Annotated in this window: 228 protein-coding genes, 2 tRNA genes and 1 riboswitch (2 of these 231 only partly in view); of the genes, 124 read left to right on the top strand and 106 right to left on the bottom strand. The window is 62.9% G+C overall.

Annotated elements, in window-relative coordinates; translation table 11 throughout:
* Together AB4136_RS22395 and AB4136_RS22390 are read left to right on the top strand one after the other, a co-directional pair.
* A protein-coding gene (locus AB4136_RS22395) for a D-alanyl-D-alanine carboxypeptidase family protein (RefSeq protein ID WP_024922856.1) crosses the window boundary here: on the top strand, positions 1–905 show its 3' portion. It extends 268 nt beyond the left edge of the window; the window shows 905 of its 1,173 coding nt (coding positions 269–1,173); its start codon lies beyond the left edge, outside the window; the stop codon is at positions 903–905.
* A 19-nt stretch (positions 906–924) separates the two neighbouring features.
* The gene (locus tag AB4136_RS22390; protein ID WP_024922855.1) at positions 925–2,049 is read left to right on the top strand and encodes a CobW family GTP-binding protein; all 1,125 of its coding nucleotides are present in this window, start codon (positions 925–927) and stop codon (positions 2,047–2,049) included.
* A 74-nt stretch (positions 2,050–2,123) separates the two neighbouring features.
* On the opposite strand, the gene AB4136_RS22385 is transcribed toward AB4136_RS22390, so the two are convergent.
* From AB4136_RS22385 to AB4136_RS22365, 5 genes are all read right to left on the bottom strand, one after another.
* A complete protein-coding gene (locus AB4136_RS22385; RefSeq protein ID WP_024922854.1) occupies positions 2,124–2,357 on the bottom strand; it encodes a sulfurtransferase TusA family protein in 234 nt (77 codons plus the stop codon).
* A gap of 41 nt (positions 2,358–2,398) precedes the next feature.
* Positions 2,399–3,706 (bottom strand): L,D-transpeptidase family protein, encoded by a 1,308-nt coding sequence (locus tag AB4136_RS22380; protein ID WP_024922853.1) that lies wholly within the window; start codon positions 3,704–3,706, stop codon positions 2,399–2,401.
* Positions 3,707–3,945: 239 nt separating this feature from the next.
* Positions 3,946–4,896: an acetyl-CoA carboxylase carboxyltransferase subunit alpha gene (locus AB4136_RS22375; protein WP_024922852.1), complete on the bottom strand. Its 951-nt coding sequence runs from the start codon at positions 4,894–4,896 to the stop codon at positions 3,946–3,948.
* Positions 4,897–4,993: 97 nt separating this feature from the next.
* Positions 4,994–5,908 (bottom strand): site-specific tyrosine recombinase XerD, encoded by a 915-nt coding sequence (locus AB4136_RS22370; RefSeq protein WP_024922851.1) that lies wholly within the window; start codon positions 5,906–5,908, stop codon positions 4,994–4,996.
* A 19-nt stretch (positions 5,909–5,927) separates the two neighbouring features.
* Positions 5,928–6,080 carry a hypothetical protein gene (locus AB4136_RS22365; protein ID WP_024922850.1) on the bottom strand — a complete coding sequence of 51 codons (153 nt, stop codon included), beginning with the start codon at positions 6,078–6,080 and terminating at the stop codon, positions 5,928–5,930.
* 146 nt (positions 6,081–6,226) lie between these two features.
* Here AB4136_RS22365 and AB4136_RS22360 point away from each other — a divergent pair, with 146 nt between their 5' ends.
* From AB4136_RS22360 to AB4136_RS22350, 3 genes are read left to right on the top strand one after another with little or no spacing between them, the layout of a single operon-like run.
* Positions 6,227–6,838, top strand: a complete 612-nt coding sequence (locus AB4136_RS22360) for a shikimate kinase (RefSeq protein WP_024922849.1) — start codon at positions 6,227–6,229, stop codon at positions 6,836–6,838.
* Positions 6,835–7,956 carry a 3-dehydroquinate synthase gene (gene aroB, locus AB4136_RS22355; RefSeq protein ID WP_024922848.1) on the top strand — a complete coding sequence of 374 codons (1,122 nt, stop codon included), beginning with the start codon at positions 6,835–6,837 and terminating at the stop codon, positions 7,954–7,956. Before AB4136_RS22360 ends, aroB begins: the two co-directional genes overlap by 4 nt.
* On the top strand, positions 7,953–8,870 hold the full coding sequence (locus AB4136_RS22350; RefSeq protein ID WP_024922847.1) for a transporter associated domain-containing protein: 918 nt from the start codon (positions 7,953–7,955) through the stop codon (positions 8,868–8,870). The genes aroB and AB4136_RS22350 overlap by 4 nt, the downstream gene beginning before the upstream one ends.
* On the opposite strand, the gene AB4136_RS22345 is transcribed toward AB4136_RS22350, so the two are convergent.
* Both AB4136_RS22345 and AB4136_RS22340 read right to left on the bottom strand, forming a co-directional pair.
* A complete protein-coding gene (locus tag AB4136_RS22345; RefSeq protein WP_024922846.1) occupies positions 8,821–9,531 on the bottom strand; it encodes an aquaporin in 711 nt (236 codons plus the stop codon). The genes AB4136_RS22350 and AB4136_RS22345 overlap by 50 nt on opposite strands.
* A 130-nt stretch (positions 9,532–9,661) precedes the next feature.
* Positions 9,662–9,964, bottom strand: a complete 303-nt coding sequence (locus AB4136_RS22340) for a BolA family protein (protein WP_024922845.1) — start codon at positions 9,962–9,964, stop codon at positions 9,662–9,664.
* A 157-nt stretch (positions 9,965–10,121) separates the two neighbouring features.
* Between AB4136_RS22340 and AB4136_RS22335 the strand changes: the two genes are divergently transcribed.
* From AB4136_RS22335 to AB4136_RS22320, 4 genes are all read left to right on the top strand, one after another.
* The gene (locus tag AB4136_RS22335; protein WP_024922844.1) at positions 10,122–10,739 is read left to right on the top strand and encodes a J domain-containing protein; all 618 of its coding nucleotides are present in this window, start codon (positions 10,122–10,124) and stop codon (positions 10,737–10,739) included.
* A 127-nt stretch (positions 10,740–10,866) separates the two neighbouring features.
* The gene (gene cobS / locus AB4136_RS22330; protein ID WP_024922843.1) at positions 10,867–11,853 is read left to right on the top strand and encodes a cobaltochelatase subunit CobS; all 987 of its coding nucleotides are present in this window, start codon (positions 10,867–10,869) and stop codon (positions 11,851–11,853) included.
* Positions 11,854–11,865: 12 nt separating this feature from the next.
* Entirely contained in the window at positions 11,866–13,761 is a 1,896-nt protein-coding gene (cobT, locus tag AB4136_RS22325; protein ID WP_024922842.1) for a cobaltochelatase subunit CobT, read from the top strand.
* 62 nt (positions 13,762–13,823) lie between these two features.
* The gene (locus tag AB4136_RS22320; RefSeq protein ID WP_441931576.1) at positions 13,824–14,783 is read left to right on the top strand and encodes an esterase-like activity of phytase family protein; all 960 of its coding nucleotides are present in this window, start codon (positions 13,824–13,826) and stop codon (positions 14,781–14,783) included.
* 100 nt (positions 14,784–14,883) lie between these two features.
* Here AB4136_RS22320 and AB4136_RS22315 read toward each other — a convergent pair whose 3' ends face one another.
* From AB4136_RS22315 to AB4136_RS22270, 10 genes are all read right to left on the bottom strand, one after another.
* Positions 14,884–15,351, bottom strand: coding sequence for a GNAT family N-acetyltransferase (locus tag AB4136_RS22315; RefSeq protein WP_024927264.1), 468 nt, complete (start codon positions 15,349–15,351; stop codon positions 14,884–14,886).
* A gap of 63 nt (positions 15,352–15,414) precedes the next feature.
* Complete coding sequence (locus AB4136_RS22310) at positions 15,415–15,720, bottom strand: NIPSNAP family protein (RefSeq protein ID WP_024922839.1); 306 nt, start codon at positions 15,718–15,720, stop codon at positions 15,415–15,417.
* 95 nt (positions 15,721–15,815) lie between these two features.
* Positions 15,816–16,490 (bottom strand): spermidine synthase, encoded by a 675-nt coding sequence (locus AB4136_RS22305; RefSeq protein WP_024922838.1) that lies wholly within the window; start codon positions 16,488–16,490, stop codon positions 15,816–15,818.
* Positions 16,487–17,170: a queuosine precursor transporter gene (locus AB4136_RS22300; RefSeq protein ID WP_024922837.1), complete on the bottom strand. Its 684-nt coding sequence runs from the start codon at positions 17,168–17,170 to the stop codon at positions 16,487–16,489. Before AB4136_RS22300 ends, AB4136_RS22305 begins: the two co-directional genes overlap by 4 nt.
* A 137-nt stretch (positions 17,171–17,307) precedes the next feature.
* Positions 17,308–17,604: a 50S ribosomal protein L28 gene (gene rpmB, locus AB4136_RS22295; RefSeq protein WP_024922836.1), complete on the bottom strand. Its 297-nt coding sequence runs from the start codon at positions 17,602–17,604 to the stop codon at positions 17,308–17,310.
* 190 nt (positions 17,605–17,794) lie between these two features.
* Entirely contained in the window at positions 17,795–18,781 is a 987-nt protein-coding gene (locus AB4136_RS22290) for a hypothetical protein (protein ID WP_024922835.1), read from the bottom strand.
* A 165-nt stretch (positions 18,782–18,946) separates the two neighbouring features.
* Complete coding sequence (locus AB4136_RS22285) at positions 18,947–19,378, bottom strand: DUF1284 domain-containing protein (RefSeq protein WP_024922834.1); 432 nt, start codon at positions 19,376–19,378, stop codon at positions 18,947–18,949.
* A 25-nt stretch (positions 19,379–19,403) separates the two neighbouring features.
* Entirely contained in the window at positions 19,404–19,985 is a 582-nt protein-coding gene (locus AB4136_RS22280; RefSeq protein WP_024922833.1) for a biotin transporter BioY, read from the bottom strand.
* A gap of 139 nt (positions 19,986–20,124) precedes the next feature.
* Positions 20,125–21,018, bottom strand: coding sequence for an EamA family transporter (locus AB4136_RS22275; RefSeq protein WP_024922832.1), 894 nt, complete (start codon positions 21,016–21,018; stop codon positions 20,125–20,127).
* 91 nt (positions 21,019–21,109) lie between these two features.
* Positions 21,110–21,979 carry a LysR family transcriptional regulator gene (locus AB4136_RS22270; protein ID WP_024922831.1) on the bottom strand — a complete coding sequence of 290 codons (870 nt, stop codon included), beginning with the start codon at positions 21,977–21,979 and terminating at the stop codon, positions 21,110–21,112.
* A gap of 230 nt (positions 21,980–22,209) precedes the next feature.
* Between AB4136_RS22270 and AB4136_RS22265 the strand changes: the two genes are divergently transcribed.
* Genes AB4136_RS22265 through AB4136_RS22255 form a run of 3 tightly spaced genes read left to right on the top strand, consistent with a single transcriptional unit; the run spans position 22,210 to position 24,579 of the window.
* Positions 22,210–22,983: a DUF3108 domain-containing protein gene (locus AB4136_RS22265; protein ID WP_024922830.1), complete on the top strand. Its 774-nt coding sequence runs from the start codon at positions 22,210–22,212 to the stop codon at positions 22,981–22,983.
* A gap of 31 nt (positions 22,984–23,014) precedes the next feature.
* Entirely contained in the window at positions 23,015–23,908 is an 894-nt protein-coding gene (yddG, locus tag AB4136_RS22260; RefSeq protein WP_024922829.1) for an aromatic amino acid exporter YddG, read from the top strand.
* Entirely contained in the window at positions 23,905–24,579 is a 675-nt protein-coding gene (locus tag AB4136_RS22255; RefSeq protein ID WP_024922828.1) for a lysoplasmalogenase, read from the top strand. The genes yddG and AB4136_RS22255 overlap by 4 nt, the downstream gene beginning before the upstream one ends.
* Here the strand turns inward: AB4136_RS22255 and AB4136_RS22250 are convergent.
* Together AB4136_RS22250 and gloB are read right to left on the bottom strand one after the other, a co-directional pair.
* Complete coding sequence (locus AB4136_RS22250; protein WP_024922827.1) at positions 24,576–25,004, bottom strand: cupin domain-containing protein; 429 nt, start codon at positions 25,002–25,004, stop codon at positions 24,576–24,578. The two genes, AB4136_RS22255 and AB4136_RS22250, sit on opposite strands and share 4 nt — an antisense overlap.
* Positions 25,005–25,772, bottom strand: a complete 768-nt coding sequence (gene gloB / locus AB4136_RS22245) for a hydroxyacylglutathione hydrolase (protein WP_024922826.1) — start codon at positions 25,770–25,772, stop codon at positions 25,005–25,007.
* 148 nt (positions 25,773–25,920) lie between these two features.
* Between gloB and AB4136_RS22240 the strand changes: the two genes are divergently transcribed.
* Positions 25,921–26,709: a class I SAM-dependent methyltransferase gene (locus tag AB4136_RS22240; RefSeq protein ID WP_024922825.1), complete on the top strand. Its 789-nt coding sequence runs from the start codon at positions 25,921–25,923 to the stop codon at positions 26,707–26,709.
* The gene (locus tag AB4136_RS22235; RefSeq protein WP_024922824.1) at positions 26,706–28,544 is read left to right on the top strand and encodes an ABC transporter ATP-binding protein/permease; all 1,839 of its coding nucleotides are present in this window, start codon (positions 26,706–26,708) and stop codon (positions 28,542–28,544) included. Before AB4136_RS22240 ends, AB4136_RS22235 begins: the two co-directional genes overlap by 4 nt.
* Positions 28,545–28,605: 61 nt before the next feature.
* Here the strand turns inward: AB4136_RS22235 and AB4136_RS22230 are convergent, their stop codons facing one another.
* Positions 28,606–30,159: an MFS transporter gene (locus tag AB4136_RS22230; protein WP_024922823.1), complete on the bottom strand. Its 1,554-nt coding sequence runs from the start codon at positions 30,157–30,159 to the stop codon at positions 28,606–28,608.
* Between the two features lie 140 nt (positions 30,160–30,299).
* Here AB4136_RS22230 and AB4136_RS22225 point away from each other — a divergent pair, with 140 nt between their 5' ends.
* Positions 30,300–31,157, top strand: coding sequence for a LysR family transcriptional regulator (locus AB4136_RS22225; protein WP_024922822.1), 858 nt, complete (start codon positions 30,300–30,302; stop codon positions 31,155–31,157).
* Between the two features lie 29 nt (positions 31,158–31,186).
* Here the strand turns inward: AB4136_RS22225 and metA are convergent, their stop codons facing one another.
* Entirely contained in the window at positions 31,187–32,110 is a 924-nt protein-coding gene (metA, locus tag AB4136_RS22220; RefSeq protein ID WP_024922821.1) for a homoserine O-acetyltransferase MetA, read from the bottom strand.
* A 49-nt stretch (positions 32,111–32,159) separates the two neighbouring features.
* A riboswitch (SAM riboswitch) is annotated at positions 32,160–32,237 on the bottom strand.
* Between the two features lie 151 nt (positions 32,238–32,388).
* Between metA and hisC the strand changes: the two genes are divergently transcribed.
* Positions 32,389–33,495 carry a histidinol-phosphate transaminase gene (gene hisC / locus AB4136_RS22215; RefSeq protein ID WP_024922820.1) on the top strand — a complete coding sequence of 369 codons (1,107 nt, stop codon included), beginning with the start codon at positions 32,389–32,391 and terminating at the stop codon, positions 33,493–33,495.
* A gap of 4 nt (positions 33,496–33,499) precedes the next feature.
* Positions 33,500–34,435: a prephenate/arogenate dehydrogenase family protein gene (locus AB4136_RS22210; protein ID WP_024922819.1), complete on the top strand. Its 936-nt coding sequence runs from the start codon at positions 33,500–33,502 to the stop codon at positions 34,433–34,435.
* Positions 34,436–34,548: 113 nt separating this feature from the next.
* On the opposite strand, the gene AB4136_RS22205 is transcribed toward AB4136_RS22210, so the two are convergent.
* The gene (locus tag AB4136_RS22205; RefSeq protein ID WP_024922818.1) at positions 34,549–35,547 is read right to left on the bottom strand and encodes a DUF2125 domain-containing protein; all 999 of its coding nucleotides are present in this window, start codon (positions 35,545–35,547) and stop codon (positions 34,549–34,551) included.
* Positions 35,548–35,644: 97 nt separating this feature from the next.
* Between AB4136_RS22205 and AB4136_RS22200 the strand changes: the two genes are divergently transcribed.
* Positions 35,645–36,193 carry a gamma-glutamylcyclotransferase gene (locus AB4136_RS22200; RefSeq protein ID WP_024922817.1) on the top strand — a complete coding sequence of 183 codons (549 nt, stop codon included), beginning with the start codon at positions 35,645–35,647 and terminating at the stop codon, positions 36,191–36,193.
* Positions 36,194–36,252: 59 nt separating this feature from the next.
* Positions 36,253–37,200: an aldo/keto reductase gene (locus tag AB4136_RS22195; RefSeq protein ID WP_024922816.1), complete on the top strand. Its 948-nt coding sequence runs from the start codon at positions 36,253–36,255 to the stop codon at positions 37,198–37,200.
* A 42-nt stretch (positions 37,201–37,242) separates the two neighbouring features.
* On the opposite strand, the gene AB4136_RS22190 is transcribed toward AB4136_RS22195, so the two are convergent.
* From AB4136_RS22190 to AB4136_RS22180, 3 genes are all read right to left on the bottom strand, one after another.
* On the bottom strand, positions 37,243–37,608 hold the full coding sequence (locus AB4136_RS22190; protein ID WP_024922815.1) for a response regulator: 366 nt from the start codon (positions 37,606–37,608) through the stop codon (positions 37,243–37,245).
* An 86-nt stretch (positions 37,609–37,694) separates the two neighbouring features.
* Complete coding sequence (hpt, locus tag AB4136_RS22185) at positions 37,695–38,237, bottom strand: hypoxanthine phosphoribosyltransferase (RefSeq protein WP_024922814.1); 543 nt, start codon at positions 38,235–38,237, stop codon at positions 37,695–37,697.
* A 50-nt stretch (positions 38,238–38,287) separates the two neighbouring features.
* Complete coding sequence (locus tag AB4136_RS22180; RefSeq protein ID WP_244431192.1) at positions 38,288–38,890, bottom strand: hypothetical protein; 603 nt, start codon at positions 38,888–38,890, stop codon at positions 38,288–38,290.
* Between the two features lie 233 nt (positions 38,891–39,123).
* Here AB4136_RS22180 and ftsE point away from each other — a divergent pair, with 233 nt between their 5' ends.
* The 3 genes from ftsE (at position 39,124) to AB4136_RS22165 (ending at position 41,575) form a co-directional block, all read left to right on the top strand.
* Positions 39,124–39,783, top strand: a complete 660-nt coding sequence (ftsE, locus tag AB4136_RS22175; RefSeq protein WP_024922812.1) for a cell division ATP-binding protein FtsE — start codon at positions 39,124–39,126, stop codon at positions 39,781–39,783.
* A gap of 1 nt (position 39,784) precedes the next feature.
* A complete protein-coding gene (locus tag AB4136_RS22170) occupies positions 39,785–40,768 on the top strand; it encodes a cell division protein FtsX (RefSeq protein ID WP_373426405.1) in 984 nt (327 codons plus the stop codon).
* 114 nt (positions 40,769–40,882) lie between these two features.
* A complete protein-coding gene (locus AB4136_RS22165; protein WP_024922810.1) occupies positions 40,883–41,575 on the top strand; it encodes a YdcF family protein in 693 nt (230 codons plus the stop codon).
* A gap of 25 nt (positions 41,576–41,600) precedes the next feature.
* On the opposite strand, the gene AB4136_RS22160 is transcribed toward AB4136_RS22165, so the two are convergent.
* Positions 41,601–42,224, bottom strand: a complete 624-nt coding sequence (locus AB4136_RS22160) for a pyridoxamine 5'-phosphate oxidase family protein (RefSeq protein ID WP_024922809.1) — start codon at positions 42,222–42,224, stop codon at positions 41,601–41,603.
* Positions 42,225–42,386: 162 nt separating this feature from the next.
* Here AB4136_RS22160 and AB4136_RS22155 point away from each other — a divergent pair, with 162 nt between their 5' ends.
* Together AB4136_RS22155 and AB4136_RS22150 are read left to right on the top strand one after the other, a co-directional pair.
* Positions 42,387–43,292, top strand: a complete 906-nt coding sequence (locus AB4136_RS22155) for a LysR family transcriptional regulator (RefSeq protein WP_024922808.1) — start codon at positions 42,387–42,389, stop codon at positions 43,290–43,292.
* A 132-nt stretch (positions 43,293–43,424) separates the two neighbouring features.
* Positions 43,425–44,219 carry a lysophospholipid acyltransferase family protein gene (locus AB4136_RS22150; protein WP_024922807.1) on the top strand — a complete coding sequence of 265 codons (795 nt, stop codon included), beginning with the start codon at positions 43,425–43,427 and terminating at the stop codon, positions 44,217–44,219.
* Positions 44,220–44,250: 31 nt separating this feature from the next.
* Here the strand turns inward: AB4136_RS22150 and AB4136_RS22145 are convergent, their stop codons facing one another.
* Both AB4136_RS22145 and AB4136_RS22140 read right to left on the bottom strand, forming a co-directional pair.
* A complete protein-coding gene (locus tag AB4136_RS22145) occupies positions 44,251–46,836 on the bottom strand; it encodes a TIGR02302 family protein (protein ID WP_024922806.1) in 2,586 nt (861 codons plus the stop codon).
* A gap of 143 nt (positions 46,837–46,979) precedes the next feature.
* Complete coding sequence (locus AB4136_RS22140; RefSeq protein ID WP_024922805.1) at positions 46,980–47,921, bottom strand: threonine/serine dehydratase; 942 nt, start codon at positions 47,919–47,921, stop codon at positions 46,980–46,982.
* A gap of 56 nt (positions 47,922–47,977) precedes the next feature.
* Between AB4136_RS22140 and AB4136_RS22135 the strand changes: the two genes are divergently transcribed.
* The gene (locus tag AB4136_RS22135) at positions 47,978–48,280 is read left to right on the top strand and encodes an ArsR/SmtB family transcription factor (protein ID WP_024922804.1); all 303 of its coding nucleotides are present in this window, start codon (positions 47,978–47,980) and stop codon (positions 48,278–48,280) included.
* An 11-nt stretch (positions 48,281–48,291) separates the two neighbouring features.
* On the opposite strand, the gene lysA is transcribed toward AB4136_RS22135, so the two are convergent.
* From lysA to argH, 3 genes are all read right to left on the bottom strand, one after another.
* Positions 48,292–49,560 carry a diaminopimelate decarboxylase gene (gene lysA, locus AB4136_RS22130; protein ID WP_024922803.1) on the bottom strand — a complete coding sequence of 423 codons (1,269 nt, stop codon included), beginning with the start codon at positions 49,558–49,560 and terminating at the stop codon, positions 48,292–48,294.
* Between the two features lie 19 nt (positions 49,561–49,579).
* Positions 49,580–49,789, bottom strand: a complete 210-nt coding sequence (locus tag AB4136_RS22125) for a hypothetical protein (protein ID WP_024922802.1) — start codon at positions 49,787–49,789, stop codon at positions 49,580–49,582.
* A 66-nt stretch (positions 49,790–49,855) separates the two neighbouring features.
* Positions 49,856–51,256, bottom strand: coding sequence for an argininosuccinate lyase (gene argH / locus AB4136_RS22120; RefSeq protein WP_137901174.1), 1,401 nt, complete (start codon positions 51,254–51,256; stop codon positions 49,856–49,858).
* Positions 51,257–51,288: 32 nt separating this feature from the next.
* On the opposite strand from argH, the gene tlpA reads away from it, so the two are divergent.
* The 5 genes from tlpA to AB4136_RS22095 all read left to right on the top strand — a co-directional run bounded on the left by tlpA (position 51,289) and on the right by AB4136_RS22095 (position 56,386).
* Complete coding sequence (tlpA, locus tag AB4136_RS22115; RefSeq protein ID WP_137901173.1) at positions 51,289–51,972, top strand: thiol:disulfide interchange protein TlpA; 684 nt, start codon at positions 51,289–51,291, stop codon at positions 51,970–51,972.
* A gap of 143 nt (positions 51,973–52,115) precedes the next feature.
* Positions 52,116–53,426 carry a sn-glycerol-3-phosphate ABC transporter substrate-binding protein UgpB gene (gene ugpB / locus AB4136_RS22110; RefSeq protein WP_024922799.1) on the top strand — a complete coding sequence of 437 codons (1,311 nt, stop codon included), beginning with the start codon at positions 52,116–52,118 and terminating at the stop codon, positions 53,424–53,426.
* A gap of 112 nt (positions 53,427–53,538) precedes the next feature.
* Complete coding sequence (gene ugpA / locus AB4136_RS22105; RefSeq protein WP_024922798.1) at positions 53,539–54,423, top strand: sn-glycerol-3-phosphate ABC transporter permease UgpA; 885 nt, start codon at positions 53,539–53,541, stop codon at positions 54,421–54,423.
* A gap of 40 nt (positions 54,424–54,463) precedes the next feature.
* Positions 54,464–55,312, top strand: a complete 849-nt coding sequence (ugpE, locus tag AB4136_RS22100; protein ID WP_024922797.1) for a sn-glycerol-3-phosphate ABC transporter permease UgpE — start codon at positions 54,464–54,466, stop codon at positions 55,310–55,312.
* Positions 55,313–56,386, top strand: coding sequence for a sn-glycerol-3-phosphate import ATP-binding protein UgpC (locus tag AB4136_RS22095; protein WP_024922796.1), 1,074 nt, complete (start codon positions 55,313–55,315; stop codon positions 56,384–56,386). It begins immediately after the preceding gene.
* Between the two features lie 38 nt (positions 56,387–56,424).
* Here the strand turns inward: AB4136_RS22095 and AB4136_RS22090 are convergent, their stop codons facing one another.
* From AB4136_RS22090 to AB4136_RS22080, 3 genes are all read right to left on the bottom strand, one after another.
* Entirely contained in the window at positions 56,425–57,513 is a 1,089-nt protein-coding gene (locus AB4136_RS22090; protein WP_024922795.1) for an ABC transporter ATP-binding protein, read from the bottom strand.
* A complete protein-coding gene (locus tag AB4136_RS22085) occupies positions 57,510–59,093 on the bottom strand; it encodes an ABC transporter permease (RefSeq protein ID WP_024922794.1) in 1,584 nt (527 codons plus the stop codon). Before AB4136_RS22085 ends, AB4136_RS22090 begins: the two co-directional genes overlap by 4 nt.
* 156 nt (positions 59,094–59,249) lie before the next feature.
* On the bottom strand, positions 59,250–60,260 hold the full coding sequence (locus AB4136_RS22080; RefSeq protein ID WP_024922793.1) for an iron ABC transporter substrate-binding protein: 1,011 nt from the start codon (positions 60,258–60,260) through the stop codon (positions 59,250–59,252).
* 93 nt (positions 60,261–60,353) lie between these two features.
* On the opposite strand from AB4136_RS22080, the gene AB4136_RS22075 reads away from it, so the two are divergent.
* From AB4136_RS22075 to AB4136_RS22065, 3 genes are all read left to right on the top strand, one after another.
* Positions 60,354–60,575: a hypothetical protein gene (locus AB4136_RS22075; RefSeq protein ID WP_036257104.1), complete on the top strand. Its 222-nt coding sequence runs from the start codon at positions 60,354–60,356 to the stop codon at positions 60,573–60,575.
* Positions 60,576–61,022: 447 nt separating this feature from the next.
* A complete protein-coding gene (locus AB4136_RS22070) occupies positions 61,023–62,180 on the top strand; it encodes an efflux RND transporter periplasmic adaptor subunit (RefSeq protein ID WP_024922792.1) in 1,158 nt (385 codons plus the stop codon).
* 51 nt (positions 62,181–62,231) lie between these two features.
* Positions 62,232–65,393 (top strand): efflux RND transporter permease subunit, encoded by a 3,162-nt coding sequence (locus AB4136_RS22065; protein ID WP_024922791.1) that lies wholly within the window; start codon positions 62,232–62,234, stop codon positions 65,391–65,393.
* An 82-nt stretch (positions 65,394–65,475) separates the two neighbouring features.
* Here the strand turns inward: AB4136_RS22065 and AB4136_RS22060 are convergent, their stop codons facing one another.
* Positions 65,476–66,441: an NAD-dependent epimerase/dehydratase family protein gene (locus AB4136_RS22060; protein ID WP_024922790.1), complete on the bottom strand. Its 966-nt coding sequence runs from the start codon at positions 66,439–66,441 to the stop codon at positions 65,476–65,478.
* Positions 66,442–66,539: 98 nt separating this feature from the next.
* On the opposite strand from AB4136_RS22060, the gene AB4136_RS22055 reads away from it, so the two are divergent.
* Positions 66,540–67,427 (top strand): LysR family transcriptional regulator, encoded by an 888-nt coding sequence (locus AB4136_RS22055; RefSeq protein ID WP_024922789.1) that lies wholly within the window; start codon positions 66,540–66,542, stop codon positions 67,425–67,427.
* Here AB4136_RS22055 and AB4136_RS22050 read toward each other — a convergent pair.
* From AB4136_RS22050 to AB4136_RS22040, 3 genes are all read right to left on the bottom strand, one after another.
* Positions 67,412–68,587, bottom strand: coding sequence for an MFS transporter (locus AB4136_RS22050; protein WP_024922788.1), 1,176 nt, complete (start codon positions 68,585–68,587; stop codon positions 67,412–67,414). The two genes, AB4136_RS22055 and AB4136_RS22050, sit on opposite strands and share 16 nt — an antisense overlap.
* Before the next feature lie 154 nt (positions 68,588–68,741).
* Positions 68,742–69,050 carry a DUF1244 domain-containing protein gene (locus AB4136_RS22045; RefSeq protein WP_024922787.1) on the bottom strand — a complete coding sequence of 103 codons (309 nt, stop codon included), beginning with the start codon at positions 69,048–69,050 and terminating at the stop codon, positions 68,742–68,744.
* A gap of 23 nt (positions 69,051–69,073) precedes the next feature.
* Positions 69,074–69,871 (bottom strand): N-formylglutamate amidohydrolase, encoded by a 798-nt coding sequence (locus tag AB4136_RS22040; protein ID WP_024922786.1) that lies wholly within the window; start codon positions 69,869–69,871, stop codon positions 69,074–69,076.
* A 245-nt stretch (positions 69,872–70,116) separates the two neighbouring features.
* Between AB4136_RS22040 and AB4136_RS22035 the strand changes: the two genes are divergently transcribed.
* Positions 70,117–70,614 carry a DUF1036 domain-containing protein gene (locus tag AB4136_RS22035; RefSeq protein WP_024922785.1) on the top strand — a complete coding sequence of 166 codons (498 nt, stop codon included), beginning with the start codon at positions 70,117–70,119 and terminating at the stop codon, positions 70,612–70,614.
* Positions 70,611–72,041, top strand: coding sequence for a pyruvate kinase (gene pyk / locus AB4136_RS22030; RefSeq protein ID WP_024922784.1), 1,431 nt, complete (start codon positions 70,611–70,613; stop codon positions 72,039–72,041). Before AB4136_RS22035 ends, pyk begins: the two co-directional genes overlap by 4 nt.
* A gap of 88 nt (positions 72,042–72,129) precedes the next feature.
* Here pyk and AB4136_RS22025 read toward each other — a convergent pair whose 3' ends face one another.
* The 6 genes from AB4136_RS22025 to AB4136_RS22000 form a co-directional block, all read right to left on the bottom strand.
* Positions 72,130–72,714, bottom strand: a complete 585-nt coding sequence (locus AB4136_RS22025) for a tetratricopeptide repeat protein (RefSeq protein ID WP_024922783.1) — start codon at positions 72,712–72,714, stop codon at positions 72,130–72,132.
* A gap of 91 nt (positions 72,715–72,805) precedes the next feature.
* Positions 72,806–72,931 (bottom strand): type B 50S ribosomal protein L36, encoded by a 126-nt coding sequence (ykgO, locus tag AB4136_RS22020; RefSeq protein WP_006203764.1) that lies wholly within the window; start codon positions 72,929–72,931, stop codon positions 72,806–72,808.
* Between the two features lie 132 nt (positions 72,932–73,063).
* Positions 73,064–74,143, bottom strand: coding sequence for a 5-(carboxyamino)imidazole ribonucleotide synthase (locus AB4136_RS22015; protein WP_024922782.1), 1,080 nt, complete (start codon positions 74,141–74,143; stop codon positions 73,064–73,066).
* A complete protein-coding gene (gene purE, locus AB4136_RS22010; RefSeq protein ID WP_024922781.1) occupies positions 74,140–74,637 on the bottom strand; it encodes a 5-(carboxyamino)imidazole ribonucleotide mutase in 498 nt (165 codons plus the stop codon). The genes AB4136_RS22015 and purE overlap by 4 nt, the downstream gene beginning before the upstream one ends.
* A 105-nt stretch (positions 74,638–74,742) precedes the next feature.
* The gene (locus tag AB4136_RS22005; RefSeq protein WP_024922780.1) at positions 74,743–75,507 is read right to left on the bottom strand and encodes a carbon-nitrogen hydrolase family protein; all 765 of its coding nucleotides are present in this window, start codon (positions 75,505–75,507) and stop codon (positions 74,743–74,745) included.
* 80 nt (positions 75,508–75,587) lie between these two features.
* Entirely contained in the window at positions 75,588–75,791 is a 204-nt protein-coding gene (locus AB4136_RS22000) for a YdcH family protein (protein WP_024922779.1), read from the bottom strand.
* A 233-nt stretch (positions 75,792–76,024) separates the two neighbouring features.
* On the opposite strand from AB4136_RS22000, the gene AB4136_RS21995 reads away from it, so the two are divergent.
* From AB4136_RS21995 to AB4136_RS21975, 5 genes are all read left to right on the top strand, one after another.
* Positions 76,025–76,204, top strand: coding sequence for a YdcH family protein (locus tag AB4136_RS21995; RefSeq protein WP_024922778.1), 180 nt, complete (start codon positions 76,025–76,027; stop codon positions 76,202–76,204).
* 313 nt (positions 76,205–76,517) lie between these two features.
* A complete protein-coding gene (gene ispG, locus AB4136_RS21990; protein ID WP_024922777.1) occupies positions 76,518–77,771 on the top strand; it encodes a flavodoxin-dependent (E)-4-hydroxy-3-methylbut-2-enyl-diphosphate synthase in 1,254 nt (417 codons plus the stop codon).
* Between the two features lie 5 nt (positions 77,772–77,776).
* The gene (locus AB4136_RS21985) at positions 77,777–78,637 is read left to right on the top strand and encodes a lytic transglycosylase domain-containing protein (RefSeq protein WP_024922776.1); all 861 of its coding nucleotides are present in this window, start codon (positions 77,777–77,779) and stop codon (positions 78,635–78,637) included.
* A gap of 48 nt (positions 78,638–78,685) precedes the next feature.
* A complete protein-coding gene (locus tag AB4136_RS21980) occupies positions 78,686–79,237 on the top strand; it encodes a chloramphenicol phosphotransferase CPT family protein (protein WP_024922775.1) in 552 nt (183 codons plus the stop codon).
* 7 nt (positions 79,238–79,244) lie between these two features.
* Positions 79,245–79,982 (top strand): class I SAM-dependent methyltransferase, encoded by a 738-nt coding sequence (locus tag AB4136_RS21975; RefSeq protein ID WP_024922774.1) that lies wholly within the window; start codon positions 79,245–79,247, stop codon positions 79,980–79,982.
* Positions 79,983–80,015: 33 nt separating this feature from the next.
* On the opposite strand, the gene AB4136_RS21970 is transcribed toward AB4136_RS21975, so the two are convergent.
* Positions 80,016–82,349 (bottom strand): response regulator, encoded by a 2,334-nt coding sequence (locus tag AB4136_RS21970; RefSeq protein ID WP_024922773.1) that lies wholly within the window; start codon positions 82,347–82,349, stop codon positions 80,016–80,018.
* Positions 82,350–82,433: 84 nt separating this feature from the next.
* Positions 82,434–83,357 carry a polyprenyl synthetase family protein gene (locus AB4136_RS21965; RefSeq protein ID WP_024922772.1) on the bottom strand — a complete coding sequence of 308 codons (924 nt, stop codon included), beginning with the start codon at positions 83,355–83,357 and terminating at the stop codon, positions 82,434–82,436.
* A 75-nt stretch (positions 83,358–83,432) separates the two neighbouring features.
* Here AB4136_RS21965 and mtgA point away from each other — a divergent pair, with 75 nt between their 5' ends.
* Both mtgA and rpmF read left to right on the top strand, forming a co-directional pair.
* On the top strand, positions 83,433–84,191 hold the full coding sequence (gene mtgA / locus AB4136_RS21960; RefSeq protein ID WP_024922771.1) for a monofunctional biosynthetic peptidoglycan transglycosylase: 759 nt from the start codon (positions 83,433–83,435) through the stop codon (positions 84,189–84,191).
* Positions 84,192–84,334: 143 nt separating this feature from the next.
* Positions 84,335–84,517, top strand: a complete 183-nt coding sequence (rpmF, locus tag AB4136_RS21955; RefSeq protein ID WP_024922770.1) for a 50S ribosomal protein L32 — start codon at positions 84,335–84,337, stop codon at positions 84,515–84,517.
* Positions 84,518–84,593: 76 nt separating this feature from the next.
* Here rpmF and AB4136_RS21950 read toward each other — a convergent pair whose 3' ends face one another.
* Positions 84,594–85,025, bottom strand: coding sequence for a GlcG/HbpS family heme-binding protein (locus AB4136_RS21950; RefSeq protein ID WP_024922769.1), 432 nt, complete (start codon positions 85,023–85,025; stop codon positions 84,594–84,596).
* A gap of 145 nt (positions 85,026–85,170) precedes the next feature.
* A complete protein-coding gene (locus AB4136_RS21945) occupies positions 85,171–85,683 on the bottom strand; it encodes a winged helix-turn-helix transcriptional regulator (RefSeq protein WP_024922768.1) in 513 nt (170 codons plus the stop codon).
* A gap of 208 nt (positions 85,684–85,891) precedes the next feature.
* Here AB4136_RS21945 and AB4136_RS21940 point away from each other — a divergent pair, with 208 nt between their 5' ends.
* Both AB4136_RS21940 and AB4136_RS21935 read left to right on the top strand, forming a co-directional pair.
* Positions 85,892–86,368 (top strand): SRPBCC domain-containing protein, encoded by a 477-nt coding sequence (locus AB4136_RS21940; RefSeq protein ID WP_024922767.1) that lies wholly within the window; start codon positions 85,892–85,894, stop codon positions 86,366–86,368.
* Positions 86,365–86,826: an SRPBCC family protein gene (locus AB4136_RS21935; protein ID WP_024922766.1), complete on the top strand. Its 462-nt coding sequence runs from the start codon at positions 86,365–86,367 to the stop codon at positions 86,824–86,826. Before AB4136_RS21940 ends, AB4136_RS21935 begins: the two co-directional genes overlap by 4 nt.
* A 75-nt stretch (positions 86,827–86,901) precedes the next feature.
* Here the strand turns inward: AB4136_RS21935 and AB4136_RS21930 are convergent, their stop codons facing one another.
* From AB4136_RS21930 to AB4136_RS21920, 3 genes are all read right to left on the bottom strand, one after another.
* On the bottom strand, positions 86,902–87,165 hold the full coding sequence (locus AB4136_RS21930; RefSeq protein ID WP_024922765.1) for an ArsR/SmtB family transcription factor: 264 nt from the start codon (positions 87,163–87,165) through the stop codon (positions 86,902–86,904).
* Between the two features lie 45 nt (positions 87,166–87,210).
* Positions 87,211–88,455, bottom strand: coding sequence for an MFS transporter (locus AB4136_RS21925; protein ID WP_024922764.1), 1,245 nt, complete (start codon positions 88,453–88,455; stop codon positions 87,211–87,213).
* A 93-nt stretch (positions 88,456–88,548) separates the two neighbouring features.
* Positions 88,549–88,740 (bottom strand): DUF1192 domain-containing protein, encoded by a 192-nt coding sequence (locus AB4136_RS21920; RefSeq protein ID WP_024922763.1) that lies wholly within the window; start codon positions 88,738–88,740, stop codon positions 88,549–88,551.
* Between the two features lie 118 nt (positions 88,741–88,858).
* Here AB4136_RS21920 and AB4136_RS21915 point away from each other — a divergent pair, with 118 nt between their 5' ends.
* Positions 88,859–89,869: an NAD(P)H-quinone oxidoreductase gene (locus AB4136_RS21915; protein ID WP_024922762.1), complete on the top strand. Its 1,011-nt coding sequence runs from the start codon at positions 88,859–88,861 to the stop codon at positions 89,867–89,869.
* A 77-nt stretch (positions 89,870–89,946) separates the two neighbouring features.
* Here the strand turns inward: AB4136_RS21915 and AB4136_RS21910 are convergent, their stop codons facing one another.
* Positions 89,947–90,618: a helix-turn-helix transcriptional regulator gene (locus tag AB4136_RS21910; RefSeq protein WP_024922761.1), complete on the bottom strand. Its 672-nt coding sequence runs from the start codon at positions 90,616–90,618 to the stop codon at positions 89,947–89,949.
* A 94-nt stretch (positions 90,619–90,712) separates the two neighbouring features.
* Here AB4136_RS21910 and AB4136_RS21905 point away from each other — a divergent pair, with 94 nt between their 5' ends.
* On the top strand, positions 90,713–92,164 hold the full coding sequence (locus AB4136_RS21905; RefSeq protein WP_024922760.1) for an MFS transporter: 1,452 nt from the start codon (positions 90,713–90,715) through the stop codon (positions 92,162–92,164).
* Between the two features lie 176 nt (positions 92,165–92,340).
* Entirely contained in the window at positions 92,341–92,481 is a 141-nt protein-coding gene (locus AB4136_RS21900) for a DUF1127 domain-containing protein (RefSeq protein WP_065998133.1), read from the top strand.
* 189 nt (positions 92,482–92,670) lie between these two features.
* Here the strand turns inward: AB4136_RS21900 and AB4136_RS21895 are convergent, their stop codons facing one another.
* On the bottom strand, positions 92,671–94,872 hold the full coding sequence (locus tag AB4136_RS21895) for an esterase-like activity of phytase family protein (RefSeq protein ID WP_024922759.1): 2,202 nt from the start codon (positions 94,870–94,872) through the stop codon (positions 92,671–92,673).
* A 253-nt stretch (positions 94,873–95,125) separates the two neighbouring features.
* Between AB4136_RS21895 and AB4136_RS21890 the strand changes: the two genes are divergently transcribed.
* Positions 95,126–95,815 carry a DUF1013 domain-containing protein gene (locus tag AB4136_RS21890; protein ID WP_024922758.1) on the top strand — a complete coding sequence of 230 codons (690 nt, stop codon included), beginning with the start codon at positions 95,126–95,128 and terminating at the stop codon, positions 95,813–95,815.
* Between the two features lie 42 nt (positions 95,816–95,857).
* Here the strand turns inward: AB4136_RS21890 and AB4136_RS21885 are convergent, their stop codons facing one another.
* The 6 genes from AB4136_RS21885 to AB4136_RS21860 form a co-directional block, all read right to left on the bottom strand.
* On the bottom strand, positions 95,858–96,574 hold the full coding sequence (locus AB4136_RS21885; RefSeq protein ID WP_024922757.1) for a helix-turn-helix transcriptional regulator: 717 nt from the start codon (positions 96,572–96,574) through the stop codon (positions 95,858–95,860).
* Positions 96,575–96,592: 18 nt separating this feature from the next.
* Positions 96,593–97,003 carry a hypothetical protein gene (locus tag AB4136_RS21880; protein ID WP_024922756.1) on the bottom strand — a complete coding sequence of 137 codons (411 nt, stop codon included), beginning with the start codon at positions 97,001–97,003 and terminating at the stop codon, positions 96,593–96,595.
* Between the two features lie 12 nt (positions 97,004–97,015).
* Positions 97,016–97,384, bottom strand: coding sequence for a VOC family protein (locus AB4136_RS21875; RefSeq protein ID WP_024922755.1), 369 nt, complete (start codon positions 97,382–97,384; stop codon positions 97,016–97,018).
* 62 nt (positions 97,385–97,446) lie between these two features.
* Positions 97,447–98,037 carry a DJ-1/PfpI family protein gene (locus tag AB4136_RS21870; RefSeq protein WP_024922754.1) on the bottom strand — a complete coding sequence of 197 codons (591 nt, stop codon included), beginning with the start codon at positions 98,035–98,037 and terminating at the stop codon, positions 97,447–97,449.
* 169 nt (positions 98,038–98,206) lie between these two features.
* Entirely contained in the window at positions 98,207–98,374 is a 168-nt protein-coding gene (locus tag AB4136_RS21865; protein WP_162835312.1) for a hypothetical protein, read from the bottom strand.
* A 78-nt stretch (positions 98,375–98,452) separates the two neighbouring features.
* Positions 98,453–100,360 carry a propionyl-CoA synthetase gene (locus tag AB4136_RS21860; RefSeq protein ID WP_024922753.1) on the bottom strand — a complete coding sequence of 636 codons (1,908 nt, stop codon included), beginning with the start codon at positions 100,358–100,360 and terminating at the stop codon, positions 98,453–98,455.
* A gap of 135 nt (positions 100,361–100,495) precedes the next feature.
* On the opposite strand from AB4136_RS21860, the gene AB4136_RS21855 reads away from it, so the two are divergent.
* Positions 100,496–100,654, top strand: coding sequence for a hypothetical protein (locus AB4136_RS21855; protein ID WP_162835311.1), 159 nt, complete (start codon positions 100,496–100,498; stop codon positions 100,652–100,654).
* 42 nt (positions 100,655–100,696) lie between these two features.
* Here AB4136_RS21855 and AB4136_RS21850 read toward each other — a convergent pair whose 3' ends face one another.
* From AB4136_RS21850 to tkt, 7 genes are all read right to left on the bottom strand, one after another.
* Positions 100,697–101,431 (bottom strand): SGNH/GDSL hydrolase family protein, encoded by a 735-nt coding sequence (locus AB4136_RS21850; protein WP_024922752.1) that lies wholly within the window; start codon positions 101,429–101,431, stop codon positions 100,697–100,699.
* A gap of 109 nt (positions 101,432–101,540) precedes the next feature.
* Complete coding sequence (locus AB4136_RS21845) at positions 101,541–102,281, bottom strand: DUF899 domain-containing protein (protein WP_024922751.1); 741 nt, start codon at positions 102,279–102,281, stop codon at positions 101,541–101,543.
* Positions 102,282–102,435: 154 nt separating this feature from the next.
* Positions 102,436–103,335: a fructose bisphosphate aldolase gene (locus AB4136_RS21840; protein WP_024922750.1), complete on the bottom strand. Its 900-nt coding sequence runs from the start codon at positions 103,333–103,335 to the stop codon at positions 102,436–102,438.
* A 140-nt stretch (positions 103,336–103,475) separates the two neighbouring features.
* Positions 103,476–104,672: a phosphoglycerate kinase gene (locus AB4136_RS21835; RefSeq protein ID WP_024922749.1), complete on the bottom strand. Its 1,197-nt coding sequence runs from the start codon at positions 104,670–104,672 to the stop codon at positions 103,476–103,478.
* Between the two features lie 100 nt (positions 104,673–104,772).
* Complete coding sequence (locus tag AB4136_RS21830) at positions 104,773–106,671, bottom strand: potassium/proton antiporter (protein ID WP_024922748.1); 1,899 nt, start codon at positions 106,669–106,671, stop codon at positions 104,773–104,775.
* Positions 106,672–106,855: 184 nt separating this feature from the next.
* Positions 106,856–107,866, bottom strand: coding sequence for a type I glyceraldehyde-3-phosphate dehydrogenase (gene gap, locus AB4136_RS21825; RefSeq protein ID WP_024922747.1), 1,011 nt, complete (start codon positions 107,864–107,866; stop codon positions 106,856–106,858).
* 156 nt (positions 107,867–108,022) lie between these two features.
* Positions 108,023–110,017 carry a transketolase gene (gene tkt, locus AB4136_RS21820; protein ID WP_024922746.1) on the bottom strand — a complete coding sequence of 665 codons (1,995 nt, stop codon included), beginning with the start codon at positions 110,015–110,017 and terminating at the stop codon, positions 108,023–108,025.
* 257 nt (positions 110,018–110,274) lie between these two features.
* Between tkt and AB4136_RS21815 the strand changes: the two genes are divergently transcribed.
* Together AB4136_RS21815 and AB4136_RS21810 are read left to right on the top strand one after the other, a co-directional pair.
* A complete protein-coding gene (locus tag AB4136_RS21815) occupies positions 110,275–110,547 on the top strand; it encodes a DUF4164 domain-containing protein (protein ID WP_024922745.1) in 273 nt (90 codons plus the stop codon).
* A 15-nt stretch (positions 110,548–110,562) separates the two neighbouring features.
* Complete coding sequence (locus tag AB4136_RS21810) at positions 110,563–110,940, top strand: cell division protein ZapA (protein ID WP_024922744.1); 378 nt, start codon at positions 110,563–110,565, stop codon at positions 110,938–110,940.
* An 88-nt stretch (positions 110,941–111,028) separates the two neighbouring features.
* Here the strand turns inward: AB4136_RS21810 and rpoH are convergent, their stop codons facing one another.
* Positions 111,029–111,940, bottom strand: coding sequence for an RNA polymerase sigma factor RpoH (gene rpoH, locus AB4136_RS21805; protein WP_024922743.1), 912 nt, complete (start codon positions 111,938–111,940; stop codon positions 111,029–111,031).
* 189 nt (positions 111,941–112,129) lie between these two features.
* On the bottom strand, positions 112,130–113,173 hold the full coding sequence (locus AB4136_RS21800) for an RluA family pseudouridine synthase (protein WP_024922742.1): 1,044 nt from the start codon (positions 113,171–113,173) through the stop codon (positions 112,130–112,132).
* A 26-nt stretch (positions 113,174–113,199) separates the two neighbouring features.
* On the opposite strand from AB4136_RS21800, the gene AB4136_RS21795 reads away from it, so the two are divergent.
* The 3 genes from AB4136_RS21795 (at position 113,200) to AB4136_RS21785 (ending at position 114,232) form a co-directional block, all read left to right on the top strand.
* Complete coding sequence (locus AB4136_RS21795; RefSeq protein ID WP_024922741.1) at positions 113,200–113,580, top strand: hypothetical protein; 381 nt, start codon at positions 113,200–113,202, stop codon at positions 113,578–113,580.
* Positions 113,581–113,592: 12 nt separating this feature from the next.
* The gene (locus AB4136_RS21790) at positions 113,593–114,000 is read left to right on the top strand and encodes a VOC family protein (RefSeq protein ID WP_024922740.1); all 408 of its coding nucleotides are present in this window, start codon (positions 113,593–113,595) and stop codon (positions 113,998–114,000) included.
* Between the two features lie 157 nt (positions 114,001–114,157).
* Positions 114,158–114,232, top strand: a tRNA-Glu gene (locus tag AB4136_RS21785).
* Between the two features lie 26 nt (positions 114,233–114,258).
* Here AB4136_RS21785 and AB4136_RS21780 read toward each other — a convergent pair.
* The gene (locus AB4136_RS21780; RefSeq protein ID WP_024922739.1) at positions 114,259–115,182 is read right to left on the bottom strand and encodes a sugar phosphate isomerase/epimerase family protein; all 924 of its coding nucleotides are present in this window, start codon (positions 115,180–115,182) and stop codon (positions 114,259–114,261) included.
* A gap of 218 nt (positions 115,183–115,400) precedes the next feature.
* Between AB4136_RS21780 and AB4136_RS21775 the strand changes: the two genes are divergently transcribed.
* The 5 genes from AB4136_RS21775 to ugpC all read left to right on the top strand — a co-directional run bounded on the left by AB4136_RS21775 (position 115,401) and on the right by ugpC (position 120,336).
* The gene (locus AB4136_RS21775; protein ID WP_137901172.1) at positions 115,401–115,775 is read left to right on the top strand and encodes a hypothetical protein; all 375 of its coding nucleotides are present in this window, start codon (positions 115,401–115,403) and stop codon (positions 115,773–115,775) included.
* Positions 115,776–115,996: 221 nt separating this feature from the next.
* The gene (locus AB4136_RS21770; protein ID WP_024922737.1) at positions 115,997–117,328 is read left to right on the top strand and encodes an extracellular solute-binding protein; all 1,332 of its coding nucleotides are present in this window, start codon (positions 115,997–115,999) and stop codon (positions 117,326–117,328) included.
* A 77-nt stretch (positions 117,329–117,405) separates the two neighbouring features.
* Positions 117,406–118,290 carry an ABC transporter permease subunit gene (locus tag AB4136_RS21765; RefSeq protein WP_024922736.1) on the top strand — a complete coding sequence of 295 codons (885 nt, stop codon included), beginning with the start codon at positions 117,406–117,408 and terminating at the stop codon, positions 118,288–118,290.
* Positions 118,291–118,304: 14 nt separating this feature from the next.
* On the top strand, positions 118,305–119,201 hold the full coding sequence (locus tag AB4136_RS21760; RefSeq protein ID WP_024922735.1) for an ABC transporter permease subunit: 897 nt from the start codon (positions 118,305–118,307) through the stop codon (positions 119,199–119,201).
* A gap of 13 nt (positions 119,202–119,214) precedes the next feature.
* Positions 119,215–120,336 carry a sn-glycerol-3-phosphate ABC transporter ATP-binding protein UgpC gene (ugpC, locus tag AB4136_RS21755; RefSeq protein ID WP_137901171.1) on the top strand — a complete coding sequence of 374 codons (1,122 nt, stop codon included), beginning with the start codon at positions 119,215–119,217 and terminating at the stop codon, positions 120,334–120,336.
* 42 nt (positions 120,337–120,378) lie between these two features.
* Here ugpC and AB4136_RS21750 read toward each other — a convergent pair whose 3' ends face one another.
* From AB4136_RS21750 to AB4136_RS21740, 3 genes are read right to left on the bottom strand one after another with little or no spacing between them, the layout of a single operon-like run.
* A complete protein-coding gene (locus tag AB4136_RS21750) occupies positions 120,379–121,212 on the bottom strand; it encodes a TIGR01459 family HAD-type hydrolase (RefSeq protein ID WP_024922733.1) in 834 nt (277 codons plus the stop codon).
* On the bottom strand, positions 121,209–122,495 hold the full coding sequence (locus AB4136_RS21745; RefSeq protein WP_024922732.1) for an FGGY-family carbohydrate kinase: 1,287 nt from the start codon (positions 122,493–122,495) through the stop codon (positions 121,209–121,211). Before AB4136_RS21745 ends, AB4136_RS21750 begins: the two co-directional genes overlap by 4 nt.
* Positions 122,492–123,571, bottom strand: coding sequence for a class II aldolase/adducin family protein (locus AB4136_RS21740; protein ID WP_024922731.1), 1,080 nt, complete (start codon positions 123,569–123,571; stop codon positions 122,492–122,494). Before AB4136_RS21740 ends, AB4136_RS21745 begins: the two co-directional genes overlap by 4 nt.
* Positions 123,572–123,757: 186 nt before the next feature.
* On the opposite strand from AB4136_RS21740, the gene AB4136_RS21735 reads away from it, so the two are divergent.
* Positions 123,758–124,537: a DeoR/GlpR family DNA-binding transcription regulator gene (locus AB4136_RS21735; protein ID WP_024922730.1), complete on the top strand. Its 780-nt coding sequence runs from the start codon at positions 123,758–123,760 to the stop codon at positions 124,535–124,537.
* An 81-nt stretch (positions 124,538–124,618) separates the two neighbouring features.
* Here the strand turns inward: AB4136_RS21735 and AB4136_RS21730 are convergent, their stop codons facing one another.
* Positions 124,619–125,407, bottom strand: a complete 789-nt coding sequence (locus tag AB4136_RS21730) for an IclR family transcriptional regulator domain-containing protein (RefSeq protein ID WP_024922729.1) — start codon at positions 125,405–125,407, stop codon at positions 124,619–124,621.
* A gap of 62 nt (positions 125,408–125,469) precedes the next feature.
* Here AB4136_RS21730 and AB4136_RS21725 point away from each other — a divergent pair, with 62 nt between their 5' ends.
* The 8 genes from AB4136_RS21725 to AB4136_RS21690 all read left to right on the top strand — a co-directional run bounded on the left by AB4136_RS21725 (position 125,470) and on the right by AB4136_RS21690 (position 133,593).
* Complete coding sequence (locus tag AB4136_RS21725) at positions 125,470–126,327, top strand: CoA transferase subunit A (RefSeq protein WP_024922728.1); 858 nt, start codon at positions 125,470–125,472, stop codon at positions 126,325–126,327.
* Positions 126,324–127,106 carry a CoA-transferase subunit beta gene (locus AB4136_RS21720; RefSeq protein ID WP_024922727.1) on the top strand — a complete coding sequence of 261 codons (783 nt, stop codon included), beginning with the start codon at positions 126,324–126,326 and terminating at the stop codon, positions 127,104–127,106. Before AB4136_RS21725 ends, AB4136_RS21720 begins: the two co-directional genes overlap by 4 nt.
* Positions 127,107–127,198: 92 nt before the next feature.
* Positions 127,199–127,684, top strand: a complete 486-nt coding sequence (locus AB4136_RS21715) for a hypothetical protein (protein WP_024922726.1) — start codon at positions 127,199–127,201, stop codon at positions 127,682–127,684.
* Between the two features lie 122 nt (positions 127,685–127,806).
* The gene (locus AB4136_RS21710; RefSeq protein ID WP_036254612.1) at positions 127,807–128,070 is read left to right on the top strand and encodes an acyl carrier protein; all 264 of its coding nucleotides are present in this window, start codon (positions 127,807–127,809) and stop codon (positions 128,068–128,070) included.
* Positions 128,067–129,239: an acyl-CoA dehydrogenase family protein gene (locus AB4136_RS21705; protein ID WP_024922724.1), complete on the top strand. Its 1,173-nt coding sequence runs from the start codon at positions 128,067–128,069 to the stop codon at positions 129,237–129,239. Before AB4136_RS21710 ends, AB4136_RS21705 begins: the two co-directional genes overlap by 4 nt.
* Positions 129,240–129,242: 3 nt before the next feature.
* Complete coding sequence (locus AB4136_RS21700; RefSeq protein ID WP_024922723.1) at positions 129,243–130,151, top strand: amino acid--[acyl-carrier-protein] ligase; 909 nt, start codon at positions 129,243–129,245, stop codon at positions 130,149–130,151.
* Complete coding sequence (locus AB4136_RS21695; RefSeq protein WP_081766823.1) at positions 130,115–131,128, top strand: DUF1839 family protein; 1,014 nt, start codon at positions 130,115–130,117, stop codon at positions 131,126–131,128. The genes AB4136_RS21700 and AB4136_RS21695 overlap by 37 nt, the downstream gene beginning before the upstream one ends.
* Positions 131,129–131,136: 8 nt before the next feature.
* Positions 131,137–133,593, top strand: a complete 2,457-nt coding sequence (locus tag AB4136_RS21690) for a glycoside hydrolase family 2 protein (protein ID WP_036254615.1) — start codon at positions 131,137–131,139, stop codon at positions 133,591–133,593.
* A gap of 12 nt (positions 133,594–133,605) precedes the next feature.
* On the opposite strand, the gene AB4136_RS21685 is transcribed toward AB4136_RS21690, so the two are convergent.
* The 4 genes from AB4136_RS21685 to AB4136_RS21670 all read right to left on the bottom strand — a co-directional run bounded on the left by AB4136_RS21685 (position 133,606) and on the right by AB4136_RS21670 (position 138,407).
* A complete protein-coding gene (locus tag AB4136_RS21685; protein ID WP_036254580.1) occupies positions 133,606–135,429 on the bottom strand; it encodes an alpha/beta fold hydrolase in 1,824 nt (607 codons plus the stop codon).
* Entirely contained in the window at positions 135,426–136,940 is a 1,515-nt protein-coding gene (locus AB4136_RS21680; RefSeq protein WP_051504815.1) for an oligosaccharide flippase family protein, read from the bottom strand. The genes AB4136_RS21685 and AB4136_RS21680 overlap by 4 nt, the downstream gene beginning before the upstream one ends.
* A gap of 102 nt (positions 136,941–137,042) precedes the next feature.
* Positions 137,043–137,942 (bottom strand): glycosyltransferase family 2 protein, encoded by a 900-nt coding sequence (locus AB4136_RS21675; RefSeq protein WP_051512159.1) that lies wholly within the window; start codon positions 137,940–137,942, stop codon positions 137,043–137,045.
* A gap of 123 nt (positions 137,943–138,065) precedes the next feature.
* Positions 138,066–138,407: a VanZ family protein gene (locus tag AB4136_RS21670; protein ID WP_137901170.1), complete on the bottom strand. Its 342-nt coding sequence runs from the start codon at positions 138,405–138,407 to the stop codon at positions 138,066–138,068.
* 260 nt (positions 138,408–138,667) lie between these two features.
* Between AB4136_RS21670 and AB4136_RS21665 the strand changes: the two genes are divergently transcribed.
* Complete coding sequence (locus AB4136_RS21665) at positions 138,668–140,713, top strand: GumC family protein (RefSeq protein ID WP_036257102.1); 2,046 nt, start codon at positions 138,668–138,670, stop codon at positions 140,711–140,713.
* Between the two features lie 61 nt (positions 140,714–140,774).
* On the top strand, positions 140,775–142,046 hold the full coding sequence (locus AB4136_RS21660) for a hypothetical protein (RefSeq protein WP_024922717.1): 1,272 nt from the start codon (positions 140,775–140,777) through the stop codon (positions 142,044–142,046).
* A gap of 14 nt (positions 142,047–142,060) precedes the next feature.
* Here AB4136_RS21660 and AB4136_RS21655 read toward each other — a convergent pair whose 3' ends face one another.
* Together AB4136_RS21655 and AB4136_RS21650 are read right to left on the bottom strand one after the other, a co-directional pair.
* Positions 142,061–143,119, bottom strand: coding sequence for a glycoside hydrolase family 5 protein (locus AB4136_RS21655; RefSeq protein WP_024922716.1), 1,059 nt, complete (start codon positions 143,117–143,119; stop codon positions 142,061–142,063).
* A 7-nt stretch (positions 143,120–143,126) separates the two neighbouring features.
* Entirely contained in the window at positions 143,127–144,335 is a 1,209-nt protein-coding gene (locus tag AB4136_RS21650) for a glycosyltransferase family 4 protein (protein ID WP_024922715.1), read from the bottom strand.
* 728 nt (positions 144,336–145,063) lie between these two features.
* Between AB4136_RS21650 and AB4136_RS21645 the strand changes: the two genes are divergently transcribed.
* The 7 genes from AB4136_RS21645 (at position 145,064) to phoB (ending at position 155,271) form a co-directional block, all read left to right on the top strand.
* Entirely contained in the window at positions 145,064–148,819 is a 3,756-nt protein-coding gene (locus AB4136_RS21645) for a response regulator (protein WP_036254586.1), read from the top strand.
* A gap of 264 nt (positions 148,820–149,083) precedes the next feature.
* A complete protein-coding gene (locus AB4136_RS21640; RefSeq protein WP_024922713.1) occupies positions 149,084–150,112 on the top strand; it encodes a substrate-binding domain-containing protein in 1,029 nt (342 codons plus the stop codon).
* A 95-nt stretch (positions 150,113–150,207) separates the two neighbouring features.
* Positions 150,208–151,665, top strand: coding sequence for a phosphate ABC transporter permease subunit PstC (pstC, locus tag AB4136_RS21635; RefSeq protein ID WP_024922712.1), 1,458 nt, complete (start codon positions 150,208–150,210; stop codon positions 151,663–151,665).
* The gene (gene pstA / locus AB4136_RS21630) at positions 151,662–152,978 is read left to right on the top strand and encodes a phosphate ABC transporter permease PstA (protein WP_024922711.1); all 1,317 of its coding nucleotides are present in this window, start codon (positions 151,662–151,664) and stop codon (positions 152,976–152,978) included. The genes pstC and pstA overlap by 4 nt, the downstream gene beginning before the upstream one ends.
* A 14-nt stretch (positions 152,979–152,992) precedes the next feature.
* Positions 152,993–153,817, top strand: coding sequence for a phosphate ABC transporter ATP-binding protein PstB (gene pstB, locus AB4136_RS21625; RefSeq protein ID WP_024922710.1), 825 nt, complete (start codon positions 152,993–152,995; stop codon positions 153,815–153,817).
* A gap of 38 nt (positions 153,818–153,855) precedes the next feature.
* A complete protein-coding gene (gene phoU, locus AB4136_RS21620; protein WP_024922709.1) occupies positions 153,856–154,563 on the top strand; it encodes a phosphate signaling complex protein PhoU in 708 nt (235 codons plus the stop codon).
* 18 nt (positions 154,564–154,581) lie between these two features.
* The gene (phoB, locus tag AB4136_RS21615; RefSeq protein WP_036254589.1) at positions 154,582–155,271 is read left to right on the top strand and encodes a phosphate regulon transcriptional regulator PhoB; all 690 of its coding nucleotides are present in this window, start codon (positions 154,582–154,584) and stop codon (positions 155,269–155,271) included.
* A gap of 2 nt (positions 155,272–155,273) precedes the next feature.
* Here the strand turns inward: phoB and AB4136_RS21610 are convergent, their stop codons facing one another.
* Positions 155,274–156,524, bottom strand: coding sequence for an ROK family protein (locus AB4136_RS21610; protein WP_024922707.1), 1,251 nt, complete (start codon positions 156,522–156,524; stop codon positions 155,274–155,276).
* Between the two features lie 342 nt (positions 156,525–156,866).
* Here AB4136_RS21610 and xylF point away from each other — a divergent pair, with 342 nt between their 5' ends.
* From xylF to AB4136_RS21590, 4 genes are all read left to right on the top strand, one after another.
* Positions 156,867–157,907 carry a D-xylose ABC transporter substrate-binding protein gene (gene xylF, locus AB4136_RS21605; protein WP_024922706.1) on the top strand — a complete coding sequence of 347 codons (1,041 nt, stop codon included), beginning with the start codon at positions 156,867–156,869 and terminating at the stop codon, positions 157,905–157,907.
* A 136-nt stretch (positions 157,908–158,043) separates the two neighbouring features.
* Positions 158,044–159,360: a sugar ABC transporter permease gene (locus AB4136_RS21600; RefSeq protein ID WP_024922705.1), complete on the top strand. Its 1,317-nt coding sequence runs from the start codon at positions 158,044–158,046 to the stop codon at positions 159,358–159,360.
* 15 nt (positions 159,361–159,375) lie between these two features.
* Positions 159,376–160,164 (top strand): ATP-binding cassette domain-containing protein, encoded by a 789-nt coding sequence (locus tag AB4136_RS21595; RefSeq protein WP_024922704.1) that lies wholly within the window; start codon positions 159,376–159,378, stop codon positions 160,162–160,164.
* 120 nt (positions 160,165–160,284) lie between these two features.
* Entirely contained in the window at positions 160,285–161,910 is a 1,626-nt protein-coding gene (locus AB4136_RS21590) for a CHASE domain-containing protein (RefSeq protein WP_137901700.1), read from the top strand.
* 73 nt (positions 161,911–161,983) lie between these two features.
* On the opposite strand, the gene AB4136_RS21585 is transcribed toward AB4136_RS21590, so the two are convergent.
* The 4 genes from AB4136_RS21585 to AB4136_RS21570 all read right to left on the bottom strand — a co-directional run bounded on the left by AB4136_RS21585 (position 161,984) and on the right by AB4136_RS21570 (position 164,893).
* Positions 161,984–162,232 carry a YMGG-like glycine zipper-containing protein gene (locus AB4136_RS21585; RefSeq protein ID WP_024922702.1) on the bottom strand — a complete coding sequence of 83 codons (249 nt, stop codon included), beginning with the start codon at positions 162,230–162,232 and terminating at the stop codon, positions 161,984–161,986.
* A gap of 443 nt (positions 162,233–162,675) precedes the next feature.
* Positions 162,676–163,722, bottom strand: a complete 1,047-nt coding sequence (locus tag AB4136_RS21580) for a sensor histidine kinase (RefSeq protein WP_024922701.1) — start codon at positions 163,720–163,722, stop codon at positions 162,676–162,678.
* A 121-nt stretch (positions 163,723–163,843) separates the two neighbouring features.
* Positions 163,844–164,008, bottom strand: coding sequence for a DUF1328 domain-containing protein (locus AB4136_RS21575; RefSeq protein WP_024922700.1), 165 nt, complete (start codon positions 164,006–164,008; stop codon positions 163,844–163,846).
* A 90-nt stretch (positions 164,009–164,098) separates the two neighbouring features.
* Positions 164,099–164,893 carry a response regulator gene (locus AB4136_RS21570; RefSeq protein ID WP_024922699.1) on the bottom strand — a complete coding sequence of 265 codons (795 nt, stop codon included), beginning with the start codon at positions 164,891–164,893 and terminating at the stop codon, positions 164,099–164,101.
* A 206-nt stretch (positions 164,894–165,099) separates the two neighbouring features.
* On the opposite strand from AB4136_RS21570, the gene AB4136_RS21565 reads away from it, so the two are divergent.
* The 10 genes from AB4136_RS21565 to AB4136_RS21520 all read left to right on the top strand — a co-directional run bounded on the left by AB4136_RS21565 (position 165,100) and on the right by AB4136_RS21520 (position 172,569).
* Entirely contained in the window at positions 165,100–165,291 is a 192-nt protein-coding gene (locus tag AB4136_RS21565) for a NepR family anti-sigma factor (protein ID WP_024922698.1), read from the top strand.
* Positions 165,292–165,294: 3 nt separating this feature from the next.
* Positions 165,295–165,846 (top strand): RNA polymerase sigma factor, encoded by a 552-nt coding sequence (locus AB4136_RS21560; protein ID WP_024922697.1) that lies wholly within the window; start codon positions 165,295–165,297, stop codon positions 165,844–165,846.
* A 115-nt stretch (positions 165,847–165,961) separates the two neighbouring features.
* Entirely contained in the window at positions 165,962–166,288 is a 327-nt protein-coding gene (locus AB4136_RS21555; RefSeq protein ID WP_137901701.1) for a DUF883 family protein, read from the top strand.
* Positions 166,289–166,306: 18 nt separating this feature from the next.
* A complete protein-coding gene (locus AB4136_RS21550) occupies positions 166,307–166,792 on the top strand; it encodes a hypothetical protein (protein ID WP_137901702.1) in 486 nt (161 codons plus the stop codon).
* A 149-nt stretch (positions 166,793–166,941) separates the two neighbouring features.
* Positions 166,942–167,874: a VOC family protein gene (locus AB4136_RS21545; protein ID WP_137901703.1), complete on the top strand. Its 933-nt coding sequence runs from the start codon at positions 166,942–166,944 to the stop codon at positions 167,872–167,874.
* A gap of 70 nt (positions 167,875–167,944) precedes the next feature.
* Positions 167,945–168,568: an alpha/beta hydrolase gene (locus AB4136_RS21540; RefSeq protein ID WP_137901704.1), complete on the top strand. Its 624-nt coding sequence runs from the start codon at positions 167,945–167,947 to the stop codon at positions 168,566–168,568.
* Positions 168,569–168,571: 3 nt separating this feature from the next.
* Positions 168,572–168,871, top strand: coding sequence for a GNAT family N-acetyltransferase (locus tag AB4136_RS21535; RefSeq protein ID WP_024922692.1), 300 nt, complete (start codon positions 168,572–168,574; stop codon positions 168,869–168,871).
* Positions 168,872–168,976: 105 nt separating this feature from the next.
* The gene (locus tag AB4136_RS21530) at positions 168,977–169,513 is read left to right on the top strand and encodes a sigma-70 family RNA polymerase sigma factor (RefSeq protein WP_137901705.1); all 537 of its coding nucleotides are present in this window, start codon (positions 168,977–168,979) and stop codon (positions 169,511–169,513) included.
* 1 nt (position 169,514) lies between these two features.
* Positions 169,515–170,153 carry an NrsF family protein gene (locus AB4136_RS21525; protein WP_137901706.1) on the top strand — a complete coding sequence of 213 codons (639 nt, stop codon included), beginning with the start codon at positions 169,515–169,517 and terminating at the stop codon, positions 170,151–170,153.
* A gap of 157 nt (positions 170,154–170,310) precedes the next feature.
* Positions 170,311–172,569, top strand: a complete 2,259-nt coding sequence (locus AB4136_RS21520) for a diguanylate cyclase domain-containing protein (RefSeq protein WP_441931571.1) — start codon at positions 170,311–170,313, stop codon at positions 172,567–172,569.
* 25 nt (positions 172,570–172,594) lie between these two features.
* Here AB4136_RS21520 and AB4136_RS21515 read toward each other — a convergent pair whose 3' ends face one another.
* The 7 genes from AB4136_RS21515 to AB4136_RS21485 all read right to left on the bottom strand — a co-directional run bounded on the left by AB4136_RS21515 (position 172,595) and on the right by AB4136_RS21485 (position 178,028).
* The gene (locus AB4136_RS21515; protein ID WP_024922688.1) at positions 172,595–173,476 is read right to left on the bottom strand and encodes a 3-hydroxybutyryl-CoA dehydrogenase; all 882 of its coding nucleotides are present in this window, start codon (positions 173,474–173,476) and stop codon (positions 172,595–172,597) included.
* A 111-nt stretch (positions 173,477–173,587) separates the two neighbouring features.
* The gene (locus AB4136_RS21510) at positions 173,588–174,517 is read right to left on the bottom strand and encodes an electron transfer flavoprotein subunit alpha/FixB family protein (RefSeq protein ID WP_024922687.1); all 930 of its coding nucleotides are present in this window, start codon (positions 174,515–174,517) and stop codon (positions 173,588–173,590) included.
* 24 nt (positions 174,518–174,541) lie between these two features.
* Positions 174,542–175,291, bottom strand: coding sequence for an electron transfer flavoprotein subunit beta/FixA family protein (locus AB4136_RS21505; protein WP_024922686.1), 750 nt, complete (start codon positions 175,289–175,291; stop codon positions 174,542–174,544).
* A gap of 222 nt (positions 175,292–175,513) precedes the next feature.
* On the bottom strand, positions 175,514–176,293 hold the full coding sequence (locus AB4136_RS21500; protein WP_024922685.1) for a rhomboid family intramembrane serine protease: 780 nt from the start codon (positions 176,291–176,293) through the stop codon (positions 175,514–175,516).
* A 45-nt stretch (positions 176,294–176,338) separates the two neighbouring features.
* Positions 176,339–176,920 (bottom strand): cob(I)yrinic acid a,c-diamide adenosyltransferase, encoded by a 582-nt coding sequence (locus AB4136_RS21495; RefSeq protein WP_024922684.1) that lies wholly within the window; start codon positions 176,918–176,920, stop codon positions 176,339–176,341.
* Positions 176,921–176,943: 23 nt separating this feature from the next.
* Complete coding sequence (locus tag AB4136_RS21490) at positions 176,944–177,135, bottom strand: twin transmembrane helix small protein (protein ID WP_024922683.1); 192 nt, start codon at positions 177,133–177,135, stop codon at positions 176,944–176,946.
* Between the two features lie 17 nt (positions 177,136–177,152).
* Complete coding sequence (locus AB4136_RS21485) at positions 177,153–178,028, bottom strand: SDR family oxidoreductase (protein ID WP_161773101.1); 876 nt, start codon at positions 178,026–178,028, stop codon at positions 177,153–177,155.
* A gap of 47 nt (positions 178,029–178,075) precedes the next feature.
* Here AB4136_RS21485 and AB4136_RS21480 point away from each other — a divergent pair, with 47 nt between their 5' ends.
* Complete coding sequence (locus AB4136_RS21480; protein WP_024922681.1) at positions 178,076–178,927, top strand: YihY/virulence factor BrkB family protein; 852 nt, start codon at positions 178,076–178,078, stop codon at positions 178,925–178,927.
* Here the strand turns inward: AB4136_RS21480 and AB4136_RS21475 are convergent.
* The gene (locus tag AB4136_RS21475; RefSeq protein ID WP_024922680.1) at positions 178,897–179,784 is read right to left on the bottom strand and encodes a DMT family transporter; all 888 of its coding nucleotides are present in this window, start codon (positions 179,782–179,784) and stop codon (positions 178,897–178,899) included. The two genes, AB4136_RS21480 and AB4136_RS21475, sit on opposite strands and share 31 nt — an antisense overlap.
* 119 nt (positions 179,785–179,903) lie before the next feature.
* Positions 179,904–180,779, bottom strand: coding sequence for a tRNA glutamyl-Q(34) synthetase GluQRS (gene gluQRS, locus AB4136_RS21470; protein WP_024922679.1), 876 nt, complete (start codon positions 180,777–180,779; stop codon positions 179,904–179,906).
* 73 nt (positions 180,780–180,852) lie between these two features.
* Between gluQRS and AB4136_RS21465 the strand changes: the two genes are divergently transcribed.
* Positions 180,853–181,494: a DNA-3-methyladenine glycosylase family protein gene (locus AB4136_RS21465; RefSeq protein ID WP_024922678.1), complete on the top strand. Its 642-nt coding sequence runs from the start codon at positions 180,853–180,855 to the stop codon at positions 181,492–181,494.
* A gap of 128 nt (positions 181,495–181,622) precedes the next feature.
* The gene (locus tag AB4136_RS21460) at positions 181,623–182,180 is read left to right on the top strand and encodes an HNH endonuclease (RefSeq protein ID WP_024922677.1); all 558 of its coding nucleotides are present in this window, start codon (positions 181,623–181,625) and stop codon (positions 182,178–182,180) included.
* A gap of 11 nt (positions 182,181–182,191) precedes the next feature.
* On the opposite strand, the gene AB4136_RS21455 is transcribed toward AB4136_RS21460, so the two are convergent.
* Both AB4136_RS21455 and AB4136_RS21450 read right to left on the bottom strand, forming a co-directional pair.
* Positions 182,192–182,707 (bottom strand): disulfide bond formation protein B, encoded by a 516-nt coding sequence (locus AB4136_RS21455; protein WP_137901707.1) that lies wholly within the window; start codon positions 182,705–182,707, stop codon positions 182,192–182,194.
* Positions 182,708–182,739: 32 nt separating this feature from the next.
* Positions 182,740–183,327, bottom strand: a complete 588-nt coding sequence (locus AB4136_RS21450) for a YqaA family protein (protein ID WP_024922675.1) — start codon at positions 183,325–183,327, stop codon at positions 182,740–182,742.
* Positions 183,328–183,522: 195 nt separating this feature from the next.
* Here AB4136_RS21450 and AB4136_RS21445 point away from each other — a divergent pair.
* Positions 183,523–183,607: transfer RNA gene (locus AB4136_RS21445), tRNA-Leu, on the top strand.
* Positions 183,608–184,024: 417 nt separating this feature from the next.
* Here AB4136_RS21445 and AB4136_RS21440 read toward each other — a convergent pair.
* Positions 184,025–185,308 carry a GNAT family N-acetyltransferase gene (locus AB4136_RS21440; RefSeq protein ID WP_024922674.1) on the bottom strand — a complete coding sequence of 428 codons (1,284 nt, stop codon included), beginning with the start codon at positions 185,306–185,308 and terminating at the stop codon, positions 184,025–184,027.
* Positions 185,308–186,708, bottom strand: a complete 1,401-nt coding sequence (locus AB4136_RS21435; protein WP_024922673.1) for a lipopolysaccharide biosynthesis protein — start codon at positions 186,706–186,708, stop codon at positions 185,308–185,310. The genes AB4136_RS21440 and AB4136_RS21435 overlap by 1 nt, the downstream gene beginning before the upstream one ends.
* A gap of 94 nt (positions 186,709–186,802) precedes the next feature.
* Between AB4136_RS21435 and AB4136_RS21430 the strand changes: the two genes are divergently transcribed.
* Both AB4136_RS21430 and AB4136_RS21425 read left to right on the top strand, forming a co-directional pair.
* Complete coding sequence (locus AB4136_RS21430) at positions 186,803–187,042, top strand: hypothetical protein (RefSeq protein ID WP_024922672.1); 240 nt, start codon at positions 186,803–186,805, stop codon at positions 187,040–187,042.
* A 193-nt stretch (positions 187,043–187,235) separates the two neighbouring features.
* The gene (locus tag AB4136_RS21425) at positions 187,236–187,595 is read left to right on the top strand and encodes a hypothetical protein (protein ID WP_245317516.1); all 360 of its coding nucleotides are present in this window, start codon (positions 187,236–187,238) and stop codon (positions 187,593–187,595) included.
* Positions 187,596–187,633: 38 nt separating this feature from the next.
* On the opposite strand, the gene secA is transcribed toward AB4136_RS21425, so the two are convergent.
* Positions 187,634–190,360 (bottom strand): preprotein translocase subunit SecA, encoded by a 2,727-nt coding sequence (secA, locus tag AB4136_RS21420; RefSeq protein ID WP_024922670.1) that lies wholly within the window; start codon positions 190,358–190,360, stop codon positions 187,634–187,636.
* A 241-nt stretch (positions 190,361–190,601) separates the two neighbouring features.
* Here secA and AB4136_RS21415 point away from each other — a divergent pair, with 241 nt between their 5' ends.
* On the top strand, positions 190,602–191,537 hold the full coding sequence (locus AB4136_RS21415) for a peptidylprolyl isomerase (RefSeq protein WP_024922669.1): 936 nt from the start codon (positions 190,602–190,604) through the stop codon (positions 191,535–191,537).
* A 113-nt stretch (positions 191,538–191,650) separates the two neighbouring features.
* Here the strand turns inward: AB4136_RS21415 and AB4136_RS21410 are convergent, their stop codons facing one another.
* Positions 191,651–192,244, bottom strand: coding sequence for a TetR/AcrR family transcriptional regulator (locus AB4136_RS21410; protein WP_024922668.1), 594 nt, complete (start codon positions 192,242–192,244; stop codon positions 191,651–191,653).
* Between the two features lie 111 nt (positions 192,245–192,355).
* On the opposite strand from AB4136_RS21410, the gene AB4136_RS21405 reads away from it, so the two are divergent.
* From AB4136_RS21405 to AB4136_RS21380, 6 genes are all read left to right on the top strand, one after another.
* Positions 192,356–192,616 (top strand): hypothetical protein, encoded by a 261-nt coding sequence (locus AB4136_RS21405; RefSeq protein WP_036254594.1) that lies wholly within the window; start codon positions 192,356–192,358, stop codon positions 192,614–192,616.
* Positions 192,617–192,703: 87 nt separating this feature from the next.
* Positions 192,704–193,945, top strand: a complete 1,242-nt coding sequence (gene argJ, locus AB4136_RS21400; RefSeq protein ID WP_024922666.1) for a bifunctional glutamate N-acetyltransferase/amino-acid acetyltransferase ArgJ — start codon at positions 192,704–192,706, stop codon at positions 193,943–193,945.
* A complete protein-coding gene (locus tag AB4136_RS21395; protein WP_024922665.1) occupies positions 193,926–194,723 on the top strand; it encodes a GNAT family N-acetyltransferase in 798 nt (265 codons plus the stop codon). The genes argJ and AB4136_RS21395 overlap by 20 nt, the downstream gene beginning before the upstream one ends.
* Positions 194,720–195,142 (top strand): (deoxy)nucleoside triphosphate pyrophosphohydrolase, encoded by a 423-nt coding sequence (locus AB4136_RS21390; RefSeq protein WP_024922664.1) that lies wholly within the window; start codon positions 194,720–194,722, stop codon positions 195,140–195,142. Before AB4136_RS21395 ends, AB4136_RS21390 begins: the two co-directional genes overlap by 4 nt.
* Before the next feature lie 95 nt (positions 195,143–195,237).
* Positions 195,238–195,549, top strand: a complete 312-nt coding sequence (locus tag AB4136_RS21385; protein ID WP_024922663.1) for a hypothetical protein — start codon at positions 195,238–195,240, stop codon at positions 195,547–195,549.
* Positions 195,550–195,643: 94 nt separating this feature from the next.
* Positions 195,644–195,826 (top strand): Flp family type IVb pilin, encoded by a 183-nt coding sequence (locus AB4136_RS21380; protein ID WP_024922662.1) that lies wholly within the window; start codon positions 195,644–195,646, stop codon positions 195,824–195,826.
* A gap of 9 nt (positions 195,827–195,835) precedes the next feature.
* Here the strand turns inward: AB4136_RS21380 and AB4136_RS21375 are convergent, their stop codons facing one another.
* Complete coding sequence (locus tag AB4136_RS21375) at positions 195,836–196,708, bottom strand: methyltransferase domain-containing protein (RefSeq protein WP_024922661.1); 873 nt, start codon at positions 196,706–196,708, stop codon at positions 195,836–195,838.
* 43 nt (positions 196,709–196,751) lie between these two features.
* Between AB4136_RS21375 and AB4136_RS21370 the strand changes: the two genes are divergently transcribed.
* Genes AB4136_RS21370 through AB4136_RS21355 form a run of 4 tightly spaced genes read left to right on the top strand, consistent with a single transcriptional unit; the run spans position 196,752 to position 199,158 of the window.
* The gene (locus tag AB4136_RS21370; RefSeq protein ID WP_024922660.1) at positions 196,752–197,537 is read left to right on the top strand and encodes a ComF family protein; all 786 of its coding nucleotides are present in this window, start codon (positions 196,752–196,754) and stop codon (positions 197,535–197,537) included.
* 29 nt (positions 197,538–197,566) lie between these two features.
* Positions 197,567–197,836: a glutaredoxin 3 gene (grxC, locus tag AB4136_RS21365; RefSeq protein WP_024922659.1), complete on the top strand. Its 270-nt coding sequence runs from the start codon at positions 197,567–197,569 to the stop codon at positions 197,834–197,836.
* Positions 197,837–197,869: 33 nt separating this feature from the next.
* A complete protein-coding gene (locus AB4136_RS21360; RefSeq protein WP_024922658.1) occupies positions 197,870–198,736 on the top strand; it encodes a carbon-nitrogen hydrolase family protein in 867 nt (288 codons plus the stop codon).
* On the top strand, positions 198,733–199,158 hold the full coding sequence (locus AB4136_RS21355) for a DUF1178 family protein (protein WP_024922657.1): 426 nt from the start codon (positions 198,733–198,735) through the stop codon (positions 199,156–199,158). The genes AB4136_RS21360 and AB4136_RS21355 overlap by 4 nt, the downstream gene beginning before the upstream one ends.
* 40 nt (positions 199,159–199,198) lie before the next feature.
* Here the strand turns inward: AB4136_RS21355 and AB4136_RS21350 are convergent, their stop codons facing one another.
* Entirely contained in the window at positions 199,199–199,693 is a 495-nt protein-coding gene (locus tag AB4136_RS21350; RefSeq protein WP_024922656.1) for a MarR family winged helix-turn-helix transcriptional regulator, read from the bottom strand.
* A 99-nt stretch (positions 199,694–199,792) separates the two neighbouring features.
* Between AB4136_RS21350 and AB4136_RS21345 the strand changes: the two genes are divergently transcribed.
* Both AB4136_RS21345 and AB4136_RS21340 read left to right on the top strand, forming a co-directional pair.
* Positions 199,793–200,362 (top strand): NADPH-dependent FMN reductase, encoded by a 570-nt coding sequence (locus AB4136_RS21345; protein ID WP_024922655.1) that lies wholly within the window; start codon positions 199,793–199,795, stop codon positions 200,360–200,362.
* 61 nt (positions 200,363–200,423) lie between these two features.
* A complete protein-coding gene (locus AB4136_RS21340) occupies positions 200,424–201,314 on the top strand; it encodes a DMT family transporter (protein WP_024922654.1) in 891 nt (296 codons plus the stop codon).
* 10 nt (positions 201,315–201,324) lie between these two features.
* Here AB4136_RS21340 and ubiG read toward each other — a convergent pair whose 3' ends face one another.
* The 3 genes from ubiG to AB4136_RS21325 all read right to left on the bottom strand — a co-directional run bounded on the left by ubiG (position 201,325) and on the right by AB4136_RS21325 (position 202,932).
* Positions 201,325–202,071, bottom strand: coding sequence for a bifunctional 2-polyprenyl-6-hydroxyphenol methylase/3-demethylubiquinol 3-O-methyltransferase UbiG (gene ubiG / locus AB4136_RS21335; RefSeq protein ID WP_024922653.1), 747 nt, complete (start codon positions 202,069–202,071; stop codon positions 201,325–201,327).
* A gap of 131 nt (positions 202,072–202,202) precedes the next feature.
* Positions 202,203–202,613 (bottom strand): SRPBCC family protein, encoded by a 411-nt coding sequence (locus AB4136_RS21330; RefSeq protein WP_024922652.1) that lies wholly within the window; start codon positions 202,611–202,613, stop codon positions 202,203–202,205.
* Positions 202,585–202,932, bottom strand: coding sequence for an ArsR/SmtB family transcription factor (locus tag AB4136_RS21325; RefSeq protein WP_024922651.1), 348 nt, complete (start codon positions 202,930–202,932; stop codon positions 202,585–202,587). The genes AB4136_RS21330 and AB4136_RS21325 overlap by 29 nt, the downstream gene beginning before the upstream one ends.
* Positions 202,933–202,956: 24 nt before the next feature.
* On the opposite strand from AB4136_RS21325, the gene AB4136_RS21320 reads away from it, so the two are divergent.
* The 7 genes from AB4136_RS21320 to clpB all read left to right on the top strand — a co-directional run bounded on the left by AB4136_RS21320 (position 202,957) and on the right by clpB (position 213,278).
* On the top strand, positions 202,957–203,433 hold the full coding sequence (locus AB4136_RS21320) for a VOC family protein (protein ID WP_244431344.1): 477 nt from the start codon (positions 202,957–202,959) through the stop codon (positions 203,431–203,433).
* A gap of 200 nt (positions 203,434–203,633) precedes the next feature.
* Positions 203,634–204,908: an aspartate kinase gene (locus AB4136_RS21315; protein WP_024922649.1), complete on the top strand. Its 1,275-nt coding sequence runs from the start codon at positions 203,634–203,636 to the stop codon at positions 204,906–204,908.
* A gap of 77 nt (positions 204,909–204,985) precedes the next feature.
* Positions 204,986–207,256: a phosphoenolpyruvate--protein phosphotransferase gene (gene ptsP, locus AB4136_RS21310; protein ID WP_137901718.1), complete on the top strand. Its 2,271-nt coding sequence runs from the start codon at positions 204,986–204,988 to the stop codon at positions 207,254–207,256.
* Between the two features lie 17 nt (positions 207,257–207,273).
* Positions 207,274–208,350 (top strand): peptide chain release factor 1, encoded by a 1,077-nt coding sequence (gene prfA, locus AB4136_RS21305; protein ID WP_137901709.1) that lies wholly within the window; start codon positions 207,274–207,276, stop codon positions 208,348–208,350.
* A gap of 19 nt (positions 208,351–208,369) precedes the next feature.
* On the top strand, positions 208,370–209,254 hold the full coding sequence (gene prmC / locus AB4136_RS21300) for a peptide chain release factor N(5)-glutamine methyltransferase (RefSeq protein WP_441931570.1): 885 nt from the start codon (positions 208,370–208,372) through the stop codon (positions 209,252–209,254).
* 326 nt (positions 209,255–209,580) lie between these two features.
* Positions 209,581–210,423, top strand: coding sequence for a DUF4167 domain-containing protein (locus AB4136_RS21295; RefSeq protein ID WP_441931569.1), 843 nt, complete (start codon positions 209,581–209,583; stop codon positions 210,421–210,423).
* Between the two features lie 242 nt (positions 210,424–210,665).
* Positions 210,666–213,278, top strand: a complete 2,613-nt coding sequence (gene clpB, locus AB4136_RS21290; protein WP_137901720.1) for an ATP-dependent chaperone ClpB — start codon at positions 210,666–210,668, stop codon at positions 213,276–213,278.
* 87 nt (positions 213,279–213,365) lie between these two features.
* Here clpB and AB4136_RS21285 read toward each other — a convergent pair whose 3' ends face one another.
* Positions 213,366–214,229 (bottom strand): DMT family transporter, encoded by an 864-nt coding sequence (locus AB4136_RS21285; protein WP_137901711.1) that lies wholly within the window; start codon positions 214,227–214,229, stop codon positions 213,366–213,368.
* 110 nt (positions 214,230–214,339) lie between these two features.
* Here AB4136_RS21285 and AB4136_RS21280 point away from each other — a divergent pair, with 110 nt between their 5' ends.
* The 6 genes from AB4136_RS21280 to AB4136_RS21255 all read left to right on the top strand — a co-directional run bounded on the left by AB4136_RS21280 (position 214,340) and on the right by AB4136_RS21255 (position 221,055).
* Positions 214,340–215,743, top strand: a complete 1,404-nt coding sequence (locus tag AB4136_RS21280) for an aminotransferase-like domain-containing protein (protein WP_137901721.1) — start codon at positions 214,340–214,342, stop codon at positions 215,741–215,743.
* 125 nt (positions 215,744–215,868) lie between these two features.
* Positions 215,869–216,267, top strand: a complete 399-nt coding sequence (locus AB4136_RS21275) for a hypothetical protein (protein ID WP_137901712.1) — start codon at positions 215,869–215,871, stop codon at positions 216,265–216,267.
* A 77-nt stretch (positions 216,268–216,344) separates the two neighbouring features.
* Positions 216,345–216,707: an MmcQ/YjbR family DNA-binding protein gene (locus AB4136_RS21270; protein WP_137901713.1), complete on the top strand. Its 363-nt coding sequence runs from the start codon at positions 216,345–216,347 to the stop codon at positions 216,705–216,707.
* A 173-nt stretch (positions 216,708–216,880) separates the two neighbouring features.
* Positions 216,881–218,386, top strand: a complete 1,506-nt coding sequence (locus tag AB4136_RS21265; RefSeq protein WP_137901722.1) for a L,D-transpeptidase family protein — start codon at positions 216,881–216,883, stop codon at positions 218,384–218,386.
* 107 nt (positions 218,387–218,493) lie between these two features.
* Entirely contained in the window at positions 218,494–220,035 is a 1,542-nt protein-coding gene (locus tag AB4136_RS21260) for an MFS transporter (protein ID WP_137901714.1), read from the top strand.
* Positions 220,036–220,218: 183 nt separating this feature from the next.
* Complete coding sequence (locus AB4136_RS21255) at positions 220,219–221,055, top strand: GGDEF domain-containing protein (protein WP_024922638.1); 837 nt, start codon at positions 220,219–220,221, stop codon at positions 221,053–221,055.
* Between the two features lie 18 nt (positions 221,056–221,073).
* Here the strand turns inward: AB4136_RS21255 and AB4136_RS21250 are convergent, their stop codons facing one another.
* Positions 221,074–221,885: the final stretch of a M23 family metallopeptidase gene (locus AB4136_RS21250; protein ID WP_137901715.1), read on the bottom strand. The gene runs 1,150 nt beyond the window's last position; the window shows 812 of its 1,962 coding nt (coding positions 1,151–1,962); its start codon lies beyond the right edge, outside the window; its stop codon occupies positions 221,074–221,076.

Raw genomic sequence — 221,885 nt, 5'->3', positions numbered from 1 at the left:
CGAGCAAGATGGGCCTGAAGCCCGGTTCGGTGCTCAGGCTGGACAGCGCCATCAAGATCATGGTCACCAAGTCGGCCAACGACGTCGCCATGGCGATCGGCGAGAATGTCGGCGGCTCGCAGGAAGCCTTCGCCGAGCGCATGAACGCGGAAGCGGCGCGGCTTGGCATGACCGGGACGCATTTCGTCAACCCCAACGGCCTGTTCGAGCCCGACCAGTACACCACGGCGCGCGACATGAGCCTGCTGGTGACGGCGCTGCGTCGCGATTTTCCGCAATACACGGGCTGGTTTTCCATCGAAGGCCTGGCCTTTGGCAAGAAGAAGATCCCCAACTACAATCTGCTGGTGGGCCGTTATCCCGGCGCCGACGGCATGAAGACGGGCTTCGTCTGCCCGGCCGGCTTCAACATGATCGGCACGGCCACCCGCAATGGCCGCACGCTTGTGGCCGTGGTGCTGGGCGAAAAGTCGGCCATCGCGCGCGCTGATGCTGCTGCCGCGCTACTCAACCAGGGCTTCGACATGCCGGCCGCAAGCGCGACTAGCCTTGCCGGCCTGAAACCCTATGGCGATACGCTGACCCCGACCGACATGCAGGAAGAAGTCTGCAAGAAGCAGCCGAAGGAAGCGCAGTCGGAAGAAGCGGCACCCGCGCCGGTCAGTGCGCCGAAATCGCCCTGGCGCGAGAAAATCGTCAATCCGAAGTTGGTGACGGTCGGCCTGGGCGGCGCCACCGGCCCGGTGCCGAAGGCCATGCAGGGACGCGTCGAGGTTGCCGATACGGCCACCGGCGGCAAGCCGGCCAATGTGCCGGTGCCGGCTTGGCGGCCGGACCGGCCGGAGCCGGTCATGGTGATGCCATTGGCGGTGCAGGGCGACCAGCCGGCGAAATCGGCCAACTGACGACAGGGGTATCTGCACGATGGCTGCCGTCTTCCCCATTCCGGTCACCGTGCTGACCGGCTTCCTCGGCGCCGGCAAGACGACGCTGCTCAACCGGCTCCTGAAAGATCCGGCGCTGACCGACACCGCCGTCATCATCAACGAATATGGCGACGTGGCGATCGACCATCTTCTGGTCGAACAGGCCTCGGATGGCATCATCCAGCTTTCCGACGGTTGCCTGTGCTGCACGGTGCGCGGCGAACTGGTCGACACACTGGCCGATCTCGTCGACCGGTTGCAGACCGGCCGCATCGCCACCCTGGCGCGGGTGGTCATCGAAACCACCGGCCTGGCCGACCCGGCCCCGGTGCTGCAGTCGATCATGGCGCACCCGGCGCTGGTGCAGGCCTTCCGCCTCGACGGCGTGGTCACGCTGGTCGATGCGGTCAATGCGGAAGCGACGCTCGACAGCCATGTCGAGGCGGTGAAGCAGGTTGCGATGGCAGATCGTTTGGTGCTCAGCAAGACCGATCTCGCGGCAGCCGGACAGGTCGCGTCGCTGACCGCGCGGCTGAAGGCGATCAATCCCGGTGCGCGGCTTTTGGATGCCGGCGAGGCGAATGCCACGGCGCTGCTCGACAGCGGACTCTACAACCCGGCCACCAAAAGCGCCGACGTGCGGCGCTGGCTGGGCGAGGCGGCCGACGAGGAACACCACCATCACGATCATGATCACGACCATCACCACGATCATGATCATGATCATGACGGGCATGGTCACGCACACCGCCACGATGCGCGCGTGAAAACCTTTTCGCTGGTACATGACGGGCCGGTCGCCTTCTCGGCGATCGACATGTTCTTCGACCTGTTGCGCTCGACCCATGGCGACAAGCTCTTGCGCATGAAGGGGGTCATCGAGCTGAAGGAAGACCCCACGCGCCCGCTGGTGGTGCATGGGGTGCAGAAGCTGCTGCATCCGCCGGTGCGCCTGCCGGCCTGGCCGGACGCGCAACGCGGCACCCGGCTGGTGCTGATCACGCTCGATATGCCGGAAGATTATGTGCGGCGGCTGTTTTCGGCGCTCACCGATCGTCCGGCCATCGATACGCCCGACCGCGCAGCACTCGAGAACAACCCGCTGGCCATCGCCGGGCGGTAGAGGGCGCCTCTAACTTGCGGTGCTCCCAATCAAACTAGAGCGTCCTTTGCGCGTCCAAAAGGACGCGCGGCGCTCTAGGCGCCGCGTTCCACCAAAAAACGGTGGCCGCCTGTCATGGCGGCGGTCTCGACCAGCCGGTGGCCGCTGTCGGCGCAGAAGGCCGGAATGTCGATGACGGCGAGCGGGTCGGTGGTTTCCAGCCAAAGCTGGCCGCCGGGTTTCATGCCGGCCAGGCGCTTGCGCGCCTTCAGCACCGGCAGCGGGCAGTTCAGCCCCTTCAGATCATAGACGGCGGGTGCCTTGGTCACGGTGCGGGCTCGGCGGGAACGATGGTGGCGGTGTCCGGCGGTCAGCCGCCGAACATGCCGAAGAGCTTCTTCTTGATCTGCGACAGGCGGCTGCCGTCGCCATTGTCGGCGGTCTGCGCGTCGGTGGCCGGAGCGGTGGCGTCCGCCGCCACGGTCGCGGTGGTCTCGACCGGCTGAGCAGCCTTGTTCTTGGCGGCTTCCTTGGCGGCCAGAGCCTCGGCCTTGGCGCGTTCCTTCTCGGCCTTGGCAGCGGCAATCATCGCCAGTTTCTGTTCCTCGGCCCGCTTCTTGGCGGCCTTCTCGGCGTCGAGCGCCGCCATCTTGCGGCCAAGCGGCGAATCGATGCGGCCCATCCGTTCGGTGTTTTCGGTGACCGTTCCGTCATGGTTCATCGACGGCGGCTCGATGGTGACACGTTCGCCGCGGGCGCGGCGCTTCGACCAGTCGGAGACGACGCTGGCTTCCTTGACGCCGGCGATGGAAGCCTTGGGCGCCGGCGTGGACGTGTTGATGGCGCTGGCGAAGGCGGCGTCATAGGTCTTCTGATAGGCGCCGTAGGCCACCTTCAGCGGGTCCGGCGTGGTGCTCATCGGGCAGGCGCCGGTCGGGTTGAAGCTCTGCCCGTCGGGCGCGACCTGATTGAAAACGTAGCGCTTCTCGCAGACGTCGACCTTCGGCGGCACCTTGGTGATCTCGAAATTGTCGTAACCGACCTTCAGCATCTTCCAGAAGTCGTAGTTCGGGTCGTTGCGGTAGCGCGCCATGTTGGCGGCGGTCATGCGGAAGGGGAAGGCCTGGATCTGGAACTCGGTCTGGCCGCCCTTGAAGGCGTCGCGCGCGAAGGCGTAGATTTCCTCGATCTGCGGGTCGTTCATCGAATAGCAGCCCGACGACGAGCAGGCGCCGTGCACCATCAGGTTCGAGCCGGTGCGGCCGTTGGCGCGGTCATAGGCGTTGGGGTAGCCGATGTTGAACGACAGGTGGTATCCCGACTTCGGGTTCATCTGCCCGGGGCGCACCGTGTAGAAACCTTCCGGCGCCTGGCGGTCGCCCTCGGTGTATTTCGGACCGAGCTTTCCGGAATAGCGGCAGATCGGATAGGTGGCGATCACCTCGTAGCGGCCATTGGTCTTCTGCTTCCAGACCTCGACGACGTTCTCTTCCTTGAAGATGCGGCCGACGATCGGGGCATTGCGGTTCATGCCCTTGGCGCGCATCTCGGCCAGGACCTTTTCCGGCAGCTGCTTGTTGGCGCCTTCCGGGACGAAGTCGGTCATCGATTTCTGGTTACAGCCGGCGACGCCGAGAACGGCGATCAGGAAACCGGTGCGTGCGAGTTTCGCGAACATGGATGCGCTGTCGTCTTCCGTTTATGCGCCATAGGCTTCAGTGCCCGAGCGCTACATCGAACATCGGCGGACCTTAAGCCCGTTAACCTTGAAAATTCCTTACCGCAAGCGGTCCGCACCGTCTTCGCGACATTGTCACAGAACCCAGGGCGGCGGCAATTTTGTGGCGAAAATCCGGCGATCCCGTCACATTTGCCGCCTCCGGGGCGGCAACGGCCTGTCGTCGACCCCAGGCGGAGCTAGAGGGTGCGGCCCATCGCGAGATATTTCTCGCGGCGCTGCTCGCGGAAATCGGCGTTGGAGCCGGCAAACTCCTTCATCGTCTTGGCGATGAGGTCGCCGGTCGCGGCAATCACCTTTTCCGGCTCGCGATGGGCGCCGCCGAGCGGTTCGGGGACGATGGCGTCGATGATCTTGAGCTCGAGCAGGTCCTGCGCGGTGATCTTCATGTTGGTCGCCGCGTCGCGAGAGCGCGTGGTGTCGCGCCACAGGATGGAGGCGGCGCCCTCGGGCGAGATCACCGAATAGATGGCGTGTTCCAGCATATAGACGCGGTTGGCGGTGGCGATGGCGATGGCGCCACCGGAGCCGCCTTCGCCGATGACGATCGAGATCGACGGCACCTTGAGCCCCAGACCCGCCGAGATCGAGCGGGCGATGGCCTCGGCCTGGCCGCGTTCCTCGGCATCGACGCCGGGGAAGGCGCCGGCGGTGTCGACGAGCGTGACCAGCGGCACCTTGAAACGGTCGGCAAGTTCCATCAGGCGCACCGCCTTGCGGTAGCCCTCGGGCCGCACGGAACCGAAATTGTGCTTGAGGCGGCTCGCGGTGTCGGAACCCTTTTCCTGGCCGAGGATAGCGACCGATTCCCCGCGGAAACGGGCGAAGCCGCCGATCATGGCCTGATCCTCGCCAAAGGCGCGGTCGCCGGCTAGCGGCGTGAAGTCGGTGAACAGGCCGTCGATGTAGTTCAGGCAGTGCGGACGATCAGGATGACGGGCCACCTGCACCTTCTGCCAGGGGGTCAAGGCCTTGTAGGCGTCGCGCAGCGCATCGCGCGAGCGCTTCTCGAGCCGGGCGATCTCGTCGGCGACGTCGACCGCTTCGCCGTTCTCGGCGAGTTTCTTGAGTTCGAGGATCTTGCCCTCAAGATCCTGAACCGGTTTTTCGAAATCGAGATAATTGTACATTCGTGAGCGGACCGCTGCGCCGGAAAACAGAAGGACGGGAAGCCGTGACGGCAGTTCCGAGCTATGGAAACGTCGCCCTCACATAGCGACACCGGGCCTAGTCGGCAAGCGGATGGTGATCGTTCACCAGTCTGACCAGCCTTTCCTCCAGCACATGGGTGTAAATTTGCGTGGTGGAGATGTCGGCGTGGCCGAGCAATTGCTGCACGGCGCGCAGGTCGGCGCCGTTCTGCAAAAGGTGGCTGGCAAAGGCGTGGCGCAGCACGTGCGGCGATATCTTCGTGGCGGCAATGCCGGCCCGCGCGGCCAGCCCCTTCAGTTCGCGCGCGAAAACCTGGCGCGGCAGGTGGCCGCTGTCGGAGGCTGAAGGGAACAGGAACGGGCTTTCGGCATAGGCTGGCAGCTTGGCCCGCGCGGCAAGCCAGGTTTTCATGGCGATGCGCGCCTTGGCGGACAGGGGCACCATGCGCTCCTTGTTGCCTTTGCCGCGCACCATGAAAAAACGGTCGTCGCGCTGCGCCACCGTCACCGGCAGGCCGACCAGCTCGGAAACGCGCAGGCCGGTGGCGTAAAGCACCTCGACCAGCGCATGCAGCCGCAACGCGGCAAGCTGGTCGCCGCCCGGCGGCGGTTCGACCGCCTCTGTCGCGGCACGGTCGAGCAGGCGACCGGCCTCGGCCTCGCCCATGGTCTTGGGCAAGGGGCGGCCCTTTTTCGGGCTGTCCAGCGTGCCGGTCGGGTCATCCTGGCGCAGGCCCTCGGCATAGAGGAACTTGAAGAACTGCCGGAGCGCCGAAAGCTTGCGCGCCTGCGAGGTTGGCGCGAAGCCCTGCGCGGCGATGCCGTCTAGATAGGTGCGGATGTCGGCGGGCGCCGCGTTGGCGAGGTCGCCCTTGATGGTGGCGGCGGCGTCCTCAAGGTCGCGGCGATAGCTCGCCAGCGTGTTTTCGGCAGCACCCCGCTCCGCGCTCATCATTTCGAGGAAGGCTTCGATGCGGGCGGCGCTGCTCATCGCGCTTGGGCTTCCAGGCCTAGTTCTTCTTCGGATTGAGTTTTTCAGGCGGGATGCGCACGGAAAGCTCGGCCTGTTTCGGCGACACGAACATCACCAGCGCGAACATGGCGCCATAAGCGAGGCCGGCCAGGATCGCCAGGGTCACGACGAAGCGGAACAGGGTCGGCATGGGTCTGGTGGGCGCCTTGATTCGTCGGGGTTGCCGGGACCGTGCCGTTATGGGACGGCGATTCCGCCATTTCAAGGGCGCGCATGCGCGCCGCGGGCGGGCGCTGCGCTTGACGCAAGGGGGCTTTTGATGTCGATACGCCGGCAATGAATGCGCAAACAACCCCTTCGCAGGACGAGAACCACGCGCCGCTGATCGAACAGCTCGGCCACCGCTCCATCGTCTTTGTCGGATTGATGGGGGCGGGCAAGACGGCGATCGGCCGCAAGGCGGCTTCCGCGCTCGGCCTGTCCTTCATCGACAGCGACCAGGAGATCGAGGATGTGTCGCGCATGACCGTTCCCGACCTGTTCGAACGGTATGGTGAGACCGAGTTCCGCGCGCTCGAACAGCGCGTCATCCTGAGACTGCTGGAACATGGCCCGCAGGTGCTGTCGACCGGCGGCGGTGCCTTCATGAACGCGCAGACCCGCGAGGCGATCGCCGCACACGGCGTCTCGGTGTGGCTGAAGGCCGATCTCGATCTCCTGATGGACAGGGTATCCAAGAAACAGAACCGGCCGCTCCTGAAGACGCCGGACCCGCGCGCCACGCTGCAAAAGCTGATGGACGACCGCTATCCCGTCTATGCGGGTGCCGACGTGACCGTGCCGACCCGCGACGAGCGCAAGGAAGTGATCGCGGCCGAGGTGATTGCGGCGCTCTACAATCATTTCGGCATCCAGGCGACCATGCCTGCCGGCGGGGAGCACGCATGAACGACAAGACCGTTACCGTCGAGGTGGGGCTTGGCGACCGCGCCTATGACATCCTGATCGGGCCGGGCCTGATCGCACGGGCCGGCGAGACGCTGTCGGCCAGGTTGCCGGGCACACGCGTTGCCATCGTCACCGACGAGAATGTTGCGGCACATCATCTCGAAACGCTGAGGGACGGGCTGGAGCGCGGCGGTGTGGCGGTGGCGGCTGTCGTTACCCTGCCGGCCGGCGAGAAGACCAAGAGTTTCAGCCATCTTCAGGATGTGGTCGACGCGATCCTCGCCGCCAAGCTGGAGCGCCGCGACGCGGTGGTGGCGCTGGGCGGTGGCGTCATCGGCGATCTGGCCGGTTTCGCCTCGGGCATCGTGCGGCGCGGCATGGATTTCGTGCAGGTGCCGACGTCGCTCCTGGCACAGGTCGATTCCTCGGTCGGCGGCAAGACCGGTATCAACAGCGCGCGCGGCAAGAACCTGATCGGCGTCTTCCATCAGCCGAAGCTGGTGCTGGCCGACAGCGGCGTATTGGACACGCTGCCGATCCGCGAATTCCGCGCCGGCTATGCCGAGCTTGCCAAATACGGGTTGATCGACCGGCCGCATTTCTTCGCCTGGCTGGAAAAGAACTGGCAGGACGTGTTCGCCGGCGGCGATGCCCGCATCGAGGCGATCGCCGAAGCCTGCCGCGCCAAGGCCGACGTGGTGGCGCGCGACGAATTCGAGACCGGCGACAGGGCGCTGCTCAATCTCGGCCACACATTCGGCCATGCGCTGGAGGCGGCGACCGCCTATGACAGCGAAAGGCTGGTGCATGGCGAGGGCGTGGCGATCGGCATGGCGCTGGCGCACCGCTTCTCCGCCCGGCTGAACCTCGCCAGCCCAGACGATGCCGCCCGAGTCGAGACGCATTTGCGGGCCGTCGGCCTGCCGTGGCGCCTCGCCGATATTCCGGGCGACCTGCCGGGCGCCGAAAAGCTGTTCGACTACATCACCCAGGACAAGAAGGTGTCGCGCGGCGCGCTGACCTTCATCCTGACGCGCGGCATCGGCCAGTCCTTCATTGCCAAGGACGTGCCGGCTTCCGAGGTGCTGGCCTTCCTGAAAGAGGCACTCGCGGGATGAACGCCGGCTGGATCGTCGCTAGCCTGTTGTGCGCCGCGATCCTCTTCGCCATCGTGCTGCGCAAGCCGTTGCTGGCGATGTTCGACCTGGAGCTTGCCAACCGCAAGCGCCGGCGTCTGTCGCAGCAGGAGACGCGCGCCATCATCCAGCGGCTGCGCAGCGAAACCCAGGCCATGAAGGACGACCGCAGCCGGGTCGAGGCGTTATTGGCGCTGAGCGAGCTGGAAGTCTCCGACGTCATGGTCCACCGCACCAACATGCGTTCGATCAACGCCGACAATGCGCCCGATATGATCGTGCGCGAGGTGTTGCAAAGCCCGCATACGCGGCTGCCGCTGTGGAAGGGTTCGCTCGACAACATCGTCGGCATCCTGCACGCCAAGGACCTGCTGCGCGCGCTCAACGAGGCCGATCACGACTTTTCCTGCATCGACATCCTGAAGATCGCCGCGAAGCCGTGGTTCGTGCCCGACACGACCAGCCTCGACGATCAGCTCAACGCTTTCCTGCGCCGCAAGGCCCACATCGCCATCGTCGTCGACGAATATGGCGAGGTGGAGGGCCTGGTGACGCTGGAAGACATCATCGAGGAGATCGTCGGCGATATCGCCGACGAGCACGACGTCGAGATGCAGGGCGTGAAGCAGGAGGCCGACGGCTCTGTCGTGGTGGAAGGCACGGTGCCGATCCGCGATCTCAACCGCGCACTCGGCTGGGCCTTGCCGGACGAGGAAGCGACGACCATCGCCGGCCTCGTCATTCACGAGGCGCAGTCGATACCGGAAGAAAAGCAGGCGTTCACGTTCCACGGCAAGCGCTTCGTGGTGATGAAGCGCGACAAGAACCGCATCGCCCGTCTGCGGATCAGGCCGGCGTCTGTCGAGGGTCCACCGCAGCCCGCAGCGAAGCCGTAACCGGCTTCGGCCAGAAGAAACGGCCCGCCGCGATCGCTATCGCCGCGCCGGCGAACTGGGCGATGACATATCCAGGGACATGCTGGGGCATAATGCCGGCCGCCGTTCCGGTGAAGGCGCGGATGATGGTCATCGCCGGGTTGGCGAAGGATGTCGAGGCGGTGAACCAGTAGGCGGCGCCGATGTAGAGGCCGACGGCGGCCGGCACCACCGTTGGTCGCCTGGCCGTGCAGCCGGTGATGACGAGGATCAGCCCGAAAGTGGCGATGCCTTCGGCGAACCAGAGCCCGGGCCCGCTGCGGGCTGTCGCGGACAATTGCAACAGTGGCAGTTCGAACATGGCGTGTGCGGCCCAGGTGCCGGCCAGGAAGCCGGCGAGCTGTGCGGCTACATAGGGGACAAAGTCACGCCATTTGAGCTCACCGTCGGCGGCGAAGGCCAGGCTGACGACGGGATTGAGATGCGCGCCCGAAACCGGACCGAAGGTCCAGATCAAAACGACCAGCATGGCCCCGGTCGACATCGAGGTGACAAGCAGCGCGAGTGCGGCTGACGCCTCCGCCAGCTTCGCCCCCATGATGCTCGACCCCACGACGGTGGCGAGCAGGAAGGCCGATCCGAGCGCTTCGGCGGCCAACCGTCTGGAAAGAGGTGTGTCCATGTCCCCGACCCCATCTGGGAGTTTCCGTCCGCGCGTGAAAGCGGTCACCGGCGGCTTCTTAGGCGTTTCTCTCCGACGCTGTTCAGATCGTCTAGCCGTCTGGCCGGAGGAAGTGTTTCAAAGCGGGTGCCTACCAGCGCGTCTTTTCGCCGGGGGCGGCGGGTTCGATCGCCAAGGCGTGCAGGCCGGCCTTCAATTCGTCGGCGAGAGCCAGGTTGACGGCGCGGTGACGGTCGATGCGGCTCATGCCGGCAAAGGCCGGAGAGACGATGCGGATGCGGAAATGCGTCTCGCCGGTGCCGTCGAAGGTGGCGTGATGGCCGGATTCGACATGATGGTGGCCGGCATGGAGGTGGCTTTCGTTGACGACGGCCAATCGTTCGGGCGCAAAAGCATCGCTCAGCTTCTTTTCCATCGCCGTCTGCATGGACATTGCCATTCTCCTTCACCACATAGGCGTCATCGCCACTATTTTTGTCGCGGCGCTGGCCGTCAACGTCTCGTTTAAGCCGCGATTCAGCGGTTAGGGCGATCATCGCTGAAATGTCAATTCTTGTATCGCCGGGCGAACAGCCCATAAATGGGGTCAGATGAAGCCCTATCCAAAATATTTCGAGAAACTCCGCATTCGTCCGGAAAAGGACGCGGAGCTGAAGTCGCGCGCGCCGCTGTGCCAGTGGGACGGCTGCAAGGAGCCCGGCACGCATCGCGCGCCGGTGGGGCGCATGGCCGAGGGGCAGTATTTCAAGTTCTGCTTCGAGCATGTGCGCGAATACAACAAGGGTTTCAATTACTTCTCTGGTGTCTCCGATTCCGAGATCGCACGTTTCCAGAAGGAGGCGATGACCGGTCATCGGCCCACCTGGACCATCGGCACGAATGGCGGGACGCACACCGCGCCGGATTTCGCAAAGCAGCGCTCGGGCCGCGCCGGCTACCACAACCGCATGCGCGACCCCTTCAACCTGTTCAACGAGCCGCGCGACCGCGGCGCCCCGCGCGAGCGCAAGGCCAAGCCGCTTGAGGCCAAGGCGCTGGAAACGCTTGGTCTTGACGCAAAGGCGACTGGCCAAGACATCAAGGCGCGTTATAAGGAATTGGTGAAGCGCCACCATCCCGACGCGAATGGTGGCGACAGAGGTTCGGAAGACCGGTTCCGCGATGTGCTGCAAGCCTATCGCGTGCTCAAGCAGGCGGGCCTGTGTTGAGCTCAAGCTGAGCTGAGGTCGTGCCTTTTTCCAACTATCATCGGGTTGGAAAAGGTTTTATGACCGCCCCGAACAATTTGGGTTGCCGGCGAAGCGCGTCGCTTCGCCCGTGGAGACGTTGAGACGCATGAACAAGGTCGATCGCGATATCGCCAATCTGCCGGACACGACTGTGTCGGTGAAGGAAAAATTCGGCTTCGAGTCCAAGATGGTCGTGCCGGCCTATTCGGTGGCCACCGAACATGTGCCGGACATCGATCCCGACTATCTGTTCGACCAGCACACCACCATGGCGATCCTGGCGGGCTTTGCCTACAACCGCCGCGTCATGGTGTCGGGCTATCACGGCACCGGCAAGTCGACCCATATCGAGCAGGTCGCGGCCCGGCTCAACTGGCCCTGCGTGCGCGTCAACCTCGACAGCCATGTCAGCCGTATCGACCTCGTCGGCAAGGACGCCATCGTCGTCAAGGAAGGCATGCAGGTCACCGAATTCCGCGACGGCATCCTGCCCTGGGCCTACCAGCACAATGTCGCGCTCTGCTTCGACGAATACGATGCCGGCCGCCCGGACGTGATGTTCGTCATCCAGCGCGTGCTGGAATCGTCGGGTCGCTTGACCCTGCTCGACCAGAGCCGCGTCATCCGCCCGCATCCGGCCTTCCGCCTGTTCGCCACCGCCAACACGGTCGGCCTCGGCGACACCACCGGCCTCTATCACGGCACCCAGCAGATCAACCAGGCGCAGATGGACCGCTGGTCGATCGTGACGACGCTGAACTATCTGCCGCACGACAACGAGGTGGCGATCGTTCTGGCCAAGGCCAAGCACTACAAGAACGAGAAGGGCAAGGACATCGTCAACAAGATGGTGCGCGTCGCCGACATGACGCGCTCCGCCTTCATCAACGGCGATCTGTCGACTGTCATGAGCCCGCGCACGGTGATCACCTGGGCCGAAAACGCCGAAATCTTCGGCAATGTCGGCATGGCGTTCCGGTTGACCTTCCTCAACAAGTGCGACGAGCTGGAACGTTCGGTGGTGGCCGAGTTCTATCAGCGCGCCTTCGGCGAGGATCTGCCGGAAAGCGCTGCCAATGTGGTGCTTGGCTAAACGGGAAATTCCATGGCCGGCCCCGGCGACAACACGCGCAACAAGCCGAAGAACGGCTCGGATACGGATGCCTTCAAGCGCGCCGTGACGGTGTGCATGCGGGCCATCTCTGGCGACAAGGAGATGGAGGTCGGCTTCGCCAAGGAGCGGCCGGCGCTCGCGGGCAGCCGCGCCCGGCTGCCGGATCTGCCGAAGAAGGCGTCGGCGACCGACATCGCCGTGACCCGCGGCCTGGGCGATTCCATGGCGCTGAAACGCGCCTGCCACGATAGCCGTATCCACACCCGACTGGCGCCGGAAGGCAAGCAAGCGCGCTCCATCTTCGACGCGGTCGAGCAGGCTCGCGTCGAGGCGATCGGCTCGCGCATGATGGCCGGCGTCGCCGATAATATCGGCACGATGCTGGAGGACAAATACGCCAAGGCCAATCTGGCCGATGTGCGCGACCGCGCCGACGCTCCGCTCGAGGAGGCGCTGGCGCTGATGGTACGCGAGAAGCTGACCGGCCGCGCCGTGCCGAAGAGCGGCGAGCGCATGGTCGACCTGTGGCGGCCCTGGGTCGAGGACAAGGCCGGCGCCGACCTCGACGGGCTTGCTGGCAAGCTGGAAGACCAGCAGGCCTTCGCCCGCGTCGTGCGCGATATGCTGGCTTCCATGGAAATGGCCGAGGAACTCGGCGACGACCAGGAAACGGAAGACACCGAGGACGACCAGGACGACCAGCCGCAAGGCGAGGAACAGAGCGAGGAAGGCGGCGAGGACGATTCCGGCTCCGACCAGTCGCAGTCCGAGGATGCCGACGCCTCCGACGACGAGGAATCGGCCGAGGCCGAGGCCACCGACGCCACCTCGCAGGATTTGTCCGACGAGGACGATGCCGACGCGGAGACGCCGGGCGAAGCCAAGCGCAACGACAATCCCTTCGCCACCATCTCCAAGGATGTCGACTACAAGGTCTTCTCGACCGCCTTCGACGAGACGGTGGGTGCCGAGGAACTGTGCGACGAAGAAGAGCTCGACCGGCTGCGCGCCTTCCTCGACAAGCAGCTCGCCAATCTGTCGGGCGTGGTCGGCCGGCTGGCCAATCGCCTGCAGCGCCGCCTGATGGCGCAGCAGAACCGTTCCTGGGATTTTGATCTCGAGGAAGGGTATCTCGACCCGGCCCGGCTGGTGCGCGTCGTCATCGATCCGATGCAGCCGCTTTCCTTCAAGCAGGAACGCGACACCAAGTTCCGCGATACGGTGGTGTCTCTGGTGCTCGACAATTCCGGTTCGATGCGCGGCCGCCCGATCACGGTGGCGGCGACCTGCGCCGACATCCTGGCGCGCACGCTGGAGCGCTGCGGCGTTTCGGTCGAGATCCTCGGCTTCACCACCCGCGCCTGGAAGGGCGGGCAGGCGCGCGAGAAGTGGCTGAAGGACGGCAAGCCGCCGAACCCCGGCCGCCTCAACGATCTGCGCCACATCATCTACAAGAGCGCCGACATGCCGTGGCGCCGCGCCCGACGCAATCTCGGCCTGATGATGCGTGAGGGCCTATTGAAGGAAAACATCGACGGTGAAGCGCTGTTGTGGGCGCATCAGCGCCTGATCGCGCGGCCTGAACAGCGCAAGATCCTGATGATGATTTCGGACGGCGCGCCGGTCGACGATTCGACGCTGTCGGTCAATCCGGGCAACTATCTGGAGCGCCATCTGCGCGCCGTCATCGATCTGATCGAGACACGTTCGCCGGTCGAGCTGCTCGCCATCGGCATCGGCCATGACGTGACGCGTTATTATCGCCGCGCCGTCACCATCGTCGACGCCGAAGAACTGGCCGGCGCCATGACCGAGCAACTCGCCTCGCTGTTTGGCGAGGAGACCGCGCGCGACGTGCGCCGTGGCGGTTTCCGGCGCGCTTCGTGAGCCTTTCAAACGGCGTGCGGGCGACGGGGTGGCGTGGCTGGCTTTGCGTTCTAGCGGCCGGTCTGCTCACCTCCACATCGGCTTTCGCCGCCGAACGCCAGCCGGTCGACATCAGCGTGCGGGGGATCACCGAGTTTCATATCGGCCGGGATGAAAGGATGTTCGGACCGCTGGAATTCGTCGGCGGGCTGGAGATGACCGGCTCCTCGCGCGATTTCGGTGCCTTGTCGGCCTTCCGGTTCATCCACGCGGGCAGCGATTTCATCGGCGTCACCGACACCGGCTTCTGGTATTTCGGTTCGATCGCGCGCATGGCGCAGGGGCGACCCTTCGCCATCTTCAACTTCACCATGCAGCAGATGGTCGACGAGGCCGGCAAGCCGATCGACAAGAAATGGGATGTCGATGCCGAGGGCCTCGACGTCAAGGACGGCATCGCCACCGTCGGCTTCGAGCGGAAGCATCGTATCGCGCAGTTCAAGATCGATGCCGCCGGCATGAAGGCGCCGTTCAAGCTGCTCGATTTCCTGGTGCCGGTGCGCGAGCTGCGCCAGAACCGCGGCTTCGAGACGGTGACGCGCGCGCCGGCCGAAGGGCCGCTGAAAGGCGCCCTGGTGGTGGTGTCTGAAAAGAGCCTCGACAAGGACGGCAACATCTATGCCGCCATCATCGAAGGGCCGGGCAAGGGCATCTTCACCGTTCGCCGCAAAGGCGAGTTCGACATCACCGACGGCGCGTTTCTGCCCAATGGCGACCTGTTGCTGCTGGAACGCTCGTTCTCGATGGCCAGCGGCGTCAAGATGCGGCTGCGGCGCATTGCCGGCGCCGAGATCGCCAAGGGCAAGGTCGCCGACGGATCGGTGCTGCTGGAGGCCGACATGGCCTACCAGATCGACAATATGGAAGGCATGGATGTCTGGCGGCGGGACGACGGCAAGCTGATCGTGTCGCTTGTCTCCGACGACAATCACTCCATCCTGCAGCGCAATCTCTATCTGGAATTCATCCTGCACGAGGATTGAGCGCAGCGATGGCACCGGTTCCGAGGCTCCATTGAGAGCGGGAAGCATGTTGGAAGGGGCGTTCTCCTGCCGGGAAACACCCCTTCATCGCTACAATGTTCTAGTCTGCCCTTGCGAGCTCCAGCCGCATGACGACCTCGTCGCCCAATATCTGGCCGGTCTCGCGAAACCCTTCCTGACGGTACAGGTTGGCGGCCGTCTCGTTCTCGGGATAAACGCCGAGATAGACGGCGTCGCAGCCTGGAATGGCCGACATGCGTTCGACCACGGCGCGCAGGGCGGCGCGACCGAAGCCGCGTTTCTGGAAGCGCTTGTCGATCATCAGGCGATAGATCCACCAATTGCCGTCGTCGCCGTCCAGCGCATACATGGCGAAACCGACCAGGTCGTCAATGACGACCGGCTCGTCGCCCGAAAAGACGCCAAGCGGCACACAGGCGGGGTTCTCGTCGGCTTCCTCCAGGGATTCAGCATTGGTGGCGACGAAGTCGTCCTGATCATCGCCTACATCGAGGGCAATAACAGCCTCGCGCTCGGCCTCGCCGAGCGATTTCAAAACAACAGTCATTTTTGCTTGGTTCCGTCAGTTGAAGGCTTCGTCGGTCGAAAGCTTTGTCAGTTGAAAGCTTTGTTAGTCGAAGACCGGGCGGAAGAAAGAACGCTCGTAGCTGAGGAAACACTGGGTTTCCTCGTAGTAGCGCATGGCGGCCTGGCATTCAGGGTCCGATGCGGCCTTTGTCCTGTATTCTTCGTAGGCTGCCAGGCTCGGGAAGGTGAACAAGGCAAGGGCCACATTGCTCGCGCCTTCCGAGGGCATGAAATAGCCGTGGTGGTTGCCGCCGAATTTTTCGACAAGCGGAATCCAGAGCCTGCCGTAGTGTTCGAACTCCTTCAGTCGCGCGGGATTGAGGATGTAGCGCAGGTAACAGGTGACCATGATTGCTCCGGCGGTCTGTTGAGAGCGGAGAAAAACATGATGCATCGTCCGGCGGTAGAGCCAGCCGAAACGAGTTCGTTGCGATGTGATTGTTGTTAGCTCGGTTTGAGCGCCAGCCAGATGGTGTGCTTGGCGCCGCGCTTGCCATGGGCGCGCACGGTGACCGCCTCGGCGGCGAAGCCGCATTGCTGGAGGCGGCGGGTGAAGCCGCGATCCGGTCCCGATGACCACACCGCGAGCACGCCACCGGGACGCAGGGCATTGCGGGCGGCCTTGAGCCCGGCGAAGCCATAGAGGTCGTCATTGCCTTCCTGCGTCAGCCCCTCGGGGCCATTGTCGACATCGAGCAGGATGGCGTCATAGTCGCTGCGGGCGGCATCGATCAGCCGGCCGACGTCGGCCTCGCGCACGATGACGCGCGGGTCGTCGAGGCAGCCGTCGAAAATGGTTGCCATCGGACCACGTGCCCAGGTGACCACCGCTGGCACCAGTTCGGCAACGGTAACGCGGCTGTCAGCGCCAAGCTCGGCAAGTGCGGCGCGCAGCGTGAAACCCATGCCGAGACCACCGATCAGGACGTGAATGCGGTCGCTTTTGTCGATCTTGTCGAGGGAGAGCCTGGCCAGCGCTTCTTCCGAACCGCTGAGGCGGCTGTTCATCAGCTCGTTGGAGCCGAGCATGATGGAGAATTCGGTGCCGCGCCGTTTCAGCCGCAGTTCCTGCTTGCCGTCAGGTGTCCTGGCGGCGTCGAGCTGTTCCCAGGGGATCAAGGCTGGACCGGCGCCGGCTGGCTCCAGCGCGCCGCGATCAGCCTGTAGGGGATCAGCGCGAAGACGGCGATGATCAACTTGACCGACAGGTCGCCAAGCGCCCAGGACAGCCAGCGCATCGTTTCCACCGGCAGAGCGCCGAGCAGCGGCGCATTTTCCAGCGCGAAGGCGTCATTGGGGCCGGCGAAGGCGAAAGCCGCTGAAAAGGCGATCGAGAAAAACACCAGCGTATCGAACACCGAACCGACCAGTGTGCCGAAGATCGGCGCGCGCCACCAGCTTTGCCGGCGCAGCCAGTTGAAGACGGTGACGTCGAGCAATTGCGCGGTGAGGAAGGCCGCACCCGAGGCGCAGGCGATGCGCACCAGACGGGCGGCGGCGGTGTCGAACTCGATCAGCCCGGCGCGGAAAAGCAGCGGCGGGATGACGATGGAGCACACAACAGCCGTCATGAAGCCGACGAAGACGATGCGGCGCGCTACGGCCGGGCCGTAGCGGCGATTGGCGAGATCGGTCACCAGGAAGGAGAAGGGATAGGTGAAGGCGCCCCAGGTCAGGATGTCGGCCAGCGACAGCGTGCCGACCTGTCCCTGCATGGGGAACTGCACGAGAATGTTCGACGCCACCACGACGAGCGCCATGGCGAGCACGAAAGGCAGATATCTGGAAAGAAACTGCATTTTTTTATCCTGGGTAATGGAACCAGCGGAGCGCCTGGCCGGGACGGGCGGCGCATCCTTCATTCGAGCATCGGATAGGTGGGTTCAGGAAACCTGCCGTTCCGATGCCCAGGCGGTCGTCCCCCGCCTGAAAGCGATCAGGCGGCGATCTGGCCGGCCGTCTTCTTGGCGATCTGCTTCTTCAGCAGACGAGCGCGCTGCGACAGTTCCTTCTCGTCGGCCTTGGCCAGGAAGGCGTCGAGGCCACCGCGATGCTCGACCGAACGCAGGGCGTTGGCCGAAATGCGCAGGCGAACGTTCTGGTTCAGCGCTTCCGAGATGAGCGTGACATTGACCAGGTTCGGCAGGAAGCGACGCTTGGTCTTGTTGTTGGCGTGGCTCACATTGTTGCCGGTCATGACGGCTTTGCCGGTGAGTTCGCAAGCGCGGGACATTTTTGCTACCTTCAGTTCGTATCCGGCCAAACCTTCGACCGCGCCATATGGCGCGCGGTGCTGTCGGCGGCCTCAAGGAAAAAGTTGGCGTTCCATAGTTGCATTTAGCCGGGGCGTCAAGCGTTGTTCGGCCCGAGTGCCGGGTAATCGCCTCCCGGACCGGGCTTTCTTCCCTGTCGACGCCCGCCGATCACGACGCTTCAATCGGCCGGCGCGCGGCTGTCGCCGCCAGGAAAACCAGTATGACCGCACCAGCACCGAAGACGACATTGCCGGCCAGCGCGATGAATGGAGAGATACCCAGATATTGAGCGTGCTGGAACCCGGCCCAGACATAGGTCATCAGGGCGCCGCTGGCGAGGGCGACACCATGAGCTCGGTTCCATTGCGGCGAGCGCGACCATCGCCAGACAAGCGCTATGCCAAGCAGCACGACGACACACCACAGGCCGGCGACAACCCATTTGGACAAAAGCTCCGCAAGCACGTCGCGAAGCATCAGCAGGCTGGTGAGGAGAAAGCCGGCCAGGCCAACGTTTCGTGGCGAAGGCGTTGTCGCCTCCGCCACGCTTGGCGGTGAGGGCATCCAGAAGGCGGCAATGACCAGAACGAGGATGGCGAGGCCCGAGGCGACGAACTGGCCGGGCGAGGCAATGAATTTTTCCGATTCGATCTGGCCATAAGTCAGCAAGGCGGACCCGACAACAAAGACAATCGCGGTGACGCCGAGACCGAGCGGTTTGAGCCAGGGCCGCTGCGGTGTCGGGTCGAAGGCCTCGATCAGGGCGATCGGCACGGCGATGCTCCAGATGGTGTGCAGCGTCAGCACATCCTGGATCAACCCCATGCTGGTGCCGAGGGCTTCGACGCGCGTGTCGGCATAGGCGGCGGCCATGTCGAAGCCGTTGTAGTGCGGGTTCCACAGCATCTGGTCGATCGGACCCTCTTCCAGCAGCGCATAGGCTGCCGCCAAGAGAAGGATCGTCGGCCAACCGCGGCCGCTGCGGCGCGCGACCTCGCGGATCAGAAGGGCACCGCAGCCATACATGGGCGCGAGCAGAACGATCCACCCGAGACCGGTTATCGGCTGATTGCCGAGCAGCCACTCGCCAACCAGGGGCGCCAGGAGCACCAGAGATATCGCCAGGACAATGGGGCGGCGCTTGACGGACGACATCGTCGGGTGCCTTCAGCAGGGGTATCTCCGCAATAATAGAGTATGTGCTCTATTATTGCAATTCCCGGAGAAGGAGGCGAGAGACAGCAGCGAGCAGGAGCCCGTTCCGAAGACTGGAACAGGTCACTCCTCCGCACGCGGAGCCTGGTCGTGTGGGATCGATGGCTAGGAGGAAGAGCGGTTAAGACGCACGTCCTGGAAACCGGAAGCGGCGATCGTGCTGCACAGGTCGAACCATTCGCAGCCCTGGCAGGCCTGCCGCGTGGTGCCGGCGCGGAAAGCCTGGCGCATGCGCTCGATTGTCGGACCGTCCAGGGAAAATCGCTCGCCTTCGCGGACCGGACGGCCGATCAGGGTCTCGACCGCATCGGCCGCCAATCGGTCGCGCTCGGACACGCTGTCCTGGAAACAGTGGTGATCGGTTTCGGTGAGCCTTGGCTGGCAGATGTCGTCTGGACCGGCGACGAGGAGCATGTCCTCGCCGCCGCTCAAACGTTCCACCACCCGGTCATAGCCTTGCGTGAAGGCCTCGCTGTAGCCCTTGCCGACATAGGTCAGCATGCACAGCAGGTGATGGGCGCGGATGCGGACGGTCACGTCAGCCCCGCGAAGTCGGATGATCTCAGAGCGAGATCTTGGCGCGACGCACCGCTTCGATGGTGGCGGTAGCCAGCACGGCCTTCAGGATGCCGCCGAGCACGAAGGGGGCGAAGCCGAAAGTGTAGGCCTTTTCCGCGCCAATCATGCCGGCAAGCACGATGGTGCCGAACACCAGGATGAAAGCGTTGCCGGCCAGCATGGCGACGACGTTGCGGACCAGGCGGCCCTCGGCGGTCCAGCCGCGCTCGGCCAGCCAGCCGACAAGAGCGGCGGCGATCGGGAAGGCGGCGAGATAACCGGCGGTCGGGCCGGCGAAGTGGGCGAGGCCACCGGCGCCGCCTGCGAGGACCGGAGCGCCGAGCGCAGCTTCACCCAGCCAAGCGAGAACCGTGGCAAGGCCGAGGCGCCAGCCATAGAGTGCGCCGACCAGCGTGACGGCGAAGGTCTGCATGGTCATCGGCACCGGGAACATCGGCACCTCGATCCAGGACGAGGCGGCGAGGAACAACGAGCCCAGGAAGACCGCGGCGACTTTGACCGCCAGCGGGCGGCCGGCAAGGCGCAACGGGACAAAAGTGGTGGAAGTCATGGCGGGAGCGTTCATCGGGCCTCTCCGGGTCAATTATGGTTCGCGCCGACGTTTGTTGCCGGCTTGTCGCGCATATTTCACAGCTGCATGGTGCAACGCAACTAAAGAACGCGACAAGCGGATTGCCATGTCCGACCCGTGAGCACGAACAAGGCTAGCTTTGGCTCGATGCCGTTCCGACCGCGCTGGTTGCAACGACGAGCGCCACGCCGATGAGTTGCAGGGCCGCCATTGCCTGACCGAGGACGATGAAGCCGGCGCTGGCGCCGATTGCCGGCTCCAGGCTCATCAGCAGCCCGAACGCCGACGCGTTCATGCGGCGAAGCGCCATGAGCTCGAGCGCGTAGGGAAACAAGGGAACAAGCACCGCGAGCAGCCCTGTCGTCACGAGTGCTTCCGGGGAAAGTCCCAGCTGTGCCTGGTGAAAGCCGAAGGGCGTTGCGACAAGGGCGGCAAACAGCAAGGAAAGGCACAGGCCTTCCAGACCTTCGAACTGCTGGCCGGCATATTTCGTCAGCACGATATAGCCGCCCCAGCCAACCGCCGCGCCGAGCGCGAACAGCACGCCGATCGTGTCGGCCACCCATGCGCTGCCGTCCCAGGAAATACAAAGGACACCGAGCGCCGCGATGACCGGGCATAAGAGACGCCAGCCTCGCCCGCCGAAGATCGTGGCGACGGTCAGAGGTCCCAGAAACTCGATCGCCACGGCGAGCCCGAGCGGAATGCGTTCGATCGCGGCGAAGAAGCAGAGCGTCATCATCGCCATGACCGCACCCAGCGCCGCGGCCGTCGCCCATTGCCGCCTTGAAAAACTGAGCAGCGGCGGGCGCACGACTATCATCAGCACGATTGCCGCCCAGCAAAGCCGCAGCCAGGTCGTGCCGAACGGTCCCAGTTCCTGCATGGCTGGTCGGGAGAATGCCGCGCCGAATTGCACGCTGGACATTGAAAGCAGGCAGAAGGCGATTGCGAGATAGAAGCCCCCGCGAGAATGTTGCCTGACAGGCGCATTCCATTGCGGATCGGCGGTTTCAGCTTCGGCCATGACAAAACGTTCCCTTACCTGTCAGGGCCAGCAATAGATGAATTGGCAAATTCAGGAATGGTGATAATTCTGATGCTCGTATCAGGAATTTTTATGTTTTGTCGATCGAGCGATCGGCGAACCCCTCGCGCAGAAACGATGCCAGCTCGTTGACCAGCGGGGGCGAGTTCGCGCCAACAAAGATGCCGAACTCGGCGATCGGGGCGGGCGGCAAGCGCAGGCGACCTTGCACATTCTCGCAATCCGGCGGCAGGCTTTCGGGAAGCATAAGGCCGATGCCGAAGCCCGCCCTCAATCCCGACACCAGGGCCGCGAATGTCGAGACGCGGCAGCCGACACGCCAGGGCAGCCCGGCCTCCGCGAGCGATGCCAGCATCCGGTCCTGCCAGGAGCAGGCGCTTTCGAAGAGGACGAGCGGAAGCTCCGCTTCAGCGTCGATCTCGATGATGCGGCTCGCACCCCAGACCAGAGGTCGCGACATATAGCCGGATGGCGCCGAGGCGAAACGGACCGGATCGGCGATCACGATGTCGCTGCGGCCCTCGTCGATCGCCTTGGCGAGATCCGCGCCGCTCGCCGATGTCAGGGCGATCTCGACCGAAGGATGCCGGCGACGAAAATCGGCGATGATGGAAGGAAGCCTCGTCATCGCGAGATCCTCGATGATGCCGAGCCTTACCCGTCCGATCAGCATGCGCCCGGCGATCTGGCGGCGGACATCTTCGCCAAGGGCGATGGTCTTGCGGGCATAAGCGAGAACGATTTCGCCGGCCTCGGTGAGGATCATGCCGCGCGAGGAACGCAGCAAAAGCTGGCTGCCGAACTCGGCTTCCAGGCGCTGAAGCTGCATGGAGACCGCGGCCTGGGTGCGGGAGAGACGCAAGGCTGCCTTGCTGACCGTGCCTGCTTCGGCAACGGCAACGAAGGCACGCAGCAGGCGGATATCGAGATCTGCTTCCATCAGCAGGCCTTATTTCGTGGCAACCGGTATAAGGCTAGGCGCTGGTGCGGAGCGAGGCAACTCTCCAGAACGGGTGTGGTCGAACCGTGGGTGTCGCCTTCGATGGAAGGTCGCGGCGGGGATTGCCGTCATCCTCACACAAATGCCGGAATCGACCTGTTGAGAGACGCCTGGGGACATGCTGGATTAGCTTTCGATTGTTGCCGACCGTCAAAAGGATCGCAGTCTTGATGCCGCGTCTTGTCGTTACCCTGCCCATGCTGTTTGCGCTGGCCGCGCCGGCCGCGGCCGCCGATTCCTTCCATGGCGAATACACGGTCTCTTTCTTTGGCATCACGGTGGCCCGATCGAGTTTCGACAGCCACTACGAAGGCGATAAATACACGATCGACGGCAGCGCCTCCGCCGCCGGGCTGGCGCGTATCTTCGACGATACGTCGGGCACGCTGACGGCAAGCGGGCGCTTTTCGCGCGAGGGCGTGCAGTCGCAGGGCTTCCGCGCCGACTACACGTCGGGCAAGAAGGTGTCGATGGTCGACATCCGCTTTACCGGCGGCAAGGTGTCTTACACCCAGGTGCTGCCGCCGCCAAAACCGCGCGGCGACGACTGGCTGCCGCTCGACGCCGGCGACTTGAAGGGGGTTGCCGATCCGATCGCCGCCACCGTCATCCGCGCCGGCAGCCTCGACAGCGTCTGCGGCCGGACGGTGAAGATGTATGACGGTGAGATGCGCGCCAATCTGGTGCTGACGCCGGTCAGCAAGGGCAAGATGGCGGTGAAGGGGTATCAGGGGCCGACGGTGACCTGCCGCATGAACCTGCAGCCGGTTTCGGGCTACGCCCAGCGGCGCAAGGCGCTCAAATTCCTGCGTGACCGCTCCAAGATCATGGTGACGTTTGCGCCGCTCGGCCAAACCGGGATATATGCGCCGATCTATGCAACCGTAGGCACCGAGATCGGCACGATCACAGTCAAGGCACGGCGGTTCGAGGCAAAAAACTAGGCGCGCAAAGACGCGCCACCGGGAGGGGGACATGGGGCGCGCGACACTGATAGGCTTTTGCGCCGTGGCGATGTGGGCGCTTCTGGCGCTGCTCACCGACGCTTCCGGCACGATGCCGCCGTTCCAGCTTTCGGCCATCACCTTCGCCATCGGCACCTGTGTCGGCCTGGTGGCGCGGCTGTTCATGCCCGCCGCCGCCAAGCAGGAACCGGTCCCGGCCATCGTGTGGGTGATCGGCATTGCCGGCCTGTTCGGCTATCACTTTTTCTACTTCACCGCGCTGCGCAACGCGCCTGCGGTGGAGGCCAGCCTCATCGCCTATCTGTGGCCGCTGCTGATCGTGTTGGGCTCGGCCCTGATGCCGGGCGAGAAGCTGGCCTGGAACCATGTCGCCGGCGCTCTGCTCGGCCTCGCCGGCACGTTCCTGATCGTCACCAAGGGTGGCGGGCTGGCGTTCGACGCCCGCTACGGCTTCGGCTATGCCATGGCGGCGGTCTGCGCGGTCGTGTGGTCGTCCTATTCGCTGCTGTCGCGGCGCTTCCCGTCGGTGCCGACGACGATCGTCACATGGTTCTGCCTGGCGACCTCGGTGCTTTCGCTGGTCTGCCACCTGCTGCTTGAGCAGACTGTGTGGCCGCAGAATTCAGGCCAGTGGCTGGCGGTGCTGGCTCTCGGCCTGATGCCGGTCGGCGCGGCCTTCTATGCCTGGGACATCGGCGTCAAGCGCGGCAACATCCAGGTGCTGGGCGCCGCCAGCTATGCCGCGCCGCTTCTTTCCACGCTGGTGCTGATCGCGGCTGGTTTCGCGGAGCCCAGCTTGCGCATCCTCGCCGCCTGCGTGCTGATCACCGGCGGCGCCGTTCTGGCGGCGAAATCGCTTTTGTTCGGCAAGCGCGCGACGGTCGAGAATGGAGCGGGCGCATGATGCCGTTTCCAGGTGGCATCGAGGCGACGCCGAACGGCACGCTGATCTTTTCCGTCGTGGCGGCGGTCGTCTACGGTTTCGCGATCAGTCAGCCGCCGTCGCTGTTGCGTTCGGCTGCCAAGACGCTTGCGGTCGCACTTCTAGCCGCGCTCGCCTTTCTTCTCGGCGGGCCGCTGTTGCTGGTCGCCGCACTCGTACTCAGCGCACTGGGCGACGCGTTCCTGTCGCGCGACGGCGAAGTCGCTTTCCTCGGCGGGCTGGGCAGCTTCCTCGCCGCGCATCTGGCCTATGTCGTGCTGTTCGTGGCGATGGGCAGTGGCCTTGCGGCGCTCGGCGCCGCATCCTGGCGCGTTGTTGCCGCGCTTGTCATGGCGGTGTTCGCGGCCGGCATGTTGCGGCTTCTGTGGCCGCGCATCGGATCCGACCTGAAAGCGCCGGTCGCCGTCTACGTTGCCGCCATTTTCGCCATGGGCGTGACCGCGCTGACCACCGGCAACGCGTTGGTCATTGCCGGGGCGGTGATGTTCATGGCTTCGGACGCGTTGCTGGCGACCGAGAAATTCTTGGCCGACACCGTGGAAGGGCATCGCGTCTGGATGCGCTATGCGGTGTGGGTGCTCTATTACGTGGCGCAGATGGCCATCGCGATGGGCTTCCTGCGCCCGGTTTAGGAAACCTTCGGCTGCCAGCCAGGTTCCGCCAGTTCGAACACTGAGAAGTCGAATCCCGGCGCCACCGTGCAGCCGACGAGGGTCCAGTCGCCGAGGCTTCGGGCGGTCTGCCACCATCCCGCCGGCACGACGATCTGCGGGCGTTCGCCAGCGGCAAGATCGATGCCTAGCACATGCTGGCTGACGTCACCGCCTTCCCGGTGCATCGAAAGCTCTATCGGCGCACCGGCGTGATGGTGCCAGATTTCCGAAGCGTCCTTCACCCGATGCCATGCCGAGACCTGACCGCGTTCGAGCAGGAAGTAGATGGCGGTCGAATGACCGCGCCCGCCTTGCGGCGCATCGCGGAAGGTCTCGACATACCAACCGCCTTCCGGATGCGGCTTCATGTCGAGCGTGGCGACGATCCCGGCCGGCGTCATCATTCAGAAAATGTCCTTGCGCTTGCGGATCTCGGCGAAGACCTCGGCGTCGCTCGCCTTCTCCATGCCGAGATGCCGGCGGATCGCCGGATCGTGCCAGCGCAGGAATGGATTGGTCGACAGTTCCTCGCCGATGGTGGTGGGAAGCGTCGGCTTGTCGGCGGCGCGCAGTTTTTCGATTTTCGCGGCACGTTCCTTCAGGGCGGAATTGGTCGGATCGACCGTCAATGCGAAACGCGCATTGGACAGCGTGTATTCGTGGCCGCAATAGACCGCAGTGTCGGCCGGCAGGGCGGCCAGTTTCTTCAGCGAATCGTACATCACCGCCGCCGGCGCCTCGAACAGCCGGCCACAGCCAAGCGCGAACAAAGTGTCGGCGGTGAAGACGACCTTCGACTGCGGGAAATGGTAGGAGACATGGCCGGCGGTATGGCCGGGCGTGGCGATCACTTCCACGGTCTCGGTACCGAATTTCAAGCTGTCGCCGCCCTTCACGGTGCGGTCGATGCCCGGGATCTTGGCCTTCTCCGCCGCCGGGCCGACGATCTCCAGACCGAAGCGCTGTTTGAGCGCGAGATTGGCCTCGACATGATCGGTATGGTGGTGAGTGGTGAGGATCAGCGACGGCGTCCAGCCGGTGTGTTTCACCGCGGCAAGGATGGCGGCCTCCTCCGGCGCGTCGATCAGCGCGACCGCGCCGCTCGCCGGCTCGCGAATGAGCACGCCGAAATTGTCCTGGCGACACATGAACTGCTCGATCTCGATCGCCATGGCCGGTCTCCTTGATTGCCGCAGACATAAGAGGCCCGATGCCTCCTGTCACCCTTTAAAGATGCCGGCGCGATCCTACTTGTCCCAGGACACGGTCGACAGGCCGCGCTTTGTTGACTCCAGCACCATCGCAGATACGGTCCAGCCAATGCATTCAGATATTGTCGATCTGCGCTCCTTCTATGCCTCGCCGCTCGGACAGCTGACCGAGCGTTCGATCACCATGGCGCTGTCGGCTGTCTGGGCCAGCGTGCCCAACGAGCGTCTGGTCGGGCTGGGTTACGCGCTGCCGTGGCTGGAACGTTTCGGAGCCGATGCCGAACGCACCTTCGCCTTCATGCCGGCGACGCAAGGCGCGGTGGTGTGGCCGGCGACCGGTCCGGCCGCGACGGCACTGGTGTTCGACGAGGAACTGCCTTTGGTCGATTCCTCCATCGACCGCATGCTGCTTGTCCATTCGCTGGAGCATGTCGAGAGCCCGCGCGAAACGCTGAACGAGATTTGGCGCGTGCTGGCGCCGGCCGGCCATGTCGTGATCGTGGTGCCCAACCGGCGCGGCGTATGGGCTCGTTTCGAACATACGCCGTTCGGCACCGGGCGGCCCTATTCACGCGGGCAGATCGCCGAATTGCTGCGCGAGGCGAACTTCACCCCGGCGGCGTGGTCGGACGCGCTCTATTTTCCGCCGTCGCAGCGTCGTTTCATGATGCGATTCCACAGCCTGTTCGAAAGCGCCGGCCGCGCCATGTGGCCGATTTTCTCGGGCGTCATCGCGGTGTCGGCGCAAAAGCGGCTCTACCAGGGCGTGCCGGTGGCAAAGCGGGCCTCGCGGCGTGTCTTCGTGCCGGTGCTGTCGCCGCAGGGCGCGGCCACCAGCCTCGGCAGGCAAGGCGAGCCTCTCGATCGGCTCGACACGACGGGAGTGCAATCGCGATGAGCGATACCGGTGCCCCCCAGGTCGAGACGAGCAGTCTGCGCGACCAGCTGATGACCGTGCGCCAGGGCCTGGTCGGGTCGCCGTCGCGCAAGGCATTGCTCGGCTTCAGCTGGGTCCTGCTCGCCGTCATCGTCGCCACCGCCTATGGCCAGATCCTGCTCAACCGCTGGAACCAGCCATTCTACGATTCGCTGCAGCGGCGCGATCTCGCGGTGTTTCTCGATCAGCTGGTCGTCTTCGCGATGATCGCCGGCGGGCTGCTGGTGCTCAACATCGGCCAGCAATGGCTGAACCAGCGCTTCAGGCTGAAGCTGCGCGAAGCGCTGACGATCGACCTGATCGAGGAATGGCTGAAGCCGAACCGGGGTTTCCGCCTCGCCAATGCGGGCGCCATCGGCGTCAACCCGGACCAGCGCATGCAGCAGGATGCCGGCCATCTGTCGGATCTCTCGACGGATCTCGGCGTCGGCCTGGTGCAATCCTTCATCCTGCTCGTCTCGTTCGTTGGCGTGTTGTGGGCGCTTTCGGCGGGTTTCGTGTTCCACATCGGCAGTCATGCCATCGCCATTCCGGGCTACATGGTGTGGGCGGCGTTTCTTTATGCCGGCATCGCTTCCTGGCTGAGCTGGCTGGTCGGGCGGCCGCTGATCGGGCTGAACAGCGACCGCTACGCGCGCGAGGCGGACCTGCGCTTTTCCATGGTGCGGGTGAACGAGAATATCGACGCGATCGCCCTGTCGCACGGCGAAGCGAGCGAGAAGCGGCGGCTGACGGCCGATCTTTCGGCGCTGATCGGCTCGATCCTGCGTATCTTCCGTGCCCAGATCAATCTCGGCTGGGTCACCGACACCTATGGCTGGATCACCGTCGTGGCGCCGATCCTGGTCGCCGCGCCGGTCTATTTCGCCGGCGACATCACCTTTGGCGGATTGATGATGGCGGTGGGCGCCTTCAACCAGGTGCACTCCTCGCTGCGCTGGTTCATCAACAATATCGGCGCCATCGCCGACTGGCGCGCCACGCTGATGCGCGTGGCCGATTTCCGCATGGCGCTGCAGGAGACCGACAAGCTGCACGACACCGAGCAGCATATCGAGGTCTTCCAGACCAAGAACGGGACCATGGTTTTCGACGACCTGATTGTCGGTGCGACAACGGGCTGTTCCAGGCTTGTGGAAAAGACGGTGACGATCAAGCCCGGCGAGCATGTGCTGATCACAGGCGATCCAAGCGCCGGCAAGACGCTGTTCTTCCGCGCCGTGGCCGGCCTGTGGCCCTGGGGCTCGGGCCGCATCGGCATGCCCGCCGCCGAACTCGCCTTCGTGCCGCGCACGCCCTATTTCGCGCCGGGCACGCTGCGCGAAGTGCTGATCGATGGCATGACCGGCATCGATGACGCGAAGCTCGCGGCAGTGCTGACCGAGGCTGGGCTCAACCGTCTCGCTGCTTCGCTCGACCGCAACGCGCGGTGGGACCGGGAGCTCTCCGAGGAGGAGCAGCGGCTGGTGGCGTTCGCCAGGCTGGCTCTGCAGAAACCGGACTGGGTGATCATCGACGAGGCGATGGATACATTCAGCGCCACGACAGCCAAGCGCATCTTTGCCATGCTGGACAAGCACCTGCCGGAGGCGGCTGTCGTCAATATCGGGCGTGGGCAGCACAACTATAATTTCTTCCCGCGCGCGCTCGACATCATCAAATGCTCGGACGTGCCGGCATTGAAACCGCCGCGGGTATGGGCCGGCGCGCTGGAACCGCCGCCAGTGCCACGCAAGCGCAACGGCAATGGCACGAAGCGTAACGGTGCGAACACCAAGGTCGAACAGGTGCTTTAGAGAAAGCGGATACGGCCCGTCGATCAGGTGGGCCGTATCTTTGGGCGAATCCCCGTCGACGTCAGAGAACCGGGGTTTCCGCGCGCGCTTCGGATGCCGGCGCGGTGCCGGCCTTGCCCGAACCGAAGATCGCGAAGGAGAGCGCGGCCAGAACCCAGACGCCGAGCCCGCCATAGGCCATCACCCAGCCAAAGCCTTCGACCAGCGCCGAGTGGACGGCGGTTGCGGGAATGGTCAGGCTGGGTTGCGCCGCGTCCTGCAGGTTTGCCGTGTTGCCTGCGGCAATCTTCTCGGCCACGGCGCGCAGGTCGGCACCGTCGGGCGAGCCGGGCAGGGCCTTCTCCAACCCGTGCAGAATGCCTTCGACAAGGACAAAACCCATCACGGCGATGTTGACGGCGAGCGCGATCAGCCTGGCGCTGGCGTCGATGCCCGAGGCCATGCCGGCACGGCTGGCCGGCACCGAGCCGGTCGTCATGTTGGTGGCCGGCGTCGTCGTCAGGCCAAGGCCAATGCCGGCGATCAGCGCGCCGGGCAGTACGGTAAAGCCGCTTGCCCCTTCGATGCTGCTGCCCAGCCACATGGCGATGAAGCCGAGACCTATGGTGAACAGGCCGAGCGGGATGACGATGCGGGCGCTGGTGCGCAAAAGCAGGTACTGAGCCACCGGTGACATCACCAGGAACGGCACCGTATAGGCGAGCACGGCGAGCCCGGTTTCGGTGCTGTTGTAACCGAGGCTGGCGGTGAAATAGATCGGCAGGTAGACCATGAACGGCCAATAGCTGAAGTTCATGCCGATGCAGCCGACGATGGCGCCCGAGAAATCACGGATGCGGAAGACCGAGAAGTCGAACATCGGGTAGGGATGCAGCCGCTCGACCGCAATGAAGGCGACGAGGCCGACGAGCGTCGCGGCGGCTATGCCGAGGGCCGTCGGGCTGACGAAGCCGAGATCGGCGCCCTGGGTGATGTAGTAGGTCAGGCCGAAGACCGCGGCGCTCAGCAGGGCGATGCCGAGCAGATCCAGTCTCTTGGCCTGCGGATCGCGCGATTCTTTGACGCTGGCGAAGGTGAGCGCCAGGCACAGCAAAGCCAGCGGCGCGTGCACGAGGAACACCCACTGCCAGGTCGACAGGGCAACGATCATGCCGCCGATGATTGGCCCGAAGCCGAGGCCGATGCCGGAGATGACACCCCAGACGGCGAAGGCGCTGCCGCGTGCCTTCGCGTCCTGGAACTGGTTCGAAAGGATGGCGATGGAGCAGATGAACATCGCGCCGCCGGCCATGCCCTGCAGGAAGCGGCTTACGATCAGCACCGTCGTGTTGGGGGCGAGGCCGCACATCAGCGACGTCACGCCAAAGGCGGCGACCGTCACGGCGAAAACCAGCCGGCGGCCGAAGCGATCGGCCAGTGTTCCCGTTGCCATCAGCACTGTCGTGCAGGCGATGGTGTAGGCGTTCATGATCCACTGCATGTCCTTGAAATTGGCCTGCAGCACATGTTCGAGCGTCGGCAGGATCACCGGCACGCTCGATATTTCGAGGCCGAACATCAGCGCGGACAGACAGATCGCGACCAGCGCCAGATTGTCTCTACTCGTCAGCTTCATCCCTTGTCTCCGGCTGGCGGCGGCGGGGACAGAAGGTCCGGCGCCGCTGGTTATTTGGAAACATCCCAGATAGGCGAAGCTTGATCATGCATAAATGATATGCAACCATATTTCAGTGATAACAAAATTGGATGAATGAGATGCTGTGGCTGGACGCAGAGGCCGTGCGCAACTTCGTCATGGTGGCGGAACTGCAGAGTTTTACGCGTGCCGCCGATGCCCTCGGTTCAACCCAGGCCGCGGTCAGCGTCAAGCTGAAGCGGCTGGAGGAGCGCATCGGCCGCAAACTGATCGAACGCACGCCGCGCCGGGTCAGGCTGTCGGCCGACGGTGCGCTGTTCATCGATTCGGCACGGGCCTTCCTGACCGCGCATGACAATGCGGTTGCCGGCCTGTCTTGCGGCATCCGGCGCTTTGCGCTCGGCATTGCCGGGCATGTCGCCGGGCCGGAGGTGACGACGCTGCTGGCGCGGCTCAACAAGCACGACCCGGCGCTGACGATCGAGGTGCAGGTCGACAATTCGAGCGTGCTGCTCGACGCCTTCGATCGCGGCAAGCTGGATGCGGCCATCGTCAGGCGCGAGGACGACCGCCGTGACGGCGAGGTTCTCGGCCCCGAGCATTTCGGTTGGTTCGCCACGCCCGACTTCCACCATCGCCAGGGTGAGCCGATTAGGCTGGCGGCATTGGCGCCGGCCTGCGGTGTCCGTGATCTCGCGACGCGCACGCTCAACGATGCCGGCATTCCCTGGGTCGAAGTGTTTCTTGGCGGTGGCTCGTCCGTTGTCACGGCTGCTGTTTCGGCCGGGCTCGCCACGGCCGTTTTTTCCAGCCGGCTGGCACCGCCCGGCACCGTCGAGATCAGCCGCAAGTTCGGCCTGCCCGAGGTGCCGTCGTCGGAAATCGTGCTGCATTCGACGCTGACCGACAGGCGTTCGCGCGAGGCGCTGCGCATCCTCGCCTGCGCCTTCCGCGAGCATCGCGCCACGGCAGCGTAGAGGGCTGCCGCAGCCTTTTTGCCGATCGGCTAACGATCCTTGCCGATGTTTTCCAGGTCGTAAGCGGTGGTCTGGTAGACCCGGTTGATCCAATTGCCGAACAACAGATGAGCATGCGAGCGCCAGCGGTTGAGCGGCGGACGTTTTGGATCGTCATCGGGGTAATATTCGTGCGGCACCGCGATGGGTGTGCCGGCGGCCACGTCGCGGTCGTATTCTTCCTTGAGCGAGGTCGAATCATATTCGATGTGGTTGAACATGTAGAGCCGGTTGCTGGCTTGCTCGGCGAGCAGGCTTGGGCCGGTCTCCTCCGAATCCATCAGCAATTCGAGGCCCGAGCCCTTGGGGATGTCGGTGGCGCGAACCTCTGTCCAGCGCGACACGGGGATGGCGAAATCGTCCGAGAAACCGGCGAGATAGGGCGAGGCGGGAGCGTTGTTGCGATGGCGGAAGACGCCGAACGCCTTCTCCTCCAGTGTGTATTTTGGAACGCCATGGAAATGCCACGCGGCGGCCATCGCTCCCCAGCAGATGAAGAACGACGAATGGACGTTCGTCGTTGTCCAGTCGAGGATGCGCTTGAGTTCGTCCCAGTAGGTGACGTCCTCAAAGGGCAACAGCTCGATGGGCGCACCGGTGATGATGAAGCCGTCGAACTTGCGATCCTTTACCTCTTCCCAGGTCTGGTAGAAGGTGATGAGGTGGTCTTCCGAGGTGTTCTTGGCCTTGTGGTTGCCGATGCGCACCAGGGCCAGCTCCACCTGCAGCGGGCTTGCGCCGATCAGGCGGGCGAACTGGGTCTCCGTCCGCACCTTGTTGGGCATGAGGTTGAGCAGGCCGATCTGCAAGGGACGGATGTCCTGACGGAGAGCGGTCTGCTCGTCCATGATGGACACGCCCTCTTTCACCAGTACTTCACGGGCGGGAAGCTGATCCGGAATCTTGATCGGCATGGTGCGAACTCCAAAAACAAAAACCGGCATTGCTGTCGCAAAGCCGGTTTACGGATCGCAAACGGCCCTTTAGCGACTTATTTAACGTGGCTGCAAGCCGACCGGCCAAATCACCACGGGTCTATGCCCTGCTCTTACGCCCGGTAGCGGATTGCGTCAACCGTACGCCGGCTGTCGTGCCAGCGCGCCCGGCTTGCCGGTTTTCCTCGACATTCCGCAGTGCGGACGGTATTTCCGCCATGGCCTCCGGCCGGAGGCGCACTTCACGGATTTTCGATATGACCAAGGCAAACGACCCGCTTCGCCCTCAGCCCCGCGCCGGCATCATGGATATCGAGGCCTATGTGCCCGGCAAGAGCACCGCGCATGGCGTTGCCAAGGTTCATAAACTCTCGTCCAACGAAAACCCGCTCGGACCGTCGCCCAAGGCGATCGAGGCGGCGCGTGAGGTGGCGGCGAAGCTCGACATCTATCCCGACGGCTCGGCCAAGCGGCTGCGCGAGGCCATTGCCGAAACGTATGGATTGAATGCGGCCAACATCGTCTGCTCGAACGGCTCCGACGAGATCCTCGGGCTGCTTTCGCAGATCTACCTAACGCCGGACGACGAGGCGATTTTCACCGAACACGCCTTCATGGTCTACAAGATCTATATCAAGGCGGCCGGCGCTACCCCCGTGGTAGTCAAGGAAACCGATGAGCGCGCCGATGTCGACGCCATTCTGGCGGCGGTGACGCCGCGCACCAAGATCATCTTCCTTGCCAATCCCAACAACCCGACCGGCACCTATCTGCCGTTCGACGAGGTGCGGCGGCTGCATGCGGGGCTGCCGAAGAACATCCTGCTCGTGCTCGACGCGGCCTATGCCGAATATGTCCGCCGCAACGACTATGAAGCGGGGATCGAACTGGTGGCGTCCAGCCGCAACGTGGTGATGACCAGAACTTTCTCGAAGATCGGGCTTGGTGGCGCGCGCGTCGGCTGGATGTACGGGCCGCTGGAGATCGTCGACGCGATCAACCGCGTGCGCGGGCCGTTCAACGTCAATGCCGTGGCCATAGAGGCAGGTATCGCGACCATCCGCGACCGAGCCCATATCGAGAAAAGCGTCGCGCACAACGAAACGTGGCTGCGCTGGCTTTCGGAGGAATTCACCGGGCTCGGCCTGCGCGTGACGCCGAGCGTCGGCAATTTCATCCTGATCCATTTTCCCGACGACGCGAAACATTCGGCGGCGGCGGCGGACGATTATCTGAGCGAGCGAGGCTATATCCTGCGGCGCGTTGCCGGCTACGGTTTTCCCAACGCGCTGCGGATGTCGATCGGAACCGAAGAAGCCAATCGCGGTGTGGTCGCCGCACTCGCCGCATTCCTGAAAAGCTAGAGATATGTCCGAACCCCTGTTTGAAAAGATCGCACTGATCGGCATCGGCCTGATCGGTTCCTCGCTGGCGCGCGTCATCCGCCGCGAGGGCCTTGCCCGCCACATCGCCATCTCCACCCGCCGCCCCGAAACATTGAAGCGGGCCGAGAACCTTCAGCTCGGCGACAGCTACAGCACCGACGCCAGGACGGCCGTGCGCGACGCCGATCTCATCATCGTGTCGGTGCCGGTCGGCGCTTCCGGCACCGTCGCCGAAGAGATCGCACCGGCGCTGAAGAAGGGGGCGATCCTCACCGATGTCGGCTCGACCAAGCAGTCGGTGGTCGCGCAGATGTCGCCCTTCGTGCCGGAGGGCGTGCACTTCATTCCCGGCCATCCTCTGGCCGGTACCGAGAATTCCGGCCCGGATGCCGGCTTCCCGGATCTGTTCGACAACCGCTGGTGCATCTTCACGCCGTTGCCGGACACGGACCCCTTGGCGCTGGAGAAATTGTCGACGTTCTGGCGCCGCTGCGGCTCGAACATCGATACGATGACGCCCGAGCATCACGACATGACGCTGGCGATCGTCTCGCACCTACCGCACATCATCGCCTACAACATCGTCGGCACCGCCGACGACCTGGCCAATGTGACCAAGTCCGAGGTCATCAAATATTCGGCTTCCGGTTTCCGCGACTTCACCCGCCTTGCCGCGTCGGACCCGACCATGTGGCGGGACGTGTGCCTGCACAACAAGGACGCGATCCTGGAAATGCTGGCGCGCTTTTCGGAGGACCTGTCCTCGCTGCAGCGGGCGATCCGCTGGGGCGACGGCGACAAGCTGTTCGACCTGTTCACGCGCACCCGCGCCATCCGCCGCTCGATCATCCAGGCCGGCCAGGACATCGACGTGCCCGACTTCGGACGCCAGGTGGTGGAGCATCCGGAGAAGAAGTGAGGAAGGCGGCAGTCGGCAGTCGGCAGTCGCGGAATAGTGGCAGCGCATCCGGCAGCCTGTCTTGCGATTGCTAAGCTACGAGTGAGCAGTTTCGACTGCCGACTGCCGACGACCTATTCGACAGGCTTGATCATCCCGAGCGGGATGAAACCCAGCGAAGCACGGCCCTTCACCACTTTCAGCGGCATGGCCGGTTCGTTGCCCAGCATCGACAAAGCGGCGAAGCCCTGCTGGATCTGGTTGGCCTGCTCGGGAATGGCGGTGGCCAGGATGCCCGCGACCGCCTTCGGGTTCTGCAGCTTGATGTTGAGGGTGGCGTCGATCAGCCCGTCGGCATCCACCGAAAGCGGGCCCGACAAGGCGATACGGGCCTCGCCCGAAGACAGTTCGAGATTGCGGATATCGACCGACTGGCCGCGCAGGCTCTTCGGCGGCGTGGCGATCAGCGCAACGCCGTTCTTCACAGTCATGTCGCCCTTGCCGTCGAAGGGCGGCAGCACGCGGCCGCCGATGGTATGCGCGTCGATCTCAAGGTCGGTGAAGGCGTGGTTCAGCACGATGTCCTGACCGGCGGGGCTGGCATCCAGCGCGAGCTGGCCGACGCTGAAGAGTTGCACCGGGTCGGTCTCGTCGGCCGGGTCCGTCTGGCCGTTGAAACCTTCGGCGGCGAGCGAAACCTTGCTCGGCAGCGGCCACCAAAGATGGGTGCTGGCCTGAAGGCTGTCCCAGTCGATCCATAGCGGTAGCATGCCAGGCACCGAAGTCCGTAGCGGACCGTCCAGCTCGGCGTTCGGAACCAGTGGCCGTAGCAGACTTGCCGCGGCCACCACGCCGCCGGACGCGGCCGCCACGTTCCTGGAATCATCCTGATAGGCCAGCGCGTCGCAGGTGACGACGAAGCGCAGCGGGTAGCCGCTGACGGTCAGGTTGGAGCAGTCGGCGTTGGCGCCCTTGGCGGCGAGCGCGGCAACCGCGTTGCCGGCCTCGCTCTTGACGCGCGCGGCCAGCCAGAACCAGCCGGCGCTGTAGAGCCCGAACAGCACCAGCAACAAAATGATCAGCCGGATCGGCCAGCGCCGACGCTTTGGCTTGGTCTGGTCGCTTGACGTCATGCCGTGGCCCTCGATAACGCATGAAGAACCGGAAAGGGAACCATCCCGGTCGAAATGAAACGTGCGGATGGCAATATCCGCATACAGGCTTGGCGATATGGGCGATTTTTGGGTTTTTGGCTATGGTTCGCTGATCTGGCGTCCCGGTTTTGCGCATGTCGAGACGCGGCGGGCGCGGCTTTACGGCTATCGCCGTTCGCTTTGCGTCTATTCCTTCGTGCATCGCGGCACGCGTGAACGACCGGGTCTTGTGCTCGGCCTCGATCGCGGCGGTTCCTGCATCGGCCTTGCCTTCAGGGTGCCCGGCGAGCTGCGCGACGAGGTGATCGGCTATCTGCGTGAGCGCGAACTGGTCACGCATGTCTATCTTGAGCGTTGGGTGCGCCTTGCGCTGGAAGATGGCAGGACCGTCGATGCGGTCACCTATGTCGCCGACCGGGGCCACGAACAATATGCCGGCGCGCTGGCCGAGGCCGAGGCGGCGGCCGTGGTGCGCGGTGCGGCCGGCCAGTCCGGCGTCAACGAAGACTATGTCTTCAACACCGTCCGGCATCTCGAAGCACTCGGCATTCGCGACCACTGGCTGGAAACGGTCGCGCGGCTGATCGCTCCGGTTGAAAACACGCCGGCCCCATTGAACGGGTAGCCACAAGACCTAGGTTGTAGCCGGGAACCAGCGGGCCGCTGCTGTCAGGGAGAATAATCTTGCAGAAACGTATGCTCGGTCGAACCGACCTCGAAATCGCGCCGCTCGTGCTGGGTGGCAACGTCTTCGGCTGGACCGCCGACGAAAAAACCTCCTTCGACCTGCTCGACCGTTTCGTGGACGGTGGCCTGAACACCATCGATACCGCCGACGCCTATTCGCGCTGGGTGCCCGGCAACAAGGGCGGCGAATCGGAGACGATCATCGGCAAGTGGATGAAAGCGCGCGGCAACCGCGACAGGGTGATCGTCATCACCAAGGTCGGCTCCGACATGGGCCAGGGCAAGAAGGACCTGTCGGCCGCGCATATCGAGCGGGCGGTCGAAGCCTCGCTGAGGCGGCTGCAGACCGACGTCATCGATCTTTACCTGTCGCACTGGCCGGACCCGACGGTACCCTACGAGGAAACGCTCGGCGCCTATCAAAAGCTGCTCGCCAAAGGCAAGGTGCGCCATATCGGCTGCTCCAACCTCGACGCCGGGCAACTGCGCGCTGCGCTCGACGTCGCCAGGCTGCGCGACCTGCCGCGCTACGAGGTGCTGCAGCCGGAATACAATCTCTACGACCGGGCTTCCTATGACGGTCCGTTGCGCGACCTGTGCATGGCCGAGAGGCTCGGCGTCATCACCTATTTCAGCCTGGCGAAGGGGTTCCTGTCCGGGAAATACCGCGGCAAGGCGGATCTCGGCAAAAGCGCGCGCGGCGAGGATGTGGGCGCCTACCTCAACAAGCGCGGCATGCGCATCCTGGCGGCGCTCGACGCGGTGGCCGCGCGCCATTCGGCCAGGCCGGCGGAAGTAGCACTTGCCTGGGTCATCGCCCGGCCTGGCGTTACCGCACCGATTGCCAGCGCAACTACGCCCGAGCAGATGGCAAGCCTTGTCCGGTCGGCCTCGTTGGTGTTGACCGCGACCGACATCGAGGAACTCGACAAGGCGAGCGGCTAGAAGCCCGTTTTCCGGAAACCTGTCTTTGGAGAGAGGGGCCGGTCAGGCCGCCAAAGCGCGGCCGACGCGGTCGCGGATTTCGGCCAGCGTGAACGGCTTCTGCACGACGTCGAGGATAATACCGTTCAATTCGTCGGCCCGTTCGCGCTGGTCGGCATAACCGGTCACCAGCATGATCTTGAGCGCCGGGAAATTGGCTGCGGCCGCCTTGGCCATCTCGATGCCGTCCATCTCCGGCATACGGATGTCGGAGACGATCAGGTCGTAGTTGCCATTGGCGGCGCGGATCGTTTCCAGCCCCTGCGCGCCGTCGGCGGCAACGTCGATGCTGTGGCCTGCGCGTTCGAGTGCGCGGGCGGCGAGAGTGCGGACGGATTCATCGTCCTCGACGATCAGGAGCTTTGCCATGGGCAAGGTTTTGCCCGGCAAGTGTTGACGTTTCCTGAAAGACCGAAACGGCGCCAGGCTATTTTAGCGATGGCTGTGGAAAGGCGTCAGGTTTCGTCCTTGACGACGCCGACGAAGGGCAGTTCGCGGAAGGCATGGCCGACATCCATGCCATAGCCAACGACGAAATAGTCGGGGCAATCGAAGCCGACATAGTCGGCGTCGAGATCGGTCTTGCGGCGCATGCGCTTGTCGAGCAGCACGGCGATCGAACAGCTCCTGGCGCCACGCGACAGCATCAGCTCGCGGGCGAATTTCAAAGTCTTGCCGGATTCCAATATGTCGTCGATCAACAGCACGTCGCGGCCCGCGACTTCGTTGTCGATGTCGCGCAGCACACGCACTTCGCCGCTCTCCGTTCCGGCGCCGTAGCTGGAAATGAAGATGAACTCGACCTCCGGCGACAGGCCCGCATCGTGCATGGCGCGGATCAGGTCGGCGGCGAAGATGAAGGACCCTTTGAGCACCGAGATGACCAAAAGGTCGTGGTAGTCGTGCGCCGCGATTTCCTTGGCGAGCTCCAGATTGCGCCGGGCGATCGCCGACGCTGAAAACAGGACCTCGATGTTCTTGCCGCGCACAACTGGCATGGAAAGCCTTTCCTGGGGAGCGCGTCCGGGATCGGCCGAGGCCGCGCCCGCTATTGCGCGAAGGTGACCGAGACGGCCGTTACCCCGTTTCTAGGCACGTCGAGCCGGCTGGAAAAGGCAAATCTTTCGCCTGGTGCCAATGCGCGGCCGGATGTCCCCAGCCCATAGCGGGTGATGTGCCCATCATTGCCGGTGACGCGGATCTCGAGCGGCGGCAGGGCCGCCGCCTGATCGCCGTCATTGCCGGCCTCGCCGTCAACCATCAGCAACGGCTTGAGGCCGGTGCTGTCGACGCGCGAGGTGACGCCGGAAATGCTCAGCGCCGTCATCGGATCGCTGGCGCCAAACAGCGTGGTCTGGCGAAACAGCGCGTGCCCTCCGGAAATCCAGAAGGCGGCGAAGGTGACCGCGACGCCGAGGCTCCAGAACAGCGGACCGCCCCGGCCCGAAGCCTCTTTTTGCGGGGTTGCCACCGTCTGGCGCAGCATGCCCATGCCGTCGAGGGACGGCACAGTTTCGAGCATTGGCGCGGCGGCCGGTTGCGGGTTTCGTTCGGCGGAGATGCCAGCATCGGAGGGCAGCACGATGAATTCGGCATCGATCACGTCGGCGGTCGCGGCGAAGCCATCATGGGCCGCCGTTGACGCGGTCATGATTTCGCCGGAAACCGGGCGTGCCCTGCCGCGATCGACCATCCTGCTCCTCGGTCGCCTCTGTTCGCCGTCTGTTTCCATGCGATAGACAAAAATGGTTAATGCTTCACAACCGGAATCGTTTTACAGCCGCCATTGGCGCCGAAATTTAACCGGCGGTTAACCATGCCGGTCGATGGTCGTTTCGTAGAGACGGGCGGACTGCCGCCAATGAAAGTTCCAGGTCGCCGCACGTGATCCGCTTCGAAAATGTCGGCCTCCGCTATGGGATGGGTCCGGAGATTCTCCGTGACATCACCCTGCATGTTCCGGAGCGCTCCTTCCAGTTCCTCAGCGGGCCTTCGGGCGCCGGCAAGACGACGCTGCTGCGCCTCTTGTTCCTGTCGCTGAAGCCGACGCGCGGCCTGATCACCGTCTTCGGCAAGGATCGGGCGCGCATCACGCGCGAGGAACTGCCGCATCTGCGCCGCCGCATCGGCGTCGTCTTTCAGGATTTCCGCCTGCTCGACCATATGACGACCTATGAGAACGTGGCGTTGCCGCTGCGCGTTCGCGGCCGCGAAGAGGCGAGTTACCGCACCGATGTCGTCGAACTCTTGAAATGGGTCGGATTGGGCGACCGCATGCATGTGCTGCCGCCGGTGCTGTCGGGCGGCGAGAAGCAGCGCGCGGCGATCGCGCGCGCGCTGATCGAGCAGCCGCAGATCCTGCTCGCTGACGAGCCGACCGGCAATGTCGACCCGCAACTGGCGCGGCGGCTGCTCCGGTTGTTCATCGAACTCAACCGGCTCGGCACCGCCGTGGTCATCGCCACCCACGATCTCGGCCTGATGGACCAGGTCGACGCCCGCCGCCTCATCCTGGCCGGAGGAAGGCTGGACATCTATGACTGAGATGGCCGCCGATCACGAAGAAGACGTCGACGACGTCCGCTACACCGAGACGCGGCCGCGCGTGCAGCGCAAGATGGCGCCGATCGTGCCGGCGCAGAACATCGCCGGGCGCGCGCTGGTGTTCGTCATCGCCATCATGACCTTCCTGTCCTGCCTGACCTTCGGCGCGGTGACGCTGGTGCGCAGCACCGCTGTCGTCTGGGAGAACCAGATCTCGCGCGAGGCGACGGTCCAGATCAAGCCGGTGGAAGGGCTGGACATGGAAGCAGCACTGGCTGCCGCCGCCGAGATCGCCGGCGGGTTCCCGGGCGTCAAGGGCACCAGCATCGTCGATCGCGACGCCACCGCGCGGCTCTTGGCACCATGGCTGGGCACCGGCTTGAACATCGACGAACTGCCAGTGCCGCGCCTCGTCGTCGTCACCATCGACGAGAACAGCCCGCCCGATTTCGCCGCCATGCGCACGGCGCTTGCCGCAAAGATAGCCAGCGCTTCACTGGACGATCACCGCACCTGGGTCGACCGGCTGGTCGCCATGGCGCGCACGACGGTGACCATCGGCATGATGGTGCTGGTGCTGATGCTATCGGCCACAGTGCTGACGGTGGTGTTCGCCACGCGCGGTGCCATGGCCGGCAACGGCCATATCATCGAGGTGCTGCATTTCGTCGGCGCCGAGGCGCGCTTCATCGCCCGGCAGTTCCGCCAGCAATTCCTCATCACCGGCATGAAAGGCGCGGCCGCCGGCGGCGCCGCGGCGGTCGTCGTCTTCCTGGTGTTTTCGTGGTGGACGTCGCATAATATGGCAACGCCCCAGGCCGACCAGGCGGTGGCGCTGTTCGGCAGTTTCGCGATCGGTTGGGCCGGCTATCTCGGCGTGGTGCTGATGGTGTTGGTCATCGGCGTGCTGACGGCCGCGACATCGCATGCCACGGTGATCGCCTATCTCAGCGATCTCGATACGCGCCAGACCGACGGCGGCTGAAAAAGGGCGGGTGACGTCGCGATGCGAAACCCCTATCCAACCATGAATTGTCCCTCGCCTTCGGAGCGTGCTTTCTCCTACCAAAGGCCGCAATTCGCCGTTAATCATGACGCCATGAAAAGCCGCGATTCTGCCGACACGGCCGAGGCCGCGCGGGGCACTATGTCTGTGCCGCGCGGTGCCTCCCGGCTGCGGCGAGCGGCGCGCTACACGGGTTTCGTGATCCTCATTGGCCTCGCCTTGTATCTTGTGGGCTTCGGCTGGTTCGCCGGGCATGTCAGCCGCCTCTCCACACCGGCCGATCCGGAGCCGGCCGACGCCATCATCGTGCTTACCGGCGGCCAGTCCCGGCTGGACGCGGCGATGGAGCTTCTGGAAACGGGCAAGGGGGCGCGGCTTTTGATCAGCGGCGTGCATCCGACCGCCAGCCGCAAGCAGTTGCAGAAGGCGACCGGAGGCGACACCAAGCTCTTCGCCTGTTGCGTCGACATCGACCGCGCCGCGCTCGACACGATCGGCAATGCCGAGGAAAGCGCCAAATGGGTGCGCAGCCACGGCTATAGCAGCGTCATTCTGGTCACCAACAACTATCACATGCCGCGCAGCCTTTTGGAGATGGGCCGCCTGCTGCGCAACGCGCGGCTGGTGCCTTACCCTGTGGTCAACAGCAGCCTCGACAATGGCGGCTGGTTGACCAAGCCAGGCGCATTCAGGGTGCTGTTCACCGAATACAACAAATATCTGCTGGCGCTCGGCCGCATCGTGCTGCCGATCAGGCCAGCCTTCGCCAGCCACGGGGGCGACTAGGGCACTTCCCGCCGGGCGCAGCCGGTCAACCGGTCCGGTTCATTGCACGCAGCTTGACGATCTCGGCTTCCAGCGTGGCAATGCGCTTGTCCCGTTCGGACAGGATTGCGGCAACGTCCGCAGCCTCGAAACGCTGCGGGATGTGTTGCGGGCAGTTCGCGTCCCAGGCCGAGACGGTGAACAGGATGACCTGTTCGGGCCGCGCCTTGTAGCCTTCCGGCATCAGGCGGGCGAGCAGGTCCGGATCGTTTTCGACAACCCGCGCCTCGCCCCAGATCTTGATGCGCTGCCGCAGCATGTAGTCGATGAGGAACAGGAAGGCCCTGTTGTTGTCGGCCAGATTGCCTTGCGAGATGAACTGGCGGTTGCCGGAGAAGTCGGCGAAGCCGATGGTGCGCCGGTCGAGCACGTTCAGGAAGCCGGCCGGCCCGCCGCGATGCTGGATATAAGGTTGGCCCTCGGCATTGGCCGTGGCCAGGAAGACGCTGGTCTGCGCGGCGATGAAGGCCGCCAGATCAGGCGAGATGTCCTGCTGCCAGCCACGCTCCTCGGAGCGGGCATAAGCTTGTCGCGAACCCTTGCGGGCCTGTATCGCCTTCACCGTCGGTGTGAAGGCAACGTCGCTTGCATAGATATGCGGGGTGGCCATCGTGGGTGCCTCGTCAGTCTTTCGGCCCTTTCGCCACGCAACGCCAGCCTTGGCGAAACGAGCAACGCGCGGCTCGGGGAGATCAGCACGAAGCTGGGGTCTTTCACAATGCAGAAGTAGGTGGCATTGTTGAGAGATATTGTTCCGAATATTGGAATAATGATGGATCGCCTCAACTCGATGTCGCTGTTTGTCGCCGTGGTCGAGGCCGGTAGCCTGTCGGCCGCCGGCCGCAGTCTTGGCATGCCCTTGGCCACTGTCAGCCGACGAATCTCGGATCTCGAGAAGCACCTCGGCACCAGGCTGCTCAATCGCTCGACGCGCCGGTTGGAGCCGACCGATGTGGGGCGCTCCTATCTCGCCGCATGCCGGCGCATCCTGCAGGACATCGAGGAAGCTGAGCAGGCGGCGGCGGGCGAATACAGCGCCGCCCGCGGCGAGCTTGCCGTGACAGCGCCGATCGTGTTCGGGCGCCTGCATGTGCTGCCGGTGATCGCTGATTTCCTCAGCGCCTATCCGGAAGTCGATGTGCGGCTTAGCCAATCCGACACGCTGCGGCGCCTGATGGAGGAACATATCGATCTGGCCGTGCGCATCGGCAACCTGCCGGATTCCAGCATGGTCGCAACACGGGTCGGTACCATTCGCCGTGTGGTTTGCGCGAGCCCTGCCTATCTCGATGCTCATGGCGTGCCTGCGACGCCTGCAGGCCTAGCTGCCCATCAATGCGTCACCTTCGAGGGGTTGGCGCTTCCCGCCGCCTGGACCTTTGCCGAGAGGCGAGTGGAAAGCTCGGTTCCCGTGCGGTCGAGGCTGAAGGTCAACACCGCCGAAGCCGCCATCGATGCGGCCGTGGCCGGTGTCGGCCTGGTGCGCGTGTTGTCCTACCAGGTCGCCGAGGCGGTGCGGACCGGCACGCTCAGGCTGGTGCTGGAGGATTTTGAACCGGCACCCTGGCCGGTCAGTCTCGTCCATGCCGGACAGGGCCTGCTGCCGTTGAAGCTGCGCGCCTTCCTGGACTTCGCCGCGCCACGGCTGAGGGCCCGACTGGCGGGTCTCGGCATCTGATACATATCAGCGACTTCGCCGCGTTCCGGGATCGAATGGCGTCGAATTCGCTGGCAAAATCGAGTTACCGGCGTCATTTCCATTTTGCCCAAGCATGGTGTAACCAACAGGCTTCCTCACCGGACTCTCCGCATGCTCTATATTCGCTCGCTGGCGTTCAACCTCGCCTTCTATGTCAGCCTGATCGTCCAGATGATCGTGTGGACGCCTTATTATTTCCTGTCGTCGCGCCGCCGGGCCTGGCTCGTGCCGAAGTTCTGGTCGCGCTCGTCGATGTGGCTCTACAAGGTGATCGCCGGCACGGACAGCCAGATCACCGGTACGGAAAATCTACCCGAGGGCTCCTTCATCCTGGCGCCGAAGCACCAGTCCTTCTGGGACGCCATTGCCTTCTTTCCGTATCTGAAGGACCCGCTCTACATCCTGAAGCGCGAGCTCACCTGGATCCCGTTCTTCGGCTGGTACATCATGAAGATGCGCATGATCCCGGTTAACCGCGGCAGCCGCTCCAAGGCGTTGAAAGCGGTCATCGCGGCCACCAATGCGGAACTGTCACGCAATCCGCGCCAGCTCATCATCTATCCCGAGGGGACGCGCCGGGCGCCGGGCGATGAACCGGCCTACAAATATGGTATCGTCGAACTCTATTCGCAGCTCGGCGTGCCGGTGGTGCCTGTCGCCCATGTCGCCGGCCTTTACTGGCCGCGCCGCAAATTCCTGCGCTATCCGGGCACGATCAAGGCGCAGTTCCTGCCGCCGATCCCTCCAGGACTCGAAAGGGAAGAGTTCATGCGCCGGCTGATCGGCGAGACCGAAGCGGCCTGCGACGCGCTGTTGGTCGAGGCAGCCAATTCGAAGAACCCGCCGCCAATGCCACCGACCGCCGCCAAGCGACTGTCGCAGCTTCGCGCCGCCGCGAAAGCCTGAGACGACAGCCCGACCGGGCTTTCCATTTCGCCTATTTGAGATCGAGCAGCCGTTCCAGATAGCTGCGCTCGATCTCCGGGCTCAGCGCATTGCCGAGCCGCTTGCGGATCGCATCGATAATCTCGCGTGCGCGCTGCATGTCGATCTCGTCGGGAACCTTGACCTCGGACCGATCGGGGTTCGGGCCTTCCGATCCGCGGATCGGCCTGTTCAGGGGATCGCGACCGTCGCCGCGCTGGTGGATCGGGCCACCGCCCTCATCACTCTGCATGGCCTGCAATTGCTGCATCAAGTTCTGCGCGCCGCGCCGCAGCGCCTCCAGCGCACGGCCCTGCTGGCCGACGGCGGCGCCACCCTGACCGCCGCCGAGCGAGTTTTCGGCTTCGCCCATCGCCCGGCCGGCCTCGCCGAAACCTTCGTTCGGCTCCATGCCCTGGCCTTCCAGGTTCTTGTTCAGCTTGTCGAGCTCACCCTTCAGCTTGCCCTGGCCTTCCTGTAACTGCTTGAGCGCATCGGCAAATTCCTGCGGCGTCATCGGCTTGCCGTCGCGGCCGCCATCCTGAGGTGTGCCGTTGTTGCCCTGGCGCTGCTGGCCATCTTCGCCCGGCATCTCCTGGCTCTGGTCGTCCTGTCCTTGCTGGCCGCGCTGCGCCTGGTCCATGCGGAAGGTGTCGTTCATCATCTCCTGTTGGCGGCGCATGATTTCGCCGAGCTTGTCCATCTGCTTGCGCAGTTCGGAATCCTGCTGGCTCGGCCCCTGGCGGCGGGCGGTGCGCAGGTTGTTCATCATGTCCTGCATCTCGGACAGCAATTGCTGCGCCTTGTCGCGGTCACCGGATTTCGCCAGATTCTCGATCTGGTCCATCATGCGCTTGAGGTCGTTCTCACTGAGGACTTGGGCGTCGTTCGGCAGTGGGCCGTCCTTGCCTTGCGGGTTGCGCTGGGCGAACTCACGCATGAAATCGGCCATTGACTGCCGCAGTTCCTTCATCAGCTTGTCGATTTCCTCGTCGCTGGCGCCATTCTTCAGCGCGTCCTGCAACGCCTGCTGCGCCTGGCGCAATCGCTTCTCGGCCGTCGACAGGCTGCCATCCTCGATGCCGAGCGCGACCTCCCACAAATACGACACGACACCGCGCAACTGGTCATCGGTGGCGGCGAGCTTGAGGCGGCTGCGGGCACTCATCAAGGCCAGATAGTTGGTCATCGAACCGAACGTGTCCTCGGGCCGGAGCGTGATCGCATCCATCAATTCGAGCACACGCGGCCTGGTGTTAGCGTCCAGCGCCAAGAGCCTGCGCTGCTCGATGACGGCGCGCGCCAGCGGGTTGGCGAAGGGCCGTTCCGGCATCACCCAGTTCTTGGTTTCGCTGCGCGCCAGCTGGCCGGCGCCGTCGGTCGCTTCCAGCGTCAGCTTGATGTTCGAGCCTGCCCAGACATGGTCGGTCAGATCCTTGGTGGTGCGGGCCGCATTGTTCTTGGCGCCGCGTCGCGGCAGCACCAGCGACATTTCCGGCGGACCGTAGAGCGGCCGTGCGCCGAGCGGCTGCTGGTCGGCCAGCGCGAAGTCGGCACGGGCGGAGGTCGCGCCGTAATCGTCGACGATCTGGTAGTTCAATTCTGTGGTGCCGTTCACCGCGCGCTTCGGCTCGCCGGCGAAGCTGATCTGCGGGGCGGTGTCGGGCGTGACGGTAAAGGACCAGCGGTCGAGTTCGTCACTGCCGGATTTCAGCACCAGCGCGCCGTCGGCGATAAGCTTGCCGTTGAATTGACGGGCGGCGGGGCGCTCCTGCTGCGCGGTCGAAGCCGGAGCAGCGGGTTCCTTCGAGGCATCGGCTTCAATGTCGCGGCTGTTGCCCGATGCTTCCAGATACGCGAGCGTTTCGACATTGGTGCCACCGGTGATGCGCACCGTCACGTCGCTGCCTTGCGGCACGGTGAAGGCGGTGTTCTGGCGGCTGGCCTCGGCGGTCAGGAAGAGCGGCGGCTTTCCGGTATAGGCCGGCGGCGTCACCCAGGCGTCGATGCGCGAGGGAACGACGTCGCGCATGCCGGCGGCGTTGAAGGCATCGGCGATGCGTCCGCCCGACGGACCGTAGGAAAAAGCCAGCGCCACGACGAGCACAAGTGCTGCCACGGAGCGCAGCGCCCAAGGGTCGCGCCGGGCGACATCGGTGGCCGGTAGATCGGTGCCGAGCGAGCCGAGCTTTGCCGCCATGCGTTTCTGATGCTCGCGCCACAACGCCTGCGCAAACGCGCCGGGCGCGCCACCCGGCTTGTCTGCCTGCACCCTGAGGGGGCTGTGCAGCAATGCGTTGGCGGTTTCGATGCGGCGATCGATTTCCAATGCCGTCGGCAGGTGGAAGAAGCGCAGCGGATAAAGGGCTGCTAGCGCGGCGATACCGAACAAAGCGACGAGGCCGAAGCGCACCATGTCCGGCAGATGTGCGAACAGGCCGAACCAGGCGGCGGACAGGAACAGCGCCGCGACGATGAGCAGAGGCAGGATGAGCGGCCAGCCGCGTTCGACGACCATCACCGCGCGCGTCGCCAGCCTGCTTGCGGCGAGCCGCGCTGCCAGGCTGCGATCAATGCCGGATGTGGGTTGCTCTGTCATCCGCTCTTCCGGGAAGCCGGCCGAAATGGTGCGACTTCGCTAGCCCGGAGCATAGCAGCAAACACGGCAAAGGCGAGGCGGCTTCTGGAAAAGGCGGGTCATAAACCCGTCCGCCGGCCGGTCCACGCGGGGTGTATCCAGTCTTAGAATTGCACAGCCGTCGTGTTGGCGCCGCAGACCAGGACAGCCACCCGTTCGCCGGGCGCCGGCGCGTATTTGCCCGATAGCAACGCAGCGAAGGCGGCAGCGCCGCCGGGCTCCGCGACAACCCGCACCGTCTCCCAAAGCGCCTTCTGCGCAGCGACGATGTCGCCGTCGGCGACCAGGATCGAGCGTTCGACAAAGGCCTGAGCGACGGGGAACATCAACGAGCCGACCCGTTTCGGCGCCAGCGAGTCCGCCGCGACCCCCTCCGTCGGCGCATCGACGGGTTCTCGCGCGGCCAAGGCGTTGTGAAGGGTCGGTGCGCCTTCCGGCTCGACGGCGACGATGCGCACCCGCCCGGCCAACCAGGCGGCGATGCCGCCGATCAGGCCGCCGCCGCCAACGGCGACCAGAAGCGTGTCGATGTCGGGCAGATCCTGCTCGATCTCGAGACCGAGCGTGCCCTGGCCGAGCATGGTCTCGGTCTGTTCGAAGGCATGCACGGGCAATGCGCCGGTTTTCGCCGCATAGGCCTCGCTGGCGGCAAGGGCATCGGCATAACGGTCGCCGGCGATCACCAGTTCGGCGCCATAGCCGCGGATACGGTCGGTCTTGGCCTTGGGCGAGACGCTGGGCACGAAGATGGCGGCCGGGATGCCGAGGCGCATGGCGGCATAGGCGACGGCGGCACCATGATTGCCTCCCGAGGCGGCGACCACGCCAGCCTTTGGAATGTCGCGCTGCAAGAGGTTGGAGAAGGCGCCACGCGCCTTGAAGGAACCTGAATGCTGCAGGCATTCGAGCTTCAGTTGCACCGGAAATGCGGGTCGGCCGAAATCGACCATGTCGACCGCTAGCACCGGCGTGCGCCTTATATGCGGCCTGATCAGCGCCTCCGTCTCGGCGATGCGTTCAGGGGTGATCCGCGTCTCGGCAGGCATCGGGCGCTCCGGAAAGTTGCAGTTGACAGCATTTAGTAACTTGGCAAAATACCAAAATGCAAGAGGCTGATATCTTCAAGGCGCTCGCCAATCCGCGCCGGCTGCAAATCCTCGATTGGCTGAAGGATCCGGTGGCGCATTTCCCGCGCCAGGTGGATGGCGATTTGGTCGAGGACGGCGTCTGTGCGCTGCTGATCGCCGACAAGCTCGGCATCACGCCGGCCACGCTCAGCGAGCACATGCGCGTGCTGTCGCAGTCGGGTCTGGTGCGCTCCAGGCGCATCAAGCAATGGATATTCTACCAGCGCAACGAAGACGGGATCGGTGCGGTCAGGGCGATGGTGCTCGAGAGCCTGTGAGGGCCGGCGTTTTACGCCAGCCAGTCCGGGATGGAATCCAGGCCGATCAGTTCCTCATAGGTCCGGCGCTCGCGCACCACGGCGAAGCGGTCGCCGTCGACCAGCACTTCCGGCACCAGAAGGCGGGTGTTGTAGGTGCTGGACTGCGTCGCGCCATAGGCGCCGGCAGTGCCGATGGCGATCAAATCGCCGCTCTTCGGCTTCGGCAGGTCGCGGTCGTGGCCGAGATAGTCGCCGGTCTCGCAGACCGGTCCGACCACGTCGGCGCGGATGCGTGGCGCATCGGCCGGCCCCAGTCGTACAGGGCGGATGTCGTGGTAGGCTTCGTAAAGCGTCGGGCGGATCAGGTCGTTCATCGCCGCGTCGACGATGACGAAGTTCTTGGCCTCGCCTTCCTTGAGATAGATGACCTCGGTTACCAGGATGCCGGCATTGCCGACGATGAGGCGACCGGGCTCGAAGATCACCTTCATCCCCAGCCCGCCGACATGCTTCTTCACGATTGCGGCGTAGGCGTCGGGCAGCGGCGGCGGGTTGTTGTCGGTCTTGTAAGGGATGCCAAGGCCGCCACCGAGGTCAATATGTTCGATAGCGTGGCCGTCGGCGCGCAGCGTTGCGGCCAGTTCGGCCAGCAGCCGGTAGGCGTCGTCGAAAGGCTGCAGCTCGGTGATCTGGCTGCCGATATGGGTGTCGATGCCGATCGCCTTGATGCCCGGCAACTCGGCCATGCGCTTATAGACCTCGTGGGCCCGCTGCCACGGCACGCCGAACTTGTTTTCGGCCTTGCCGGTGGAAATCTTCTTGTGCGTCTTGGCGTCGACATCCGGGTTCACGCGCAGCGACACCGGTGCCGTCTTGCCGGCGGCGACGGCGCGCGCCGAAAGGAGCTCGAGTTCCGGCTCGGATTCGACGTTGAAGCAGTGAATGCCGGCGGCCAGCGCGAAATCCATCTCGCGCGCCGTCTTGCCAACGCCGGAGAATACGATTTTGTCGGCAGGGATGCCGGCGGCGAGCGCGCGTCGCAATTCACCTTCCGAGACCACGTCGGCGCCGGCACCGAGTTTGGCCAGCGTGCGCAGCACCGCCTGATTGGAATTCGCCTTGGGCGAATAGCAGATCATCGCGTCTAGGCCGGCGAAGACTTCGGAGAAAACGCGGAAATGACGCGTCAGCGTCGCAGTGGAATAGCAGTAGAAGGGCGTGCCGACGCTGGCGGCGATGGCGGGTATCGCCACGTCCTCGGCATGCAGGATGCCGTCGCGATAATCGAAATGGTTCACGGTGGTTCGTCCGGAAAGGCTACTGGATCAGCTTGTCGAGGATGAAAGGCTTGTCCGTTTCCGGTTTCGTCGGTTCCGGTGGTACCGGCTGCTTGGCCTTGGCGGCGTCCTTGCGTTCCTGCACCGCCGCCTCATAGGGCGTGTCGAGCGCGGCGCGGCGTCCGCAGGCCGAGACGGCCGTCACCGTCGCCAGAACCGTCAGCGTCACCAGTATCCTGCCTGCCGTCATCGTGTCGTCCGTCCGTGCGTTTCGAGCGTCGCTTGTAGCCGAGTTTCTTAGGCATTGCATCCGGCATCACGCCTTGGCCAGGCGCTTTTTCCAGTAACGGATCTGTTTGCGGACTTCCGATGGCGCGGTGCCGCCGAAGCTGGTGCGGCTCTTGACGGAATTCTGTACCGACAGCACCGAAAAGATGTCATCGCTGATGCCGGCATGGATCGACCGCAGGTCTTCCAGCGAAAGCTTCTCCAGTCCGAGCTTCTTGGATTCGGCCAACGCGACCGCGCGGCCGGTGACGTGATGCGCCTCGCGGAAGGGCAGGCCGAGCGTGCGCACCAGCCAGTCGGCGAGGTCGGTTGCGGTCGAATAACCTGAGCCGGCGGCCTTCTTCATGGCGACGGCATTGACCGTCATGTCCGTCACCATGCCGGTCATGGCGGCGAGCATCAGGTCGAGCGTCTCAGCCGCGTCGAAGACGGCTTCCTTGTCTTCCTGCATATCCTTGGAATAGGTCAGCGGAAGGCCCTTCATGACGGTGAGCAGGCCGATGAGATGGCCATTGACGCGACCGGTTTTGGCCCGCACCAGTTCGGCGGCATCCGGGTTCTTTTTCTGCGGCATGATCGAGGAGCCGGTCGAGAAGCCGTCCGACAGGCGCACGAAGCCGAATTGCGGCGTCGACCAGATGACGATCTCTTCGGCCAGGCGCGACAGATGGGTGGCCGAGATCGAGGCCACCGACAGGAATTCCAGCGCGTAGTCGCGGTCGGAAACGCTGTCGAGCGAATTGCGGGTCGGCTCGCGGAAGCCGAGCGCCTTCGCGGTTCTGTGCCGGTCGATCGGGAAGCCGGTGCCGGCAAGGGCGGCCGCGCCCAGCGGGCTTTCGTCCATGCGCTGGATGGCGTCGCGGACACGGGAAAGGTCGCGCGCGAACATCTCGACATAGGCCATGCAGTGATGGCCGAAGGTCACCGGCTGCGCGGTCTGCAGATGGGTGAAGCCCGGCATCACCGTGGCGGCGTGTTGCTCCGCGCGCTCCAGGAAGGCGGCGATCAGCCCCTTCAGGGCTTCGGCGACGCGGTGGAACTCGTCCTTGACCCAGAGGCGGAAGTCGACGGCAACCTGGTCGTTGCGCGAGCGTGCCGTGTGCAGGCGGCCGGCCGCCGGGCCGATCAGCTCGGCAAGGCGTGCCTCGACATTCATGTGGATGTCTTCCAGCCGGGTCGAGAACTCGAACTTGCCGCTCTCGATCTCTTTCAAAATCGTGTTCAGGCCGTGAGCGATCTTGTGTTGATCGTCCGCCGAAATAATGCCTGTTTCGGCCAGCATCTCACTGTGCGCGATCGAGCCGCGAATATCCTGGGCGTAGAGTTTGCGGTCGAAGGAGATCGATGCGTTGATCGCCTCCATGATAGTGGCCGGACCCGAGGCAAATCGTCCGCCCCACATCTGGTTGCTGGCCTTCTTGTCGCTCATCGCTATAACCCGTTTCCCGGAGATATTTGGACATGGCAGACGGCAAGAAACTGTTTCCCGCCCCGCGGCTCATCCTCGCAGCACTGGTTGCCGGCGCTCTCGCCGGCGCGGTCGCGGTATATGTCAGGGAGAGCGGGTCTGGCAATAACGAGCCCCAGCCGGTTGCCACGGCTGCCGTCGGCAAGGATGACGCCGTCTGCGCCGCCAAGACCGAGCGCGCCAAGAAAGTGGCGGCTGCCGCGACCGGCCAGGTTGCCGCGCTGTTGCCCGCCGACCCGCCGCAATCGCTGAAAACGCTGGCCTTCAACGGGCCGGACGGCAAGGCGATGACGCTGGCCGACCGCACCGGCCGCACCGTGCTCGTCAATCTCTGGGCAACCTGGTGCGCGCCGTGCCGCGCCGAGATGCCGGCGCTGGATGCGCTGCAGAAGGAAAAGGGCTCGGACAAGTTCGAGGTGATGGCGATCAATGTCGACACCGGCGACGACACCAAGCCCAAGGCCTTCCTCGACGAGATCGGCGTGAAATCGTTGGCTCACTATCGCGACGCCTCGATGGGCGTGTTCAACGATTTGAAGAAGCGCGGCCTGGCGCTCGGCCTGCCGGTGACGCTGCTGGTCGACGGCGAAGGCTGCCTGATCGGCCACATGAACGGGCCCGCCGAATGGTCGGGTGCCGATGCCATGCGTTTGATGGATGCAGCGCTGGCTAACTAATTTCGCGCAATTCGAAAGCCAGCCGCAAACCAAACGATGCTACGATAGTCTGACACGAAACAAAAACGTTGTCCGGCTGCCGCATTCGACCCATACTCCCCTGGCGGAAGTTCGCTTGCGCCAATGGAGAATGGGAGAGGAACATGACGTTTCGCGGTCTTGCGGCCGGGGTCGCCGCCACTTTCGTGCTTTGCACCACCACCTCGGCCTTCGCCGTCACCCAGATCAGCTGGTGGCATGCCATGACGGGCGCCAACGCCGAGGTTGTCGACAAGATCGCCAAGGATTTCAACGCCAGCCAGAAGGACTACGAGATCGTCCCGGTGTTCAAGGGCACGTATCCCGAGGCGCTGAATGCCGGCATCGCTGCCTTCCGCGCGAAACAGGCGCCCGACATCCTGCAGGTATTCGATGTCGGCACTGGCGTGATGATGGCCGCCGAAGGCGCGGTGAAGCCGGTGGCCGACGTGCTGACCGATGCCGGCGTCAAATTCGATAAGAGCCAGTACCTACCCGGCATCGTTGCCTATTATTCGAAGCCGGACGGCACGATGCTGTCCTTCCCCTATAATTCCTCCTCGCCGATCCTCTATTACAACAAGGACATCTTCCAGAAGGCCGGGCTCGACGTGAACAACCCGCCCAAGACCTGGAACGAGGTGTGGGAGGCGGCCAAGAAGATCAAGGCGAGCGGCGCGGCGCCCTGCGGCTTCACCACGACCTGGCTGACCTGGATCCACACCGAGAATTTCGCGGCCTGGAACGATGTATCGTGGGCAACGCAGCAGAACGGGCTCGCCGGCGGCGATGTCGAACTGAAGATCAACGCGCCGCTCTATGTGAACCATTTCCAGGCGCTGGCCGATCTCGCCAAGGACGGCACCTTCAAATATGGCGGCCGCACCTCCGAGGCCAAGCAGATCTTCCTCGCCGGCGAATGCGGTATCCTCACCGAATCTTCCGGCGGTCTCGGCGACATCGTCAAATCGGGCATGAATTACGGCATCGGCCAGTTGCCCTATGACAGCGACGCCAAAGGCGCGCCGCAGAACACCACGCCTGGCGGCGCCAGCCTGTGGGTGTTCGCCGGCAAACCCGACGACCATTACAAGGGCGTGGCTGCCTTCTTCACCTATCTGTCGAAGACCGAGGTGCAGGAATATCTGCACCAGAAGTCCGGCTACCTGCCGGTAACGCTGGCCGCCTACGAGGCGACCAAGAAGTCCGATTTCTATGACAAGAACCCGGGCCGCGAAACGCCGATCCTGCAGATGCTGGGCAAGGCGCCGACCGACAATTCGAAGGGCGTGCGACTGCCCAACCTGCCGCAGGTGCGCGATATCCTTAACGAGGAATACGAGAAGATGCTGGCCGGTCAGCAGACCGCGCAGCAGGCGCTGGATAACGCGGTTTCGCGCGGCAACGCCGCCATCAAGGAAGCACTTGGGAACTGACACGCTTGGCGCGCTCCGTCACCCGACCGCTTGCTGGCACCGGATTGCCTGATCGCCTTCCTGCCGGTTCGGCAAGAAGGCGATCAGGGGCGCTTGACGGTCGGGGCGCCCTATGACCCCTCGCGTCGTCTTTCCGAACAAGGTGCTGCCCTATCTTCTGGTGGCGCCGCAGCTCGCCATCACTTTGGTCTTCTTCTACTGGCCGGCGGCGCAGGCGCTTTACCAGTCGATGCTCAAGGAAGACCCGTTCGGATTGAAATCGAAATTCGTCTGGTTCGACAACTTCAAAAAGGTGCTGGCCGATCCGAACTACCTGCATTCGATCAAGGTGACGGTGGTCTTCTCGGTGGCGACCGCGGCGGTCGCCATGGGCGTGGCGCTGCTGTTGGCCGTGATGGCCGAGAAGGTGGTGCGCAGCAAAGGGTTCTATCGCACGCTGCTGATCTGGCCCTATGCGGTGGCCCCGGCCATCGCCGGCATGCTGTTCCTCTTCCTGTTCAATCCGTCGATCGGCTCGCTGGCGATCCTGCTGCGCAAGATGGGTATCGCCTGGGACCCCGTGCTCAACGGGATGGACGCGATGATCCTGTTGGTGGCGGCGGCCGCCTGGAAGCAGATCAGCTACAATTTCCTGTTCTTCGTCGCCGGTCTGCAGGCGATCCCCAAGACGCTGATCGAGGCGGCGGCAATAGACGGTGCCGGGGAAACGAAACGCTTCTGGACGATCGTCTTCCCACTGCTTGCGCCGACGACCTTCTTTCTCCTGGTCATCAACACGACCTATGCCTTCTTCGACACATTCGGCATCGTGCATGCCGTCACCGGCGGCGGGCCCGGCAAGGCGACCGAAACGCTGGTCTACAAGGTCTACAATGACGGCTTCGTCAATCTGATCCTCGGCTCTTCGGCCGCGCAGTCGGTCATCCTGATGGTGATCGTGATCGCGCTCACCGCCATCCAGTTCCGCTATGTGGAGAGGAAGGTGCATTATGGCTGAGCCGAAGCCGCTTTCGTCCGCCAGCGGGCACGACAAGCTGATGATCGGCCAGTCGTCGACGGGCATCTATGTCGCCCATGCCGTACTGATCCTCGGCCTCGTCATCGTCGCCTTCCCGATCTACTACACCTTCGTGGCGTCGACGCAGACGCTGCAGACGATCCTGCGGCCGCCGCTGCCGCTGACGCCGGGCAGCGAGTTCTGGAATAATTATGGCGAGGCGCTTTTCGGCGGCGTCGGCCGCATCGGCGGCGTTGGAGCCCGTACGCTGCTTCTCAACACGACGGTGATGGCATTGGGCATCGCCGTGGGCAAGATCGTCATCTCGATCCTGTCGGCCTACGCCATCGTCTTTTTTCGCTTTCCGTTCCGGATGACGATCTTCTGGCTGATCTTCATCACGCTGATGCTGCCGGTCGAGGTGCGCATCCTGCCCACCTACAAGGTGATGGTCGATCTCGGCTTGATCGACACCTATGCCGGCCTGATCATTCCGTTGATCGCCTCGGCCACCGCGACGCTGCTGTTCAGGCAGTTCTTCATGACCATTCCGGGCGAACTGGTGGAGGCGGCGCGGGTGGACGGTGCCGGCCCCTGGCGTTTCTTCTTCGATATTCTTTTGCCGCTGTCGCGCACCAATATCGCGGCGCTGTTCGTCATCCTCTTCATTTATGGCTGGACGCAATATCTGTGGCCGCTCCTGGTCACCAACCGCAACGACATGACCACCATCGTCATTGCGCTGAAGAAGATGGTGTCCTTCGCCGACGCCGATACGCAATGGCATCTGGTGATGGTGACGGCGATCCTCGCCATCGTGCCACCGATCCTGGTGGTGGTGGCGATGCAGCGCTGGTTCGTGCGCGGCCTCGTCGATACGGAGAAATAGATGGCGACTGTCGACCTGAAGGATGTGCGCAAGGTCTATCCCGGCGGGGTGGAAGCGGTGAAGGGCGTGTCGATCGCCATTCCCGACAAGGAGCTTTGCGTGCTGGTCGGCCCGTCCGGCTGCGGCAAGTCCACGCTGCTGCGCATGATCGCCGGGCTGGAGACGATCTCGTCCGGCACCTGCGCCATCGATGGCAAGGTGGTCAATGCCGTCGGCCCGACCGAGCGCGACATCGCCATGGTGTTCCAGAACTATGCGCTCTATCCGCATATGAAGGTCTACGACAACATGGCCTACGGCCTGCGCAATCGCGGCACGCCGAAGGAGGAGATCGATTCCCGGGTGCGCTCCACCGCCAAGGTGCTGGAACTGTCGCATCTGCTCGACCGGCGTCCGCGCGAGCTTTCCGGCGGCCAGCGCCAGCGTGTCGCCATGGGTCGCGCCATCGTGCGCAACCCGAAAGTGTTCCTGTTCGACGAACCGCTCTCCAATCTCGACGCCAAGCTGCGCGGGCAGATGCGCGTCGAGATCAAGAACCTGCAGCGTTCGCTGGGCGTCACCTCGGTCTACGTCACGCACGACCAGCTGGAAGCGATGACGCTGGCCGACATATTGGTGGTGATGAACGCCGGACTGGTCGAGCAGATGGGCGCGCCGCTCGACATTTATGAAAAGCCGGCCTCGACTTTCGTGGCTTCCTTCATCGGCGCGCCGCCGATGAATCTGCTCGGCGTCGCGGCCAAACCGGATAGCCCCGCCGACAGCCAGGACAAGGTGTTCGCCAATGGCGTATCGCTGGCTATCGCGGCGCCGATTCACGCGGCGACCTTGGGTTTCCGGCCGGAGGATGCCGAAACCACCGGCAAGGCGGCCTCTGGTGCCATCGTCTTGCCGGCACTGGTCGAGGCGGTCGAGCCGGTGGGCGCCGAGAGTTTCCTCTATTGCGCCGCCGCCGGCAGTCGCATCATCGTCAGGGTTTCCGGTCGGGCTGCGGCGAAACCTGGCGACCGGCTCGAGGTGACCGTGCCGGCCGAGAAACTGCACTGGTTCGACAGCGCCGGGAAGCGACTGTAGCGCCTACCCCATGCGGTAAGGACGCAGAGGCGGCGTTCTTAAGAAAACACGTGCGCCTTGCCGACGACGCTGATGCGCACGATGTCGCCCACGGACGGCGCGTCGAGGCCGGGTTTCCTCAAGATGAGCGGGGTGTTGCCGATGGCGGCCGCCTCGGGCGGATCGGGGCTGTTCAAAAGCTTGACCGCGACGGTGCAGGCCGAGCCGCCGAATTCCGATTCGGTGACTTCTCCAAACAGCACGCCGGGCTTCGACGCGGCGTCGAGATCGGCGCGGGAGGCCGGTGCCAGCATCACCTGTTCGGGCCTCAGCATGATGCGGGCAAGGTCGTGTCGTTCCTTGCCGTCGACGGCGATGCGGCCGAGCCGCGTTTCGGCAAAACCACCGCCGATCTTGGCCGACAAAACGATTGTATCGCCGAGGAACTCGGCAACCATGCGGTCCTTCGGCTTGAGGTAAAGGTCGCGCGGTGTGCCAATCTGCGAGAAGCGCCCTTCGCGCATGACCGCGACCTGGTCGGCGAAGGACAGGGCCTCGGCCTGGTCGTGGGTGACCAGGATGGTGGTGATGCCGGCGCTTTCCAGCATTTCGGCCACCGCCTTGCGCATGGAGGCGCGCAGGCCGGTGTCGAGTGCCGAGAACGGTTCGTCGAGCAGCATCAGGCGCGGTTTCATCGCCATGGCGCGTGCCAGTGCCACGCGCTGCTGCTGGCCACCGGACAGCTGGTGAGGCCGGCGCTTGAGCACGCCCTTGTCCAGCCCGACGATGTAGGCGAGCTCGGCGATGCGTTCGTCGCGCTTCGCTTCGTGCTTGTCCATGCCGAAGCCGATATTGCCGGCGATCGACAGATGCGGGAATAACGCGCCGTCCTGTGCCACCAGGCCGATACCACGCAGATGCGCCGGCACTGCCGTCCCGCCATTGGCGAGGGTCTGGCCAGCCAGCGCGATACGGCCGGCATCGGGCGTCTCGAAGCCGGCGATCAGGCGCAACAGCGTGGTCTTGCCGCAGCCGGAGGGGCCGACGATCGCGGTTCGGCTGCCGGCGGCAACGGTCAAGTCGATGCCGGCGACGGCCGCGACCGGGCCGTAGGATTTGGCCAGCGAGGTGATTTCCAGAAAGCTCATTGGCCGGCCATTCGCTTCGACTGCATATAGAGCAGCCAGGTCAGGGGCAGCGACAACGCCACCATGATCGCCGCATAGGGTGCGGCGGCGGCATAGTCGATCTCGCCGCTGTAACTCCAGAACGCCATTGCCAGCGTGCGGGTGCCGTTGGGCGCCAGCATCTGGGTTGCGGTAAGTTCGTTCATGATGCCGAGCGCGACGAGTGCCATGCCCGCGGCTGCACCCGGCGCCGACAGGCGGATCGTCGTCGCCCACAGCGCCCTCAGCGGCGAACGGCCGAGACTGCCGGCGGCGCGCTCCAGTTCCACGGGCGCCTGGGCGATTGAGGCACGCAACGACACCAGCGCGCGCGGCAGGAACATCAGCACATAGGCGAACAGGATGGTGGCCAGCGTCTGGTAGAGCGGCTGCACGACACGCACGGCAATCGTAACCAGCGCCAGCGCCACCACAACGCCGGGCAGGGCGCCAACCACGTAGTTGCAGCCTTCCAGCACGCGCTGCAGGCGGCCGGGTGCGCGGATCGACAGCCAGGCCATCGGCGTGGCTGCAATCGTCGCCAGCACACCGCCGGCAACAGCAAGAAGCAGGGTCTGGCCGAGCGCCAGCCCGATCTCGTCGATACGCCAGACCTCGACGCCTCCGGCGAGGAGCCAGCTGCCAATGGTGAGGAACGGCACGCCCAGCGTCAGCGCCGTGACGGCAACCGGCAACAGCAAGCAGGGCAGGGTGGCGCGGCCGAGCACGGTGCGTGGCTTCAGGCGCGCAGCACCCGAACCGACGCGGGCATAACGCTCCTCGCCGCGCACCAGCACTTCAAGCGTCAGCAGCACTAGGCAGCAGGCGACCAGAACGCCCGCCAGCATGTTGGCGGCAGGGCCGTTGAAGGTCGATTGGAACTGGTCGACGATCGCCGTGGTGAACGTGTCGAAACGGACGAAGACGTAAAGCCCGTATTCGGCGAGCAGATGCAGGCCGACCAGCAGCGCGCCGCCGCACAGCGCCAGCCGCAGCTGTGGCAGCACCACGCGGAAGAATACGCGCCAGGGGCTCAGCCCCAGCGAGGCGGCCGCGTCCTCCAGAGCTGGATCGAGGCGGCGGAAGGCGGCCGACACCGGCAGATAAAGGAACGGGAAATAGGCGATCACCGACACCAGCACGCCGGCAAACAGGCCGTTGAGACCGGGCCATAGCGTGACCCAGGCATAAGAATGCACGAAGGCGGGCACGGCGAGCGGCGCCACCGCGAGCCAGGACCAGAGCCGGGCGCCGGGCAGATCGCTGCGCTCGGTCAGCCAGGCGAGCGCCACCGACAGCACCGCGCAGATCGGTACCGTCAGCAGGACCAGGAGCACGGTGTTGACCAGAAGTTCGCCGACGCGTGGCCGGAAGACCAACTGTACGACGGTTTCCCAGCCGGTCTGGACGGCGATGAAGACGACGAAGCCGAGCGGCAGGAGCGCGAGGGCCGAAACGGCGACGGCGGCCAGCGAGATCAGCGGGAAGGCGCGGCGCGGCGTCCGCCGGCCGGTCGAACGGACCGACACACCGGTCCGTGCGAGTTCGCCCGAGGCCACCATCAAGTCACCCGCATAGCCGCGCCTGCCTGTGGCGAGCAGCCTTTGAAGGGTGGATTGCGGCGGGTTCGGGCATCAAGAACAGTATCTCGGAAACGAAATGCTCCCGCGGGGACCGCGGGAGCGTTGTCGGCGAAGTCCTTTTAGGACGAATGCCGGCTAAAGCAAGCCAGCCGCCGTCATCAGGTCGGTCACCTTCTTGGAGTTCAGCTTCTGCGGGTCGATCTTGGGCGCCTGCAGGTCGGCAAGCGGAACCAGCTTGGTGTTCGACTGCGCGTCCTTGCCGACCGCGTATTCGAAGGACGTGCCGGTCTTCAGGATCTCCTGGCCGCCCTTGCCGGCCAGCCATTTGACGAAAGCCTGGGCTTCCTTCTGATGCTTGGACGAAGCCAGCACGCCGGCACCCGAGATTGAGACGAACGCGCCCGGATCCTGGTTCTTGAAATAGTGCATGCCGATGTTCTTGCTGTTCTCGCCGGTCTTATTCTGATCGCCGAAATAGTAATAGTGATAGATCACGCCGCCTTCGACCTGACCGGCGTTGACCGCCTTCATCACGGTGCTGTTGCCTTTGAACGGCTTGAAGTTCTCCTTCATGGCCTTCAGCCAGGTGGCGGTGGCTTCCTCGCCCTTTAATTCGAGCAAGGCGGAGACGATGGCCTGGAAATCGGCGCCGGACGGCGAAGCGCCCCAACGGCCCTTCCACTTGGCATCGGCGAGGTCGAGCAGCGACTTCGGCAGCTGGTCTTCCTTCAGCTTGTCCTTGTTGTAGACGAATACGGTGCTGCGGGCGGCGATGCCGACCCACTTGCTGTCGGACGGGCGGTACTGGTCAGGCACCAGCGCCAGCGTGTCGGCCTCGATCGGCGCGAACAGGCCGGCGGCGTCAACCAGTGCCATGGCCGGCGAATTCTCGGTCAGGAAGACGTCGGCGGACGAGGCCTTGCCTTCGGCGACGATCTGGTTGGAGAACTCGCTGTCGCCGCCATTGCGTAGCGTCACCTTGATACCGGTTTCCTTGGTGAAGGCTTCGGCCCATTCCTTGCCGAGGCTTTCGTGCTGGGCATTGTAGACGACGATGCCTTCCGCGTCGGCGGCCGTAACCGGCAAAGCGGTGAAACCGGCCGTCAGCGCAGCCGCGCCAGCCAGCATCGAAAGAATGGACTTCATCATGTTCTCCTCGGTTGAACGAACCAATCGCGGCAGCAGCTATCGATACATGATCGTCTGAGTCAAGAATTTGTCGCGCGGGACACCTGCGTCATGACGACCATTGTCGTGAAAGGCCTGTTCGAGCGCACGCCGCTTCATCATCCTGACGCCTGCTGCCAAAATTTCGGCATCCAGTCGACCCGAGGTGGCGTTGTGACACCTGCCGAACGCCAGCACGCGACCACCGTTCGCAGCCGGCGATTCGCGGTTTCCAACTTCGCACGAGCGTTGCTCGTCGCGCCTCCAGAGCTGGGTTGTGCAAAGGTTCGCTGACTGGCCGTTCAGCAGGAAAGATAGGAATAATGCCGCGTTTCCAGCTGGTTATGATGTCATCGCTACAGGCATCGCTGGGTGATTTGCCGGTTCTTCAAGCGGCTGACGAAGCGATCGCAACTATCAGCAAGGCGGCGTCAAGCAGACAAAGCGGCAGGGGTTGCCGTGCTCGCTGGGGAGGCGGGAGCCGTGCAGCAATCCGCTGGGAAAGTCTTTTGCCTTCCCGGTACAAACATGCCGCAATCGCGCGAAAATCATTGGCCGTTGCGGTGCGGGTGGGCACCTGAAGGTAACCGCACCTATTTTTACCACTGTCTAATAAGCAACTTTCATGTAAAAACCGCGCGCCGCCGATCACGGTAATTTGAACAAGGCGATGCGCATCCCCATATCCAGCGCGCCGACCGGCGACGCGGCGGGGGTTCACGCTCATACCGGAAGACGATGATGCCGAAAATCAGGTTTCATAAGGTTGCTGCCATTGTGGTGCTCGTCGGCTTCGCCGCCTGGGTGGCCACGGGGCATTTCTCATCCGTTGGCAGCGCGTCGAACGCCGACCAGCCAAAGGCCGGGACCGATGCGAAAGCGAAGTCTGGCCCGACCGAGCAGAAAGTCTCGCTGCGCATCGTCAAGGTGGTGACGCCGCCGCGCAGCGAACATGCGCGCGCTATCCGCGTTTCCGGTATCACCGAAGCCGATAAGCGCGCGGTGCTCGCGACCCGTGTCGCCGGTATTATCGGCGAATTGCCGGTGAAGCAGGGCGACCGCGTCAAGATCGGCGATGTCGTGCTGAAGCTCCACGCCGAGGAGAAGGTTTCCGCCGTCGAGAACGCCCGGCAGTTGAAGGGGCAGCGCCAGGCGGAGCTGGATGCGGCCGAGCGGCTGGCCAAGACCGGCAATCTGGCCAAGCTCCAGCTGGACAGCGCCCGCTCGGCGCTGGCATTGGCGACATCGCTGCTCGACGCCGCTGAAATGGAACTGGCACGCAAGGAAGTGAAGGCGCCATTCGATGGCGTCATCGACCGTATTCCGGTCCAGCTCGGCAGCGCCGTGCCGCTTGGCGGCGAGGTGGCGACGATCCTCAGCCTCGATCCGGTGATCGCCCGCGGCGAAGTCAGCGAGCGCGACCTTGGCTATCTCAAGATCGGCGACAAGGCCAATGTGCGCCTGGTCAGCGGCCAGGTCGCGGAAGGGACCGTGCGCTACATCAGCCGCGATGCCTCAACCGCCACCCGTACCTTCCGTGTCGAGATCGCCATCCCGAATGGCGATGGCGCGATCCCTGCTGGCATGACGGCCGAGATCACGCTTGCGGCCAAGCCGACCGATGCGATCGTGCTGCCGCGCTCGGTGGTGACGCTGAGCAACAAGGGCGACCTCGGCATCCGCGCCGTCGGCAAGGACAACAAGGTCGCCTTCTTCCCGATCGATCTGGTCGACGACATGCCGAACGGCCTGGTGCTCGGCGGCATTCCTGCCGATGCGCGGGTCATTGTCGCTGGCCAGGAGCTGGTTGCCGAAGGCGATGTCGTGCAGCCAGTCGAAGCCGATCTGCAGGAAATCAAGAAGCTGGTCGGCGGCGATGCCGCCTCCGGTGCGCTCTAGTCGCTTTTATCCGGGCCGATCGGTCCTCATCCACTTACGGGATCTGACCCCATGGATATCGTCACGCTTGCCATCAAGAATGCGCGGCTGACCATTTCGGTGCTGGTGTTCCTGCTGCTCGCAGGCGCCATTGCCTATATGTCGGTGCCCAAGGAAGCCGAACCGGACGTTCCGATTCCGATGATGTATGTTTCCCTGGTCTATCAGGGCATCTCGCCGGAAGATTCCGAGCGGCTGCTGCTGAGACCCGTCGAGACCAAGCTCAAAAGCCTGAAGGGCCTGAAGGAAATGCGTTCGGCCGCATTCCAGGGCGGTGGCTATGTGCTGGTCGAGTTCGATCCCTCGACCGATCTGTCCCAGGCGCTGCAGGACACGCGCTCCAAGGTGCAGGATGCCAAAGCCGATCTGCCGCAGGCGGCGGAGGAGCCGACGGTCAACGAGGTCAATATTTCCGAATTCCCGGTGCTGGTCGTTACTCTCTCCGGCCATGTGCCCGAGCGTGTGCTGACCGCCGCCGCGCGCGAATTGCGCGACCGCATCGAGGAAGTTCCGGGCGTGCTGGAAGGCACGCTGCAAGGCGCGCGCAAGGACCTCGTCGAAGTCGTCGTCGATCCGGTCAAGCTTTCCTCATACGGGTTGCAGCTTGATCAACTGATGCAGGGCGTCGGCGCGTCCAACAGCCTGGTCGCGGCCGGCAATATCGAGGGCGCGGAAGGCAAATACGCGGTCAAGGTGCCATCGCTCATCGAGACACCGGAAGACGTCGCCAACCTGCCGGTGGTGGCGCGGCCGAACGCCGTGGTGCAGGCGAAGGATGTCGCGACCATCCGCTCCACTTTCAAGGACGCCGAAACCATCACCCGGCTGGACGGCAAGCCGGCCATCGCCATCGAAGTGAAGAAGCGCATCGGCGCCAACATCGTCGAGACGATCGAGGGCGCGAAGAAGGTCGCCGACGAGTTCGTCAAGGTCGCACCGCCGGGCATGGAAGTCACCTACACGCAGGACAAGTCCGTCTTCGTGAAGCAGCTTCTCAACGATCTGCAGAACCACGTGATGATCGCCGTCATCCTGGTCTTCATCGTCATCCTCTACGCGCTGTCGGGACGCGCCTCGCTGCTCATCGGTCTGGCCATCCCGTCATCGTTCCTGATCGGTATCCTGCTACTTGCCATGATGGGCTACACGATCAACATGATCGTGCTGTTCAGCCTGATCCTGGCCGTCGGCATGCTGGTGGACGATGCCATCATCGTCACCGAATTCGCCGAGCGGCGCATGACGGAAGGCATGCCGAAGGAAGAAGCCTTCGCGCTTGCCGCCAAGCGCATGGCCGGTCCGGTCATCGCGGCTACCATGACGCGTATCGCCGCCTTCTCGCCGCTCTTGTTCTGGCCGGGCATCATCGGCGACTTCATGAAATACCTGCCGATCACGCTGATCGTCACGCTGGCGGCCTCGATGCTTTATGCGCTGGTGTTCACGCCGACGCTCGGCGCCATATTCGCCAAGGCCGAATTGCACAGCGAGGAAGAGCGCAAGGACGGCGCCTATATGGCGCTGGTGCGCAAGGCCGTGCAGTACCCGAAGACGGTGCTGATGCTGACGGTCGTGCTCCTGGTCGGCGTGCAGGTCGCTTATTCCAAATACGGCGCCGGCGTCGAATTCTTCCCGAATGTCGAGCCGGACTACGGCCTTCTCTATGTGCATGCGCGCGGCAACCTCTCATTGGCCGAGATGGACGCGGCGACGCGCATTGCCGAAAACAAGCTGGTTGGCTGGCCGGGGATCAAATCGGTCTATACCCGTGTCGGCAAGACTCAAGGCGGCGGCGCCGACATTCCCGAAGACGTCGTCGGCGTCATCCAGTATGAGTTCGTCGACTGGCGCGAGCGCAAGTCGGCCAATCAGATCCTGCACGAATTGCGCGAAGTTATGGCCGGCATTCCTGGCGTCGACGTGGAAGTGCGCGTGCCGGAAGCCGGCCCGCCAACCGGCAAGGCTATTCAGGTGCGTATTTCGGCCGCCGATCCGGCTGGCATCGAGAAAGTGGCGCGCGACGTCGCCGCCCGCGTCGCCAAAGTGCCGCATGTCATCGACGTGTCGGATGGCCTGCCGCCGCCCGGCATCGACTGGGCGCTGGAGGTCGACCGCAGCAAGGCGGCGCAATACGGCGTCAATCCGACCTCGGTTGGCACCGTCGTGCAACTCGTTACCAACGGGCTGAAGCTCAGCGAATACCGCCCGGCCGGTGCCGACGATGCCGTCGACATCCGCCTGCGGCTGCCGGAAGATCGGCGCACGCTGTCGACGCTGGACGAACTGCGCGTGCAGACCAGCCAGGGTTCGGTGCCGATCTCGAATTTCGTCGTCCGCAAGCCGGAGCCGCGCGTCGGCACGCTGCACCGCATCGACAGCGCCCGCACCGTGGTGGTGCAGGCCAACGTTGCCGCCGGAGGGCAAGTGGCGGCCGTGCAGGCCGAGGTGACCAAGGCGATTGCCGACATGGGCCTGCCTTCGCACTTCCGCTGGAAGCTCGCCGGTTCCAACAAGGACAGCGCGGAAGCCAGTTCCTTCCTGTCGAAGGCGTTCGGCGCGGCGATCTTCCTGATCTTCCTGGTGCTGCTGGCGCAGTTCAACAAGTTCACCTCGGTGTTGCTGGTGCTCTCCTGCGTGATCATGGCGACGATCGGCGTGTTCCTCGGGCTTATGATGACCGGTCAGGCTTTCGGCATCGTCATGTCCGGCATCGGCGTGATCGCGCTGGCCGGGGTCGTGGTGAACAACAATATCGTGCTGATCGACACTTACGACCGACTGCGCGAAGAGGGCTGGGACAAGACCGAGGCGGTGCTGCAGACCTGCCGCGAACGCGCCCGCCCGGTGGTGCTGACGGCGGTGTCGGCGATCCTCGGCGTGCTGCCCATCGCCTTCGGCCTCGGTCTTGAAATCTTCCACCATGAGACGACGATCAACGCGCCGTCGACGCAGTGGTGGATTTCGCTGTCCTCGGCCATCGTCTTCGGCCTGTCTTTCGCTACGCTTCTGACGCTGGTGGTGACGCCGGCCATGCTGATGGTGTTCACCCGCGCCAAGCGCAAGCCCGGCCAGCGCGGCTGGCTCGGTCGCCTGTTCAGGCGCCGCGAGGCCGCGTCGAATGACGACGTGGCCGGTGCCGACGCGGTTGGCGCGCTGCGCAAAGCGGCCGAATAAACGGCAAGAAGTCAGACGAACAAAAGGCCGCCCGTTTTCCCGGGCGGCCTTTTTTGCTTGGCGCGTTGTTCGCGCCGGGCGGTCAGGCGGCTTCGGCGTGCGAGGCGACGCTGGCCACCGGGATGCCAAGGTCGGTCAGGGCTTCGGCAACGGAGCGGTCGAGCGGCGTGTGCGGGATCGATCCGATCAGCTTTTCCAGCCTGCCGGAGACCAGCCGATGCGGCTCGAAGCGCAGATAGGACATCGACACGAGCGCCTTCCACATCGGCACGAACGGCGCGCCAACCCTCAACACCCACCAGGGCATGGCGGCCATGCTGAGCTTGCGGCCGACTGCCTTTTCCATCGCCGCCTTCATGTCCATGTCGGTGACGGCATGGCCGGGGAAGTGAAGCGTCTCATAGGTGCCGAGCCGGTCGAGATTGTCGGCAAGCGCGACGAAGGTGGCGGCGAGGTCGGGCAAATAGGCCCATTCATGCACGATGTCGGTCGGGCCGGCGGCCGTGTAGACGCCCTTCTGAACTTTCGAGGCCATCACCATGTCGAACCATGAGCCGGTTCCGGTGCCGCCGAAGAAATCGCCGGCGCGCAACTGGATGGTACGCAGGCGGCCAGCTTCGGCCTCAGTGCGCAGCATGTCTTCCAGCTCAACGCGAATGCGTCCCTTCTCGGTCGTCGGCCGGATCGGCGCGTCCTCGGTGATGAATTCGGGGATAGGCGAGCCGTAATTGTAGACGTTGCCCGGGAACAGCAGCACCGCGCCATTGGCCTCGCAGGCGGCGACAACATTCCTGGCCATCGGCAGCACGCTGCTCCAGTCGGAATAGATTGGATTGAGGCCGTGGAAGACGATATCGACGCCCTGGGTGGCGCGAATCAGCGCGTTGCGGTCGAGTGCGTCCGCGGCGACGGCCTCGGCGCCGGCGAGGTCCGCCGGCAGCTTGCCGCTGCGGGTGATGGCGCGGACATCATATCCTGCCTCGACGAAAGCCTTGCCGACAGCGCGGCCGAGGCGTCCATTGGCACCGAGGATTGCGATCGTGGTCATTGAATGTCTCCGTGTTCGGGTTTCGATGGCCCTATTTTCTCTTTTCGCGGGCGAATGAAAATTGACGTAATTCGGCGTTCTGATATTCATTTTTGAATATGCAGGATATGGACTGGAACCTCATCAAGAGTTTCGTGGCGGTGGCCGAGACCGGCAGCCTGTCGGCCGCGGCGCGCAAGCTTGCCGCCAGCCAGCCGACGCTTGGCCGCCACATCACGGAACTGGAGCAGGCGCTCGGCGTCACGCTGTTCCGGCGCGGGCGGCGCGGCTATCAGCTCACCGAGGCCGGTATAGTGCTCTATGAGCGCGGTCAGGCGGTGGCCGAGCGGGCAACCGCCTTTTCATTGCTGGCACTGGGTTCGGTCGAGGCGATCGAAGGCACGGTGCGTATCGCGGCCAGCGAGGTCGTCGCGGCTCATGTGCTGCCGGAAATCACCGCCAGGCTCGGCCTGGAGGAACCCGGCATCGAGATCGAGGTTGTCGCATCCAACCAGGTTGAGAATCTTTTGCGGCGGGATGCCGACATCGCCATCCGCATGGTGCGGCCAGCGCAGAACGAACTGGTCGCGCGCAAGGTGACCGACATCCCGCTGTGCGCTTGCGCGGCAACGTCCTACCTGGCGCGACGAGGCAGGCCACAGACGACAGCCGACATCGTCGATCACGATATCGTCGGCTTCGACCGCGACGACAGCATCATCCGCGGTTTCGCCGCCTTCGGCGTCACCCTGGAGCGCAGTGCCTTCCGCTTCCGCTGCGACAACCAGATCGTCTATTGGAAGGCGGTGCGTGCCGGCAACGGCATCGGCTTCACCCAGCGGCCGCTGGCCAACAGGGAGCCGTTTGTCGAGACCTTGCTGCCGGAGCTCGCCCTGCCGCCGCTGCCGGTGTGGCTGGCCATGCACCGCGACGTGCGCGGTTCGCTGCGCATCCGTCGCGTCGCCGACTTCCTCCATGAGGCATTGAAGGCCTATTCCGCCGGCTGAGCCGCGAAATCGGCGGCATGCGCCAGGTTCGACATCAGGAAGACGATGGCGAGGAAGCCGGACAAGACCATGAACACGGCGGTGAAGCCGACATGTTCGGCGGCGAAGCCGATCAGGGACGGCGCCAGGAGGATGCCGGAGTAACCCATGGTTGTGACCACGCTCATGCCGGTTCCCGACGCCATGCCAGGCTGATTGCCGCCGGCCGAGAAGGCGATCGGCACCATGTTGGCGATGCCGAGCCCGGCGACGGCGAAGGCGGCGATGACCAGCCAGGGCCAGGGCGACAAAGCCGCCACGAACATGCCGGAGGAGGCGATCAGCGAAGACACGCGCAGCGTCGTCACTGCGCCGAAGCGGTTGCGCACGCCGTCGCCGGCAAAGCGCATCAGGGCCATGGCGCCGGAGAACAGCGCGTAAGCAAGGCCGGCGGTGGCGAGATCGGCACCGAGTTCCTGTTTCAGATAAAGGGCTGCCCAATCGAGCACGGCGCCTTCCGGGATCATGGTGATCAGCGCCATCAGGCCGATGAGATAGATGGCGGGTGTCTTCGGCAGCGAGAATTTATGGTGTTCCTGCGCCATCGGTCGCGGATCGGTGACCAGATAACGCGCGGCGATGGCGAGCAGCAGAATGGCGACGACGGTGACGATGATCGCGTGGGTCAAGTGGCCGTAGTGCTGGATGGCGAAGCCGCCGATACTGCCGCCGGCAAAGCCGCCCAGGCTCCAGAAGCCGTGCGACGAGGACATGACCGCGCGCGATAGCCGCCGCTCGACCGAGACCGCGTTGGCGTTCATGGCAACGTCCATGCCGCCGATCAGGCCGCCGAACAGGAACATGGCTATCGCCGCCGTCGGCACGTTGGTGGCCAATGCCACGATCAGCAGCCCGAACACGCAGACACTGGCAAAACCGCGCAGAACCGCGCGCGAGCCGTATCTCGACATCAGGTAGCCGGACAGAGGCATGAAGGTGAGCGCGCCGAGGCCAAACAGCAGGATAAGCAGGCCGAGCGTCACCTTGCTGATGTCGAGTCTGGTCAGGAAGACCGGAATCTGCGGTGCCCAACTGCCGGTGAGAAAGCCGTTGATGGAGAACATCGCAGCCACCGCCCAGCGGCCGCGGACGGCGTCTTGCATGGAAATGGCTGCGGGCATGGCTCGGTCCGACTGAAATTGAAACGATTCAATCGCTAGATCGTTTCGTTTTTTTCGTCAAGTCCCGCGATGAAATTGGGCTTGGTCCAGGAATAGAAACGGGGCGGGGCCGCGAAGCTGATATTCGCGTCCGCGGGTGCCCCCGTCGTCGGCGTCAATGATCCTTCGGGCGATTGGTCGCGAAGGCGGCTTTCTGGGCGTCGGAAGCTTCGGTCTGGTGCTGGGCTTGCCATTCGGCGTAGGGCATGCCGTAGACGATCTCGCGCGACTGGTCCTTGGAAAGAGGAACGCCTTTGGCCTCGGCGGCCTCGCGGTACCAGTTGGACAGGCAGTTGCGGCAGAAGCCGGCAAGGTTCATCAGGTCGATATTCTGGACGTCTGTGCGCTCGCGCAGATGTTCGAGCAGTCGGCGGAAGGCTGCCGCTTCGAAGTCGCGTTTCTGTTCGTCGCTGAGGTCGTTCATCGTGGTGTCCTCGTCTTGGCGCGTCACAGCGGCCCGGTGCGCGAGCCGAACATCCTCACCGCCTGTATATCGGGTTGGCGGTTGACCACTTCAACGATCGGGGCCAGCCGCTCCGCCCAGGCGAGTGCGCCTTTCTGGTCGGCGATCAGGTCCTGGCGGATTTCGATGAGCGCATGGGCGAAGCCGTTGACGATAGCGTGCCGGAACATGGTGTCACCGCGCAGGGCGCCGTCATAGGGTTCGTTATCGCCGACCACGAGATCCTTGTCGGCCGCCAGCGCCTCGATGATCGGGCGCGGCGCGCGGTCGTCCAGGTCCCACAGGATGCCGGCATGCCAAGGACGCGTTCGGCCCTGCATAACGGGCGTGAAGGAATGGATGGAGAGGATGAACGGCGCCCGACCCGACGCCTCGGCCACCGAGGCGATCATAGCGGCGACGGCGTCGTGATAGGGGCGGTAGAAGCGCTCCAGCCGTCGCGCGCGCTCCTCGGCCGACATCGGATAGTTGCCGGGCACCACGGTGCCGTCATAAAGCTGGCGGATCAGCGTCGGGTCGTCCTCGCCACGGTTGGGATCGATCAGGAGCCGCGAGAAATTGGCGAGTATCGCCGGCGCGTTGACGAGAGCAGCCAGTTCGCGCGTCACCGCCTCGACGCCGATATCATAGGCGATGTGGCGTTCGAACTCCGCGGCTGGCAACCCAAGCGCGCCATATTCTTCCGGTAGATCGCGCCGCGCGTGGTCGGCCACCAGCACGATGCCGCGGCTACGGTCACCTTCTATCAGGTCGAACGGCGCAAAAACTGTGGATCGGGTCATGGCAGAGAGAAATCAAACGGTGGCGTTGCGGAGGAGGATGGTAGCGTGATCCCACGAAGCGGAAGTCCGCGCAATGCCGTTGTTTGGTCAAGGTTTTTGCGAAAAACTTTCCACGTCCGGCATGGCATGGGCCGGCTTGCCAATTAAATCGATTGGATTCACAGTGGGGGGCGCGTTGACATGCGCCCGGACATCTTCGAAAAGGGCGCCTGATCATGCAAGTTTCAATCAACCAGGGGGCACGAATGGCATCCGCCGGCCGGCAGCGTACGCGAAAGGGCCTCGCCCTCTTGCTGCCGCTGCTCGTGCTTCTCGCGGCGCCGCTGGTGATGGCATCCGAGGCCAGGGCCGATTTCAGGGTGTGCAACGCCACCCAGAACCTCGTCGGCGTCGGCATCGGCTATCGCGCCAAATCGGGCTGGATCACCGAAGGCTGGTGGCACATCGAAGGCTCGACCTGCAAGACGCTGATCGAGGGGCCGCTGTCATCGAGGTTTTATTATCTCTATGCAGAAGATGCCGAGCGCGGCGGCCGTTGGGATGGTCCGATCTCGATGTGCGTGGCCGAGAAGGAATTCAAGATCGCCGGCGTAACCGATTGCGTCGCCCGGGGCTTCCAACGCGCCGGATTCCAGGAATACGACACGGGCGAGCAGGCCAGCTGGATGGTCCAGTTGACCGAGCAGCCCACCACGGAGGGCGCGCCCGCCACTCCGGCAAGCAACGGTCAAAACAGTCAATGAGACGCAGCCGCAAGGTCAAGATCCTAGCCACCATCGGTCCGGCCTCCTCCGATGAGGCCATGCTGAAAAAGCTCTTCGAGGCAGGTGCGGATGTGTTCCGCATCAATATGAGCCATTCCGATCATGACCTGATGCGCACGCTCGTTGCTCGCGTCCGCTCGGTCGAGGCCGCAGTCGGTCGCCCGATCGGTATCCTGGCCGATCTACAGGGGCCGAAGTTGCGCGTCGGCAAATTCGCCAATGGCAAGGAAGAATTGACCGTCGGCCAGACCTTCACGCTGGACGACAATCCGGAGCTTGGCGACGCGACCCGGGTCCACCTGCCGCATCCCGAGATCCTGCGCTCCGTCGAGGTCGGCCACCGGCTGTTGATCGATGACGGCAAGGTCGAGCTGAAGGCGGTCAAGACCGACGGCCGTTCCATCGTCACCACGGTGGTGGTCGGCACCAAGATTTCCGACAAGAAGGGCGTGTCGTTGCCCGATACGGACTTGCCGGTCGGCGCGCTGACCGAGAAGGACCGCAGGGATCTCGACGCGGTGCTCGCCGCCGGCGTCGATTGGGTGGCGCTGTCCTTCATCCAGCGGCCGGAAGACCTGGCGGAAGCCCGCAAGATCGCGCGCGGCCGGGCGTTGCTGCTCTCCAAGATCGAGAAGCCGCAGGCCGTGGCGCGACTGGCAGAGATCATCGAATTGTCCGATGCGCTGATGGTGGCGCGCGGCGATCTCGGCGTCGAGATGCCGCTCGAAGCGGTGCCCGGCATCCAGAAGCAGATCACACGCGCGGCGCGGCGTGCCGGCAAGCCGGTCGTGGTGGCCACCCAGATGCTGGAATCGATGATTTCCGCGCCGGTGCCGACCCGCGCCGAGGTGTCCGACGTGGCGACCGCCGTGTTCGAAGGCGCGGACGCCATCATGCTTTCGGCCGAATCCGCCGCCGGTGCCTATCCGGTCGAAGCGGTGGCAACGATGAACCGCATCGCCGAACGCGTCGAGCGCGATCCGACCTATGCCGGCATCATCAATGCCCAGCGCTCGGAACCGGAAGCGACCGGTGCCGACGCCATTTCGCTGGCGGCGCGCGAGATCGCCGAAACGTTGAAACTGTCGGCGATCGTCACCTACACCGCATCCGGCACCACCGGCCTGCGCGCGGCGCGCGAGCGGCCGCAGGTGCCGATCATCGCGTTGTCGCCGATCCTGGCCACGGCGCGGCGGTTGTCGCTTTTGTGGGGCACGCATTGCGTGGTCTCGGAAGACGCCACCGATCTCGACGACATGGTCGAACGCGCCTGCCGCATCGCTTCGGAACAGGGTTTCGGCAAGGCGGGCGACCGCATCATCGTCACCGCCGGCGTGCCGCTGCGGACACCGGGTTCCACGAACATGCTGCGGATCGCCTATCTGGGTGCCGACGGGCAGAAGTGAGCGCTTGGTGAGCGGGCAATAATAAAGGGGCAGATTCTGCCCCGGCCCGCTTCGTCCTTACTATTCGCTAGTTCCTAGCGCCTCTCCCTCATATCGCTTCTCCAGCTAGGTCCTCGGACAGTTTCGACACCTGGTCCTGAGCGTTACGCAACATCGGATAGACGTCGAGCACCTTCTGCCAGGCGTCCAGCGCGGACTGCTTGCGGCCGGTCTCGGTCATGATCTGCGCCATGCCCGACAAGGCGCCGAAATGGCGCGGTTCGAGTTCCAGCGTCTTCTCGATGTCGGCCATCGACTTGGCGTAGTTCTTCATCAGGAAATGCGCTGTGGCGCGGCGGTTCCAACCCTCGGCATATTTGGGATCGAGTGTCACCACCTGGTCGAGAAAATCGAGGGCTACGTCGAATTTCTGATCCTCGATCGCCTTCTGCGACCATTGCATCATCAGGTCGATCGAGGCGCTGCCGGAGCGGTTCCATTCGGCCCAGATGCGGCCGGCGATGCGCTCGGCCGCCTTCGGATTGCGCTCATGCTTGAGATCGGAGAACAGCCGGTCGAGCCGCTGTTCGCGCGTCTGCGGCGCAGCGGTCTCCGTGGTGCTGTCGGCGGCAATGGCCGGCAGAACAGGAATCGAAAGAGAAAGCGCCGTGCAAACGGCGAAAAAAATCCGCATTCCCGGACTCTATCTCCGGGATGCCGGACGTCAAACTGAATCTGGTTTCGACATCAATGCGGCGCGCCTTGTTACAGGCGCGCTGGCAGGATCAGCCCTGACGCGCCTTGTAGCGCGGGGCAGTCTTGTTGATGATGTAGATGCGGCCCTTGCGACGAACCAGCTGGTTGTCCCGGTGACGCGCCTTGAGCGCCTTGAGCGAATTCTTGATCTTCATGGTCTTGCCCGTCGGTCTTAGCCCGGTTCCGGGCCTAATTTTTAAGGCGCGCCCGAAGACGCGCCCTGTCGGATCGGCTCAATACCGGGGTGCCCGGCTTATGTCAACCTTCGGCGCGTGCGTAAGCGACGATCAGTTGGCAAATGGACGGATGCGGGTGAAATGCCCCATCTTGCGACCGGGCCGCGCTTCTTCCTTGCCATAGAGGTGCAGCATGAGGCCGGGCTCGGCGAGCAAAGCCGGCACCTCGGCAACGTCGTCTCCGATCAGGTTTTGCATCACGCAATCGGAATGGCGCCCGGCATCGCCCAGCGGCTGGCCGGCAACGGCGCGGATATGCTGCTCGAACTGCGAAACCGTGCAGGCGGCCTCCGTCCAATGGCCGGAATTGTGCACGCGCGGCGCGATCTCGTTGGCCAGCAGTCCTCCGTCGGGCAGGACGAAGAACTCAATGCCGATCACGCCGACATAATCGAGCGCGCTGACGATGGCCATGGAGGCCTGCTTGGCCGCGTCGGCCGTGGCGACGGAGACGGAAGCAGGGACCGTCGAAGTGTGCAGAATGCCGTTACGGTGCACGTTTCGCGCCGGATCGAACACGACCAGAGAGCCGTCGAGACCGCGCGCGGCGATCATGGAAATCTCGAACTCGAAGGAAACCAGCGATTCCAGGATGAGCGGCACCCCACCCATGACCGCATAGAGGCCCTCGACCGGTTCGCCGCCGCGCAAAACGCGCTGGCCCTTGCCGTCATAGCCGAGGCGGCGGGTCTTCAGCACGCCGCTGCCGCCGAAGTCGGCCAGGGCCGCGGCAAGATCGGCATCGCTGTCGACAGCGTGGAAGGCGGCCGTGGCAACGCCGATGCCGTTCAGGAATTCCTTCTCGACGACGCGGTCCTGCGCCACCTGCAGCGCGCGCGCCGGCGGCCGCACCGGCCGGGTGGCGGCCAGCGCCTCGGCGGCGGTGACCGGCACATTCTCGAATTCATAGGTGATAACCGCGCAGGAGGCCGCAAGTTCGGCCAGCGCGGCGGCATCGTCATAGGCGGCGACGATCTGGCGATTGGCGACCTGGGCGGCCGGGCAATCCGGCTGCGGCTCGAGGATGATGGTGCGGTAGCCAAGCCGGGCCGCGGCCATCGCCAGCATGCGGCCGAGCTGGCCGCCGCCGATGATGCCGATGGCGGCGCCTACGGGAAGCGCTGCGCTCACGGCTGGTCCACCGGCACGACAGCGACCCTGGCGGTTTGGCCAGCACGCCAGCCGTCGAGCCGTTCGGCCAGGGCGGTGTCGTTGAGGGCAAGCACGGCTGCCGCGAGCAGCGCCGCGTTGGCGGCACCGGCCTTGCCGATGGCCAGGGTGCCGACCGGGATGCCCGCCGGCATCTGGACGATGGACAAAAGCGAGTCCTGGCCGGACAGCGCCTTCGATTCCACCGGCACGCCGAACACCGGCAGCGGGGTCATGGCGGCCGTCATGCCGGGCAGGTGGGCAGCACCGCCGGCGCCGGCGATGATCACCTTGAATCCGGCGGCCTTGGCGCCCTTAGCGAAATCATAGAGCCGGTCCGGAGTGCGATGGGCCGAAACGATCAGCGCCTTGTGCGGGATCTCCAGCACCTCCAATATCTCGGCGGCGTGACGCATGGTCGCCCAGTCGGACTGGCTGCCCATGATGATGGCGACTTCGGCTTTGTGCTGGGCCAAATTGCTCTCCCCGGCGGCAAAGTGGCGAGGTAGCCGAATTTGCCTTGCGGAGCAAGGATCGCGGTCGTTCTTCGGCGCGCTTCGTGCCTTATCCGCGGCGGAAAACTAACCGCGAACGTAGCAGGGATATTCGCTGCGCTGCCTGGAGGCGCGTTCCGGATCGATTTCGATGACCTGAAGCGGGTCTGACGGGTTAGTTACGGCCAGAAGGGCGCCATCCGGGGCGAAAGCAAAACCGGTGCCGCCAAAGACAGTGCCGTTCCGAGAACGGCCCACCCGGTTGGAGCTCACCACATAGCCTCCCGACACGATCGCAGCCATCTTACCTGCGGTGAGCCAGTTTTCCGTCGCCGTGCCCGCCGCGCGCGGGATGGCGATGAGGGAGGCGCCCTGACGTCCGTAGCTGCGCGCATGTTCGTTGAACATCGCGTCGGTGCACAACATCACACCAACGGTCAGGCCACCAACCGCGCTGGCTGTAAAGCCGTCGCTGCCGGGAACATACCAGCTGGCCTCGTACCAGCCGGGCTCTTCGGGAAAATAGTGCTTTCGATGAACTGGCCGGACAACGCTGTTCTCGATCGCCACGGCTTCGTTGACGAGCAAGCCTTCCGCTCGTACAGGTCTTGACGAAAGTATGGCCGGGATACCCAACCCGGCGAGGGCTTCGAGCCCCTTTTCGTGTGCGTCGATGCTTTGTTGGGAATGCTCGGCATCAAAAGCCGGTTGCTCGGCAATCCAGTGTCCGAATGGAAGTTCGTTGGTGATCAGGATATCCGGCCGTGCAGCGATGAGCCGGTCGGCGATGCCATCCCATTCCGCGCTATTTGCCTCAAGTGCCTCCGGCCATTCCACAAAAGCAACACGCATCTTGTTCTCACAATGGCGGATCGAGTGTTGACTGGCGGGGTCTGTCGTCGCGCAGACCGGATTCCGAAAAAAACGCCCGCTCAGGCGATGATGTCGGGGATGATGCGGTCTTCCAATGCGCTCAGCCGGTCCTTCAGCGCCAGTTTCTTCTTCTTCATGCGCTGGACCTGCAGCGGATCGCAGCCTGTGGCGATCATCGCGTTGATCGCCGCGTCGAAATCGGCGTGTTCCTGCTTCAAGCGTGCAAACTCGAGACGAATCTCGGCCTGTTCCTGTTCCGACATGTCCACCGTTCTGCTGGCTCCGGCGCCCATGCGCGCCTGATGGGCGGGGTCCACCGACATTCCGTCGACGGCGGGCTCGCATTATCACATTTCAGCGCTCGGTGGAATGCTACCACATGGTATTCGACAAGGCGAAACAATGGTGGCACACTGTCATTTGGCCGTCACGCAGGCGCCCGCGGTGGACGCTGTTGCGACGGTCGCTGGCAAGAATATGAAAGGGAGATCCATTCATGTCTCTGGCGTCCCATCTTGAAGAGCTTCACCGGAAACACAGCGATATCGAACGCGAAATCGACGATGCGCTGCTGCATCCATCGGTGGATGATCTTGAGATCGTTTGCCTCAAGCGACGCAAGCTGGCCATTAAGGACGAAATCGAAAAACTGAAGGCCCAACCGACAACACACTGAAGCGGTTTCCTATCGCGGCGCTGCGGCGCTGACCTGCTCCCCCGGCGGCATTCGCCGCCGGCCAGAGCGGTGTAACATCAGGCATCCGGCGGCTCCAAGTCGATCGGACGGTGGGATTCAAGCCTAAACTTTCCCGTATTCGCCGTTTCGCCGTTGCCAGCCCTGCAACCGTGGCCGTCTGCTTTGTCGCCGGATGGGCGGCGAAATTGTCGCTGTTCGGCGATTTGACCGGCTGGGGCTGGTGCTTGCCATTGACAAGGCCGCCCGGCTCCTCCACCTCATGCCCGGACCCATTTCAGATGAGGCGACCGGCATGACCGGGTATTTTTCCTCCCCATTTCCGCGCCGGCAGTCGGTGGGTGTCGATGTCGGCGGCGTGATCGTCGGCGGCAGCGCCCCGGTCGTCGTGCAGTCGATGACCAACACCGATACGGCCGATATCGACCAGACGGTGGCGCAAGTGGCCGCGTTGCACCGCGCCGGTTCGGAAATCGTGCGCATCACCGTCGATCGCGACGAAAGCGCCGCCGCCGTGCCGAAGATCCGCGAACGGCTGGAGCGGCTTGGCGTTCATGTGCCGCTGGTTGGCGACTTCCACTATATCGGCCACAAGCTGCTGACCGATCATCCGGCCTGCGCCGAGGCGCTGGCGAAATACCGCATCAATCCCGGCAATGTCGGTTTCAAGGACAAGAAGGACAAGCAGTTCGCCGAGATCGTCGAGATGGCGATCCGCCATGAGAAGCCAGTGCGCATCGGCGTCAACTGGGGTTCGCTCGACCAGGAACTGCTGACGCGGCTGATGGACGAGAACCAGAAAAAGGGCTCGCCGCTGACGGCCAACCAGGTGATGCGCGAGGCCATCGTGCAGTCGGCGATCCTGTCGGCTGAACTCGCCGAAGAGATCGGGCTCGGCCGCGACAAGATCATCCTGTCGGCCAAGGTCAGCGGCGTGCAGGATCTTGTCGCTGTCTACACCATGCTGGCGACCCGCTCCGACCACGCGCTGCATCTGGGGCTCACCGAAGCGGGTATGGGCTCCAAGGGCATCGTCGCGTCGTCGGCCGCCATGGGCATTCTCTTGCAGCAGGGCATCGGCGACACGATCCGCATTTCGCTGACGCCTGAGCCTGGCGGCGATCGCACCCGCGAGGTGCAGGTGGCGCAGGAATTGCTGCAGACCATGGGTTTCCGCCAGTTCGTGCCGATCGTGGCGGCTTGCCCGGGTTGCGGGCGCACCACCTCGACCGTCTTCCAGGAACTGGCCCAGTCGATCCAAGAGGATCTGCGAAAGAACATGCCGGTCTGGCGCGAGAAATATCCCGGCGTCGAAGAGTTGAAGGTCGCGGTGATGGGCTGCATCGTCAATGGACCGGGCGAATCCAAACATGCCGATATCGGCATCTCGCTGCCGGGCACGGGCGAAACGCCGTCGGCACCGGTTTTCATCGACGGGCGCAAGGCGGCAACCTTGCGTGGACCGAACATCGCCGCCGACTTCGAGAAGATGGTCGCCGACTACATCGAACAACGTTTCGGCGGGCACGGCCAGGCGGCGGCCGAATAGCGCCGATGTGGCGCCTTGCCGGGGCAGCATTTTCCGTCTCCCTAGCGCTGCTGGTCGCCCCGGTGGCAAGAGCCGATCCGCCATACACGCATTCGGCGCAGAAGCGCCTGATCGGGCGGGTCTGCGACCTGATCGAGGCGCATGCCGGTGAGCAGGGACTGCCCAAGGACTTCTTCGCGCGGCTGATCTGGAAGGAAAGCCGCTTCGATCCGAATGCGGTGAGCCCGGTCGGCGCCGAAGGGATAGCTCAGTTCACGCCGGGCACGGCCAAGATGCGCGGGCTCGCCAACTCCTTCGACATCGAGCAGGCGATTCCGGCTTCCGCGAAATATCTGGCGGAGCTGAAGTCCGGTTTCGGCAATCTGGGGCTTGCCGCGGCTGCCTATAATGCCGGCGAGAACCGGGTGTCGCGCTGGCTGGGGTCCGGCGGATTCCTGCCGATCGAGACGGAAGAGTATGTGCTCGATGTAATGGGAGAGCCGGTCGACAAGTTTTCCGACAAGGCCTATGCCGGCGTTGTGCTTCCGCTTGATGCCAAGCGCGATTTCGCCGTCGCCTGCCGCCGGTTGCCGGTAAGCAAGGCAGCGACGGTGCCGATGGCGGCAATCCATGTGAAGCCGTGGGGCGTGCAGGTGGCCGGCAATTTCCGTCGACAGGCGGCTGTGCGCCAGTGGCAGCGGGTGCAGGCGCGCTTTCCCGTTCTGCTCGCCAATGTCGAGCCGGTCGTGAGTCGGGTGCGCACGCCGATGGGGCGCCGGGGCGTATATGCGGTGCGTATCGGCGCCGACGATCGCCATGCCGCCAACACGATCTGCGACAAGCTGCACAGCGTCGGCGGTTCGTGCATCGTGCTGAGGAACAGGTGAGTCTTTCAGACTGATCCGTAACGGGCCAGCGGGGATGAGGTATCGGAGATGATCGCGCGGATCATTCTGCTCAATGGTGCCGGCAGTGCAGGCAAGAGTTCGATCGCCAAGGCGCTGCAGACACTCACCGAGGCACCGTTCCTGCATGTCCAGATGGACACCTTCCTCGACATGATGCCGGAGCCGTTGCAGACGCACCCGGATGGCATTTCTTACGAGGAGGGCGAGACCGACGATCAATCTTCCGTGGCGGTGAAGGTCGGCCCTGTCGGCGCCCGGCTTCTGCGTGGCATGCGGCATGCGATTGCGGCAATGGCGGGCCAAGGAAACAACCTCATCGTCGACGACGTGCTATGCGACAGCGAGATACTCGACTATCAGGAGCTGTTGTCGGCCTTCGACCTGCATGTGGTTGGCGTTTCTGCGCCGCTCCACGTGCTTGAGCAGCGCGAGGCGGCGCGTGGTGACCGCCTCATCGGATTGGCGCGATGGCAGTTCGATCGGGTCCACCGTGGTATCGACTACGATTTGGTGGTCGATAGCAACGTCCTGTCACCATTCGAGTGCGCGCGGCGCATCAAGGACAAATTCGGATTGTGAGCTGCGAATGACTGTCGATCTTCTCTATCACGACCCGGCCCTTGTCGATTTTTATGACCTCATGAACACCGGCGATGCCGAACTGAGGCGTTGCATGGCGCTGGCCGGCGAGGCACGGTCGGTGCTCGATCTCGGCTGCGGCACCGGGCAACTGGCGGTGGCGCTTGCCGACGGGCGCGCTGTTGTGGGTGTCGATCCGGCCGCCGCAATGCTGGATGTCGCGCGCCGTCGCCCCGGCGGCGACAAGGTGCATTGGGTCGAGGCCGATGCGCGCACCGTTCGCCTCGGGCGCACCTTCGATCTCATCGTTCTGACTGGGCACGCATTCCAGGTCTTTCTGACCCAGGAAGATCGGTTGGCAGTCCTGCGGACGATCGCCGCGCACCTTGCGCCCGGCGGGCATTTTCTGTTCGACACGCGCAATCCGAAGATCGAGGAATGGCGTGAATGGACGCCAGAGCGGTCGCAGGAGACGGTGCAGCATCCGCGCTTCGGCACGGTGAAGAGTTGGAATGACGTGCGCATGGATGCGGTCGATGTCGCGACCTACTGGACCTATTACGAGATCGCCGCGACAGGCCAGCTGCTGACGGCGAAATCGAAGATCGCATTTCCGTCCCAGGAAGAGGTCGCCTCGGCCATCGAGACGGCCGGGCTTGCGGTCGAAACCTGGTTTGGCGACTGGCAGGGTGGCGCCTGTACGCCGACAGCGCGCGAGATCATCCCGTTCGGCCGACTGCGCTGAGACACTACCTCAGCGTAGCGGTCGATTTGACGATCAGGCGGTCTTGGCCACCGTTTCGCTCAGCCATGTGCCGATCTTGGCGCCGAGCCTGTCGGGCGAGATCGGTTTGGCGAGATAATCGTCCATGCCCGCCTCGATGCATTTGTCGCGGTCGCCCTTCAGCGCATGCGCTGTCACGCCGATGATCGGTGTGCGGGTGCAGTTGACGGCCTCGGTCGCGCGGATGGCGCGGGTTGCCTCGTAGCCGTTCATCTCGGGCATCGAGACATCCATGAGGATCAGCCTCGGGTTCAGCGTCTTGTACATCTCGACGGCCGTGCGGCCATTGGCGGCGATGCGATAGCTCAGGCCCAGCCCGTTCAGAATCTGGCCGAAGACGAGCTGGTTCACCTCGTTGTCCTCGGCGATCAGGATGTCGACGGGGCGGGCAGGATTCGCAATCGTCTCGGGCTTGGGCAACGAAGGCGGTGTGCCGCGAATGACGGTGAAGGCCGGCTGCGTTGGAGCCAGCACGGCGGGCGTGGCTTCGCGCACGAAATGCGCCTTGCCGGCCTGGCTGCGGGCCTTCTGGATGACCGCGATGACCGTGCCCAACAATACCGCCGAACGCGAGGGTTTGGTGAGGTGGGCAGCGATGCCGAAATCCAGGATCAACTTGGCGAAGTCGACCTGGTCGACCGAGGTGAGCAGGATGACCGGGATGGACGACAGGCGGCTGTCGGCAGAGATCGCCTTGGCGACATCGGCGCCGTTCATGCCGGGCATCTGGTAGTCGAGAATGACGCAATCCACCGACGCGCCGAGCTGATTGGCGCGATCGAGGAAGGCCAGGCCGACGGCGCCGCTTTCGGCGGCCGCGCAGTCGAAACTCCAGCTGCGCAGCTGCTCCAGCAGGATCTCGCGATTGACCGGATTGTCGTCGATGACCAGCACGCGGGCGCCGGTGACGTCCACCGGCACGATCTCGTTGTCGCCGCTTCCCTCGTGCACGGGCAACGGCACCGAGAACCAGAACACGGAGCCGCGTCCGATCTCGCTTTCGACGCCGATCTGGCCGTCCATCAGGTCGACCAGCCTGGCCGCGATGGCAAGGCCAAGGCCGGTGCCTTCGTGGCGGCGCGTCGATGAGGAATCCACCTGCGCGAATTTCTCGAACACGTTCTGCAGCTTGTCGGCCGGGATGCCGATGCCGGTATCCTCGACGCGTACCTTGAGCTGGGCGATGCCGTCGGCGGCGTCACCCGATACGTCGATCAGCACATGGCCCTTCTCGGTGAATTTCACGGCATTGCCGAGCAGGTTGGTGATGATCTGCCGGAAGCGGCCGACATCGCCGACGACATGGTGTGGCAGGCGCGGGTCGACACGCACGATCAATTCCAGGTTCTTTTCGGCGACGCGGGCCGAAACCAGCGTGGCGACGTCCTCGACCGCCTCGGCAAGAGGAAACGGTGCAGGGTCGAGCGTCAGCTGGCCGGCATTGATCTTCGAGAAATCGAGGATGTCGTTGATGATGGTGAGCAGCGCGTTGCCCGACTTGACGATGACGTCGGTGAAGGTCTTCTGACGCGGATTGAGCTCGGTCTTGGCAAGCAATTCGGCCATACCGAGCACGCCGTTCATCGGCGTGCGGATTTCATGGCTCATATTGGCGAGGAATTCCGACTTGGCGCGGTCGGCTGCCTCGGCCTTGAACAGCGACTCGGCGGTTTCGGCAAAGGCGCGGCGGATAGCCTTTTCCATCGGGCGGAAGATCCAGACGCCGACGGCGATCATGGCGGCGCAGAGCAACAGGCTCGTCCACAAAAGCAGGTTTTCGCTGCGCGTTTCGGCCATGCGGCGCTCGACATCCATGGCCGAGCGGGCGCGCGCCAGCATGGGCTGGGCGAACAGATCGTTCTGGTTGCGGATCTCGCGGTAATTCCAGTCCTCGGCCCGGGTGGCGCCGATCATCAGATCGAAGTTGCGCAGGATGTCGCGCGCCGACCACAGGAGGTAGCCGTTGACGGAGGCGGCATTCAGTTCGTCCTGCGTCTGCTTGGTCAGCTTCGGCGTGATGGCGGTGAGTTCGGCGCTGAGCGCTTGCATGCCGGTGTTGAGGCGCTGCGCGTGATCCTTGGCCGAACCGGCGAGTGCATCGCGGGTGTTCGGGTTCCAAGTGCTGACAGCGGTTTCGGCGAAACCGGTGGCATTGTTCAGATCGCGGGCGAAGGCGACGATGTGGCTGCTCAAAAGGTCGATCTCGGACCGGTAGGAACCGGCGCGATTGAGCACGATGATGGTGCCGGTGACGGCCAGCGCCAGTATCAGCAAACCGGAAAGATAACGGGTCCGGATGGACCGGATGAAAGAAGAATACTCAGGCATGCGTAACCCCACCCATACGCGCCGTTTAACGGCCGGGATTACGCTCTATTACCATTAACATTTCGTTCCGGGCTGGAAGGCGGCTCAGTTGCTACGGATCGCCACGAAATGCGCGGCCGCTTTCAGCAATGCTGCCTGTTCGCCATAGGGCTCGAGCAGTGCATGGGCCTGTTCCACGAGCCCGCTCAACTGTCGTCGCGCCCAGGCCTCGCCATGCAAGGCGACCAGCGTTGCCTTGCCGGCGGCGGCATCCTTCCCGGTTGCCTTGCCCATGGTACCGGCATCGGCGGTCAGGTCGAGGAGGTCGTCGGCAAGCTGGAAGGCGAGGCCTATGGCAGAGCCGAACTCGGCAAGCCTCTCGCGGTCGCTTGCGGAAGCTCCGGTCAGCACCGCACCCGCCTCGCAGGCAAAGCGGATCAACGCACCGGTCTTCATGGCCTGCAGCCGAATGATGCCGGCCTCGTCGGGGGCAGACGTCTCTGCTTCGATATCCAGCATCTGGCCGCCGACCATGCCGCCGCTGCCGGCGGCGCGGGCGAGCGCCAGTACCAATGACGCGCGACGATCGGCTGGCAGGCCTAACGCCTCGTCGGCTAGCGTGTCGAAGGCCAATGTCAACAGGCCGTCGCCGGCGAGAATGGCGGTCGCCTCGTCGAAGGCCTTGTGCACGGTGGGCTGGCCGCGGCGCAGATCGTCGTCATCCATGGCCGGCAGGTCGTCATGGATCAGCGAATAGCAATGCACGCATTCGAGCGCGGCGGCGACGGTCAGTGCCGGCGCTTCGTCATGGTCGGGTGCCAGCAGGGCAGCACTTTCCAGGACCAGAAAAGGGCGCAGGCGCTTGCCGCCATTCAGCACACCGTGGCGCATGGCGGCCAACAGACGCCGTGGCCGCGCAATCTCGCCCGACAAAGGGCGGTCGTCGAGCAATGCGCGCAGCCGCGCTTCAACCTGGTCGGCGCGCGCCATAAGCGCCGCCTCGAAAGGGATAAGGTTCCGCGCTGCCATGGCGGCGAGCGGTAGCCGACACTCAGACATTGCGCAAGAAGCCAAGCGCCTTTATGCCGAAGCAGCAGTGACAGGATTGGGCGGGTGGCAGAGCCGATCACCGATCACGATACCGAAGGGTTGGACATGGCGTCGCGACCGAGGAGCAGACGCGGTGACTACCGGCGCCTGCTCTGGCGTGCGTTGCGTGTCGCGGTCGTGCTCGCGCTGATTCCGGCCGTGCTGACCTTTCTCTACATGCCCTCTTTCGTGCACCCCGTGTCGACGCTGATGCTGAAAGACCTTGCAACTTTCTCCGGCTACGACCGTCGCTGGGTTTCGATCGACGACGTGGCGCCGGTGCTGGCCAATTCCGTCATCATGTCTGAGGACGGCCAGTTCTGTTCCCATCATGGCGTCGATCTGGGTGAACTCAAGGGTGTCGTCGATGATGCCATGGCCGGCGAAATCACGCGCGGCGCTTCCACCATCACCATGCAGACGGTGAAGAACCTGTTCCTGTGGTCGCGGCCGCTGGGCAGCGTGCGCAAGGTGGTCGAGCTGCCGCTGGCTGTTTATTTCGACGCGCTGATGTCGAAGCGGCGCATCATGGAAATCTATCTCAACATCGCCGAATGGGGGCCTGGCATCTATGGTATCGAGGCGGCGGCGCGCTATCATTTCGGCGTCTCGGCCAAAAACCTGTCGCGGCGGCAGGCGGCGCTGCTGGCGGTGGCGTTGCCCAATCCGATCACGCGCGATCCTGGCAAGCCAGGGCCGGGACTTCGGCGATTGGCCGCGCTTATCGAACGCCGTGCGGCTCGAGCTGGCGCCTATGTCGGCTGTCTTGATTGAGCCGGTTCAAAAAAAGTAATCGCGACACTGGCCAAAAGGCCGGCAGCCGTGTATAGGCACGCAACTTTCTTCTAGAACTCGGCCGTAAGCGGCCCTTTCACCAGGGCGACGCGGGCCATTGACCGAATGAATGGAGCATATCCATGGCTGTGCCGAAACGAAAGACTTCCCCGTCCAAGCGCGGCATGCGCCGTGCAGCCGACGCGCTCAAGGCCCCGACCTATGTCGAGGACAAGAATTCCGGCGAAATGCGCCGCCCGCACCATGTTGACCTGAAGACCGGCATGTATCGTGGCCGCCAGGTTCTGGAGCCGAAGGAAAGCTGATCGCTTTCCCTACGAGTGAATCAAAAAAGACCGGCTATTGGCCGGTTTTTTTTGCGTTTAGGCGACTGCGAGGAAATCAGCCCGCGTCGGCGACGAGGCCTGCAGCCTCGATGCCCGCGATAGCGGCTGCCTCGTCATTGTCGGAGGTGTCGCCGGAAATGCCGACGGCACCGATCACGGTGCCCGAGCCGTCGCGGATCAGCACGCCGCCGACCACCGGCAAGATCCTGCCGCCGGACAGGTCGGAAACGCCCGCGGTCAGATGCGGCCGCTCCTTGGCGACGGCTTCGACACGGCGCCCGCCCATGCCGACGGCGAGCGCAGCATAGGCCTTGCCGGACGACATCTGCGGGCGCAGGAAGGAAGCGCCGTCCTGGCGCTGAAAGGCGACGAGATGGCCGCCCGTATCGAGCACCGAGACGCCCAGCGGCTTGAGGCCTAGCGCCGCTGCCTTGGCAAAGGCGCCCTCGATAATGCGATTGGCCTGGTCGAGCGGAAAGCTGGTCATGCGCGGGCTCCTGCGTTTCGGGGCGGTGGCTCGGCTCTGCCGGCGCCAATGCCCGATCTTCCGGCCCACATCCCTGGCGAGCAAGGTGCGTTCGGCTTGAAACAGCTTCGCGCCGCCATGCATCGTGGCGGTCGGTGTGTCGTGGCTAAGAAGCCTTGCGCAACTGCGCGTCCACCACCGCCTGATAGGCCGCCTGCAGCCGCGCCCGCACGGTGGCGTCCACCGGCTTCGGCGTGCCGATGCCGAGATGTTCGCAGCGCAACTCGTCCATGAAATCCTGCCACAGCGCCATGCCGCCTTCCTCCAGGATCTTGGCGCGGATGGACAGTTCCTCGCTGACCGGTAGCCAGACACGGCCCCAGGCGCCGAGTTGCGCCAGGATCGGTATCAGGGTGATCGACATCTCGGTCAGGCTGTAGATCGCCTTCTGCTTGTGCGTAGGGTCATCAGCCTTTGTCAGCATGCCGAGTTCGACGAGCCGTTTCAGCCGGTCCGCCAATATGTTGGAGGCGATGCCCTCGATCGAGCCGTTGAGCAGTTCGCGGAAATGGCGACGTCCGCCGAAGATGATGTCGCGCAGGATGATCAGGCTCCAGCGATCGCCGAAGACCTCCAACGACAGATTGATGGGACAACCCGACCGCAAATCCATAGCCATATCAGCCTCCAAAAAACCAGTTGCATTATGCTATCAGTGTCATTATGGTGCAACCAATTGCAAAACGCAATCAGTTTGACGGCCGTGGCGAAGTTTTGCCGCGGAATGATGCCGCGCGTCGCGAGGGCGGGCTCGTACAGACGAAATCGGCAGCGCGGCGGTTAACCGGAAGAACGATCTCCAAGGTGGGATCATATGGAGAAGGACGATGAACGAACGCGTTTTCCACGACACGATCCTGATCGAGCGGCTGTTTCCGGCAACTCCTGCCGATGTGTTCGCGGCACTTGCCGATGTCGAAGCGCGGCAACGCTGGGGAAAGCCATCAGACGACACCGCGCTGGTCTACGATCGGGCGGATTTTCGCGTCGGTGGGACCGATGTCGGCCATTGCGGACCGCAGGGAAATCTCATCTACCGGATCGAGACTTCCTACCACGACATTGTGCCGGACCGGAGGATCGTCTCGACAGAGGCGGTCCACGAGAATGCCAAGCCACTGTCGGTCGCGCTGCTCAGCGTGGTGCTTGAGCCCGCAGGTGGCGGCACGAAGCTGACCTTTACCGCCCAGATCACCGCCTTTGGCAGCGAAGCCATGATTGCCGGCAACAGAGCCGGCTTCACCGCCGCGTTCGGCCGGCTTGCCAGCGAATTTCAACATCTTTCAACGGGAGAAGAGCCATGAGCGATCGTTCCATCGAACATGCCACGTTCACCATCGAGCGCATCTATCCGGCCACGCCGTCGAAGATTTTCCATGCCCTGTCGGACAAGGCCGCGAAACGGCGCTGGTTCGCGGATGCCGATGGCGGGAATGCCGGCACATACGAGTTCGATTTTCGCATTGGCGGCCGCGAGGTGTTTTCCGGCGGCCAGCCCGGCGGGCCGGTCTATACGTTCGATGCCGTCTATCGTGACATCGTGCCGGAAGAGCGCATCGTCTACGCCTACGACATGTTCATGGACGGCAAGCGCATCTCGGTGTCACTGGCGACGATCGAACTCGCACCGCATGGCGAAGGCACGCGGCTGGTCTTTACCGAACAGGCCAGCTTTCTCGACGGGCTCGACAAGCCGGAGTACCGGGAGGAAGGGACAGCCGACCTGCTGGACCTGCTTGGTAAGGCGGCCGGCAATCTCTGAAGGATATGATCGCAGGCAATTGCGATTGGCGCGGGCCCGGCCGGCGGGGCATGCGCCTGCAAATATCGATCCAGGTCAGTCTTCCCAGAACTGGTCGAGCCAGAGGTTGAGTTTGAAGAAACCGCCGTTGGCGACAGCATAGACCCGGCGCGTGCCTTCTGGCTTGGCGCTGACCAATCCCGCCTCGAGCAGAACCTTCAGATGCTGGGAAACCGCGGGCCTCGAAACGGGCAAGCCGGAGGCCAATTCGTTCACCGTTTTGGGCCCCCGCCTTAATTCCTCCAGAAGATAACGCCGGTTTGGATCAGCAATGGCGACGAAAGCATCGGAAAGCATCATGCCTCATTTGTGAGGCAAGTTGCATTAAATCTCAACAGGGAACGTTTAAGTTGTTTCGGCTTTTGTGCGGGGGTCGAGGCGAACGGCTTCGGGCGTGACGGCACGGTCCGCCGGCTGGGTCTTGAAGGCCTCGCGCGCTTCGATCGGAACCGGGGCGCGGCGGCTGATGCGCAAGGCGGTGTAACCGGCCAGAGCGAGATGCGCGAAGGCTGTCGCCAGGAATAGGCCCTCGGGTCTCAGCCATCCCATCAGGGCTGCGGCAAGCATCGGCCCGATCATCGTGCCGAAGCCGTAGAGCATGAGCAGGCCGCCCGAAACCTTGACGAATTCCTCCGGCGCAGCGTGATCGTTGGCATGGGCCACCGCGATTGAATAAAGCGTATAGGCAAAAGCGCCATAGGCGGCGGTGAAGGCGATGACCAGTGTGCTGTTCCGGAACTGGAACAGGAACATGACGACTGCGCAGAGTGCCGCGCCGACGGCGGCGGCTACCAGCACGTAGCGGCGGTCGGTGCGGTCGGAAACGCGTCCGGCTGGAATTTGCATGGCGGCACCCGCCACCACAACCAGGCTCATCATCAGGGCGATCTGCGCGGTCGAGATGCCGATGCGTGCGCCATAGACCGCGCCCAGCGTGCCCCAGGCGCCATTGGCGATGCCAATGAGCAGGCAGGCCACCGCCGAAACCGGCGAGTTGGCGTAGAGCGCTTTCAAATCAAGCTTCACATCCTGCAAAGGCTTGGGATGCGCGGCGCTGGAGACAGCGGTCGGTAGCAGCGACAGGCAGAAGAAGATGCCGGTGATCATGAACAGCGAAGCCGATTTGACGTCGCCGCCGGCAACGATCATCTGGCCTCCCATGATCGAAGCATATGTGACCATCATATAGAGGCCGAAGACGGTGCCACGGTTTTCGTTGGTGGCCTTTTCATTGAGCCAACTTTCGATGACCATGAAGGCGCCTGCCATGGTGAAGCCGGTGAAGGCACGCAGCGCGATCCAGACATATTCGTCGATCAACAATCCGGTCAAAAGGGCGATGATGGCACCGCTGGCGGCGAAGGCGCCAAAGGCTCGGACATGGCCGGCGCGGCGCACCAGGCGCGGTGCGAAATAACAGCCGGCGACGAAACCGCTCGCCCAGGCGGTGCCCATCAGGCCGAGGGCCGCAGTCGAAAACCCCTCAGCCTGACCGCGCAGCGGCAAGAGCAGGCCGTGCAGGCCGGACGCAGCAAGCAGGAAAGCGGTGCCGCGAAGCAAAGAGAGGATCGGACGGTAGGCTGCGAACATCGAAACAGTCCATTGCTCGAATCAGTGTGGGCGACGGGCAGTGGGGACTATGTTTTCAGGCTTTTCAGCGGCGTTGTACCGCCGTTGCGACGATCAGCGGCGAAACAGCGCCTCGGCCGCTGATTTGCTGGTGCCTTTGTTGGTCAATTCCGCTTCCAGCCGGACGATTTCGTCCCGCAGAAGCCCGATGCGCTCGGTCAACTCTCCGACCGACAGCAACGCCAGATCCTGCCCGATGGCGTGCACCGGTGCCTTTTTGGTGGGTTCGTCGTCGAAGATTGCCATCGTCGCTCCTCCCTTTTGCTGTTTGCCTCGTCGGGCAATCCGCATAGATAGGGGAAGCATACATGGGGCAGGGGGCAAAATCATCCCGCCGTGCGCGCGGAGGAAAATGGCAAGGATCATGGTGAACGGACAGAAAATCCCGGAAAAAATGATGGCGGTGGCGATCTCCACCCCCGGCGGACCGTTGGTGCTCAAGCCGGAAAAGCGCGATGTGCCGACGCCAGGCGAGGGCGAAATTCTGATCCGCGTCCATGCTGCGGGCGTCAACCGGCCGGATGTGTTGCAGCGCAAGGGTGCCTATCCGCCGCCGCCGGGCGCCTCCGATCTGCCTGGCCTCGAAGTGGCCGGCGAAGTGGCAGCACTTGGCGCGGGTGCATCGCGCTGGCGCGTCGGCGACCAGGTCTGCGCGCTCACGCCGGGCGGCGGTTATGCCGAATATGCCAAGGTGCATGCGTCCAACGCGCTGCCTTTGCCGGCCGGGTTCACCTACACCGAGGCGGCTGCCGTGCCGGAGACCTATTTCACCGTGTGGCACAATGTCTTCGAGCGCGGCGCGCTGAAGACCGGAGAGACACTGCTTGTGCATGGCGGCTCGTCAGGCATCGGCACCACCGCGATCCAGCTTGCCTCGGCGATGGGCGCCTATGTGATTGCCACCGCCGGCAGCACCGAGAAATGCGAAGCCTGCCTGAAGCTCGGCGCCGACCGCGCCGTCAACTACCGCGAGGAGGATTTCGTCAAGGCGGTGAAGGAGGCGACGGATGGCAAGGGCGCCGACGTCATCCTCGACATGGTCGGTGGCGACTATGTCGGCCGCAACTATGACGCGGCGGCGATCGAGGGACGCATCGTGCAGATCGCGACGCAGCATGGCGCCGTTGCCCAGGCTGATTTCTCAAAGCTGATGGTCAAGCGGTTGGTCCATACGGGCTCGACGCTGCGGCCCCGTACGGTCGAATTCAAGGGCGCCGTCGCCGCGGCGCTGGAAACGCAAGTCTGGCCGCTGCTTGCTACCCGGCGGGTGGCGCCGGTGATGGACATGATCTTTCCGCTCAGGGAAGCCTGGCGCGCCCATGAGCGGATGGAAGAAGGCGACAACATCGGCAAGATCGTGCTCGACGTCGGCTGAGGCCGCTCAGGCTTCTCGACATCTGCGAAAGGACCGGCCGTCGAAGGCCGGTCCGGCAAAATGGTTTTCAACTTGCCTCAAGCAGGTTGCGGATGCCTCGGCGTGACGCTGTAGGCGCAACGACGGGCGCCGGCCAGAATATGATCCCGCCGCTCGACCAAAACGTCTTGGCCGAGGATTTCCTGGAAAATAGCCAGCTCAGACCGGCAGAAATTCTGGCAGGTGGTGGCGGCGACGCAGATCGGACAATGGTTTTCGATCAGCATGAAAGCGCCGTTTTCTTCGCGCCATTCGGCCATATAGCCTTCGCGCGAGCGGATATCGGCGAGTTTCGACACGCGGTCCTTGATGTCGGCGATGCCGTCCATCTCGCGCTTGTAGTTTGCCAGCGTTTCGCTCTCGCGCGCATCGATCAACTTGTCCAGGCCGGCCAGCCCGAACGTTGTCCGTACCGCGCGCAGCAACTGCACCGTCAGTTCGGCATGCGCGTCAGGGAAGCGGGCATTGCCGGCCTCGGTGAGCTGCCACAACTGAACCGGACGGCCGACGCCGCGCACTTCCGAATGCGGCTCGGCGAGACCTTCGGCGGCGAGCTTGCCGAGTTGCTGGCGGGCGTTTTCGCCGGTCGTTCCCAACGCCCTGCCAAGATCGGCCGCGGTTTGTGGGCCGCGTGTCTTCAAAAGCGTCAGCAGCCGGTCCGCCACGGGACGCGGAAGATTACGCCATTTTTCCAAGTCGTCGCTTGACATATTAAGCAGGTGCTCGATATTTAACCAAGTCTTCTCTTTGAAAATAATCAAAGGCGAAGGCTGGCGCAAGCCCGCCTCGCCAGAGGAACTTCCCATGTCTCAACAGGAAACAGGCTGGGGTGCTTTGCTCTCCGGCACCAACGCGATCCGTTCGCTGGCTCTGGCCGGCGGCGTCGCGCTGCACGCCATCAATGTCTATGTCGCCACCACCATCCTGCCCTCGGTGGTCAAGGACATTGGCGGCATCGACTATTACGCTTGGAACACGACGATTTTCGTCGCCACCTCCATTCTCGGTTCGGCGCTTTCGGCAAGGCTGCTCGGGCTCGCCGGCCCTCGTGGCGCCTATCTCGTCGCGGCGCTGATCTTTGCACTGGGCACACTGATCTGCGGCTTTGCACCGTCCATGCCGGCCTTGCTCGCCGGCCGAGCCGTGCAGGGTTTCGGCGGTGGTTTCCTTTTTGCCTTGTCCTACGCCATGATCCGCATCGTCTTCCCCGAAACGTTGTGGCCGCGTGCCATGGGGCTGGTGTCGGGCATGTGGGGCGTGGCGACACTGATCGGACCGGCCATCGGCGGCATCTTCGCCGAATATGGCGTGTGGCGGGCGGCGTTCTGGTCGCTTGCGCCAGTAGCCGTTCTGTTCGCCGTGATGGCGGTTGCCATTCTGCCGGGGCGTAGTCCCGACAGGAACGAGCGCACGACGGTGCCTGTCCTGCAGCTTGTCTTGCTGATCGGTGCCGTGCTTGCGGTGTCGGCCGGCAGCGTTTCGCCCGATCCGATCCATAACCTGCTTGGTCTCGGCGCGGCCATCGTGCTCGTCGCGCTGCTGATCGGCGTCGAGAGCCGCGCCCGCAACAGGCTGTTGCCGCGCGGTGCGTTCCGGCCGTCAACGGCGCTGGGAGCTCTGTTTGCGACGATGGCGCTGCTCGGTGTCACCGTGACCGGGTCCGAAATCTTCGTCCCGCTGTTCCTGCAAGTGCTTTACCAGCAGACGCCGCTCATTGCCGGCTACCTCGCCGCCGTAATGTCGGCCGGCTGGACATTGGGATCGATCTCGAGTTCCGGCGCCCAGGGCAAGGGCATCGATCGCGCCATCTTTGCCGCTCCGCTGCTCAGCTTCGTGGGAATGGCGGCGCTTGCCGTGCTCTTCCCGCTCGGCAGTGGCCAGGATTGGCTGCTTCTGGCACCGATCTGTGTCGCCTTCGCCGCCATCGGCCTTGGTGTCGGCATCGCATGGCCGCATATCCTGACGCGCATCTTCAAGGCCGCGCCAGCCGACGAACAGGACATCACGTCGGCCTCCATCTCCACCGTGACACTGTTTGCCACGGCATTTGGCGCGGCACTGGCCGGCATGGTGGCCAATCTTGGCGGCCTGATCGACCCGGGCGGCGTGACCGGCACGGCGAGCGCTTCACGGTGGCTGTTCGGTCTGTTCGCCCTGGCTCCGCTGGTCTGTTTCCTCACCGTCCGGCAGGTGGCGCGTACATGCCCGGTGAAGAATAGCGGAGCGGCGATCGCCGTCGAGCCAGGAGCCGCCTGAACGGACAATCGTCGCGTTGGTAAACGGCCGGCCCGGAAACGGGCCGGCCGTTTACCTTTTGGTGATGTTGCAATGCAGCAAAGCATTGCTGCCATGCAAAAGCGTCTGTTCAACAAATGGGCAGGAATGCCTATTTGAACGCCATACGAAGAGATTGTGAAAATTAGGAGGGACAGATGAATCTGATCCGCAGCTACAAGAATTGGCGCCGTTACAACCAGACCGTTCGCGAACTGAGCCGTCTCAACAACCGCGAGCTGGACGATCTCGGCATCAGCCGCGCTGACATCGAGCGTGTCGCTCGCGCGGCCGTCTAAGCAGAGCCGACGTTTGGCGCGACTTCAATCGCGTCGCCGGTTCCGAACCCGCTGGACCCAGTCCGGCGGGTTTTGTCTTTTCCGGGCTGGATATTTCTCACCGGCTCCGGTTGTTCCGTTCAAAAAAATGGCCACGGCGCGAAGCCGTGGCCATTTTCGCTCGGGCGGGAGGCACCCGGGGCAGGGAACTCAATTGATGGTGGCGATGTTGCCAAGCCGCAGGAACAAGGTCTCGCCTGAGGAATTGTCGACGCCGTCATTGTCGGTAACGACATAGGCATCACCGACCTTGTCGATGGTGAAGCCCTCGACCTTGTCGACGACATAACCGTTGGTGGCCGCCTTCATGTCGGGCAGCAGGTCGCGCACCAGTGTCTTTTCGACCACCGGCAATTCGCCGCCGAGCTTGGCCGGCTTGAAGCCGTCTAGGCCAACGCCGTAGATGCGCTTCACCTTGGCCTCGGTGCCGATCTGATTGTCGCGCTCGATGACGTAGAGCTTGCCGTTGTGGGCGGTGATCTCCGACAGCCCCATCCAGCCCTTGCTCGCCTTTTCCAGCGGGTAGCGCACGGCGGCCCATTCCTTGGTCTTTGGCTTGTAAGCGAGCAGCTTGACCTGACCGTTGGGGTCGTCCTTCCACTCACGCTGCACCGCAGCCACCAAGGTGAGGTCGTCGCCTTCGCCGATGGTAGTGATGCCTTCGAGGCCGAAACGGGTCTCGTTGGGCAGCAATTCGGTCGGGAAAGCGATCTCCTGCTTGATCTCGCCCTTGTCGTCGACGCGATAAATGGCGTGTGGCACCAGCTTCTCGCTGTTGCCCTCCGATGCCAGCCAGAAACCGCCCTTGCCGTCTGGGGCGATGCCTTCAAGGTCAAGCTTCTGAGCGGGGTTGCCGCCACGGGTCACAACGGTCTTGGCAACGATCCTGGCCGGCGTTTGAGTGGCGTCGATCGTATAGATCGAGGGCTGTGCGGCGTAAGCTGAATCCGAAACCGAGTAAAGCTTGCCGGCGGTCTCGGGATCGGCGGCGAGTGCCGAGAGTGCACCCCAGCCGAGCGGCACGCCCCTGTCGGTCAGGCCGGCGGAGATCATCGGATAGGCCGGTTTGCCCTCGGCGCGTTCGTAGATCATGACATGAGAGCGAGCGCCGCCATCCTCGATGAGATCGGTCTCATTGGCGGTGACGAAGAGGTTGCGCGCCGGAATGGCGAGCAGACCTTCCGGGCCAATGCCCGAGGGCAGTGCCTGCAGGAACTTCGGCGCAGCGCCCGTATCCTGGTAGACACCGACCAGCGAGGCACGTTCGGCGCCGACGAAGACAAGCTTCTGGCCGCCATAGGTGCCGACTTCCATGCCTTCCGGCTCGATGCCCTTCTTGTTGCGGTGCTCCGGATAGTGGCCGAGATTGGCGGCCTCGTATTCGAAGCTGGTGCCGGATTCGTAGAGCACCTCGCCCTTCTTGGAAAATATGGTGAAGCCGCGCGAGCCGCCCTTGTAGTCACCCTCATTGGCGATCACGAGACGATCGTTATCCAGCCATTTCACGGCGTCGGGCTCGCGTAGTGCGTTCTCGATCTTGCCGGAGAAGTTCAGAGCGCCGTCTTTCTTGGTGTCGATGTTTTCAAGCGTCACCGAACCGGCCGAGAAATGCGAGACGAGAGCGCCGGTCGCGGCGTTGACCACGACGATGTGGTTGTTTTCCTGCAGCGTCAGCGCGATTTCGCCGGCGTCGTTGAAGGCGACGAATTCGGGTTCGGCATCCTCGGGGACGATCTCCGACAGGCCGGTGACCTCGACGGTCCTGATCGAAGCGCAATCCGGAACGCCGGCGGCGACCGAAACGATCTTGAGGTTGCCGGACGGCAGCTGCGGCATCGCGCCGTCGTTCAACTCTTCATCGCGCTCGTTCTCGATGGCGACGGCGAGATATTTGCCGTCCTTGCTCAGCGCCACCGAATCCGGTTGGCCGCCGAGATCGCAGCTTGCCTCGACCTTCCTGGTGGCGATGTCGATGACGGTCAGGTTGCCCTTGGGATCGGTTTTGCTCTTGGATGTGTTGACGCCGGCCAGCACCTTGCCGCCGGCAACGGTGACGGAGGTGGGTTCGCCGTCGATCTTGACGAGGCCGCCGGCCTTCGGGGCTTTCGGATCGGCGATGTCGACGAAGCCGACCGCGCCGTAGGGGCTGTCGGAATAGACCAGCGACTTGCCGTCATCTGTGGCGGCGATGATTTCGGCCGACGTCTTTGCCTTCTTGTCGGCAGCGGCTGGCAGGTTGGAAGCGACCGGGAAGGTGGCAATGCGATTGAACACCTGTTCCGCCTTCGCCGGTAGGGCAACAGAGGCGGCAAGAGCGGCGGTGAGCGCAATAAGGCAGGACGGACGAAGCATATTGGACCCCTCAAAATCGTATGTGGAAAAACGCCTTCCCAATTGGGGGAGGCGCATTTCACCGGGATGACGGGGACATGAAGCTTTGGTGACAATCGCGCGAACCGGTGCGCATTGGCTGCCGCCCAATGCGCGGTTCCGCAAAACCGTTGCGATCGGAGCCGTTAACAGCTATATACGCCCCGATTTCCCTTACTGGTGGCTCAAACCACCGCCCGCGCGGGAACGCGGGCGAACGAGAAGGATTTACCGCATGGCCAACACGCTGCTGATGCCCAAGGCGACTGCCGTCTGGCTGGTCGACAACACCGCGCTTTCCTTCGACCAGATCGCGCAGTTCTGTTCGCTGCACCCGCTCGAGGTGAAAGCGATCGCCGATGGCGATTCGGCGCAGGGCATCAAGGGCATGGACCCCGTCATCACCGGACAGCTCACCCGCGAGGAAATCGCGCGCGGCGAGAAGGACATAAACCATCGCCTGAAGCTGTCCGAGCCGAAGGTGCGGGTGCCGGAATCCAAGCGCAAGGGGCCGCGCTACACACCGCTGTCCAAGCGCCAGGATCGCCCGAACGCCATTCTGTGGCTTGTGCGCAACCATCCCGAGCTGAAGGACGCGCAGATCTCGCGCCTCGTCGGCACCACCAAGTCGACCATCGAGCAGATTCGCGAGCGCAAGCACTGGAACTCGGCCAATCTGGCGCCGATGGACCCGGTGACATTGGGCCTGTGTTCGCAGATCGACCTCGATCTCGAAGTGCAGCGCGCCTCGCGCGGCCGCGAACCGGTGCAGCCGATCGGCGACACGCTGCTGCCGGCAGCGCTCACCGAGCGCCTGGTGCCCGAGGCCGAAAAGCCGAAGGCCGAGGACGAGGAACTCGACGCCAACGCCGTCTTCGCCAAGCTCTCGGCGCTGAAGGGCAAAACCGAAGAAGACGACGAATAAGAACTGGAACTACGACCTCCTCAAACGAGGAGGTCGTGCCGTTCATGCGCCTCTTGCCGTCGGGCCCATGCCATAGGCTTCGCTGCGCTCGACGGCACGATAGAAATCGGCGAGCTGTTTGCCGCGTTCGGGCTTGAACAGGCGGTTGGCAATGATGACTGAAGCGATGCGGTCGATGCGGAAGGCGCGGAAATCGTCGCGCATCTCGCACCAGGCGACCAACGTCCACACCTTGCCCCAGAACCAGAGCCCGAGCGGCCGCACGTCGCGCGCCGTGCTGCGGCCGGCTTCGTCATTGTAGTCAATGGTCAGAACCTGCCGCTTCTCGATCGAGCGTTCGATGATATCGATCGCTTCGCGCGCGGCGTCGCTCACCACCCACATCGGCGTGTGGATTTCAGTGCGCGCGATGCGGTCCTTTTCAGTATCGGGCAACACCGCGCCGATCTTGACCAGGGCTTCGTCGGCAGCGCGGGCCATAGTGGCCCCACCAAAGGCGCGCACCATGCGGGCACCGGCTACCAGCGCCACAATCTCGTCTCTGGTGAACATGAGCGGGGGAAGATCGAACCCCTCCCTCATCATGTAACCGACACCGGCCTCGCCATCGATCGGCACGCCGGTCGATTGCAGGTCAGCGATATCGCGGTAGATCGTACGCTCGGACACTTCGAGCCAAGCGCCGAGCTTCTGTGCAGTGACCAAGCGGCCGCCGCGCAGATGCTGGACGATCTGGAAAAGCCTATCGGCACGTCGCATCGTTCGTATCCTCGGTTCCTACGGGTCGAGCCCTTCGCGGCGGCGCTGCTCATCAACCAGTTTGGCGCCAAGCGACAATTTCTTCGTTGTCGGCGTCCTTGAGCTGAGCACTCGCCAGAAGGGCGTGATGTCGGCGAGCGCGGTTCCGCGCTCGAGATCTTCCAAGGCCGCCTCCGCAACGGTACGCAAATGGTAGCCGATGGTGACCGGGCATGTCACTTCGGCGCCGTGTTCGACGGCAAGCGCGGTCCGCAACGCCCTTACATCCATCTCGACCCCTTTCGGGATCGAGCGGATGAACTCATCCACTTGCCGCGGCGTCGGCACCAACATCGGCTGGCCCTCGACCACGTCACTCATGGTGCGTGGCGTCGGCCGAATGCCATTGATGCCAGCCGTGTTCAGCCTGTCTGTCCAGCTTTTGACCATCAAGTTATCCGTTCATACGAACAAACCGAAGCTGTTGCCGTCCGGATCGAGGCAATAGGCGAAATGCCCGGATGGCACTTGGATGATTTCCGAGACGACCTCGCCGCCGTGGACCTTGACGCGTTCGAGCGCATCCTCGAGCGGCGCGGCCACAGCGAGATGAATGGTACCACCGGTGCCACGTGGCGCCGGCTTGCCGGGATAGACATGGCCGGAGGCAGCCTGATCCTTTGCCGCGAACAAGGCGATGGGGTTTGGTCCCATCGTCTCGAGCGACAGCGTGTTTTGCAGCACTGCACCATAGAAGGCCTGTGCGCGATCCATGTCGGTCACCGGAATTTCAAACCAGATAGCCGCTTTCGGCGGAACAAAATCAGTCACGTCCAAACCCCCCCCGTTTTACAACGCTGTCAGTATGGCATTGGCCTCCTGACAGCATATTGTCAGGAGCTTTCACCGTACTCCCGGGCAAACAAGGCGCGCATCTCAGTCAATTCGTCATGCTTGTCGGGATAGAGCGCTTCGATGAACTCCTTGGCGAAGGTGCCAGGTGCCGAACCCGGTGCGGAAACGACGTTGCCGTCGGCAACCGCATTCGGCACGTCGCGATAGCGCTCGACGCCGGCATAGTCGGGTAGATGTGTCAGGATCCAGTCGCGGCCGTTGCTGGTGTGCGTTCTGCCTTCGAAAACGCCAGCGCGGGCAAGCGGTAGCGTTCCCGCACAGATACCACCGATCACGCCACGGCGCATCGCCACGGCATCGACAAGGCTGGAAACATCGGGAGCCTTGTCGCCAGTCCATACATCGGAACCGATCACTGCAATGGCATCGAGGTCATGATTGTCGGCCACGGTAGCCGAACGGTGCGGCGACAGCCGAAATCCGCTTGCGGACGTGACAGGCTGGCCATCAGGTGTGATCGAAACGGCTTGCGCTCCGAACCATTCGACAGCAGAGGCCGACAAAAGACCATATTCCCAATCGGCGAACCGGTCGATGAACACGAAGCCAATCTTTTTTCCATTTGGCATAATTCTCTCCCCTCTTTAGACCGCGCCGTGCCCACGACAGCCACATCACAAATAATCAATGGCCAAATGCCCAGGCGCAGAAGAGCATTCCCTTGGGGTATGCGCAGCCGCGGTTTCCTTACTTGGGTGCGACAACCTGTCAATCCAAGGGCTTGCCGAAAAAAGTCAGTCAATCCTCGCGCCGCTTGAACCCGGCATACATATCGGGCCAGCCGATATCAGCGCGGATATCGGGCGAAAGGCTGTTGAGCAGGCGCTCGGTGCGGATCTCATTGCGCAGCGTGCGGATCTTGCCGACATAGCGCTGCACTGAGCTGACGATGGCGAAACGGGTCATGGCGGCCTCCTTTGTTTTGATGGAGGCATCATCGCATACCCCTCCTGACAGCTATCTGTCAGGAGTAGAGCGGGTCGTTTAAACGCCTATTCCCCGCGCGTTCAGCGCCGCCTTGATCTCATCGAGAATGGCGGGATCGTCGATGGTAGCCGGCATTTTCCATTCTTCTTTGTCGGCTATCTTTTGCATGGTGCCGCGCAGGATCTTGCCGGATCTGGTCTTTGGCAGGCGTTTGATCGTCACCACCGTCTTGAAGGCGGCAACTGGGCCAATGCGCTCACGCACGAGCACTACGGCCTCCCTCTCAACGGCGCCGTCTTCGCGCACCGCGCCGGCATTCAGCACGACGAGGCCAAGCGGCACCTGGCCCTTCATCGCGTCGGCAATGCCGATCACCGCGCATTCGGCAACGTCGGGATGTTCCGCCAGCACCTCCTCCATCGCGCCGGTGGAAAGGCGGTGACCGGCGACGTTGATGATGTCATCGGTGCGGGCCATGACGAGCAGATAGCCATCCTCGTCGATCAGGCCGGCGTCGGCGGTTTTGTAATAGCCGGGGAACTCGTCGAGATAGGATTGGCGGAAGCGCTTGTCGGCCTTCCACAATGTCGGCAGGCAGCCGGGCGGCAGCGGCAACCTCAACACCACATTGCCCAGCGCGCCGGCCGTCAGCTCATGCCCGGCATCATCGAGCACCCGAATGTCGTAGCCCGGCATCGGCACGCCGGGTGAGCCGTATTTCACCGGCAGCGGACCAAGCCCGATCGGGTTCTGGGTGATGGGCGCGCCGGTCTCCGTCTGCCACCAATGGTCAATCACCGGCACCTTGAGGTGCCGTTCGGCCCATTTGATGGTCTCTGGGTCAGCCCGCTCGCCGGCAAGGAAGAGAGCACGAAATTTGGAGAAATCGTAATTCGGCACCAGCAAGCCTTGCGGGTCCTGTCCCTTGATGGCGCGAAAGGCGGTCGGCGCCGTGAACAGGGAGACGACACCGTGATCGGCGATCACCCGCCAGAAGGTGCCGGCATCCGGCGTGCCGACCGGCTTGCCTTCGAACATGACCGTGGTGCAGCCGTGGAGCAGCGGCGCATAGACGATGTAGGAATGACCAACCACCCAGCCGACGTCGGAGGCAGCCCAGAACACCTCGCCGGGCTTGATCCCGAATTCGTTCTCCATCGACCATTTCAACATGACCATGTGGCCGCCATTGTCGCGCACCACGCCCTTGGGCTGGCCGGTGGTGCCTGAGGTGTAGAGCACGTAGAGCGGGTCGGTGGCAGCGACACGCACGCAGTCCACCCAGGCACCAGCGGCGCGTTCGCGCGCGACTTGGTCGCCGAGGTCGACGTCGCGACCGGGGATCAGCTCGCAGCGCAGTTCATCGCGCTGCAGAATCAGGCATGCGTCCGGCTTGTGGGTGGCCAGCTCGATGGCGGCATCGAGCAGCGGCTTGTAGGACACGACGCGACTCGGTTCGAGGCCGCAGGAGGCCGAGATGATGACCTTCGGGGTCGCATCATCGATGCGGGTGGCCAGTTCGCGCGCCGCAAAGCCGCCGAAAACAACGGAATGGATGGCGCCGAGGCGCGCGCAGGCGAGCATCGCAATCGCCGCCTCCGGCACCATCGGCATGTAGATGATGACGCGGTTGCCCTTGCGAATACCTTGGTTCCACAGTGCCGACGCGGTCGCCACCACCTCGCGCATCAATTCGGCATAGGTGTAGCGTGTGACCTTGCCGGTGTAAGCGCTGTCATGGACCAAAGCGAGCTGGTCGGCGCGGCCGCCGGTGACGTGGCGGTCGACGGCATTGTAGCAGGTGTTGCAGGAAGCGCCGACGAACCAGCGGCCATAGACGTCCTCGCGCGGATCAAAGATGCGGTCCCAGCGGCGATACCAGTCAATGGCCTCGGCTGCTTCCGCCCAGAAGGCTTCGGGGTCGCGTTTCCAATCGGCGTAGACCTCGTGGTAGCGGCTTGCCATCGTCTCCTCCGCCTTTCTTCGTCTTTTGCGGAAATCTAGCGCCTGCGGGCGGCGAACGTCCATCTGACTTAAGGGCGAGAGAATTGCGGCTGGTGGACCTTTGACAGGCATCGTGTGCCCTGCTCAAAGACGGTTATGTCGAAGCTGCTCGCGCTCCTCATCCTCGCCATGATGGCCATACAGGTCGTCAAGCCGCTCGGCTGGCCAGGATTGAAGCGCCGGCGTGACTGCTGGAAGCTGGCCGTGGCCGCAATGGCCGCGATTTCGATCACGGCTTTGCTCAGTCACGGGTGACAGAGATTTATTCTCGCGGGTGCGGGCAGAGGAGAGGTTCTGTCAGGCCGGCGGTACGCCGTCATCACCCAGCACAAACCTAGCCAGATGTTCGGCCCAGGCGCGATAGCCGGCGGCGGAAGCATGGAAGCCATCGCTGGCGAAACCGGCTTCCGGGTCGGTGATGGGCAGGCGAGGCGCAGGCACGGCGCCGCGTTCATGGCATAGCCGCATGCCCATGCGGTTCATTTCCAGGGCGCGGATTTCGAGAATCTTGCCGAGCAGCGGCGGCATTGCCGGCGCCTGGGTGAATTCCAGCACCGGCGACCAGATCACGCGCGCCTCCGGCCATTTGGCGCGCAGGGCATAAAGCAAACCACCGAAGTCCTTCTTGAAGCGCGACACCGAGTGGAAATTCTTGGTGTCGTTGGTGCCGATGCAGAGCACGATATGCGTCCACGGCTCGGCCGACAGATTGGGAAGGACATGATCGCGGATCTGACCGGAGGTTGCCGAATTGAAGCCGGCGGCGCGCCATCGTATCGCGCTGCCGGTTCGCTCCGAAATCAGTGACGCAAGCTGGGCCGCCAATCCCTCCTCGGAATTCGCGATGCCGACCGAGGCCGCGGAGGAATCGCCCAGCACCAGCAGCGAGAGAGCGGGCTTCTTGCCGGCGATCTCGTGCATGACAGGACCCGAGGCCGGCAACATGCGTGTGGTGCGGCGGCGCACGCCGAGCCCTTGCCAGATATAAACGGGCAGGGCGAACCAGGTAAGCAATGCGGCGATGCGGGACATGGCGAGCTCGATGCAACGACACATCAAGCCATAGCGCAGGACGCAGAGCAGATGAATAGGAAGCATTCGTTTCATCTGTTGCCGCAACGTTAGCACGACGCGCAGCGCTCTAGTGGCAGCAGCCTTCCTCTGCCTCCGTCGCACCCTCATACTCGTCGTGCAGGCGCACCCAATCGATCATGCCGTAATAGGGACCGTTCTCATTTCGACCCTTCGGCGTCATGTCGAGATAGTCGTAGGTCGTGATCAGTGGTTCGCCGCCCCGCGCCCGTGACATGAAGGTCAAAAAGACGTTGCCGGCCTCGTCCTTGAAGAAGACGCTGGTGCCGGGCAGGTCGCGAATGGTGATGGCACGTTTCTCGAAATTGTAGACGGTCTCGCCGGCCGCGATCTGTCTGTCGGTGTAGGACACCTGCATGTCGAAGTTGAAGTCGCTGGCATAGGACGACACCATGTCGAACTTCCAGCCCATGCGTTTCTTAAACGGCGAAAGCTCGGCCAGCGGTGCGCGGGCCACCACTACCAGCGAAACATCATGATGGCGAAGATGCTGATTGGCGCCGTCGATGTGGTCGCACAGGAAGGAACAGCCTTCGCAATAATGGTTGCCGCCCGGCCCAAGCATGAAATGGTAGACGATGAGCTGGCTGTTGGCGCCGAAGAGATCAGCAAGATGCCTTGGCCCTGCTTCGGTTTCGAACACATAGTCCTTGCGGATCCTGAGCCAGGGCAGTTCACGTCTTTCGGCGGCGATCTTGTCGCGCAGGCGCGTCAGTTCCTTCTCGCGCTTGAGGTGCTGCTGGTGCGCACGAAACCACTCTTCCTGCGGGACGATCTTGCGTTTGGACATGGAATTCTCCTCTCTCCATTGTCCAAGGACGCGTGGCGTCCGCCCATTCCGACATCCGCGGGGCCAAAAATTTCGCAGTCGGGCTGGGTGCTCGCGCAAAAAAGCAAAACCCGGGCGCGAGGCCCGGGTTCGCGTGTCGATATGAAAAGCTGGCTCAGGCGGCCGTTTTGACGCTGGACGCCTGGAAAATGCTGTCAATCGCTGATGCCAGCGCAGCGTTGAACTGCGCGTCGGTCTGTTGCGCCGAAAGACCCTCGGTCAGCGCGCGCGAGAAGCTGGCGATCATGCCGTAATTCTGCTTCAGCTTCGCATTGGCCTCGTCGCGGGAATAGCCACCGGAGAGGGCGACCACGCGCATGACGCGGGGATCGTCGATCAGCGGCTTGTAGAGGTTCGCCTTCGTCGGCAGCGTCAGCTTCAGCATGACCCTCTTGCCAGCCGGCACGGTGTCGAGATGCCTGCGGATTTCGCCAAGCAGAATGTCCTCGGCTTCCGCCTTGTCATGGATGGAGATCGTGACTTCCGGCTCGATGATCGGGACGAGATCATGCGCCAGGACCTGCCTGCCGACTTCGAACTGCTGGTCGACAACGGCGGCGATGCCCTTCGGGTTCGCCGCATCGATCACCGACCGTTCCTTGGTGCCGAATATTCCCTTAGCGACCGCACGCTTCAGCAACGCGTCGAGGTTCGGCATCGGCTTCATCAGCTTGACGCCGTCCGTGGCCTCAGCCAGACCCTGGTCGATCTTCAGGAAAGGCACCACATGGCGCTTTTCCCACAGATACTGGGCGGTCGGTATGCCGTCGATGTCGCGGTCCATGGTCTGCTCGAACAGGATCGCACCCATGACCTTGTCGCCGGTGAAGGCAGGCGACTTGATGATCCGCGCGCGCATCTGATGAACGAGGTCGAACATTTCCGCATCGTTCGACCAGGCGCTTTCGTCGACGCCATAAAGCTTGAGCGCCTTCGGCGTGGAGCCGCCCGACTGATCGAGCGCAGCAATGAAGCCGTCCTTGTTTGCTACCTGCGCGGCCATTTCCTGGTTCATTTCATCTTCCTTCAGAAAGTGATGCCGGGCGCATAGCAGAAGCATGCGCCAGCTGAAAAGGCCGATCCAGAGTACTAACCGATTGAAAGATTTTCAAACGATTTGAGGTCGCCGGCAGTGCTTGACAGCCGGCGTTTCGCCTACTTCTTCAATACTTCGACGCCGGGCAGTGGCTTGCCTTCCATCCATTCGAGGAACGCGCCGCCGGCGGTCGAGACATAGGTGAAATCGTCGGCAACGCCGGCGTGGTTGAGTGCCGCGACCGTATCGCCGCCACCAGCTACCGAAACCAATTTGCCGGCCTTGGTGCGGGCGGCTGCATGTTTGGCGGCGGAAACAGTCGCCTTGTCGAAGGGTTCGATCTCGAAAGCGCCGAGCGGACCGTTCCACACCAGCGTGGCGGCACGGTCGATCCACTGGTTGATCGTCTCGATGGTCTTGGCGCCGACGTCGAGGATCATGGCGTCGCCAGGTACCTTGTCGATGGCAACGGTCTCGTTGGCGGCTCCCGCCTTGAATTCGCGCGCCACTACGCCGTCCACCGGCAGGATGATGGCGCAACCGGCAGTGGCCGCCTCGATCATGATCTGCTTGGCGGTGGTGGCGAGATCGTGCTCGCACAACGACTTGCCGACATCGGTGCCGCGCGCGGCGAGGAAGGTGTTGGCCATGCCGCCGCCGATCACCAGCGCGTCGACCTTTTTGACGAGGTTCATCAGGAGATCGATCTTGCTGGAGACCTTGGCGCCACCGACAATGGCGATGACCGGCTTGACCGGCGCGCCGAGGCCTTTCTCGAGCGCCTCCAGTTCCGCCTGCATGGTGCGGCCGGCATAGGCCGGCAGCACGCGCGCCAGGCCTTCGGTGGAGCAATGCGCGCGGTGTGCGGCCGAGAACGCGTCGTTGATATAGACGTCGCCGAGCGCCGCGAACTGTTCGGTCAGCGCGGGATCGTTCTTTTCCTCGCCCTTGTAGAAGCGGGTGTTTTCCAGAAGCAGCACATCGCCGTTCCTCATGCCGGCGACAGCCAGCTCGGCCTTTTCACCCGCACAGTCGGCAGCGAAGGCGACGGGCCGGCCGAGAACCTCGGCGGTGGCGGCAGCGATCGGGCGCAGCGACAGGTCGGGTGCGGGGCCGTCCTTCGGGCGACCGAAATGGGCGAGCAGGATAACTTTGGCGCCCTTGTCCGAAAGCTCCGAGATCGTGGGCACGACGCGTTCGATGCGGGTAAGGTCGGTGACCTTGCCGTTGGCAACAGGCACGTTGAGATCGACGCGCACCAACACGCGCTTGCCGCCCACATCGCTGATATCGTCCAGGGTCTTGAAGCCAGCCATGCCTGTTCCTTTTCGAAAAGATGCCGGACCTTACCCGCCAAAAACGGGGATGCAAGGCTTGAGAAGCATGGGGCGATAAATATCTCGCCACAAGGTGACATCACGCTGGCAGCGGGGCGTCATCATCCTTGCGTTCATTCGCGTCGGGACGGTTCTGCGTCGTATCGTCCTCCGACGCCTTCGGCTTTTCGGGCGGCTTGCGGCGATTGCGAATGAGGCTGGCGATACGGTCAAAAAGTTCGCCGGCGCTGAGGAAGGCAGGCACCCGCGCGACCGGCGCCGTCGGCTCAAAGGACAGCCCGAGGCCGGTGATGCGGCCCTTGTCGTCGACATCGCGCACGATCAGTTCGATCGGCCCGATCGAGACACGATCGGCATATTCGGCATGGCCATCCAGCCGCTCTACCACCAGCGCGCCGATGGTCAGCTTGCGCTCCTCTTCAGTCAGCCCAGGCGCGTAGGCCGCTTCCAGTTCTTCGGCGGGGCGGTTCGGGTCGACGGCGAAGGCACCGAAGAAATCGGCATCCTCGGGGTCGACCACGGCGCGGCTGGCGAACAGCTTGTCGAGCAAGCGCGGATAGCGATCGGGCACGAAGATATAGACGTTGTCGCCGGCCTGCAGGCGGCCCATGTCCTGGAAGCGCATGGAGCGGCCATCGCGAACGACCAGCGATGGCCTTGCCCACCGCGGGATACGTTCGCCGCGCGCGACCGGGCTGCCCGGTACGACGCGGTAGGCGAGCAATTCATGGTGGGCCGAGCCCGGCAGTTCGAGCTCGACCTTATCAAGCGGGCCGATGCGTGCGGGCACTATGAGGCCAAGCCTTCGGGCCAAGGGTCCGACCGTCCAGCCCTGCACCACCAGCGAAACCAGAACGATGATGAAGGCAACGTTGAAGATCATGCGGCCATGTTCCAACCCGCCGAGCAGTGGGGTGATGGCGAGCAGGATGGAGACCGCGCCGCGCAGGCCGACCCAGGAAACGAAAGCGACTTCCGGGCGCGGCAGCCGGAACGGAATAAGGCAGAGCCAAACCGCCAGCGGGCGGGCGATGAAGATCAGGAACAGGCCAAGCAGAATGGCCGGCAACAGGATCGCCGGAAACTGAGACGGCGTCGCGAACAGGCCAAGCACCAGGAACATGATGATCTGCGCCAGCCAAGACATGCCGTCCTGGAAGCGTTTCAGGATGGTGACGGCGCGGATGTCGGAATTACCGGCAACGAGCCCGGCCAGATAGACCGCGAGGAAGCCCGAACCGCCGATGGCGCCGGCGGCGGCAAAGACCATCAGCGACAGGGTGAGCACGAAGATCGGCAGGAGGCCGTGGTCGAGGTTCAGCCTGTCGACCAACCGCACGATCGCCATGCCGCCAACAATGCCGACCGCCGCTCCCAGCCCCATGTTGAGCAGGAAGCCAAGCAACAGGTCGGCGAGCAGCACCGGAGCCTCCGGATTTGCTCCCGCGGCGATCACCTCGACCAGGGTGATGGTTAGGAAGATGGCGATCGGGTCATTGGTGCCGGATTCCACTTCGAGCGTGGAGCGCACACGTTCGCGCAGGTTGATCTCGCCGGCGCGCAACAGAAAGAACACGGCGGCGGCGTCAGTGGAGGCGACGGAAGCGCCAAGCAGGAAGGATTCCAGCCAGTTGAGATCAAGCAGATAGAAGGCGGCTGCGCCGAACAAGCCAGTGGTGAGCACGACGCCGACCGTGGCCAGCGAGAGCGCAGGGCCAGCTGCCTGACGCAACACCTTGAGCGGCGTGCCGAAGCCGGAATCGAACAGGATCACAGCAAGTGCGAGCGAGCCGATGAAATAGGCGACGCTGGCATTGTCGAAGGCGATGCCCAGTCCGTCGACGCCGGTAGCAAGGCCGATGCCCAGAAACAGCAGCAGCAGCGGGGCACCGAAGCGGAATGCGATCAGGCTCGAAAACGCGGCGGCCACCACCAGTCCGGTGCCGATCAGCGTCGCGAGATAGATCGCGTGCTCCATCCAGTTTTTCCCCTCGCGCTTCGCTCTTCTCCGCTTTACGGGAGAGTGGGGCGAAGACATGGCCGGTGCAAGGCGCGGCCGTGATTTTTTGAGCTAGCACACTGACTTCAGTGATTTTTCTCCGCCAACGAAAAACGCCCGGCGGAACCGAGCGTTTCACGAAGGTCGAAAAGGGGCGGAGCGATCAGGCGATCATCTTGCTCAAGGCGACGGCCGTGTCGGCCATGCGGTTGGAGAAGCCCCATTCATTGTCGTACCAGGACATGACGCGCACGAGATTGCCCTCGATGACCTTGGTCTGGTCGAGCGCGAAGGTCGACGAAGCCGGGTTGTGGTTCAAGTCGACCGAGACCAGCGGCTCATTCGTATAGGCGAGGATGCCTTTGAGCGGGCCATCGGCGGCGGCAACGAGAACAGCGTTGACCTCGTCGACCGTGACGGTCTTCTTGGCGACGAACTTGAAGTCGATGACCGAGACGTTCGGGGTCGGGACGCGGATCGAGACGCCGTCCAGCTTGCCCTTGAGTTCCGGCAGGACCAGGCCGACGGCCTTGGCGGCACCGGTCGAGGTCGGGATCATCGACATCGCTGCGGCGCGAGCGCGATAGAGGTCCTTGTGCATGGTGTCCAGCGTCGGCTGGTCCCCGGTATAGGCATGGATCGTGGTCATGAAACCCTTTTCGATGCCGAAGGCATTGTTGAGGACCATGGCCACCGGCGCCAAGCAGTTCGTGGTGCAGGAGGCGTTGGAGATGACGATGTGATCCTTGGTGATCTTGTCGTGGTTGACGCCGTAGACCACGGTCAGATCGGCGCCGTCGGCCGGGGCCGAGACGACGACGCGTTTGGCGCCGGCGGTCAGGTGCGCGGAGGCCTTCTCCTTCGAGGTGAAGATGCCGGTGCATTCGAGCGCGATGTCGACGTTGAGTTCCTTCCACGGCAGCTGGGTCGGATCTTTGATCGCGGTGACCTTGATCTTCTTGCCGCCGATGGAAATGCTGTCTCCGTCCACCTTAACTTCGTGGGGGAAACGGCCGTGCACGCTGTCATAGCGCAAAAGGTGGGCATTGGTCTCGACAGGGCCGAGGTCGTTGACGGCGACGACTTCGATGTCCTTGCGGCCGGACTCGTAGATCGCGCGCAAAATGTTGCGGCCGATGCGGCCAAACCCATTGATGGCAACTCTGACGGTCATGTCTTTCTCCCGGGGAGCGTGAAAGGCGGATGCAAAATGTCCGCCGCCTGAATAACGGCGAGCGGCAAAAGAATCCAGCCGCTCGCCCTGAGAGCTAATCGTTTCATTCGTCTGGTGCGACGAAAGGGCCCGGCGGATGCAACCGCCGGGAAGGCATTACTTGGCGTGAAGCCGCGCTTCCACGGCCTTGGCGGTATCCTCGGCGGTGATGCCGAAATGCTTGTAGAGCTGCTCGATCGTGCCGGAGGCGCCGAAACCGTGCATGCCGATAAAGATGCCATCGGTGCCGATGATGGGATCCCAGCCCTGGCGAATGCCGGCCTCGATGGCGACCTTGATCTTGGCCTTGCCGATGATCTTTTCGCGATAGGCATCGCTCTGCTGGAAGAACAGCTCGAAGCAGGGCACGGAGACGACACGGGTCGGGTGGCCGTGGCCCTGCAAGAGGGTGCGGGCACCGAGCGCGATCTCGATCTCCGAGCCGGTGGCGAAGATGGTGACGGCTGCTTCGCCACCTTCGGCGGCGGCAAGCTCATAAGCACCAAGACGGCAGAGGTTCTCCGCGACGTAGTCGGTCCGCACCGCCGGCAGGTTCTGGCGGGTCAGCGCCAGCGTCGACGGCGTCTTTTCCGATTCCAGCGCGATCTGCCAGCATTCGGCTGCCTCCGTGGCGTCGGCCGGGCGGAAGACGTTGTGGTTCGGAATGGCACGCAGCGCCGCCAGATGTTCGACCGGCTGGTGGGTCGGGCCGTCCTCGCCGAGGCCGATCGAGTCATGCGTCATGACGAAGATCGAGCGGATGCCCATCAGCGAAGCGAGGCGCATGGACGGACGCGCATAGTCGGTGAAGCACATGAACGTGCCACCGTAGGGGATGATACCGCCATGCAGCGTCAAGCCATTCATCGCGGCGGCCATGCCGTGCTCGCGGATGCCGTAGTGGACGTAGCGCTCGCCGTAGTCGTCGCGGGTGATCGCCTTGGTCTGGCTGGTCTTAGTGTTGTTGGAGCCGGTCAGGTCGGCCGAGCCGCCGATGGTTTCGGGAACCGCGCCGTTGATGACTTCCAGCGCCATTTCCGACGATTTGCGGGTGGCGACCTTCGGCTTGTCGACGGCGAGCTTCTTCTTGTAGTCGGCGATGACGGCGTCGAAATCTGCCGGCAGCTTGCCGGCGATGCGCCGTTCGAATTCGGCGCGCAGCTTGCCGTCTGTCTTGGCGAGGCGGCCTTCCCAGTCGGTGCGCTGCTTGGCGCCCGCTTCACCGGCGGCACGCCATGCACCCAGGAGGTCGGCAGGAATCTCGAAAGGCGGCGAATCCCAGTTGAAGAACTTGCGCGCGCCGGCGATCTCTTCAGCGCCGAGCGGCGAACCGTGCACCTTGTTGGTGCCGGCCTTGGTTGGCGCGCCGAAGCCAATGGTGGTCTTGGCCGCGATCAGCGTCGGCTTGTCGGAATGGCGCGCCGCCTCGATGGCATAGGCGATCGCTTCGGGGTCATGACCGTCGACATGCATGGCATTCCAGCCGGAAGCCTGGAAGCGGGCGACCTGGTCGGTGGAGTCTGACAGCGAGACCGGGCCGTCGATGGAGATGTTGTTGTTGTCCCAGAACACGATCAGCTTGTTGAGCCGGAGGTGGCCGGCCAACGCGATCGCTTCCTGCGAAACGCCCTCCATCAGGCAGCCGTCGCCGGCCAGCACATAGGTGTAGTGGTTGACGAGGTCGTTGCCGAAAGCGGCATTCATGATGCGCTCGCCGAGCGCGAAGCCGACCGAATTCGAGATGCCCTGGCCGAGCGGACCGGTGGTGGTCTCGATGCCGGTGGCATGGCCGTATTCAGGATGGCCGGCGGTCTTCGAGCCGAGCTGGCGGAAATTCTTGATCTGCTCAATGGTCATGTCCTCGTAGCCCGTCAGATAGAGCAGCGAGTAGAGCAGCATCGAGCCGTGGCCGGCGGAGAGGATGAAACGGTCGCGGTCGGGCCAGTGGGGGTTCTTGGCGTCGAATTTCAGAAAGCGCGTGAACAGGACAGTCGCGATGTCGGCGGCGCCCATCGGCAGCCCAGGATGGCCGGAATTGGCCTTCTCGACGGCATCCATGGACAGAAAACGGATCGCATTGGCCATCCGATCGTGTTGTTCGCGCGAAACCATGGTTCCTCCAGCCGTTCGGTTCGGAAAAGACGCCGCGACACATAGCAGGCCAGTCGCGTGAGTCAATCAAACCTAAATCGATTTAGTTGGCTTCTCATCAAGGAAAATGCCGACGGCGGCTCGATCAAATTAGCGTTAGCGGGGGACAGCGGTGACGGCTTTGTTGACGTGTCCTTCACACGCCGCCTAATGTTTCACGAATAACGCGTTCTGAACGCGAGCGATTCGGTGATGGGCACGGGCTGAGGACGAAGGCCATGACCGGGGAAACGACCCTTAAGGAAGTCATTGCGAGGCTGGGCAAGGCCATGGAAGGCCTAGAAAATGCCGTCGCGAACAAACTTGAAAACGAGCGCGACTATTCCGAAGCCGAAGCCGAGGTGCAGCGCATGAACGCCGACCGATCCAGGTTGGCGCAGGAACTCGACAATTCCGAAGCGCGGGCCGAACGGCTGGAGGACGCAAACAAGGAAGTGTCGCGTCGGCTGGTGGCCGCGATGGAAACCATCCGCGCGGTACTGGACAGATAGCACAGGAGATCCGGCATGGCGCAGGTCACTGTCACCATCGACAATAAGCAATATCGGATGGCTTGCGACGAAGGCCAGGAAGAGCATTTGGTCGACCTGGCCGAGCGCTTTGATCGCTATGTCGCGCATCTGAAGGATTCGTTCGGCGAAATCGGCGACCAGCGCCTCACCGTCATGGCCGGCATCATGGTCATGGACGAGCTGTCCGAGATGCAGAAACGCATCAAGGGCATGGAGAGCGAGGTGCTGACGCTGCGCAAGACGCGCGACGACGCGCTCACCAAGGCCGACAAGAACGATCAGGCGCTGACCGGCGCGCTGGGTGCCTTGGCGCAGCGCATGGAAGGCTTGGCCGCCACGCTTGCGCCGAAGCGGGTTCCGGCCGATTCCTGAGACGGTTTAGAGCATCGATCATTGCCGCAAAACAAAACCGCGCCGGTTTGCCGGCGCGGTTTTTTGCCTTGGGAGGCGAGGTCGTATCTTAAGCAGTCGGCTGGGCGTCGATCGTGCGCAGCGCCTGGGTTTGTCTGCGCGCCGCGGCCTTGACCGCATCCTGGACTTTCTCGAAAGCGCGCACTTCGATCTGGCGCACGCGCTCGCGGGAGATGTCGAATTCGGACGAAAGCTCTTCCAGCGTCAGCGGTTCGTCGGCAAGCCGGCGCGCCTCGAAGATGCGGCGTTCGCGATCGTTCAGAACCGACAGGGCGCCGGCCAGCATCTGGCGGCGGTTGTCCAGTTCGTCCTGCTCGATCAGCATCTCTTCCTGGCTGTCGTGGTCGTCGACCAGCCAGTCCTGCCATTCGCCGCTTTCGCCCTCGGTCGCGCGGATCGGCGCGTTAAGCGAGGCGTCGCCGGACAGGCGGCGGTTCATCGAGACCACCTCTTCTTCCGACACGTTCAACCGCGTGGCGATCTCGGTGATCTGCTCGGGCTTGAGATCACCGTCGTCGAGCGCCTGGATCTTGCCCTTCACCTTGCGCAGGTTGAAGAACAGGCGCTTCTGATTGGCGGTCGTGCCCATCTTGACCAGGCTCCACGAGCGCAGGATGTATTCCTGGATCGAGGCCTTGATCCACCACATGGCATAGGTGGCCAGCCGGAAGCCGCGCTCCGGCTCGAACTTCTTGACGGCCTGCATCAGGCCGACATTGCCTTCCGAAATGACTTCGCCGATCGGCAGACCGTAGCCCCGATAGCCCATGGCGATCTTGGCCACGAGACGAAGGTGGCTGGTGACCAGCTTGTGGGCGGCGCCGGTGTCTTCATGCTCATTGTACCGCTTGGCGAGCATATACTCTTCCTGCGGCTGGAGCATCGGAAAGCGACGGATTTCTTCCAGGTAGCGGGAAAGGCCGCCTTCACCGGAAACGATACTGGGTAGTGACTGGGCCATGAACTGCGCCCTCCTCTCTTTTGGGATTGCCCCCGAAACGTGGCGGGCAAATGACGCGGCTGCTTGACTGCACGGTCGCGCCGAATGGTTTATACCGGAACAAAACCGGAAAATCCACGTATTTGTTCAAGGCAAAACAGTGTGTCACCGTTAAGTGAACAATACGAGTCAGGTTTTTTGGTGGCAGGTTCAGAGATTCCGAAAGCCGCCGACCAGTTCCTCCATGTCCCCTGGCATCGGCGCTTCGAACGTCATCGTCAGATGGGTATCGGGATGACTGAATTCAAGGAGGCGTGCATGTAAGGCTTGGCGGGGAAAGGCGGCGACCTTTGCCTTCAGGGGATCCGGCAACCGGTTCGCCTTGGTGCGGAAGGCCTGGCCGTAGTCGGGGTCTCCGATCAGCGGGTGGCCGATATGGGCCATGTGCACGCGGATCTGGTGGGTGCGGCCGGTTTCCAGCCTGCACTCGACGAGGCTGGCGCTGGCGAATTTCTGCTGTCCTTCGCCAAAGCGCTCCTCCACCGTGAAATGGGTGACGGCATGGCGGGCGTCGTCGCGATGCTCGGGTACCACAGCGCGGCGCACGCGGTCGGCATGGCGGCCAAGTGCTGCATCGACAGTTCCCATGGCGCGCTCCGGAATACCCCAGACCAGCGCGACATAGGCACGGGCGAGATCGCCGGTACGGCCGTGATCGGCGAAGGCCTCGGAAAGCACCCTGTGGGCATGATCGGTCTTGGCGACAACCATGACCCCACTGGTGTCCTTGTCCAGGCGGTGAACGATGCCTGGCCGCCGCACGCCACCGATGCCGGAAAGGCTGGCGCCGCAATGATGAATCAGGGCGTTGACCAGCGTTCCGGTCCAGTTGCCGGCGCCGGGATGGACAACCAGTCCGGCCGGTTTGTCGATGACGATTAAGGCGTCGTCCTCATAGAGAATGTCGAGCGGGATGTCCTCGCCCAGGGGCTCGGCCGGCTCGGGCTCCGGCATGTCCACCGAGACGTGGTCGCCCACGGCCAGCTTGCGCTTGGCCTCGTCAACTAGGCTACCACCAATGCGCACGGCACCTTGCTTGATCAAAGCCTGGATGCGGTTGCGCGACAAATCGGGTGCCAGTCTGGCCGCAAGCCACTGGTCGAGCCGCTGGCCGGCCGCTTCCTGCCCAGCCTCCAGCGCGATCGTTACCGGCTCTATGAATTCGTCGGTGTCTTCGTTATCAGGTGCGGCCATCGAAACCGTTCCGAGAGAAATTGCCCATGGCCCGGCCCCTTGCCGATGAGGAAGACAAGCCGCTGGATCCCAATATCGAGAAGGTACGCCGCAAGCTCGTTCGCTTCATGGCCATCAATCTCGGCCTGCTGTTCTTTGCCCTTATGGTCGTGGCAGTCGCGCTTGTCTACAAATCGCGCACGGCAAAGCAGCCGGCTGCACCGCTGGTAGGCGATATTCAGACGCCGGCGGGTGAGCCGCAGACCGGAGATATCGTGCTGCCCGTTGGCTCGAAGGTGCTGTCGCAATCACTGTCGGGCGGCCGGCTCTCTCTCGATGTCGACCTTGCCGATGGCAGCCGCGCGATCTTCATTTACGATCTGACGGAGCGGCGCATCGTCGGCCGCTTCGTCATCCGCGCGCAATAGGTGGGCCCAGCCGTGAGCGACTTCGCCGCTGGTCGTTCCGTTGCCACCGTCGCCCTTGTAGTCAAGGACTATGACGAGGCGATCCGCTGGTATGTCGACCGAGCGGGTTTTGTCCTGACATCGGATGTCGATCTCGGTGGCGGAAAGCGCTGGGTCACGGTGCAGCCGGCGTCGGGGCAGGGGGCGAAACTGCTCCTGGCCAAGGCCGATGGCCCCGTCCAGTCGGCCAGCGTCGGCAACCAGACTGGTGGCCGCGTATTCCTGTTCCTGGAGACCGACGACTTCGAGCGCGATCACGCGGCGATGATCGCGCGCGGCGTCGAGTTCCGTGAAGCACCGCGCCATGAGCTCTATGGCACGGTTGCCGTCTTCGCCGATCTCTATGGCAATCTCTGGGATTTGATCCAGCCGGCGCGATAGCCGGCCGGGTGGTTACAACGCTTGGCCGCCGCCACTCTGGAGTGGCGGCGGCCAGGGCGAGTACGACCGTGACCGCTGTCGACGCCGACGATGAAACTTGCCCGTTTCAGCCTGTTGCTTTTTCAAACGGGCCAGCCTATATCGCCGGTTCTCGGCTGCGCCCATCGTCTAGCGGTTAGGACGGCGCCCTCTCACGGCGCAAACAGGGGTTCGATTCCCCTTGGGCGTACCAACCACCAAAACATCAGGACAAGTCGTTCAAGCTGCTGCCGCGGTGTGTACGAAGCGTGCTTTCTCGGCGAGTTTTTTGGTTGCGTCCACGGTGTCCTGGGCTGCGTACCAGTAGCGTTCTTTGAGCTCGATGTTGAACAGAACCCCATCCGGGAACTCGCATTCGGCCATCAGCTTGTCCCAAGGGATGTCGCCCCAGCCGACAGGCAGGTGAAGGTCGCCATGGCCATAGGCGATGCGCTCGCCGTCGGTGTACATCCAGATATCGTCCTGGCGGCCGAAGCTGTCATGGACATGCAGATGGCGCGCATAGGGCGCGAGCGCTTTTACTTCCTCGACGAAATCGTCGCGGCGGCCGTCGAAGTCGAGCTTCAAATAGGCATGGCTGAAATCGAGCGTCGCCATGACGTTGGGATGGTTGATGGCGCCGAGTTCCGTAGCGAGGCGTGACGGCGAGGCCGCGAGCGCCTTGCCTTCGTAGCCCGCGAAAAGCGTTTCGACGCACAGGATCAGGCCATGCTGGCGGGCGACTTCGCCGCTTTTGGCCAGCCATTCGCGCTGGCGCTGGTAACCGGCCTCGATGCCGTCGGCCTGCTGGGTCGCCATCAGGCCGGAGTGGATGACGTAGTGTTCCGCACCCACTTCGGCCGCCACTTCCAGAGAGGCCTCGAGCACCTCGAAATGGCGCGGCAGACGATAGGCTTCGTCCATGAAGTTGATGGCGAGCGGCCCATGCACGGAATAGACGATATCGCGTGCTGCGCAGGTGCGCTTCAGCGCGACAAGCTGCGGCTTCCTGATCTTGCCGCCGACGACGATATCCATGTCGTAGGTCGGCAGTTCGATGGCCTCGACGCCGAGTTCCTCGATCATGTCGAGTTCCTCGGCGAAGTCGGAGAGATCGTTGGCGCGCTTATGCGCAGAGATTCCGGTGCCGGTGACGGCTGACATAGGCTTGGTCCTTTGTTTTAGGGCTGGTTCGGCCGAGCGTGCTCGACAGGCCGTTTGCCAACATGACGCGTTTTCATGTCCGGCGTCTGACCGGCGCGTGACACTTCCCTGACGGCATCTGGGGAAAAGCCGCGCTGGCTCCCTGCGATCGCGGCTCGACAACAGCCGGCAAATGTCATTGAATCGTCATCGGACCGTCATGGATGGGGATTCGGGCTTTGCGCAGCACGGCTTTGTGTTCGGTAATCCTGATCGCCTCGGCGCTCGCAACCGGCGAAGCGGAGGCAGGCGACCTCAGTTCGACAGAGCTTCAGAACGAGTTGGTCGGCCGCTCAATCGCCTGGTGGGAGGCTGGCGGCTGGCGGGGCGGCTTACTTTTGCTGGCACCGGATGGCACGGCCGAGATCACGATCGAAAACGCAAACGAGCACGGCGACAAGGGGCGCTGGGTGTTGCGCAATGGTGAATTGTGCACCACCTGGCTTGAACTCCGCGACGGTGGCGAGAAGTGCTACAGCGTACGGCGCGGCGAGCATGGGCGTTTTGTCACCTCTGGCGGCAATGTTTTCGAAATCCGGGATGCCGGTGTCTAGCCTCGTCTGACACGGCTGGGTCAGATCAACAGGCCTTGAGCCTCAACGCACCCCGACCCGACGGGATTGCTGACGCCTGGAGTGTCCTGCGCACCTGATCGGTGGGGATTGTCGTCATATCATCACGAAACCACAACGCGGCTGTCACGTGACCTCTCTAGGGGAGGCGCCGTAGCGGGCGTTTCCGCTCGCGCAGCAACCTTCCTGTCTGGAGAGGACGAATGAAACGATTAATCCTGCTCGCGACGACGGCCGTCGTCCTTGCCAGCGGCGCCAGCGCCGCCGAACGCACAAAGTTCGAGTTCTGGTATGGCCTCACCGGCGACCTCGGCGAAGTGGTGGCCAAGCACTGCCAGCTCTTCAATCAGTCGCAGGACAAATACGAAGCCGTCTGCACTGGCCAGGGCGGCTACGACAAGGCCGAGCAGAACACGATTGCGGCCTATCGCTCCAAGCAGAATCCGACGATCGTGCAGATCTACGACGCTGGCACCGTCAATTTCATGCTGTCGGGCGCGATCTATCCGGCCAACAAGTTCGCCCAGGACTACAAGCTCGACATCGACTGGAAGGCGTATTTCCCCGGCATCGCCAACTATTATGCGACCAGCTCCGGCGACATGTGGTCGTTCCCCTATAATTCGTCGACCGCCGTGTTCTACTGGAACAAGGACGCCTTCGCGAAGATCGGCAAGACCGAAGCGCCGAAGACCTGGGCCGAGTTCGGCGAAGACCTGAAGGCGATGAAGGCCGCTGGCGTGCCTTGCGGCTTTGCCTTCGACTTCGATTCCTGGATGGATCTCGAGCAGTTTTCGGCCACCAATGCCATTCCGCTTGCCACGCTCGACAATGGCTATGGCGGTCTCGGCGCCGAGCTCGCCTTCAATAAGACCGCCTTCGTCGGCCACATGAAGGACTTCAAGTCTTGGCTCGATGCCGGCTATGCCAAGATCCAGACCAAGCAGATGGGCAAGGACATCGTCCAGGCTTTCGCCGACGGCACTTGCGCGGCGACCATCACCTCCATCGCCAACCACGGCACCGTCCACAACACCCAGGCCAAGGACCTGAAGTGGGACGTTGCGATGATGCCGGTTCTCGACGCCTCCAAGCGCACCAACTCGATGGTCGGCGGCGCTTCGCTGTGGGTCATGAAGGGCAAATCCAAGGAAGAATACGAGGCCGCGGCCGCCTTCCTGAAATACGTCACGGCTCCGGACACCGGCGAGAAGTATATCGCCGAGAACACCGGCTATATCCCGGTGACGACCAAGGGCTACGAGCTCCTGAAGGCTGAAGGCTTCTACAAGGATCCGAAGCGGGTGAACCGCGACATCGCGATCGCTTCGTTGACGGCTTCGAATGTCACGCCGCTGTCGCGCGGCATTCGCCTCGGCAACTTCACCTCGATCCGCGCCGAACTGCGTTCGGAACTGGAAGCCGCCTTTACCGGCCAGAAGGACATGCAGACGGCGATCGATGCCGTGGTCGAGCGTGGCAACCAGATCCTTCGCCGCTACGAGCAGACCTACAAGGGCGCGGCGCTGCCGTAAGCTGTTCAGACTTTCTCACGGGCGTCGCGGCTTGCCGCGGCGCCCTTTCATAAACATGACAGGCAAGGAGCATCCGCGTGGAAAAGCGTGCGACCTTCTCCAACCTCTGGCTGGCGGCAGCTTTCATTGCCCCGCAGATGCTTCTTATCTTCGTTTTCTTCTACTGGCCTTCCGGCGAAGCGCTTTATTGGGCGGTCACGCTGGAGCCGCCGTTCGGCGGCAGCAACCAGTGGGTTGGCTTGCAGAATTTCACAACCGTGTTCCAGGATCCGAAATACTGGGCCTCGGTGTGGGTCTCGCTGACATTCGCCTTCTCGGCAACGGTGCTCTCGCTCGCCATCGCCACGCTGCTTGCGCTCTTCGTCGACCGCCGGCTGCCCGGCCATCAGGTCTATAAATTCACCTTCTTCCTGCCCTACGCTTTGGCGGCACCTGCGGTCGGTCTCGCCTTTCGCTTCATCTTCTCGCCGGACGCCGGCTTCGTATCGGTTATCAACCGCGCATTTCCCGGTTTCTGGAACCCTGCGCTCAACGGCTACGACGCCTTCACGCTTATCGTGCTGGCGCAGAGCTGGAAGATGGTCGGCTACAACTTCATCTTCTTCCTGGCGGCGCTGCAGTCGATCCCGCGCACGATCTCGGAAGCCGGCGCCGTGGACGGTGCCAGCGTGCTAAGACGCATGTGGGATATCCAGTTGCCGTTGATCACGCCGACGCTGTTCTTCCTGATCGTGATCAACATCACCGACAGCTTCGTCGACAGTTTCGGCATCGTCGACATCACCACCTCGGGTGGGCCAGCGCGCGCCACCGAGCTGATGGTCTACAAGATCTACACCGACGGTTTCCAGGGCAAGGACTACTCGCTCGCCGCCGCCCAATCGATCGTGCTGATGCTGTTGGTCATCGCGCTGACTTTCATCCAGTTCCGCTTCGTCGAGCGGCGTGTCCACTACCGCTGAGCCGAGGTCGAGCCGTGATCGAACGCACCCCTGTCCTCGACTTCCTCACCCACGCGCTGCTCATCGTCAGCCTGGTGGCGCTGCTCATCCCCTTCTGGATCATCTTCGTGGCGGCGAGCCACGACTTCCATACCGTGAACCAGGTTCCGATGCCGCTTTGGCCCGGCAGCCATTTCCTCGAGAACATGGCCACCGCCTGGGAGCGTGGAAACTTCAGTCGGGTGATGCTGAACTCGATCATCGTCGCCGGCGGCGTCACCATCGGCAAGATCGTGATCGCGGCGCTCTCGGCTTTCTCGATCGTCTATTTCCGATATCGGCTGAGAATGGTGATGTTCTGGCTGATCTTCATCACCCTAATGCTGCCGCTGGAAGTGCGCATCGTGCCGACCTATGCCGTTGCCGCCGACGCGCTTCGGCCATTCAGGGCGATCTTCGAGCTGTTCGGCATCGCGGTAGCCCTGCCGGAATGGAACCTGCTTAACTCCTATTCTGGCCTGATCCTGCCGCTGATCGCCACCGCAACCGGCACTTTTCTCTACCGTCAGTTCTTTCTCACCGTTCCCGACGAGCTGACCGAAGCCGCCAAGATGGACGGTTCCGGGCCGGTGCGGTTCTTTCTCGAAGTGCTGATGCCATTGTCCAAGACCAATATGGCGGCGCTCGCCACCATCATGTTCGTATGGTCGTGGAACCAGTATCTATGGCCGCTGCTGGTGGTGACCGATCAGCAGAACTTCGCCACCGCGACCATGCAACTTCAGAAGATCGTGCCCGGTCCGGTCTTCGGCGAGCCGCCGATCTGGAACGTCGCCATGGCGGCCAACCTCATCGTGCTGACGCCACCGGTGCTCGTCACCATCTTCCTGCAGCGCTGGTTCGTGCGCGGCCTCATCTCCACCGAAAAATAAGGGATAACACCCGATGGCCGAAATCACCCTGCGCAATGTGCGCAAGTCCTACGCCAAGAACGAAGTCGTGCATGGCGTGAACCTCGATGTCGCCGGTGGCGAGCTGATCGTCATTCTCGGTCCTTCGGGCTGCGGGAAATCCACGCTGCTGCGCATGGTCGCCGGCCTGGAATCGATCACTTCGGGCGAGGTGGCAATCGCTGGCCGAGTGGTCAACAAACTGGAGCCACGCGAGCGCGGCTGCGCCATGGTGTTCCAGAATTATGCGCTTTATCCGCACATGTCGGTGGCGAAGAACATCGGCTACTCGCTGAAGATCGCCGGACTTCCGAAGGCCGAGCGTGCCGAGCGCGTCAACAAGGTGGCGGCGACACTCGGCCTCACCGATTATCTCGAACGCAAGCCGGCCCAGCTTTCCGGCGGACAGCGGCAGCGCGTGGCCATGGGCCGCGCCATGATCCGCGAGCCGAAAGTTTTCCTCTACGACGAGCCATTGTCGAACCTGGATGCCACGCTGCGCGTGGCCATGCGCGTCGAGATCCGCAAACTGCACCAGCGCCTCGGCGCCACTACCCTGTTTGTCACCCACGACCAGGTGGAGGCGATGACGCTGGCCGACCGTATCGTGGTCATGAACAAAGGCGGCATCGAGCAGATCGGCACGCCGAGCGAAGTCTACGGCCGGCCGGAAACCACCTATGTCGCCAACTTCATCGGTTCGCCGGGCCTCAACCTGCTCAAGGGCGCGGCCCATCCTGATGAAGGTATCGTCAAGTTGCCTGACGGCCAGCAACTCGCCTACGACCGCAATCGTTGGCCCGATATCGGCCATGGACCGGTAACTACCGGCTTCCGTGCCGAAGCGGTGAAGTTCGGATCCGGTCCGCTTTCGGCGCGCTTCGATTTTGCCGAGGAACTCGGCATCGCCAAACTGCTGCACAGCTCGTTTGGCGGGCAGGCGATGATCGTGCATGTCGCCTTGCGCGACGACATGCAATCGGGCCAGCCGTTCTTCTTCTCGGTCGATCCCGCCGACGTGCAGCTGTTCGACGCCGATAGCGGCCGTCGCCTGCAAGAGGTGACGCCCGCCGTCTCGAAAGCGGTGCCGGCCCCACTCGCCCAAACCTTGTCGTAGGGAGTTCGTGCGGGGATCATCTCACCATGGTCGGGTGGGCGGCTATTTCGCGAAGCGATGCATCAGAAATGTCGGCCGTACGCCGAGCGCCGCCGAGGTGACGGCAATCGTTTCCCCGGTCGTCCCCTGTTGCAACCCGGTCAGGACAAGCACCGAGTCCAGCCCGGCGCCGGCCGCGCCGGCAATGTCGTGGTCGAGGCTGTCGCCGACACAAACGACCTTGCCGTGGCCCTCAACCTTGGAGAGGGCGAAGGCATAGATTTCCGGGTAAGGTTTTCCAATCCGCACGACCTTGCCGCCGAGTTCCTCATAGAGATTGGCGATCATGCCCGCGCCGGGCGCCTGGCCGCCCTGGACGAGCTTGTAAAGATCGGGATTGGTGCAATAGCAGGGCACGCCTCTCCTTGCGGCGGGTCGCAGCATGTCGCGATAGCGGTCGAGCGATATGCGCTCGGCCTGGCTGCCGGAAATGACGACGACGTCGGCATCGCCAGCCACGTCTGTCGCCTCCAGGCCGAGACGTTGCGAGACCTCATCATCGCCGTCGCTGGAAATGACGAAACTGCGCCGGATTGCGCCACGGGCCATTGCTTCGGCGAGGATCGAAAAGGCGACTTCCCCGGAGGTGATGAAGTGGTCGAAACTGCTCGCGTCGAAGCCGAGCTTGACGAAGCGTTTGGCGTTGAAGTCGCTGCTGCGTCCCGAATTCGATAGGATCACGACGATCTTGCCGCGTTCTTTCAAGGCAAGCAGCGCCTCGGCCGCTCCGGGATAGGGCTGGACGTCATCTCGCAGCACGCCGAACTGGTCGAGAAAAAACACATCGTATCGATCGGCCAGTTCGGCGAAATCGACCAGGGGCAGGGCGGTTTTCATGAACTTCTCGCCGCCAGCGGAAGGGCCAAGGATGCGGTGCCGACGGCGGCCTCCGTCGACTGGGAGCCGAGGAATGTTACGCCTAGCGCCTGTTGCCGGAGCTCGGTCCAGGCAGGGTTGTGGCTGCCGCCTCCAACGGTGCGGATCGTCTTCAATGTCGGCGCGCCCAACTCCTGGAGGCGGCGATAACCGAGCTGTTCTACCCGGGTGATGCCTTCCAGGATGGCCTGAAAATAAACGGCATCGTCTGATGGCCGTGGCTGGAGCCGGGGAGGAAGCTCGGGATCGTTGATGGGAAAACGCTCGCCGGGCCGGATCAGCGGATAATAGTCCAATCCAGTCGGTTCATGCGGGCGAAGGCGTCCGGTGAGTTCCGCCAGCCGGTCGTCGCCGATCAGCGCCCTGATCACGCCGCCGCCGCTGTTGGAGGCGCCGCCGACCAGCCAGAAGTCGCGAATTCGATGGCTGTAGATACCATGGCGACCAACATTGAGCGGCTTGTCTGACGCCAGCTTGAGAACCAGGGTCGAGCCGAGTGAGGTGACGCCGTCGCCAATCCTGTTGGCACCCGTGGCTAGAAAGGCCGCGCAGCCGTCTGTGGTTCCGGCATGGAGCCGGCAATGTGCTGGGAGCCCGAGGTCGCGGGCGGTGCGTCCAACGAGGCCGAGAGGGTCGCCTGCGCGGTGGACTTCGGGCAGGAGCGCTCGGTCCATGTCTGCCGCTTCGATCCAGTCCGGCCACACCTCAAGCTCAAGATCGTATCCGGTCTTCAGCGCATTGTTCTCGTCGGTCGCCAGATGATCTGGCGCAAGTTGCAAGGCGATCCAGTCGGCCTGGTGCAGGATACGAGCAACGCCGGGACGCCGGCTGAGATGAATGGCGCGCGCCAGGGCCGAGTTCGTGCCGAGAGCCGGGCTGTTGGCAGGGGCGTGACGCGAGATCGTCTCGAGGATCTGCCGATCGGGACATGGCTCATTGTACATGAGGGCGCCCGCGACCGGAGCGCCATTGGCGTCCACCGCCAGGAGCGTGCCGGAGGTACCATCGACCGCGACGCCTTGAACGGTCGCAAGGGGGATTTGCTGCGTCAGATCGTGCAAGCAGGCGCGGACGCCAGCCAGCCACCGCATGGGGGATCTGGCGTCCTCACTTGTCTCGAAGTGTTGCTGCGCGAAGGCCAGGCAAGCACCATCGGCATTTACGGCGGCGGCGCGGACGCCGGAGGTTCCGACATCGATGCCGATCGCAATCGCCGTGTCATGCGAAGAGCCTGCTGGCTTCATTGCGCGTTCTGCCCGCGGTCGAACGACTGCCTGTATTTTTCAGCCTCCCATCCGGTCAAGGCATATTCGTCAGGCTTGGTCAGGTAGATGATCGGCTCACCGTCGGGAATGCGCGAAACGACTTCACTCAAACAACGGGCCATCGCCTCGCCGCCCGTGGTCATGTCTTGCGGCAAGAGGACACCTATCCCCGGCGCGATGATCAGTTTTGGCGGTTGTTCGCCACGCCGCTCAAAGATCGAGGTAAAGTCGCTCACGACTTGGCCGTCCGCGAGCAGTCCGATCCTTGTGCCGAGGAAGATGACGTGATCGGGGTAAAGGGAACCACCGGTCGCTATCTGGATGTTCTGCGAATAAAGGGCGGTTGCATGCGTTTCTGCGTCGCGCGCCGGACGATAGGCGGTATCGCGGCATATCCCTTCGAGAGAGAGCAAGGCCGGAGCGGGCGTGTGCCGGGATGTGCCGGCAAGCGCCGTCGTAACGCGTTGGATACGGTTGCGGACCTCATCGATCGTTTCGCCACAGACAATCAGCCCGTGGTTGGCCAGGATGATGACGTCCGGGCGGGTTTCGGCAATGCTGTCGATAGTCTGCGCCAAGGGTATGCCCGGACGATGGTAGGGCACCAGCGCCCACTTCAAGTCGGGAACATGCGCCATCCGGTTGGCGATCAAGTCCTCTCGTCGTGCGAGCACCGCCAGCGCGATGGTGTGAACACAGTGGAAGTGGGCAATGACCCGCTGCGGCAATGCCGCATGAAGGGTGGTCTCGATCGATGGGCGCAAGGCGCCGGGATCGAGGTCGTTGCGGATGAAGGCCGTGGCCTTTTCAGCTCTTTCATCACCCGCCCGCAAGGCTTCGAGCAGGCCAACCCGGTCGACCGGCACCATGATGTTGCCATCGAGCGCGTTGGCCAGCCATGTGCCGGAGGCCTTCACCCAGAGGCAGTCGCCATGTTTGATCGAAGTGTTGCCGCCGGCCCCTTGCGTCTTCAGGATATCCCGGCCGATCTCGGCCGAGAGGGCCAGGAATTGGCGAAAATCCTCTGGCAATGCCGAGACGACAGTCGATTTCATCTCCGCACCTCCTGATAAGTTCCACGCGAATCTGCCAGCAAGTGGTCGCCGTCATTCGTCGGAGCGTCAATGCGAGGAAGGTACGAGCTTGAAGTTATTTCGTCAACAAGCGGTGCGAAGTGTGTCAATTCGGCTTGTTGCACCAAGAATCATGACGTAATTTGATCAAAATGGAGCAGTGCAATCATGCGTGATTCGGATCGCCATGTCGCCATCGCCGAGATGCTGGGCCGGGTGCCGTTCGCTTCCGTTCGCGATTTGCAGGAGCGTCTGAACGTTTCGGCGGCAACCATCCGTCGCGATATCGACCGTTTGCATGAAATGGGCAAGGTCCGGAAGGTGCATGGCGGTATCGCCTCCGTTGAAGGTGCCGGCCTCGCCGCCCGTCCTTATGACGAAAATCGCGATCTCGCTGTTGAAGCGAAGCGTGCCATAGCCGCGCAGGCCGAAACTTTGGTGCGGGATGGCGATTCGCTCATCATCAACGCCGGCTCGACCTGCTTTGAGTTTGGCTCTCGGCTCGCCAATCGCAATGTTCGCATCTACACGAACTCCATGCCGCTTGCGGCCTATCTCGGCGAGCATGGCTCCTGTCATCTGGCGATTGCCGGTGGCGAGCTCTATCGCGAGCCTTCGATCATTCACGATGTTTCGGCGGGCGCCCCCAATTTCTATGCATCGAAATTCTTCCTTGGTGCGCAAGGCGTCGGCGCGGAAGGGCTGCTCGAATCGCACCCCCTGTTGAGGGTCGTGGTCGAGAATTTCAGTCGCCGTGCGGACCAGGTGATCCTGCTTGCCGACAGCCGCAAGTTCTCGATCCGGCCGCGCCATGCCGTGCTGCCGCTTCAGCGCGTTAGTGCCGTCGTCACCGACGATGGGCTGAGCGACGCGGATGCGAGGATGCTGGAGGATGCAGGGGTGTCCATCATCATCGCGAATTCGTCATTCGCGCGCGAAAGCGTCTAAGACGCTGAGGCGATGATGACGCGGGGGCGGCTGCGGCGGTTTTGAAAAAACACGCGACGACAGACGATCCCGAGGCGGGCCTTACTCCACCACGAAATAGTCTTCGATACGTTTCGCTGCGCCGGTCAGGTGCGGGAGGATTTCGTCTCGCAAGTCGCGTATGGAGAAGCGCGCGGCCTGCGTGGAAACATTGATCGCGGCCTCGATCGCGCCATTGCGGTTGCGGATGGGTACGGCGATTGACCTGAGGCCAAGTTCCAGTTCCTCGTCGACGATTGCATGGCCTTCTTCCCGGGCCTTGGCGACAAGCGCGGCTAGCCTTTCCGCCGATGTCACCGTTTTCGGTGTCCGCTGCACGAGGGCGGTTTCGGCCAGAAATGCGCGGAGTTCATCGTCCGTCAGGCCCGAGAGCAGGACGCGGCCCATCGACGTGCAATAGGCCGGTAGCCTGGTGCCGACGTGAAGGGCGACGCTCAGGATACGGCGGCCGGGTACGCGGGCGACATAGACGACATCGTCGCCGGACAGCACGGCTGCCGAGCAGGATTCGCCCAGGACGGTTGAGACATCCCGCATGAACGGCTCGGCAAAACTCCACAAGGAAGCCCCTCCGATCCAACCGCGTGCCACCGAGATGAGCTTTGACGACAGCATGAAGCGCCGGCCATCCTGGGTGGCGTAGCCGGTCGACACCAGCGTCAGAAGCAAGCGGCGCGCCGCGGCGCGCGTCAGGCCAATCTCCGTAGCCATTTCGGTGAGCGTAGCGCCCGTTGGATGGCGGGCGAGCGCTTCCATCACCTGAAGACCGCGCGCCAGCGAGCCGACATGGTCACGCCGGTCAGCTTCCGTTGACTCGTCGCTATCGTCCATCTAGCTTGTATCGCATAGGAAACATATGTTCGCAATGCGAACTTTTTTGAAATGAGGCGCTAATGGCGAAATTCCTGCCTCTCAAACAGGCGGTGGCCGAGAACCTTCATGATGGCGACACCGTCGCGTTCGAGGGGTTCACCCATCTCATCCCGACCGCCGCCGCGCATGAGGCAATCCGCCAGGGTTTCAAAGACCTGACACTGGTGCGCATGACGCCCGACCTGATCTACGACCAGATGATCGGCATGGGCATGGCGCGCAAGATCGTCTTCTCTTATGCGGGCAATCCCGGCGTCGGTCTGTTGCGCCGTCTGCGTGACGCGGTCGAGAACGAATATCCGCACCGACTAGAGATCGAGGAGCACAGCCATGCCGCGATGGCCAACGCCTATGAGGCGGGCGCGGCGGGTCTGCCCTGTGCCGTGTTTCGCGGCTATCGCGGTGCTGGGCTGGCCGCGGTCAATCCCAACATCAGGGAAGTGACCTGCCCTTTCACTGGCGAGGTCCTGGCAGCGGTGCCGGCGCTCAGGCCCGATGTCACCTTCATCCACGCCCAGAAGGCCAATCGGCGGGGCGATGTGCTGGTGGAAGGGATCATCGGCATACAGAAGGAAGCTGTTCTTGCCGCAAGCCGGGCTGTCGTGACCGTCGAGGAAGTGGTCGAGGATTTCGACGACCTGCACCCGAACCTGACGGTGTTGCCAGCTTGGACGGTGACGGCGATCGCGGTAGTTCCGGGCGGATCGCATCCGTCCTATGCGCATGGCTACTACGCCCGCGACAATGCCGCCTATCTGGAATGGGATGAGATTGCGGCCGACCGCGAGCGGTTCCGCGACTGGATGCAAAAGAATGTCACCGAGGCGGATGCCGGCGACTTTGCAGCCAGGGTCGAGCATTTGAGGAAGGCCGCATGAGCGCGTTCTCGCCGAATGAGATGATGACGATTGCCGCATCGCGCGCCTTGAAGAACGACGATGTCTGCTTCGTCGGCATCGGCGCGCCTTCGGCAGCCTGCAATGTGGCGCGGCTGACGCATGCGCCGGACATTACCCTGATCTATGAGAGCGGCACGATCGGCACGGCACCGGACGTGCTGCCGCTCTCCATCGGCGACGGCGAATTGTGCGAGACGGCGATCACCACCGTCTCGGTGCCCGAAATGTTTCGCCACTGGCTGCAGGGCGGGCGCATCAGCATCGGTTTTCTGGGGGCGGCCCAGATCGACCGGTTCGGCAATATCAACACAACGGTCATCGGCAATTACGACCACCCGAAGACACGACTGCCCGGCGGCGGCGGCGCGCCGGAGATCGCAACCTCGTCGCGCGAGGTCTACATCACCATGACGCAGTCGAAGCGCGGAATGGTCGACAAGATCGATTTCTACACATCGTTCGGTCATGGCGAAGGCGGCGACCATCGGCAGCGTCTTGGCATCGGCACGAAAGGGCCGACGCTGCTGATCACCGATCTCGCCATCTGGCGGCCGGATCCCGATACGAAGGAATTCACCGTCGTGTCGTTGCATCCAGGTGTTAGGCGTGCGCAGGTTCAAGAGACCTGCGGCTGGACGGTGAAATTTGCCGACGACATTCAAGTGACGCCGGAACCGACCGCGCTGGAATTGAAGACGCTGCGGGACCTCAAGGCTCGTACCGAGGCCGCACACAAAGGCGCCGCCGGCGCGATCTGACATGCCGGGGCCTGCGTTCGTGCTCGCGGCTTACCGGCGGTTTACGACATCGAGCTAAAATCGTTCTCGTTCGATTCGTAGGGGTGAGAACCATGAGCAAGATCGTCACGTCATTCGCGCTGGTCGCCGTTTTTTCCGCTGTGCTGATGGCGTTGAGTTTCGCTGTCGCGCAGCACGGCTATCCATTCGGGGCCGTTGGCGTGAAGCGGCTGGACGACATTGCCAATGCCTCGACCTTCCTGCCGCTTGCCGCGCTCTACTTTTTTTCGGCGATGATGATGATGGTGCTGCCGCTGCGTGCCGCCAGCCTGGTGCTGCTCAACGCCGCCGACATCGTCGTGTGGGCGGTGGTGGTGCTGTTTGCCAGCATCGTCGGCTCTCTAGCGGCTCGCTGGGCCTTCGGTCAGAGCAGCGCGTTGTGGGCTCTGTGGAACTGGCGTTTCCTGTTCGTTGCGGCGGTGGTCGGCTGCCACTTGGTGATGAACGAACTGCGGCGCAATGTGCTCCTGCGCAGCCTGTTCCTGGTTATCTTCGCGGTCGCGACACTGGCCTGCCTGTTCTGGTCCTTCACAGTTTGACCGCTGGTCACGACAGGTCCAGTTTACTGGCTATTATCCATCTCCGTTCATGCGATTTTATTGCAGCTAATATACAGCAGGCACAGGGCTGGTTCTTATTTTCTATCCGGCGGGTGAGTATCGTGGGCGATGTAAAATCTAAAATTCGTGAAATTCTGGCGGCGCGTGGCGGTTTGCCAGGCGGTGTGGAGACGCTGGGCGACCAGTCGGATCTCTATGCTGCGGGCTTGTCCTCTTTCGCCTCAGTTCAGATCATGCTTGCGCTTGAAGAGGCTTTTGATCTCGAGTTTCCAGACTCGCTGCTCAACCGCAAGACTTTCCAGAGCGTCGAGGCGATTGCCGCGGCGGTGGAAGGAATTCTCAACGGGGCTCCGGCGGGAGAATGAACGCGCCGGCTGGCACCACCCTTAGTGAACGCGCCGCCCGTGTCGCGGCGATTGCTGCCGTCCACGCCGACGATGTCGACGCCAAGAGCCGGTTTCCGCGCGAGGCGGTCGATGCCATGCGGCTTGAGCGGCTGTTGTCCATCCAGATCTCAGGCGGTCTCGGCGGCGAGGACGCGACGGTCTCGGACGTCGCCGAAATCTGCTCGCTCATCGGCCAGTCCTGCGCCTCGGCGGCGATGGTCTTTGCCATGCACCACATCAAGCTTTCGAGCCTGGTGTCGCATGGCTCAGAGAGCGACTGGCACCTGGCATTCATGCGCCGCGTCGTCGACGACCAGCTGTTGCTTGCCTCGGCCACCACGGAAGGCGGCATCGGCGGCAATCTGCGCAACAGCATCTGCGCCATCGAGGTGAACGGCGCCGACTGCCATCTGCAGAAAGATGCTACCGTCATCTCGTACGGCGAATATGCCGACGCCATCCTGATCACCTCGCGCGCCAATGCGGAGGCTGCTTCCACCGACCAGGTGATGACGGTGTTCGCAAAGGACCAGTACACGCTGGAACGCACCCAGGTTTGGGATACGCTCGGCATGCGCGGTACCTGCTCGGACGGTTATCTGTTCAAGGGCGATGCGCCGGCGATGCAGATATTGCCGAAGCCCTTCGCGGAGATCGCGGCGCAGTCGATGCTGGCGACCTCGCATCTTTTGTGGAGCGCCGTCTGGTACGGCATCGCGGTCAACGCCATGGCCCGTGCCCAAAGCTTCGTGCGTGCAGCGGCCCGCAAGAGCCCCGGCGCGCCTCCGCCCGGCGCGTTGCGTCTGGCCGAAGCGTCCAGCCTGCTGCAGCTTCTGAAGTCCAACATCATTGCGGGCCTGCGCGAATTCGAGGCCGCGAAGGCCGACCACGATCGCCTGTCTTCCATCGGTTTCGCGGTGGCGATGAACAATGTGAAGATCGGCTCCTCGGAGACCATCCTGACCATCATCAACCACGCCATGCTGGTGTGCGGCATTCTTGGCTACAAGAACGGTACGCCCTACAGCCTCGGCCGCCATCTGCGCGACGCGCATTCGGCGCAATTGATGATCTCCAACGACCGTATTCTCGGCAACACGTCGAACCTCCTGCTTGTCCACAAGCAGGACACCAGCCTGATGGGGTAGGTCATGGATCAGCAAACCTCGCTTCTCGACAGACTGTTCGAGACCGGCCTGCTCATCGAAACCGGCGTCGAGGGCCTTTATGGCCGTAGCGGTCGTTTCGAGAATATCATCACCCGTTTCGAGGCGCTGATCGACACGATCGGCAGTGGCGACGGAGCTGAGCCGATCCGCTTCCCGCCTGGCATGAACCGCGCGCATTTCGAGGGCAGCGGTTACATGAAAAGTTTCCCGCAGCTTGCTGGCACGGTGCATTCGTTCTGCGGCAACGAACTCGACCACATGAACCTGCTTCAGTGCATGGAGGCCGGTGACGACTGGACAAAGGGCCAGGCGGGCACCGATATCGTGCTGACGCCTGCGGCCTGTTATCCGCTTTATCCAACGGTGGCCAAGCGCGGAGCGCTGCCCGAGGGCGGCGGGCTGTTCGATCTGCAGTCCTACTGCTTCCGGCACGAACCTTCCAACGATCCGGCCCGCATGCAGCTGTTTCGTATGCGCGAATATGTGCGCATGGGTACGCCCGACCAGGTGATGGCCTTTCGCAACGACTGGATGGAGCGTGGCAAGGCGCTGATGGCCTCTGTCGGCCTGCCTGTCGAGATCGACGTCGCCAACGATCCGTTCTTCGGCCGTGCCGGACGCATGATGAAGAACAATCAACGCGACCAGAACCTCAAGTTCGAGCTGTTGATCCCGATCACGTCGACGACCAAACCGACGGCCTGCATGAGCTTCAACTATCATCAGGATCATTTCGGCAAGGGCTGGGAGATCAGCACGGCGGGCGGCGAAGTCGCCCACTCCGCCTGTGTCGGTTTCGGGCTGGAGCGCATTGCGCTGGCACTGCTCCACCATCACGGGCTGGACATCGATAAATGGCCGAACCCGGTTCGCAAGACGCTCGGGTTCTGACCTTGGCGCTGCCGACGATCTTTAGCGGGCTCGGCCCCGATACTTACAAGCCGCATGCGCTGCATCAGCCGGAGCGCATGTGGCCGGAAACCAACTGTTATGTCGATCTGTGGATCGAAACGCTACATGCCTTCGGCAGCGAACCGGAGGCGATGCTGGGTTTCACGCTCATGCAGGATTTCGAAGGCGACCAGTTCACCTTCTTCAAGGTGCCATTGGAAGACCTCGAGGCACTTTACGGCATTCGCAGCACGGAACTCGCGATCTACGACCGGGTCGAGACACATGTCGCCGAACAATTGCGGCGCGGCCGGCTTTGCCTGGTCGAGATGGACAGCTTCTACATGCCCGACACGCATGGCGTCGGCTATCATGGCGAACATGGCAAGACGACGGTCGCGATCAATCGGCTCGACGTTGCCGGTCGTAGCATCGACTATTTCCACAATGCCGGTTTCTTCCGGCTCGAGGGCGATGATTTCGACGGGTTGTTCCACATGAAGGACGGGCCCGAGGAATTGCCGTTCCTGCCCTATACCGAGTTCGTCAAATTCCCGGCGCAACAGCCTACGCCGGGCCATCTGCGTTCCGAGGCAGAGCGGCTGGCCAAGCAGCATTTCGCGCGGCGGCCGACCGACAATCCGGTTGCGGCCTTCGCAAAGCTGTTCCCCAGCCAGGTCGAGAAGGTGGCGGAGCGGCCGTTCGACTTCTTCCACAAATATGCGTTCAACACGCTGCGTCAGCTCGGCGCTAATTTCGAACTGGCCGCCAGCCACCTCGATTGGCTGCGTCCGGACGGTTCGTTGGTCGAAGCCGCTGGCCATGCCCGGCGCATCTCCGAGGTCGCCAAGGCAACGCAGTTCCAGGTGGCGCGCGCCGTGGCGCGACGCAAGTTCGAACCGCTGGCTACCGCGCTCGATCCTGCCGCTGAGGCGTGGGACGCCCTGATGCGCGACCTGGCCGGGCGACTGGATTGAGCGAGGCGGTGAGCGCGCGCACTCCGGCCGCGAGCGGCCGCATTCTCGATCAAAGCTGGCGCATGACGCTGACAGCGGCCGGTGCCTGGAGTGAGCCGCCGGCGGATATCGCGGCTATTCAGACGTACAAGGCGCCGGTACCCGGCACCGTCGCCGGTGCGTTGGAAAGAGCGGGTCAATTCGACCGGACTGCGCCAAGACCGCTCAACATATCCGACGCTTGGTATTTTCTTTACCTCACCGGGGAACAACCGGGCACTGCGATACTGCATTTCGATGGTCTCGCAACGATTGCCGAGGTGTATTGGAACGGCGATGCGGTGCTGACCTCCAATTCGATGTTCATTGAACACGAATTAGCTGTCGCATTGACAGGCAAGGACAGTCTCGCCCTCTGCTTTCGGGCGCTGGCCCCGCATCTCGACAAACGCGGTCCGCGTGCGCGCTGGCGACCGCAGATGATTACGCCACCAGGCCTGCGCCTGGTCCGCACGACCCTGCTTGGCTACATGCCCGGTTGGTGTCCGGAAATCCATGCTGCAGGACCCTATCGCCCCGTCAGGCTGACGCGGAAGGATGGTGCCACGCCGCGCGATGTTCATATCGCCACAACACTGGACGACGACGGCACCGGCCAGCTCGCGGTTCGTTTCACCGCACCAGGGCTTGTCGAGCCGGTTCGCCTTTCATGTGCCGGCCGCGCGGTCGAACTTGCAGGCAAGAATGGACACTTCGAAGGCAGTCTTTCGATCCCGAACGTTGCCGCATGGTGGCCGCGCACGCATGGCATGCCAGCGCTGCACGATGTCGAGATCCAGAGTGGCGGCCAGCGCCGATCGCTCGGCCGCACCGGCTTCAGGCGTATTGCCGTCGATCGCGGTTCCGACGGGCGAGACTTCGCGCTGATCGTCAACGGCGTGCGGGTTTTCTGCCGAGGGGCAGCCTGGACCAGCGCCGATATCGTCGATCTTCCCGGCGAGCGCGATCGTTATGCACCGCTGCTTCAACTCGCTGCCGATGCCGATATGAACATGATCCGCGTCGGCGGCACCATGGTCTATGAGACGCTGGAGTTCTTCGCATTGTGCGACGAGCTCGGCATCATGGTCTGGCAGGACTTCATGTTCGCCAACTTCGACTATCCGGTGGGTGACGCGGAGTTCGCGGCGCTGGTGCGAAAGGAAGCGGAACAGTTCCTGCGCGGCATTTCGGCCTCGCCGTCGCTGGCGGTGTTGTGCGGCGGCAGCGAAATGGCGCAGCAGGCTGCGATGCTCGGATTGCCGCCGAGTGCATGGTCCGGGCCGCTTGTCGACGAATTGCTGCCCGCCATCGCCGCTGAGATCAGGCCCGACGTGCCCTATGTGCCGAACAGTCCGAGTGGCGGGGCCATGCCGTTTTCGCCCAATGAAGGCATCACCCATTATTATGGCGTTGGCGCCTATTGTCGGCCGCTGGAAGATGCGCGACGCGCTGGTGTGCGTTTTGCCGCCGAATGCTTGGCCTTCGCCAATGTGCCGGAACAGCAGACGCTCGACGTGCACCTGCCGGTGCCTGCGGTGCACGATCCGCGCTGGAAGGCGCCCGTGCCGCGCGACCGTGACGCGTCATGGGATTTCGAGGATATCCGCGAGCATTATCTGGCCCTGCTCTACGGTGTCGATCCGACGCGGCTGCGACGCGAGGATACTGCCCGCTACCTCGATCTGTCGCGGGCAGTGACGGGTGAGGTGATGGAGGCGACCTTCGCCGAGTGGCGGCGGCCGGGTTCGACTTGCAACGGGGCGCTGGTCTGGACATTCCAGGATCTGTTGCCGGGGGCAGGCTGGGGCGTTGTCGATGCGACCGGCCTGCCGAAGCCAGCCTGGTTTGCATTGCAGCGTGCCTTCCGGCCGCTCCAGCTCGTGTTGAGCGACGAGGGTACGAACGGCGTCGACGTGCATGTCGTCAATGACGGCGGCAAGGATCGTCAGATCAATGTCGAGATTGCCTGCCTGCGTGACGGGGCGCAGCCGGTGGTGCGCGGGGCGAGAACACTCGGCGTTCGGGCCCGCCAGGGCGTTACATTGCCCGCGACAGACCTGTTCGGTGCCTTCTTCGACACCGCCTATGCTTTCCGCTTCGGGCCACCGGCACACAATGTCACCGTGGCTAGGCTGCGGGACGCTGACGATCAGAGCCTGATTGCCGAGGCGTTTCATTTTCCGCTCGGTCGCGCCGCTGCCATGCACGAGGCAATCTTGACGGCGGTGCTTTCAGAAGAGGAGGGACATTGGTCCCTGGTGCTATCCACCGACCGTTTTGCGCAGTCGGTCCATGTCGACGTATCCGGCTTCCGGCCGTCCGATAACTGGTTCCATCTGGCGCCGGGAGAAGCCAAGGCGGTGCGGCTTGTTCCGCTTGCCGGCGCGACCAAGCCCTCCGGCGAGGTCAGCGCGTTGAACGCCAAATCGACCGTGCGGTTCTAACGGGCATTCCACCTACAAGGTAGGCGGTATCTCGTTCGCTTTGAGAGCCGCCGCCAGAATGTGCTTGCGCACAATCATCCTGGCTGCCGCTGGCGTGATGTTGTGGTCGGCGTCGGGAATGATCTCGACCGAGACATTGCCATAACGCTTAAGGCCTTCGCCTTTCCTGCCGAGATAGAAGCGGAACCGGTCGAGACCTATGTCCGTGGAGCTGTAGATCAGCGTAAGCGGCATGTGTCTTTGGCTGAGACGCCGAAACGCCGAATATGTTGCCTCCTTGAGACGAGCGTATTTGGACAGCGATGCGAATGTCGTCGGCATCGAACCCGCAACGCGGCGGGCGAGCTGCTTGGCGATATTGGCTGTAGCGTGGCGGACATTGATGCGGCCGGCCCGCAGGCGGCGCAACGTGTCCATGCTGACCATGCGCCGGCTATAGTCCTCGAGCGAACGGGCATTGTAGCGCAGCGCATCATCCACCACCTCGTCCTTGTCCCAGACGAAAGTGAAGGGGTTGATGACGACAGCCGCCTTGCAACGCTCGTCGGCGGCAGCGCTGCGGAAGGCGAGATATGCGCCGCTGCAACGGCCGGCAAGCACCGCCAGGCCGAGCGCCATGCCATCCAGCAGGTCGAAGGCGGCGCGGACATCGTCGATTTGATGATCGGAAAAGAGCACTTGTTCGGGCGCACCTATGACGGGCGGACTGTCGCCGACATTGGCCGCGTCGAAACGCAGTGACGCGACGCCGTTGGATGCAAGGTAGCGCGCGGTTTCAGTGACCGTGCGTGCCCAGCCGGCCTGCCGATCATAGGCGGTGCCAAGATAGACGACAGTTGCGCCGCGCCGTTCGCCGCGCGGTTGACAGAGTATGCCGAACAAACGTTCATCCGCGCCAAAACGCAACGGCGTTTCGACAAAGTCAGGCCCTTCGAGCGGCTCGGGCGTCGAAACGGCGACTTGTCTGCTCTTGTGGGCAAGAGGCACCGCCACATCGGCCACCCAGTCGACCACCTGGCCAGCGACCGTGAGCGGCTGCGTGGCGATGGTCGGGTTCGAGACAAGATCGTCATAGCCCAGATAAGGCTGACGGGTTACCTCGGCGCCGAGTGCCGTCAGGTGCGCCGACAGCGCGATATCCTTGTCGCGTGCCGGCCGCTCCACCATCAAAATTCGCCGGGCAGGCAGATGGGGGATGGCTTCGATGTTCAGCTTTTTGACATGGGCGGCAACCTCGTCGGGCATGACTAGGCCGGCTATGGCGACATGATCGGTGATGCGCTGGTCATCCCGCAGGCCGAGGCCTTCGTCCACCATCTTCGACCAGGCGGCGAGCTCCCGCAGATACATGCGCCCATTGACGACCGGCGCCATCAAGGCGACACCATCAAGGGCTTTCAGCTGCGGCGCGACGAGGGCGGCAAGCGTTGCGCCGAGGCCATGGCCGATCAGGATAAGCCGGGAGGTCCCGGAAAGCCGGCGCAGTTCTTCAGCAGCCACGAGTGCCGCTCTCTCCCAGATGGCAAGGCCGTCCGCGAATTCCGTGCGATCCAGCGCGTCTCCGGTGCCCGGATAGTCGAAGCGCAGGCTGGCAACACCAGCCGCTGCCAGGCGCTCGGCGAGATCGCGCCAGAGCTTGCGCGTACACATCTCCTCGAAACCCCAAGGGCTGAGGAAGAGGACCGCACTGTCGTGAGGCGCCGATCCTGGCGCGGCGGCAGAATAAAGACCGACTGTATCGGCGAAGGTGACCGGCAATGCGGCGGAGAGCTGTTTTGTCGCCGACTGTCGCGCCGTTGTCTGGTGTTGTTCCAGAGGCGTGGAATGCGCCGTCATTTCGGCACCTGCGGCGCGGCAGGGAGAGGGGCGATGAAGGAAAAGAACAGTCTCGCGATTCGTCCGATGCCAGCGGGCAGGCGTGAAAGAAGCCGGTCGATGACGGTCGCATCCTGGCCTGGAACCGCAGCAAGCAGCCGCAGTGTCAGCGCGTAGGCCATGGCACCTACGATAACGCCGGTAGCAATACCCGTAACGCCGTGCAGTGCCTGGGTGACCAGGAGTGCCGCGACACCACAGACTATCGCGGCCAATGCGACCTTGAGCACGACCATGATCAATTCGCCGGCGCCGCTCTGCAGCCTTACGCGAGAGAGCAGGAGCGCGGCCATGGCCAGAAAGACCACCCCGCGAACTGTCGACGCGCCGATGATACCCCACAGCGGCACGGCGACGAGGCAGCCTGCCACCATCAGGATCGCGCCGATGCCGCTGATGGCGAGGCGGCCCTTAATCTGGTCTTTCGAGTAGAGATATTGGGTGGTGAGCTGGATGAAGACGTAGGCGGGCGAGCCGATCGCCAGGATTGCGACCACGAGACCTGCCGGCTCGAAGGCGGTGCCGTAGACGGAAACGACAAGCGGTATCGCGACGGCAGCAAGGCCGAAGCACAATGGAAAGGTGATGTAGGAGAAAGAGCGCACCACGCTGGCAAAGAGGTCGGTGCCGCCGGCGCCGTCATCGGCCTCATGGCGCTCCGCATAGAAGGGGATCAGGCTGCCGGTGAGCTGGACCGGGAGTTGCAGCGCAAGGTTCGCCAGCGACAGCGCGACCGCGTAGAAGCCGACATCCTGCGTCGTGCGGAAATGCTGGAGGAAGACGAGCTCCGGCCTCGTCAGGAAGATTGCCGTGATGACGAATTCAAAAAACACAAGCAGGGAGGTCGCGGCGAGTGCGCGCGCGCTTTGGCCTGCCTTGTTACGCCGGGTGAAAAGGATGCCCAGAGTGTAGAGGAAGAAGACCGACTGGCCGGCGATATAGCCAAGCAGCGCGCCCTCTACACCAGCAAACAATGCTCCGACGAGAACGATGCCAAGTTGCAGCACCGAGGTGATCGCGGTGAAAACGAAGAACGTGCCAAGCCGCTTTTCGCCGATCAGGTAATTCTTGGTAAAGGAACCGACCGACTGGATGAACAACAGCGCGGTGGTGAGTACAGCGACACCAGTTGTCGCGTCGGTCCATTCGAGACCGCCGCCTTTCCAGCAGAAAAGGGCGTAGAGCGCGGCAAGAAGTGTCGTGGAAAGCAGGACTGGTAAAGCCAGATAAGCAGCGAAGCCGCGACGCTCCCGCGCAGTCACACCCTTGGCCGCGAGTTGCGGCAGGACCCGCAGGAGCAGGACGCCGGTGCCCAGTTCGGCGATCAGCGAGCCGGTGGCCGCGATCCACAGCGCAAAGGCAACGGTGCCGTTGGCAGCCGGACCAAGCAGGCGCGCGACGATGACTGAGCAAGCAAAGCCGATGATCAACAGCAGCATGCCTGCCGCCGCATTGATCAGCGAATTCGACATAATGCTTCTGCTCAAAGATGCCCCCGACCTCGCGGCGCGCCAGACGCCGATCCCGTTAATACATTAGTCGGAACGCGTTTTGCGCGCACGTTGCAAACAACCTTAAGAAGCTTTGGCGCGGGTAGCCGTCATCGTACGGGGCGCGGCGCGCCAGCCGAACCAGCGGCCGGCAACAATGTTCCATGAACGACGAGCCATGCCCGGTTTGCCCGCGAACGTGTAGATGGCGACGCCGGCCAAAGGGCGCAGCAAACGCGGCAGGTAATCGACGAAGCGATAACCGTGCTTGCGCATGACGTAACCCAGACCGGAGGAATAGACGCGCATCTTGGCAACAGCGGCGGGCGTGGTCTGGTCGCCGCGATCTTCCGGATGATGGCCGGTGAAGGCCGGGTCGTACCAGCCGTGCCGATCGGTCGCAAGCAGCTTCAGCGCCAGATCCTGGATCTCATAGGCGCCCCAAGGGGTTCCGGAGCCGGGGCCGATGGCGATGTCGAAGCCGCCCGCCTCGTCGAATGCCGGTTTCTTGACCACCAGCATCCATTCGATCAGCGTCGTCCAGATGGTCGGGCGCTCGATCGGCATTGGCTCGGTGGCGAAATCGCCCATGATCGTCCGGCCTGTCGTATCGGTAGGACGACCGCAATAGAAGTCGGCGGGATGTGCCGCTCTCAATGCGTCGACGCGTGACAGGAAATCGGTCGGATACCAGCAGTCGTCATCTGGGAATATCAACCAGCGCCCACGTGCGCGGGCGGCGCCCAGGTTGCGGGCACGACAAACGCCGCGCTTGTCAGTGCGCAGGTGGATGATCTCCAACTTGCCGGCAAAGGCCATCAGCACCGGTGCCAGCCGGTCGTCATCATTCTGGTCGACGACGATCACCTCGAAATCGTCCCGATCTTGCCCAACCAGCGAGTTGAACAGCCCTTCAAGCTCGTGCGAACGGCCGAGCGTGGCGACAACCATGGAGGTCTGGATTTCCGGAACGGTCCGGGACATGCGCGCCCTGTGGCAATGAGGTTTCGTCCGCAGGCGTATCCCGCGAAATTGCAAACTACTCTTGGGCTGGACGCGTTAAATTGCCGTGAAAAGACGCATTTTCATCGTCGAAACTTGACCTCTTCAGGCTCGCAAACGACGCAAGACCCTCGTCGCTATGGTGATGATCAAAACCCCGAGGATGCCGGCCACGGCTTTGACCGCCATATCCTTGAAGCGACCATGACGACCGGGGTCGATAAGCTGCAATGCTTCGAGTAGCACCGCTACGCCAACGACGAAGAAAGTCGTTCGCCAGGTATGGTGAGGAAAGCCAAGTGCGAGTGCGGCACCGAACAGCAGATAGGCAACCGCCCGTTCCAGATTGGGGTCGCCAAGATGTGGCCTCAAGCCGATCGGCGAGAGGGTCGCGAAAATGATCAGGGACAGGAGAAAGACCGAGACAAGGCGCGAAATGAGAATCATGCCTGCTAGCTAAAACCAGATCGTGTCGGTTTGAAGCGCGCCTTTAGTCGCTGCCATGCGCTGCCTCGATACTGAAAAGGGTCATGCCGCCTGCCGCGGCGTTAAAGATTCCGGTGGACGACTTAGGGGTTTCTTAACCATAAATTGGAAGAGTCGAGACACGCGAATCCGCACGCGACAGTCCGCGTCGAGGCAGAAATGGGGGCAGGTCGTGCCGCCAGCCAGGGGCTAGGCGTGACGGCTTTCATCTCGGGCGCTCCATGGACATAGACATTTTTCAACTGCCTGGGATTCTGAAGCGACGGGCACACTATGTCGTGCTGACCGTGCTGGCCTGCCTACTCCTGGCTATGGCCTTTCTCGCAACGCAAAAACCCTATTTTCGTTCGACGGCCGAAATCCTGCTCGATCTCAATCGTGGCTCAGTGGTTGGCACTGGCGGTTCCGCCAACGGTCAGGTCAGCGCGCAGCAGTCGGTTGGCAGTCAGATCTACGTGCTGCAATCGCGCGACGTGCTGCGCGAAGTGGTCAAGACCCTCAATCTAACGGACGATCCCTATCTTGCAGCGACGGGCGGCGGGCTTCGGCAGCGCCTGTTCGGCGGGGCGCCGCCGGCGACGACTGGCGATCGTACCGACGCGGTTGTCGATGCGCTGATCAAAAACCTGACCGTGGAACAAGCTGGCGAGTCACTGGTGCTGACAGTGTCGATGAAGCATCGCGACAGCGAAATGGCGGCCAAGATCGCCAACGCCGTCGTGGAAGCCTACCTAAACAGTTCCGACCAATCGCAAACTGATGCCGGTCAGCGCACCAGCACCGCTCTTCAGGCGCAGACCGAGGCCTTGCGCCGGCGGCTGCTCGACGCCCTTGCGGTGGCGGAGAAGTTCCGGACCGAGAACGGGCTGATCAGCACGGGTCAGCAGGGATTGGTCACTGACCAGCAACTGGCGGGGCTGAACCAGCAGCTTCTGGCGGCTCGCCAGGTTGCCGAGCAGCAAAAGGCAATCGCTGATCAAGCCAATCAGCTCAACATCTCCAATGTCGAAACCGGGGCTATCGCAGAGGCCCTGCAGTCGGCGACACTGACCGACCTGCGCAGCCGCTACGCGCAATTGCTCGACCGGCAGGCGGAGTTGGCCACCAGCCTGGGTTCCGAACATCCGCAAATGCGTGCGGTACGCTCGCAGGTCGCGACCATGCGCACCACGATCGAGAACGAGTTGCAACGCATCCGCAAGACGGCCGCATCCAACGCCGAGCGCGCGAAAGCCAATCTGGATTCGCTGCAGACGCGTTTTGACGCTCAGGCCGGCGCAAACAGCGAGGAAGGCAAGGCACGTATTAAGCTGGCGCAACTCGAGAGCGAGGCTGCTTCGATCAACGCGGTCTATCAGTCTTTCCTCACCCGCTCGGAAGAACTCGGGCGCCAGCAAGACATCGGCAAAGGCAATTCCCGTGTCATTTCCGCAGCCATTCCCTCATCGACACCGGTGCAGGCTCCGAAGAGCATCGTGCTCATAGCCGCAGTTCTGTTCGGCCTGGCCGCAGGCAGCGTGCTGGCCGTGCTTCGCGATGCGATCAGTGGTGCCGTACGCTCCGAGCGCGAGCTGATGGTTGCGACCGGTGCACCGATGCTGGCCACCGTTGACCGCATGGTGGAAAGCGGCAAGCCCGGTTGGCGCCAACGTCTTGCCCAGGCCTTCCGATTGAGACGCGCCGGCGATCCGCCGCTTCGGATCAAGGGCAAATTGGTGCCTGAACTTGGCCTAGCCAGGGTCAATCGTCTGCTTGGACTTCGCCGCGAAGACGGGTTGCCGACGGTTGTCGCGGTGGTGGCCGCCGATCCGACGCAGATCAGCGAGCGTGCCGCCACAGGCATCGCCCATCAGCTGCATGGCCTCGGCGAGGACGTCTATCTGTTCAACGGCATGTTGCGGCCGGAGACGGGATTGCGGCAACGCGACGCCCGTGGTGTCGGTGAAGTCGCCGAACAGCATCCGTTGAAGGACGTCCTGGTCTACGAGCGCGTCGGTAACAGTTCCAAGCGGTCGGGAGCGCTGCTTTCACTGGCGTCCGAGCTGGAACGATCGACCGCCAAAACCTCGCCCTTCTTCATCGTCGACGCTTGCGGCACGGAAGCGCAGGAATTGTTGCCGGTGCTGCTGAAATATGCCGATGGCATCATCGTCCAGTCTGAAATCGGTTCCACCCACAAGAATGATTTGGCGGTGCTGGTCAGCGAGATCGAGCCGTGGCGCGAGAAACTGATCGGTAACATTGTTGTCGGAAAGAAAGCCGCGTGAGAGGCGGAGCTACAGCGTGGCGGCGTTAGCGGCAACTGGCGGCAGGACTGCATCGTCTGCCATGACGCTGGCGCAACCGGCCTTGCCGAGCGAAACGGCGCCGGCATTGTTGCGCCTTTTGGCGATCGTCACCGTGATCGCCGCCCTCGTGTTCAATTTCTTCCTCTGCTTCGTGAACACCAAGGTCATGCACATCACCGACAGCTATGTGATGTTGTCGGAGATGATGATTGTCGGCACCGTCTTCATCGTGGCTTTGACCCGCCGCGCGCCGCTGTATCTGCTGCTCGGTGTCTTCGTCAGCTACATGATGTTCATTTTTGCACTGCGCGGCGGTCAGCTCAACCTGAAGCCGGTGCGGGACATCCTTATTCCGATCGCCTTCTATTTCGCGGGCATGCGCCTGCATGACCCCAAACTGGGCGACCGGCTTGTCCTGGTCAGCGCGCTGATCGTGATCGGTGCTGGCCTGTTCGAATATCTGGCGGTCGACACCTACATCTCTTACTTCAATGTGATCGGGTATTATCTGGCGCGTGGCACCGTAACGACTGATCAGCTGTTCGGTGCGACGCAAGGTTTGTTTATTTCCGGCACTCGCCCCGAACCGCGCACCATCCTGCCGTTCCTTGGCCAGCATCGCGTGTCGTCGGTGTTTCTCGAGCCGGTGTCGATGGGCAATTTCGCCGTGATCGTCTACTCCTGGGCACTCTATCGCGGCCGCGCGTTCAAAGGGCGCTGGTTTGCGATGTTCATGGCCTTGACTGTCATTACGCTCGCTGATGCCCGGTTTGGCCTCTACACCTGCGTGCTGATTACACTGCTCTACCCCCTCTACAATTTCATACCGCGCCTGGCCTGGAGCGTGCTGCCGTTTCTGCTTCTTGCTGTGCTGGCCGCCTATGGCATCACCACGGGTACCGGTGGCGGTGCGAACGACCTCACCGGCCGGTTCATGGTGACGGCCCACATCCTGACCCAGCTTTCGGCCGCCGTCGTGCTCGGCACCGAGCAGACCACGCAGTTCACGGCGGACTCCGGCCTTGCCTATTCGCTTACCGCTTTTGGCATCTTTGGTTTTGTGGTGCTGTGGACAGTGCTCGCCTATGCGCCCGCCGCCGAGGCGCGCGCCTGGCGTTTCCACTGCATGGTGATGGTCTATCTGCTGCTTCTGATGCTGATCAGCGACTCGTTCTATTCGATCAAGACCGCCGCTCTGCTCTGGTTCCTGCTGGGCACTTCCAACTCTTATCGTAGCCTCAGCCTATCCGGCAAACCTCTCCGTCCGGAGCCTCTTGCTTCGCGGCACGCTATGTTGGCCGCTGCCCGATAGGGTCTCCGAAGGCGTCAGCCTTTCTTTTGAAACGCCGGGCAGGCGCCCTTTCGAGGCGGCAGACGGCCGGCGGCCTCCAGCGCCTTTAGTTGCGGCCGGTCCCCTTTTGGGGTCGGCTGAATATTCAGCGCCTCGCTCTCCGGCCACCAATCGCCACCGGCCCAATAGGTCCAGCCCGTCCAGACATCGGAATTGGCATCGACGAAGGCTGTCATCGCCGTGATGCCGGTCATGCAGGTCCGATTGGCGGCGCCCCCGAATTCACCAAGAAAACCGCGCTTGTCGTTCTTGCGCAGCCAGGTAGAGAAGTCCTTCAGTGCCGTCAAAGCATCGTCTGCCCGATCGCAGGTTTTGTGCGTGCCGGAGAAATTGCTGTCGAGATATTGGTGAACCTCGAAGGCGTAGTTGTTGGCGGGGTCGACGACGCCCAGCATGACGGTGCCGTTCGCTTGTTTGGGATCTTCGTTCTGCCAGCTGTGCGCGCCAGTCCAGTTGGTGCCGGGCACCAGCACGAGATTGTTCGCGCCGGCCTGGCGAATGGCGGCGATCGCTGCGTTCGCGGACGTCAGCCATTGCGTGACATCGATGTCGTGCGGTTCGTTCATCAATCCGAACTGGATTGCCGGATCGTTGCGATATTCGGTTGCCAGGCGCTTCCACAAATCGGCGAAAGCGGTATCCGGGACAGCGTCGGAACCGATTTCCACATCCCGGTATCGTCCATAATTGTGCGGATCGAGGATGACGATCATTCCCGCCCCCTTGAGCTGCGCCACGGTATCGGCCAGCCGGCTCCGTTCGGTCTCGTCGAAAGCCTTGTTGAGGTCGGGCTGGAGCCGCTCCCACAGAAACGGCAGGCGCACGGCGTTGAAACCTTTTTTGGCGAAATAGCCGATCGTCGTGGCGCTCGGATAAGCATAGTCCTTGCCGTAAACACCGGGCACGTTGCCGAACTCGGCACCGGCCAGGTTGACACCGCTCAGGCACCCGGCTGATGCGGTCTGGGGCAAAAGGGCTGCCGTGGCGAGGAACATCGTCAGGATCCGCTTTGTTAGCCGGAGTTGCTTGGCCATTTGTAACCTAACGTGGTTCGGGCGCCGGTACGGCGCGTGTCACGGGCGCGTGGCGACCCAGCACCTCGCGGTAGACGTCGACATAATGTTCGGCGACCTGATCCCAGGAGTAGGCGGACGCAGCTTGCATGGCGGACAAGCGATAGCGCTGAGTGTCGGCAAGGATGACATCGAAGGCAGCCTCGATCGCTGCCGCGGTCGCGTCGCTGTCGGCAAAGTCGCAAATTCTGATTTCGCCGTGCCTGGAAGCGAGGTCTTTGTAAGCCGTATTGGCATTCAACACGGGCATCAAACCTGCGCTTAGTGCCTCCACAGCGACAAGACCAAAACCCTCATAGTCTGAAGCCGAAGCGAACAGCGAGCAGCGGCCGAGCACATTGCGGATCTCCTGGTTCGGCAGCCCGATATGGACATCGACGTGACTATCGAGGCTGCGTTCGGCGATCATTCGCCGCAGTTCCGCTTCGCTCAAATCTCCAGGCACACCGACGATGTCGAGATGCCAATCCTTGGAATGATCGACGAGCTTGCGCGTGGCATCGAGCAGATTGTCCAGCCGTTTGTTGATCGAGAAACGGCCGAGCGTGACGATGTTGCGAACGGCTTGCCGCGAGCCGGAGTCAGCGAATTTCCGGGTATCGACGCCGTTGTCGATCTGGATGACGCGATTTCCGGCGATTGCCTGGAATGTGCGTGTATCCTGGGCGCTGCAGCCGATCAGGCGGCGATAGGCTAGGGCGGACAGACGCGTAGCGGTGTTGAACCAGATCGTCTTCAGTCCGGCATGTTTTTCAGTGTGAAAGAAGCCGCCATGGGTCGTGGCGACCATCGGCTTGCCGTGGAAGAGACGTGTCCAGGCCAAAGCATCGAAGAAAAAGTCGATGGCGTGAACATGCACGATGTCGGCATCGCCGATGTGGCGAAAGACCTGTGGTGCGAGGGGGTAGCGTGTGCTGCCTGAAAAAGGAATGCGCACGACCTCGATACCGTCGATGGTCTCGATGGCCGGCAAGGTCTCGTCGAGCGCCGTGAAACGCCGGTCGAGCGTGACGACACGCACGCGGTAGCCGTGTTTGCGAAGCTGTGTCGAAAGATTGGCAACGACCTCCTCCAATCCGCCGCGGTTGGGCAGATATTGTCGCACGACCTGCACCGCCAATGGGCTGGTGTCGCGGCTGGGCGATTGGGGGGCGGGCGATGCGGGCATGGCAGTTATCCAAACGGCAGCGGCAGGCGCCGCCTATCGAATAGCACATGGGTCGCCGACAGACTAAAGCGGCGTTAATTTAGGCAGATATGAAGTGCCAAACGTCATCAAACGCTTGGTTTGGTAAACCAACCGCAACGTGCAGCGTCTCATCGCAAGACAGGGAAGGCAGATTTGAGTGGCGGAGAGCCTGCCTATTGGCAGGAGACATGCACGCGCCCATCGGCCTGCCTTGCCTGTCCACAAGCAATCGGCGAAGACGATTGGCCACCGGGCTGCGAGGCGGGCTGAGATAAGGTCGTACGTGCATGCCGACGCGGTTTCTTGCGCGATATTGCCGGTTTCGTCGATGGAAGCGGCTGCGCCTCCGGACCGGTCGGGAAGACCTGAGTGCCGCTTTCCACGGGCGGGGTTTGTACGGCAGGATCGTTGCGTTGCCAGGCACGCCTCATGTCCATCGAAGGCGGAATCACCACGGTTCCGTCATCCGTACGTGCGCATCCCCCTGCCGCCACCGGCAGGCAAAGCGTGATCCCAAGGAGTGTCCGTCGCATCAAAAGCATCTTCGCGCCTGCTTACTCGCGTGAGAAGCCTATCGCAACCCGGCAATCGTCACGGGCGCTTGGTGCAGGGCGCGGTTCCGATTTGTTAAGGTTAATTGCCCGTTAAGCCTTCCCTGTCAGATTTGGCCGCCGGTCTCGGGAGGGGCCGGGGGCTGGTTTTGGGGGCTGACGGGGATGGATATTGTAGGTGGAGCGGTCGGGGCAGACGAGCCGCCGGCGGTAAAAGAACATGGCGCAACGGACGCGCTATCCCGGCAGGCATTGCAAGACCTTGTCGAGGCTGGCTCCGGCTGGCTTTGGGAAACCGATGCCGAGCTGCGCTTTTCCTGGCTCTCCGAAAGCTACCGGACGGTGACCGGCGCTGACCCTGCCTCGGTGCTCGGCCATTTCCGCTTCGATTTTCTCAACCAGGTCCAGAAAGGAAGCCGTGGCGCCTCGGCGCATCTGGAAAATCTGGAGGCACGTCGTCCGTTCAGCGACTTCGTTTATCAGCCGAAAGACAGCCGCCCCGGCTTCCGTTGGGTGTCGACGTCGGGCTTTCCACGTTTCGACGCCGAAGGCCGCTTCAGCGGCTATCGTGGGGTTGCCCGCAACGTCACGGCCCTCGTCGAGGCGGTGGACGAAATCAAAGGTCTCGCCACCGACGAGGCTGGCGAGCGCGGAGCGCACATGGATCACATGATGGCGGCGCTCAACGCGATGAGCGATGCCGTCTGCTATTACGACGAGGAGGACCGACTGGTCCTCTATAATGATGCTTTGCCGGCAATGTACCACGGCCTTGCCGACATCATCCGCAAGGGCTTGAGCTTTGATGAGCTGATCGAGACGGGGCTCGAACGGGGACTGTGGGATACGGAGGCGATGAGCCACGCAGCATGGCGTGACATCGTCTTGAACCGACGCTGCGACGCGGTTTCGTCGACATCGGCGCTACGGTTTACCGATGGACGGATTGTCATCCATCGGGAAATGCGAGGGGCCGAGGGCGGTACCATCTCGATCTGCACGGACGTCACGGAATTCGAAGCGAGCCGTACCGAGGCGCAGGCTGCCGGCGAGCGTGGCCAGGAGCTGGAATCTGACCTGCAGCGCACCATCGATTCCATGACGATGGGCGTCATCATCCTCGATGCCCAGATGAATGCCGAGATCATCAACAGAGCCTTCTACGACATCTGGAATGTGACGACGGACCAGATTTCCGTCGGTTGTCCGTTCCGCGCCCTCATGGATGTCAACCGCTACAATGGCGTCTATGAAATCGCCGACGAGCATTGGGAGGATTATGTAGCCTCGCGCGTTGCCGAAATCCAGGCGGGTGATGTGGCGCCACGCGAGTTCCGCAGAGCCGACGGTCACACCATGATCTATTCGGTCACGAAACTCTCCGGCGGCAAGCGGCTGATTTCCTACGTCGATGTTTCGGAGGTCAAGAAGCGGGAGGCTGAAGCCGAGGAAGCGCGGCGGTATCTCGCCAGTGTCCTGGAATCGTTGCCGACCGGCGTGCTGATCTATGATCGCGACGACCGTTTCGTTTTCGCCAACAAGAAGCTGCTGGATTCGATCCCGGTCCTGCAACCGGCCTGGCAGACCGGGCGCAGCTTCCGCGATTCCCTGGAACTCGGCCACGCCAATGGCTGTTTCCGCCTTAGCGGCGATCCCGAGATCGACGAGCTCTATGACGTTGATCGCAATCGCTGGTTGGATGCCATGATGGCACGCTGCCGCCTGCGCAGCTCGAGCTTCGAACGGCAGAACCCCGATGGCCTCTGGTATCAGGCTTTCGACATGCGTACCGATGACGGCACCTTCATCGGGGTGCGCGTCGACATCACCGAACTGAAGGATCGGGAACGCGCGCTCCAGGAATCGATGAGCGAAAACGAGGTGTTCAGGTCTCTCATCGACAACGTGCCGGTCTCCATCTACGCCAAGCGCTCGGATCTCAAACTGTTCTACGTTAACAAGGGATGGTGCGAGTTGACCGGCGTTGCGCGCAAGGATGCGATTGGCCGGACCGATATCGAGATTTTCGGGGAGGAGGGTCAGGCGTTCGTCGATGGCGATCTGGCGGTGCTGCGCACCGGAGAAACCCATGAGGTCGAGGAAGCGATCACGGCGGCGGATGGCGTAACCAGGCACCAGTTCGCGCGCAAGGGCGCGATGATCGCCTCCGACGGCTCGCTCTATCTGATCGGCTCGACCACCGACATAACCGAATTGAAGGAACGCGAGGCTGAACTCAAGGAGGCCCGCCAGCGGGCCGTGCTGGCCGACCGCGCCAAATCGGAATTCCTGGCCAATATGAGCCACGAAATCCGAACGCCGATGAACGGCGTGCTCGGCATGGCGGAGCTTCTGGCCAAGTCCGATCTGGATGCCAAGCAAAAGACCTTCACCGACATCATCGTGAAGTCGGGCAATGCGTTGCTGACCATCATCAACGATATTCTCGACTTCTCGAAAATCGACGCCGGGCAGTTGGTGCTCGACCCTGCTCCGTTCAATTTGGCCGAGGCGATCGAAGACGTCGCAACCCTCGTTTCGACGCGGGCAAAGGAAAAGGACCTTGAGCTGATCGTGCGCGTTCAGCCCGGTCTCGATGGCATGTTCGTCGGCGACGTCGGCCGTATCCGGCAGATCGTCACGAATCTGCTCGGCAATGCGGTCAAGTTCACCGACGAAGGCCATGTGCTGGTGGATGTCGCCGGCAACAGGATGCCCGCCGGCACCAAGCTGACCATCTCGGTTACCGACACAGGCATCGGTATTCCGCCGGAAAAACTGTCCCAGATTTTCGAGAAGTTCAGCCAGGTCGACACGTCGTCGACGCGACGTCACGAGGGAACGGGACTAGGGCTCGCGATCACCTCACGTCTTGTCGAGCTGATGGGCGGCGAGATCGGCGTGGATAGCGCCGAGGGCAAGGGCTCGACCTTCTGGTTCACCGTGACGTTGCCCGTTGCCCAGCAGACAGAGGGGCAGCGCGTGATGCCCATCGACGTGACGGGCGCCCGGATTCTGATCGTCGACGACAATGCGGTAAACCGATCCATCCTGAGCGAGCAGATGGCTTCCTGGTCGTTTGACGCCTGCGCGGCGGCGAGTGGCATGGAAGGGATGAAGGTTCTGGCCGCTGCCGCGGCCTATGGCGTTCCCGTCGACTGCGTGGTGCTTGACTATCAGATGCCGGGCATGACGGGGGCCGAAGTGGCGCGTGTCATCCGCAACACCGAAGGTCTCGCCAGTACACCGATCATCATGTTGACCTCGGTCGACCAGACACTCGGCAATGCCAGCTATCGCGACCTCGCCATCGCGGCTCATCTCATTAAGCCGGCCCGGTCTTCGATCCTCCTGGAGGCGCTGGTTTCGACCATTCAGCGCCATCGCAGCGCTGCCCTGCCTCCCAGTGAGGTCGATGCGACCGGTCGCTTCACAACCCGGACAACCATGCCGCTTGCCGTGGCCCTCGAACCGGCGCCACAGATCGCGCCTGTTCGTCCCTTGGCGACCAAGAGTGAAGGCGGCCTCGACATCCTCGTTGCCGAGGACAACGAGGTGAACCAACTGGTCTTTACCCAGATCCTGGCTGACACGGGATACAGCTTCGAGATCGTCGGCAACGGCCGCAAGGCTCTGGAAGCCGCCAGCGAGTTGAGACCGCGGATGATCCTGATGGATGTCTCGATGCCGGAGATGAACGGGCTGGAGGCAACGGGCGAAATTCGCAAACGCGAGGCCGGGAACGGCACGCACGTGCCTATCGTCGGTGTCACTGCGCATGCGCTGAAAGGCGACAGGGAGCGGTGCCTGGAAGCGGGTATGGATGACTATCTGCCGAAGCCGATCAGCCCCAAGGCGCTGCTGGAGAAGCTCGATCGGTGGATCGGTGGCGCATATGAGGCTCGCCGCAGTGCCGGATAAGAAGCCGGCGCTTTGACGCCGGTGTTTCCAATGAAATTTCATTTGCCGGCTGTCGCTGCCGGTAAATTCAAGCAAATCGCTGATTTCGCGGGCGGAACCCTGCTTTCCGCTGGGGACGGTTCGTGTGTGCTTTGGTGGTCGGTTGCCAGTCGTTACTAGGGTGACATGAAACTGTCATGCGACTGTAATAAACGGGCGCTATGGCCTCACTCGGCGCCGCAGGAAAGGCGTCTAGAGACCACCTTCCTAACAGGAGCAGGCCCAATGAAAAAAGCTCTTCTCACCGCGTCGGCCGCTGCCTTCGCGCTCGCCGCTTCGGCTGGCTTCGCCGCCGCGCGCGACCAGGTTCAGGTCGCCGGTTCGTCGACCGTTCTGCCGTATGCCAAGATCGTTGCCGAGCAGTTCGGCGAAACCTTCAACAAGTTCAAGACCCCTGTGGTCGAGTCCGGCGGTTCGGGCGCCGGCATCAAGGAATTCTGCAAGGGCGTCGGCGAGAACACCATCGACATCGCCAATGCCTCGCGTCCGATCAAGAAGGACGAAATCAAGTCGTGCCAGGACGCCGGCGTGAAGGAAATCCAGGAAGTGAAGATCGGCTATGACGGCATCGTCTTCGCAACCGACGCCAAGGGTCCGGATTGGGCGCTGGTTCCGGCCGACATCTACAAGGCCTTGGCCGCCAAGATCGTCGTCGACGGCAAGCTGGTCGACAATCCGAACACCAAGTGGAACCAGGTCAACGCGAAGCTGCCGGCGTGGGATATTGCTGCCTACATTCCGGGTGAAAAGCACGGCACGCGCGAAGTCTTCGAGACCAAGCTGCTCGACGCCGGTTGCGACAAGGCAGCTCTGAAGGCTGCTGGCGTGACCGATGAAAAGGAAATCGGCAAGACCTGCATCGCCATCCGCAAGGACGGCAAGGCTATCGACATCGACGGCGACTACACCGAGACGCTCGCCCGCATCGACTCCAACAAGACCGGCGTCGGCGTATTCGGCCTGGCCTTCTACGAGAACAACGCCGACAAGCTGAAGGTGGCCACCGTTTCCGGCATCACGCCGTCGACCGAGACCATCGCCAAGGGTGAATATCCGGTGTCGCGTCCGCTGTTCTTCTACGTGAAGAAGGCGCATCTCGGCGTCGTTCCCGGCCTCAAGGAATATGTCGACTTCTTCCTGACCGACCAGATGATCGGCCCGGACAGCCCGCTGGCAGAGTATGGTCTGGTTTCGGCTCCGGAAGCCGAGCGCAAGGGCCAGCGCGAAGCCTTCGACGCTGGAAAGACGATGTAATTTTCCTGCTGCCGGGGCGTGGACTTAAGTTCGCGCCCCGGTCATTGCAGTCGGACCCGGTCCGGCTGTTTCCGTGACCTTTCAGAGGCCGCTCCATGTCATCCATGCTCGTCTTGGCAATCGTCGTCGCGATCGGAATTGGCGCCTTCATCATCGCAAGGCAGAGAGCGGCAGCCCAGGATGACGGCAAGGTCAAGCCGCATTCGCGAGCCCACTATCATGGCTGGTGGGCATTCCTGCTCGCAACGTTGCCGGCCGCCCTGTTTCTGGCGCTTTGGGTTATAGGCTCGTCCGTCTATCTCAATAGCCATCTGCATGCGCAGATGCCGGCGCAGACCGGTGTTGCCAGCGAACCCCTGGCCGTCAGCCTGACCAAGAGCCTCGCCAACGGCTTGCGCAAGCTGGACCCGCAACAGGTCGCATCGCTGCCGGCGACTTTCGCCGAACTGCGACCTTCGCTTGCCGCTAAGGGCGTTGCCCTGGCCACCGATACGCAAGACTACATGATCTCGATCGCGGCCGCGGCCAACAAGGTCCAGGATACGCTGGGACTGGTTGGCGCCGTTGCCACCGTTGCGCTGTCGCTCGCGGGTGCCGCCTATGGGATCTCGCAGGTCATGCCGCGGGCTCGAGCCCGCAACAATGTCGAGCGGCTGATGCTTTGGGGTCTGCTCGGCGCGTCCACCATCGCCATCCTGACCACGATCGGCATCGTGCTGTCGATGCTGTTCCAGACGCTGAATTTCTTCCATCGGGTTCCGCTTTCGAATTTCTTCTTTGGCACGGTGTGGGATCCACGCTTCGCCGCCGCCGGTGCTGTTGGCTCCGAGGGGCAATTTGGCCTGATCCCGCTGTTGGCTGGTACGCTCTATATTGCTTTCGTCGCGTTGCTGGTGGCGGTGCCGATCGGTCTTATGTCGGCTGTCTACATGGCCGAATACGCTTCGCCGCGTGTGCGCGCCGCGGTCAAGCCGTCGCTCGAGTTGCTGGCCGGCATCCCGACCATCGTCTACGGCATCTTCGCGCTCGTCACGCTCGGACCATTCCTGCGTGATTTGAGCGCCGCTCTCGCCGGCGGTACGTCCTTTATCCAGGCGCAATCGATCCTGACCGCCGGCCTCGTCATGGGTGTCATGCTGATCCCGGTTGTGTCTTCGCTCTCCGACGACATCATCACGGCGGTGCCGCGTGCCATGCGCGACGGCTCGCTGGGTCTTGGCGCGACGCGCTCGGAAACGATCAAGCGGGTCATCCTGCCGGCGGCGCTGCCGGGCATCGTCGGCGCAATCCTGCTCACCGCCTCGCGCGCCATCGGCGAAACCATGATCGTCGTGCTTGCCGCCGGTGTGGCCGCCAATCTGACGCTCAATCCGTTCGAGGCGATGACCACCATCACGGTCAAGATCGTCAACCAGTTGACCGGTGACCTCGAATTCAATTCACCGCAGACGCTGGTTGCCTTCGCGCTCGGCATCACGCTGTTCGCGCTGACGCTGGTGATGAACATCGTCGCCCTTTACATCGTCCGCAAATACCGGGAGCAGTACGAATGACCGACGTCACCTTGGATACGGTCGCCGCCTCGGTTCCCCAGGCACGTCGCGACATCGGCCTCAAGAAACGTTATGCCGCTGAGCGCCGCTTCCGCCTCTACGGTGTGTTGGCGATCCTCGTCGGCCTGGCCTTCCTGGCGGTCATGCTGGTTTCGATCGTGGGCAAGGGCTACACCTCGTTCTGGCAAACGACGATCACCCTGCCGATTACCTTCGACGAGAAGGTCATCGACCCCGACAACAAACGGGCATCGGATCCAGACGTGCTGGTCACGGCCAATTATCCGGTCTTGGCGCAACGCGCCCTGATGGAGAAGCTCGGCATTGATCCGAAGAACAAGCCGATGGCGGCGAAGCTGAAAGGCTTTCTGTCGGAAGGCGCTCGCGTTCAGCTGCGAAACGTCGCCGTTTCCGATCCGGCGGTGATCGGCACGACGCGCAACGTCGAGATCCTTGCCGCCGCCAACCTCGACTCGGCTTTCAAAGGCCAGATCGATTTGAGCGTTCCGGAAGATCGCCGCAAGGTTTCCGACCAGCAGGTCGAATGGATGAACAAGCTCAAGGCCGAAGGCGCAATGGCCGAGCATTTCAACACCGGTCTGTTTACCTTCGGCGCCTCCAGCCGTCCGGAAACGTCGGGTCTCGGTGTCGCGATCATCGGTTCGTTCTACATGATGGTGATCGTGTTGCTGCTTGCGCTGCCCATTGGCGTCGCCGCTTCGATCTACCTCGAAGAATTCGCCAAGAAGGGCCGTTTCACCGATCTGATCGAGGTGAACATCAATAATCTGGCCGCGGTGCCGTCGATCGTTTTCGGCCTTCTAGGCCTCGCTGTCTTCGTCAATTTCCTCGGCATGCCGCGTTCTGCCGCCTTCGTCGGTGGCCTGGTGCTGACGCTAATGACGTTGCCTACCATCATCATCGCCACGCGCGCTGCTCTCGCTGCCGTGCCGCCCTCAATCCGCTCGGCTGCTCTCGGTCTTGGCGCCTCGAAGATGCAGATGGTTTTCCAGCACGTCCTGCCTTTGGCTGCGCCGGGCATCCTCACCGGTACCATCATCGGCCTGGCACGCGCGCTGGGTGAGACGGCTCCGCTGCTGCTGATCGGCATGGTGGCTTTCGTGGCCGATTATCCGACGACGCCATTCGATCCGGCGACGGCGCTGCCGGTGCAGATCTATATGTGGGCCAATGAGGCCGAGCGCGCCTTCGTGGAACGCATGTCGGGCGCCATCATCATCCTTCTGGTCTTCTTGATGGCCATGAACATCACCGCGATCGTGCTCCGGCGTCGCTTCGAACGGCGCTGGTAGAAAGGGAGCCTGATATGAATATCATGACGGAAAAGACCCTCGAACAGGCAGTGAGCAGCCAGATGAGCGCCCAGACCAATGAGATGATCAAGATGCGTGGTGACAAGGTCACCGTGCACTATGGCGAGAAGCAAGCGCTGTTCGACGTCAATCTGGACATCCGCCAGAACCAGGTGACGGCGCTCATCGGCCCGTCCGGTTGCGGCAAGTCGACCTTCCTGCGCTGCCTCAACCGCATGAACGACACGATCGATTCCGCCAAGGTTGGCGGCAAGATCACGCTGGACCAGGAAGACATCTACGATCCCAAGATCGACGTAGTCGAACTTCGCGCCCGCGTCGGCATGGTGTTCCAGAAGCCCAATCCGTTCCCGAAGTCGATCTACGAGAATGTCGCCTATGGTCCGCGCATCCATGGGCTTGCCAAGAGCAAGGCCGACATGGATCGGATTGTTGAGTCCAGTCTGCAAAAGGCGGCGATCTGGAATGAGGTGAAGGACCGCCTGCACGAACCGGGTACGGGCCTTTCCGGCGGTCAGCAGCAGCGCCTGTGCATCGCGCGTGCAATTGCCGTGTCGCCGGAAGTCATTCTGATGGATGAGCCCTGCTCGGCTCTCGATCCGATCGCAACCGCCAAGGTCGAGGAATTGATCGACGAACTGCGGCAGAACTACACGATCGTCATCGTTACGCACTCGATGCAGCAGGCGGCACGCGTGTCGCAACGCACCGCCATGTTCCATCTCGGCTATCTGGTCGAGGAGGGGGCTACCGACAAGATGTTCACCAACCCTGACGACAAGCGCACGCAGGATTACATCACCGGCCGTTTCGGCTGAGCCGACGAGCGCGGCAGACGACAAGCGAGGACAGGATCATGGGTGAACATACCGTCGCGTCGTTCGATGAGGAACTCGGACAGATCAGCAAGCTTGTCCGCGATATGGGCGACCTTGCGGGATCGATGGTCGAGAGCTCGACCAAGGCGTTGCTGAAATCGGACAATGGATTGGCGCAGCGCGTCGTGTCCGACGATGCCATCATGGATGCGCGCCAACGCGAACTGGACAACCGTGCGATCACGCTGATCGCCAAGCGGCAGCCGATGGCGCAGGACCTTCGTGCCGTCATCGGCGCCATCCGCATGGCGGGCGATTTCGAACGCATCGGCGACCTTGCCAAGAACATCGCCAAGCGGGTTGGCGCGGTCGGGCAGAGCGGGACGCCGCGCGAATTTTCGCATTCCATCGATGCCATGGCGCAGCTCGTACTCGTCCAGGTCGACGGGGTGATCGAGAAATATGCGGCGGCTGATCCGCAGGGGCTTGCTCAGCTGAGGGCCGACGATGAACGGATCGACGTAAAATACACTTCCGTCTTCCGCGAATTGCTGACCTACATGATGGAAGATCCGCGCAACATCACGCCGTGTACGCATTTGCTGTTCTGCGCCAAGAATCTGGAACGCATCGGCGATCACGTCACCAATATCGCCGAAAATGCCTACTACGTGCTGACGGGCGAGCAGTTGCCGCCCAATCGGCCGAAGTTCGACGAGACGGCCGCAGCCGTCCCGGCCGCGTAGCAAAAGGACGACGGCAAGATGATCGCGCCGCGTGTCATGGTGGTGGAGGACGAGGAGCCGTTGGGCGTTCTCCTCCGCTACAATCTGGAATCCGAGGGCTACCAGGTCGAGGTGGTGGCGAGAGGCGACGAGGCGGAAATCCGGCTCCAAGAGAATGTTCCAGATCTTCTGGTGCTCGATTGGATGGTTCCGGCCGTATCCGGTATCGAATTGTGTCGTCGGCTCAGGATGCGCCCCGAAACCGAACGTCTGCCGATCATCATGCTGACGGCGCGAGGCGAGGAAAGCGACCGTGTGCGTGGGCTTTCCACGGGAGCGGACGATTATCTGGTCAAGCCGTTCTCGATGCCGGAGTTCATGGCGCGGGTGAAGGCGTTGCTGCGCCGGGCCAAGCCTGAGGTGCTATCCTCGGTGCTCAAGGTGGGCGACATCGTGCTCGACCGCGAGTCGCACCGGGTTTACCGCAAGAAGAGTGAAATCCGGCTCGGGCCGACGGAATTCCGCCTGCTGGAATTCATGATGCGCCATCCCGGTCGCGTTTTCTCGCGCAGCCAGTTGCTCGACAATGTGTGGGGCGAGACCATCTACATCGACGAACGCACGGTGGATGTGCATGTCGGGCGGCTGCGCAAGGCGGTCAACAACGGTCGCATGCCGGATGTCATCCGCACCATCCGCGGATCCGGTTACGCTATCCGCGAGGACTGAGCCTAGCCTTCGCCGCCTTGTGGCGGCGGGGGCATGGTTGCCATCGGACCGCCCAGTGCGAAGATTTCCTGGTCGATGAAGGTCAGTGCGCGCATGGCGCACCCTTCCCGGATCAGCATTTGCTCGTTCGGCTCCGTGTCGAAGGAAATCGAAGCGGAATGCTGGCCGCCGGCGGTCTGGGCAATCGCTTCCCGCAGTGCCGGCTCGATCAGGTCGAAGGCCGTCGCGCCGATACCGACGAACGTCACCGGGGCGGGGTCGATGACGGCAAACAGGGACCCCAGACCGTAGCCCAGCGCCTCACCGGCGCATCGATAGGCGTCGCGTTCGGGGCCTGCTGTCATGCGTGCCTTATCAGCTAGCGCCTGCATCTCGTTATCAGGGATGTCGGCAGCCGGTTCCGCGTTTTCGTCGATGCCATTGGCGCTTCGCCAGATCGCATAGTTACCGGCATAGGCCTCGACGCAGCCGTGCCGGCCGCAGCGGCACAGCGCGCCTTTCGGGCGATGGATCATGTGGCCGAACTCGCCGCCGGACGAATGTGTGCCGATGAACAATTCGCCGTTGAGCACGATACCCATGCCGATACCGTGCGAGAGCAGGACGGCGATGAAGTCGTCACGATAACGGTCGGTACCGCGCCAGCGCAACGCAACGGCCATCATGTTGCAGTCGTTCTCGACGATGACAGGAATGCCGAACGCCTCTTCGAGGATATCTGCGAACGGAATATTGCCGTGAGGCGTTATTGGCGTCCAAAGCATGGCACGCGCATGGGAATCGGCAGTGCCCTGGACAGCGAAGGCAATACGCAGCACGCGTCGCCCAATCGTGGTTTCGTCTTCGAGGCGCTGCCGCACGATCGTGACACATTCCTCGATCAGGGCTTCCCGCGGCAGGGTCAGGGTGTCCAGCCTGCGGGCATCCTGGGCCAAAACGCGCCCGGCATAGTCGGTGACCGTCGCGGTCAAGAGGTTGAGCGATAGGATCACCGTGATCACCGCCGCAGCGTCCGCGGCAAGTTCCAGCCCGACCTGCGGGCGGCCACGTTTCGCGGCGGTCGATTCACTGCGTCCTTCCATCAGGACGCCCTCGGCGATCAAGTCGGAAGAGATTGCGGAAATGGTCGAGTGGCTGAGACCGGTTATCGTGGTGATTTCGGTGCGTGAAGGCTGTTTGGAGCGGCGCACGGCGGAGATCACCATCGCGCGGTTCCTGCGGCGCAAGTCATCGTGCCGGATTCCGACGGTCATGTCCTTGCCGTTCCTTCCTCCGCCAGCCCTTCGTGAATTCGAGGCTGTTTGCGCACAAGTCCCGCAAGGCATCGGGAAGCGTGCATTCTGTCCATAGGTCGCAGCGCAGGCGAATGCAAAATCCGTTTCGATTTTGGTGTCCTGCCACCAACCTCCTCCACAGATAGTGGCAGAAGCCCGTTCCCGCGTCACTATTATTTCGAGGCACGAAATAAATAAAACTGGATTGTTGAAACCGGTTGACAGAAGAGCCTGCCGCTGCAATTATTTTTTCGAAGCTCGAAAAAAAGCTTCTCCAAGGGCAACGCATACCAGCGCGCCATTGGGCGCAGGGAGGAAACCATGAAAAAGTTCACAACCGCCATTCTGGCGGGTGTCGCCATGACGTTCGCGCTTACGGCCGTCGCCGAGGCGAAGGGCAAGGTTATCGGCGTGTCCTGGTCCAATTTCCAGGAAGAGCGCTGGAAGACCGACGAAGCGGCAATGAAGAAGGCGATCGAGGCAGCCGGCGACAAATATATCTCTGCCGATGCGCAATCGAACCCTGGCAAGCAGCTCACCGACGTGGAAAGCCTGATCGGCCAGGGTGCCAACGCCCTTATCATCCTGGCGCAGGACGCATCCGCTATTGGCCCGGCGGTGCAGAAGGCGGTCGACGAGGGAATTCCCGTCGTTGGATACGACCGATTGATCGAAAATAAGGACGCCTTCTACCTGACCTTCGACAACAAGGAAGTTGGGCGCTTGCAGGCCAAGGCGGTGTTCGCCGTCAAGCCGGAAGGCCATTACGTCTTCATCAAGGGCTCCAGTGCCGACCCGAACGCCGACTTCCTGTTCGCGGGTTCGATGGAAGTGCTGAAGGCTGCGATCGATGCCGGCAAGATCAAGAACGTTGGCGAAGCCTATACGGACGGTTGGCTGCCCGCCAATGCGCAGAAGAACATGGAGCAGTTTCTGACCGCCAACGACAACAAGGTCGATGCCGTCGTGGCCGCCAATGACGGCACTGCCGGCGGTGCCGTTGCCGCGCTTGCCGCTCAGGGCCTCGCCGGCTCGGTGCCGGTTTCCGGCCAGGATGGCGACCACGCCGCCTTGAACCGCATCGCGCTTGGCACGCAGACCGTTTCCGTGTGGAAGGACGCTCGCGAACTCGGCAAGAACGCCGCCGAGATCGCCTCGCAACTCGCCGACGGCAAGAAGATGGGCGACATCGCCGGAGCCAAGGACTTCACGACCCCGGCGGGCAATACCGTCAAGTCGCTGTTCCTGACGCCGGTGGCCATCACCAAGGACAATCTCAACGTCGTCATTGACGCCGGCTGGGTTTCCAAGGACGTTGTCTGCCAGGGCGCCAAGGCAGGCTCGGTGAAGGCCTGTAACTGAAGCTGAGCTTCGCTTGGGTTGAAACCGCGGCTCTCGAGCCGCGGTTTTCTCAAAAACTCCGTTTCAAAGCCGAGAAGACCGGTTTCGCGACTTGACGCTCCATCGCCGCCGCTCGGCGCATGGATGGGAGGATATCATGACCGATACGACCTCGAATGCGCCGGTCGATCGCGCCCGTGCAGCCGAATTGACGGCCGTTGGGCGTTTTCTCAAGGCAACCGAACTCGACACTCGCATGCTTGGCATGGTGGCGGCGCTGCTTGTCATCTGGGTCGGGCTACACCTTCTGTCGGGCGGTCTGTTCCTCACGCCGCGTAATCTGTGGAACCTCTCGGTACAGACGTCGTCGGTCGCCATCATGGCGACCGGCATGGTGTTGGTTATCGTCATGCGCAACATCGATCTGTCGGTGGGCTCTGTCGAAGGCGTGGTCGGCATGATCATGGGCGTTGCCCAGGCCGAATTCCTGATCAGGGTCATGGGCATGCAGCTTGGCAATCCGTGGCTGTGGGTCGTTGCGCTGGCCATAGGCGTCGTCCTTGGCCTCGTTATCGGTGCCCTGCAAGGCTTCATCATAGCCTATCTGGAAGTGCCTGCTTTCATCGTCACCTTGGGCGGGCTGTTGATTTGGCGGGGTGCTGCCTGGTGGATCACCAGCGGTCGCACCGTTGCGCCGCTCGACGCGACCTTTCAATTGATGGGCGGTGGCCCGGCCGGTTCGATCGGCGCGACGTGGAGCTGGATACTCGGCCTTGTGGCCTGTGCGGGCGTGATCGCCATGCTTCTCAACGGCCGTGTGCAACGCCAGCGCTTCAAGTTTCCTTTGCGGCCTGTCTGGGCCGAGATTTTCCTGGGCGTGATGACCTGCGTTGCCATTCTTGGCGCGGTCAAGGTCGCCAATTCTTACCCCTGGCCTGCCGGCGTTGTCAGCAAATACGCTGCGGCCAATAACATTCCGATACCCGAAGGCGGCCTGTTCATCGCGCATGGCATCGCCATTCCCGTGCTGATGGCGGTGGCTGTCGGGCTCATCATGACCTTCGTCACCAACCGTACCCGGTTTGGTCGCTACGTCTTTGCCATCGGCGGCAATCCGGAGGCAGCCAATCTTGCCGGCATCAACACCCGCTGGGTTACGATGAAGGTATTCATGATCATGGGTGTGCTGGCGGCAATCGCCGCGGCGATCTCGTCGGCCAGGCTTAATGCGGCGACCAATTCGCTTGGCACGCTGGACGAACTGCTGGTTATCGCGGCCGCCGTGATCGGTGGCACCTCGCTGGCTGGCGGCTCGGGCACCGTGGTCGGCGCGATGCTGGGTGCGTTGCTGATGCAGTCGTTGCAGTCCGGCATGGTGCTTTTGGGTTTGGATACGCCGCTTCAGAATATCGTGGTCGGCCTCGTGCTGGTCGTCGCCGTTTGGCTCGACACCATGTATCGCAAGCGCGTCTAGGAAGGAGGCAGGATCATGGAACAGACCAGCACCCCTCTCGTCGAGATGAAGGACATCTCGATCGCCTTCGGTGGCATCCGCGCCGTGGATGGCGCTTCCTGCGACCTCTATCCGGGCGAGGTGGTGGCGCTTCTCGGCCACAATGGCGCCGGCAAGTCGACCTTCATCAAAATCCTGTCCGGCGCCTACAAGCGCGACGCGGGCCAGATTTTCATCAATGGGGAGGAGGCGACGATCTCCAATCCACGCGATGCCAAGAAATATGGGATCGAGACGATCTACCAGACGCTGGCTTTGGCCGACAATGTGGATGCAGCAGCCAACCTGTTCCTGGGCCGCGAGGTGATGACCAAATACGGCACGCTTGACGACGTCGCCATGGAGGCGGAAGCGCGCAAGGTGATGGGGCGCCTCAATCCGCGCTTCCAGCGCTTCAAGGAACCGGTCGTCAAGCTGTCGGGAGGCCAGCGCCAGTCGGTGGCAATCGCGCGCGCCATCCTGTTCAACGCGCGCATCCTGATCATGGACGAACCGACCGCGGCGCTCGGTCCGCAGGAGACGGCGCAAGTCGGCGAACTGGTGAAGCAGTTGAAGGCCGACGGGCTTGGCATCTTTTTGATCAGCCATGACATCCAGGACGTGTTCGAGCTCGCCGATCGTGTCTGCGTGATGAAGAATGGCCAGGTTGTGGGGACGGCACGGACAAAGGATGTCACCAAGGACGAGGTGCTCGGCATGATCATCCTTGGCAAATGTCCGCCCGGTGCCATTCCAGGCCCAGGTGCAATCAGGGAAGCTGCCTGACGCGCTCAGCCGCGTTTACCAATCACGTGATCGATACCAGGCTAAGAAAGCATACCGCTTTCGGACGAGGCCTTCGTGGGCTAAAAGATTCGCGGGGGCTTTTGCGGGCTAGCTGCGGAATTGAGAAAATTTTTCCCGACGATAGCATTCGTTGCCGTCGCCCTGGCCAGCCTTGTTCTGGCTGGCTTTGCCTATTTTGCGGCACGCGAGGCGGCACGGATAAAATTCGAGGCAGCGGCGGACGATGCGGTCGGACGCATCGAAAGCCGGCTTGACCTGCACACATCGTTGTTGCGGGCGACCGAGGCGTTTTTCAGTGCTCGCACCGGTGGCGTCTCGCGCGCGGAATTCGACAAATTCTATCAGACACTCGATGTCGACGGAAATTTCGCGGGCCTGCTCAGCCTTGGCTACCTCAAGTTGATTAGACCAGGCGGCGAAGCTGCCGCCAGGGACGAAATCCGAAGCAATTACGGTATCGACCCGGCCTTCCCGTTGGCCGACGGGCTGGAATGGCACGCGCCGATCACGTTGATTGAGCCCCACGATGGGGAAAGCCAGCGCTATCTCGGCTACGACGTGGCCATTGACTCGGTGTCGCGCGCCGCGATGGAACAGGCGATGGCGGATGGTGCCCTTCATGCAAGTGGCCGGCGCATGCTGGACCCGCTCCCCGATGCGAAGGGCGAGGCGAAGTCGGCCGTTCCGGGTTTCGTGATCTTTGCGCGCTTGGGAGTGGGCGGCGTGCCTGCCGGCCAAGATGCGGTCGCGAAAACGAAGGGGTTTCTCTACGCGGCCTTCCGTGCGCGCGATCTGTTTGAGGTGGCGCTCGGCAAAGCGCCGCAGCTGCCGGTCAATCTCGAGGTCTACGACCAGTCCATCGATCTGGGCAATCTGCTGTACCGCTCGGAAATTTCGCCCGTACACGGTTACGGTCTCAAGACGATGCGCATGATCGAGGTGGCCGGCCGGCCATGGGCCGTCGTGCTGCGGCCGACTGCCGCCTTCACCGAGCCATCCTCGCCTTTCGTGCCAGTGGTGCTCGGGCTGTTCGGCTTGCTGCTTGCGGGCACCATCGCAATGATCGCCCGCTACCAGGAACGTGCCTTCGACGCGGCCACACGGCTGCATGAGACCACCGAGAAGAGCCTGATGGAGAAGGATCTGATGCTGCAGGAGATGCGGCACCGGATCAAGAACTCCATCGCCCGGGTGCTGGCTATCGCCCGTCAGACGGCGGCGCATTCCGCCGATCTGAAGGAGTTTTCGAGTTCGTTTTCCGCCAGGCTGCAATCGATGGCTGCCTCGCAGGATATGTTGACGCGCTCGCGCCGCCAGCAGGCCGATCTGGGCGATCTGCTGCGCATCGAGCTCGGTCAGGTTTTCGGCAAGGATCTGCCGGACGGGCTGCTTTCAGGCCCGCAAGTGTTGCTCGATGAGACGACGACCCAGGCGCTCGGCCTGACCTTTCACGAGCTTGCTACCAATGCCCTGAAATATGGGGAGGCCGGCAGCTCGGTCGGCGCGCTTAGGGTCGATTGGTCCGTGGACGGGCAAGGGCGCGAGAGAATGCTGGCGCTCAACTGGATCGAGGCTGGCAAGCTCAATCTGGAGGCACCGGCCAAGACGGGCTTCGGCACCAAGCTGATCGACATGAACATCACCCGCGAGTTGCGGGGCACGATCGAGCGCGAGTTTCGCGAAGACGGGTTACAGGTGAAAATCCGGATTCCGCACTCGAACTGAGGTTGCGAGCGGACAGGTGTCAAAAACAAAAGAGGCCGGCAAGCCGGCCTCTTTCGATTTCGTGCCGTGCAGATCAGTTGCAGCGGCGGGTGTAAATGCGCCCGGTGTCCGGATTGCGGTACTGGCAATAACCATTGCGCAGGTTGCGAACCAGCAGACCCGAGCCGGCGCCGACAGCAGCGCCAATAGCCGCGCCCTTCCAGCCACCCACCGCGCCGCCGATCAGCGCGCCGGCGGCGGTACCCACCGACACGTCCTGCTCGGTCGTGGTACATGCGCTAAGCGCGAGCACGCCCGCCAGAGCCAAAATAGTCTTACGCATCAATTTACTCCTCTCGCTTGAAGTCCTCGCGTCGCCGCGTGTTATCCACTTCCAAGCGGTTGTTTAGCATGGGTATATGGATATTGTCTGCCCCCCTCGATTGCCCCGCCTTTTGGCAGGTTTTTTCGAGGCGGCTGGCGAACTGATCCGCTCTACGGCATCAGGATATCAACTGGCAATCAGTATGGCGAGCGGGACCAGAAGGATCGCCCCGCAAGCAACCAACGCAACCGCAAGTCGGTGCCGATGGATTGGTTTCCTCTCCGCCGAACTCGGCTGATCTTCGAAATTGCCCAGCGAAAGGCGAGCTGCGCGCTCCAAGCCCTGCATGTCGGCGGTCACGGCACCAATTCCCCCATGTTGCGCGTCTGCCCGGATCCCAAGGACGCCGGCAAAGTATCGAAAATCATGGTGAATATGACGTTAACCACGATCGTGCGCGTTCAATCCGCGGCGAAATTGCCCGCCGGGACGACGAGTTGATATTCGATACGGTCGTCGGAAATTTCGAAGGTGGCCATGCCATCGAGGGCGCTGGGCACCACGCGTTCCAGCGCCACCGAGCCGAAGCGCTTCTGATCGAGCGGTTTCTTGCAGACGGGGTACCGTTCGCTCCAATGCAACCACAGCCCTGGTGCGCCTTCGCCCGGTTCCACCAAGCCAGCTTTCACTTCAACAGTGCCATAGGCTTGCGACAGGGCACCGTAGCTCATCGAATTGACCGTCAATTCGTGCACGGCAAGGCCGATGTGAAGAGCAGCGTTGGGATTGAGGAAAGGATCGACGCCATCGAAATTCAGGCCGCGTGCCGGATCGGCGCCATAACGCTCCATCTGGCCCTCGATCAACTCGCGCAACCGCGCACCGCGCCAGTTGGATGACGTCACCAGATCCTGCGAAGAGGCAAGCGACTGCAGCCTTCCGCGGAAGCGGGTCAGGAAGTCGCCGATATCGACCGAGTAGCGGCCGGTCTGGCTGGCGATGCTTTGAATTATGGCGAGCAGGTTCTTGGAGCGATGACTGACCTCACGCAGCAACGTCTTCAACGTCTGTTCGCGGCGTTTCTGCTCGGTGATTTCCACCCAAGTCGAGACAACGCCCTGGATGGTGCCGTTCTCGTCCCGGTCTGCGTCGATCCAGATGTCGAACCAGCGGACGCCCTCCTCATGTGGAAGGCCGACCTCGATGCGCTGCGATTCTCCGGTTCCGAGTACGTGCCGCTGCGCGGCTTCGATCCGCTCGGCCTGGGCGGGTGGAAGGCCGCCGCCCTTCTTCTTCGGCGCCAGCGGCGCCAGGATGTTTCGGGTCCAGATCTTGTTCAGGGTTCGATCGTGGTACGCCACATAGATGCCGGTATGCCGGACCGCCAGACCGAAGGCTCGCCGGATCTGTGCATCGCAGCCAGGCGGCAGGTCGTCCTGACCGACATCCGACACAACGGCCAGATCCGGAACCGTGGTCTTCAGCTTTTCCTTGGCGGACAGGCTCATCTGGCGCCCTGTCTTTCCGCTGAAGCGTCGACACCGAGACGCCAGCCCGACCAGCGGGTCATTCCATCGAAAACCGCTTTATGGCGACTTCCAAATTCGGCAGGCTGTGTGCCGCGGGGTGTCATGCTCGTTTGAAGATGCCGGCGAGCAGAGAAATGACGAGGAAAGCCAGGAAGATGAAGAACAAGATCTTGGCCAGACCCGCCGACGCCCCGGCTATGCCGCCGAAACCAAGTGCGCCGGCTACGATCGCAACGACCAAGAACACCAGCGCCCAGTATAGCATAAACCGACTCCTTCGATTGATACGGCAGAACGTGCTGCCGCCATTGTTTGTTCCGCTCCTGCGCGAAAAACACGATCCGAGCCGCCTTCGTCAAGCCGCAGCTCTGGCCTGACGGTCGAAGAACAGCGCCTGGCTGATCAAAGCCTTGACCATGTCGGGGTTGAAGGGCTTGGTGACGAGGAAAGTGGGCTCAGGCCGCTCTCCGGTCAGCAACCGTTCGGGGAAGGCGGTGATGAAGATCACCGGCACGGACGTCGTCCGCAGGATTTCGTTGACCGCGTCGATACCCGAACTGCCGTCGGCGAGCTGGATGTCGGCAAGCACCATTTTCGGGTGCGTTTTGGCAAACAGCGCCACAGCCTCGGAATGCGTGCGGGCAATGCCGACCACCCGGTGACCGAGGCTTTCGACCATCTCCTCGATATCCATGGCGATCAGGGGTTCATCCTCGATGATCAGCACGTCGGTGGCCACCTGGCGGGAAATCTCGCTGCTGGCCTCGGTCAGAAGATCGGCGAACCGGCTCTCGCTGACGCCGAGGATTTCAGCGCCCTCGGCCTCGCTGAAGCCTTCGACGGCGATCAGCAAGAAGGCTTGGCGTGGCAGCGGCGCAAGCGCCTCCAGATTGGCGGCGGCATGCTGTTCCCAACTGGTGGTCGCGTCGCCTTGAGGGACGCGGATAACCACAGAGGTGAACAGCTTCGCGAAAATCCTGTAGAGCGCTATGCGATCCGAAGAAGCCTCGGGGAAGATGGAGGTATCGGCGATGATGGCTTCCAGCATTGCCGCTACCATGGCGTCACCGCTTTCCTGGGAGCCGGAGACGGCCCGCGCGAACCTGCGCAGGTAAGGCAGGTGCGGGGCGATGGCGGCTGATAAACCCATGACGTATGGCTCCCTCGGATGGCGTATCGATAAAGTACAGGTTAGAAGAACATATAACTTGGCCAACGAACGTCGTTGCAATGAAAAAGTTCCACTGCGGTGGAACCATTGTCATGGGGGAGACGTTACGGGCCAGCTAGACGACAGGGAGGATGTCGTCGACTGGACTAGGCCGGAAACAGCCCGGGGGACTGGATAAAAGGCGAATGAAGGACACTAAAAAGACTGGCGTCCCTGAACGCCAGGTCGGCATTGTCGACCCGCTTGGCGCCAATTCGGAAATCGGCCGCAAACTCAAGCAATATTACGACGAACTCGTTTCGGACGAAGTGCCGGATCGCTTCGCCCAATTGCTCGCGCAGTTGGATCAAGTCGAACCAGGGCGCAAGAAGGACTGACGAATGTCCGCATCCGAGGGTTTCCGGACCGATCTGCTCGGCGCCATTCCGAGCCTGCGCGCCTTTGCCGTATCGCTGACCCAGAATGCCGACCGGGCCGACGATCTGGTACAGGAGACGCTGGTCAAGGCCTGGGACAAGCAGGACAGTTTTCAACTAGGCACCAATCTGAAAGCCTGGCTATTCACGATCCTGCGCAACGAATTTTATTCGCAGATGCGCAAGCGTGGCCGGGAAGTGCAAGACAGCGACGGCATTATGACCGCGCGGCTTGCCGTTCATCCTGCCCAGCACGGACAACTCGACCTCAAGGATTTTCGCACCGCGCTGGAGCAGTTGCCGGAGGATCAGCGCGAAGCGATCATTCTGATCGGCGCGTCTGGCTTTTCCTATGAAGAGGCGGCCGAAATCTGCGGTTGCGCCGTCGGAACCATCAAGAGCCGGGTCAGCCGTGCCCGGGTGCGGCTGCAGGAAATTCTGAAGATTTCCGGCGAAGACGATTTCGGGCCGGATGCGATTTCCGCCCAGGTTACGGGATCGACCTCGGCAGCTTGAAGGCGTTGCCTATTTGCCGCTGGACGAAAACAGCGAAAATCCCTTCAATGGAACCCATCTCTCGCCCAAGGGTTGAGTAAAGGCCAGGCGGTGTGGCGACCATGAGGAGTGCAGTATGGCCAAGCCCGTGAACAAGACTGCCGAGACACCCAAATCCACGACCGAACTCGAAGCCGATATCCGTCGACTGCAAGCCGATATCGAAAAGCTGACCAGGCAATTGGCAGAGGTAGGCGAGCAGCACATCGGCGCGGCGAAGCGCGCCGCCGCCGAAGGTGTCGAGCAGTTGCGCCAGAAGGGTGAAGCCGCGATGGAGAGTTTGAGCGGCAACGCGCGCGATATCGAAGCGCAGGTGATTGCCAGTGTTCGCGAGAAGCCCATGACGGCGCTCGCTGTCGCGGCCGGCATTGGCTTCCTGTTCGCGCTGCTGTCGCGGCGCTGAGCGGTAGGGTCGTGCCGCGTGGGATCTCTCACCTCGCTTCTGGCTGGCCTCGTTACCGGTGAGGCCAGCGCCATAGCCAAGCAGGTCCGGGGCGCAGCGATCGCCTATGGGGTGGCGCTTGTCGCGGCGCTGTTCGGTTTCTGCTTTCTTCTGGCCGCCGCCTATCTTTGGGCCGCCGAACGGTTCGGAGCCATCGAGGCGTCTTTGGGCTTCGGTGGCGGTTTTCTTGCCGTTGCGGGTCTGACCGTCATCTCATACCGACTGATCGTCAAGAGCCGTTCTCGTCGACGGGCGGAGAAGCGCCGGACGGATCTCGCGGCGCTAGGCATTGCCGCCGGCATCGCTGCTCTCCCAGGGCTGCTCCGAAGCCGGGAAGGCACGGGTGCCTTGCTTGGGCCGCTCGCCGCTCTTTTTGCCTATGCGCTCTATCGGGAGAATTTTCCGGGCGATGCCGAAAAAAATGGTGACCAGGAGCCATCGAGTGACGCGGACCGTCGCGGATAACGTCGTGCGCTCTTGGTGAACAGAGGCATTCTCATCGTTCTCATTTAGAGCACAGTCTATCCTGTCTCCACTGTCTTTGCCGCCATGGGTCATATGCTCATATTGGCGAGGACAGCGGCTGGGGCCGCAGCGGAGAGAAAGGCAAGACCATGCTCACCCAGATCAAGGGCCTGCATCACGTCACCTCAATGGCGGCGGATGCGCGCCAGAACAACGATTTCTTCACCCACAAGCTTGGCCTGCGCAGGGTCAAACAGACCGTAAACTTCGACGCGCCCGATGTTTATCATCTCTACTACGCCGACGAATTCGGTACGCCGGGTTCCGTAATGACCTATTTCCCGTTCCCGAACATCGGTTCCGGCAGGCACGGCGTTGGCGAAGTCGGCACCACGGCTTTCTCGGTGCCGGAGGGCACGCTTCCCTTCTGGGAAAAGCACTTTTCGGAACAGGGCGTGACCGTGGAAGGACACGAGGAAAAATTTGGCGAGAAACGGCTCAAATTCTCCGGTCCCGACGGCGATGGGTTTGCGCTGGTCGAGGACAAGGCCGACAACCGTGCACCTTGGCTGAAGGGCGGCGTCCCTGCCGACGAGGCTATCCGCGGTTTCCATTCGGTGTCGCTGCGTCTGAAGGACGGCGGTGCGACTGAAGAACTCCTGAAGTTCATGGGCTACCAGGAAGTGGACCGCTCCGGCAATATCAGCCGGATGGCGGTAAAGAATGGCAATGGTGCGGATGTCGTCGACATCGAGTCCTTGCCCAGTGCTTCCTTTGCGGGTCTGGGCGCGGGTTCCGTGCACCACGTCGCCTTCGCGGTCGAGAACCGTGCCAAACAGCTGGAAGTGCGCAAGGCGCTGATGGACACCGGTTATCAGGTGACGCCGGTGATCGATCGCGACTATTTCTGGGCGATCTACTTCCGCACGCCGGGCGGCGTGTTGTTCGAGGTGGCGACCAACGAGCCGGGCTTCGACCGGGATGAGGATACGGCCCATCTTGGCGAAGCGCTGAAACTGCCGACGCAGCACCAGCATCTGCGTTCCTATCTGGAAAAGCATTTGCAGCCGCTGGACAACTGAAGCCACCATGAACCTTCCCGTCGCTCCGAAAGGGCGACGGGCCTTTCATTGATCACATCAGGAGGTCGGGATGTCGAACGATCCCTATATTCACCGGACATTGCCGGGCTCTGCCGGCACTCCCATGCTGTTCGTCTTCCACGGGACCGGCGGAGACGAGCAGCAACTTCTGTCGCTCGGTCGAGAGCTGTTGCCGACCGCGACGATCGTTTCGCCGCGCGGCGATGTCTCGGAGCTTGGGGCCGCGCGTTTCTTCCGACGCACCGGCGAAGGCGTCTACGATATGGATGATCTGGCGCGAGCAACGGCCAAGATGGCCGGTTTCATCCTAGAGCAAGTCGACGCGGCAAAACCATCTGCAGTTTTGGGGCTGGGCTATTCCAACGGCGCCAATATCCTGGCGTCCGTGGTCTTCACACAACCCAAGCTGTTCAACGGCGTTGTGCTCATGCATCCGCTGATCCCGTTCGAGCCGAAGGTTTCGGGCGATCTGATGGAGTGCCGGATCCTCATCACGGCTGGTCGGCGCGATCCGATTTGCCCGCCGAATCTCACCAATCGGCTCGATGCCTATTTGCGCGCGGCCGGTGCCGATGCCACAGTGGAGTGGCATGAAGGCGGTCACGAGGTGCGGCCGAATGAAATCGAAGCGGCGAAACGGTTCCTGTCCCTTGAACCGGTGAAAGGAGCTTAAGTGATGGCCGAACAATTGCCCGAAATCGAGCTGGAGGACCGCGGTTCAAAGGGGCGCTATTTCCTGCGCGGCCCAAACGGGGCGGAAGCCGAGATGACTTTCACCCGGATCGGCGAGCATAAATTCATTATAGACCACACCGAGGTGCCGGATGCATTTCGTGGGCAGGGCGCTGGCCTAAGGCTCGTCACCCGTGCCGTCGAGGACGCCAGGGCATCAGGCAAGAAGATCATTCCGCTTTGCCCCTTCGCTGCCGCTCAGTTTCGGCGGCATGCGGAATGGCATGACGTGTTGGCAAGCTGAAATCGTGCAGTGCAGTATTTCGTGTCTGACGATTTTTTGCTTGGGTCTGCAATTGCCTGAACGTAACAAATCCAGCGACCAGCGCGAATAATAGGGGCGGAGCCTGTGGGCGGTAAGGATGAAACCGAGCTTGCCCGGCTGATGCGGGCGGCAACCGCAGGAAACGAGAACGCCTATGCCGAATTCCTGCAGAGGGCGGCCGCCATCGTTCGCGGCTTTGCCCGACGCAAGATCGTGCAGGGCGGAGTTGATCCCGAGGACGTCGTGCAAGAGACCTTGCTGGCCATTCATCTCAAGCGGCATACGTGGCGCCAGGACGCGCCCATCCTGCCGTGGATTTATGCCATTGCTCGCTACAAGCTGGTCGATGCGTTCCGCCGTCGCGGCCGACATATCGAGGTGGCGATCGAGGATTTTGCCGAGATGCTGGCCGAGCCGGAACAGGATACGGTCAGCGAGCGCGACATCGGCCGCGCGTTGGACGGCCTGTCGGCGGGGCAGCGTTCCGTCGTTTCGTCAATCTCGGTCGACGGCAATTCGATCGGAGAAACCGCAGCGAAGCTTGGCATGAGCGAAACTGCGGTGCGCGTGGCGCTGCATCGCGGTCTCTCGGCCATTGCCAAGCGGTTCGGGCGGACCTGACATGAAGACGAACGAACTCATAAAGGCGCTCAACGCCGACTCCAAAATGACGGCGATGCCGTCCCATTCGGTCTGGCGGGTGGCGCTTATGGTTGCCGTACCTGTCGCGGCTGCGGTGTTCTTCGCCACGATCGGTCCGCGCCCGGACTTCATGCTCGCCGCGCAAACCATGCGTTTCCTGTTCAAGTTTGTTTTCACGGCTACCTTGGCTGTGTCGGCCTTCCTGGCATTGCGAGCACTTTCCATGCCCGGGATCGCCACCGGCCGGGTCACGCGATGGCTGCTGGCGGCGCCGTTGTTGATGGCTGCGGCGATCGCGGTCGAATTGCTCCTGGTGCCGTCTGGCGATTGGGGCCGACGGCTGATCGGCACCAACTGGGCAATTTGCCTTACCTTCATTCCACTGATTGGCTTGGGACCACTGGCCGTTTTCATCGCTGCGCTGAAGCATGCGGCGCCGACCCGGCCAGTTCTGACGGGCGCTGTCGCGGGGATCCTTGCCGGCAGTCTTGCGGCCACTTTCTACGCGGCGCATTGCACCGACGACTCTCCGCTTTTTGTCGCAACCTGGTATACTTTGGCTATTGCCGCGCTGTCGGGGTTGGGCGCTTTGATCGGCCGATTCTACCTACGTTGGTGATTGGCTAATTTAGCCGTATCTGATTGATACTGCTTGTTAATCATGTCCCGGAACTTCCAACCCTGGATGGTGGACGCGCCCTCTGTACAATCATTCCTTAAATGAGTTACTGCAAGATTGTCGATGAAGGGATGCTTCGAGTTGGACGTATAACGCTGTGACGTTTCAACACCGCGAAAGACGTGGCCTAGACAAATATCTGTCCGCCATCGCGTTGGGCTTTGGTTTCTGGTTAGCATCGGCCGCCTCGATCCTGCTGTCGCGGGTCGGCGACGGTGTTGCGGCAGTTTGGTTGGCATCGGCGGTTGCGTTCGTCATGCTGGTTCGACGCGAGCGGCGGACCGGCATCTTGGACTATGCCGCGCTTGCAGTTGCGACCCTCGTCTCCAATTTGCAGTTTGGCTCCAGTCTCACATCGGGACTGCTGTACGTGGTCTTCAATCTAGGCCAAACGGCACTCGCGTTGCTGCTCGTCGACAAATTTGCCGGCGGCCTGCCAGTGAAGGCCAGCCCATCGGTCCGAACTTTCGCGCTCATCCTGTTTCTGACCGGCGTGGTCGCAGATAGCGTGACGGGGCTGATCTTTGCCTCGTTTACCTATGCGGCGCATGGCTGGCCAATCTTCAAGACGGCCTGGACGTTTCTGTCGAGCAATGCTCTGGGTTATGCACTAGTCCTGCCGCTGCTGCTTTATGGTTCAAAGCCGGCACTCGTCTTGCTGGCCGAGCCACGGGCGCTGCTGCGTTTGATGCTCGTTGCCGCGAGTTGTGTTGGCTTGGCCTACCTTGCGTTGACCTATAGCCGCTTTCCCTTCGCGCTGACGATGCTGCCGCTGATGGTGTTTGCACCACGGTTGGCTTCGCTTGAGCTCGCTCTCGTGTGTTTCCTGACGGGTGTGGCCTGCGTCGCGATCGCCATGACGGGTCTGATGCCGGGCCTGCATAGCGGCATCGAGGTCTTGAGCGACGGGTTCCAGGTTTCGGTTGCGATCATCGTCTCCACGCCTTTCCTCGTGGGATTGTCCATCGAGCAGATGCGCGAGGATCATGCGCGGCTGGCGGAGTTGGAGACGCGCTGGAATTTTGCGCTGGTCAGCGCGGGGCAAGGCGTCTGGGACGCCGACATACGCAACAACAAGGTGCAATATTCCACGATCTGGAAGAACCTTCTGGGTTACGAGGAGAGCGAGCTCGGCAACGATCCGGAGCTGTGGCTGAAGCATGTTCATCCCGACGATCTCGACCGTGTCATCGCGGCGGATCTGGACCACATGCAGGGTAAGGTGCCTGTCTACGAAGTCGAGTTCCGCATGCGCCACAAAAGCGGCCGCTGGATATGGATGCTCGATCGCGGCAAGGCGGTCGCACGCGAACCCGACGGACGCGTGGCACGCGCAATCGGCTCGATGACAGACATCACCGAACGCAAGGAAGCTGAAGAACGGCTGTTGGTCTCGGCGACGCTTCTCGCCGACGAGAAGGAGCGGCTGCGTGTGATGCTGCAGTCCATCGGCGACGCGGTGATTGGTACCGATGCCGAGAACAGGATCACATTCATGAACCCGGTCGCGGAGAAGCTGACCGGGGCAACCAGCATTGCGGCGCTCGGCAAACCACTCGGTTTCGTCTACCGCGCGGTGGACGAGGAGAGCGGGCGCCGGCTGGACGAGCCGCATCTGGCCGACAACAGGCTGGAACGGGCCGAGCAGAACAGCCGGGCCGTTCTCGTTCGCAGCGATGGCACGCGTTTCAGTATCCGCCAGGTCGTGTCGCCGATCCTGAACGAGAACAACGAGTTTGGCGGCTCGGTCATCGTCTTCCAGGATTTCACGGATGCGCGAACGCTGCAGCGCCAACTTGCCCATGCGGCGACACACGATGCGCTGACCGGGCTCGCCAACCGCCCGAGTTTCATCCGGACGGTCGAGGACCTTGTCGCCAAGTCGAGGAGGGATGCCTCGCGCTACCAACTGATGTTCATCGATCTCGACCATTTCAAGCCGGTCAACGACACCAGCGGGCACGCGGCGGGGGATGCGCTGTTGCGCAAGGTGGCCTCCGCGATCAAGGGGGCATTGGCGCCCACCGATATTGTCGCGAGGCTGGGGGGCGACGAATTCGCAGTGGTGCTGATGTCGGCTTCGCACGGGGCTGGCGAGGCCGCCGCTATAGCAATCCTCGAAGCCGTCAGCGCTCTGGAGTTCATCTGGGATGGTCAGATGCATCGTGTCAGTTCGAGCATCGGACTGACCCAGATATGCGCCGAATGCGGCGAGGCCAACGAGATCATCGCGAAGGCCGATGCGGCCTGTTATGCGGCCAAGGCCGCAGGCCGCAACTGCGCTTTCGTGGCACTGCCCGGCTTGTCGGGGAACGGTGTCGCCACGCCGATGACACGCGTGGCGACCGGAACCTGAAATAGTGGGTAATGGCTGACTTAAGTCAGCGCGTCGGAACCGGATGTTCGCCGCGATAATCATAGAAGCCGCGCCCGGCCTTGCGGCCGAGCCAACCAGCCTCGACATATTTCACCAGCAACGGGCAGGGGCGATATTTGGAGTCCGACAGGCCGTCATGCAGCACCTGCATGATCGACAGGCAGGTATCGAGACCGATGAAATCTGCAAGCTGCAGCGGCCCCATTGGATGATTGGCGCCGAGCTTCATCGCCGTGTCGATGGCTTCCACGGTACCGACACCCTCATAGAGCGTGTAGATCGCCTCGTTGATCATCGGCAGCAAGATGCGGTTGACGATGAAGGCCGGGAAATCCTCGGAGACGGTAATCGTCTTGTCGAGCTGCTTTACATAGGCCTTGGCCAACTCGAATGTCTGGTCCCCGGTGGCGATGCCGCGCACCAGTTCGACCAGTTTCATCACCGGCACCGGATTCATGAAATGAATGCCGATGAAACGCTCCGGGCGATCGGTCTGGGCTGCCAGACGCGTGATTGAAATCGAGGACGTGTTGGTGGCGAGCACTGCAGTCGGGTTGAGCTGCGGGCAGAGCTGCGCGTAGATCTTGCGCTTGACCGTCTCGTCCTCGGTCGCTGCCTCAATGACGAGGTCGGCGGCGGCGAGATCGGCCATGTTGGCGGCGGAACCGATCCGCGAGACTGCGCCCTTGCGTTCCTTTTCGTCCAGTTTCCCGGAAGCGACCTGGCGTGCCATGTTGCCGCTGATCGTGGCGATGCCCTTTTCGATGCGGTCGACAGAGACGTCGTAGAGCAGGACGTTGTAGCCTGCCAACGCGGAGACGTGGGCAATGCCGCCCCCCATCTGGCCCGCGCCGATGATGCCGATCGTCTCGATCTTGCCGGTCATTCCTTGATCCCGCCAGAGGCTTGTTCTTGATTTTGTGCAACGCAAACTAAATGGCCGGGGTAGGTTTCGTCTACCCCGGCCATTATAATTAATACCGAACGAGAAGGGGCGTCAAAGCGCCTTTTCGAGTTCCGGCAACACCTGGAAGAGATCGCCGACGATACCGTAGTCGGCAACTTGGAAGATCGGAGCTTCCTCGTCCTTGTTGATGGCGACGATGACCTTGCTATCCTTCATGCCGGCAAGGTGCTGGATGGCGCCGGAGATGCCGCAAGCGATGTAGAGATCGGGGGCCACCACCTTGCCGGTCTGGCCAACCTGCCAGTCGTTGGGGGCGTAGCCAGCGTCCACTGCGGCGCGCGAGGCTCCGACGGCGGCGCCGAGCTTGTCTGCGACGGGAAGGATGACTTCCTGGAACTTCTCGGCTGAACCCAGCGCACGACCACCCGAGATGATGATCTTGGCGGAAGTCAGCTCCGGGCGGTCGCTTTCCGACAGCTTGTTCTCGACGAAGGAGGACAGGCCGGGATTGGCTGCAGCTGCAACGGTCTCGACCGACGCTGAGCCGCCTTCGGCAGCGGCCTGGAAGGACGCGGTGCGCACGGTGATCACCTTCTTGGCGCCGGCGGCCTGTACCGTCTGAATGGCATTGCCGGCATAGATCGGACGCTTGAAGGTATCGGACGACACCACTTCGATGATCTCGGAAACCTGGGCGACGTCGAGCAGGGCTGCAACGCGCGGCGCGATGTTCTTGCCGGTCGAGGTGGCTGCAGCGACGATGGTGTCGTAGTTGCCGGCCAGCGAAACGACGAGGGCCGCCGTAGGCTCCGCGAGGCGCTCGGTCAGTTCTTCGGCTTCGGCCAGGAGAACCTTGCGCACGCCCTTCAGCTTGGCAGCTGCGTCCGCGGCGGCCTTGGCACCCTTGCCGGCAACCAGAACGTCGACGTCGGAGCCGATCTTGAGAGCCGCCGACAGCGCCTTGGCCGTCTGGTCGGAGAGCGATGCGTTATCGTGTTCGGCGATGAGGAGAATTGCCACTGTCTTGTTCCTTTCCGCTTCGCCTTAGAGCACGCCGGCTTCGTTCTTGAGCTTGTCGACGAGCTCGGCGACCGTCTTGACCTTGACGCCCGCCTTGCGGCGGCCCGGCTCCTCGGTCTTGATGACCTTGAGCTTGGGTGTCACATCGGCGCCGAAGTCGGCAGCGGTCTTTTCATCCAGCGGCTTCTTCTTGGCCTTCATGATGTTGGGCAGCGAAGCATAGCGCGGCTGATTCAGTCGCAAGTCCGCAGTCACGATGGCCGGCATCTTCAATTCGACCGTCTGCAGGCCGCCGTCGACCTCACGGGTGATTTTGGCTTTGTCGCCGGCCAGCTCGATCTTGGAGGCGAAGGTGCCCTGCGCCCAGCCGAGAAGGGCTGCCAGCATCTGGCCGGTCTGGTTGGAATCGTCGTCGATCGCCTGCTTGCCAAGGATAACCAGGCCCGGCTGTTCGGCCTCGACCACGCCCTTCAGCACCTTGGCGACACCCAGTGGCTCCACCATCTCGTCGGACTTCACCAGGATCGCGCGATCGGCGCCCATGGCCAACGCCGTCCTCAGCGTCTCCTGTGCCTGCGCAGGCCCGATCGAGACCACGATGATCTCCTCGGCCTTGCCCGCTTCCTTCAGGCGGATCGCCTCTTCGACGGCGATCTCGTCAAACGGGTTCATCGCCATCTTCACATTGGCGAGTTCCACGCCCGAGCCGTCCGCTTTCACGCGAACCTTCACATTCGCATCGACGACCCGCTTCACGGGCACCAGGACTTTCATCTGTCTCTCACCTCTCAAGATGCATTCGGGGCGCTATAACAGTACCGGCCCGCTCAGGGTTGTCGAATGCCGACATTTCGGACGCAAATTCTGTAGTTCGCCCGCCAAATCTCGGTTGCCTGCACGGTGGCTTACGCGGCTTCCCCAGGCGCGCGGGACCGTAGTTGTGAGTGACGTGAACGTCAATATCGCCAGAATGCCCAAATCGGTTGAATGCAAAACCTATTGCCTGCCCCAGCGGGGCGCGGGTTTGGTCTCGGTTGCAGGTGGCGGCGGCACCTGTCCGGTTTCAGTTGAAACCGGGGTAGCGGTTTCATCATCCTCGTCGTCCAGCAGGGGGACACCACGGCTGCGCAGCACCACGACCAGCACCGCGCCGGTGACAATGCCGCCAATATGGCAGGCCCAGGAGATCTGATCCTGGCCGCCCATGGCGAACATGACGAACTGCAGCAGGATCCAGAGGAGGAGCACGATGTAGGCGCGGATGCGCAGCGGAATGCGCGCGAAGGCCAGCACCCACACTTTCACGCGGGGATAGAGGATGAGATAGGCCGCGACCACCCCGGCGATCGCGCCGGAGGCGCCGATCAGCGGCTGTTCGGAGCCTGGCGCCACCCAGCCGTGGAAAAATGCGCCTCCCACGGCGCTAGCCATGTAAAAGATCAGATAACGGACATGACCGAGGGCATCCTCGACATTGTCGCCGAACACCCACAGGAACAGCATGTTGCCGCCGAGATGAAAAATGTCCGCATGCAGAAAGGAATAGGTCACGTAGCTGAGGTTCGCCGGAATGACGACAAATTGCGGCGACAGTTCCGCAGTGTGATGGACGATGGACGGGATGAAGCCGTAGCTGAGTGCCGCGCCCGCCGCGAAATCGTCGCCGGCCAATCGCGTCGTCAGATAGACGGCGACATTCAGAACGATCAGCCCGATCGTCACATAGGCGTGCCGAATGCGACGCAGGTGGTTCGAATCGTAAAGCGGAATGAACATGCGGCTGGCTTCCGCCCCTTGGGTGTCACATCCGCTACGTTCAAATCAGCGGTTTTTGCCCGGCACCCATAACACGTCGGTCTTTCCGTTGTCATTGACCGTGCGCGCGGCGACGAACAGGAAGTCGGAGAGGCGATTGACGTATTTGATCGCTTCGCTGCCGACGATCTCGGCCGGGTCCTGAGCCAGGGCGATCATGACGCGTTCGGCGCGGCGCGTCACCGTTCGAGCCAGGTGAAGTGCTGCCGCGGCCGGTGAGCCGCCATTCAGCACGAAGGACTTCAGCGGCTGCAAATCCTTGTTGAGCAGATCGATGTCCTTCTCCAGCCGGTCGACTTGCGAGGCGACGATACGCAGCGGCTCATAGTCCAGCGGCTTGCCGTCGTCCGGAACGGCGAGGTCGGCACCTAGGTCGAACAGGTCGTTCTGGATGCGACCGAGCATCGCATCGATCGCCGGATGCGCGACCATCGTGTGCTGGCGTGCCATGCCGATGCAGGCATTTGCCTCGTCCACCGTGCCATAGGCGTCGACGCGAAGGTCCGATTTCAGGCGCCTGGCACCGGTGCCAAGGCCGGTGGTGCCGTCATCGCCGGTTCGGGTATAAATCTTGTTGAGCTTGACCAAGCCGTCCTCCCGGTCTCGCGCCGCTACTTTCGGGTGAGGTAGACGGCCACCATGATCAGCACAAGCGCCACGAACTGCAGCAACACACGCGCCTGCATGAGCTTGTTCGATGTTACGCCGGAGCCGCCACGCATCATGTTGATCAGCCCGCGGATCAGAACCGCGACGACCGCGATCATGACGATGATGGCGAGGATGTTGAAGACAGTGGCCATTGCAACTTCCGTTTCGTTCAAGCGCGCTTTGCGAGGATGCGGTAAAGTGTCGAGGCAGGCAGCAGGCGCTTCAGCACCACTCCTATCTTGGCAGGCACCGTTACCACATAGTGCGGCCGGGGGCGTTGCGACAGAAGTGCATGGGTGAGAACTTTGTAGACGGCTTCCGGACCGAGCTTATAGGGCGATTTGACGCCACCGGCTTGCAATCTTTGTAGCTGCGCCTGGTAGGCTGCGCGATGCGCCGAATTCTCGTGGTCGATGTTCTTGAGAAACCAGGACAGGCCGTTGCTGGCAATCTTCGAGGCGATCGGGCCCGGCTCGATCAATGAGACGTGGATGCCGCTGCCTTCCAGTTCTTGGCGCAGGCACAACATCAAGCCTTCAAGTGCGTGTTTGGACGCAGCGTAGGCGCCGCGGAATGGCAACGGCGTCAGGCCGAGGATCGAGGAACAATGGACGATGCGGCCGTGGCCTTGAGCACGCATCAGCGGAACGATGCGGCGGGTAAGGTCATGCCAGCCGAAAAAATTGGCCTCGAATTGTTCTCTGAGCGCTGCTACCGGCAAATCCTCGACCGCTCCCGGCTGGGCGTGAGCGCCATTGTTGTAGAGCGCATCCAGACGGCCGCCGGTGCGTGCACTTATTGTTTCGACCAGAGCGGCGATCGAATCCGGCTCCCGATAATCGAGATAGAAGGCTTCGATGCCGTCGACTTCGAGTGCGGCTATGTCTTCGGCCTTGCGGGCGGTAGCGAACACGCGCCAACCCTCGCGCTTCAGCGCTCGAGCGCAATAGGCGCCAATGCCGGAAGAAGCGCCAGTGACGATGATCGTCCGTGGCGCCGGAGATGCGGGGTTGTCGGGTTCGGCGAGGCTTGCCATATGCCGCATTCACTTCCCATATTCGCCGCCTGGAAACAACCGGAGGGAAAGCGTCGTTGCTGCGGACCATCGTTGCCTTCCGTCGTGTGCTCTACGACGCGCTCGGTCATTTCAACAATGACGACGGATGGGCCATGGCCAGTCATCTGGCCATCACCTCGCTGATGGCGCTGTTTCCGTTCCTGATCTTCGCCACCACGCTGGCGAGCTTTCTCGGCGCGCAGGCTTATGTGGAAACCGTGGTACCGCTCGTGTTCGACACTTGGCCGGAGCAGATCGCCAAGCCGATCGCGCGCGAAGTCATCAACGTTCTGACCGTGCGACGCACCGATCTGTTGACTTACGGCGTGCTTCTGGCCGGGTTCTTCGCCTCGAACGGCATCGAGGCGCTGCGGACGTCGCTCAACCGCGCCTATCGCATGACCGAGACACGCTCGCTGATTTATCGCCGCGCCCAGAGCATTGTTTTCGTACTCATTGCCACGGCAGGTTCGCTCGCCATCAGTCTGCTTCTGGTCTTCGCGCCTCTGTTGGCGAGGCTGGCGGAAGTGCATTTTGACTGGATCGGTCCTTATATGGGCACGATCACGCTGTGGCGTTTCGTCATCGCCTCGGCCGTGATCGTGTTTGCCCTGTTTGCCGTGCACATCTGGCTGCCGATGGGGCGGCGGAGCATTGTCTCGATCATGCCCGGTATCGCCTTCACGCTGATCGGCTGGCTGGTCGGTTCAACGATCTTCGCCACCTATCTCGACCACTTTTCGTCCTATGTGACGACCTATGCCGGTCTGGCATCGATCATGATCGCGGTCGTCTTCCTCTATATCGTTTCGGTGATCTTCATCCTCGGTGGTGAATTGAATGCCGCCATCAGCCGTTATCTGGAGGCCCGCGCCCGCGTCGGTTGAGCGGTGGCCAATCCGACGCCGAAGGTGGTGATCGCCATGCCGACGATTTGGATGAAGTTCAGCTGCTCGCCGAACAGGACCCAGGCCATCACTGCCGTCACCGCGGGCACCAGATAAAACAACGAGGCGACCTTCGACATCTCGCCTTCGCGGATCATCACCATCAACAGGAAGATGGCGCCGACTGAAAGCACGAGCACCAGCCAGGCCATTGCGAAGATGAAATCGCCGTTGACGGTGAAGGTCTGGGTCTCGAAGGCGAGGCTTGCGACGACCATCACCACTGTTCCGCCGACATATTGCCAGAAGGTCGAGGCGACGAGGTCGCCCGACGAAGCGAAGCGCTTTTGCCAGACCGTGCCGGCGCTCATGGCGATCACCGAGACGAGGGATGCCGTCAAAGTGGCCGCGGTGACGCCTCCACCCAATGTGCCGAGCTTTGGCCACAAGACGACGATGACGCCGACAAAGCCGACCGCCAGCCCGATCCAGTGACGCGGTTTGATTTGCTCACCCAGCAGCTTGCCGGCCATGACCGCGGTGATCAGCGGTTGCAGGCCGACGATCAGGGCCGAGATGCCAGCGGGCAGGCCGCGATGGATCGCCCAGAACACGGCACCAAGATAGATGCCATGCATGAGAACACCGGCGATGATCGCATGCTGGGCCTGCTTGCGGTTCGGCCAGCGTGCCTTGAGCACCGTGATCAGGACGGCGAACAGCGCGGCGGCGATGGCGAAACGGATAGCGAGAAAAGTGAACGGTTCGGCCCAGGGCATGGCGTAGCGGGCGCCAATGAAGCCCGTTGCCCACAGCACGACGAAGGTGGCGGGAATGAACCGCTTGAATTCGTGCATGGGTTGCTGGTCCACTTTCTTGTGAGAAGGGCGCTGCTCTAGCCCGGGGCGATCGCCCGGCAAAGCGAAAACGGCTTACGTTTAAAGTAACGCGAATTGAAGTTGCTGTCGGGCCAGGCCTATAGGCCAATCATCTGCCTGATCTCTTCTGGGCTCGTGCCGCCAGTACGCAACGCAGCCAGACCGGTGTCCTTGAGGCTTTTCGACAGTTTGCGTCCGTCCGGACCGAGTATCAGCTTGTGGTGGAAATAGCCTGGTTGCGGCAGGCCGAGCACGTTCTGCAGGAGCCTCTGCACGGATGTTGCGTGGAACAGGTCCATGCCGCGCACGATATGGGTCACACCCTGCAGTGCGTCGTCCATCACGACGGAAAGATGGTAGCTGGTCGGGATGTCGCGGCGTGCGAGGATGATATCACCCCAATCCTGCGGCCGCGCTTCGACGCGGTTCGCAGCCGACAGCGTCGTGTCCCCAAATTCCGTCCAGGAAAGATCGTGGTCGAGGCGCGAGAGGGCTGCCGCGACGTCGAGCCGCCAGGCGAAGGGTGTTCCTTCGGCCATGCGTGCCTCGCGCTCTTTGAGCGACAAGGTCTTGTCGATCGCCGGATAGATCGGCACGCCGTCGGGATCGCGCGGCCAATCGCGCCCACGCCGCTCGCGTTCCGAGATGAAGGCGCGGATATCGCCCCTGCTCATGAAGGCGGGGTAGACGAGCTCCTCGGCGATCAGCCGGTCGAGCGCGGCACGGTATTCATCGAAATGCTCGGATTGCCGCCGCACAGGTTCCTCCCAGCGCAAGCCGAGCCATTCGAGGTCGCGATAGATGCCGGTTTCGAATTCCGGCGTGCAGCGGGTTGTATCGATGTCCTCGATACGCAGCAGCAACCGAGCGCCGACATTGGCGGCCAGCTGCTGGTTGAGCAGCGCCGAGTAGGCGTGGCCGAGATGGAGCTCGCCGTTCGGACTTGGCGCGAAGCGGAATGTCAGGAGTGTCATCGGCGGGCGGCAATCGGGTTTTGCAAGCGTCAATCGGATTGCTACCTTGCCCGTCCTCCACGGACAAGGAACCATGCAGCGCATCGCCTCCCTCGACGACATTGCAGCCGGGCTCGACGCGTTGTGCCGCATCGACCCGCGCCTTGAGCCGGTGCGCGTATTTGCCGGCGAAGTGCCGCTGCGCCTCTCCGAGCCGGGTTTCGCAAACCTTGCCTCCATCATCGTCTCGCAGCAGGTGTCGCGTGCCAGCGCCGATGCGATCTTCGGCCGGCTTACCCGGTTGCTCGATCCATTGACGCCCGAGGCCATTCTCGGCGCCGGTGAGGATGTGTTTCGTGAGGCCGGCCTGTCGCGGCCGAAACAGCGCGGGCTGATCGCCATCGCCGAAGCCGTCGCGGGTGGGCTCGACCTCTATCATCTGTGTTCGCTGGAGGCCGGCGAGGCTATTGCCGAGCTCACCGCGGTTCCAGGCATCGGTCCGTGGACGGCGGAATGTTACCTGCTTTTCGCCGCCGGCCATCCGGACATCTTTCCAGCGAAGGATGTCGCGCTGCAGAGCGCGGTCGGTCACGCGCTGTCGATCGAGCCGCGTCCAGCGGAGAGAAAACTCATCGCGCTGGCCGAATCATGGGCACCGTGGCGAGGCGTCGCGGCGCGACTTTTCTGGTCCTATTACAGAGAATTGAAGGGCAGGGATGCCGCTCCGCCTGCCTGAGCCATAAAAAAGCATAAAAATCATGCCTTTTCAGGGGGTGTTCGATGCGGCTCCCCGCTTCACATCCCTGTCATGTCGGGCTTACAGTATCCGCGCCGTTCGGTTTGAGAACCAAGGAGGCAAACAACGTGACGGTTGCCGTATCTCCGGATGGGCTTCCCGCACTGGTGCTGAATGCGGACTACCGTCCGCTCAGCTATTACCCGCTTTCGCTCTGGTCCTGGCAGGACGCGATCAAGGCGGTGTTCCTCGACCGCGTCAACATCGTTGCCGAGTACGAGCACGCGGTGTCCTCGCCGAATTTCTCGATGAAACTGCCCTCGGTGGTCAGCCTGAAGGCCTATGTGAAGCCGTCCCGCTATCCGGCCTTCACGCGTTTCAACGTATTCCTGCGTGACCGCTTCCAATGCCAGTATTGCGGGACGCCAGAGGACCTCACCTTCGACCACGTGGTCCCGCGTCATCGCGGCGGTGCGACGACGTGGGAAAATGTGGTCGCCGCCTGCTCCCCCTGCAATCTGCGCAAGGGCGGCATGATGCCTTCCCAGGCCAAGATGTGGCCGCTGCAGAAGCCGTTCCAGCCGACCGTGCACGACCTCCACAACAATGGCCGCCTGTTCCCACCCAACCATCTGCATGAAAGCTGGATGGATTATCTGTACTGGGATGTTGAACTGGAGCCCTGAGGCCCCTTCATTCAAGCGCGCTTGTAAGCCCCGCGGAAAGCAATAGCCGCGAGGATCACGCTGGCAATGGCGTTCCAGCCGGCCAGCGACAGGCCGAGAATGCGCAGCGCCGCCTTGTCGCAGGACGGCGGCACGAACTTGTCCAGCGCGTCGAGCACGCCCTTGCCGCCGGTATCGACCGGTCCCGCCACATTGGTGCAGTCGGTCGGTCCCGGCCACCATGCCCACTCGACGCCGGAATGGTAGATGCCGAGATAGAGACCGTAGACCATCAGAAGACCGCCGACGACGAGCAAGGCGCGGGTGATCCAGGCAGGAAGTTTGAAGACCGCGGCAAGCACCGCGAGCAACATCAGCGGGACGCCGACGTAGTACGGGATGCGCTGCTCGTAACAGAGCTTGCACGGGATGTAGCCGCCTATGTACTGGAAGGCGAGTGCCGAGCCGACGGTCGCGGCCATGGCCACGGTCAGGAACGCGGCGGTGAGCATCGGTCCGCGTGTCGGTGTTGTCATGGATTGGGACATGTCGGTTCGCTCCTGTGGTCGGCGCTCTTCGTTCAGAGCGCGTATTTGGCCGCGAAATAAAGCAGGATGAGAATGGCAGCCGCCGCGCCCGCCAGTAGGCCAAGGCGCTTTTCGATGAAGTCGCGGATCGGTTCGCCGTAGCGCCTCAGCAGCCATGCCAGCAACAGGAAGCGGCCGCCGCGCGCCACGATGGCCAGCACGATGAACAGCAGCAGATTGACGCCGATGACGCCGGACAGGATGGTCACCACCTTGATCGGCGGCAGGTGCGCGGCGCCCGAAGTGATCAGCATCAGGACGATGAAGCCGATGCCGGACGAGGTGCGCAGGGCTTCGAATTCGTCATATTTGCCGTAGAATTCGAGCACCGGCTTGGCCACCGCCTCATAGGCGTAGTGACCGATGAACCAGCCGGCTATTCCGCCCAGCACCGAGGCCACGGTGGCGATCAGCGCATAACGATAGGCGCGGTCGGGCCTGGACAATGCCATCGGTAGATAGAGCACGTCCGCCGGCACGAGAAATACCGAGCTTTCGACGAAGGCGATGAAGGCCAGCCACCATTCGGCGGATTTTCGCGCCGCCAGCGACAAGGTCCAATCGTAAAGTCCGCGAAGCATGCCGCCCCCTTTTTGATCAGTGCATGCTCTAGAAAGAATTTCTTGGCCACACAATGGCGCGAAGCATCACGAAACCGAAAGGCCGCACCCGTTGGCTCGGGCGTTGTCCATGATTTCGCAAAAGGAGCGGCCGCGCCAGTTGACGAATGGGTGCGCGACCGTATAGTCCGCGCCCATCTGGACCGCCCGGTCCGGGCCCCTATGGCGGAATTGGTAGACGCGCTCGACTCAAAATCGAGTTCCGCAAGGAGTGCTGGTTCGATCCCGGCTAGGGGCACCAAAGTTTTCCCGTTTTTCTCAGGTGATCAACAGTCGTGCTGGCTGCACCCGGAGTGCCTGAGAGGTGCGCCCATGGTGGCGCTGGTTGGCCGCGTGACGTCGTTCATCCACCCTGTGCCCGCTTGCCTGGGGTGGGGGGTAGGGGTGCGGCAAGCGGGCGGCGACTATGCAACGTGCCTTCACATAATCGCATCAACACCCTAGCCGACTTGCGTGGGTTTAGGAATGGCAAGTTTTACAATTGTCAAATATTTCAATAAGTTAGAATATAATGAAGTGTGATTGTAGATGCTGATCTCTGTTGCGTGTGGCGCGTTTGTACTTGCCACGTACACGGAAGCGATGCGCAGGCGCACGGCCAACTCGTTTTCATCGAGCTACCAGCCCATAACCCCATCGCAAACCGGTCTGGTTCGGGTCAACCGCGTCCGAGCAGGTTCCGAACCCGGTTTCGCAACAGCCGCGCGAAGTTGCGGGTCTCTCGATAGAGGTGCAGTTGCGACGCTGCCTGTCGGGTTGCCCTGTCGGCATCTGGGGTAAGGCCGATGACGAAGGTGCCGAACGGTCGCCGTTCGGACCAAAGACGGCTCATCACCGGATGGTCCGGCACCGCGCAGGAATCGCTCATGACGATGTTTGGATCGTCGAGATGCTGCTTGGTCACCTCGATCATCAACAGCGTACCGGGCGAATAGGCGGCAAGGGTCTCGTCATAGGCCGTTTTCCAGGTATAGGCGTGCCCGGCCTCGACGAAGACGATCAGGCTGGCGATAGTACGGCCGTCAAGCGTCAGCGAATGAATACGGCACATGTCCTGTTCGGCGAGGCGGTGTACGGCTTCGCGTGCGAAGGCCGCGCGATAGCGGTCGATGGCCATGGCGGTGCGCTCACGCCCTTTCCAGCCGGAAGCCTCCAGCGTCAGGAAATTCTCGATCGCATGGCGGATCTCCTCCGGCCCGCGCGCCACGTGGTGTTCCAGCGTGCCCGTCTCGGCGAGCCGCCGTTTCAGGCGGCGAAATTCGCGATAGTGATGCGCTCGCAGCGACTGCTTGAGATAGGCGTCGCCGTCCAGTTCGCTGTGCAGAACCGGACGCAACGTTTCGCCGGTGGTCACCAGCGGCAGATTGCGCGCCTCAGCTAGCGCTTGCAGGAGGCTCGCCATCGGACCGTCAAGACGCATGTCCGGCAGGGCGAAAACCTTGGGGAGCTTGAGATGCGGCCGCGAAAGCATCGAGAAGAAATCCTCGATGACGCCGACAGGGTCGTCGCGGTCGACCAGGGGGGTGCCGACCGGGCCAAACGGGCTGGCCCAGGTGCGCATGATGGAGACGCCGAGCGGAATGCCCGGCCGCTCGACCGAGAACGGAACCAGCAGGCGCAGCCGGCTGCGGTGTTCGTTGCCGTCGCGAATGACAGCCAGCCGCACTTCCCGATCTTCCAGACGCGGCATCGCCGGCGCGAGAAAGCGGGGGTTGAAGAAGACGTTGGGCTCGATGGTGCGATTGCACAGATAGTCGAGTTCCTCGACAAGGTCGAAACCCGCCGATGCAGGATAGATCGCGAGCGTACGCTCCGGGCGGTTGGCGGCGAGGAGTTCGATCTCGGCCAGCTCCGCGGCATTGGGTGTGACACCCGCCAGACCGGTCATCATCGTTCCGGCGGGACCGCCACTGGTTTCCTCGATCAGCGGGATGGCAGCCATCAGGCGGCTCCTCTGGCAGGGATGAAAATGGCCATGGCGATACCCAGCTTACGCCAGACGGTGAACGACAGCGCGGTCGCCTCGAACAGCATTGCAAGGGCCGTAGCAAGTGCTGCGCCCCAAAGATGGAAATGCGGGATCAGGATGACGTTGAGCAAAATGTTGAAGGCGAGCGTCAGCGCAAAGACGGCGGCGCAGATGTTCTGGTTGCCGCTCATCGTCAGAAGGCTTTCGCAAGGGCCGACCGCGGCGCGGGCGACGACGCCGAAGACCAGCAGGAAGAGCAAAGGATAACCGGCATCGAACTCCGGCCCGAACAGCACGAGCATCGGTTTGCCGAGCAACAGCACCACCAGCGCCATCAGCACCGAGGGCCAGAACGTCCATGACACGGTTTCACGGGCGAAGGCGGCAAGCTTGCTCCGTTCACCGTGGGTGTAGTGCGCATATCGCTGGGCGACGCCCGCCTTGACGGCGAAATAAACGAAGTGAACGAGCGCCAGCGTCTTCACGGTGGCGAAATAGACGGCGACGTCGTCCGGGGTCAGGTAAAACCCCACCATCAAGACATCGGCGTTGGTGAGCAGGAAGAAGAAGCTTTCGACCAGGAAGATCGGCAGCGATACGACAAGCCAGTCGCGGATATGGATGGCCGTCGGGCCTGCCGGAACGCGAGCGTCGGTGCGTGCGGTGATGCTGACGAGTTGGCCAATCGTCGTCGCATAGGTGGCAACGATCGAGGCGATCAGTGCCGTCTTAGCGTCCGGCGGCATGCCGATCAACAGGGCAAGCGCCATGCAGGCAAGGATCGCCAATGGACGGATGATGTAGGTGGCTGACAAGGCAGACAGCGCCCAGGAATTGGCGCGGGCTATTCCTTGCAGCAGATCGGACATCGCGATCATCGGCAGGCAGAAGATGCCGAGCACGAAGGGGATCACATAGTAGCTTTCGATCCTGCTCGAGAAGAGCCAGACACCGCCCACACCGATGAGTGCGATCACGGTCGACGCGACCAGCACGAAAAGCCGACTCGCCAGCAGAATACCGCGCAACTCGGCCATCTTGCCGTGTTCGCGAAATTCCGGGATGAAGCGGATCACCGATGTGTGGAAGCCGAGGCAGGACAGGTTGCCGACGATGATCATGGTCGTCCACACCAGCACTAGGATGCCGTACTCGAACGAGCCCATCCAGCGGGCCATCAGGACCTGGCTGACAAAGGCGATGACGGCGCTGATGACGCGGATGACGAAAGCGATGAGCGAAATGCGGCCGGCTTCGCCGCGTTCGTCCGAGGAAAAGAGGATCGCGTCGACCCGGCCGAGAAATGGCCTCGCCCGCAGCGCCAAACGCTGCGGCAGAAGCCGCTCGGCTGTCATGGCCGCGGAAAAGCGCACACCCTACTCCCGTTTTGTGCCAGAACCTTAACAGTCTCAGGCACCACAGACTATCTATTCGCTACACCTTAAAAAACGGTTCGGGAGGGGTTTGATGATCGGTGAGAATGAACGCAAGGCGATGCTCGAAGCCTATTCGATCGGGCCGAAGATGATCGCCTATCTCGAAGAAATCGGCATCGAGCGGCTGGCTGATCTCAAAGGTGCGGATGCCGGCGAAATAGCCATGCGCATCGACATTGCGATGGGGCGCAAGCACATGAACCGACTGGGTGTCGCTGCACTGGAGAACCTGATCGCGTTGGCCAATGAGCGGTCGCACGACGCGCTGTGATCGCGACGGATGTATTCTTGGTTGCATTTGTCGCCGCATGCCGACAATCCCATGCCCCGGGGCGCGCGGCTAATCTCTGCGGCCGCTCTCAAAAAGCTGATCCGGTTGCATGGAACAATCGGAACCCGGTGCGCATTGGAAATGCGTCGGCAAAGAGGTTGCCGATATCGAGGGCTATACGATGAAAACGACATTGGGTTTTCTGCTGGCCGCCGGCGTATTGACGCCGTTGGCGGGCAGTTTCGCCGCCGAGCCTCTGAAGACGATGACGGAGGTGGGGGCAGCCCTGCAGAATTGCTGGGTTCCGCCTTCGACCGATGCCAAGGGCTCGGTCACCCTGCAATTCAGCTTCAAGCGGGACGGTACCCTGATCGGCCCGCCCCGGCCAACCAACATCCAGGTCGATGGCGAAGCCGACAAACGCAAACAGCTCGTGCAGGCAGCGACGGATGCTGTTCAACATTGCATGCCGCTCGCCTTCGAGCCCAAGCTCGCCGACGGGATCGCGGGCACGATGTTCACGCTCCGGCTTGAATCGCCGAAGCGTCAGTAAGGTCTCTGGGTGCTCGCAACAACCGCGGCGCCGGCTATTTAGCCGAAGGCACCGTGGCAGTGCTTGAACTTCTTGCCGGAACCGCAGGGGCAGGCTTCGTTGCGACCCACCTTGCCCCAGGTTGACGGGTTTTTCGGGTCACGCTGCTCGGGGGGCACCACGCGGATATCTTCCAGAACGGCAACATCGCCGCCTTCGCCGAAATCGTTCTCGCCGGTGGTGGCATCAAAGTGCTGACCGAACATTTCCGGTGCTTCCGGCATGGGGGCATCGGCCGCCTCGCGGACCAGTTCGACGCGCATGAGCTGCGCGGTCACCGCCTGGCGGAGATTGCCGAGCATGGCCTGGAACAGCTCGAAGGCCTCGCTCTTGTACTCGTTGAGCGGATCGCGCTGCGCATAGCCGCGGAAGCCGACAACGGAACGCAAATGGTCGAGATTGACGATGTGTTCGCGCCAGAGATGGTCGAGCGTCTGCAGCACGACCGAGCGTTCCACATAGGCGGTCACGTCCGGGCCAAAGCGCCCGGCGCGCTCTTCGGCCGCTTCGTCGGCGGCTTTGGTGATGCGCTCGCGGATATCGTCTTCGGCAATACCCTCTTCCTTTGCCCAATCCTCGATCGGCAGGTCGAGATTGAGGTATTGCTGCACCTCGGCCTTCAGGCCCGCGACATCCCACTGTTCGGAATAGGCGTTTTCGGGAATGCCCTTGGCGACGATCTCGTCAATGACATCGTTGCGCATTTCAGAGACCGTCTCGGACAGGCTTTCGCCGTCCATCAACGCGATGCGCTGCTCGAACACGACCTTGCGCTGGTCGTTGGAGACGTCGTCATATTTCAGAAGGTTCTTGCGAATGTCGAAGTTGCGCGCCTCGACCTTCTTCTGCGCCTTCTCCAGTGCCTTGTTGATCCAGGGGTGGATGATGGCCTCGTCTTCCTTGAGGCCGAGCTTCTGCAGCATGCCATCCATGCGCTCGGAACCGAAGATGCGCATCAGGTCGTCCTGCAGCGACAGGAAGAACTTGGATCGGCCGGGATCGCCCTGGCGTCCCGAACGACCGCGCAGCTGGTTGTCGATGCGGCGGCTTTCATGGCGCTCGGTGGCAAGCACGTAGAGGCCGCCGGCGGCCAGCGCCTTTTCCTTCAGCTTCTTCACATCCTCGCGGATGGCGTTTTCCCGCGCCTCGCGCTCGGCGCCTGCCGGCATGTCGACCAATTCCTCGGCAATGCGCATCTCGGCGTTGCCGCCGAGCTGAATGTCGGTGCCGCGGCCGGCCATGTTGGTGGCGATGGTGATGGCGCCGGGCTTGCCGGCCTGGGCAACGATGGCCGCTTCCCGTTCATGGTGACGGGCGTTCAGCACCTCGAAATCCTTGAAGCCGTCCTGGCGCAGGCGTTCAGCCAGCTGTTCCGACTTTTCGATCGAAGTCGTGCCGACCAGTGTGGGCTGGCCCTTGGCATTGGCTTCGCGGATCTCCTTGACGATCGCCTTGTACTTCTCCTCGACGGTCCGATAGACCTCGTCGTCCTCGTCGAGGCGGCTGACCGGAAGATTGGTCGGAATCTCGGTGACTTCGAGATTGTAGATGTTGCCGAATTCCTCGGCCTCGGTCAGCGCCGTGCCGGTCATGCCGGCCAGCTTCTTGTACATGCGGAAGTAGTTCTGGAAGGTGACGGACGCCAGTGTCTGGTTCTCCGGCTGAATCTGCACATGCTCCTTGGCCTCGAGCGCCTGGTGCAGGCCTTCCGAATAGCGGCGGCCGGGCATCATGCGGCCGGTGAATTCGTCGATGATGACGATTTCGCCGTTGCGCACGATGTAGTCCTTGTCGCGCTGGAACAGGCGATGTGCCTTCAGCGCGTTGTTGACGTGGTGGACCATGGCGACGTTTTCCACGTCGTAGAGCGAGTCGCCCTTCAGAAGGTCGGCACCGCGCAGCATGTTCTCCACATTTTCCGTGCCTTCCTCGGTGAAGATCGCGGTCTTCTGCTTTTCGTCCACCTCGTAGTCGGCGGGCTGAAGCTTCACGATGAAGGCATCGACGGTGTTGTACATATCCGAACGGTCCTCGAGCGGACCGGAGATGATCAGCGGCGTGCGTGCCTCATCGACCAGGATCGAGTCCACCTCGTCGACGATCGCGTAGTTGTGGCCGCGCTGCACCATCTGCGCGCGCTCATACTTCATGTTGTCGCGCAGGTAATCGAAGCCGAGCTCGTTGTTGGTGGCGTAGGTGACGTCGCAGGCATAGGCCTCATGACGCTGCTCGTCGGAGAGACCGTGCACGATGATGCCGACAGTGAGGCCGAGGAACTTATAGACGCGGCCCATCCATTCGGCGTCGCGGGTGGCGAGGTAGTCGTTGACGGTGACGACATGGACACCCTTGCCAGCGAGCGCGTTGAGATAGACCGGCAGGGTGGCGACCAGCGTCTTGCCTTCGCCCGTACGCATTTCGGCAATGCCGCCATTGTGCAGGACCATGCCGCCGATCAGCTGCACGTCGAATGGCCGCAGCCCCAACACGCGTCTGGCCGCTTCGCGAACGGTGGCGAATGCCGGAATGAGCAGGTCGTCCAGCGTCGCGCCATTGGCGATATCCTGGCGGAATTTTTCGGTGCGGGCGGTTAGTTCGGCATCCGAGAGCGCCCGCATCTCGTTTTCCATGGCGTTTATGGCCTCGACGCGAGGCCTGGTCGACTTGACGCGGCGGTCGTTGGAGGAACCGAAAATCTTACGGGCGAAGCCGCCGAGACTGACCATTCAATGGTCCTTTCGCTTGCAATCCTGGGTCCGGGGACGGATGCGGCAGGCATCCGACGAACCCGCCCGAACAGAGAAACACCAAAAAGCGCCCGGAAAACGGTTCTGGACGCAAAGTCGTTGGACAGATAAGAGGGGGCACAATCGATGTCAACGCTGCGTTATCGACCCGCAGAACGCCAAATTCCGCCACATTCCGGCTGATCAAAAGACCTCAACGTCCCCATCGGAGCTCTTTCGTATGTCCTTATTGTTTCGCCGTGCGTCGCTCGCCAGCCTAGGTTTGGCCGTCGGCCTGTCGGCTTTGTCGCTTTCGCCTCTGGCCGCCCAGGAAACTCAGCCGGCCCAGCCGGCCCAGCCGGCCGATGCCGCCGCAACTCCGGCTGCTGCTCCGGTCGATCCGAACGCAGTCGTTGCCACGGTTGACGGCAAGCCGATCACTGAAGCGGATTTGACGCTCGCCGAAGGTGAATTGTCGAAGCAATTCGCGCAGCTTCCGCCGGAACAGCGCCGCGCCGCCGCCCTTTCCGCGGCCATCGAGATCAAGGTTCTTGCCGCGAAGGCCGTCGCCGACGGGCTCGACAAGGATCCCGATTTCCAGCGTCGCGCAGCCTTCCTGCAGCAGCGCGCCCTGCATGGCGAGATGGTCGAAAAGGAAGTGGTCGGCAAGATCACCGACGCCGACATTCGCGCACGCTACGACAAGGAAATCGCCGCGCAGCCGCCGGTGAACGAGGTCCACGCCCGTCACATTCTCGTGAAGACCAAGGAAGAAGCCGAGGCGATCATCAAGAAGCTGGAAGGCGGCGCCGATTTCCAGAAACTGGCGAGCGAGAACACCAACGATCCGAGCGGCAAGACCAGCGGCGGCGATCTCGGTTTCTTCGGCCCTGGCCAGATGGTGCCGGAGTTCGAGAAGGCGGCATTCGCGCTTGAGGTCGGCGCCTACACCAAGGAGCCTGTGCAGACCCAGTTCGGCTGGCATGTCATCAAGGTGGAGGACAAGCGCCAGCAGCAACCCCCGGCTTTCGACCAGGTCAAGGACCAGGCCCGTTCGGCGGTCGTTCGCGACAAATATTTCGCGCTGGTCAAGGAAGCCCGCAAGAGCGCCAAGGTCGACATTCCGGATGAAAACCTGCGCAAGGCCGTCGAGGCAGCCGAAGGCGGCGCCAAGTAAGCTTCGATCTACCTCTTTAGGTAGCCAGACGCTTTGTAGTCGATGGGAGCGGTACCTTCACAGGTATCGCTCCCTTTCCATTTTATGCCGGCTCCTTCCCGAGCATAAGGTTCCTAGACCTTGATGCCGTTGACGATGGCGCCGACGGCGGCCCGCAATTTGTCCTCGCTCTCATCCAGCCGGCCAGTCAGCAGGTGGGTCCAGGCATAGGACGAGACCATGTCGGCTATCTGGCTGGGGTCTACGCCGCGGGCGACCTCGCCTCGATCGATGGCACGTTCGACCAACTTGCCGGTGTAGGCACGCCGGCCGCGCGCATAGTCGGCCAACGCTTCGGCGGCGGCGGCGTCGAACTGTGCCTCGGCAATCAGCGAGCGGAAGATGTTGCCGGCAGGCGTATCGCGCCACGATCCAAATAAACTGCGGAGGAACTGGAACAGGTCCTCCTCGATGTTGCCGGTGTCGGCATAAACGATGTCGCGCTTCTGACGCTGATAGACCTCGATCAGCAGGGCTGCCTTGCTCGGCCACCAGCGATAGATGGTCGGCTTACCGGCGCGGGCCCTGCGTGCCACGGCTTCGATGGAAAAGCCGGAATAACCGGCTTCATGCAGTACGGCCTCCGCCGCGTCGAGGATGGCCTCGGCGCTGGCGGGGTTGCGTCTGGCGCCGATCGACCGGCGCGCCTTTTCTTCTGTCGCGTTCAATTTTGCCCAAGGGTCTCGAAGTTCGCCTGGCGACTATACATCATCCCTTGACGAAACGAAACGGCTCGTTCTATATATGCAACGAAACGTATCGTTCTTATGGAGATTGCTATGACTGCCACGTCCGCCCCCTCGCAGGCTCCCGCCGCCCGGCCCCGTTTTTCGCGTCCGCGTTTCGCTCTGATGGTGTTGATCGGGGTGTACCCGCTGATCACCACGATCCTTTATCTTCTTGGGCCGCTGACCGAGCACTGGGCGATCTGGCAGCGCACTCTGGTGATCGCGCCGATGATGGTTGGCGCCATGATATGGGGATTGATCCCGACCGTGCAGCGCGTGTTCAGCGGTTTCATCAACCCCGCGGCTCGTTGAGACGAGGCGAAAACGCCTTGCGAAGCCTCGTGCTATCGGGCAAACGGTCCATGCTTTCACCGCTTGCCTGGGTCGCAGAGGTTTTTCATGTCCACAACCGTTTCCCCGCTCGCTCCGAAGAAATATCCCAAGATGCCGGCTGTCGAGGGCGTGCGCATCGCCACGGCCGAAGCGGGTATCAAATACAAGAACCGAACCGACCTCCTTGCGATGGTGTTCGATCCGGGCACTACCGTCGCCGGCGTGTTCACCCGCTCGAAATGCCCGTCGGCGCCGGTCGATCTGTGCCGGCAGAATCTCGGCCAGGGCAAGGCGCGCGTGCTGGTCGTCAATTCCGGCAACGCCAATGCCTTCACCGGCAAGAAGGGCCGGGAGACGACGTCGACGACGGCGCAGGCGGCAGCCAAGGCCGCTGGCTGCGCCTCCGACGAGATATTCCTGGCGTCCACCGGTGTCATCGGGGAGCCGCTCGACCCGGGCAAATACAGCCATCTCCTGGCCGGTATGGTCAAGGATGCCAGGCCCGACCAGTGGACCGAGGCGGCCAAGGCCATCATGACCACCGACACCTTCCCGAAGGTGGTGACGGCCACCGTCAAGCTGGGCGATACCGATGTGACGCTGAACGGCATCGCCAAGGGCGCCGGCATGATCGCGCCCGATATGGCGACCATGCTCTCCTTCGTTGCCACCGATGCGCCGATTGCGGCGCCGGTGTTGCAGGAACTTCTCTCAAAAGGCACGGCCAAGACCTTCAACGCCGTCACGGTCGACAGCGACACGTCGACAAGCGATACGCTGCTGCTTTTCGCGACCGGTGCGGCTGCCAAGCGCGGCGCGCCGGTGATCGCCGATGCCAAGGATACCCGCCTTGGCGTGTTCCGCCGCGCGCTCAACAAGATGCTGAAGCAATTGGCGCTGCAGGTGGTGCGCGACGGCGAAGGCGCCCGCAAGCAGATCGAGGTGACCGTGACCGGCGCCAAATCGGCACGTTCGGCCAAGCGCGTCGCGCTGTCGATCGCCAATTCGCCATTGGTCAAGACCGCGGTCGCGGGCGAGGATGCCAATTGGGGCCGGGTGGTGATGGCTGTCGGCAAGGCCGGCGAGCCGGCCGATCGCGACCGTCTGTCGATCTGGTTCGGTGACAATCGTCTCGCCGTCGATGGTGAGCGCGACCCTGCCTATTCGGAACAGGCGACGTCGACCTATATGAAGCGGGACAGCATCGTCATTCGTGCCGATCTCGGCATTGGCCGTGGCAAGGCCACCGTCTGGACGTGCGATCTCACCAAGGAATATGTCGCGATCAATGGCGACTATCGGAGCTAGCCGTTTGAATCCGATACATCCTGCGACGGTTCTGGCCAAGGTGCGCCGCTATGAGGCGGCGGGCTTTCGTGCCTGGCCGGCGGCGGCCGTGCATTACGATGGAACCTGGGTGGTGCGGCTGACGGCAGGCCATCCGGCGAAGCGGCTCAATTCCATCAATCCGCTCGATCCCGGCGACGTTCATCACCTGGCAGAGCGTATCGCGCGCGCCGGCCGTCGTTTCGAAGCCTATGGCCGGCCGCTCACCTTCCGCATGTCGCCGCTCGCCGGTGCCGCGCTTTCGCGCCATCTCGACGCCGAAGGGTGGTCGCGTTTCGACGAATCCATGGTCATGCGCATGCCGCTGACCAAGGCCTCGGTCGAAAACGTCATCGATCAGATTCCGCTGAAGGACATCGGCCGTTTCGTATCCGCGGCGCTCAAGGTACACGATGCGGATCCGCTGTTGAGGCCCGGCCTGTCGGAGATCATTGGCGCAATCCAGCCGGAGGCGGGGCTGTTCGCCTCGGAACGCGGCGACGAAGCCCTGGCAACGCTGATCTGTGTGCATGACGGCGATCTGGCCGGGCTGTTCGATATCGCCACAGACAAGTCTGTCCGGCGTCAGGGCCACGGCCGCCAACTGATCCTGTCGGCGCTCAAATGGGCCCGCTTGCGCGGCGCGCGCGAAGCCTGGCTGCAGGTCGAGGCCGACAACGCGCCGGCGCTGTCGCTCTATGCGTCGTTGGGTTTTGAAGAAGTCTATCGCTATCACTATCGACGGTTGCCTTCCACATGAAGGCCGAACCGTCGAAAGGAAAACGTCTGCTTCTGGTCGTCGCTTGCGCGCTGGTCGACGCCGACGGTCGCGTGCTGATCGCGCAGCGTCCTGAAGGCAAGCAACTTGCCGGCATGTGGGAGTTTCCTGGCGGCAAGGTCGAGCCGGGCGAGACGCCGGAAGAATGTTTGGTGCGCGAGTTGCACGAGGAACTTGGCATCGAGACCAAGACGGCCTGCCTGGCGCCGCTGACCTTCGCCAGCCATAGCTACGACGACTTCCACCTGCTGATGCCGCTTTATGTCTGTCGGCGTTTCTGGGGTACGCCGGAGCCGAAGGAGGCGCAGGCACTGAAATGGGTGCGTCCACGCCAGATGCGTGACTATCCGATGCCACCGGCCGACGCGCCGTTGATCCCGTTCCTGATCGATCTGCTCTGACAGCTCCCGATTAGCGTTAACAGAAGATTTATCCAGTCGTGAAAGATTGAACGATGGCTGCGGCAAAACGATTGCCGTGCTTGGGGAGCCGTCGCATGAGCCTCGACCAGGATTGGGACAGCATACGGCCACGCCGACCGCTCGTGGCCGCGGGTGGCGGGCTTCTGCGGATCACGCTCCTGTTCGGATCGGCCGCCGTCGCGCTTTCGCTCCTCGGCGCTTCCTATCTCGACAGTCGCATCGAACAGCGTTTTGCCAGCGATTTTCCGCCGGCTGGGATCGACATGATGAGCACCGGTTCGATCGGCAAGCAGAACACCTACACCATCCGGCGCAGCGTGTTGCAGGCGACGCCGGATGCCGTCTGCATCATCCATCGCGACGGCAGCCTGACCGGCGCGTGCTAGGCGGCCAAACACAAATTCACCGGCCGTTAAGCCTGCCTCGTTAACCTTTGTAAATCAGTGAACGCTAAGGTTCTTTCGCAGGGGAAAGGCTACCATGGCATTGTTGCGGCGATTTCTGAGAAACGACACGGGGGCGACGGCCATCGAATATGCGCTGGTTGCCTCTCTGATGGCTGCCGCCATCATCCTGGGCTTCGGCAGTGCTGCTGATGCGCTGAAATACCTCTTCAGCGACAACAACAGCAAGCTTGTCCAGGCGCTGGGTAATGGTAACTGACCGGCTTATCTAGCTTTTATCGCCGTCTTCCAGGATCTTGGCCAGAGAGACAGCGGCCGAGCCGGGCCTGAGCGGCTTTTGCTGCGATGCGTCCGGCGCCCAACCCGACAGCCAAACGATGGAAAAACTTGCCCTGACGCGGCCGTCGCCGTCGGAAAACCGTTCGGCGTAAATTTCGGCGGCGCGCGCCAACATTGCCCGGCTTGCCGGTCGCCGGCTGCGGTCGACCAGGAAGTTCGTTTCCCCCATAGCCCTCAGATCCCGCATCAGGCCGAACGGCGTGTCATAACGCACCGTTATCGTCTCGATGTCTGTGACGGGCAAGGCGAGACCTGCCCGCTGCAGCAGCGCACCGGCGTCACGCACATCGGCGAACGGAATGACGCGCGGGCTGGCGCCGCCATGGAGTTCGGTTTCGGCGGCAAGCAGGCTTTCGCGCAATTCGGCCAGCGTCCCGGCACCGGCCATCGCGCCGAGGAAGAGCCCGTCCGGCTTCAGTGCGCGGCGGATCTGCGCCAGCATGCCGGGGATATCGTTCGTCGATTGCAACGCGAGCAGTGAAACCGCCAGATCGAGGCTGTCGGGCTCGAACGGCACGGTTTCGGCCGTGGCCACTATCCCTTCCTCGCCGGCTAGAAACGCGGGGTCCGCTTCGACGCGGACGATTTCGGCGACTTTGCCGCTTGCGGTGAGGGCGTGGGTTGCGTGTGCAGTCTGGCAGAACAGCGTCGCTCCGCGGGCGAACTGGCGTTCGACGGCGGCCAGCCGATCGGCAAGATCGTCGGCAATGCGCCGCATGAGGAAGTCGGCACCCGCGGTCGGTCGGGCGAGTGCCCGGCGTTTGTGTGTCAGCCAAAGAGCTGTATCGAACAAGGGCTGCAACGACGGGTCCTGCTTCTGCTATGCTGCGACTGCAGGCAATCACGTGGCCGATCCGATGGCTGATATCAAGGGCCTAACCCAAACGGCGTTGCAATGGCCGGCGCGGATCTTGTTTCCCCCGGTCTGCGCCGGTTGTCGACGCCACGTCTCGCAGCCAGGGGTTCTATGCGGCGATTGCTGGCCGAAGCTCAGGTTGCTCGAGCGGCCCTGGTGCCCGGTCATGGGCACGCCCTTCACGCACGACATGGGCGAGGGCTTTCTGTCCGCCGAGGCCATCGCCGATCCACCGCCCTTCGAGCGAGCCCGCGCGGCCGCCGCCTATTCGGGCGTTGCCAGGCAAATGGTGCAGGCGCTGAAATATCATGACCGGACCGACCTCGCACCATGGATGGCGCGCTGGATGATGCGGGCCGGCGCCGAACTGATAGCCGAGGCGGATGCCATCGTTCCGGTGCCGCTGCACTGGCGCCGCTTCTTTCGTCGCCAGTTCAACCAATCGGCCGAACTCGGTCGCGCCCTGGCTGCGCAGTCGGGCCGGCGTTTCGCGCCCCAGGCGGTGCGGCGCGTGAAGATGACACGCCAGCAGGTTGGCCTGGAGCGAAGCCAGCGCGAGGACAATGTACGGGCAGCCTTTCGCGTGCCGGCCGAGGCGGAAATCGATATAGCAGGGCGCCGCATGCTCGTGGTCGACGACGTCTATACGACCGGAGCGACTGCGCGCGCTGTCGCCAAGGCGCTGAAAAGAGGCGGTGCCGCCGCGGTCGACGTACTAACCTTCGCGCGGGTTCTGCCGGGGGACTTTCGGCCCGACGAGTCCGAGACTATATAGATTTCATGACAAGACAGGATTGTTGACCCATGGTCGACGTGACGATTTATACGCGCATGATGTGCGGCTATTGCGCGGCCGCCAAACGCCTGCTCGACAAGAAGGGCGTTGCCTATACCGAACATGATGCCTCGTTCTCGCCGGATCTGCGCCAGGAAATGATCCAGCGAGCCAACGGCCGTGCCACTTTCCCGCAGATTTTTGTGGGTGACGTGCATGTCGGCGGCTGCGATGATCTGCATGCGCTGGAAGCTGCCGGCCGGCTCGATGCCCTGATCGCCGGCACCGCGCCGCGCTGAGCGCTCGGAATTATCGAAAGCGAGGACGAGACCATGGGTGTTTTCAAGGCCGCCGCCATTCAGATGCGGTCGGGCACCAGCCCGGAACGTAACGCCGCCGACATGGAGCAGCTGGTTCGTGAGGCCGTGGCCATGGGCGCGAGCTATGTGCAGACCCCCGAGATGACCGGCGCGCTGGTGCGTGACAAGGACGCCAAGCGAACCGTTTTCACCAGCGAGGACAAGGACGTCGTCGTCGCCAAAGCGCGGCAGCTGGCGCGGGAACTCGGCATCCATTTTCACATCGGCTCGACCGCCATTCTGCGGGACGATGGCAAGCTCGCCAACCGCGCGCTGTTGATCGCTCCGGACGGAACGACGCTCGCTTCCTATGACAAGATCCACATGTTCGACGTCGATCTCGACAATGGCGAGAGCTGGCGCGAATCCGCCGCCTATGAGCCGGGAACCGATGCCGCCGTTGTCGATCTTGCTGGCCTGAAGCTCGGCTTCGCCATCTGCTACGACCTGCGCTTCCCGCAGCTTTTCCGCACCGAGGCGCTGGCTGGTGCCGCGGTCCTTTCGGTTCCGGCGGCCTTCACCCGTCAGACCGGCGAGGCGCATTGGCATGTGTTGCTGAGGGCACGAGCCATTGAGAACGGCGCCTTCGTCATAGCCGCCGCCCAGGGCGGGCTGCATGAGGATGGTCGCGAGACCTATGGCCATTCGCTGATCGTCGACCCTTGGGGCCGCATTCTGGCCGAGGCAGCCCATGACGAGCCCTCGGTGATCGTGGCCGAAATCGATCCGGCGCAATCTGTGGCCGCCCGCGCCAAGATACCCAATCTGAAGAATGCGCGCGAATTCTCGCTGCGTCGTTTCGATGGCGAACCGGCCTCGCTGAGGGGAGCCGCATCTTGATCCGCTTCTCGCTGATATGTGAGCGTGAGCATGATTTCGAAGGCTGGTTTCGCTCCAACGACGATTTCGACAAGCAGAAGAAGCGCGGTTTCGTCGAATGCCCGGTCTGCGGTTCGCACAGGGTGGAAAAGGCGCTGATGGCGCCCGCCGTGTCGACCAGCCGCAAGCAGGAAAAGATCGGGCTTGCCATGGGCGACCAGCAGCGCCAGGCGATGGCGCAACTGAAGGCGCTGGCCGACAAGATGCGCGAAAATTCCGACTATGTCGGCGACAAGTTCGCCGAGGAAGCGCGCAAGATCCATTTCGGTGAAGCCGACCCGCGCGGCATCTACGGCGAGGCGACGCTCGACGAGGCCAAGAGCCTGGCAGAGGACGGCGTCGAATTCTTGCCGATACCGGCATTCCCAGACGATCGCAACTGAACTGCTAGCCGACTCGCGGCCGGTAATTCCTGGTCGCTGTTCAGCCCTTTCCATCCAGTCCCCTGATCAGCTTTTCGAGCAGGCCGGCCAGCCGGTCCTGTTCTTCGCTCGTCAGCACGGAAAGGACCTGGTGTTCGTTTTCGACATGGGCGGTCACCGCCTCGTCGATCAATGTCCGGCCCTTTTCCGTCAGTTGCACGATGACGCCACGGCGATCCTGCGGGTGCGGACCGCGCGCGATCAATCCGGCCTTTTCCAGCCGGTCGAGCCGATTGGTCATGGCGCCCGACGTCACCATCGTCGCTTCGTAGAGTTCCGTCGGCGTCAGGGCAAAGGGCGCACCAGAACGCCGTAAGGTCGCCAGCACGTCGAATTCGCCGGATTGCAGGCCGAACCGGGCGAAGAGCGGGTTCAGCTTGTCGCGCGCGACAACGAAGGCCGCATAGCTGAGGCGGCCAAATACCGCCATCGGCCTGACGTCGAGATCCGGCCTCTCCTTTTGCCATTGCGCCACCGCGTTCGCTGCACGATCCATCTAGCTCACCGTAAAGTATCTTGACACTAAGATTCTTTCTATTAAATGATATGCCATCGATCAGCGGCCGCCAAGTGGCCTCGCGTGGAAGGATACAAAATGACCAAAGTGGCCGTACTCGTCGGCAGTCTGCGCCAGGAATCGTTCAGCCGTAAGGTGGCGAAGGCGTTGGCGGAGCTGACGCCATCTCTCGTTCTCGATTTCATTGATATCGGCGCGGTGTCCTATTTCAACGAGGACCTTGAGGCGAACCCGCCCGCCGACTGGCAGGCTCTCCGCCGTCGCGTTTCGTCTGCCGATGCCGTGCTTTTCGTCACCGCTGAATATGTGCGTTCGGTGCCCGGTGTGCTGAAGAACGCCATCGACATCTGCGCGCGGCCCTACGGGCAGGGCGTGCTGATCGGCAAGCCGGCAGCGGTGATCTCGACGTCGGTGGGTGCGGTCGGCGGTTTTGGCGCCAACCATCACCTCAGACAGTCGCTCGCCTCGCTGGACATGGCGGTGCTTGGTCAACCGGAAGCCTATATCGGCAATACCGGTGCACTGTTCGACGCCGACGGCGCCTTGGTGGACGAACGGACGCGCAAGTTCCTCGCCACCTTTGGCGAGACATTCGAAACATTCATCCAACGTCAGGCGGCTCGGACCGAGCAGAGGCGCGTTGCCTGAATTCGTAAAGGATACCGCAGTTATGTCATCGTTGGCTCAAGAGAATCGCGCGGGCGCTTCCATGAAATCGGTCTGGGATTCGGCCTTTGGCCTGCTGCTGATCACAGGCGCCCTGCTGGGCCTGACATTGCCTCTCGGCAAGCTGGCGACGGCCAATGCCGTGTCGCCGATGTTATGGGCATTCATGACCTCGTTCGGCATCGGCGGCGTGCTTTTGCTCGTCCTTTTCTACAGGCGCCACCGTCTGGTGATGACTGGCCACAAGCTGCGCTACTACGTCATTGCGGCGGCGATCTCCTTCGCCATCCCGAACTTCCTGATCTTCTCGGCCATTCCCCATCTCGGTGCCGGCTACACCGGCATCATGTTCACGCTTTCGCCCGTGGTGACGTTGACGCTGTCGATCCTGTTCGGCGTGCGTCGACCCAACCTGCTTGGTATCGCGGGCATCGTGGTTGGGTTTGCTGGCGCGCTGGTCGTGGCACTCACCCGGGGCGAGGCCGGTCAGCCGGCCGACCTGTTCTGGGTCCTTGTCGGCCTGCTCATTCCCGTCTTCCTCGCGGCTGGCAACATCTATCGTACCATCGACTGGCCGACAGGCACCGACGCGATCGAACTCGCCGTCGGCAGTCACCTCGCGGCCGCTGCGATGTTGTTTGGCGGCCTGCTCATTGGCGGGCAGGCGGGCTCGTTCGGTACGCTTGCCCATGTGCCGTGGCTGGTGCTGGCACAGGTCATCATCGGAGCGGCGATGTTTGCCTTCTACTTCCGCCTCCAGGCCGTCGGCGGGCCGGTCTATCTCAGCCAGATCGGATATGTCGGCGCGGCCATCGCGCTGATTTCGGGCACGCTGTTCCTCGGGGAGCACTATCAGTGGCTGACCTGGGCGGGCGCCGCCATCATCGTGATCGGCGTCTTCATCACCACCAGGGCGCAGCGGCAGAAGGCCTGAGCAATCCTGTTCAGGCGGCCTTTTCGGCGAGCACCATGTAGTTGACGTCCATGTCCTTGGAGCGCTGCCAGCGGTCGGCCAACGGGTTGTAGATGACACCGGAGCGGTCGGTGACGGCAAGGCCGGCACCGGTCAGCGCGCGCTCCAGTTCTTCCGGCCGTACCAGCTTGCCGAATTTGTGGGTACCGCGCGGCAGCCAGCGCAGCACATATTCGGCGCCGATAATGGCCAGCCCCAGCGCCTTCAGGGTGCGGTTGATGGTGGCGACGAACATGATGCCGCCGGGTTTCACCATCTCGCCGCACTTGCCGACGAACAGGTCGATGTCGGCGACATGCTCGACCACTTCCATGTTGAGCACGACGTCGAATTTCTCGCCGGCGGCGGCCAGATCCTCGGCCGTGGTGGCGCGATAGTCGACGGTGACCCCGGCTTCGGCCGCATGAAGCTTTGCCACTTCGATGTTGGTGCTGGAAGCGTCGGCGCCGACGACCTCGGCGCCCAGACGGGCCATCGGTTCGCACAACAGACCGCCGCCGCAGCCGATGTCGAGAATGCGCAAGCCTTCGAAGGGCTGCGCCGCACGGGGGTCGCGGCCGAAACGAGTGGCGATCTGGTCGCGAATATAGGCCAACCGTACCGGGTTGAACTTGTGCAGCGGACGGAACTTTCCGTTCGGGTTCCACCATTCGGCTGCAAGGGCTGAAAAGCGCTCGACTTCTCCGGCGTCGATGGTCGACCGTCGGGGTTCTGGCATGGCTTTGTCTCCTTCGGGGAGAAGGAAGTCAGCAGATGAGCGACGAATGTCAAGGCGGGTTTTCTGCGCGCGTCACTACGGCACGGTATCGCACTGCGGCGAAGCCCTTGTTTTCCAAAAGTTCTGCCTGGTCAAAGCGTCTCGGCAAGCGTCCGCAAATTTCCCGTGTATTCCTCCCAGCCGGCACCGAGCAGACGCAGCGTCGTCGCGGGTACTTGCCCATTGTGGGTCAACACCAGCCGCACGAAGCCCACGTGCTGCTGTAGCGAGAAGACGACGCGGCCGGCCGGCGCCTTGTCAGCGCAGTCGAACGACCAGGCCATGTGGGTCGGCGCCACGATTTCCAGCACCTCGACTTCGGTCCAGCCGCGCCAGCCTGGTACGGCTTCGCCGCTGATGCGAAAACGATGGCCGACGAGCGGTTTGAAATCGACGGCAAAGAACCATTGCGCGATGAGCTTCGGGTCGGTGAGGCAGGCCCACACCGTAGCAAGCGAAGCGCGGATATCGCGCTCAAATATCAGATCGATCGGCTTCAGCATCGAGTTTCTGCGCCAGTTCGGTTAGCCCATCGAGCTTGTCGCTCCAGAAGGTCGAGAGCTGCGCGACCCAGTCGGTAACTGTTGCCAGGGGCGCAGGGTTCAGCCGGTAGAGGCGCTGGCGTCCAGCCACGCGCCGTCGCACCAGGCCGGCGCGGTCCAAGACCTGCAGATGCAGCGAGACATTGGCCAGTGTCGCATCGACTTCAGCGGTCAGTTCCGCAACCGACCGCTCCCTGTTTCCCATACGCTCAAGCAGGCGCCGTCGCGTCGGGTCGGCAATGGCAGCGAACACATTGCCCCTGGTTGAAGCTCTTGCCATTCAGGTTCTCATTCAAGTATATACTTGAACTTCAATCTGCATCGGCGGTTGACCATCGTCAAGCCGTCGCTCGCTGCTAGGATGCACGAAGAAGAACGTCGGGAGATTGAAATGACCGCGTTGAACGGGATAGTCCCTTGCTTGACCATCGACGGTGCCAAGAAGGCGATCGAATTCTACAAAAAGGCGTTCGGTGCCGAAGAAGTAAGCCGCAAGGAGGCCGAAGACGGCAAGCGGCTGATGCATGCACACATCCGCATCAATGGTTCGGATGTCATGATGTGGGACCTTTTCCCGGAGTTTGGCATGTCGGCCGACAAGCCACATGGCGTGACGGTTCATCTGGCAGTGGATGACGCCGACACATGGTGGGAACGCGCAGTCGCCGCCGGTGCCATCGTTACCATGCCGCTGGAGAATGCATTCTGGGGCAGTCGGTATGGCCAGTTCCGCGACCCATTCGGCCACAGCTGGTCGATTGGCGGCCCTCTGAAGGCATAGCCAGGCTTCGGCGGAAGGCTTCCGCAGCGCTGGCGGCCGAGACGCAAGACAATTGCGCCATGCTGCCACATCGGTAGCGTGTGCCTTGCGAAGACCTCGTGTTTTGGCTAAGGAGGCCGCGCATTTTTGCGTCTCGGCCAGCCGGGGCTTTCCTGTCCATCTTCGGCCACCTGGCCAGCATTCAAAGGCATTCCGCTTCCATGGCGCGCATCGTGATGAAGTTCGGCGGGACCTCCGTCGCCGACCTCGACCGCATCCACAATGTGGCGCGTCACGTCAAACGCGAGGTCGAGGCAGGCCATGAAGTAGCGGTGGTGGTTTCGGCGATGTCGGGCAAGACCAACGAACTCGTTGGTTGGGTGCAAGGCATGCCGAAGGTGACAGGCGCCAACAGCCCGTTCTTCGATGCGCGCGAATACGACGCGATCGTTGCTTCCGGCGAGCAGGTGACGTCGGGCCTTTTGGCGATCGCGCTGCAGTCGATGGGCATCAATGCGCGCTCCTGGCAAGGTTGGCAGATCCCGATCAAGACGGACGGCGCGCATGGCGCTGCCCGCATCCTGGATATCGACGGCTCGTTCCTGGTCCAGCGTTTCAAGGAAGGCCAGGTCGCGGTGATCGCCGGCTTCCAGGGCATCGCACCCGACAATCGCCTTTCGACACTGGGCCGCGGCGGCTCCGACACCAGCGCGGTGGCGATCGCTGCCGCGGTCAAGGCAGACCGCTGCGATATCTACACCGATGTCGACGGGGTCTACACCACAGACCCGCGCATCGAACCCAAGGCCAGGCGACTGGATCGCATCTCCTTCGAGGAAATGCTGGAGATGGCGTCGCTCGGCTCGAAGGTTCTCCAGGTGCGCTCGGTGGAGCTTGCCATGGTACACAAGGTGCGCACCTTCGTGCGATCGTCCTTCGACGATCCGGATGCGCCCGGTATGGGCGATTTTCTCAATCCGCCCGGAACGCTGATATGCGAAGAGGATGAAATCGTGGAACAAGAGGTCGTCACCGGTATCGCCTACGCCAAGGATGAGGCGCAGATATCGCTGCGCCGCGTCGCCGACCGACCGGGCGTGGCTGGCGGCATCTTCGGGCCGCTGGCCGAGGCCAACATCAATGTCGACATGATCGTCCAGAACATCTCGGAGGACGGCAAGTCCACCGACATGACCTTCACCGTGCCGTCCGGCGATGTCGCCAAGGCCCTGGCGGTGCTCGACAAGGTCAAGCAGACCGTCGGCTTCGACGCCCTTCAGCACGATGAGGGCATGTCCAAGGTTTCCGTCATTGGCATCGGCATGAGGAGCCACGCCGGCGTCGCGGCGACGGCTTTCAAGGCACTTGCCGAAAAAAGCATCAATATTCGCGCGATCACTACTTCCGAGATCAAGATTTCGATCCTGATCGACGGTCCCTACACGGAACTGGCTGTTCGCACTTTGCATTCCGTCTACGGTCTCGATAAGCAGTAGGAGACCCGAGTCGGTTTTGCGTTGGGCCGGTGCGACGGGAACCGCACCGGCCCCGTCGCCTTTGGAGAGAAGCCGTGATGCGTGAGACGGCCGTTGGCCCGCGCGTTTTGTTGAAACGGCTCCGCGAGCTCATGCAGGAGCCGCTGGAGCCGCAGGAGCGGCTTGACCGCATCGTGCGCGACATCGCCTCCAACATGGTCGCGGAAGTGTGTTCGCTCTACGTGTTGCGCGCCGATTCCGTACTGGAGCTCTACGCCACCGAAGGTCTCAACAAGAACGCGGTTCACTTGGCGCAGCTGCGCCTTGGTCAGGGTCTCGTCGGCACCATCGCCGCCAGCGCGCGACCGCTCAATCTTTCCAACGCGCAGGAACATCCCGCCTTCGCCTATCTGCCGGAGACGGGCGAGGAGATTTATCACGCCTTCCTCGGTGTGCCGGTGCTGCGGGCCGGGCGCACCCTCGGCGTGCTGGTCGTGCAGAACCGCACCAAGCGCGTCTATCGCGAGGACGAGGTCGAGGCGCTGGAAACCACGGCGATGGTGATCGCCGAGATGGTCGCCACGGGCGACCTCGCCAGGCTGTCGCGGCCTGGCATGGAGCTCGATCTCAGTCGGCCAGTCTCTTTTACCGGCGTGTCCTTCAACGACGGCGTCGGGCTCGGCCATGTCGTGCTGCACGAGCCGCGCATCGTCGTCACCAACCTGTTCAACGAGGACAGCGAGGAAGAAATCCGCCGGCTGGAGGAATCGCTCGGTTCGCTCAGGCTTTCGATCGACGACATGCTGGAGCGGCGCGACGTCGCCTTCGAGGGCGAGCACCGCGAGGTTCTGGAAGCCTATCGCATGTTTGCCAATGACCGCGGCTGGGTGCGGCGGCTGGAGGAGGCGATCCGCAACGGCCTGACCGCGGAAGCGGCGGTCGAAAAAGTGCAGTCGGACATGCGCGCCCGCATGATCCACATGACCGATCCTTATCTGCGCGAGCGGATGAGCGATTTTGACGACCTCGCCAACCGGCTGCTACGCCAGCTGATGGGGCGCGGTCCGGAAGACATCGCTGCCTCTCTGCCCAAGGATGCCATCATCGTAGCCCGTTCCATGGGCGCCGCCGAATTGCTCGACTATCCGCGCGACAAGATGCGCGGACTGGTGCTTGAGGAAGGGGCGGCGACCAGCCACGTCGTCATCGTGGCGCGTGCGATGGGCATTCCGGTCGCCGGCCAGGTCAAGGGCGCCGTCTCGATGTCGGAAAACGGCGATCCAATCATCGTCGACGGCGAAGAAGGTGCGATTCACCTGAGGCCGCAGGCCGATCTCGAGGCAGCCTATGCCGAGAAGGTGCGCTTTCGCGCGCGCCGGCAGGAACTCTATCGCGAGCTGCGCAAGAAGCCTTCCGAGACCAAGGATGGCGTCACGATCGACCTGCTGATGAATGCGGGCCTTGCGGTCGACCTGCCGCAGTTGGTGGAATCGGGCGCTGCAGGCATCGGCCTGTTCCGGACCGAGCTGCAATTCATGGTGGCCGCCACCTTCCCGCGCGCCGAGGCGCAGGAAAAGCTTTATCGCGATGTGCTGGAGGCGGCGCGCGGCAAGCCGGTTACCTTCCGCACCATCGATATCGGCGGCGACAAGGTGTTGCCCTACTTCAAGAACGCCACGCTGGAAGAGAATCCGGCGCTCGGCTGGCGTGCGATCCGCCTGACTCTCGACCGGCCAGGGCTGCTGCGGACGCAGATCCGCGCGCTGCTCAAGGCAGCCGGCGGACGCGAGTTGAAGGTTATGCTGCCGATGGTGACAGAGCTCGGCGAGATTGCGCAGGCGCGCGAGATCATCGAGCGCGAGGTGCGGCATCTGTCGCGGTTCGCCCATCATTTGCCGACCAGCCTCAAGCTGGGCGCCATGCTGGAGGTGCCGTCGTTGCTGTTCCAGCTCGACGAGCTGATGAAGGTGGTGGATTTCGTTTCCGTCGGTTCCAACGACCTGTTCCAGTTCGTGATGGCGGTGGACCGTGGCAATACCCAGCTCGCCGACCGCTTCGACCCGGTGTCGGTGCCGTTCCTGCGTGTCCTCAAGCAAATCGCCGATGCCGGCCATCGCAACGACACACCGGTGACGTTGTGTGGCGAACTTGCCGGCAAGCCGATCTCGGCGATGGCGCTGATCGGCCTCGGTTTCCGCTCCATCTCGATGTCGCCGGCGGCGATCGGCCCGGTCAAGGCGATGCTGACCGACCTGCCGCTGGAAGAGCTGGAAGCCTTCTTCGCCGATAATCTCAGCCAGCCCGCCACCGGCATGCCGATCCGCGCGCTGCTGCAGGCCTTCGCGGACGACCGCGGCATTCCTTTGTAAGAAACCTTCGATATCCCATGATCAATCTACCCCGCGACCGCATGGACCAAGTCGTCAAGCGTTTCGACATGCTCGAGGCGCAGATGGCGGCAGGCCCTGCGCCGGATGCCTATGTGAAGATGGCGGCCGAGTATTCCGACATCCAGGAACTGGTTGCCAGGATTCGTGCCTTGCGCGCCGCCGAGCGCGAGCAGGTCGATCTTGAGGCGATGCTCGGCGACAAGGGCACGGATGCCGAAATGCGCGCATTGGCCGAGGCCGATCTGCCCGCGGTCAAAACGCGCATCGAAGCCTTGCAGCAGGAAATCCAGATCCTGCTTCTGCCCAAGGACGCGGCCGACGAACGCAATGCCATCCTGGAAATACGCGCCGGCACCGGCGGTGACGAGGCCGCGCTGTTCGCCGGCGATCTCTATCGCATGTATGAGCGCTATGCCGCCTCCAAAGGCTGGCGTTTCGAGGTGGTCTCCGCCAGCGACGGCGATATGGGCGGCTTCAAGGAAATCATCGCCTCGGTTTCCGGCAAGGGCGTGTTCGCGCATCTGAAGTTCGAATCCGGCGTGCACCGGGTGCAGCGCGTGCCGGCAACCGAAGCGCAAGGGCGCATCCATACCTCGGCGGCAACCGTGGCGGTGCTGCCGGAGGCCGAGGAAGTCGATATCGAGATCAGGGCAGAGGACATCCGTATCGACACCATGCGCGCTTCCGGTTCCGGCGGCCAGCACGTCAACACCACCGATTCGGCGGTGCGCATCACCCATCTGCCCACCGGCATCATGGTGGTGCAGGCGGAGAAGTCGCAGCACCAGAACCGCGCGCGCGCCATGCAGATCCTGCGGGCCCGGCTTTATGACCTGGAGCGCAGCCGTGCTGACGAGGAGCGTTCGGAATCACGCAAGTCGCAGGTCGGTTCCGGCGACCGTTCCGAACGTATCCGCACCTATAATTTCCCGCAGGGGCGTCTCACCGACCATCGCATCAACCTCACCCTCTACAAGCTCGAGCGGGTGATGGAGGGCGATCTGGACGATGTGGTCGGTGCGCTGATCGCCGATCACCAGTCGAAACTTTTGGCCGACATGAAGGAAGCGTGAGGCGCGAAAAGCGGTGAAGTTGATCGATCCCGCGCTTGCCTCGACGCTCGGTGCTCTTCATCGTGATGCGCGGCGACGGCTCGAATCCGCCGGCATCGACGGCGCCGCGTTCGACGCCAGGCTATTGGTCGAACATTTTACCGCCACCACGCGCGCCGAGGCGATCTCCGATCCGGCCCGAATGATCGATGCCGAAGCGGTGGCCGCAGCCGATGCCGCTCTCACGCGCCGCATCGTCGGCGAACCGGTGCATCGCATTCTTGGCTTTCGCGAGTTTCACGGGTTGCGTTTCAGCCTTTCCGCTGAAACGCTGGAGCCGCGCCCCGACACGGAGACGCTGGTCGACGCAGTGTTGCCCCTCATTGCCCAGATGGTCGAACGGCATGGCGCCTGCCGTATCCTCGATCTTGGCACGGGCACCGGCGCGATCGCGCTGGCGCTTCTGGCGGCGGTTCCACAGGCCGTCGCCGTCGGTGCCGATATCTCCGATGATGCGCTGGCCACTGCCCTGCGCAATGCCCGAGACCTTGGTTTGTCGGAACGGTTCGCGGCCACAAAGTCCGACTGGTTCGGCGCTATTTCCGGGCAATTTGATGTAATCGTCTCAAACCCACCCTATATAAGCAGCGCCGAGATCAAAACGTTGCAGAAGGAAGTGCGCGATTTCGATCCGCTGCGTGCGCTGGACGGCGGGGCCGATGGGCTTGATGCCTATCGGGTGATCGCTAGAGAAAGCGCAAGCCATCTGAAAGCCGGCGGAATCGTCGCGGTGGAGATTGGCAGTTCCCAGAATACGGACGTGACCGGAATTTTCCACAACGCGGGATTTCCGGTGGTAACGGCGTTGCGCGATCTGGGTGGAAACGATCGTGTGCTTGTATTTGCAAGAGATGGAAAAGCTTGAAGGTGCGGCGAAAAACCGCTTGGCAAGGCTAAGGAATGCGGCTAGGGTCGATTTACCGGATGAGACGAAGCAGGCAGTGCTCTTAGCGATTCGGTTTCCTTTGAAATAGCTGCCTTCTTGCGAAACGACGCTCTAGCTTCGTGCGGGAATCATCCGGCAAGTGATGTAACCGGAACAGGATGACACGTGGCGCCAACGCAATCGATGCGTGCGAGCACCGGTGAAACACCGAAACGGCAGGCCGCATGAGCGCCGCCGTACACGATGATTTTTCAAGCTTTTGAACCGAAGAGACCCTGATGAGGCCACAACAGCAGAATAGACGTATGCGCGGTCGCAATAACAATGGCGGCGGCGGCAACAACAATAACAATAACAACCGCAAGGGGCCGAACCCGCTCAACCGCAACTACGAGAGCAACGGTCCGGATGTGAAGATCCGCGGCTCTGCCCAGCAGATCGCCGAGAAATATGCGACCCTCGCACGCGACGCGATGAGCTCTGGCGACCGGGTGATGGCGGAGAACTATCTCCAGCACGCCGAACATTACAACCGCATCATCGCTGCTGCGCAAGCGCAGATGCCGATCCAGAACTTCCAGCAGAATCGCGACGACTTCGACGACGATCTCGACGAGGAACGCGAGGACTTCGACAACGGCGCCAATGCCGGCGAAGGCCAACAGCCCGGCAACAATGGCTCGGGCCCGCAGCCGATGATCGAGGGCACGCCGGCAGAGGTCGCGCTCAATTCCGAGAATGGTCGTGATAACAACGGCCGCGAAAACGGTTATCGCGACAACAACGGCAACCGCAACCACCGCGATCGCCGTCACAACAACAATTATGGCCAGAACGGCCAGCGCGGCGACCGTGGTCCGCGCGGCGAAAATGGCAACCGGCGCGACGAGGCCCAGCCGCAGGCTGCGGCGCAGGCCGAGCCTGTTGCTGTGGCCGCTGAGCCGGTTGCGGTGATTGCCGCCGAACCGGCGGCAGCGCCGCAATTCGAGAGCTTCAACCCGGCAGCGCTCGCCGCGCAGGCTGAAGCCCGCGAAGCCGAGACCGAAGCTGCAGCGCCGCGCCGCGCCAAACGTCCGCGCAAGCCGCGCGCCGAGAGCGCCGAGGCCACAGCCGAAACGGCAGAGCCAGCGGCCAGCGCCGAAAGCTGAGCGCTCCGAAATTGTTGATTGCAGGCGGCGGGGAGAAATCTCCGCCGTTTTTGTTTGTCTGCGCTATAGTTCGCCGTCAGACGGCGCCGTGAAATATCTGCCTTGATCGGCATCAAGGCGTCTTGAGAGACAGGGGCTTACGTCCCATATCACGGTCGAACAGGGTCCGGCTCAGAAGAGCGGGTCCGTCACCAAGGCTGATCCGGTGCCGCAAAGCGGGCCGGTGACGGAAGGAGACAATGATGAATCTTGAAAAATATTCCGAGCGCGTGCGCGGTTTTATCCAGTCCGCGCAGCAATATGCGCTCAATCGCAACAATCAGCAGTTTACGCCCGAACACGTCCTCAAGGCACTCATCGATGACGACGAAGGTTTTGCCGCGTCGCTGATCGAGCGGGCAGGAGGGCGTCCGCGCGATGTCGAAGTCGGCGTCGACGCAGCCCTCAACGCATTGCCCAAGGTCGAAGGCGGCAACGGCCAGCTATATCTGGCGCAGCCGCTCGCCAAGGTGTTTTCGACGGCCGAGGATCTGGCCAAGAAATCCGGCGACAGCTTCGTGACGGTCGAGCGCCTTTTGCAGGCGCTCGCCATGGAGAAGTCCGCCAAGACCGCCGACATCCTCGCCAAGGCCGGCGTTACCCCGCAAGCCCTGAACCAGGTGATCAACGACATCCGCAAGGGCCGCACCGCCGATTCGGCGTCCGCCGAGCAGAGCTACGACGCGTTGAAGAAATACGCGCGGGATCTGACCGCCGATGCCCGTGCCGGCAAGCTCGATCCGGTCATCGGCCGCGACGACGAGATCCGCCGCACCATCCAGGTGTTGTCGCGGCGCACCAAGAACAATCCTGTGTTGATCGGCGAGCCGGGCGTCGGCAAGACGGCGATCGCCGAGGGCCTGGCGTTGCGCATCGTCAATGGCGATGTGCCGGAATCCTTGAAGGACAAGCAGCTGATGGCGCTCGACATGGGCGCGCTGATCGCCGGTGCCAAATATCGCGGCGAGTTCGAGGAGCGGCTGAAGGCCGTGCTCAACGAAGTCACCTCGGCTGCCGGCGGCATCATTCTGTTCATCGACGAGATGCACACGCTGGTCGGCGCCGGCAAGGCCGATGGTGCGATGGATGCGTCCAACCTGCTCAAGCCAGCGCTGGCGCGCGGCGAATTGCACTGCGTTGGCGCGACCACGCTCGACGAGTACCGCAAATATATCGAGAAGGACGCGGCTCTTGCCCGTCGCTTCCAGCCTGTCTTTGTCGATGAGCCGACCGTGGAGGACACGATCTCGATCCTGCGCGGATTGAAGGAGAAGTATGAGCAGCACCACAAGGTGCGCATCTCCGACTCCGCCCTGGTTTCGGCCGCGTCCTTGAGCAATCGCTACATCGCCGACCGCTTCCTGCCCGACAAGGCGATCGACCTGGTCGATGAGGCGGCTTCGCGGTTGCGTATGCAGGTCGATTCCAAGCCGGAAGCGCTGGATGAGATCGACCGACGCATCATGCAGCTGAAGATCGAGCGTGAGGCGCTGAAGGTCGAGAAGGACGACGCGTCCAAGGATCGCCTCGGCAGGCTCGAGAAGGAGTTGACCGGACTCGAGGAAGAGTCCGACGCGCTGACCGCGAAGTGGCAGGCCGAGAAGCAGAAGCTCGGGCTGGCCGCCGATCTGAAGAAACAGCTCGACGAGACCCGAAACGAACTGGCGATTGCGCAGCGCAAGGGCGAATTCCAGCGCGCGGGTGAACTTGCCTACGGCAAGATCCCCGAACTGGAGAAGCAGCTTGCCGACGCTGAGGCCCGCGACGGGCAGGGCGGCGGCATGGTCGAGGAGGTGGTCACGCCGGACCACGTCGCCCAGATCGTGTCGCGTTGGACCGGCATTCCGGTCGACAAGATGCTGGAAGGCGAGCGCGACAAGCTGTTGCGGATGGAAGACGAGATCGCCAAGCGCGTCGTCGGCCAGGGCGAAGCCGTGCAGGCCGTGTCCAAAGCCGTCCGGCGTGCCCGCGCCGGCCTGCAGGATCCGAACCGGCCGATCGGCTCGTTCATGTTCCTCGGCCCCACCGGTGTCGGCAAGACCGAGCTCACCAAGGCTCTCGCCTCGTTCATGTTCGACGACGAGAGCGCCATGGTGCGCATCGACATGTCGGAGTTCATGGAAAAGCACTCGGTCGCCCGCCTGATCGGCGCGCCTCCCGGTTATGTCGGCTATGAGGAGGGCGGCGCGCTGACCGAAGCGGTGCGGCGCCGGCCCTATCAGGTCGTCTTGTTCGACGAGATCGAGAAGGCGCATCCGGATGTCTTCAACGTGCTTCTGCAGGTGCTGGACGACGGTCGCCTGACCGACGGTCAGGGCCGCACCGTCGACTTCCGCAACACGCTGATCATCATGACGTCGAACCTTGGCGCCGAATATCTGGTCAATCTCGGCGAAGACCAGGATGTCGACGCCGTGCGCGACGAGGTGATGGCGGTGGTGAAGGCTTCGTTCCGGCCGGAATTCCTCAACCGTATCGACGAGGTCATCCTGTTCCACCGACTGCGCCGCAAGGATATGGGCCGGATCGTCGAGATCCAGTTGAAGCGGCTGGAGAACCTGCTGGTCGACCGCAAGATCGGGCTCAACCTCGACGCCGACTCAATCGAGTGGCTGGCTGACAAGGGTTACGACCCGGCCTATGGCGCGCGGCCGCTGAAGCGGGTGATGCAGAAGGAACTGCAGGATCCTCTCGCCGAGAAGATATTGATGGGCGAGATCCTCGACGGTTCGACCGTCAAGGTGACCGCGGGCTCCGACCGGCTGAACTTCCGCTCGAAGCCGACGGTGACCGCGGAAGCCGAAAAGGCTGCCTGACCAGGCTCCCGGCCCGACAGACTCCATACAACTCCAAGGCGCGCCTCTTCTTCGATGAAGGGTGCGCCTTTTCATTGGCTATCGCGGCTATCCGGCGAAGCGTTTCGCGCCCGCCACGCACAGCACGACGCCAAGGGTGACGACCACCATGGCGGGGCTGACTTTCTCATGCAGCAGGCCCGCCGCCAGCGCGAGGCCGAAGAAGGGCTGAAGAAGCTGCAGCTGCCCGACCGCGGCGATGCCGCCCTGCGCCAGCCCGCGATACCAGAAGATGAAGCCGATCAGCATGCTGAAGAGCGAGACATAGGCGAGCCCGGTCCAGGCAGCCGCGCTGACGTCGTGAAGTGTCGGCGGAAAGGTGACGATGCTGAGCGTCAACATCACCGGCAGCGACAGCACCAGCGCCCAGCAGATGACCTGCCAGCCGCCCAGCCGGCGCGAGAGCTTGGCACCTTCCGCATAACCCAGGCCGCAGACGATGACGGCCGCCAGCATCAGCAGGTCTCCGACCGGCGAGGCGGAAAGGCCTTGCGATAGTGCGAAACCGGCCACCAGCGCGCTGCCAAGGCATGAAAACATCCAGAAGGCCGGGCGCGGCCGCTCGCCGCCACGCAACACGGCGAAGATGGCGGTGGCTAGCGGCAAAAGGCCGATGAAGACAATGGAGTGCGCCGAGGTGACATGTTCGAGCGCCAGCGCGGTCAAAAGCGGAAAGCCCACCACCACGCCGAGCGCGACGATGACGAGCGAAACGAGGTCGTCGCGGCTTGGGCGCTTCTCGCGAAAGACCATCAGCAAGGCGAGACCGAGCAGACCGGCCAGCGTGGCCCGCGTCACGGTCAGAAAGACCGGGCTGAAATCCATCACCGCCACGCGGGTCGCTGGCAGGGAGCCGCTGAAGATCAGCACGCCCACGAAACCGTTGATCCATCCGCTCGTCGCTTTGTCCATGCGCAAACTCCTCGCAATCCGTCCAACCTTATCGGCGGGATCGAGGTGGCGGAGCCAGATACAATGCGATACAGTTTGATAGAACTGTTATGGATACGGTGGCACTACAGATGGACGGCCTGACCAACCCTTCGGGCAAGGGCGAAACGTTGATAGAAACCGTCATGGCGACGGTGCGGCAGCGCATCTCGGCGCGCCAGCTGACGCCTGGCGCCAGGCTGCCTTCCGTGCGGGCCTTCGCCAAAACCATGCAGGTTTCCACCTCGACCGTGGTCGAGGCCTACGAACGGTTGGCGGCCGAAGGCGCGATCCGCTCGCGTCCCGGCTCGGGTTTTTATGTGTGCGGTCCGCTGGCGCCGCTGTCGCTGGCCGAAGTCGGGCCAAGACTGGATCGGGAAATCGATCCGTTCTGGGTGTCGCGCCAGTCGCTCGAAGCTGGCGAAGGGGTCCTGAAACCCGGCTGCGGCTGGCTGCCTGCCGATTGGATGCCGCAACCGGCGCTCAGGCGGGCGTTGCGCGGCATCGCCCATGCCAAGGACCCGGTGTTGGCCGCCTATGGCACACCGCTCGGACTGGCTCCGTTGCGCCAATTGCTTGTGCGCCGCATGGGCGAGTACGGCATTGAAGCGTCACCCAACCAGATCGTGCTGACGGAATCGGGCACGCAGGCAATCGATCTCCTGTGCCGACTGCTGCTCGAGCCGGGCGATACGGTGCTGGTCGATGACCCTTGCTATTTCAATTTTCACGCGCTCCTGCGCGCGCATCGCGCCAACATCGTCGGTGTGCCCTATACGCCCACGGGACCGGATCTCGACCTGTTCGCATTGGCGCTCGCTGAGCACCGGCCGCGCCTCTACATCACCAATTCCGCGCTGCATAATCCAACCGGCGCGACGCTTTCCCCGGTGACCGCGCATCGTCTTCTCAAGCTGGCCGATCAATCGGGCCTGACGATTGTCGAAGATGACATCTTCGCCGATTTCGAAATGGAGCCCGCTCCACGGCTGGCGGCTTTCGACGGGCTGAACCGCGTCGTCCACATAGGCAGTTTTTCCAAGACGCTGTCGGCCTCGGTGCGTTGCGGCTACATCGCGGCGCCACAAGAGTGGATCGAGCGACTGACCGATCTCAAAATATCGACCAGCTTCGGCGGCGGACGGCTCGCGGCTGAACTGGTCTTGGCGCTGCTGAAGGACGGCAGCTATCGCAAGCATGTCGAGGCGCTCAGGCAGCGCCTGTCGGCGGCGATGGCCGAAACAGTCAAGCGGCTTGAACCGCTCGGCATCGAGCCCTGGATCGAACCGCGTGGCGGCATGTTCTTGTGGTGTCGCTTGCCGGACGGGCACGACGCGGCCGATATTGCCCGCCGCGCGCTTGCCGAAGATATCGTGTTGGCGCCGGGCAACGCGTTTAGCGTTTCACGGACGGCCAATCGGTACCTGCGCTTCAATGTCGCCCAGTCACGGGACGAGCGCATATTCCGCGTGCTCTCGGCAGCGATGGGGTCCTGACGCAGCCAGCAATCAATCACCCCTCGTTTCGGCCGGGGGCGGTGCATCCACTGTTGAGGCGTCGCTGAAGGCTGAGTGGATGGACGGTTCTCGGTGGAAATGTGTTCACTATGAGAGATTGCGAAGTGCAATTCATTGCAATCTTAGCTGGAAATCGAGCCGACCACCTGCTAGAAGGCGCGACCTATTTCAAGCATCAAATGATTCCGATCATGACCCGCCGCTTTGAAATCGTTCTCGGTTACGCATTCTTTGGCCTTGGATTTGGCGTTTTGGCCATCGCATTGGCATCGGCCGTGGCGGCGGATACCCTTTTGGGGGAACATTTCTCAGCCTGGATCATAGCCGGCACGTTCGGATTGGCGGCCGTCGGTGCGGCGATCGGATTTGCCGTCGCCAGAAACATCCCTGCCCAGCAGCTAGCCAAGGCGCGGTACACCGGCACGCGGACACTGCTTTATGTGCTCGGTCCCATGCTGGTCGTGGCACTTGTGGCGATCATCATCGGCTTTCCGCCGCAATAGCCTTTTGAGGCGATCATCGCCTTCTCTATGAATATCGGCTGTCGCGGGTTAAGCCGCACCAGGAGAAGGAGCTTGGCTTGACCCTCGACGACTACAACGCCTTTTGCGCTTCCTTGCCGGCAACTTCGCATGTCGTGCAGTGGGGCGGCGCCCATGTCTGGAAGGTTGGCAGCAAGGTCTTCGCCATCGGTGGTTGGAGCGAGACGTCCTCGCTTCCTTTCGTCACCTTCAAATGTTCGGATATCGCCTTCGATATTCTGAAGGACCAGCCGGGTTGTCGTCCGGCACCTTATCTGGCCTCGCGCGGCATGAAATGGATTCAGCGGGTGACCGCCGAGACCATGGATGACGAGGCGCTGAAAGATTATCTGCGCGACAGTCATCGTCTGGCAGGGCGCAACCTGACGAAGCGCGAGCGCAAGGAACTCGGCCTGGATTAATAGAGAAGGTGCTAGGTTCGCCTGACCTCGAAGTCGCGCAAACGCTGCCGCGCCGCCATGTTCATGCCTAGTTCATGGTGAATTCGTTAGGTGGATTATGGCCTCGCAGGAGTTGGGGTGACTCTCGGCAGATGGACAAATCGGTGACGAACGCGCCTGAGAGTTTGGACAATATGCTGCGCACAATGTTTTCGCTATCCGCTGTCGCCCTGGCGGTTCTGCTGTCGTCGGGAGCGATGGCATCGACATCGCCGACACAGGAGCCAGAGGTTCGAGCCGCCCGCGTTGCCGAGGACGGCATCCGCGTCGCGCAGAACGGTGACTACCAGGTTTTCTACGACGGCAAGGGAAACCGGGTCATCGTCGACCCCGCCACCGGCAAGGTGATTGCGGTACAGCCGCCGCAGACGCGTTTCGACCGCCGGGCGTTGCGCCTGGAGAACCGGCAACGGCAAGTTGAACGCACCGCTCCCGATGACGACCGCTATTATCTCGACGATCCTGAGGACATGGCCCGTCTCAGGCGCCGGCAGATGGAAGATCAGCGCGCCTATCAATATCCCGAAGACGACGGCGGTGCCTATGACAATGCGGCACCTGGCGACTATTCGGCCGACTCCTTCCCGCCCGCGCCCGGGAGGGTCGACCGATACGGCAATCCTTATCCAGCGGACCCTCAGCAGCCCGGCGTCACCGCACCGCAACCTGTGCAGCGTCAGCCGTTGAAGGAAGCGTCGATCGAACCTGCGCGGCCACCGCAGCCCGATGGCGCAACGCCCTCGGCAGAGCCGCCGGCGTCCGGCAAGGCGGCACTCAATCCGTCGCTTTCGCTCGGCGCGCGCGAGGATGTGGCGGCATTTCAGGTTCTGCTCGATCGTGCCGGCGCTTCACCGGGTGCAATCGACGGGCGTTTCGGCTCCAACATGGACAAGGCGCTCGCTGCCTATCGCGAGATCACCGGAACCAATCTGAAATCGACCGACACCGCCGCCATCAAGGAAGCGCTGGAGAAATCGGGCGGACCTGCCTTCGCGACCTATTCCATCACCGCCGAGGACGTTGCCGGTCCCTATGTCGCTTCGATCCCGGAGGACTACAGCCAGAAGGCTCAACTGCAACGCATGGGCTACACGTCGGTGACCGAGGCGTTGGCCGAGCGCTTTCACATGGACGAGGCTTATCTCAAGGCGATCAATCCGGGCGTCAACTTCAATCGCCCGGGCACGCTGATCAAGGTGGTCAATTTTGGCAAGCTGGTGCAGGCGCCGGTGGCGCGCATCGTCGCAAACAAGAGCCTGAAACAGGTTTTCGCCTATGACGCGTCCGGCAAGCTGGTGGCCGCATTCCCGGCAACGATCGGCTCGTCCGATACCCCTTCACCCACCGGAATCCACGCGGTGTCACGCGTCGTCTTCGATCCCAACTATACCTACAACCCGAAGCTCAATTTCAAGCAGGGCCAGAACGACAAGGTGCTGACGATCCCGCCGGGACCGAATGGGCCGGTCGGCTCGATCTGGATCGCGCTCGACAAGCCGACATACGGTATCCACGGCACGCCCGAGCCGTCCAAGATCGGCAAGACCGAAAGCCATGGCTGCGTGCGATTGACCAATTGGGATGCGGCCGAACTGGCCAGGCTGGTGAAGCCGGGCGTGCCGGTGGAATTCGTGGACTAGGAACCTGACCGGCCATAACTGCGGCGCCAAAGCGAGATTTTAGCTGCAGCGCTTGGTTCTGTCTGAAAACCGATATCGATTTGGCCGTCTCTGCGCTAAGCAAGCGCATGCAGGCGCGCAGCGACACCGGCACTGACGGCATTCTTGGCGGAGCCGACGCCTCGGCCGACTCTTTCTGTCCGCAGCGCAGCCGGCGTTATGTGCTTTTTGCCGCCATTCTCGCATCGGCGCTCGGCTTCATCGATGGTTCGATCCTGGCAATTGCGATGCCGGTATTGCGGGCCAATCTCGGTGCCAGCCTGGTTGAGGCGCAGTGGATTTCAAACGCCTATGCGCTCACGCTTTCGGCGCTGATCCTTGCCGGCGGTGCCGCCGGCGACCGCTTCGGCCTCAGGCGAGCATTTGTCGCCGGCATCGCGATGTTCGTGATTGCCTCGATCGCCTGCGCGCTTGCGCCGGATGCTCCGATGCTGATCCTGTTTCGGGCAATCCAGGGCATCGGTGCCGCCGTCATGGTGCCGGGCAGTCTCGCCATCATCGCCAAGGCCTATCCCAAGAGCGAACGCGGTCGCGCCATCGGCATATGGGCCGCGGCCTCGGCGCTCACCACGGCGCTTGGACCCGTGATCGGCGGCATCGTTCTGTCCAGCTTTGGCTCCGGCATCTGGCGCGCCATCTTCGCCATCAATCTGCCGCTTGGAGCGCTGGCGATCTGGTTGCTGCTCGCCAAAGTCCCGGCCGATTCGCCTGCGCAGCAGCGCGGTCTCGATCTCGGCGGCGCGGCTCTCGCGACGCTGGCCTTTGGCGCCATGGCCTACGGGCTGACCGCGATGAATGCCGGTGGCGATGGCAAATCCGGGCTGATGAACCTCGCGGCTTTCGGTCTCGGGCTTGCCGCGCTCGCCGTCTTTCTTCTCTGGGAGCGCCGCCAGCGGGAACCGATGGTCGATCTCGGCCTCTTCCGGATCGCCGCCTTCACCGGCGCCAATGCGGCGACCTTCTTTCTCTACTTCGCCTTGTCCGCCGTACTGTTTTATCTGCCCATGCTGCTGATCGCCGGTTGGGGTCTCAGCACGGCCGAAGTCGGGTTCATCTTCCTGCCGCTGTCGGCGGCGATCGCGCTGCTTTCCGGCCCGGTCGGGAAATGGTCGGACCGCATAGGGCCGCGATTGCCGATCGCCTTCGGCAGCTTCGTCGTCGGCATTGCCTTTGCTGGCCTGGCGGTGCTGGCCGGGACCGGCTTCAAGGGTTTTTGGGAAGGGGTTTTCCCACTGATGGTGGTGATGGGGCTGGGCATGGCGCTCGTCGTGTCGCCACTCTCGACCGCCATCATGACTGCGGTCGAAGACAAGGACACCGGGGCAGCGTCAGGCATCAACAATGCAATCGCGCGGCTCGCCGGTCTGATGGCAGTCGCGGCGCTGGGTGCCGTGGCCAGCCTGGTCTATGCGGCGGCCGGCGGAGGCGTTGTTGGTATCGAATTCGGCGCTTTGCCCGAAACGGTGTTGGGTCCGACGGTCGAAGCGACACGGCTGGCCGCCACGGATCGCGCTTTCCAGGCGGTCGCGATGATCTCGGCCTTCATGTGTTTTGTCGCCGCCTTGGTGGCCTGGATCTCGCAACCTGCGAAGACCGTTACACAGCACTGATCGGCCAGCCCGGGCGAGGGAGCTTGGGTTGAAAGCCTCTGACAGCATTTTATTAACCATCTTCCTGCTTCCGCGTGGGTATCGCGGTAACCGGCGCCGTCCCGTTTTGCGCGCATGCCGGCAGCCACTAATGTGCTAAAATGTTTCGGCGCGAGACCTGATCGTGCATGGGTAGAGGGCGGCATGTCGAACAATGATCTGCAACGGCGCAACATCAGCCGTGCCGCTTCGAATGATGAGCGCTGGCCGAACTGGCACATGCTCGCGTTTGCCGGCTGCTGGGTGTTCGCGGTGAGCGGCTTCTTTGCGATCGCCGTCTCCGTCAACCTCTTCGAACGGATCAACCAATTCACCCGTACCTATGAAAAATGGCAACTCGACGAGTTGTTCTCGCTGCTTTTGTGCGCCGGTGTCGTGTCGCTGTTCTTCCTGGCAATCCGCACCCGGCAATTGGCACGCGAAATCACACGCCGCGAAGTGGCCGAGAAACTCGCCCACGATTCGGCCCGGCATGATCCCCTGACCGGTCTCGCCAACAGCCGGCGTTTCCGCGAAGCCCTGACCCTGGCGATCGAGAGTGCCAGGCAGAATGAAGGGAGCTGCGCGGTGCTGTTCATCGATCTCGACCGATTCAAACCGGTCAACGATACGCATGGTCACGCGGTTGGCGACGAGGTGTTGATGGACGTGGCACGGCAGATCGCGCAAGCCGCACCGGCGGGCGCGACAGCCGCCCGGCTCGGCGGCGATGAATTCGGCGTCATCGTCCTGGCTGTCCCTGGCCGAGAATCGGTGCTGTTTTTGTCCCAGCGGTTGTCGCGCGACATCGGCAAGGCGCGAGCGGTGGGCGAGGTGCAGGTGGAAGTCGGCGCCACTGTCGGTATCGCGATCTTTCCCGACGACGGTCACGATGCCGATTCGCTGATCAATGCCGCCGACCAGGCAATGTATGCCGCCAAACCCTCGCGGCGCGGTCCGATCGGCCGCGGCGACATGCAAAGCGGAGCTTTTGGCAATTAGCGGCGGTCCGCCAAAGCGCTACTTGGTGGCGCTGGCCATCTTCAGCGACGTGCCATTCTGCTGTTTCAGCAGGTCGTCGATGCGTTCGCGTTCACGCTTGAAGGCAACGAGGTCGTCGCCTTGCAGCACCTTGCCGGTCGGCAAGCGCACGCGCATCGGGTCAACCTTGGTGCCGTTGACCATCAGCTCGTAGTGAAGATGGGCACCGGTCGACAGGCCGGTCGTGCCGACATATCCGATCACCTGGCCCTGCCGCACGCGGGCTCCCGGCTGGACGCCGCGGGCAAATGCACTCTGGTGATTGTAGGACGTCTCATAGCCATTGGCGTGGCGCAGGATCGTCTGCTTGCCATAACCGGCGGCCCAGCCGGCTTTTTCGACAACGCCGTTACCGGCGGCAATGATCGGTGTTCCCGTCGGCGCGGCCCAGTCGACGCCGGTATGCATGCGCACATAACCGAGAATCGGATGACGCCTGGCGCCGAAACCGGAGCGGAACGTGCCGTTTGGCACGGTCTTGCGCAGCAGGAATTGCTCGGCGCTGCGGCCATTCTCGTCAAAGTAGTCCGTGCCGCCATCCTTCAACTGAAAGCGATACAGGCTGCGCGTGGCGCCGCCGATATTGGCGGAGACATAGAGGAGTTCGGAATCGTCGGATGCCTGGTCGTCGCTGTCGGGTTGCGAGAACAGCACTTCGAGACGATCGCTCGGGCCAAGGCGCGACTGGTAGTCCACGTCGGAAGCCAGCAGCTTGATGACCTGCTGGGTCATCTTCTTGGACATGCCGTAGGAATAGGCGGACCGGTAGATGCCGTCATAGATACTGGGCA

The organism is Mesorhizobium sp. 2RAF21, from assembly GCF_052115345.1.
Taxonomy (GTDB): Bacteria; Pseudomonadota; Alphaproteobacteria; order Rhizobiales; family Rhizobiaceae; genus Mesorhizobium; species Mesorhizobium terrae.
The sequence above is the reverse complement of the archived record's forward strand: the minus strand, read 5'-3'. Positions and strand labels throughout refer to the sequence as shown.

What these genes read in the sequence shown, in the direction of transcription:
- AB4136_RS21855 (WP_162835311.1), top strand. Translation starts at nt 100,496, where the DNA reads ATGTCGAAGCTGCTCGCGCTCCTCATCCTCGCCATGATGGCCATACAG.
- pstC (WP_024922712.1), top strand. Translation starts at nt 150,208, where the DNA reads ATGTCATCCATGCTCGTCTTGGCAATCGTCGTCGCGATCGGAATTGGC.
- AB4136_RS22340 (WP_024922845.1), bottom strand. Translation starts at nt 9,964, where the DNA reads ATGTCCATGCAGACGGCGATGGAAAAGAAGCTGAGCGATGCTTTTGCG.
- AB4136_RS21745 (WP_024922732.1), bottom strand. Translation starts at nt 122,495, where the DNA reads ATGAAGCCAGCAGGCTCTTCGCATGACACGGCGATTGCGATCGGCATC.
- AB4136_RS22190 (WP_024922815.1), bottom strand. Translation starts at nt 37,608, where the DNA reads ATGGCAAAGCTCCTGATCGTCGAGGACGATGAATCCGTCCGCACTCTC.
- prfA (WP_137901709.1), top strand. Translation starts at nt 207,274, where the DNA reads ATGATCAATCTACCCCGCGACCGCATGGACCAAGTCGTCAAGCGTTTC.
- pyk (WP_024922784.1), top strand. Translation starts at nt 70,611, where the DNA reads ATGAGACGCAGCCGCAAGGTCAAGATCCTAGCCACCATCGGTCCGGCC.
- AB4136_RS21850 (WP_024922752.1), bottom strand. Translation starts at nt 101,431, where the DNA reads ATGTCCCGCATCGCCGCATTGCTTACCTGGTTCGCCCTGCCCGTTTAT.
- AB4136_RS21695 (WP_081766823.1), top strand. Translation starts at nt 130,115, where the DNA reads ATGGCCGAACCCGGTTCGCAAGACGCTCGGGTTCTGACCTTGGCGCTG.
- AB4136_RS21595 (WP_024922704.1), top strand. Translation starts at nt 159,376, where the DNA reads ATGGAACAGACCAGCACCCCTCTCGTCGAGATGAAGGACATCTCGATC.
- AB4136_RS22165 (WP_024922810.1), top strand. Translation starts at nt 40,883, where the DNA reads ATGAAAAGCCGCGATTCTGCCGACACGGCCGAGGCCGCGCGGGGCACT.
- tkt (WP_024922746.1), bottom strand. Translation starts at nt 110,017, where the DNA reads ATGGTTTCGCGCGAACAACACGATCGGATGGCCAATGCGATCCGTTTT.
- AB4136_RS21835 (WP_024922749.1), bottom strand. Translation starts at nt 104,672, where the DNA reads ATGGCTGGCTTCAAGACCCTGGACGATATCAGCGATGTGGGCGGCAAG.
- AB4136_RS21380 (WP_024922662.1), top strand. Translation starts at nt 195,644, where the DNA reads ATGGCATTGTTGCGGCGATTTCTGAGAAACGACACGGGGGCGACGGCC.
- AB4136_RS21295 (WP_441931569.1), top strand. Translation starts at nt 209,581, where the DNA reads ATGCGCGGTCGCAATAACAATGGCGGCGGCGGCAACAACAATAACAAT.
- AB4136_RS21680 (WP_051504815.1), bottom strand. Translation starts at nt 136,940, where the DNA reads ATGTCGAATTCGCTGATCAATGCGGCGGCAGGCATGCTGCTGTTGATC.
- AB4136_RS21780 (WP_024922739.1), bottom strand. Translation starts at nt 115,182, where the DNA reads ATGTCAGCCGTCACCGGCACCGGAATCTCTGCGCATAAGCGCGCCAAC.
- AB4136_RS22345 (WP_024922846.1), bottom strand. Translation starts at nt 9,531, where the DNA reads ATGGACACACCTCTTTCCAGACGGTTGGCCGCCGAAGCGCTCGGATCG.
- cobT (WP_024922842.1), top strand. Translation starts at nt 11,866, where the DNA reads ATGGCCGGCCCCGGCGACAACACGCGCAACAAGCCGAAGAACGGCTCG.
- AB4136_RS21685 (WP_036254580.1), bottom strand. Translation starts at nt 135,429, where the DNA reads ATGACGGCGCATTCCACGCCTCTGGAACAACACCAGACAACGGCGCGA.
- AB4136_RS22265 (WP_024922830.1), top strand. Translation starts at nt 22,210, where the DNA reads ATGCCGCGTCTTGTCGTTACCCTGCCCATGCTGTTTGCGCTGGCCGCG.
- AB4136_RS21485 (WP_161773101.1), bottom strand. Translation starts at nt 178,028, where the DNA reads ATGCGGCATATGGCAAGCCTCGCCGAACCCGACAACCCCGCATCTCCG.
- AB4136_RS21340 (WP_024922654.1), top strand. Translation starts at nt 200,424, where the DNA reads ATGAAATCGGTCTGGGATTCGGCCTTTGGCCTGCTGCTGATCACAGGC.
- AB4136_RS22235 (WP_024922824.1), top strand. Translation starts at nt 26,706, where the DNA reads ATGAGCGATACCGGTGCCCCCCAGGTCGAGACGAGCAGTCTGCGCGAC.
- AB4136_RS21705 (WP_024922724.1), top strand. Translation starts at nt 128,067, where the DNA reads ATGAACGCGCCGGCTGGCACCACCCTTAGTGAACGCGCCGCCCGTGTC.
- AB4136_RS21945 (WP_024922768.1), bottom strand. Translation starts at nt 85,683, where the DNA reads ATGGCTATGGATTTGCGGTCGGGTTGTCCCATCAATCTGTCGTTGGAG.
- AB4136_RS22025 (WP_024922783.1), bottom strand. Translation starts at nt 72,714, where the DNA reads ATGCGGATTTTTTTCGCCGTTTGCACGGCGCTTTCTCTTTCGATTCCT.
- AB4136_RS22290 (WP_024922835.1), bottom strand. Translation starts at nt 18,781, where the DNA reads ATGTCGTCCGTCAAGCGCCGCCCCATTGTCCTGGCGATATCTCTGGTG.
- xylF (WP_024922706.1), top strand. Translation starts at nt 156,867, where the DNA reads ATGAAAAAGTTCACAACCGCCATTCTGGCGGGTGTCGCCATGACGTTC.
- gloB (WP_024922826.1), bottom strand. Translation starts at nt 25,772, where the DNA reads ATGGCGATCGAGATCGAGCAGTTCATGTGTCGCCAGGACAATTTCGGC.
- AB4136_RS22275 (WP_024922832.1), bottom strand. Translation starts at nt 21,018, where the DNA reads ATGGCCGAAGCTGAAACCGCCGATCCGCAATGGAATGCGCCTGTCAGG.
- AB4136_RS22180 (WP_244431192.1), bottom strand. Translation starts at nt 38,890, where the DNA reads ATGACCGCGTCAACGGCGGCCCATGATGGCTTCGCCGCGACCGCCGAC.
- AB4136_RS22050 (WP_024922788.1), bottom strand. Translation starts at nt 68,587, where the DNA reads ATGCCCGCAGCCATTTCCATGCAAGACGCCGTCCGCGGCCGCTGGGCG.
- hisC (WP_024922820.1), top strand. Translation starts at nt 32,389, where the DNA reads ATGACCAAGGCAAACGACCCGCTTCGCCCTCAGCCCCGCGCCGGCATC.
- AB4136_RS21715 (WP_024922726.1), top strand. Translation starts at nt 127,199, where the DNA reads ATGAGCAAGATCGTCACGTCATTCGCGCTGGTCGCCGTTTTTTCCGCT.
- rpoH (WP_024922743.1), bottom strand. Translation starts at nt 111,940, where the DNA reads ATGGCCCAGTCACTACCCAGTATCGTTTCCGGTGAAGGCGGCCTTTCC.
- AB4136_RS21325 (WP_024922651.1), bottom strand. Translation starts at nt 202,932, where the DNA reads ATGGCAAGAGCTTCAACCAGGGGCAATGTGTTCGCTGCCATTGCCGAC.
- phoB (WP_036254589.1), top strand. Translation starts at nt 154,582, where the DNA reads ATGATCGCGCCGCGTGTCATGGTGGTGGAGGACGAGGAGCCGTTGGGC.
- AB4136_RS21575 (WP_024922700.1), bottom strand. Translation starts at nt 164,008, where the DNA reads ATGCTATACTGGGCGCTGGTGTTCTTGGTCGTTGCGATCGTAGCCGGC.
- AB4136_RS21660 (WP_024922717.1), top strand. Translation starts at nt 140,775, where the DNA reads ATGACGCTGGCGCAACCGGCCTTGCCGAGCGAAACGGCGCCGGCATTG.
- phoU (WP_024922709.1), top strand. Translation starts at nt 153,856, where the DNA reads ATGGGTGAACATACCGTCGCGTCGTTCGATGAGGAACTCGGACAGATC.
- AB4136_RS22370 (WP_024922851.1), bottom strand. Translation starts at nt 5,908, where the DNA reads ATGAGCAGCGCCGCCCGCATCGAAGCCTTCCTCGAAATGATGAGCGCG.
- ugpB (WP_024922799.1), top strand. Translation starts at nt 52,116, where the DNA reads ATGACGTTTCGCGGTCTTGCGGCCGGGGTCGCCGCCACTTTCGTGCTT.
- AB4136_RS21535 (WP_024922692.1), top strand. Translation starts at nt 168,572, where the DNA reads ATGGCCGAACAATTGCCCGAAATCGAGCTGGAGGACCGCGGTTCAAAG.
- AB4136_RS21265 (WP_137901722.1), top strand. Translation starts at nt 216,881, where the DNA reads ATGCTGCGCACAATGTTTTCGCTATCCGCTGTCGCCCTGGCGGTTCTG.
- AB4136_RS21995 (WP_024922778.1), top strand. Translation starts at nt 76,025, where the DNA reads ATGTCTCTGGCGTCCCATCTTGAAGAGCTTCACCGGAAACACAGCGAT.
- AB4136_RS21390 (WP_024922664.1), top strand. Translation starts at nt 194,720, where the DNA reads ATGAAGGCCGAACCGTCGAAAGGAAAACGTCTGCTTCTGGTCGTCGCT.
- AB4136_RS22125 (WP_024922802.1), bottom strand. Translation starts at nt 49,789, where the DNA reads ATGACGGCAGGCAGGATACTGGTGACGCTGACGGTTCTGGCGACGGTG.
- AB4136_RS22070 (WP_024922792.1), top strand. Translation starts at nt 61,023, where the DNA reads ATGCCGAAAATCAGGTTTCATAAGGTTGCTGCCATTGTGGTGCTCGTC.
- AB4136_RS22300 (WP_024922837.1), bottom strand. Translation starts at nt 17,170, where the DNA reads ATGCAGTTTCTTTCCAGATATCTGCCTTTCGTGCTCGCCATGGCGCTC.
- rpmF (WP_024922770.1), top strand. Translation starts at nt 84,335, where the DNA reads ATGGCTGTGCCGAAACGAAAGACTTCCCCGTCCAAGCGCGGCATGCGC.
- AB4136_RS21950 (WP_024922769.1), bottom strand. Translation starts at nt 85,025, where the DNA reads ATGACCAGCTTTCCGCTCGACCAGGCCAATCGCATTATCGAGGGCGCC.
- AB4136_RS21880 (WP_024922756.1), bottom strand. Translation starts at nt 97,003, where the DNA reads ATGGTCAAAAGCTGGACAGACAGGCTGAACACGGCTGGCATCAATGGC.
- AB4136_RS21255 (WP_024922638.1), top strand. Translation starts at nt 220,219, where the DNA reads ATGTCGAACAATGATCTGCAACGGCGCAACATCAGCCGTGCCGCTTCG.
- AB4136_RS21260 (WP_137901714.1), top strand. Translation starts at nt 218,494, where the DNA reads ATGCAGGCGCGCAGCGACACCGGCACTGACGGCATTCTTGGCGGAGCC.
- AB4136_RS22145 (WP_024922806.1), bottom strand. Translation starts at nt 46,836, where the DNA reads ATGACAGAGCAACCCACATCCGGCATTGATCGCAGCCTGGCAGCGCGG.
- AB4136_RS22310 (WP_024922839.1), bottom strand. Translation starts at nt 15,720, where the DNA reads ATGGTCACCTGTTACCTGCGCTACATCCTCAATCCCGCGCGACTGAAG.
- AB4136_RS21940 (WP_024922767.1), top strand. Translation starts at nt 85,892, where the DNA reads ATGAACGAACGCGTTTTCCACGACACGATCCTGATCGAGCGGCTGTTT.
- AB4136_RS21450 (WP_024922675.1), bottom strand. Translation starts at nt 183,327, where the DNA reads ATGCTTCGCGGACTTTACGATTGGACCTTGTCGCTGGCGGCGCGAAAA.
- AB4136_RS21870 (WP_024922754.1), bottom strand. Translation starts at nt 98,037, where the DNA reads ATGCCAAATGGAAAAAAGATTGGCTTCGTGTTCATCGACCGGTTCGCC.
- AB4136_RS22095 (WP_024922796.1), top strand. Translation starts at nt 55,313, where the DNA reads ATGGCGACTGTCGACCTGAAGGATGTGCGCAAGGTCTATCCCGGCGGG.
- ugpA (WP_024922798.1), top strand. Translation starts at nt 53,539, where the DNA reads ATGACCCCTCGCGTCGTCTTTCCGAACAAGGTGCTGCCCTATCTTCTG.
- AB4136_RS21560 (WP_024922697.1), top strand. Translation starts at nt 165,295, where the DNA reads ATGTCCGCATCCGAGGGTTTCCGGACCGATCTGCTCGGCGCCATTCCG.
- argH (WP_137901174.1), bottom strand. Translation starts at nt 51,256, where the DNA reads ATGAGCGACAAGAAGGCCAGCAACCAGATGTGGGGCGGACGATTTGCC.
- ugpE (WP_024922797.1), top strand. Translation starts at nt 54,464, where the DNA reads ATGATCGGCCAGTCGTCGACGGGCATCTATGTCGCCCATGCCGTACTG.
- AB4136_RS22035 (WP_024922785.1), top strand. Translation starts at nt 70,117, where the DNA reads ATGGCATCCGCCGGCCGGCAGCGTACGCGAAAGGGCCTCGCCCTCTTG.
- AB4136_RS21600 (WP_024922705.1), top strand. Translation starts at nt 158,044, where the DNA reads ATGACCGATACGACCTCGAATGCGCCGGTCGATCGCGCCCGTGCAGCC.
- AB4136_RS21885 (WP_024922757.1), bottom strand. Translation starts at nt 96,574, where the DNA reads ATGCGACGTGCCGATAGGCTTTTCCAGATCGTCCAGCATCTGCGCGGC.
- AB4136_RS22000 (WP_024922779.1), bottom strand. Translation starts at nt 75,791, where the DNA reads ATGTCGGAACAGGAACAGGCCGAGATTCGTCTCGAGTTTGCACGCTTG.
- AB4136_RS22360 (WP_024922849.1), top strand. Translation starts at nt 6,227, where the DNA reads ATGAATGCGCAAACAACCCCTTCGCAGGACGAGAACCACGCGCCGCTG.
- ubiG (WP_024922653.1), bottom strand. Translation starts at nt 202,071, where the DNA reads ATGCCAGAACCCCGACGGTCGACCATCGACGCCGGAGAAGTCGAGCGC.
- AB4136_RS21740 (WP_024922731.1), bottom strand. Translation starts at nt 123,571, where the DNA reads ATGAAATCGACTGTCGTCTCGGCATTGCCAGAGGATTTTCGCCAATTC.
- AB4136_RS21415 (WP_024922669.1), top strand. Translation starts at nt 190,602, where the DNA reads ATGTCCTTATTGTTTCGCCGTGCGTCGCTCGCCAGCCTAGGTTTGGCC.
- AB4136_RS21935 (WP_024922766.1), top strand. Translation starts at nt 86,365, where the DNA reads ATGAGCGATCGTTCCATCGAACATGCCACGTTCACCATCGAGCGCATC.
- AB4136_RS21570 (WP_024922699.1), bottom strand. Translation starts at nt 164,893, where the DNA reads ATGGGTTTATCAGCCGCCATCGCCCCGCACCTGCCTTACCTGCGCAGG.
- AB4136_RS21350 (WP_024922656.1), bottom strand. Translation starts at nt 199,693, where the DNA reads ATGGATCGTGCAGCGAACGCGGTGGCGCAATGGCAAAAGGAGAGGCCG.
- AB4136_RS22280 (WP_024922833.1), bottom strand. Translation starts at nt 19,985, where the DNA reads ATGAACGCTCCCGCCATGACTTCCACCACTTTTGTCCCGTTGCGCCTT.
- tlpA (WP_137901173.1), top strand. Translation starts at nt 51,289, where the DNA reads ATGGCAGACGGCAAGAAACTGTTTCCCGCCCCGCGGCTCATCCTCGCA.
- AB4136_RS21915 (WP_024922762.1), top strand. Translation starts at nt 88,859, where the DNA reads ATGGTGAACGGACAGAAAATCCCGGAAAAAATGATGGCGGTGGCGATC.
- gap (WP_024922747.1), bottom strand. Translation starts at nt 107,866, where the DNA reads ATGACCGTCAGAGTTGCCATCAATGGGTTTGGCCGCATCGGCCGCAAC.
- AB4136_RS21580 (WP_024922701.1), bottom strand. Translation starts at nt 163,722, where the DNA reads ATGAGCCTGTCCGCCAAGGAAAAGCTGAAGACCACGGTTCCGGATCTG.
- AB4136_RS21540 (WP_137901704.1), top strand. Translation starts at nt 167,945, where the DNA reads ATGTCGAACGATCCCTATATTCACCGGACATTGCCGGGCTCTGCCGGC.
- AB4136_RS21845 (WP_024922751.1), bottom strand. Translation starts at nt 102,281, where the DNA reads ATGTCCAAACGCAAGATCGTCCCGCAGGAAGAGTGGTTTCGTGCGCAC.
- metA (WP_024922821.1), bottom strand. Translation starts at nt 32,110, where the DNA reads ATGCCGATCAAGATTCCGGATCAGCTTCCCGCCCGTGAAGTACTGGTG.
- AB4136_RS22085 (WP_024922794.1), bottom strand. Translation starts at nt 59,093, where the DNA reads ATGGTGGCCTCGGGCGAACTCGCACGGACCGGTGTGTCGGTCCGTTCG.
- AB4136_RS22135 (WP_024922804.1), top strand. Translation starts at nt 47,978, where the DNA reads ATGCAAGAGGCTGATATCTTCAAGGCGCTCGCCAATCCGCGCCGGCTG.
- AB4136_RS21545 (WP_137901703.1), top strand. Translation starts at nt 166,942, where the DNA reads ATGCTCACCCAGATCAAGGGCCTGCATCACGTCACCTCAATGGCGGCG.
- AB4136_RS21730 (WP_024922729.1), bottom strand. Translation starts at nt 125,407, where the DNA reads ATGGACGATAGCGACGAGTCAACGGAAGCTGACCGGCGTGACCATGTC.
- AB4136_RS21700 (WP_024922723.1), top strand. Translation starts at nt 129,243, where the DNA reads ATGGATCAGCAAACCTCGCTTCTCGACAGACTGTTCGAGACCGGCCTG.
- AB4136_RS21465 (WP_024922678.1), top strand. Translation starts at nt 180,853, where the DNA reads ATGCAGCGCATCGCCTCCCTCGACGACATTGCAGCCGGGCTCGACGCG.
- AB4136_RS21975 (WP_024922774.1), top strand. Translation starts at nt 79,245, where the DNA reads ATGACTGTCGATCTTCTCTATCACGACCCGGCCCTTGTCGATTTTTAT.
- AB4136_RS22200 (WP_024922817.1), top strand. Translation starts at nt 35,645, where the DNA reads ATGGGCGATTTTTGGGTTTTTGGCTATGGTTCGCTGATCTGGCGTCCC.
- AB4136_RS22365 (WP_024922850.1), bottom strand. Translation starts at nt 6,080, where the DNA reads ATGCCGACCCTGTTCCGCTTCGTCGTGACCCTGGCGATCCTGGCCGGC.
- AB4136_RS22335 (WP_024922844.1), top strand. Translation starts at nt 10,122, where the DNA reads ATGAAGCCCTATCCAAAATATTTCGAGAAACTCCGCATTCGTCCGGAA.
- AB4136_RS22055 (WP_024922789.1), top strand. Translation starts at nt 66,540, where the DNA reads ATGCAGGATATGGACTGGAACCTCATCAAGAGTTTCGTGGCGGTGGCC.
- AB4136_RS22140 (WP_024922805.1), bottom strand. Translation starts at nt 47,921, where the DNA reads ATGCCTGCCGAGACGCGGATCACCCCTGAACGCATCGCCGAGACGGAG.
- AB4136_RS22170 (WP_373426405.1), top strand. Translation starts at nt 39,785, where the DNA reads ATGGCCGCCGATCACGAAGAAGACGTCGACGACGTCCGCTACACCGAG.
- AB4136_RS21930 (WP_024922765.1), bottom strand. Translation starts at nt 87,165, where the DNA reads ATGATGCTTTCCGATGCTTTCGTCGCCATTGCTGATCCAAACCGGCGT.
- AB4136_RS22380 (WP_024922853.1), bottom strand. Translation starts at nt 3,706, where the DNA reads ATGTTCGCGAAACTCGCACGCACCGGTTTCCTGATCGCCGTTCTCGGC.
- AB4136_RS21610 (WP_024922707.1), bottom strand. Translation starts at nt 156,524, where the DNA reads ATGACCGTCGGAATCCGGCACGATGACTTGCGCCGCAGGAACCGCGCG.
- gluQRS (WP_024922679.1), bottom strand. Translation starts at nt 180,779, where the DNA reads ATGACACTCCTGACATTCCGCTTCGCGCCAAGTCCGAACGGCGAGCTC.
- AB4136_RS22160 (WP_024922809.1), bottom strand. Translation starts at nt 42,224, where the DNA reads ATGGCCACCCCGCATATCTATGCAAGCGACGTTGCCTTCACACCGACG.
- AB4136_RS21330 (WP_024922652.1), bottom strand. Translation starts at nt 202,613, where the DNA reads ATGCTGAAGCCGATCGATCTGATATTTGAGCGCGATATCCGCGCTTCG.
- AB4136_RS21670 (WP_137901170.1), bottom strand. Translation starts at nt 138,407, where the DNA reads ATGATTCTCATTTCGCGCCTTGTCTCGGTCTTTCTCCTGTCCCTGATC.
- AB4136_RS21285 (WP_137901711.1), bottom strand. Translation starts at nt 214,229, where the DNA reads ATGGACAAAGCGACGAGCGGATGGATCAACGGTTTCGTGGGCGTGCTG.
- AB4136_RS21750 (WP_024922733.1), bottom strand. Translation starts at nt 121,212, where the DNA reads ATGAAAACCGCCCTGCCCCTGGTCGATTTCGCCGAACTGGCCGATCGA.
- grxC (WP_024922659.1), top strand. Translation starts at nt 197,567, where the DNA reads ATGGTCGACGTGACGATTTATACGCGCATGATGTGCGGCTATTGCGCG.
- AB4136_RS22250 (WP_024922827.1), bottom strand. Translation starts at nt 25,004, where the DNA reads ATGATGACGCCGGCCGGGATCGTCGCCACGCTCGACATGAAGCCGCAT.
- ugpC (WP_137901171.1), top strand. Translation starts at nt 119,215, where the DNA reads ATGGCCGAAATCACCCTGCGCAATGTGCGCAAGTCCTACGCCAAGAAC.
- AB4136_RS21980 (WP_024922775.1), top strand. Translation starts at nt 78,686, where the DNA reads ATGATCGCGCGGATCATTCTGCTCAATGGTGCCGGCAGTGCAGGCAAG.
- AB4136_RS21840 (WP_024922750.1), bottom strand. Translation starts at nt 103,335, where the DNA reads ATGAACCAGGAAATGGCCGCGCAGGTAGCAAACAAGGACGGCTTCATT.
- AB4136_RS21795 (WP_024922741.1), top strand. Translation starts at nt 113,200, where the DNA reads ATGGCCCGGCCCCTTGCCGATGAGGAAGACAAGCCGCTGGATCCCAAT.
- AB4136_RS22005 (WP_024922780.1), bottom strand. Translation starts at nt 75,507, where the DNA reads ATGCGTGTTGCTTTTGTGGAATGGCCGGAGGCACTTGAGGCAAATAGC.
- AB4136_RS22205 (WP_024922818.1), bottom strand. Translation starts at nt 35,547, where the DNA reads ATGACGTCAAGCGACCAGACCAAGCCAAAGCGTCGGCGCTGGCCGATC.
- AB4136_RS22315 (WP_024927264.1), bottom strand. Translation starts at nt 15,351, where the DNA reads ATGACTGTTGTTTTGAAATCGCTCGGCGAGGCCGAGCGCGAGGCTGTT.
- AB4136_RS22150 (WP_024922807.1), top strand. Translation starts at nt 43,425, where the DNA reads ATGCTCTATATTCGCTCGCTGGCGTTCAACCTCGCCTTCTATGTCAGC.
- AB4136_RS21815 (WP_024922745.1), top strand. Translation starts at nt 110,275, where the DNA reads ATGACCGGGGAAACGACCCTTAAGGAAGTCATTGCGAGGCTGGGCAAG.
- AB4136_RS21345 (WP_024922655.1), top strand. Translation starts at nt 199,793, where the DNA reads ATGACCAAAGTGGCCGTACTCGTCGGCAGTCTGCGCCAGGAATCGTTC.
- cobS (WP_024922843.1), top strand. Translation starts at nt 10,867, where the DNA reads ATGAACAAGGTCGATCGCGATATCGCCAATCTGCCGGACACGACTGTG.
- AB4136_RS21440 (WP_024922674.1), bottom strand. Translation starts at nt 185,308, where the DNA reads ATGGCTGCCATCCCGCTGATCGAGGAAACCAGTGGCGGTCCCGCCGGA.
- argJ (WP_024922666.1), top strand. Translation starts at nt 192,704, where the DNA reads ATGTCCACAACCGTTTCCCCGCTCGCTCCGAAGAAATATCCCAAGATG.
- AB4136_RS21640 (WP_024922713.1), top strand. Translation starts at nt 149,084, where the DNA reads ATGAAAAAAGCTCTTCTCACCGCGTCGGCCGCTGCCTTCGCGCTCGCC.
- AB4136_RS21475 (WP_024922680.1), bottom strand. Translation starts at nt 179,784, where the DNA reads ATGCACGAATTCAAGCGGTTCATTCCCGCCACCTTCGTCGTGCTGTGG.
- AB4136_RS22350 (WP_024922847.1), top strand. Translation starts at nt 7,953, where the DNA reads ATGAACGCCGGCTGGATCGTCGCTAGCCTGTTGTGCGCCGCGATCCTC.
- ptsP (WP_137901718.1), top strand. Translation starts at nt 204,986, where the DNA reads ATGCGTGAGACGGCCGTTGGCCCGCGCGTTTTGTTGAAACGGCTCCGC.
- AB4136_RS21585 (WP_024922702.1), bottom strand. Translation starts at nt 162,232, where the DNA reads ATGCGTAAGACTATTTTGGCTCTGGCGGGCGTGCTCGCGCTTAGCGCA.
- rpmB (WP_024922836.1), bottom strand. Translation starts at nt 17,604, where the DNA reads ATGTCCCGCGCTTGCGAACTCACCGGCAAAGCCGTCATGACCGGCAAC.
- AB4136_RS21280 (WP_137901721.1), top strand. Translation starts at nt 214,340, where the DNA reads ATGGACGGCCTGACCAACCCTTCGGGCAAGGGCGAAACGTTGATAGAA.
- AB4136_RS21555 (WP_137901701.1), top strand. Translation starts at nt 165,962, where the DNA reads ATGGCCAAGCCCGTGAACAAGACTGCCGAGACACCCAAATCCACGACC.
- AB4136_RS22090 (WP_024922795.1), bottom strand. Translation starts at nt 57,513, where the DNA reads ATGAGCTTTCTGGAAATCACCTCGCTGGCCAAATCCTACGGCCCGGTC.
- AB4136_RS21665 (WP_036257102.1), top strand. Translation starts at nt 138,668, where the DNA reads ATGGACATAGACATTTTTCAACTGCCTGGGATTCTGAAGCGACGGGCA.
- AB4136_RS21900 (WP_065998133.1), top strand. Translation starts at nt 92,341, where the DNA reads ATGAATCTGATCCGCAGCTACAAGAATTGGCGCCGTTACAACCAGACC.
- AB4136_RS22210 (WP_024922819.1), top strand. Translation starts at nt 33,500, where the DNA reads ATGTCCGAACCCCTGTTTGAAAAGATCGCACTGATCGGCATCGGCCTG.
- AB4136_RS22390 (WP_024922855.1), top strand. Translation starts at nt 925, where the DNA reads ATGGCTGCCGTCTTCCCCATTCCGGTCACCGTGCTGACCGGCTTCCTC.
- AB4136_RS21925 (WP_024922764.1), bottom strand. Translation starts at nt 88,455, where the DNA reads ATGTTCGCAGCCTACCGTCCGATCCTCTCTTTGCTTCGCGGCACCGCT.
- AB4136_RS21655 (WP_024922716.1), bottom strand. Translation starts at nt 143,119, where the DNA reads ATGGCCAAGCAACTCCGGCTAACAAAGCGGATCCTGACGATGTTCCTC.
- AB4136_RS21910 (WP_024922761.1), bottom strand. Translation starts at nt 90,618, where the DNA reads ATGTCAAGCGACGACTTGGAAAAATGGCGTAATCTTCCGCGTCCCGTG.
- AB4136_RS21800 (WP_024922742.1), bottom strand. Translation starts at nt 113,173, where the DNA reads ATGGCCGCACCTGATAACGAAGACACCGACGAATTCATAGAGCCGGTA.
- pstB (WP_024922710.1), top strand. Translation starts at nt 152,993, where the DNA reads ATGAATATCATGACGGAAAAGACCCTCGAACAGGCAGTGAGCAGCCAG.
- AB4136_RS22075 (WP_036257104.1), top strand. Translation starts at nt 60,354, where the DNA reads ATGACGACCATTGTCGTGAAAGGCCTGTTCGAGCGCACGCCGCTTCAT.
- AB4136_RS22225 (WP_024922822.1), top strand. Translation starts at nt 30,300, where the DNA reads ATGCTGTGGCTGGACGCAGAGGCCGTGCGCAACTTCGTCATGGTGGCG.
- AB4136_RS21965 (WP_024922772.1), bottom strand. Translation starts at nt 83,357, where the DNA reads ATGGCAGCGCGGAACCTTATCCCTTTCGAGGCGGCGCTTATGGCGCGC.
- AB4136_RS21395 (WP_024922665.1), top strand. Translation starts at nt 193,926, where the DNA reads ATGGCGACTATCGGAGCTAGCCGTTTGAATCCGATACATCCTGCGACG.
- secA (WP_024922670.1), bottom strand. Translation starts at nt 190,360, where the DNA reads ATGGTCAGTCTCGGCGGCTTCGCCCGTAAGATTTTCGGTTCCTCCAAC.
- AB4136_RS21430 (WP_024922672.1), top strand. Translation starts at nt 186,803, where the DNA reads ATGATCGGTGAGAATGAACGCAAGGCGATGCTCGAAGCCTATTCGATC.
- aroB (WP_024922848.1), top strand. Translation starts at nt 6,835, where the DNA reads ATGAACGACAAGACCGTTACCGTCGAGGTGGGGCTTGGCGACCGCGCC.
- AB4136_RS21500 (WP_024922685.1), bottom strand. Translation starts at nt 176,293, where the DNA reads ATGTTCATTCCGCTTTACGATTCGAACCACCTGCGTCGCATTCGGCAC.
- AB4136_RS21985 (WP_024922776.1), top strand. Translation starts at nt 77,777, where the DNA reads ATGTGGCGCCTTGCCGGGGCAGCATTTTCCGTCTCCCTAGCGCTGCTG.
- AB4136_RS21455 (WP_137901707.1), bottom strand. Translation starts at nt 182,707, where the DNA reads ATGTCCCAATCCATGACAACACCGACACGCGGACCGATGCTCACCGCC.
- AB4136_RS21895 (WP_024922759.1), bottom strand. Translation starts at nt 94,872, where the DNA reads ATGCTTCGTCCGTCCTGCCTTATTGCGCTCACCGCCGCTCTTGCCGCC.
- AB4136_RS21360 (WP_024922658.1), top strand. Translation starts at nt 197,870, where the DNA reads ATGGGTGTTTTCAAGGCCGCCGCCATTCAGATGCGGTCGGGCACCAGC.
- AB4136_RS21830 (WP_024922748.1), bottom strand. Translation starts at nt 106,671, where the DNA reads ATGGAGCACGCGATCTATCTCGCGACGCTGATCGGCACCGGACTGGTG.
- AB4136_RS21865 (WP_162835312.1), bottom strand. Translation starts at nt 98,374, where the DNA reads ATGACCCGTTTCGCCATCGTCAGCTCAGTGCAGCGCTATGTCGGCAAG.
- AB4136_RS21405 (WP_036254594.1), top strand. Translation starts at nt 192,356, where the DNA reads ATGACTGCCACGTCCGCCCCCTCGCAGGCTCCCGCCGCCCGGCCCCGT.
- AB4136_RS21505 (WP_024922686.1), bottom strand. Translation starts at nt 175,291, where the DNA reads ATGAAAGTCCTGGTGCCCGTGAAGCGGGTCGTCGATGCGAATGTGAAG.
- hpt (WP_024922814.1), bottom strand. Translation starts at nt 38,237, where the DNA reads ATGCCAGTTGTGCGCGGCAAGAACATCGAGGTCCTGTTTTCAGCGTCG.
- AB4136_RS21315 (WP_024922649.1), top strand. Translation starts at nt 203,634, where the DNA reads ATGGCGCGCATCGTGATGAAGTTCGGCGGGACCTCCGTCGCCGACCTC.
- AB4136_RS21920 (WP_024922763.1), bottom strand. Translation starts at nt 88,740, where the DNA reads ATGGCAATCTTCGACGACGAACCCACCAAAAAGGCACCGGTGCACGCC.
- AB4136_RS22255 (WP_024922828.1), top strand. Translation starts at nt 23,905, where the DNA reads ATGATGCCGTTTCCAGGTGGCATCGAGGCGACGCCGAACGGCACGCTG.
- pstA (WP_024922711.1), top strand. Translation starts at nt 151,662, where the DNA reads ATGACCGACGTCACCTTGGATACGGTCGCCGCCTCGGTTCCCCAGGCA.
- AB4136_RS21675 (WP_051512159.1), bottom strand. Translation starts at nt 137,942, where the DNA reads ATGTCCCGGACCGTTCCGGAAATCCAGACCTCCATGGTTGTCGCCACG.
- AB4136_RS22065 (WP_024922791.1), top strand. Translation starts at nt 62,232, where the DNA reads ATGGATATCGTCACGCTTGCCATCAAGAATGCGCGGCTGACCATTTCG.
- AB4136_RS21735 (WP_024922730.1), top strand. Translation starts at nt 123,758, where the DNA reads ATGCGTGATTCGGATCGCCATGTCGCCATCGCCGAGATGCTGGGCCGG.
- ispG (WP_024922777.1), top strand. Translation starts at nt 76,518, where the DNA reads ATGACCGGGTATTTTTCCTCCCCATTTCCGCGCCGGCAGTCGGTGGGT.
- AB4136_RS21725 (WP_024922728.1), top strand. Translation starts at nt 125,470, where the DNA reads ATGGCGAAATTCCTGCCTCTCAAACAGGCGGTGGCCGAGAACCTTCAT.
- AB4136_RS21860 (WP_024922753.1), bottom strand. Translation starts at nt 100,360, where the DNA reads ATGGCAAGCCGCTACCACGAGGTCTACGCCGATTGGAAACGCGACCCC.
- AB4136_RS21645 (WP_036254586.1), top strand. Translation starts at nt 145,064, where the DNA reads ATGGATATTGTAGGTGGAGCGGTCGGGGCAGACGAGCCGCCGGCGGTA.
- AB4136_RS22080 (WP_024922793.1), bottom strand. Translation starts at nt 60,260, where the DNA reads ATGAAGTCCATTCTTTCGATGCTGGCTGGCGCGGCTGCGCTGACGGCC.
- AB4136_RS21890 (WP_024922758.1), top strand. Translation starts at nt 95,126, where the DNA reads ATGGCCAACACGCTGCTGATGCCCAAGGCGACTGCCGTCTGGCTGGTC.
- AB4136_RS22230 (WP_024922823.1), bottom strand. Translation starts at nt 30,159, where the DNA reads ATGAAGCTGACGAGTAGAGACAATCTGGCGCTGGTCGCGATCTGTCTG.
- AB4136_RS22155 (WP_024922808.1), top strand. Translation starts at nt 42,387, where the DNA reads ATGGATCGCCTCAACTCGATGTCGCTGTTTGTCGCCGTGGTCGAGGCC.
- ykgO (WP_006203764.1), bottom strand. Translation starts at nt 72,931, where the DNA reads ATGAAGATCAAGAATTCGCTCAAGGCGCTCAAGGCGCGTCACCGGGAC.
- AB4136_RS21905 (WP_024922760.1), top strand. Translation starts at nt 90,713, where the DNA reads ATGTCTCAACAGGAAACAGGCTGGGGTGCTTTGCTCTCCGGCACCAAC.
- AB4136_RS21490 (WP_024922683.1), bottom strand. Translation starts at nt 177,135, where the DNA reads ATGGCCACTGTCTTCAACATCCTCGCCATCATCGTCATGATCGCGGTC.
- clpB (WP_137901720.1), top strand. Translation starts at nt 210,666, where the DNA reads ATGAATCTTGAAAAATATTCCGAGCGCGTGCGCGGTTTTATCCAGTCC.
- AB4136_RS21565 (WP_024922698.1), top strand. Translation starts at nt 165,100, where the DNA reads ATGAAGGACACTAAAAAGACTGGCGTCCCTGAACGCCAGGTCGGCATT.
- yddG (WP_024922829.1), top strand. Translation starts at nt 23,015, where the DNA reads ATGGGGCGCGCGACACTGATAGGCTTTTGCGCCGTGGCGATGTGGGCG.
- AB4136_RS22375 (WP_024922852.1), bottom strand. Translation starts at nt 4,896, where the DNA reads ATGTACAATTATCTCGATTTCGAAAAACCGGTTCAGGATCTTGAGGGC.
- AB4136_RS22045 (WP_024922787.1), bottom strand. Translation starts at nt 69,050, where the DNA reads ATGAACGACCTCAGCGACGAACAGAAACGCGACTTCGAAGCGGCAGCC.
- AB4136_RS21810 (WP_024922744.1), top strand. Translation starts at nt 110,563, where the DNA reads ATGGCGCAGGTCACTGTCACCATCGACAATAAGCAATATCGGATGGCT.
- AB4136_RS21720 (WP_024922727.1), top strand. Translation starts at nt 126,324, where the DNA reads ATGAGCGCGTTCTCGCCGAATGAGATGATGACGATTGCCGCATCGCGC.
- AB4136_RS21385 (WP_024922663.1), top strand. Translation starts at nt 195,238, where the DNA reads ATGAGCCTCGACCAGGATTGGGACAGCATACGGCCACGCCGACCGCTC.
- AB4136_RS21525 (WP_137901706.1), top strand. Translation starts at nt 169,515, where the DNA reads ATGAAGACGAACGAACTCATAAAGGCGCTCAACGCCGACTCCAAAATG.
- AB4136_RS22270 (WP_024922831.1), bottom strand. Translation starts at nt 21,979, where the DNA reads ATGGAAGCAGATCTCGATATCCGCCTGCTGCGTGCCTTCGTTGCCGTT.
- AB4136_RS21770 (WP_024922737.1), top strand. Translation starts at nt 115,997, where the DNA reads ATGAAACGATTAATCCTGCTCGCGACGACGGCCGTCGTCCTTGCCAGC.
- AB4136_RS21970 (WP_024922773.1), bottom strand. Translation starts at nt 82,349, where the DNA reads ATGCCTGAGTATTCTTCTTTCATCCGGTCCATCCGGACCCGTTATCTT.
- AB4136_RS22060 (WP_024922790.1), bottom strand. Translation starts at nt 66,441, where the DNA reads ATGACCACGATCGCAATCCTCGGTGCCAATGGACGCCTCGGCCGCGCT.
- AB4136_RS21515 (WP_024922688.1), bottom strand. Translation starts at nt 173,476, where the DNA reads ATGACCGGCAAGATCGAGACGATCGGCATCATCGGCGCGGGCCAGATG.
- AB4136_RS22040 (WP_024922786.1), bottom strand. Translation starts at nt 69,871, where the DNA reads ATGACCCGATCCACAGTTTTTGCGCCGTTCGACCTGATAGAAGGTGAC.
- AB4136_RS22240 (WP_024922825.1), top strand. Translation starts at nt 25,921, where the DNA reads ATGCATTCAGATATTGTCGATCTGCGCTCCTTCTATGCCTCGCCGCTC.